This window comes from Mesorhizobium sp. M0808 (assembly GCF_040320025.1).
Taxonomy (GTDB): Bacteria; Pseudomonadota; Alphaproteobacteria; order Rhizobiales; family Rhizobiaceae; genus Mesorhizobium.
Genome location: NZ_JAMYOX010000001.1, coordinates 169225 through 392968, shown reverse-complemented (window position 1 = coordinate 392968; position 223744 = coordinate 169225). Strand labels below are relative to the sequence as shown.

The window sequence follows — 223744 nt, the reverse complement described above, 5'->3', positions numbered from 1 at the left end:
ACCCGCACCGGCAATCTCGACCGAGAAATTGAATTGGCCGTAATCGCCGGTCAGAAACACGCCCTGATGGCCGAGGAAAGGCTGCATCAGATTGCGCGCTTCTTCATCGCCAGCGAGCGGGGTGAAGGCGGCGTCGCTGAGCTGGATGTAGTTTGCAGCTCCAGTCGGCACGGGATCGGTGCCATAAACAGCTTCAGGCTTGATGAGTGCGGAAAGCTTCTTCCAGCGGCGGATCGGCATGGTCTATTTCCCCTTCTTAGGCGCGCCGGTGTCGGCCGCCGTTTTTTCGTCCGTGCCGGCCGGTAGAGGCTCGGCTTCGCTGCCGTACGGCGGTGCGGGCTCGGTGCCCTCGACCCGCTCCAGCGTCCCGTCCTTGCGCCGGACGTAGGCGCCGCCGGCGACCGGCGTTTCGATCTTTGCCATGTCAGCTTTTCTCCACGAGGTAGTAGCCGGCGCCGAACAGCTCGCGCTGCCAGACGTGGCCGTTCTTGGCTTTGAGAAGGTTCGACGAGATGTGCTCGACAACGTCGGCATTGTTCACGCTCGCCGGTTCGAAGCCGATCAAGGCGCCGCGCACCGCGTCCTTAAGCATTTCGATGTCATCGGCAGCGGCCCCGCCTGTACCGTCCGAGACGTTGCGGGTGACGATGATGACGGCGACATCGGCCTCTGTGCGCTGAAGCACGTTGCCTGTCATGCGCTCGTTTCCACCGCTGTGCTCTTCCTCGACCAGGACGAACGCCGCCGGCATCGTCTTCGGTTCGCCATTGAGCGAGGCCCAGGCGGCCGCGCCCGCGACCACGCGGAAGAGCGGCGGGTCCATATCGCGCAGGCGCTGCTGGAATTCGGACGAGAGCGTCATGGCTGCGCTCCCGACTGGCTGTCGGCCTCGGCGCGGAACGCGTCCTCGGCGATGCGCAGGATTTCGGCCTGATCGTCCTCGTCGACATAGAGATACGGCCGCGCCGGGATCGTGATGCTGTGCGCGCCGATCGAGACGCGAACGGTTTCCTTACGCTTCCGCGACGCCTTGACGAAGCGCCGGCCGCGATTGGTCTTGCCGAAGTGCAAATCCTGATCGCGCGCCGGGATCTTCACTGTGCCGCCGAGCTGCTGGACGGCGGCATAGAGCAGGTTGGTCCCGACCGCCGCTTCGGTGTCGGTCGCTTCGCCTGTGATCGAGCTGTAGAGCCGGTTGGTGACGCGCAGCATGTGGCCGTAGCCGCGCTGGCTGCGGCCGATGCGCTTAGCGGCCGTGCGCGGGCTGAGCCTTTGCCACTTGCCGGCCGCGCCGGTCTCGCGCTCGAAATGACGCTGGGTCGACGTGACCAGGTACGCGGCGATCGCCGACATGATCGTCCTGGGATGTTCGGCCAGGCGCTCGATGCGATCGAGCGTCGCCAGCACGGCCTGGTCGACGAGGCGGATCTGGATGCCTTCGGTCGCCATCAGTAGCCCCGCAGCGTGTCGCGGCGGAAGACGCGCGTCGACGGATTGGCGCGGATGGAGCCGCCGCCCGCCTGTTCCGGCGTCTCGCCCTGATCGTCGATTGAGACCAGACCTTTCGAAACGTCCTTCAGCCAGGATAGCGCGGTGGCGAAGTTGCGCGAGACGATGCTGTCCTTGTCGGCAGCCTCGCCGTGCAGATAGTAGCGCGCGAGATCTGCCGCGACCTTGGTCAGCACCGGCGGCACAACAGAAAGCGGCAGGTCAAACTGCTTGCCGATATAGCCGTCAATGACGCCGTCAGCGTCCGCCGGGGCGCGGCCGACCACGACATCGTCGATCGTGCTCGGCGGCATGTTCGTCCGATCCGTGAGCTGGATCAGCTCAGTCGCGCCGAAGCGGTCGACCAGGTCCTGTTTAACTGCGTAGGTCACGCGCTCAGACCAGCTCCACCGCGAGCATAGTTTCGGCGAAGATCAGTTCGAGCTGATCCGGCGAGGTGAAGCTTTCGAGCAGGTGATCGGCCGGCGTCCTGGAGTGCGCCATGCCGCCGCGCCGAAAGCGTTCCACCTTCGACGTGATGCGCAACGTGGTCGGCTCCGGACGGCCGCTCGCCTGCCAGGTGTCCAGTGCGGCCGAGAGGCTCGGGTATTTTGCGACGAATTCCGCCTTCGCCGTGTCGAGGCGCTTTTCAAGCTCGTCGATCGACATCCCCGTCGCATCGATCAAACCAGCAAATGCGGAGCCGGCCGCATTGCCGGCTCCGCCCTGGTCTTCGCTCTCGGGGGGCATGCTGGTGGTCTTGGAAGTCCTGGAAGCCATCGTTCAATCCTCGTTTTCGGGCCTTTGAAAAGGAGCCGGCCTAGCTGCTTTTCAAAAACCCGCCGGTGACGAGACCGGCGGGGTTTCTGGTATTGGCAAGCTAATCAGGCCAGCCAGGGAACCATGAGGAGTTCGGCTGTCCCGGCCCACTTGTTGGTCTCGCCGCCATTGACGAGCTGCGACGACACGATCGCCTTTCCGGCTCCTTCGAGCGACGGAGGCACAACTAGGAGGTCGGGCACGAGCCCGAGCGGTTGGCCATAGTCCGCCTTGAAGCTGGCGATCGCCGCCCTCGCGATTTCGTAATTGGCGGCGGTCAGGGGCTGTTTGGAGCCCCAACCCAGCTGCCAAAGGCCGTAACCTGCGTTTGCGCGGCCATCGACGCCGTAGAGGAATTTCTTCTGATTGAAGACGTTGTCGTCGGTCGGCTTGTCCTTAGAGACGAAGTCGAAGGCCTTGCGCTCCTGATAGATGATCGGCTTGAGCGCCCGCTTGGTGCAGAGCAAGTACCAGGGGGTGCCGGCACCGCCATCCGTGTTCGCGACCGAGGCCGTGGTGCCATCCGCCTGGATCACGGGATGGTCGGTGTCGAAGAAGAACTGCCCGTCATAGCAGTTCGTATTGAAGCCGGCCTTCAACAGCGGCCAAACCAGTGTATCGGGGAAGTTGCCGACGTTCTCGCCCAACATCTGGAACAGCGGCCCGTACGTGCCTAGCGTGTCGTCGTCCATGTCGTCACGATCGACGCCGACCGTCTCTTCGAACGACCGGTTCTTGATCTCATAGTCGTACTCGGAAAGGTTCTGGACGAGACGATCGCCGATCCATTCGCGGATGCCGGGGATGTTCGCCAGCCAACCGTATTTTTCGGAGCGGCTGGACGAAGTCACTTTCATCGCGACGCGAGACTGCTGCGACGCAGCAGTGCCGAGGCCGGCCTGGAAGGTGGTCTTAAAACCGACGCGGAGGGCGTCGAGACTTGCGGAATTGATCTTCATGGTGGCCCCTAATTGAACTTGACCCAGACGCCGGCGGCGTCCACGTCGTGAATTTTCCCGGCCGGCGAACGGGTGTTCGCGCCGTTGGTCTTGGCGACGGTCTGATCGTCGACGCCGTAGCAAGTGGCGCCGATGTCGCTTCGAGTGATCAGGTCGGCCGCAGCGGAGTTGGCGAAGAGGTAGATGCCCCGGCCGACGCGAACATTGATGGCTGCGTCCGCGCCGGCCGAGTTGTCGGCGTCCTTCTCGGCTCGGCCGAGCCCAACCATGCCGACTGCGGTGATCACCGGCACGGCGAGGCCGGCGGCATTGATCGCCACCATCCCGCCGGCGTAGATCTTCGTCGCGCCCTTGACCGGAGGCTCGGAGATGTCGCCGAAGCGCTCCAGCGTGTTGCGACCTTTGGTGAGCGCGGCCATCAGCGTGCCTCCTGTTCAGCGGCGATCGTCTTGCGGTACTCGGCCGGCGCGATGCCCAGCGCCGTGCAGACAGCGAGCTGCGCCTCGTCAAGCGTCTCACCGGCACCGGCGTCGCGCTTCTTGTCGGCGAGTTGCGGCTTGGTCAGCACGGGCGCGTTGCCGATGAAGGTCTGGAACGAAGCCAGATCCTTCTTGGCATAGTCGGTCGCCCACTCCTTGAGCGACGGCGCTACCTTGCCGGCCTCAATGGCGCTGTTGACGGCTTCGGTGACCTTGTCGCCGAGCACGTCTTCCTGGAGCTTCTTGAGATCGGTCTGAAGCGCGGTGACCTGGGCGATCGGCACGAACCTGGTCGGGTCCGGCGAAACGCCCTTCACGGCCGACTGCACGGCCGTGACGATCTCTTCGGACTTGGCCGTAGCCGCCAGGCCGGCGGCCTCGGCGAACTTGACGCGATCGGCGGCGATCGAATTGACCGCCGCTAGGATCTCGTCCGGCTTGGCCGTTTCGGTGAGGCCGGCCGCCTTGGCGATTGCCGTGCTGCTGGTCAGCAGCGCATTGATGGCGGCAATGACGCCGGCATCAGTCGTGCCCGTGGCGAGGCCAAGGGCAGCAAGGATCTTGTCCATGCTTTCTCCGTTCTGTTCAGTTTCGGGGTGGAGCAGTGCACTCGCAGCGACCGCGACCAGGTCGAGGTTTGGAGTGTTCGTCAGCCCGGCCATGCGGATGAGCAGCACCCGGCCGGAGGTCTTTTCGTGCAGGAAGACCGGCGAGAGGTAGCGGTACTCTTTGGCCCTGATCGCCGTAGCCGCCTTTTCGGTCCATTCGACCCGGCCATAGATGCCGTCGTCGTGAACCTTGAGTTCCTTTATCCAGCCAGCTGCCGGCGCCTTGCCGCCCACGCCAGGCACGGCGCCGTAGACGGCCTGGTGATCGTAGTCGATGGCAAGGTCAGTCGACCCGGCATAGGTCCGGGTGTTCGCGACGATCTTTTCCATCGACGCCTTGTCGCCAGTCACCCAGGGGCCGAAGCCGTTGCGCCCCGAGAAAGTCCCGGCAGGGGTGAGCTGCACCCACGCACCATCCGCGTCCGCTGCGCTGAGCGCAGTCGAATGCATGGCGACCACGGCGGCCGAAAGGAGCGAAGCAAGGGCGGATTTCATCGCCGGACATTGGCCCGCCCGAAGCCGTCAAATCATGCCCGCCGTGGCGGGCGGTGGTCGATACTCGGGGGATCGAACCGACGGTGCGTGAATGAGCATGGTCCGCCGCCGAATTCGCACCGGAACGGTAGCCGACAGGCGGCCAACCGACAAGCTCCCAAAAAAAGTTGGTATTGCGCCTGCCCGATCTCGTACGAATAGGTTCTAAAATCGGTTTTGAACGGGTCTACAGAGGTACGAAGCTTCAATCCGGGGTGCCGTCGCCCAATGCTAGCTGACGGCCGTTTCGACGGGCGGTTGCTGCTGCTTAAGAACCTCTAAGACTACCCAAGGGGAACCGCCGGGGTAGACGGCGTTCGATGTAGGCTCTGGCCGCACCATAAGCTTGATGTCAGAGCACTGGTCGGCGCATGTCTTTGCGATGAGCCGCAGTCCCCTTTCGTGGTCTCTCGGCAAAATCGACGCAAGCTCCTTTCCGACCTTCGTCAGTGGATAGATGGGAACCGGAAGCTTAGTAGCCGATCGGTCGATGAGCTGCATCGTGATCCGAAAAGAGCCACTGGCGAGGTCCAGGGTGCCGGGGGTTCTTAAATCGTAATTAGCAGTCAGCATTGACCCGACGCCCTGGATTAGCCCCGCAGCTTCCAACGTAACATACGGGTTAACGTCGGTGTCGTCTTCAGTATCTCGGACCAACGCGTGGGCCAGGCGTTGGTTAGCCTCATTCTTGAAAATCGTAGCGGTGCTAGCGTCCAGCTCCGCAGCGACACGAAGAGTGCTAAATGAAAAACTGCCTGGTTGCTGGGCTTCGCCAGCCAGTATGCGACCAAGAAACGTCCGCATCCGTTCGCTGGACGCACTCTTCGCATAGTGGCCCCACATGTTAAGGAAATCGTCTTCAATCTCGGCGCCCTCGGATCCATCGACGGGGTCGTTGGACGGCGGTGGCAAAAGTCTAGTCTGCTCCTCAGCCTTCTGCAAAGTGGCTGCCAAATTCGTTTGCTCGCGCATCACACCATTGAAATGTGAGTCTACCAGTACCTCGGCCAGTGACCGATCCGATTTGATCCGCTCGACGGCCGCGTCCCCGAGTGCATCGATGATTTTCGCCTCGTTCGCCTGCTTTGTTCGCGCGAGCAAGATCTCTCTCTCGATTCCCAACCCTTTGAACTCGGCTTTCGCTCCAAAGAAATAGTCCCACGCGCGCACAAACCTCGACCGCACCTTAATTTCGATCGAGTTTCCAGTGACGCCAATCGTTAGCCCTGTTTCGTTCGGGTTGGGTTCGTCTGTCATAGTGTGCTCCCGCGCAGCCCAAGCCCATTACACAATCACGCGGGGCGTCCACCAACAAGAGCTACTCGTTAAGGAGCCAGGCTGAAACCGAGGTCTTACGCGCTAGATCCTGTCCAACGACCGAAAGATAGCCCGCCTTGCCGGGATTATAGGCCCAGCCCGGATCGATGCCGTCAGGCACAGTCGTGACCTCGCCGGTGCGATTGTTGACAAATTTGCGCGTCGTTGCGGTCGGCGGCTCGAACCTCAGGATCTCGCCCTCACGCTGCAGCCGGTCAATATCGCGTTGAGAGAGGCTCTGCAGAGTGCAATGGCAGTTCCAGCCGTTCGGGCAGGCATGGGTGTTCCACCAAGGGTGATCGATCGGCAGCACCGTATTATGCCAGAGCTGATGCAGCGGGCGCGGATGCTCCTGGCCTTCGAGGTGGACATAGCGCAGGAATGGTCGCGCGGCCTTGTTGCGCTCGAAGCCCGCCCAGTGACCGGCCGCATAGCTGACCCGCATGTTGACATCGAAGATGGTGGTCAGGCGCCTTACGCTGCCGAGCTGGGACCAGCGCATTTCGCCGGTCTGCGGATCAAAGGCCGGCTGGTGGCCCCACCAGCCCTTTGCCTGGAGGAGCGGCGTCAGCTCGGCCGAGAACTGCCGGAATGTCTTTCCCTCTGCAAGCGCCTTCACAAGCGCTTTGTAGATGTCGTCCAGGATATCGAAGCCGGCGGACTTGGCCACCGTGAAGCTGCGGGCATGCGCCGCCTGCCATGTGTCCAGCCAGGAGAATTCTGGATCGAGACGCTGGCCACGCGCGAACAGTGCCGCTAGGGCATCGAGCGGCGCGACTGGCTTTAGCTGCGCTTCCATGCTCGCTCCATCACAGGCTGTCGTCGACCTCGCCGGCAATCCGTGCGGCAAAGGCTGATTTTGCGAGCAGCTCGGTCATGGCACTCACATCCATGCCGGCGAACCGCCTGGACAGGATCGCCTTGACATCCTCGATCGAGCTGGCGGCGGCGATCTCAGCTTCGAGGCCGGCGACGAGCGGCGAGACGAGCGGCTCCCAATCCGACAGCATGGCGTCGGTCGCACGTTCGATTGCGTCTTTCTTCAGGCCGCCGACCGAGTGCACAGTCTCACGCTTCCCAGCCGGATCGGCTGGCGGGATGATGTCGGGTGCGGCTGGGTCGACCGGTGCCGGACCGCGCGGCGCCACCAGCAGCTCGTCATCCTTGCCAGGCTCGGGCATGCCGATCCGGTCGCGCATGACGGACGCACTGACCTTCAGGCCGAACGGCACAAGCTTTGTGACGTTGTCCACCAGCGCCTTGGTGTCGATCTGCTCCGGCCGACCGATGCAGATCTTCGGATATTTGGCCTGGGGACCATGGTTGAGGTCGACAATCGGTCGGACCAGGTCGCGGTTGAGAGTCGCAGCCAGCCGCCGGGCGTCGGACTTCTCGATGTCGTCGCGAACGCCGTCGTGGGTTTTTCCAACTGCGTGGCCGCCCGCGATGGCGTCGGTGGTGCCGGTCTGGCCGAGCACCACCTTGGAAACCTGTTGGTCGAGCCAGTCAGCGCGTTCCTTGTAGAGTTGATGCGAGCCGGAAATCTCTGCCTTGACGAATTCGACCGCCATCGAGACCGGCACAATCGCAGCGTAGTCGGCGCCGATATTGGTCACCGCCTCTAGCAGCACTTCCTTGTCGCGCTCGCTCGCACTGGCATCGTATTTTCCGAGCCGCAACGGCTGGCCGTAAGCCTCGCAGAAGATCGCCCAATCCTTGACCGTGTAGCTCTTGAACAGGAAGGACCAGGCGACAGCGCGGGCGAAGCCGCCGCGGATCGGCAGACCAGACTTGGCTTTGCCCGTGTGGAAAATCCATTGATAGGGATTGAGCGGCTCGACGCCGGCGTTTTCCCTTAGCAGTGGTGTTTCGCCGTCGATGCGATCGAAGGTAAACCAGCGTGGATCTCGGAAGGCCAAACGCTTCGGCCGCCAGTCCTTCTCCGATGTCTCCCAAACGATTTCGGTGCAGGAATAGCCCTTGCCGATCGCGTCCAGGATGTCGACGAGTTCATCATAGAACCCGTCGCGCTCGATGATGTCGCGCACGAGCTGGGCGGCCGCTTCGCTCTTTGCATCCTCGCCGGCTGCCTCGACAGTTAGTTCCAGGCCGGCGACTTGCGTCTTCCTGGTACCGAGCACGCCGAGATAGTGGTTGTCGCGCTCTTCGATGTCCTCGGCCAAGGCCAGATAGTTTTCCGGGTCACCATCGATTGAGCTGCGAAGGATGGACGCCAGTCTGCCCGGCGTCAGGCCGGCGGCCGGATGGTGCGCGTCGGTGCGCCGCACGCTGGCCGTCGTGGGTGCGGCTTGTTCCGTCTTCAGCTTCGTCGTGTCGACCGGTCGGCCAAAAGCATCGTACCAGGTGAAAGCCATCAGAAGATCCCCGAGCTGCGGCGAAGTGAACCCAAACGAAAGCCGCCTGTTTTTTGATTGGCGCGGTCGCGCCAGCCATCGCCGTCAGATGGCCGCTCATCAAACGGGTTCATGGGCAGTGTGACCGGCTGATAGCCGTACTCGTGCCACTGCATGCGGCTGGCGAAATAGGCGAGGACGAGCGCGACCGCGAAATCGCCATGGCGCTTCGCGCCGGCCGTACCGACACGCTCGGGCGGGATCAACGGAATGCCTCGAATGATCTTGACCACGCGAAGATCCACCGAATGCTCGGCGTCCCTGGTCAGGGCGATGTTAGCGTCTTCGAAGGCCGTTTTAAGCGGCGGGAAATTCTCGTTGTACCAATTCTGGCTGAGTGTGACCGACCAGACGAGGCCGCCCGGTGTTTCTTCGGTGTGCAGACCGAAGGTGCGGCCGAGATCCTCGGCAAGGTTCATGCCGACGCCGGTTGCGTCGACCGCCGCGCCGCACAGCCGTGGCGACGCCTTCAAGATCAGGGTGGCGATTTCCTTCTGCTCCTGGAACGGCACATTGCGCAGTTCGACCGTTAGGTTAGATTTTCGGCGCAACACCTTGTCGATCGATAATAGCGTCATGACCGCCGGATCGGCCTTGCGAGCCGGGTCATAGCCGAAAGCATGCTGCCGGTTCTCGTCCAGCCCGTCGAGCGCTTCCTTGATCGCGTCCAGATGAGGCGACATCAGATGCCGGCGCTCCAACTCCGGCCGATGCAGGAAGTCTAGCGGCAGATCGATGCGGATCACCGGCGCCTCTTCCGGCATCAATGTCATGCGCGCTTCTATCAGGGGCGATGTCAGCCAGGCGCCGGAGCCCATGGACGGAACGCAGAACAGCTCCTCGTCGGCGCCGTCGCCGTAAAAATCGATGATGTCCTGGCGCCACTGCGCCTCTGCCTCAGGCGACCACTCGCGGCCGGTGACCAGACAGATGCGCTCGTAGAGTCCTTCCAGCAGCGCCTGGTCGAAATCGATCTTGAGATGACTGTACTTCGATCGGCCGCCGAGGATATCCTGGACCTGGACGTTGAATTCGTTGTCGGCGCCGTTATGGGTCGAACAGACCACGACCTGGCCGCCCCACATCAGGTTGGCCAGCGCCGCCTTTAGCAACTCCTTCAGGCTGTCGACGAATGCCGCCTCGTCGATGATGACCAGGCCCTGCTTACCGCGCAGAGTGCGCGGCGCCGACGACAATGCCAGGATCTCAAAGCCGGACGCGAACTGGATTCGGAAGGCCTTGATTTGCCGGGTCTCGTCCGGATGGGCGGGGTCCACGTCGTCGAACAGGAACTCTTCCTGGGCAATCGCCGCCTGCGCAAAAGCCCGAGCCCACATGGCGCAGGCGTCGATGAACTCGCGCGTCATCTCCTGGGAATAGGAGATGTACATGGCGTCCATGCCACCGGCATCCTTGGCCCGGCCGGCGCGCAGCACGGCATAGGAAGCCAGTGCCCAGGTCTCGCCGATGCGCCGGCTCTTCTCGATGAACAGCACGCGGACGGCGGTGCTTTCGAGAAGCGAGACGGTGCGCCCCTGATAGCCCAGGAGCACGCTGGGTAGACCGACGCTGTCGATGACATGGTCGAGGTTCGCCATGCTTTCGCGGCGAACCGTTTCCCATTCGCTTTTGTTAATTGGCCCGGTCATATTGTCGGCTTCCCCTGGGAGGAAATGACATGGATCAGAGAGACATTGATGAAGCCAAGGACTTCGCTTTGTTTGTATTTGCGATGCAGACTTGGCATGCACTTCCGGCTGAGCCGGAATTTGAACCAGACGAACAGCTGAAGACGAAGGCATGGCGCGGCGCGTTATCAAGCAAGCGAAGACCCACGGGCGAAATGGCTTTCTCAGAGAGGTTGGTGGCACTAAATCCATCCTTTTTCGCAGATATCCGGGCGCGCCTCGGGAGCTGATCGATGGCGCGATCGACAACCTTCAAGCCGTCATAAGAGACGAACTCAGCAAGCCTGCGTAAATTCATTCTTTTCCTCTCACGCCGAGAATTTGAGCCTTGATCGCCTCGGCCGTCTCGGCCGACATGCCCTTGGCCTTGGCGACGGTGTCGACCGCCTTTTCAACATCAGCCTTGAACTCCTTCGCTACCTTGGTCCGGCGATCGCTGGAAACGCTCTGCGCCTGCGTCGCCATCTTCAGTGCTGTGGCGAGCTGCATGGCGCCGATCGGCGCCAGTCCACTTTCGCCAGCATCGGTCAGCAGTTCGAAAACCAGCGTCTTGATCGCCTCTGCTGCGATCAGCGTCAGATCGTCTGAGCTTTGGGCGTCGAACCGCTTCGAGATAGTCGCCGCGATCTCGCGGGTTTCTTCCAGCCGCCGCGTCATCATCGCCAGCTTGATGGAGAAGCGGTTGAACGCCGAGAAGGAAGGAATGACGAATTCCAGCGCGCCCTTGTGCACGGCCTCCAGGGCCTGCATCTTCAGGAAGAATTCTTCGTAGATCTCCGTTTGGGTCCGCTCGCGATCCTGCAGGGCCGTGGCCGCCCAGGTAATGATGGGGCCGCATTCCTCGGGCAGGCGCTCGATCGCCGAAAGCTGACCACGGCCCTTGCGCGCCATCTCAGGCCTCCGGTGACGGCCGCGCCACGCCTTCGATGATCGACCGCCTTTCGACATGGTCGATGCCGCTGCGGGTGATGGCGGCGACCATGACGCTGCCGGCCTCGGTCACCTTGACGGCGCCCAGCTCGGCGAGCTTGCGCAGTTGCGTGCGGACCCATTCGCGCGAGCGATTGTGGCCGAACGTGTCGAGCGTCTTGGTCAGCAGCACCTCGTTGAGCCGGCCGTCTGTCTGCCGGTTCAGCTCGCGCAGGATGATCAGCCGGGCATCGTAGGTCAGGTAGGCATCAAAATCGGTCATGCGGCGCTCTTGGAACCGGTCAACAGGTAATTCTCCATGCGATGCACGGTGCGGGCGATACCGTTGACCACCTCGGCCTGCTTGCCGGCTTCGCCCTTGATTTCGGATACAGCGAGCCGCAGATCGGTGAACGCGCCCACGTCGGGCAGATGCTTCATGTCGCTCTCGATCGACTGAATGCGAACGCCGTGATCGTCGACCCTCTTGTCGATTTCGGCGCACTTGATGTCGACCGAGGTGCGGATCTCCTGAAAGTCTTCGGCGGACGACTTCTTGAAGGCGTCGACATCGGCTTGCGCCTTTTTGCCGCCGGCAGTCAGCCACACGTAAATCACCGTTGCGAACGACAGCAGGGGTGAGGCAAGCGAGGCCCAGGTAACCAGCTCTTCCATCTAGGCGCGTCTCCGGTTCTGTCGCTCGATGAACGTTTCGCAGTCGATGCACCTGGTGGCACGCGGCATCGCATGGCGTCGCGCATCGGGGATACGCTCTCCGCAATCGCAGAAAGGCGAGACCTCTTCGGCCTGGTATTGCCCCCTGATAGCTGCCTGGATACGAGCGACGCCAGCTTCGCGCTCCTGCTCTATCCGGCGCTCGGCCAAGTCGATGGCTGCGTTGCCGGCCGTCATTGCTTGTCCCAATCCGCGACCTTGGCCAGGCGGGCAGCGCAGACATCTCGCGCGGCGCCGTTGACATCACCGCGCTCGACGAAATCGCCGGCGACGGCCGGCCCGCCGAGCTTCCGCCAGTTTGGCGGGCATGGGATCAGAAATGCCGGGGGGATGCGTTCCTTGACGGTCAGCACTTTAACGAGCACCTGCGGCTTTGGGCTTGTCGTACAGCTTCCGCAAATCAGCAGGCACAGGCAAAGCGAGGAAGTTCCGAGTATCCGCATTGGCTTCTTTCAGGGCGACCAGCGCCGCGTTGTTGTCGATGAAGGCCTGGTTTGCTGCCGCGATCTGTTCCGCGAGATCCGCAGTCAGCTTTGCGTCTGCGGCGGCTTGCGCCTGCAGGCGGCCGATCGTCGCCCGGTTGGCGTCGTTCACGTCCTCGGCAACTTTCAGGTCGGCCTTGGCCGCGCGCTCGGCAGTCTGGGCATCGCGCGCTTCGACCTTGTAGTGGTAGGCGACCAGGCCGAGGCCCATGAAGGCCAGCACGACGAGACCGAGCATGATCAGCCGCGCCTGCATCAATGTGAGCCCTTGAGGCAGTACTGCTGCTCCAAGGCACGACGCTTGATCAAGCCCTTGAGGACCTTGCCGCCGGCAAAGACGAACTTGCCGATTTCCAGGCACGCGGCCTTGACATTGCCGGCGCGGAGATAGTCTGCGGCCGTGCTCTCGCAGAACGCGTCGTTGCCGAGGTTGTAGGAGAAGTCATTGAAGGCGGTCTGGACGTAGACGTGGAGCTGCCCGTAATTGGCGACGCATTTGGCGTTCCCCTGCTCGTAGTGCGCCATCCGTTTGGTCAGCAGCGCCCGGCATTCCTCCTCGGAGAATTTGCGCCCAACCATGTCCTTGGCGTTTAGCGTCTCGCCATAGCAATAGGTCAGCACGCCGACCGGGTCTCGGTAGACGTAGCCGCGATAACCCTCCAGAGGCGCTGCCATGGTGGCTGCCGCTGCGATGCCGGCGGCAACAGCCGCAGCCGCTCCGGTATTCCTAGCTATCGCCATGGTGAAACCTTCCGCCTGTGAAATCGGCCGGGAGAGGTCCCGGCCATTTCGCAACACCATGCCTTCGGCGGCAGGCGGCAATCATGCCCGCTTAGGCGGGCGCTCTGTCAGTTGCTGGAAAAGAGGTCGGTTTGGCGCGGATCGCTGCTGCCCTTGACGGGCTTGTCCGGCATGCGCCGGAAGAGCTTGTCTACGCCGGTCTCGGTGATGCCGAGCCGTCCGGCGATCTCGCCGTTCGAGGCGCCGTTGGCACGATACTGCCGTGCCCGAAGCTCGCGGGCAAGAGGCACGCGGATATACGATCCAGAATAGCGGCGGGCAAGTTTCTTGGCCGCCGCAGCACCCAGGTTCTTGGCAAGATCGGTGTCGTCGCCGGACGCCGGCACGTAGAGCCGGCGGCCGCCATAGGTTTCGGCGAGGCGCACGAAATCTGCCGGGCCAAGCATGGCCAGCAGCTCGGCGGATCGCAGCTCCTCGCTCACGCCACCTCCAGCCGCAGATTGCGCATGGTCGTGGTGAGCGTCTCGCGGTTCGGCCCGTGCCAGATCAGGCAGAGCGTGTAGAGGCCGCTGCGGCAGCGATAGAGGGCCGAATGATTGGTCAGCGTCCAGTCGCAGCCCTTGGCGGCCGCAAGGGCATTGCTGGCCAGCTCCGAGGCCGCGAACGCCTCGATCTTGGCGAAGTCGATCTTGACCCGGCCGGTGAAACGTCTGCGCGTGCTCATGCTGGCTCCCACTCGATCAGCTTGCCTTCGAACAGGCCGGCACCGTGCTCGGCCTCCCAGAACGCGCCCATGTTCCAACGCGCCGATCCCGGCTCGCCAATGCGCTTCAGCCGCCAGTCGCCCACATGCTCGATGCCGAAGCCGTCAGCTGCGGCGAACGCCTCGATCTGGTCGCGATGCAGCGAGCGGCCCTCGATGACGATCGAGCCGATGAATTCATCCAGGAGCGGCGTGGTGACGATCGCGATCGGCCGGACCCGGACGCAGATCGGATCGGGGTCGACCAGCTTGACGCAGTTGCGGGTGCGCATGCCCTGGTAGAGCTGCACCAGCTCGCCGGCGCGGGCATGCCGCTTGCGATCGGCGCGCACGGTATGGCGCTTGATCAGGCCGGACACCTGAGGGCCGAACATCGCCTTGAAGCTATAGGCCACCATCAGCGCACCTTCCTGATCTGTTCGCCGAGCGCGTTCATGACGGCCGGCCAGTCGCGGTCGCTCATCTGGTCGAGCGGCTTTGCGGTGTCCCAGACGAACTGGCGGAAGCCCTTGAGGTCGACGGCCTTCGCGACGGAAAGGAGCTGCCACTGCGCGAGTGCAATCTTTGCACCGGAAAGCCGCAGCCATTCCGGCATGCTGACGGACAGGTGCCAGTCGACGCCGGCCTCCCTGGTCATCCATGCTTTCAGGGCGTCGATCGCCTTGGCGGAGTCTTCGGCATCGAGAAGGAACCGGGTGTGCTCGATGCCGGTCTGCCGCTTGACGAAAGACAGCATGGCGGCGTCGCGCCGATCACGGATGATGCCGAGGTTCCAAGCCGCGATCCAGAGCGCCTGCAGCTTCTTGGCGAAAGGCCCTTGAAGGCCCTTTTCAGCCGGCTTGAAACCATGCCGGCGTTGCTCTTCAAGGATGCGCAGATGTTCGCGCTCGTTCATCTCGCGAAGGCTGCGCTTGCCCGTCACGCGCTGGTAGAGATCGCGCGCGGTGTCCTCGTCGAGGCCGAGCTGCTTGTTGGCAACATGGATGGCAGCGAGCGCGTTCACGGCAGTGACCTATCGGTGCTTGCAGGTGTAGCCCATGTCGATAGGATCAACCTCGTTTTGGGGGGCGAATAATGAACGCTGATAGATGGCTGGTCGGAGGCAGCAACGTTGTCGCTTGCCTTTTCGGGATTTTCGTTGGGTTGGCGCTGACAGATTTCTCGGGGATCGAAACCTTCCTTGAAAAATGGCAGACGCTGATCACGGGCATTCTTGCTATAGTCGCTGCAGTGTTGACGATCTTGGCTATGATCTGGACCGACTCGCGCCAGCAGACCCGTCATGCCGACCTTCGAAAACTCGAGTTGAGAGCAGAGCGTCTGCGAGCGCAGAGGGCCGCCAGTTACTCCAGCGTTATTTTCGATCTTTCGTATCTGCTCCCGGAAATGGCGGACAACACCGCCACGGAGCTTAATGACGTGAGGGCCATCAACAGGGCCCTTCACACAGATGTGTCGGCTTGGGTAGGGGAAGTGGAAAGGTCGATCAATCATCGTCTGATAGCCGAGGCCAAAGACTTGTTCGATCCTCAGATGGCCACAACGTTCGAGAACATTGCCGTCTGCAATGTTGAGCTTCGGAAAGCGCTTCAGTACCTCGACGTTTCGGGAAGTTTCGGTAACGAAGAAAACGCCAAAATGCGGCATTCGGGTACTGTCGATGCCTTTCGCGACCTCCGGACACTTCTCGATACCTTTTCTGGGCAGCTGGAGGGGCTTGGAGCAACCTACGGGGCGAGCTAGTTCCATCCGCATCATGCCTTCGCCAGGTCGATCGTGACCGCCCGCCACTCGGCATCGAGACGGTCGCGTTCATAGCAGCGGACATAGATCTTCGAACCGACCACACGCATGGCGTCGCGGATGGCGGCCATGGCGCGCTGCCAGCGCTCGTCGCCGATGTCGAGGCGCAAGAGCATGAAGATCGCGGCGCGGTTGATCTGACCTTCCTTGTCGGTGTTGAAGGCGCGCGTCACGATGGCGCGGATCTCCGGCCGGCTGTCGGCTGACCATTCCGTCAGGCATTCGTCGATCAGGCTCTTGGCGATCTGCAGTTGGGCGCCGAAGTCGATCGTGTCGGCCACCTGCACCTTGACCATCTTCATGCCGTCGAAGGTCATGAAGGTCTTGTTGCCTTTGGCGCCGCCCTTGGTCCCGCCGTACTCCTGGGCGAGCAGCGCTTCGAAGGCGCCGAGATCGTTGAACGTGTGTTCCTTGAAACGGCCGATCTGCGCTGACAATGCGATTGCATAGCCGAGGATGGTGCGGACCGTTTCGTCTTCGAGCATCTCTGATGGCTTGATCATTTCGACCGGCACGAGATTGCCCTTGGCGTCGGGCATGTATTGCTTGTCACCAATAAAGACTTTGCCGACGACGGTGGTTTCAGTTGCTCCTTGCATCTTCATTCTCCGGTTGGGATTGGGATCGGGCGCATGAAGGCCAGCAGATCGCGCACGGTGACTATCTGCAGGACAACATGTTCGTGGTGTTCGGCATCCTGGCTTGCCCACGGCATCGACCGTTCGAGCGCGCTGACCAGGAGGCTGGCTTCAAGGGCAATCGCCCACAGGCCTTCGGTGGCCATCGCAAGGGCAAGCACCTCGGCAGTGGTGGCCCGGACGCCGTCGGGGTCGGCGACAATGCGGCCGCATAGGTCGATCATGTCGAGCTTGGCGACAGCGGCCTTGAGCGCTTCACTTGCGCTCATTGCTGTGCCTTTCCAGAATGGTCCTCAGGCGCTTGGCCGAGCGTTCCAGCGCTTTGCGGGCGGGTATCTCGCCCGGCCCGAATTTCGCCTGCTCGAGCTGGTCGACCGACGCGCCAACGTCCCGGCAGGCCCGCATGATGAGTTGGTCGCGTGTCGACCGTTTCGTAGGCTTGGACGCTGCGATCTCGGCATCGATCAACGGGATGATCAGTTCAGCGAGCCGCTGTGCGCGCGACTTCGCCTCCTTGGGCGGTACGGTCATCGTCATGCCGCACCTCCCGGCCGGCCGTCCGAAAACGGCCGCGGGATGATAGGAAACAGCCGCACATTCGACCCCGGCCGGCACACCGCTTCGGCGATGCGCTCGGACTCGATCGCGTTCTCGGCGTGCGCCTGATCGTTCCAGACCTTGCAGCTCAACCGGTTCTCGATGTCGCGGGCCTTGCCACGAAGTTCCTTGATGCACTCGCAGAGGACACGGGCGTCTTCGGGATCGAGGATGCGGGGCTCGTGCTGGTAGTCGGAAATCAAATCGCGCAGTTCGGACAGTCCGTCCGAAAGCGCCAGGGACAGTCTCTCGCCCATGGTCATTTTCTCCTTTGGGGGCAGGTTTTGCAGGCGTGGAAAAGCTGGGCGCGGTGCCGCGATGTGGCGCGGAACGGCTCCTTCTGTTCGGTGAGGCAGCGGTCGCGGCCGATCTCGCCGAGCACCGGGCATTCGACGGTCAGCGACATCAGGGCGCCGCGCACCATCTGCTCGACGCGGGCGACGTCGCCGAGGTACTTGCCGCTGATGATGGTCGAGACGGCCGACCTGGAATAACCGATGCGCTGGCCGGCAACGCCGAGGTCATGGGCATCGGCAAGCCGGGCAAGTTCATCCAGCCAGTCGGGCAGAGGCGAGCCGTGCGCGTCCATGGCCTTTTCGACAAACGACTTGCCGTTCGGCCTGCTATTCTTGACAGGTCCTCTGTTCATGGCTTGGCCTCGCTCGCGACGGGGCGGCCGATGACGGTTTTGCTGTTCGGATCGAATAGAACCTTGGTGGCGAGCACCTTCGGCGCCTGAAGACCGAGATTAAGCGCAAGCCGATAGCTTGTCGGCGTTCCGACCACGACGCTGGCTTGGCGCAGTGCGCGGAGATAGGCCTCGGCTGTGCTTGGTTGAACGTGAGGGCAACTCTCTTTGATATACGGCAAGGCTGAACACCTTGAACATCTTGATGGCGCGCCAGACCTGATCGATCGCCATCTCGGGCCGGACCTTGCCGTCTAACGTCAGTCGGGGCGCTAGCAGTGGCCGTTTGGCCAGACGGTAGACCACGGCTTCCGGAAGATTGTCGCGGCGGGCGTCCTGGTTGGAAGGGTTCTTCTCGACGACCTTTGCGATGCCGGCGAGCCGGAGCTTCCGGACGAACGTGCCAACCGCCTGGGTTTTGACATTCGTCCGTTGGCAGATCTGCCGCACCGTCCAGGGACCGTCGCGGTCAAGATCGCGGATGATCGACCAGTAGCCGGCCTCGCCACGCGGCACGGCGATGCTGATCTCCACCATATCTACGATGGACCGCCCCATCACGCGAACTTCCTCGGCGTGAATTTCGGCGCGCTGAAGATCGCACCGACACCGCCAAACGCAGCGAGGTCGATCTTTTTCGTGCCGAGGATCTGGCTTGCCTCGACGACCTTGGTCAGGTTGACTACGATGCGGCGCGTGTTTCCCTTGGTCTTGTCGAGAATGGCTGCTGCCAGGTCGCTCGCGATCTCGATGCCAGGGCAGCGGTTGGCGACCAGCAGGCCGAAATCCTCGGCGTCGCAGGGCACGGCCAGCAGCCATTCGAGGACGCGGTTGTGCACCCGCTCGAATTCCTCGAGATATTTGGGCAGCATCTCCTCGCCGATCATGATGACCGGCGCGCCGGACTTGTCGGTCAGCTCGCGCAGCAGGTCGACAAACCGCTTCTTGGCAATGAAGTGTGCCTCGTCGATGATCAGCGGCCGGCGTGGGTCGGCGACCATCAGCATGATGGCGTTGGTCTTCAGCTCCTCGATCGAGCCGCGCGGGTGTGTCTCGCCCAGTTCGATCAAGATCTGCATGAGCAGTGACCGCGCGGTGGTGAACTGGCCGCACTCGACATAGGCGGCGAGATATTTGTTGGCGCCATAGACGGCCGATTTGGTCTTGCCATCTCCAGACCGGCCGGAGAAAACGGCGAGGCCCGGCAAGTCCGGGTCTCGGTCGACCATCTTGGCGAGCAGCGTCGAAAAGGCCGCGACGTTCTTCAGCGGCGCCGGCCGATTGACTTTGAGCAGTTCTGTCATCATTTTCCTCGTTGTGCTGTGCCGCTTCGGCGGCTGTTCTTGCGGAGAGCCAGGTTTGCAGACCGTGCTTTTCCATTACTCAGGACAGGTACGCTTCACCGAAATCTTCATGCATGGCCTTGTGGGACTTGAACTCGGCTGACTGCTCATAGCCGCCGAGCCAGACCGCATCGGCGGCCGGCAGCGTGTTGGCGTCGAGCTGCTTGCGGAAACCAAGGCTACGCCGGTAGCGCTCCTTGGGACCTTCCGGCAGGGCAACGACGTTGGGGTCTTTCGGCAGATGCGCGGTGCGCACCGCCTCGATCTCGGCCTGCCGGCGCCGCAGGATGGCGTCGGTCTCGGCGGCCAGACGCTGTTCGTCCTCTGCCTGCATTTCGTCGATCAGCCGGCGATGGGCGGCGGCAGCGCGCGGGTCGAGCGGCTGTGTCGGATTGAGCCGTTCTCCAAGCGCCTCGATCGCGGCGCTGATCTGCGGTGTCGAATGCGCCTGGTCGCGCTTGGGCAGCGGGATGACGTTCGGCGCGTCACGGCGGGCAACTTCTAGCGCGCGCTCGATTAGCGGCGAGCCCTTGGCGATCTTCTTCATGTCCGCCTTCAAGTCGCGGGTCAGCTCCTTCACCAGCTCGCTGCGGATGTCCTTGGCGGCGCGCACAAGGGTCTCGGGATGAAGGCCAGACAGTTCGGGGCAGATCGCATCGCCGAGGAATTCAGCGCCGTCCTGGGCGAAAGCATAGGCTCTGCCGGCGTCGTTCGGGTCCATGCGCACGAACACGGCGGTGCCCGGCATGATGGTCGGCGTCATGTAGTGATGGCCGTCGATGCGGATGCCGAGTTTGGTCACGGTGCGCCGGCCATCCGAGCCGGCGACCGGCATCAGCAACAGATCCAGGGCGCGTTCGTCGACCCTGCGCTGTTCCTTCGTGGATGCGAGCGCGGCGGCGAAAGGGGTGACATTCTTCAGGCCGGCATGCGGCCGGTGCTGGTAGACTGTTGTCGCCCAATCATCGATATGCTGCTGCAACTGCGGTCCGGTCAGGGTGACGCCGAACACTTCGGCGTCGCTTTCGCCAAGTCGCTGCGAAAAGCTTTTGCGGCTTTCGATCGCCTTGCGGTCGGTGACCGAGTGGCCGACGAAGCCCGGCAGCAATGGCCCGACATCGTGCTGGAAAGTCTTGATGACGCGCTCGACGTGGCCCTTTTGCTCGGGCGAATAGGCGTCTGACGTTTCGGGTTCGATGCCAAGCGAGGCAAACAGGCGTTGTGTGTCCTGGGCGACGAAGTCGGAGCCGTTGTCGGTCTTGACGACATCGGGCACGCCCCACGCTAGGATAGCTTTGCGGATGAGCAGCGCGACGGCCGAGGCGCGCGGGGTGCGTGACAGTAGCCAGACGCTGCGGCGCGTCGCGATGTCGATGCAGGCATAGACCGAATGGCGGCCATCCGTGCAGAGCGCATCGACCGGCGAGGCATCGATCTGCCAGAGCTGGTTCGGCTCGGTGATGTGGCGCAACATGCCAACGCCGGCCGGCGCCAGGTGCGAACGATAGCGGTCCGGATTGGTGAGCTTCAGCAACTCGACTTTATGGTTTTGCTTCAGGCCTTTCAGCGCGTGCTGGAAGGTCCGGACGGGCGGCATCGGAATGACCGTTTCAACCCCCTTTGAGACCGCCTTCAATGTGTCGCCGAACTCCGACCGGCACATTGTGCGAACGTGGTGGCCGGACAAATGCGGTTGATGCGCAATCAGCGCCAGCATGAAAGCGCGGACGGCGCCGCCGTTAGCCGTTTCGAGGACGCCGGTCCCCTTGCGCGCCTGGGCGGGATCGTGGCCGAGCGCGTTGACCGTGCCGTCGCGCTTCTGCGACTGCCAGCGCGCGAGCGACCGCTTTGACAGGCTCGGGATGATTTCGAGCGCCCATTTGTCGATGTTGAGCGAGCCGGCGTTGTACTTGTCGGTGAAGACCTGGACGCGCGTGGCATAGCCGAGCTGCAGGCCGCGACTGAATTTCTCAAAGGCGGCGACGATCGCAAGCCGGGCATCCCGTTCCTTCTGAGCGCGTGCTGTCAAGCTGGTGTCGGGCGCGGCCTTCGCCGGCTTGATCGGCAATTCGATGACGATGTGGCGCTGCTGGTAGGCGACCTGGGCGAGCGTCGGGAACAGCGAAACGTGATACTCGGTGGCGCCGCCCCGGCCTGCGCGTTGACGCGCCAACGTGGGGCGATCGGCCCAGCCTTCGCGCTGGGCCATGCGGATGACGGCGCTTTCGCTGCGCGGCATGTCCGGCAGGGCTTCGGCGGCGATCTCGCGAGCGGTGAGCCAGTCTTTCATCAAAGCAGTCTTGTGCACTTCTGAGACTTGAATGATGGTACGGCTTGCTTCACGACCTCCGACGCCTTTGAACCTCCCCACCATTGAGAAAGAAAATGTTCGCGATAACTCACAGATGTGCGCGTTGCGGGGAGTTGGTAGACTTCACTGTCAGAGCTTGCCTTTCCTTCTCGGCCGTCAAAGCCGAAAATCTGGCTAAGGCAAAGACTCCCGAAATACAGCCGACCACGATGTTTACCACTGGGACGGATGTCGATCTCGCAAGCGCTGCGGCGCTGGCTCAATGCCCGCGTTGCAATTGCCCATCGATGATAGAATTTTCCCTGCCCCGGCAATACCTCCGGGCGGCTATACTGGCGGTTGGAAAAACTGAGAGTGTGGCCGACCTTGCGAGCCGCATGACAGTCGGCGCTGTTTTTCCGACGTTTGCGGAGCCGGACAGCGATCCCCACTGGCCTTCTGAAGTGAGACGGCATTTTGAGGATGCTCAACGGATGCTTTCGGCTCGGATGACCCCTTCCATCATCATTGGGGTCTGCCGAACGGTACTCGACGTCGTGACAAAGAAACTCGGGGCAGACCAAGACAGCCTCTACAGGCGGATTGACCATTTGAGGACCGCTGGAACAATCACAGAGCCGCTGGCTGACTGGGCGCACGCACTGCGGCTTGACGGCAACACGGCCGTCCACGAAGGCATTGGTGAGGAAAACGAGGCGGTTGAATTTGTCGCTTTTCTTAAGACGCTGCTCAATGTTGCATTTACTCTGCCGGCCAGAATTGCGGAAAAGCGGGCGAGCGGAGTTGAGTGAGGTCATCATGGACGGGCCTGAATGTTGGCGCCCGCTGCGTGGGCGGAGGGGCAGGCGCTCTCCGGTGCGGCTTGAGACATCGCTTTGGAGGATTGGAGTGTGCGGATGGCCTCCTGCGTGTAGCCGTGCAGCTGTTCGCGCATGTGCTGTTTGGTGTCGGCGTCCTCACACCGCATCATTTTGATCTGCCAGCGGACCAGCCATTGCGCCTGCTTTGGGGGCAGTGCGCAGTAATGGTCGGGGCAGAAGATGCCGGTCGCATCGAGAGGACAGCCGGGAACGGTGCAGCGATGCGGTGTCATGACCAGATGCCTCCGACATGCTTGCGAAGACGGCGACGGAACACCGCGCCGACCGCGAGGCGGGCGCCCTGCTGGCGCGTGAAAAGCACGTGCAGGCCGTAGAGGAATGCGGCGTAGAGCGATGCCCCGCCGAGGGCGATGGCCAGGAAGCTCATTGCCCGAGCCTCCAGGCGGTGACAGCGGCGGAAATGCCGGCGCTGCCGAAGGTGGCAAAGCCGAGAAATGCCGCAACCGCCAGAAGCGAGAGGCAGTCCTGGGCGAGGTCAAGAAGTGCGCGTTTCATGTGAAAGCCTTTCATCGTTTTGCTTTCCACTGTGCGTCGAATGCCTGCCTGTCTCGGGTCGCCCGCTCGATGGCCTCGTCGGCCATTTCCCGCATGATCAGCGCCTCGAATTTCTTGGGGACGACGATCATCCCGGCATCTTCCAGAAGGGTGTTGAGTGCCCGCACGTCGCTCGTGACCGACGCCAGTGCGGCGAGCCGCAGGGCCGAGATCGAATGTTGTTCCTTGGCCTGGCTGGCGTAGGCGTCGAGTGTCGCCTTCGAGACTTCGTCCTTCAGGTGTTCGGACATGGCCTTCGCGATTTCCGCGCGGCTCATCTTCGCTTCGTTGAGGGTGAGGCTCACGGCTTTGGACAACCGGCCCGCCAGCGACCAAGCCTGCACCGCGTCCGCGTCAAAACGCTCGACCACCGGGGCCGGCTGATAGTCGCGGAACAAATCAAGTGTCGGGTGGTCGCGGCGTATCTTGGCCATCAGGACTGCCGGCCTTTCATCCACCGTTGAATGGCGGCCTCGTGCAGATCGAAGAACCGGTCCTGTTCGCTTGCCTTCATCTTTGAGAAGTCGGCGGCGAGCTTCTGCCAGCGGGGCTCCCTCGACGGCGCGGGCATCTTGTCGAGCAGCGCGGTGGCGTCAGCGACGGTCGAGACTTCGGCCGACTCTGCGAGCAGAAGCTTGGCAATGGCGGCCTGACGGTCTGCCGGTTCGGCGGCGAGGAGCAGAAGGTCCGTTTGGCTGTTTGCGATCGCGTGAAGCGAGATGCTCTGCCGGATCGGTTCAGGGATGGTGGCGATCTTGAGCGCATGGAACACGCTGCGGCGCGAAATGCCGAGCACCGCCTGCGCCGCCTCGGAGAAATTAAGTGCAAACTTTGCACTCAACTCGTCGTCTTCGGCCTCGTCGCGAGGCTTGCGCTTGCGGCCGGTTTTCCCGGTGCCGTGCTCTGCGTCGTAGATGTCGCGCCAATCGGCGATATCCTTCGAACGATCGAGGACAGAGAGCTGACGCCGGATTAAGTTCTCGGCGATCTCACGCTTGCGGATCTGCGCTTCGGTAGCGACCTCTTTCGGGTCTTTGATAAAGGCGTCGATCTCATCACGCCCGAGAAGGCGAACGGCTTCGAGACGATGGCCACCGAAAATCAACCGGTATTGATATCCCTCGGTCTTTTCGGGGACGACCTCAATCGGCACCATGTGGCCGTTGCCGGTCTGCATGTCTGCCATGAGGGTGGCGACCCAAGCGGGGTCGAGCCGGCGCCGGTTCGCGGGCATTCTGATATCGGCGATCTTGATCTTGGTCGGTGTCACGTCGGGAAGTCCCTGATTGGCTTTCGGCTGTCCGCGAATGCGATCGCGCTAGACAGCGGCCTCAGGGCGCGCCGGACGTGGCGTCTAAAATGAGTGCAACTTTTGTACTTCCGCTGCGACGGGCGGTGCTGGTAGTGTCCACCTCGTCATGGCGGCCTCTGGTGTAGAGAGTCGGGAATAGGGTTCGAAAGGGGATATCCAGGGCGGCGGCGATTGCTTCCGCACCTGGGCGGCTCAGGCCAATAATCCCTTGCCTGCAGGCGCTGGAATAAAGGCCAGCGCTTTTGGCGATCCCGGTCAGGTTCATGCCACGGCGCCGAAGCTCGGCGTTGATGGCATGACGGTCCCACACCTGAGGCTTGTCCATGGCGGCTCCACCGATCGTCCGGCCTTTGCAGAGGGCGGATGGTTAAAGTTGGAAACAACACTAGTCGCGACAAATGTCGCACTACTAGGCGATTTTTACAAGCTAGGAGCGCGATTTTGTCGCGTCAGAGTTCAAAAACCGCCCTGCAGTGCGAAAACGAGTAAGGGTTTGTTTTTGCATGGTTATTTTTGATAGCGCCGCGCAAATGCAAACTCTGACCCGTGGTCAGAGTTCGGGAATGCCAGAGACGACCTTCGCGCAGCGATTAGAACTCGCACTGGACGGCGAAAAACCGGGCACTTTTGCAAAGCGTTCGGGAATTGGTGATTCGACCATTAGGAAATACCTGCAAGGGACCATTCCCCTGGTCGACAAGGCTGCGGAACTGGCGGCAGCGCTGAACGTCAGCCTAGAATGGCTTGCGGCTGAACGCGGGCCGATGCGCCCAGGGCAACTGAACAGCCTTGTCGTTACCCACGGCGTGCCTGATGGCTTTGTGCCGGTTCCGAGGATAGAAATCCGGCCGAGCGCCGGCGCCGGCAGCCTCGACCTTTACGAGGAGAGCGAGCCGGATATCTTCGCATTTCGGGAAGAATGGCTGCGCCGTATCGGCGTCAGCCCGAAATTCGCCCGGCTGATGGTGGCCAAGGGTGATTCGATGCGCGAGACGATCAACGACGGCGACCTGATGATCGTCGACGTCTCAATCCGCGAATTCATCGACGAGGCGATCTACGTGCTGGTCTATGGCGGCCTGGTCAGGCTCAAGCGCCTGCAATTGCTGCATTCCGGCCTCTTGCTGCTGAAGAGCGACAACCCGCGCTATCAGACGGAGGAAGTGCCTTTGGCCGAGCAGCAGGAGTTGATAATTGGCGGTCGCGTGCGCTGGGCAGGGGGATCGATCTAAGCGCGCGCTTGACTCCTGCGGGCTTGTGAACAGAATAGGAACATCCGGCTGGGGGCTCCTATGCATTTCGCAATCGACATTTCGGGCTCGTCCGACGACGAGGCCAGCAGTTTCGTGGTTTTGGCGCCCTCCGGGGCGGATTTCCGGTCCGAACCGGCGCTGCGCGAGGTGGAGGCTTTCCTGAAGGACAGCTTCCCCGGCCTGAATTTCTACGCCAACGGCGATGCTCTGCCGTTCGACGGCGCCTACCAGGTTCTGCCGATCCGGGGCGTTCCCGGCGACGATCCCGACACGCTGCGCATGCTCGATGATCCTGGCGAAGCCGTCATGCTGGCCATCGGCGCGGCTCTGCAGGGCTACCGGCCGCGAGCGGCGCTGAACTAGGCGGTCGGCATGGCCGCGTGGACGCTCCAATCCCTGATCGACGCCCGGATGACAGTGACGGCCTACTGCCACCGCACATCTTGCCACCACAGTCAGGTTCTTGACCTTGGAAAACTTCGCGACCGGTTCGGCCCTGACGCGCCGGCCATGGCAGACGACCTCACTCCGAAGTTTAAGTGCGCCAGGTGCGGCGGTAAGGCGGTCGGCGTCATCTATACGCCGGACAGCACCACGCCTATCGAGCGGAGCGCCTACGCACAGGCCAAGGGCGGGCGCTAGCACATCAAGTTCTATGTTTCTTGCTGCCATCCGATCTTGCGCGCGCTCGCGCTGCTGATGGTTTTGGTGCCAAGTGAATTTGCGCAGCCGCTTTCTGGCTATCGGGCTTTCTGGCCCCGCCTGTTCCCACTCAATGCCTTGTTTTCCGGGCATCTCGCGGTCTTTCCCGGCAATTGTCACCTTTTCCCAGGATTATGCGGCTGATGCCATCTGATCTTGCGCATTACAGGCGGGCCGCTGATCCCCTATTACATGGGGCTCAGGGCCGTCGTCGACGACGACATTCCGGTTGCCGGCGGCGTCTACACGGCGTTCATGTTCAAGGACAAGGCGATCCTGTGGAACGAGCTGCCGGTCAACACCGAAGGCGGGCCACTCGAGTTCGACCGCAAGCCGCGGCAGGGCCATGGCGGTGGTGTCACCGAAATGGTCGGCCGCCGGCATTTCGTGCCGCATGTGCCGGGCACCCGCTTTCTCGACGCGTCCTCGGCCGGCGAATTCGCCACCGATGCCGAACTGGCACTGGCGGCAAACTGGGACCGCACGGCGTCGAGCGTCAAGCACATGACGTTCATCGCGCTGAAGACGACCGAGGCCTGATCGGGCGAAGGGGCGGGCGTCAGACGTCCCGCCCCTTCGGGACACCAGGTCGGCGAATCCCAAGTTCACCCGCTGCGCTGCGTCGGAGTGATGTGAATTTTGGCGTTCGCTACAACATTCATGTTGCCCTTTGGCCAATCGACGGCACCAAACAGTTACAAGAAAGGGCGATGCTGCCTTGTCTTGGTAAGGGAGGTCACCATGAACATGAAGTACAAAACAGTTCAGGAAGTGCTCCGAAAAGCGGGCATTGTCATGAGCAAGAAGGGGGAAGTTCATCGCATAAACTTCTTCAGCGGCCTGGAAGACACCGCCTACTACACGCCAAGTCTTCAGGACGCCCTGGACAGGGGCTTGGCTTTGGCAGGAGGTGCCGGAAGGGTGAAAGCAAGCGTCTTTGCCAAGTCAGCTGAAACAGGAATCTCGACCGGCGCACACGTCGGCTGACACAATTCAGGCAAGACATCGCCGCGTTGCGCGGCGGTGTCGTGAAACTGCAATAGCCGAAGCATTGCCGTCTTCCTTGCTCGAATGGGAAAAAGACGGCTGACGCAGCGCCTGCCACCCGTTTCCTGACGGGCGGTTGGAGTCGTGACGTTCGATGCACGAGACGTGCAACGTTCCGCCCAAGCCAAAATCACAAGAAATCCCAGCCGCCTTGAAGCGGCTTTTTGCCGTGGAGGCACCATGCCCCGTTTTCCCCGACCAACCACACAGCCGGAGGCCTGAGCCATGGCCATCACCCCGCTCGACATCGCCAACATGGCGCTCGCCGTGCTCGACGAGGCGCCGATCGAAAGCCTCGACCAGGACGCCAAGGCGGCACGCCTGCTCAATCTGCATTTCGACCTGACCCGCGAGGCCGAATTGACCAAGCACGCCTTTGTCTTCGCCATCCTGGCGGCCTCGGTCGCCGGCTTCGACACCGGCAGCGGCGCTGGCACGCTGAACTTCGCCTATGAGCTTCCCGCCGACTGCCTGCGGCCCTTGCCGCTGACCCATAGCGGCGAGCCGGATGGCGTGCCGCTCTCATGGCGGCAGGAGGCCGGGTTGGTCTATTCGGATCAGGCCGGGCCGCGCATCCTCCGCTATGTCGCCAATCTGACCGACCCCAACGACTGGGACGCGCTGTTCAGCGAAGTGCTGGTGGCGGCGCTCGCCATCAAGATCGCCCATCCGTTGACCCACAAGGCCAGCATGATCGACGTCGCACGCAGCGCCTATGACAGAGCGCTGGATGCAGCCTACTCGGCCAATGCCATCCAGCGCGGCGGCAGATTTTCGACGACGTCCTGGGCTTTCCAGCGCGGCGACAGCCGGGGCGACGGCCGATGACCACGCTCTATCCGGTCCAGGACGCTTTCATCCGCGGCGAGATTTCTCCCCGCTTGCATGCTCGCGCCTCGCTCGACCTCTACCGGGCGGCGCTGTCGAAATGCACGAACTTCGTCACGCTGCCGCATGGCGGCATCAGGAAGCGTGGCGGCACCTATTTTTGCGCGGAGGTGAGGGACTCATCAAAGGCGACACGGCTGATCCCGTTCATCTTCTCGGCTGATCAGGCCTATGCGCTCGAATTCGGCGATCTTTACATCCGCGTCTACGCCTATGGCGCGCGTGTCGGCACGGTCGAAGTCGTTTCGCCTTATCTCGAGGCCGATCTGTTCGACCTGCAATTCGTCCAGTCGGCAGACCAGATGTGGATCACCCACAAGGATCATCCGGTCAAAGTGCTGACGCGCACCGCGCACACGACCTGGACGCTGGCCGATTTCGTCTTTCTCGACGGCCCTTACGACAAGATCAACACCACGGCCACGACGCTAACGCCGGCCGCAACCGGCAACGCCATGCCGGTCATGGCCGCGAATACGCTGCCAAGCGGCACGGTCAGCAACAGCAACGGCTCATCCGACGTGTGGCAGGTGTTCGATGGCGACAAGCAGAAGGGGGAGAACATAGCGGGCTTTCCGAGCGGGTATCTGCGCTACCAGTTCGGCGGCGGCGGGGCCAAGACGGTCGACGCCTACTGGATTACCGCCACGAATGATCACTCAGACACTGCATCGCCGACCCAGTGGCAATTCCAGGCCTCGCACAACGGCACCGACTGGACGACGCTCGACAGCCGGGACGGAGAGACCGGCTGGTCCAAGTCGGAAACCCGCTTCTTCGACGGCTTCAACAACACGGTTGCCTACGAATATTATCAGCTGCTGTTTTCAGGTGGCGGCAGCGACGGAACCGCTATCGCCGAACTGGCCCTGCACGAATACGCGCCGTCGCAAACGCCATTTGATCTTTCGGCCTCCTCGATCGTCGGCATCAATGACGGCATCGGCTTCCAGACCAGCGATGTCGGCCGTGCCATTCGTCTGCTTGGCGCGGATGGCTTCTGGCGCTGGGCCAAGGTCGTTGCCCGGACCAGCACCATGGTGGTCACGGTTCAGTTGTACGGGCACGCTCTGCCCGATCTCAGCCCGATCATCCGCTGGCGTCTCGGCACGTTCGTGCCCGGCAAGTACGTGCAGAGCGGTTCGCTTTACGAGGAGCGCCTGGCGTTCAGCCGCAAATTCTCGGTCTATGCCTCGCAAACCGGCGATTTCGACAACTTCGCCACCGGCGAGAAAGACACCGACGCGCTGGAATTCGTGCAGGCCGGCGGCGGCCAGGCCAATGACATTACGTGGGTGGCGGAATCGGACGGCGCGCTGATCATCGGAACGCTTGGCGGGGTGAGGGCGCTGTCTGGCTCCGGCATCGACGAGGCGCTGACGCCGTCCTCGTTCAAGAACCGCCGGTCGCGGACTTTCGGTTGTGCCCCGCTGCGTCCTGTCGATGCGGGGCAGTCGTTCCTCTATATCACCCGCTCCCGCAAATCGATCGCCGAGCTGACGCAAAACGCCACCGGCCGCTTCACCTCCGACGATGTCGGTCAAATATCGGAGCACATTCCCAAGAGAGGCGTCGTCGAACTCGCCTTCCAGACCGACCCCGATCCGCTGCTCTGGTTCCCGCTCGGGGATGGCGAACTCGGCGGCTACACGCACCAGCCGTCGCAGGACGTTCGCGGCATGCACATCCACCAGATCGCCGGAAGCTTCGCAGGATCGAGCTGGGCCGTTGTCGAAAGCGCCGTGGTGACGCCCGGCCAGGACGGCAACGACGATCTCTGGCTGATCGTCAAGCGCACGATCGGCGGCGTGACCAGGCGCTATATCGAAATAAAGACCGCGCCGTTCGAGTATGGCGGGATCGGCGATGCATTCGAAGTCGACTGCGGCCTGACCTATGGTGGCGTCGCTGTGGGCACGGTCTCAGGGCTTGATCATCTCAACGGCGAAACAGCCGACGTCCTGGCCGATGGCAAGGTCTACAAGGGCCTTGCTGTGGCCGCTGGCGCGGTCTCGCTGCCCGGTGGGGCTACGGCAGCCAAATGGCAGGTCGGGCTCGGCTACCAGTCCGAAGCCAACACGCTGGAGCTCGATGTCGGCGGCCGCGACGGATCGATCGTCGGGCGGCGCAAGAAGGTGGCCAAGCTCATTCTTTCGCTGCTGGAAACCGACACAACCGGGCTTCAGGTCCAGTCGTTCATCCGCGGCCGCTGGGAGCAGGTTCGCATCCCGTCCGTGGTTGCACCCGACGGCGTGGCGAAATTGTTCACCGGCAATGTCGAGGTGCCGATCGACGATAGCTGGGAAGGGCAGGGGCGGGTGAAGATCCGCCACGTCAATCCAACGCCCTGCACGATCAGGGCGATGACACCGGTGTTCGACGCCGAGCCTTAGAAACTGCTGATCTCCCCCCTCGAGGGGGAGATGTCGCCGAAGGCGACAGAGGGGGTCGGTTCGTCCTGACGCGGCCTCCTATCGCCTCCATCGCGGGGGAAGAACGCCGGCGCTCCACGCGAGACGACCCCCTCTGGCCTACCGGCCATCTCCCCCTCGAGGGGGGAGATCACCCGCTCCGTCTTCCATCGCTTCCCCAACCAAGGAACCCACCCGTGACCCCAACCCATCCCGAAGACCTCGGCAGGGCGCGGACGGCTGCCGATTTCGCTGCCATCCGCGCCTTGCTCGACACCGACCTCAACAATGCGATCGCCCGCAAGGCCGAACTGGAAACGGAAAAGTTTCACGCGATCTTCGGCGCCGGCAATTTGACGGCGGCGCGTGCCGCATTGGACGACTGCAACGCTGAAATCGCGCTGATCGAGAAAACCATCGAGGACGCGGACGAGCGCCGCGTTGGCGCCCCCCTGGACGAACCCCCCGCCGAAGCTGCCGTCGCCACGCCTGCGCCCGGCGACGAAGTCAGGACAAAGGCCGAGGCGCTCGGCGAGCGCTGGCGCACGGTCCACTGGCTGATCGAGCAACTGCGCCAGGAGCTGTTCGCGGCCGATGCCTTGAGCCGCGCCGTCATCGCCGCCAACGGCCTTTTCGATGCCGACGGCGCCGTCGGGCTGAAGGTCAACCTGACCACCATCCGGCGCACTGCCATGGCCGGCCCGAGCGCCGCCGCGCCATCGCGTCTCAGCCGCCCGGCGATCCAGGCCGACCGACTGCTTTTGTCCTTCCTCAGCCCCGGCGGCGTGCTCGACCGGCGCCCTGCGATCGGCGGGCCGGTCGGCGGCATCAAAAGCAAATTCATTCCCGCCGGCGAACGAGGCTGACCATGTGCACACTAGCTCTTATCGGTACGGCGCTTTCGGTCGGCGGCGCGCTGGCGGAAGGCCAGCGGTCGAAGCAAATGGCCGACTACCAGGCCAAAGCCTATGAACAGCAGGCGCGGGCCGACGCCCAAAGCTCGGCCTTCGAGCAGGGCCAGGAGCGCCATAAGCAGGACCTGCGGCAGGCGCAGGCGCGTGCCCAGGCCGGCGCTTCGGGCGTCGCCATAGCAGGCTCGCCGACCGAGGTGCTGGCGGCCAATGCCAGGCAGGGCCAGCTCGACCTCAAGGCGATCCAGTACGGCTCGCAGCTGCGCCAGAACGGTCTCGCCACGCAGGCTGCGATTTCGCGCTTTTCCGGCAGGCAGGCAGTGGGCGCCTCGATCTTCAAGGCGGGCGGCAGTCTCGTGTCGGGCCTTTCCGGCCTCTACGACCCGGCCAAGGCGGTGACGTTCGGCAGAAGCGCCTTCCCGCCGGCGCCGGGTGGAGGCCTCTACTGATGGCCACCATCCCGCTCCAGCTTGCCCAGCGCCGGCTCGATACCGGCAGTGTGGCCTCCTATCCCAACGGCTCGCCGGTGGACGCCGCTATGCAAGGCTTTGGCGACGAGCTGTCGGCGATTGCCGAGCGCTTCAAGCAACAGAAGCAGCAGCAGGATGCGTTCGACGCCGATATTATCGGCCGCGAACTGAACGCACGCATAGCGCACGCCGAGGCCGTGGCGGTGCAGACCGCGCCGGCCGACGGCGGCGGCCTGCACGACTTCATGTATGGCCAGCTCGATCCGCGCAGCGACGGCGTCGTCAAGCCCGGCCTGTTCGACCAGATCTTCGACGAGACCGCGGCGAAAGTGCCGGAGGGCGAACGCGCCAACTTCCTCGCGCAAAAGCAGGCTCTGCGGCTCGCCGGCTCGGCGCGCATGGCCGCGCAGCAGCACGCGCGGCGCCAGAACTATGAGCAGGCCGAGTGGAGCAAGGTCGAGGACGGTTACACAAGCGCCATCGCGCAGGGCGACCCGGACGACAGCGGCACGTTCGAGGCGATCAGGCAGAGCGGGCTCGACCTGATCGGCAAGATGGGCAACCCGGTGGCCCGGCAAGCTGCCGAGGCCGCCTGGCGCAGCAACGCGGCAAAGGCGCTCGTCCAGGCGATGATCGCCCAAGACCCGAAGCGCGCTGCGGAGGTGCTGGGGGCGGGGCCGGGGGACGCCCGCCTCGCTGATCTCACGCCTGACGAAAGACAGGTGTTGGTCCGACAGGCGCACGCAGCCTCGGCGCGTACGGCCGATGTGCCCGCCGGTATCGGCTAGTTCCTCCGAAGCCCAACCACACCTTGGCTCTCACACTAGCGCCAAGGGCCGTCTCCTCGCCGGTTAACTGGAGGCGGGGTGAAATTCCCAGTTTGCTCATCAAAGCCGCAGGAGTGGCATTTCCAATGAGTTCTTCCGTTGTACGTTCCGGTGTTGTGCAGCAGGGATTTGATGCCCTTGTTATAGCAATTGGCACATATCTTATGAGGCGGTTCGCCGTTCTCCATGCCGCTCTTCAGGCGGTACATCAAAATACCGGGTGGCAGTTCTTCAAGCTGGTAGCGCTGTTTCTCAGCTTCCCATGTTTCGAAGCTTCGCACTTGTGCTTCAAGCTCGCCTACGCTGCCGGCCAGCGTCGCATAAGCTGTCTGCGCCGTCATGATCCTGTCCTGCAAATCCATGACAGCGTTATTCCGAATGTTCGCGGCGTCCATCTCCTTAAGAGCCTTCGCCAAATCGAACATGGTCTTAAAAGCGGCTATACCCGCAAAGACTTCCCCCACCATCGCCATACCCCAAGAATCGAGAGATGAGGACCATACTTCTTTTTCCATACTTTTAGGAGTCGGCGTCTTTTGTTTAGGCGAGACCGACTCAGCGGAAGATGATGAGGCTAGACCATCGGCCGGCTAGTTCCTCGGCAGGCTGTGGATCTCGAGCCGAACAGGCCCGCCTCGATCGCAATTGGTGCAGAAAAGCGCCCTTTCCACGGTGCTGAACAGTGCATCTTTGCCGTACCGCCGGATGAGGCCCGCTGGCTTCACCTGGGCATGGTGCGAACAGTTTTTGCACCATGCCCGCAGCGAATGCCATTCGCGTAGGTCGCCAAGGGAGGCATCGAGGCCAGCGTGGACGCTGCCGTCGACTATGGTCTGGGGCTCAACGTTCGTTTCGCCGGGGGTTAGGATTTTCTCCATTACATGCCGGCCGTTGTAATGGATTAGCAGCATTCCCGGCCGCCGGCGTATAGCTGCCTGCCAGGCAGCTTGGCTCACCACCGAATCTGGCGACCGCCCGATGGTCTCGACCAGTCGTTTTTCATCGCGGTCCCAAACCTCGATCCGAAAATTCTCCTCCGCTGTTTTTGCCATAGCTTCGCCGGCCAGCGCTTCTGGCGCCTCGCCACCATTTCCTTCCTGCTCTGATGAAAGAGGAATAAGGAATGTTTTCCTCTCAGGTCAAGAGGCTCTTAACTCTATTGTTCGCTTTTTGTTCACTCTTGGCAAAGCGGGCTGAACTGGCGGCTCTGCTGCTTCCTGGGGCAGGGCGGCCTGACGGTGGCCTAGCTGACCTCACGCCCCACGGCGATTGAGACAGTGACGACCTGAGACCGCTGTTGACTGCCGACATCGACAACGTCAGGCTTGTCGCGAAATATCGCCCACAGCAGAGAAGGACGGTCGCTGCGTGACAAGGTAGGCTAGCATGGGAGATCAAGACATTATCCAAAATGCCTGGGCCGGCCTCAAACTGGTTCGCATGGCTATTGAACAGACGTGCCCCGCCGGAGTGCTGCCCAGCGAGGAGGCCGTCTTGCTGCTCTACGGGCCTGAGCCCGTCCATGAGGGCGAGGCCCTTGCAAAGGCAATCATCGAGACAGTCGAAAGACTCACTCGGCGATGCTAAGAATTGCCGTCGTTTGAGCAAAAATCAGCAGGCAGGCGTCAGCCTCTCCGAAATGAACCAGTTGCAGACTTGTGGAGCACAGTCTCTGTACTCGTTTTGTATGGGGTTAGTAACGCCTCCGTCACGAAAAGCAGAATTGCAATCGGCGAAAGCCTCATAGGCGTTCATGCTTCCACTCTGTATCTTGACGAAGGCACATCTCTTCGCCTCGTCGTTTGCGAGAGTCCATTTCAAGTTCGTCAAAACTTTCAGCCAATCCCCCTCCGAGCAGTCATCGTTAGCGTATGCGACATTAAAAGGCACAGCAGCAACCCACACGCCAAACAGAACCGTAATCGCCTTAAGCATCTTCCCCTCCCCAGTTGAACTGCTACCCTTAACATTGTATTACGTGTCATAATAGTGGCTTTATCAGCCAGCTACCCTGAAAAGGAAAAGTAGCACCCTCCTCGCTTATTAGTCGTCCCAGAAATCTTGCAGCGATGCATGGCGCAGGTCTTCCTCGCCCCTGAGATGTTTGACGCGAGCTTTGATCCCCGGCTTCACCCATTGCGTTGCCGGCCGCTTTGGCATGTTCTTTGGCGGTGGGCCGGCATGTTCCTGGACCCGCTTCCACAGCCGCTCGCGCATTTCGCGATTGACGCTGACGAAAGCGCTGCCGACATATTTGCGCGTGCCGGGCTCGGCCATCAGGGCGAAAGCCGGTTTGCCGCGCTCGCGTTCGACGCCGAGCAAGTCGTATTCGTCAATGGTGTAGCACTTGGTTTTCAGCCAGTTGGTGGTCGGGCCGCTGACATACTTGCTGTCTATTCGCTTCGACACCATGCCCTCTAGGCCAGCCTTGTCGACCAAATGATAGATCGCGGTTGCCTCGCCTGGCAGCGCCTCGCTGAATTGGATACGGCCACCGGGCTCTATCACGCCGGCGAGGATTTCGCGTCGCTCCTCTAAGGCCATCTTTCGAAGATCATGACCGTTGAGGTGCAGGAGATCGAAGGCGACGAAGTAAAGATCATGCTGGCGCCGCGTGATTGCTTTCCGCAGTTCGGCAAAATCGGAGAGGCCATTCTCATTAAGGACGATGATCTCGCCGTCGATGATCGCGTTCTGGACGTCCATCTCTTTGGCTGCCGCAGCCAGGTCGCGGTATTTCGATGTCCAGTCTAGGCCACGCCGGGTGAAGATTCGCGCGCGGCCGGCGTGGATGATGATCTGGGAGCGGTAGCCGTCGAACTTGACCTCGTGACTCCATCCGTCGCCCTGGGGCGGATTCGCTACCAGAGTAGGCATCATCGGAGGGATGAACTCTAGACCTCCGGCAGTCGATCCCTTAGTCACGACTAGGGTCTAGGTCTTGGTATGTCGGAACGCATCCCTCGAACGGGGGATGCGCGATCCTCCAAGGTCGTCACCCGTCGTCAGTGGCAACAAGCCGGTAACGGAAGTGATTGCGAATGTGATCGTTAAAGTAGCGGCCCTTGGCGAAGGCTTCTTTGAACGCAGCATAGGTCTCCGGCGGTACGCCCTCAAACTCGTACCGTTTGCCGCTGGCCACGAACCACACCGAAAGGGTTCTGTTCTCAGAATCGTATTCCGTTTTGCGTATCGACGTCGATGGCATCACGGCGGCTCGACTAAAAAGCTATCAATGATCAAGGAGACGGTCGCGTTCCCTAAAAGCTGCTTTCTAAGTCTTCGGCGCGCCACAGCGACCTTTGGCCCGGCAGCCGGCTCGACCGGATCAGCGCTGGCGCTATCACCGGTGAGTACGCCACTCCGCGGGTTGGTGCCGCCATCGGGACAGCGGTCTGATTGTGGTCACGATCCTGGCTTATGGCCTGCTAACCGCCGAGCGGTCAGTTTGGCGATGCCTTCTGGATCGCCTCCTGTTTCAGATGAAGGATTGACCTGTTGCGCACAGACACTTTTCCGACCATGGCAAGGATCGTTTTTCTGCTCACCTTGGTCGTTGTTCTCCTGCTCGCGCTTTCGCCGGTGCGCTTCCTGCAGGAGTTGGACATGGGCTTCACCTTCCAGCATGACAAGCTCAACCACGCCGCGGCGTTCGCGGTGCTGGCGGCGCTCGGAAGCCTCGGCTGGCCGGAACACAAGACGAGGCTGGTCGTGCTCCTCGCTCTTACCGGCGCGGCGATCGAGCTGCTTCAGGGCGCGCAGCTGATCGCGCGCGATATGGATATCCTCGACTGGGTCGCCGACTGCGCCGGCATGGCCTGCGGGCTGGCGGCCATGGGCGGGACAAGAAGGCTCATCGGCGGATTGCTGTAGTCTCGACCGCGCTGCTCACTATCCGCAAAATCGTCCGTGAATATACCGGCTGCGCCGAATAGCGCGGTGTCCGGCCGCGTAGCTTAAGTCTCCCACCGACAGCACCGAACCCCTTCCAGCCTCGCTTATGCGGGGCTTTTTTTATGGAGCAAGCCCTCATGTCCCGACCTGCAACTGCCGCCGTTCGCCTCCTGACCGGCGAACGCGAACCCGTGCGCCTCGCAACCACGGCCGACATCCTCCTGCACGGCCTGCAGGCCATCGATGGCGTGCCGGCCGAAATCGGCGACCGCGTGCTGGTCAAGGACCAGGCCGACCCGACGCAGAACGGCATCTACACCGCGAGCGCAGGCGAATGGTTCCGCGCCGCCGATGCCCGCACTACCCGCACCCTGCAGAAGGGCACGACCGTTCACACCCAGATCGGGTCGGACAATGCGGACCGCGTGTTCGAGTTCACGGCCGACGAGCCGGCCGTCGGCGCCGATGCCATCACCATCGCCGCATCCGTTCCGCCCGACATCGCGGACGTGGTCGAAGAGGTCGAAGCGCTGCGCGATGAAACCCAGGCGCTGAAGGATGCTGCCGCCGCCAGCGCCGGCCAGGCATCCGCGAGCGCTGCCGCTTCCGCCGCGAATGCCGGCCAAACCACTGCCGACCGGGCTGCCACCAATTTCGATGCTGTCGCGGCCGCGGCGGCCGTCATCAGCGCTCAGGCCGCACGCGACGCTTCGCTCTACGGCAAGGGCATTTTCCCGACGACTGCGGCGGCAATCGGCTTCGGCGTCGTCGGCAACGGTGCGATCACGGCGGGCTCGGGCGGCGCCAATGGCACGTTCGACCTGGCGTTTACTGGCGGGACCGGTTCGGGCGCCGCCGGCCGCTTCATAGTGGCGGGCGGGGCGCTGACGCAGATACTGATCACGGCGCCGGGCTCCTACACAGTGGCGCCGACGTTCAGTTTTGCAGCCTCGGCAGGGCTCGCCGGCGCCGCTGCTGCGGTGATGCTGGGCAGGAATGTCGATGTCGGCGAGTATTTCTGGACCGAAGTTTCGACTGGTGTGCTTGGGCTGTACAATGTCACGGCCGGGCCTGTGGCGGCCGATACGGGCGTTCGCGCGGCAACGGCGGAAATTGCCCTGATCAGCTCAAGGATCGTCGGACCCGTTCCGATCACGGGTTCCGTCGGCGGCACGGTGATTACGAACGACAGCGTCTATTTTTGGCCTGGATCGCTGTCGACGGTCGATGAATATCTGTCGACCTTGGAGCTTGGATTTGGCATCGTGCCGGGGATAGCCCACATCGTTATTGCCCACGTCGAGGGCGACGGGACGCTTAGCCTGGTTTCCGACCAGACAATGTCCGTTCCAGCCGGCCCGTCGTCTGTTGTTTCAGGGCTTTCGATCCTGAAGCCTGCCGGCAGCGTCATGGGCCTCCAGCGCACTGGCGCTGGTAGCTGGTACTACACTGCCGGGGCAATTCCGAACGGCGAAGTCGAGTGGTTCACGGCGGCGGTTCCGGCCTCGCACACTGCCAAGACTATAGGCGCTGTAAATGGTCCGCAGTGGAAGGCGACCTTCACCGGCGAAGTCGCCGTCAAGGCGCGTGCTGCCTATACCACAGCAAACGGTCTCGTTTCCGCTGTCGGCGTTAGCCAGGAAATCGGCTGGCCGACGCTGGTCAACACGGGGTCGGACGTTCCGGGCAGCTACAGCGTCATCATGCAGACGCCAGCGCCGGCCGACGGCCATATTACAGCGGTCGACGTTGGCGCTGGCGCTGGCGCTGGCGCCGGCGCTGCGCTCATTCATGTAGTGGACTATCTCGGCGGGTTGGTGGTCAATGTCCTAAGCACATATGCGGTGACGCTGGTCAACGGGGTCGCTCATATCCCGCTGGGTATCCCAATCCCAGCCGGCAAATATCCGGCGATCAGCGGTGGCGCCTACAAATTTCAAAACAACGTCAACCCGCAAGGCATCCCGGCATGGATCAAATCAGGCGCGCTGTCGAATGGCGCGACCGTAGCATCGTCCGCCCAGCATCGGTACGAGGTCCGCTTTACGATCAAGACCGGTCTGCTCGCCGATGCCGACCGGGCCTTGACCGGCGGCGCCAGCAATACCGGCATGAACCTGCTGGCTGACGCCGATCCGAACGGCGTCGTCGATGCGACCGCGCTGTTTGCGTCCGCGGCGAGCGCTCATCCCAACCCCTATGTGCCGCCTGGAAATTTCGCCTTGACGGCCATTCCCGCATCTGGCGACGGTTTTTGGGGACCTGGCGAGCCGGCCGTCAACAGTAAGCGCTTCTTCATTCCGCGCCGGCCGTCGCTGCAAAATCTCTATGACGGCTTTCGCGCGACGATGGCCGAACACATCGCCAACAACGATGTGCTCTGCCTGATCGCCGATAGCATCGGCCATTGGGCGCTTGCCAGCGACGGGCCGAAACACTGGTTCAACCTGGTTACGCGTTTTGCCAATATCGGCATTGCCGACGATGAACCGGGCATGACTGCTTTGCGGCCAAGCTCTACCTATCTTCCGACTTTCTATGGCGTCACCGTCGCCGGGAGCGTGTTGACAGGGTCGCGCGGGCCGATCGGCGAGAGCATCATCCTCGCCGCCGGCGCGTCCTTGGCGTTTACCGGCACCTATGAACAGGTCGACGTCCACTACACTCAGGACGCCGCTCAGGGATCGCTTGCCTTTGTCTTCAACGGCGGCGCGGCGTACAAAACCGTCAACTGCGCCGGCGCCCTGGCGCTTGATCAGTATTCGGGGCCTTCGCTCACCGGGCAGGCGGCAAGCGGCAATTACACTCTTACGGCTGTCGGCGGTCCTATCGAGATTACCGGGCTCATCAGGCTTGGCGTCAAGGCGGCCGGCTCGCGTCCGCGCCTGCGCACCTTGCGCGCGGCACACGGCAGCTATGCCTTCTCGTCATTCAACACCGCGCGTCTTACATCGGCCGCCGCTCAATGCGGCTACGCCGGCGGCAAGATCGTGCCCATCCTAGCGCTCGGCATCAATGACAGCTTTGGCACGCCGCCGGCCACGATATCGGCAAACATCGCAACAATCATCAACACGTTGGAAGCGGCCGCTGCACCGCGTATCCTTGTGATGCCGCCGACGCGGCCGTCAGCCGCATGGGATGCAAGCTACACGGGCGGTCGGACCTATGATGCCGCCCTTGGCGCAATCCGTCAGACCTATCGATCGCGCAATGTGCTGACCATCCCGATCGACGGCTTCGACTACATCAATTCGGGAAACTATCAAGAGGGCTTGCATTTCAACGATGCCGGCCATGACGGCAATGCGCTGCGCTTCATCGAACAAGTCGCGGAAAGGGGATAAGCAATGGCATTCGCTATTCAGCATAAGGGCGAAATCATCACCGAGCTCGAGGAGGGCGAGGAATGGCTGGTGGTGGGCGCAATGATCATGGTCGCAAAGCCGAAGGATCCGGCACACAGCCGCGAAATCCCGGTTCCTGACGGCGACATTGAGGGTCTCGTTGAGGTCTGGGTAGGCGGCGCCGTAGTCGACGCTGGACGCCATTCGCAGGCAATGGCAGGATGAGGGCGGCGGGGGCTATCCTTGGAGGATTGTCCCATGGCGCATGCCGGCAGCATCATCGACATCTATGACGACTATTACGCCGATGGAAAAGTAGCCGCAAAACGGGACATAGCTTCAAACCAGTCGGTCGGGCACATCGAAGCGGTCATTCAAGGCCAATTCTTCGACAGGATTCTTGACATCGGGGCGGGCGAAGGTGCGGTGCTGGATAAGCTGAACAGGAAGGGGCTCGGTAAGAAGCTTGGCGCCGTCGAGATTTCGAAGAGCGGCGTCGAGGCCATCAAGGCAAGAAAAATCGCCAAACTGGACCGCATCGACGTATTCGACGGCTATCACATCCCTCATCCCGACAAGTCGTTCGATCTTGGGCTTGCCATTCACGTCGTCGAACACGTCGAGCACGAACGGATGTTTCTGAGGGAGGCGGCTCGGGTCTGCGAGAAGCTCTATATTGAAGTGCCTTTGGAGCATACGCGAGATCTCAGCAAGGCCATTCGGATGTCAGGGCCGTATGGGCATATCAACTTCTACACGACCCAAACGTTTGAAAACCTTCTCAAAACGTCTGGGCTAAAGGTCGAACGGCTAAAGGTTTTTGCGCACGACCTCGCTTATGAACAGCACCTGGCTGGCGAAAAAAAAGGATGGGTAAAACACAGACTGCGGACCGAATTTCTAAGGTTTGCACCCAAGACGGCGATGCGCAGCATGGCCTACATGGCCGGAGCTCTGTGCTCAAGTCGCTGATCTAGCAGCAGCGCCGCCGATTTGCTTTGCAGGATTACCGCCGACCATACTAAAGGGCGGCACGTCTTTCGTGACGACAGAGCCCGCACCAACGACCGATCCCTTGCCGATCGTTACGCCCTTGAGAATAATGACGTTGAAGCCGATAAAAACACTGTCTTCAATCTTCACTGGCGCAATGGTGATCTTTGACCAGTCCTTTTTTCCCTGATGCCAGTCGGCGACATCTTCCTTGCGGTCTTGCCAACCCGTCGCGTGTGAGTTGTGATCGACGACTGTGGTACCCCAACTAATGATCACGTCATCCCCGATTTCGATCTTCTCAGCCGCCACGAGGTGGCTCTTGCCGATATAGGATCTTTTTCCAACGGTGATCTTTGCATCGGCGCGATCGAAGGAAAAGACGCTGTTGATGATGCATTCTTCGCCGATCGCATGCTTGCCTCGCCGCAAACTGCGGACGCTCCGCAAACTTAGCTTCGTTGCGGGGCCGGAGTTGATGCCGGCTAGGCGGTAGAGGAATGGTGGAACGAATGGCATATCAGTTGCGGCCGAAGCGCGACTTTCGCACCCTCTCAGCGAAAAGCTGCGATCGCTCGAAGAAATGCTTCCAATGTTGGTGTTCAGATACCCCTTCGAAGAATGCCCGCGCCGCGTCTTCGAGGTCCGAATCAATAATTGCACGTGGGATCGGTGGCTCGTCGGCTAACTGAGCCGACAACCGAAATCGGCTGTTCGCAATAGACAGGTCAGCCTCCATCATCCATGCGTCTCTTTACGGCCTAGCTATTGCGACAAGCGGCGGCGGTTTGCAAGCTTGCGAGACGACCGCGTCCGCCAATATAGACGCCGTGAAAATCGCCGAAAGACGTCAGAAGAATCGGGAGCCGCGAGGGCACACCAACATGGCACTGCAACTCGACCAGAAATCCTGGGGGGAGAGGTTTCGGCTAGGGTTTATCGCTGACGCGGACCCAGACCCACCGCGGCAGAGCCGCTACCGTCTGCTGTCCTGCGGCTTCTGGTGAGGTTCCTGGCTTTTCGACCACCAGACAAAATACAGCGAGCCCATCTTCATCACAGGCACGCGGCGGTCGCGTTCCCTGGCCCGCAACTCACGATAGGTCTTCAGCTTCAGAGTGCCGCCCGGCAACCTGATACGCACTGCCATCGGTCCAACTCCCGTTGTGCAACGCAGCAATTTTCGTGCAATGCGGTAAGTAGAGACCTTCCGTTACGGAAGAGTCAACAGCAGGATCATCAACTTATTTTGCGAGCTGGCCGGCGGAGGCTTCGCGGCGGGCAGGGCCGGCCGAAGGAGCTTCATCCTGGCGACTGATCATCAATCAGGCGCTGGCGGTTCGACCACCAGGTGAAATAGATCCGGCCGATCTTGACGACGGGTATGCGGCGGGCGCGTTCGCGGTCGCGCAATTCGCGGTACACCTTCACCTTCAGTGTGCCGCCAGGCATCCTGATACGCACCGCCATCGATTCCGCCACCCCATTGTGCAATGCAGCATCAGAGACCTTCCGCTGCGGAAGAGTCAATGCCTGCCCGCTGACTATTTCTGGGACTAGTCGAGCGGTCTTGAGGTTTGGGCGCGCGCGGCCGTTCCCGATCCCGCACGGAGGCGTCATTGCTCAGTCGGCATCGTCTGGTGCGCGGGCTATTTCCTGGGCGAGGATTTTCGGGGCGAGGATGGGCGATCGGACACGCCGCTCGGCCACCAGATGACGAAGTAATTGCCGACCTGCCAAACCGGCACCTCGCGATTCTGCTCGCGGCGCCGCAGCTCGTCCCTTTTCTTGATCTTCAAAGTCCCGCCTGGAAGCCTGATTCTTATCGTCACGTGTCCTCCCGTACCCGCTACAGGTACGAACGATAGACGGGAACAGTTTCATCCCGGCTAAGCAATTTCATCCAGGTCGAGCAATTTCGGGCGCGGTAGACGCAGGAACCGGGACCGGAGCGAGATCGCCGGAACCGGCTTCATTTGAAGAAATCCGCAATGCCGTTGATGGCCAGCACCGCATAGACGATCGGTCCGGCGATAAACGCACAATAGAGACAGAGGATCGCCGCCAGCACCAGCAGCAACGGCTTGTCGCGAGCGACGGCGCGGAGCTCGGACTTCACCGTCCAGCGCGCCGCAGCGGTTTGTTCATCATCAGACATGTGCACCATCCCGCGCCCATTTCACACGGCAGGTCGAAAACATCAACCTTCCTTGCCACGGCAACATCGGCACGGGCTGCCGCGCAATTCTGCTTTGCCGCCACGCATCTGCTTTTTCAACCTCAAAACCTTGCCCGCGAGGGCGGAAAGGACTGCCCATGGACATGACGTTCAGGGGCGCCGCCAGGCGCCTCGATGATATAGACTTGCCGAAACTCGGTGCCCGGATCGGCGTCGGCGAGGACGAGATGCACGCGTTCCTCGATGTTGAAACCAGCGGGCACGGCTTCGACGCCGTTGGCCGGCCGGTCATCCTGTTTGAACCGCACGTCTTCTACCGCAACCTGTCGGGTGCCAAGCGGGCACAAGCGGTAGCCGCCGGCCTCGCTTATCCGAAGTGGGGCGAGAAGCCCTATCCCAGGGACAGCTACCCACGGCTCAGGGCAGCTTGTGCGATCGACGAAACCGCGGCGCTCAAATCGGCCTCATGGGGCTTGGGCCAGGTCCTCGGCGAGAACTTCAAGGCCGCCGGCTTTCTTACCGTGCAGGCGATGGCCGAGGCGATGATGGCGGACGAGGCGCTGCAGCTCGGCGCGTCGATCGATTTCATCGTCGAGAAACGGCTCGACGACAATCTTCGCAATCATGACTGGTCGGGATTCGCCAAGGGCTACAACGGCGCCGGCTATCGCAAGAACTCCTACGATACCAGGCTTGCCGAGGCCTATCGCAAATGGTCGCGCATCAAGGACACGCCCTGGCCGTCTGCCGGTCCGGTGTCATCGGCGGTCGTCCCCGCAGTCCCGCCAGAGCTCGCTAAGCCAATTGCCGTTCCGCAAGCGACCGCTGCGCCCGCGTCCTCTGCACCTCCCGTGCCTGCCGCCAGGCCCGGCCTCTGGGCAGCGCTGATCGCCGCCATCCTCAAACTATCAGCCATCCTCAAACTGTCTGGAAGGAAATGACATGTGGACCCGGATCAAGAGCTTTTTCCGCGACAGCGAGACAATATTCTGGGCGCGGCTTCAGGCGGCCCTCGGCGTCATCACGACCATCATCACCTATATCGACCCGCAGGTGCTTTCGCCGGTCATTCCGGGGGAATGGTTCCCCTGGTTTCTTGTGATCAACGGCGTTTTGACCGAGTTCCTGCGCCGCCGCCGCGCGGAGGATTTGTGATGGCCGCGCTCCTCGCCATTCTCAGCGCCATCCTCGGCAACAAGGTCGTCATGACGGTATTGGCCGCCGTGGCCGGCGGCATCGGCCTTTATGTTGCCGGCGGCATCAACCGGGCGAAGAAGGAGGCGGTCAAACAGGCCGAGGTAAAAGTCGCGGCCGCCGAAGACCGCCTGGAAATGAGGCGCGAGGCCGCCGCCGAAGAGCGCAAGGCCGCCGGCATGGCCGATGCGGCAGCAAGAGCGGAGGCTGCGAAATGGGCAAAGCGCTGATCCTCTGCGTGGTGCTCGCCGGCTGCGCGACAACCGCACCGGCCGGCAATCCGCGCCAGGTCTGGTGCGACCACAACCAGCCGCGCCGGCCATCGGCGGCCGTGATCGCCGCCATGACCCGGCCCGAGCTCGACGAGATGAACGCCTTCAACGGGCAGGGTGCCAGATGGTGCGGGTGGACGCCATGATGCACGAATTGCTCGACGTCCTGGGCATCAAGGCGCCGGTGTTGGTCGCCGGCCTGTCCGGCGGCATTTTGCGGGCCTTGTCGCGTCATCGCTACAAGGTCCGCGAAATGGTGGCCTCGCCGATCTGCGGCGCGCTGGCGGCGGCCTATCTGACGCTGCCGGTCGTGCATTATTTCCGCGTCGCCGGCCTGCCCATTCCTTCTCCGGACGACGACACCACGACGCTGGCCGCGGCGTTCCTAATCGGCGTCTCGGCCATGTGGATTTCGGACATCGTCTTCGAAATGATCGTGCGCCGGTTCGGGCCGGTGAAGGAGGAATAAGCCGCCCAAGCCCGACGAAATAGTGACGTTCGGTTGGAGCCCGCCGCGCCGCAAGGTGCGGCGGGCTTTTTGCATTTTCCCTCGCATTCTGTACGATCTTTCTTTCGCGACAGGGCGGCTCGATCCGGCGCTGCCCGAGCAAGATGCGCGTTATGGGAGATGGTGTCATGCTTGCCAAGGTCCTGACACAAGCGGCGGTCCTGACAGCCGGGGCGCTTCTGTTTGCCGCGACGGCCCACGCCCGGCCGGACAGCCGCGCGATGACGTGCGAACAGACACAGCTTCTGATCCAGAGGCACCGCTCTGTGGTGCTCACCACCGGCCAGAACACCTACGACCGTTACGTCCGCCAATTCGGCAATGAATGCGACTGGCCGCAGGTGCCGCGCGCCGCTTATATCAAGACGCGTGACGGTCAATGTCCGGTCTATCGCTGCCAGGATCCGGTCTTCGACCTCCCGGACTGAAAGCAAGGGTTTTTCATCCGGCCGCCGATGCAGAATGCGGAAGGCGGTGGCTCATTCCTCGTCGAAAGGACCACCTTCCCGTTCGAGATCGCGCGAAATGACGCGTTCATCGGTGTCGTCCGGCAAGGCCTCGTCGCTTTCCTGGTAAGCGTTATCGTCGTCCTCCTCCGGCAGTTCGCCGCTTTTCTCGACGTCATAGCGAATATCGCCGTTTTGCGGCACGCCGTCAGGGAGGATTCTCCCGCTCCGGATGGCGTCCCAGTCCTGCTGCTGGATCGTCGGGCTCTCCGTCTCGTCGTCGGTTCGTTCTTTCCTGCGCGGTTTCATCGCGGTTCTCCATAATGTCAGGGGCCCTGAATTGGCTCAGTGGTTGAACTCATAAGTCTGGCGGCCGGTTCCGGGCCGCTGCGGTCCGGGCGCATTGCCGCACGACGGAACCAATCGCGCCTGCCCGCCTTCACATTCAGAAGATACTGGCGCGAAAGGAGCTCGACATGAGACCGCTCATTTTCTTGCCGTATATGCTAGGTGCGCTGCTGCTGGCGGTGCCGGCGGCCGCGCAGCCGGGCGAACAGGCGCAATCCGACCGCTGCAAAGTCGAGCTGCCCGACAAGAACAGCGAGCAGCAGAAGCCGGCCGGCAACAATTTGTCCGATACGCTCGAGCCATGCGGTGGGGTGCTGAAGCCCCCGCCAACGGGCGATCAGGGCATGGCGGCGCCACCGCCGGATGAGGGCAAGACCCCGGTGATCAAGCCCGGCGAGGTGCCGCCACAGCCGCCAAAGCAGTAGCAGCGACGAGCGGCAACTTCGCGCCGCTTGCGCCGGCAGGTTTGTTGCACTCGCTTAGGAACATTAGCTTGTCCTAAATGTTATTTCAGACGCAGTAGATATCACCCCCCTCCGGTATCGCTGCTGATCGGGAAACCGATCGGCCCGCGTCTTGCGACGCGGGCCACCGCAGTTCATTCGCAGTCCATTCGCCGCATCGCGCGGGCACTTCACCGGTGTTCGATTAGCCGCCACTTACGGAACAACAAGGTGGCGTGGGCGTTTGCCTAGAGGGTTCGCCGCTTCGACCGGAATGCCGCGTCGCAATTGTAAGGGCGAGGCCCGTAACAACAGGAGTAGACGATGAAAATCCACCTTGTTCCTGCTGCGGCGGGATTGGCGTTGCTTGCCGGCGTCGGCGTGGCCACCGCGGACCAGGTGATTGTCACGCCCGAACAGCAGACGGTCATCCGCGAATACGTCCACAAGCACCCGCTTGCGTCGATCAGTCTTCTGGGGGTGGAGCTCAATATCGGTTCCACGTTGCCCGATACGGTCGAGCTGCAACCGATCGATGTTCCAGACGTGCGGTACAGATACGTCGTCGTCGGCAATCGCACCGTGCTCGTCGACCCAGGCACCCGCAAGATAGTGCAGGTCATCGAGTGATCGGCGTTGCCAAACCGCGAACCGGGTTTGGAAAGGTCACGGTCTAATAACCAAATCAGAGCTCCATCCCGCGCGATCGGGATGGAGCCGCTGTCGTCTCGAAACAAGGAAAGGAGCCATTCCCATGCTGCCGCATGTCGAGCCGGTCAACGTGGCCGCCGCCGTCGACAAACTGCTTGCTGAACGAGGCGATGGCCTGCTGTCGATGAAGGCGGCGATAGCACTGTTGCGCGAACGCACCGGAACCGAGCGCTCGGACGCCGACCTTGAAGGGCTGATCATCAAGAAGGCGGCGCTCCTTGGCGTCGCTGTCCTGTGTGACAGAGAGGCTCAATGACGGTGTTGCCTGCGCCTCAAGACGCGGGTCGAAATTTCAGCTAGAACAGCGTTGCTTACGCATGAACCGAGCCGACGGAGGTATCAGTGACGGACAGGCAGGAACGGATTCGCCAGCGGGCACACGCGATCTGGGAACAGGCAGGCAGGCCCGATGGGGCGCATCAGCAGCATTGGGATCAGGCTACCACAGAAATCGACACGGAAATCGCCGCGAAAGAGAAGACCGCCAGCCGGCCGAAGCCGAAAGCACGCCAGCCTAAGCCGGCGCCCGTCACCAAGGACGGAAGCAAACCCAAGGCGCGACCACGCAAAGCGTGAACGAGCGGATTTAGGCAGACTTGGATTGAACGCGTCCAAACGGCAGAATTCAGATCCATTATAGGCTACGTTCATGGTATAGGCCCGGCCGCCCGCCTTGTCCGGATCGGTCCGGTCACGGCGGAACTGCCCTGCCCAGGCAATGGCAACAGCCATTCCTCGTGCCTGCCAGTGCAGAGCTCATATTCAGGCGCGAGATTCGTCGGCGCCAAGCCCGCCATCCCAATGGCGGGCTACTTACCGCCTTGCACGTGGCGGCAGCAGGGCGGGGCTCACACGAGCACGCGCCTCAGTGTGTTTGACGGCCAGGATCCGGCGAAGCGGACGCTCCGTCTTCCAAGGCGTCCCAGCCCACGGCGGGGCTTCTTTGCATCAGCTGAGGGCACGCAAACTCCGCCAGATCGGTTTCCGCGAAGCCGTCGAACTCGATAGCCGCCCCGTAGAGCTGGGCTGCTTGCATGACGAGCCATTCGATGTCTTCGCGCGCAACATTCTCGGCGAGGTTCTGCAGTCGCGCGGCTTCGGCGACAGCAGTCAGATTGATGGCAATCCCGGACCGCAATGTAGCCCGAACTCGGGAACTGACGTCTTCGTGCAGGCGAACCGAAAATCCGTAGCGCATGGAAAACCTTCCCTTCAGGAGCGGTTTATCCCTCGCTTTCACCATGCGCCCAGAGTCGGCGATTGACAAGCGAAAATCTTGAAAAATCATTTAGTCTCAAATAGTTAGTGTATTTTGTCGATTGTGCGGTTGATGCTTGATCCGCTTCATTGGATTTCTGCACGGATCACGCATCTGGAGATCTTGACGTACTCTGCCAACATACCTAACTCTACGAAGAATTAGGAACATGCTAACTCAGCTAGTTTTAGCCTGGTATGACTGGAGGCCGAGATGTCCGAACTGGAACGCCCGGAACGATTGCAGATCATGCTGACCGCCGATGAACTGGCGGCGTTGGAGAACTGGCGCTTCGACAAGCGCATGCCGAGCCGGTCGGCCGCGGTACGGGAACTTTTGAGGCGAGGCCTCACAGCCGATGGTTTCCTGACGGCGGCGCATGGGACCAAGTCGCGCGACTTCGGCATCCTGCCGCATTCTGCAGATGGCGACGGGGCAGTCGACGGGGTGCCCCAGAAGGAATAGCGTCGTTTCCGCGGCGATCGCCCGCTCTGCGACCGTGCTTCGCGACTCTCTTGCTTCGCGATGAGCTGTGAACGTCTGGTCCGCTGATCGCCGCGAAGTAGAAGAGATCCAAAGCTCTGTCTTGCCAGACGCTCCGCAATCAGGGAGTGCTCGATCGGCATAGTGTGGGCTCGGGAATTTGCCGATGACGCTGGAATTGACGGCCGGCGACCAGTCGATGCTGCATGGCGAGCAAGGCTCGGCAGCGGCTGCCGCCATGAAGATCCTGGTCGCTTTCGCGAAGGCGGTCGGCGCGCGCAAATTGCTGGACATTGCCGGTGCCCATATCGACGGCTGCCTTTATCACGGCCAGGCCAGCCTCGATTTCGTCGAAATGCTGATCGAGGGCGGCGGCCGCGTTCGGGTGCCGACGACGCTGAACGTCGGTTCGTTCGACCTCATCCATCCCGGATTGGTGAAGATGCCGGTGTCGCAAGAAACGCCGGCGCGACGCCTGATGAAGGCGCATCTGGAACTCGGCTGCCAGGCGACCTTCACCTGCGCACCCTATCAGACCCGGTTCCGGCCAAGGTTCGGCGAGCAGATCGCCTGGGGTGAGTCCAACGCCATCGTCTTTGCCAATTCGGTGATCGGGGCGCGGACCAACCGCTATGGCGATTTTATCGATTTGTGCTGCGCAATGACCGGGCGCGCGCCGGCATGGGGGCTGCATCTGAGTGAAAATCGACGAGGCCAGGTCCTGTTCGAGCTGACTGACGCTGCTTTCGAGCCAAGCGACGCTCTGTTTGTCGGCGTCGGGCTGATCATCGGGCAAAGGGCTCGCGACCGCATCCCTGTCATATCGGGCCTGCCGCAGCCGCGCGACGAGGACCAATTGAAGGCGCTGGGGGCGGCGGCGGCAACGACGGGTGCCGTGGCGCTGTTTCATGCCGTCGGCATCACGCCGGAGGCGAAGACGCCGGATGAGGCGTTGCACGGCCTGGCGCCGGAGGAAAAAATCCGGATCTCTCGCGCTGACATCCACCATGCGCTGGCCAGGCTGTCGAGCGTCCCCGACGGCGTGCAGCTTGCAGCCGTGTCGTTAGGCACGCCGCATTTCTCCCATGAAGAGTGGATGCGCCTGTTGCCGCTGCTGCGCGAAGTCGGTCCAGGCAAGGGTGTCCCAATCTATGTCAACACAGGGCGCGCGACGCTGACGCGGCTGCAGGACGAAGGCGCACTGGCCGGCATGGAAGCCTTCGGCCTCGTTCCGGTCACCGACACCTGCATCTATGTCACGTCGATCCTCGAGCGTCTCGATGGCGTGGTGATGACCAATTCGGGCAAATGGGCGCATTACGCACCTGGCAATATCGGTGTCTCGGTGGCCTTCGGTGACATGGAAGACTGCGTCCGCTCGGCTGCGGCCGGCCGCGTCGTGCGAGGCGCGCCATGAAGACGCCGGCCAGAACCGGTACATTCCACCTTTCCGGCTCGGCACAAGGCCCAGCGCTGGTGCTTTCGCAGGCGCTCAGCTTCTGGGGCGGGATCGACGTCGAAACGGGCGACATCATCGACCATTCGCATCCGGACCTGGGCGGCAATATCGCCGGCAAGATCCTGGTGATGCCGAGCGGGCGAGGGTCGTCGTCCTCGTCTTCGGTTCTAGCCGAAGCGATCCGCAGAGGCACGGCGCCGGCCGGCATTATCCTGGAGCGGCCGGACCCGATCCTTGCCGTCGGCGCCATCGTTGCCGAATTCCTCTACGAAATCAGCATGCCGCTGGTTGTCTGCGACATGTCAGGCATTGTCTCCGGCGACCGGATCGCAATCGGTCTGGGCGAAGATGCGCAAGCGATGGTGAGCAAGCTCTAGCCGGCCATCAGTCCCGCCGCGCCCCGCCGCCAGTAGGCTGCCGCCAGTGTTTCGTTGCGGCCGAGCGCCAGCGTGCCGCGCCAGTGTTCGCGCACCGTCGTGGCGGCTGCCGCTTCGGCCGCGAACCAGCCGAATGCCGAACCGGTCGGCCATGCGAGCAACCTTACCCACAGGAGCGAAATGGCATGGTCGGCAGTGATAGCGGGCGCGGGCACATGCGCTGGTTTCGATCGGGCAGCATGACGGTTATGCTGCCGATGGCGTGTCTGTCCTTGCGCCGTCTTGCGGGTTCAAGGCACTGGCCGCCGAGACGGTCGTCGCCGGCGGCGGAGACGAAGGCGCTGTTCGTATTGGGCGGCGCATCTATGATCGGCTTCGGCCCTTCTTTCAGATCTCCGGGATGCTTTCCCTGAAGATCACTTGCAGCCGTGGCTGGTGCAGTTCGTAAGGCAAGCCCCTGACCGCATGGGTCAAGGTGTTGAGCGCTTCGCGGGCTTCGACGCGCGGGTTCTGGTCGATGACCGCGTCGAGCGTGCCGTCGAGCAAGAGCTCCTTGGTGCCCTCCGTTACCTCATGGCCGAGAAAGACCGTTGACAGTGCACGCCCGCGTTCCCTTAGCGCGCGGGCGATGCCGGTGTTGCCGGCGCCGACATTGTAGATGGCGGCCAGGTCCGGGTGCCGGTCCAGCAGGGCGGAGGCCTCCGAATAGGCCTTCTCCCGGTCGTCGAGCATCTCGCGCATCTCGACGATCTGCAGATTGGGCGATTCTTCCGCCAGTATGTGGCGGAAGCCCATCTCGCGCTCCTCGTGGCCGCGGTAGGAGAGCGAACCGGCGAACAGCGCGACCTTGCCCGGACGCCCGGCACCCATGAAGCGGTTGAGAAGGTAGCCGGCGAGCCGGCCGGCGGCGCGGTTGTCGATGCCGATATAGGCAACCCGCGGCACATGCAGGATGTCGGAAGCGATGGTGACGACCCTGACGCCGCTGGCCGAAAGCGAGCGGATCGCCTCGCGGACCGTCGGATGGTCGAGCGCGATCACACCGACGCCTTGCGTCTGCCCGTGCAGTTCCTGCAGCAGACGCGCAAGCCGGTCCGGATTGAAGCCTTCGATGGTAGCGACGCGGACGTCGAGGTCCGGCCGCGCCTGCGCCTGCGCCTCGATCTGGCGGTGCAGCATCTTGATGAAGGAATTGGTGCCGGCGGGCAGGGCGAAATCCAGCCGTATGACCTCGCCAGTAACCGCGTTGCGCTGGTTCGGATTGTTCGAATTTTCAGCGATATAGCCAAGCCGCTGTGCCGTTTCGAGCACGACCTCGCGGGTGCGCGCCCGAACCCCGGCGCGGTTGTTGAGCACACGGTCGACCGTGGCGGCCGAAACGCCGGCCTCCCGGGCTATGTCTGTCAGGGTGGACCGCACTGTCGATCACCTCATTCCAAAACGCGCCAGGGGCGCATCGAGATCACGCATTTCATGGGTCCACCGTCGGAGAGCGGCTTCATCGCCGTCCGCGATTCTGATGGGAAATGATGTAACCGGCCTTGGCCGATGCGCAAGCCGCCGCGCTACACCAAAATGCCCAAGCAGACCAAAGCGGGGAGGTGGGCAGCCGGGCTCCCTCAAATTCAAGCACCGGCTTCAGTATGAGAGCCTTTACAAACGCCATTCTTCCCCTCCCATGAGATGTTATGAGGTGTATTGATTATTTATGATGTTGACAGCCTTCGTATAGTGCCGTCAATATCCATCATAAGGGCCGTGGAGGAACAAGGCCCTGAGGGAGGAGTTCCAATGTCGAATTTGATCCGCGTGTCGCGGCGCCGTTTGCTGGCGTCCGGTGGAAAGGCGGCAGTCCTTGTTGCCGCCGCAGGTATTGCACCGAAATTCATTCGCCCAAGCCGTGCCTATGCGGCCGATGCCCTGGCGCCCGGCATGATCGGTGGCCCGACGGGCTTCGACGGCTCGGAGCGCTACCAGTATGGCGCCGACACGCCCGAGGGCCGCGCCATCGAGGCGGCCAAGGCGATGAAGGGCGCCGGCAAGGCGCCGGCCAAGATCGTACTTGGCCTGTCCGACGGCTCGATCGGCCAGTTGACCCAGCCGTTTCCGGCCGGCGCGCCGTCGATCAAGGATCTCTGGGAGAAGGAAACCGGCATTCCGTTGGAAATCGTCGGTGTGCCAAACGGCCAGGAATTCACCAAGACGATGCAGGACATCTCCACCAAGGGTGGGGCATATGACATCTACGCGGTCGAATGGAACCGCCTTGGCGACCTCGCCGAAACCGGCGGCATCCTCAAGCTCGACGACTTCGTCGCGCAATACAAGCCGGAATGGGACGATCCCGAGCGCGGCTATGTCGACGGCGCCAAGGGCGTCTCGCTGCTCAACCAGTATCGCGGCTCGACCTACGGCGTGTCGCTGGATGGCGACTTCCAGACATGGGTCTACCGTACCGATCTGTTCGGCGACGCAAACGAGAAGAAGGCCTTCTCCGACAAATACGGCTATGAACTGGCGGCGCCGAAGACCTGGAAGCAGCATGACGAGATCGCGGCCTTCTTCCAGCGCCCGGACAAGGGCCTGTTCGGCTCGACCGATCTGCGCAACCAGGGCTGGGGCTACACCAACTGGTATCAGCGTTATGTCTCAATGGCTTCGCCCAATCAGTTCTTGTTCGACGATACCGGCAAGCCGCTGATCAATTCTGAGCAAGGTATCGCGGCGACCAGCGAGTACATCGCTTCGCTTTCGCACCATTCGCCGGACGCGATCTCCTGGGGCTGGCCGGAGCAGTACGGCAATTTCGCCAAGGGCGGTGCGGCCATGACCTGCGCCTTCTCCAATCTGCCGAAATTCCTCGACAATGCCGGCAACAAGGATTCAGCTGTCACCGGCAAGATCGGCTCGATGCTGCCGCCCGGCCGCGAAATCGACGGCAAGCTGGTCAGCCGGTCGGTGCTGTGGCTCAATCTGTCGGCGTCGGTGTCCTCGCAAGCCAAGAATCCGGAGGCCTGCTACCTGTTCCTGCAGTGGCTGGGCTCAAGCCGCATCTACGCCTGGATGACTGCCAATCCGGGCGGCTACTTCGATCCGTTCCGGCTATCGGATTTCTCGGATCCGCTGGTTCGCCAGACCTATCACGCCTACCACATGGACGTGGTGCGAGAGACGGTCGCCCGCACCGTGCCCACCATCAACTATCCCGGCGCCACCGCCTTCCACAACGCGCTGGACGAGAACCTCGTCGCCGCGCTGACCAAGGCCAAGACAGCCGAGCAGGCGATGGCCGACACCGAGGCCGAGTGGAAGAAGATTGCCCGCCGCACCGGCGAGGAGAAGCTTCTCGAAGCCATCAAGACCAACAAGGAGGCCTGGCCGACCGTCCTCGATCCGATCGCCTGATCGTCGCAGGATCTTACCAAGAAGGGGAGGAGCGGTCGCTCTTCCCCTCGGCAACGAAGGACCCAGCAAAGCCGCAAGATGAAGCGTTCAGTTCCTTTCGAGATATTCCGCTATGCCGCGATCCTTGCGGCGATGGCGGTGACGCTGGTGCCGATCCTGTGGATGGTGTCGATGGCGTTCAAGCCGATCGCCGAATGGTCGGCGACCGGCGCCGACCTGACCTGGTGGCCGAAGAACCCGACACTCAGCAATTTCCGCTTCGTCTTCGGTGAATCGACCAACAATCTGATCGTCGCGCTCGACCGCACAGCTTTGAAGCCGATCCTGTCATCGCTGCTGTCGGCCACATTCGGCACGGCAATCGCCATGTCGGCGGGCACCGCGGCGGCCTACGGTCTGTCGCGCTTCGGCTCGGGCCAGAACCTGCCGCTGGCGCTGATTCAGCTTCGCCTGTTTCCGCCAATGGCGGTCATGACCCCGGTGATGATCATGTGGGCCTTCCTCAATTTCACCGACAGCTGGTGGGGGCTGTCGTTGATCTACGGCATCGTCACGCTGCCTTTCGCCTTCTGGCTGATGAAGACCTTCTTCGACGACATGCCGCGCGAGATCGAGGAAGCGGCGCTGGTCGAGGGCTGCTCGCGGTGGCGCGTCTTCACCCGCATCACGCTGCCGATGATGCGCGCGCCGCTGGCCAGTGCTGCGCTGTTCGTCTTCATCCTCAACTGGTCGGACTATCTGATTGCATTGCTTCTGACGACGCGCGAATGGGTGACGGTCCCCGTCTACATGGCCTCGCTGTCCTCATCGATGACCGGACAGCTCTACGGCGCCAAGGCAGCCCTCGGCCTGATAGCGGCAGTGCCGCCTGTCATCATGGGCATCGCCATCCAGCGCCATCTGGTGCGCGGACTGACCTTCGGGGCGCTCAAGCAATGAGCGCGGTGACTGCGACGATTTCGGAGGGCGACATGCAAGCCTCCAAAGCGGCGTCGGTGCTGCCGGACGAGGGCGCAAAGCTCGGCTTCCGGCTGACGCTGCCGGCGCAGATCCTGGTGCTGTTCATCGCCGTCTTCCCGCTCCTGATGCAGCTCTACATCAGCCTGACCGACTGGTCGCCGCTGTCGGGCACCGGCTGGTGGAACGCCTGGTCGATGTGGAACAGTTTCGCCAACTACACCGACCTTGCCGCCGATGCGCGCTTCTGGAGTGCGCTGAAGCGCACGGCCATCGTCATGATCGTCTGCGTGCCGGCGGAGTTCCTGCTCGGCTTGGCGCTCGCGACACTGTTTGCCGACGAGTTCCCCGGCAAGCGGATCTTCTACTCGATCCTCTTGATGCCGATGATGGTGGTGCCGGCGGTAGCCGGCTACATGTTCTTCATGCTGTTTCAGTCAGGCGGCCCGGTCAACGACATCCTGTCGGCGATCTCAGGCTTTCCCGTCACCATCGCCTGGCTGTCGGACCCGACGCTGGCGCTCATCGCCGTCATGGTCGCCGACATCTGGCAGTGGACGCCGCTGATGTTCCTGATCCTGCTTGCCGGCCTGGTCGGCGTGCCCGACGACCAGATCAAGGCGGCGACGCTGCTCGGCGCCAACCCGTGGCAGCGCTTCGTCACCATCGTGCTGCCGAAGATGAAGACGATCATCATCATCGCGCTGGCGATCAGGGTGATCGAGAACTTCAAGATATTCGACACGCTTTACATCATGACCGGCGGCGGTCCCGGCGTCGCTACCGAAACCATCTCAGTCTACATCTACAAGCTCACCACCCAGGACCTGATCTGGGGCTATGTGGCGGCAATCGCGCTGGCCATATTGATCGTGCTGTCCATCGCTGCGGTGTTTGCCATGAAACGCATGGCCCGGGTACGCGAGGTGGCGGCATGAGCACCATCCACCTGCAGAACCTGGTCAAGAAATTCGGCGACTTCACCGCGCTGAAGACGATGGACCTGGCCATTGCTGACGGCGAGTTCATGGCGCTGCTCGGGCCGTCCGGCTGCGGCAAGTCGACGACGATGAACATGATCGCCGGCATGGAAGGGCCGACCAGCGGCAAGATCCTGTTTGGCGAGCGCGACATGGCCGGCGTGCCGATGGGGCGGCGCGGCGTCGGCTTCGTCTTCCAGAACTATGCGATCTTCACTCATATGAGCGTGCGGCAGAACCTCGCCTACGGGCCGAAAATGCGCGGCGCACCAAAGGCCGAGATCGGCCGCCGTGTCGACGCCATTGCCGAGATGCTGCAACTGACGCCGCTGCTCGACCGCAAGGCGGACAGACTGTCGGTCAACATATTGCAGCGGGTGGCGATCGGCCGTTCGGCGATCATGGAGCCGGCGATCTTCCTGCTCGACGAGCCGCTTTCCAATGTCGACGCCGCCTTCCGGGCAGTGATGCGGACCGAACTGAAGCAGTTGCAGCGGCAGTTCCGGCAGACCATGGTCTACGTCACCCACGATCAGCTCGAAGCAATGACCATGGCCGACCGCATCGCGGTGATGGACCACGGCGTGCTGCAGCAGGTCGGCACGCCGCTCGAGGTCTACAACAACCCGGCCAATGTCTTCGTCGCCCGCTTCATCGGCGCGCCGGGCATGAACCTGCTCAAGGGCAGGCCGGCGGAAAGCGACCGAGGTCTGGTCATCGATCTCGGCCCGCTCGGCGTGACACCGCCGCTGCCGGTCGAGATCGCAGATGCCGTACGCAGGATGCGCGGCGAGGTGTTTTATGGCTTTCGACCGGAGCAGGTGACGCTGGCTGAAGGTGGCCGTGGCCTGTCCATGCCGGTGAGTTTCGTCGAGCGGATCGGTGCGCGCACCATCATCCACCTTGGCGACGGCGAGACTGCGGTGAAGGCGGTGTTCGACAATGATGTCGGGCTGGCGATCGGGCAGACAGCCGTCGTCGCGCCTGCGGCGGAGGCGGTGCGCGTCTTCGACGCCGCCTCCGGTCTTGCATTGAGAGCAGGTTGAGATGGCCGACATCGTTTTCCGTAATGTGACAAAACGCTATGGCGGCACGCTGGCCGTCGACGATGCGTCGTTCGCGGTGAACGACAACGAGTTCTTCTGCTTCTTCGGGCCGCCGCTGTCGGGCAAGTCGACGATACTGCGCCTGGTGCTCGGGCTGGAAACCCCGGACGCGGGCGAGATCCTGATCGGCGGAAAGCCGGTCAACACGGTGTCGCCGGCCGAGCGCAACGTCGCCATGGTGTTCCAGAATTTGGCGCTGTTTCCGCATATGAGCGCGCGCGACAACATCCGCTTTCCGCTGGTCGAACGCCGGGTCGCCGAAGCCGAGATCGAAAAGCGCATCGCCGATGTCGCGGCCAAGCTGCATATCGGCCATATCCTGCACAAGCCGCCGGCACAGCTTTCCGGAGGTGAGCGGCAGCGCGTGGCGATTGCCCGCGCGCTGGTGCGGGATCCCGCCGCCTATCTGATGGACGACCCGATTTCGGCGCTCGACGCCCGGCTGCGCGAGGAGACGCGGGTCGAGCTCAAGCGCATCCAGCGCGAGCTCGGCAAGACGCTGATCTATGTCACGCACGACCAGGAAGAAGCGATGTCGGTCGCCGACCGAATGGCCATTCTGGAGAACGGCAAGATCAGGCAGATCGGCGCGCCGGCCGAGATCTATGACCGGCCGGCCAGCACCTATGTGGCGCGGCTGCTCGGGTCGCCGATGATGAATATATTGAAGTCGGTGCACGGCGCGGAAGGCGTGGAGGCGGCGGAAGGCACGATCCGCGTCGCGGACAAGGCTGCGCCGGCCGATGCCGTCGAGATCGGGCTCAGGCCGGAAGACATCAAGGTCAGGTCTTGGTCGGGTGGAATGCCGGAGGGGGGCGCGGGCCGCCCGGCGCGAGTGTTCGAGGTCGAGCCGCTCGGCGGCTACACCGTTGTGACGCTCGCCGCCGGAAAGACGCGTCTGCGGGCGCTGTTACGCGGCCAGCCGGACATCAGGCCGGACGCGATGGTAGTGATATCCTGCGAGCCGGGCAGGGTGCATTATTTCGGACAGAGCGGGGGAGCCTTGGCACGATGACGGCGGCTGCAAGGAACGAGCTTCGGGAGGAACATATGGCAAGCCAAGAAATGGTGGGCAACGGCTTCGAGCCGGACGTTAAAGTCCGCACCAGGGAATACAGGATCGGCTGCGTCGGCGCCGGCATGATCATGGCCGAATGTCACCTTGCCGCCTACAAGGAAGCCGGTTTCCCGGTGGTGGCGATTGCCTCGCGGACCAAGGCCAGCGCCGAGAAAGTCGCCAAACGCTGGGATATCCCAACCGTCCACGACACGCCGGAACAGCTCATCGAGGACAAGAACGTCGAGATCATCGACCTTGCCTTTCCGCCGGACAAGCAGCCGGCACTGATCCGTCATGCTCTGAAGCAGGCACATATCAAGGCGATCCTGGCGCAGAAGCCATTGGCGCTGTCCCTTGAAGAGGCCGTCAAACTTCGCGACGAGGCGGCCAAGGCAGGCAAGATCCTCTCGGTCAACCAGAACATGCGTTACGACCAGTCGATGCGCGTCTTGAAGCAGATCATCGACAGCGGCGCGCTCGGCGACATCGTTTTCGCCCAGATCGACATGCATGCGATCCCGCACTGGCAGAGCTTCCTCGAGGACTATGACCGGCTGACGCTCGCCAATATGAGCGTCCACCATCTCGACGTATTGCGCTTCCTGTTCGGCGATCCCTTGGAGATCACCACCCTGACCCGCAAGGATCCGCGCACCCGCTTCGATCATTCGGACGGCATCACCGTGTCGACGATAAAGTTCCCGTCGGGCGTGCTCGCCGTATCGCTTGAGGATGTCTGGTCCGGTCCGCGCCAGGAGGGCTACAAGGACGACCAGCACATCAACTGGCGCGTCGACGGCACCAAGGGCGTCGCCAAGGGCACCATCGGCTGGCCGACAGGTTCTGCCTCGACGCTGACCTATGCCTCGACCGAGACCACCGGTGGTGAATGGGTGACGCCCAGCTGGGACACGATGTGGTTCCCGCATGCCTTCATCGGCGTCATGGAGCAGCTCCAGCACGCGGTCAAGACGGGCGAGCCGCCGGCGCTGTCCGTCGCCGACAACGTCAAGACCATGGCGCTGGTCGAAGCCGGCTACCGCTCCATCGACAAGGGCCGGACCGTCAAGCTTTCCGAAATCTCGATCAACTGAAACACCGGACGACTGAATCACTTACAGGGAGGACTTCACACCATGATGCAGGCAGGTATTTTCACGGGTTATTTCCCGTATGGCCTCAAGGAAACCGCGCAGAAGATCCGTGCGCTCGATTTCAACACCGTGCAGCTCGACCTGCATTTCAGGGATATCGACCTTTCCGCCGGACAGATCACCAAGGACAAGGCCAAGACTGTCCGCGATACGTTCCGCGACCACAATCTGCCGATCTGCTGTGTGTCGGGCTACACCAACATCATCCATCCGGACCTGGGCGAGCGCGAGCGGCGCGTCGGCTATTTGAAGGAGATCATCCGCAACGCACGCCATTTCGGCACCCCTTACGTGATCTCGGAAACCGGTACCTACAACACCGAGTCCGACTGGGTGCATCACCCGAAGAACAAGACCGAGGAAGGTTTTGAGGAATGCCGCAAGGTCATCGCCGACCTTGCCCAGACCGCCTATGACCACGGCGCAGTCTTCCTGCTCGAAACCTATGTCAACAATGTCGTCGGTTCGGTCGAAGAGACGGTGAGGATGTTCGCGCAGATCGACCACCCAGGCCTCGGCCTGCTGATGGACCCGACCAACTATTTCGAAACGCACAACATCGACAGGATGGACCAGATCCTGAACCAGGTGTTCGACACATTGACCGACAAGATCAAGATTGCCCACGCCAAGGACGTCAAGCGTTCCGGCGGCGACAAGTCGGAAAAGCACGCAGACATCGGCGACGAGGACGCGCTGGAGAGCCACACCTTCCGCGGCGTCGGCGAGATCGAGCTGCCGGCGCCCGGCCTCGGTTCGCTGAATTACGACCTCTATCTCAAGCGGCTGGCCGAAAAGCATCCGAACATCCCGGTCATCATCGAGCATCTTTCGGAAGACGACGTGCCCCGTGCCAAGAAATTCCTCGACGGAAAATTCCGCGCCAACGGACTGTGATGGCGCGGTTCGGCTACGAAACAAGGGAGGAAGAGAAATGTTGAAATTCGCGTTGAAAATCGCTGCCGCGGCGACGGTTCTCGCCGGTGTTGCGCTGGGTACGCCGGCGCTGGCGCAGGACGCCCAGAAGACGTTCTACCTGCTGTCGCATGGCGGCCCGTCGGATGCCTTCTGGATCGACTGGAATGCCGGCGCCACCAAGGCCTGCGACCAGCTCAAGGTGACCTGCAAGATCTCGTTCAGCGGCGGCGACATGGCGGCGCAGAAGGAAGCCTTCAACTCGGCACTCGCCGCCAAACCGGACGGCATCGCCACGACCTCGGCGCAGCCCGGCCTGTGGACCGAGGAGGTCAAGGCAGCCAAGGCGGCCGGCATCCCGATCGTGTTCTTCAATACCGACGATCCGGCAACCGGCCGGCAGGCCTATGTCGGCGCCGACCTTAAGGAAGCCGGTGTCATCTGGGCGAAATATCTGGTCGACCACAAGATGGTGAAGCAGGGCGACAAAGTGTTCCTGCCGGTCGAAGTGCCGGGCGCCAGCTACCAGCAGCTCGAGACCGAAGGCATTGCCAGCGTCTTCGATCCGCTCGGCATCAAATATGACGTGGTCGATTGCGGCACCGATCCGGCCGGCATCATCGCCAAGATGACCGACTACATGGTTGCCAACAATCCGCCGGCAATCATCGCGCTCGGCGATTCCGTCGCGGCCAGCGTCAAGCGGGTGTTCGACGGCGCCGGCGTGCCGGCCGGCAAGATTCCGGTCGTCGGCTGGGGCAATTCGAAGGAAACCGCCGAGTCAGTCAAGTCCGGCTTCATCAACGCGGCTGCCTGGCAGTTCCCATCGGCGCAGGGCTTCATGCCGGTGGCGCTGCTCGGTCTCGCCGCCGCGGGCGAACCGATCGGCTACGACATTCACACGTTCAGCCTCTACGACGCCTCGAGCGTCGAACCGATCCTGAAACTCTACAACAAATGATTGAAACTGACGCTCGCCGCGCAGGCGGCGAGCGTCACCCTGGCGTATGGTTCGAACTGTCATGACAATTGCCGCAGAAGAGGAAATGCCGCGTGCCAAACGCAGGTCGAGCCTGATGCGCTCGCCGCAGTTCTCTTCGCTCGTCATCCTGATCGTCCTGCTGGCGGTGTTCGCGATCGCCGACGCGAATTTCCTGTCGCCGCTCAACATCTCCAACATGATGGCGTTCCTGCCCGAGCTCGGCATCATCGCGCTCGGCATGACGCTGCTTCTGACGGCGGGCGAGTTCGACCTTTCGGTCGGTGCCGTGTTCGGGCTGGCGCCGGTCGTCGTCATGCTGCTGGTGCAGAACGGCGGGTTTGATATTGGCGTCGCGCTGTTGGCCGGCCTGCTGCTCTGCATAGCGATCGGTGCGATCAACGGCCTGATCGTCACCAAGATCGGGATCTCGTCCTTCCTGGTGACACTGTCGATGTTGCTCGTCGTGCGTGGGGCAGCGCTTTACATCACCCAAGGCTTTCCGCTGAAATCCTGGAACCAGCCAGGCTTCTTCGTGACGCTGCTGGCCGGCAGCTTCAATATCGGAACGTTCCGTTTCTATACCTCGCTTTGGTGGTTCATCGGCCTGTCGCTACTGGCGATCTATGTGCTGCACTACGCCAAGCTCGGCAACTGGATCAGCGCTATCGGCTCGAACCGTAACGCTGCCGTGGCGCGCGGCGTGCCGGCCGATGCGGTCAAGATCTGGCTGTTCATCCTGACCTCGGTGCTGGCCGGTCTCGCCGGCATGATCAGCGCCTTCCGCATCTCTGCCGCCTCGCCGGTGGCCGGCACCGGCTACGAGCTCGAAGTGATCGCCATGGTGGTGGTCGGCGGCACTGCGCTGACCGGTGGGCGCGGCACCATCCTAGGCACCATCGTCGGCGCGCTGATGCTGCGCAGCATCCGCAACGGCATCGTGCTGATCGGCGTGCCCGGGCTCGCCTATAACATCTTCGTCGGCGTCATCATCCTTGCCATGCTCATCCTGCACGCTTTGCTGCAGAAGAACGCCGCCAGGAGCTGATCATGGAAGTGCTTCGGCTGCAGAATTTGCAAAAATCCTTCGGCAGCGTCCGCGCCCTGAAGAGCGCCTCCTTCACGCTCAACGAGGGCGAAGTGGTGGCCTTGCTCGGCGACAACGGCGCCGGCAAATCGACATTAATCAAGGCGATCTCCGGGGTCTTTCCCGTCGATCGCGGCGACATCTATGTGCGCGGCCAGAAGGTCTCCATCCGCTCGACGCGCGACGCGATGGATCTCGGCATCGAGACCATCCACCAGGACACCTCGCTGGCTCCCGATCTCAGCATCGCGCGCAATCTTTTCCTTGGCCGCGAGCCGGTCAATCTCAAATGGCTTGGCGTGTTCGCGCCGCTCGATCTCGCTCGATTGCGCGATGCTGCGTCGGCTCTATTGAAGCGCGTCGGCATCTCGAAGAAACTCGACGCCGATGCGCTGGTTAGCACGCTGTCAGGCGGCGAGCGTCAGTCGATCGCCATCTCCCGCGCCATGCAGTTCGCCGCCAAGGTCATCATCCTCGACGAGCCGACCAACAATCTCGGCGTCGAGGAAACGCACGGCGTGCTGCGCTTCGTCAAGGAAGTGCGCGACGCCGGCCACTCGGTGCTTTTGATCACCCACAACATCCATCACGTCTTCCAGGTCGCCGACCGCATCATCGTTATGCGCCGCGGCGAGATCGTCGCCGAGCAGACGGTCGCCGGCACCGATCTGCTGACCGTGGAAAGCATCATCACCGGCGCCGACATGTCGGCCCTGCTCAAGGAGACGAGAGCGAAGTGAAGGACGGGAGCAAAGTGAAAGAACTGGCCGTCACATGGTAGAGCTTTACGGCAAGACGCTGTCGCGCCGGCAGGTCTCGGAACGCTCGGGCATGCTGTCGCAGTTCGCCGGCGTGCGGCTGATGACGCTTGGCGACGGCGTCGAGCGCGGCATCCGCATGCTCGAATTCCGCACCGGCTCCGGCCTGCGCTTCACCGCGCTGGTCGACCGGGCGCTCGATATCGCCGATTGCGATTTCAGGGGCCAGGCGATCGGCTGGCACTCGCCGAGCGGTTTTCGCCATCCCGGCCTGCACGAATATGAAGGCGAGGAGGGATTGGCGTGGGCGCGGTCGTTTTCCGGCCTTCTGCTGACCTGCGGCCTCGACCATATATTGTTCATGAACGAAGTACCGGCCGATACCTACAACTACCCGCCGAAGACGATGGTGCGCCATTCGCTGCACGGCCGCATCAGCACCATCCCGGCGCGGCTGACCGGCTATGGCGAGACCTGGGACGGCGACCGCTGCGTGTTGTGGGCCGAAGGCATCGTTCAGCAATCGACTGTATTCGGCGAGGATCTGCACCTGCTGCGGCGGATCGAGGCCGATGTCGGCGGCAACGAGATCCGGCTTTCGGACCGTGTCGTCAATCACGGTTTCAACCGTACGCCGCATATGTATTTCTACCACATCAATATCAGCCATCCGGTGCTCGACGAAGGATCGCGCTACCTGGCGCCGATCCGCGACGTCGTCTGGGCGGGCCATGCCGGCGAGCGCTATGAAGTGCAGAAGGTCGGCTACCGCACGGTGCCGGCGCCGCAACCGGGATTCAAGGAACAGGTCTGGCAGCACGAGCTCGGCGCCGACAGCGCCGGCGAAGTGCCGGTCGCGGTGGTCAACGACAGGCTCGGCCTCGGCTTGCAGGTGGTCACGCGCAAGGACCAGTTGCCTTGCGCCTATCAATGGCAGAATTTCCAGGCCGGGCAGTACGCGCTTGGCATCGAGCCCTCGACGCATCATGTGCTGGGAAATCTGGCCGCGCGCGAACGCGGCGAGATGATCTGGCTGGAGCACGGCGAGAGCCGCTCCTACGATGCCGTGTTCCGGGTTCTCGACGGCGCCGGCGAGATCGCCGATGCGGAGAGCCGGATCGCGGCAATCGCCAGGCAGCCGCGAGAGGACTACCCGCAGCCGTCGGGCCGTTTTCCTGTTCTTGGAGGCAGGTCGTGATAATGGCGAACAAGATACGGGACACCAGTTGGGAGGCTGGCTCCGGCCGGAGCGGGGAGGGCTCGCGGCCGATCGGGAATTGGAGGTCACAATGGCTGGCACGGTAAAGCGCGATTACAGCCTGGTCGGCGAAAGCACGCGCAGGGCGATCGAGACGGGACTGGCCTCGGCGGAGTGGTACCACACGGATGTCTCCCGCAAGGCGATCAAGGAGTTGATGCAGCGCTCAGACGGCCCGGCGATCCGCGACACGATCATCTGGATCGTCGCCATCCTCGGCTCGGCCGCCGGCGCCATCTATTTCTGGGGTACCTGGTGGTGCGTGCCGTTCTTCTTCGTCTACGGCGTGCTCTACGGCTCGTCCAGCGACTCGCGCTGGCACGAATGCGGCCATGGCACTGCCTTCCGCACGCGCTGGATGAACGATGTCGTCTACCAGATCGCCAGCTTCATGCTGATGCGCAACCCGGTGACCTGGCGCTGGAGCCATGCCCGCCACCACACCGACACCATCATCGTCGGCCGCGACGCCGAGATCGCCGTGATGCGCCCGCCGGACCTTTTGCGTGCGGCGCTGGCTTTCACCGGCATCCTCGATTTTCGCTATTCGCTTCCGGCACTGGTACGCCAGGCGTTCGGCAAGCTGACGCCCGACGAGAAAAGCTACGTTCCCGAGATGGAACAGCACAAGGCCGTCATCGCGGCGCGCTGGCATATTGCCATCTACATCGCCACGATAGCACTCGCCCTCTACATGCAGTCGTGGGTGCCGGTGGTGCTCATCGGCGTGCCGCGCCTCTACGGCACCTGGCACATGGTGATGACCGGCCTGCTGCAGCACATCGGTCTGGCCGACAACGTCGTCGATCACCGGCTCAACACCCGTACCGTGTACATGAACCCGATCAGCCGGTTCATCTACTGGAACATGAACTACCACGTCGAGCACCATATGTTTCCGATGGTGCCCTATCACGCGCTGCCCAGGCTGCATGAATTGATCAAGCACGATCTGCCGGAGCCGAACCCGTCGATATGGCATGCCTATCGCGAGGTCTGGCCTGTCCTGCTCAGGCAGCTCAAATACGAGGATTATTTCCTCAAGCGCGAACTGCCGCCAACGGCCAGGCCCTATCGTGGCGAGTTCCACGAAGTGAACATGTCGGCGGCGGCTGAATAGGCACCGCACCGGCGCCATGCAGAAAATTTCAGGAGAGATATAGAATGGCCGATTGGGTCGAAGCGTGCGCCGTGGACGATGTCGACGAGGAAGACGTCATCCGCTTCGACCATGGCGGCCGCACCTTCGCGATCTACCGTTCGCCGGACGATGAATTCTTCGCCACCGACGGGTTTTGTACGCATGAGAAGGCGCATCTGGCCGACGGGCTTGTCATGGACGACATCATCGAATGCCCCAAGCACAATGGCCGCTTCAACTACAAGACCGGCCAGGCCAAAGGGGCTCCCGTCTGTGTCAATCTGCAGACCTATGCGGTCAAGGTGGAAGCTGGCAAGGTGATGATCCAGATCGCCTGACCGGCCTTCTGTCACGTAGCAAAGGGGACCAAAATCCATGAGCCGGAAAAGACCGACCGTCGCAGACCTGCGGGCCATGAAGGGCAAGCGGCAGCTGACGATGCTGCGCGTGCTGACGATGGACGAGGCCGAGGCCGCCGAACGCGCCGGCGTCGACATCGTCTCGGTGCCGCCGGAGCTGGTGCTCAATCCGCAATACCGCGATGCGGCACCCAGCCTGTTCACCATGCCGGGCGAGAATTTCTTCGAGATCGGCACCGCCGATGATTTCGTCCGCTGGGCGTTCCGGCTCTACAAGGCCAGCGCCGATGCGGTCTATTGCAGCGCCGGCTATGCCACCATCAAGCGGATGGCCGACGATGCCATTCCGGTAATCGGCCATGTCGGCCTCATCCCGTCACGCGCCACCTGGACCGGCGGCTTCAAGGCTGTCGGCAAGACCGCCGACACCGCCATGCAGGTGTTCGAAGCGGTGAAGCAACTGGAGGCCGCCGGCGCGATCGGCGCCGAGATCGAAGTGGTGCCGGTGGAAGTGGCCAAGGCGATCTCGGAACGGACGTCGCTGATCATGCTGTCGATGGGAGCGGGCACCGGCTGTGACGCGCAGTATCTGTTCGCAGACGACATCCTCGGCCAGAACCGTGGCCACATGCCGCGCCATTCCAAGGTCTATCGCAATTTCGCCGCCGAATACGATCGCCTGCAGGCCGAACGCATCGCTGCCTTCTCCGAATATGTCGCCGATGTGAACAGCCTGGCGTATCCCGAAGACAGGCACGTCGTGCACATGGACCCGGACCAGCTCAGCCTGTTCCTGGAGAAGATCGAAGCCGCATAAGACGCCCCGGCAGCGGCACAAAGCGTCATCGCGGATCGTAAAAGGCCGGTTCGGCGCCAGGGCCAGGTCATCGCATGGCCGGCTGCGATGCCACACGAAAGTTTGTTGGACCAGGTCTGGACGGCACCGGCCAGATGCTGTTGAAACCGGTGCGTCATCGGTTTGCCGGACAATTGTGCGGTTGCCGATGGAGCGGGTGAAAATTCCCCTTCGGACAGTTCTGTGCATGACCGCCATTCCCGAAAACAAAGCCTTGCCCGAAGCCGCGCCGGCGGCGCGGCAAGCTCGGCGGGTGGCGTTGATCGTCGCCGTCGCCTTCTTCATGCAGCTTCTGGATTCGACCATCATCTCGACCTCGCTGCCGCAGATGGGAGAATCCTTCGGCGTGCCGGCGGTGGCGATGAGCATCGGCATCACCGTCTATATGCTGACCATGGCGGTGTTCGTGCCGCTGTCCGGCTGGCTTGCCGACCGTTTTGGCGCGCGCAACATCTTCCTCGTGGCAATCGCCCTGTTCACGCTGGCCTCGCTCGTTTGCGGCATCTCACAGAACCTGGCCGAGTTCGTCGCCGCACGCGCGGTTCAGGGCCTGGGCAGCGCGCTGATGACGCCGGTCGGCCGCGTCCTGGTGCTGCGCAACGCGCCGAAATCCGAGCTTCTCAACGCCACGGCGCTGATCACCTGGCCGGCGCTGTTTGCGCCGGTGGTCGGGCCGGTGCTTGGCGGCTTCATCACCACTTATCTCTCCTGGCACTGGAATTTCTTCATCAACATTCCGCTTGGGGTTGCCGGTTTGGCGCTGGTTGCCCGCTTCATTCCCAGCGACCGCGAAGCTGGGGCCAAGCCGCTCGACTGGCCGGGCTTCCTGCTGACCTCGGTGGGGCTCGCCGCGATGCTCTATGGCCTCGAGCGCATCGCGCATCCGCAAGAGGGTGTGTTGCCGACCGTGGCACTGCTCGGCACGGGCATTTTGGTCGGCTGGCTGGCGGTGCGGCATCTGCGACGCGCCAACCATCCGCTGCTCGATCTCACAGCTTTCAAGGTGCAGACCTTCGCCATCTCGACGCTGTCGGCCGGCACGATCTTCCGCATCGCCATCAACGCCACGCCGTTCCTGCTGCCGCTTTTGTTCCAGGTCGGCTTCGGCCTGAGCCCGGTCGATGCTGGCATGATGATCCTGGCCTATTTTCTCGGTAATCTCGGTATGAAGGCGGTGACGACGCCGACGCTGAGGCGCTTCGGTTTCCGTTCGGTGCTGATCGTCAACGGGGTGATCGCTTCTTTGTCGATCATGGCCTGCGCGGCGCTTTCGCCGCAGACGCCGCAAGCGTTGGTGGTGGTGCTGATGCTGATCGCCGGCCTTTCGCGCTCGATGCAGTTCACCGCGCTCAACACGCTGGCCTTCGCCGATGTGGCCTCACAGCAGCGCAGCTCGGCGGCGACATTGTCCAGCATGCTGCAGCAGGTGGCGATGCTGTTCGGCGTGGCGGTGGCGGCGGCACTGCTCAACCTGTCACAGATCGCCAGGGGCGCGGCAGCGCTCGATCTCGTCGACTTCCGCCTTGCCTTCCTGGTGATCGGCGCAATCGGTCTCGTCGCCTCGTTCCGCTTTCTGGCGTTACCGAACGCTGCCGGCGCCGAGGTCTCGGGCCATGCTTTGCGGATTTGACGCGGGAATCCAGCGGCGATCGCGGACATAAATTCTGCCTGCTTCGCTCGTTGTGGAACAAACTTTTGCGAGCGCTCCGATTGGCACGGTCAATTGAAAAAGTGCTTGAGTTCCTGGCATTGCGCCAGCCTCGCCAATCAGCGCGTCCAACCGCAGAATTTCCTCGCAAGCCGGCCTGCAATGCGCGGATTCATTTGACGAATTGGTCTTGAGCCGATTAGCTTTCGTTCCGATGGCCGCAGAGGGAGCAGGGCGTAGCCATCGCGGGTGAAAGCGGGCAATGAACGCGACCGGCTGGCTAAACTGGAGAAGCCTGAACCAGGAGGGCATTGTCTTTGCCATCGCGGTTGTGCTGTTCATTGCCGCCGCCATCGGACTGCCTGGTTTTATCAACTCGAACAATCTTGTTGCCATCGTGCGCTCGGTCTCGGTGCTGGGCATATTGGCGCTCGGCATGGCGGTCGTCATAATCGGCAGAGGCATCGACCTGTCGGCGGTAGCGATCATGGCGATGTCGGTTGCGTGGTATCTGCAATTGCTGAATTCGGGGATGTCCGACGGGCTGGCCTTCGCCTATGTGCTCGCTGGCGTTCTCGCCATCGGGCTGTTGAACGGAATCCTGGTCGCCTACGCCGAGGTTCCGGCGATCTTCGTGACGCTGGCGACCGCATCCTTCGTCTTCGGCTATGTGCGTTCACAACTGATCACGCAGGACGCCGTGCCGGTGCCGCCCGACCATTGGGTCGAGCTTCTGGGCGGGCTGCGTTTCCTCGACATCCCGGTCGAGGTGTTTGTCTTCGCCGGGCTGGCGTTCGCCTTCTTCCTGTTCCTGCGCTACACCAAATGGGGCCGCTACGTCTATTTCGCCGGTGACAACCCGGTCGCCGCGCGCAACATCGGCATTCCAGTGCGCCCGATGCTGGTGCTGCGCTACGTGCTGTCGGCCCTGGTCTCTCTGGTGGCCGGCCTGCTCACCGCCGCCAGCCTGCATTCGATCAACACCCGCATCGTCAATTCCACGCTGCTCTACGACATCGTGCTGGTGGCGGTGATCGGCGGCATCGGTCTGTCTGGCGGGCGGGGCGGGGTGCGCAACGTGCTGGTGGGTGCCGCGCTGATCGGCATCCTGCTCAATGCGATGACCATCATCGACATTCCGCTGCTCTATCAGAACCTGATCAAGGCCGCGATCCTGCTGGCGGCGATCATCGTCGATGGGTTCATCAATCCGCGCGACGAGCAGACCGCGCAGCAGGGCGACATTTAGACTGACGCGAACGGTTGGGGCCGGCCGCGAACGACAACGACCAAACCAGAGGATGTGACATGAAAATCATCAGGACGTTTATGGCTGCCGCGGCAGCGCTTGCCGCCTCCGCATTCGTGGCGCCAGGCTTCGCGGCCGAAGATCCGGGTCCGGGCGCCTATTCGCAAGCACTCAAGGGCAAGCGTGTGATGCTGGTACCGATGGCGATGGGCTTCGACCTGGCACAGGGCTGGGCGCATTACCTGAAGACGGAGGTCGAGGCCTGGGGCGGCGTGTTCGAGACGCGTGACCCGAACTGGGTGGTCGATGCCGGCGCGCAGGCGATAACCGACGCGATCTCGTCGGACGCCAGGCCGGACGTGCTTATCATCCATTCGCCCGACCTCAACTCCTATGCCAAGCTGATGAAGAAGGCGCAGGCCGCAGGCACCTATGTGCTTTTGGTCGACAATCCGGCGAACTTCCCGGCCGATGCCTTTGTCGGCAGCGACTGGGATCGGCTCGGCCAGCTGGAAGCCGAAGCGGCGATCAAGGGTTGTGGGCCGAACTCGTCCAAGAAGATCGGGCTGGTGCAGGGCGACCAGGCCAACTCGTCGAGCCTCTACCAATATGCCGGCATCATGAAGGTGCTGGACAAGAACCCCGACTTCAAGGTCGTGGCCAAGCCTGACTCCAACTGGGATGCGACGACCTCGCGCAACGTGACGACGACGATGCTGCAGCAGAACCCCGACATCTGCGCCATCATCGATTTCTGGGACGGCGACGCGACCGGCGCATCGGCTGCGATCCGCGATGCCAAGCTCGAGGGCAAAGTCTTTCTGGTCACCACCGGCGGTGGCGAAAAGACCGCCGACTGCGACAAGCTGCAGGACGGCACTTATGGCGCGGTGGTGATGACCGATCTTGCCCGCCAGTCGGGTGACATGAACGCTGTCATCAAGTTCCTGTTGCAGAGCGGCCAGCCGGCCGGCACCTCGCACACCTACATCTATACGCTGGAGAAGGCGACGACCAAGGCCGACCTCAAGCCAGACAGCTGCTGGGACTTGAAAGCACTGCAAGCCCAAGCTGCGGCCAAGTAGGCCGGCTTTCCTGAGCTTCGCGCTGCCCCTCATCCGCCTGCCGGCACCTTCTCCCCGTATAGTGACGGGGAGAAGGGATACGCTCCAACGCTGGCGACCCCCTCTCCCCGTCTCTATACGGGGAGAGGGTAAGGGTGAGGGGCAGCGCAAACCTGAGGCGATTGTTCTGCGGATAGCCCGGCCCCTTTTTCCCTTTTCTCTCGAATAGCAGCAACCGATGTCCTTTCGCGAACGCCTTCAATCCTGGCGCTACAATCTCGTGCCCGACCATCTCGTCGGCGAGATATTGAGCAAACGCTGGACCGACAACGCCATTCCGTTCCTGGCGCTGGTGGCGACGCTCGGCGTGTTCGGTTCAATCATTCCCGGCTTCTTCAAGCCGATGTCGCTGCAGGAATCGACCCGCCAGCTCGGCGAGTTCTCGCTGGTCGTCACCGGCATGACGGTGGTCATGCTGGGCGGCGGCATCGACCTTTCGGTCGGCTCGATCTTCGCGCTGTCCTGTTTTTCCGCCGTGTTCGTCTTCTTCATCCTCGAACAGTCGGTGTGGCTGGCGCTGGCCGCCTCGATCGTCACCGGCCTGCTGTTCGGCGCGATCAACGGTTACCTGATCGGCTATTTCAGGCTGCGAGCTTTCCTGACGACACTGGTCACCTTCATCTTCGGGCGGGCGCTGTTCGACATACTGGTCACCACCTATGCCGCCGACGTCCAGCTTTCCGATGCCACATCGGATGTGCTGGACTTCATCGGCGACGATACCTTCTGGGGCCTGTCGGTTGCGGTGTGGGCGGCGATTATCCTGGCGATTATTACGCATGTCGCGCTGACGCGCTCGCGGCCCGGCTGGCATGTGCAGGCGGTGGGCGGGTCGCGGCGATCGGCTCACAATGCCGGCATCCGCGTACGCCGCACCGTGTTCATGACCTATGTGTTCTCCGGCTTCTGCGCCTCGCTCGGCGGCTTCCTCATCGCCTGCCGGCTGAGCGGGGCAGGGCCGGGCACAGGCCTCAACCTCGAGGTCATGGCACTGACAGCGGCGGTCGTCGGCGGCGTCAGCCTGGGCGGCGGCCGCGGTTCGGTGATCAAGGGGCTGATGGGCGCAATCATCGTGCTGACGATGACCAACGGGCTGATCCGGCTGGGCTATGGCACCGGCACCAACCAGATGGTGCTGGGCATCATGCTGGCCGTCGCCGTCACCATCGACATTCGCTGGCTGAAGAACCGCCACAAGGTTCTGGACGAGGTCTATGTCGCACCGGTCTATCTGAAAATGGGCGCAACGCAGTCGGCCGCACCGGGCTCGGGCACGCCTTACGAGCTCGACAATCGGCTGTCTGGGGCTGACCATATCGGGCTCGGCGAGCTGGAAGGGCCGGAAGACGTCATCCTCGACCGCGACGACCATCTCTATTGCGGCACCAGGCATGGCGAGATCGTCCGTTTCTTCGCACCGGACTACAAACGCTCGGAGGTCTTTGCCCATATTGGCGGCTTTCCGCTCGGCCTGGCCTTCGACAAGACAGGCAATCTGATCAGCTGTGTTGGCGCGATGGGCCTTTATTCGGTTTCGCCGCAGCGGGAGGTGAAGCGGCTTTCGGCGGAAACGTCGCGCTCCTGGACCTCGATCGTCGACGATGCGCGGCTGCGCGACCCCAATGATTGCGACATCGCGCCGGACGGCCGCATCTACTTCACCGATTCCACCAAGCGCTATGACGCGCACGACTGGGCGCTGGATTCGATCGAGAACCGCGCCACCGGGCGGCTGCTCGTCTATGATCCGACGGACGGTTCGACCAAGACATTGCTCGACGGCTACCGTTACACCAACGGCGTCTGCATGGCGCATGACGGCAAGTCGCTGTTCTTGGCCGAAAGCTGGGCCTGCCGCGTGCACCGCTACTGGCTGGAAGGGCCGAAGGCGGGCGTTGCCGAATGCGTCATCCGCGACATGCCTGGCTACCCCGACAACATCAACCGAGCGTCGGACGGCAATTACTGGATGGCCTGGCTCGGCATGCGCACGCCAAGCTTCGACCTGTCGCTGCGCCACCCCGACATGCGCAAGCGCATGACGCGCCGGCTGCCGCAGGACGAATGGCTGTTCCCCAACATCAACACCGGCGGCGTGGTGAAATTCAACGAGAAGGGCGGCATCGTCGAAGCGATGGGCGACCTGTCGGGCGCCGCGCATCCGATGGTCACCTCGATGCGCGAGCACAAGGGTTTTCTGTTCGTCGGCGGTATTCTCAACAACCGCATCGGCCGCTACCGGATTGCCGGGGCCGACCCGAACTGGACCAGCCCCGCTTCTTACTGGGGGGCGAAGGCATGATGCTGGATCCGATCCTCGACATCTTCCGCGGCAAGGCGGTGACCATCCCGCCGCTCGACGGCGCCTTCAGGCCGAACACGCTGCTGGACGATGCTGCGGCCTTCGCCGAACTGCTCGAGCCTGATAATCTGCTGGTCGCCGACGGCCGGCTGCTGGTTTCCAGCGGCAATGCCGTCTACGCGCTCGCCGCCGGTGGCGCGCCTGTTCTGGTCGAGACATTTCCGGCCGCAGTCACCGCGCTCGCGCGCTCGCCTGCCGGCGAACTGACGGTCGGGCTCGAAAGCGGCAGGCTGCTGATTGCAGGCAAGGAGGCCGCCCTGCCGGCCGAGATCCGCTGCATCACAGCACTCGCCTATGCGGAAGATGGCACGCTTTGGCTGGCCAATGGCTCGGCCGACCACGGGCCGTCGCAATGGGCCGCCGATCTGATGAAGAAGGGCGCATCGGGTTCGCTGTGGAAGCGCGATCCGGCAGGCAGCGAATTCCGCAAGCTCGCCGGTGACATCGCCTTTCCCTATGGGCTGCATCCAACCGGCAAGGACGTGCTGGTCGGCGAGAGCTGGCGGCACCAACTCGTCCGCTTCGACAGCGCGACAGGCAGCCGCTCGACGGTGCTGGCGCATCTGCCCGGCTATCCCGCGCGGCTATCGCCCGCCGCCGATGGCGGTGCCTGGCTGGCGCTGTTTGCGCCCCGGAACCGTCTGATCGAATTCGTGCTGCAGGAAACGCACTATCGAAACGACATGCTGGCGCAAGTGCCGCCGCAGCACTGGATCGCGCCGGCACTCGCCTCCAACCGCAGCTTCCTCGAGCCGCTGCAATGCGGCGGCATCCGCACCATGGGCATCCACAAGCCATGGTCGCCGAGCCGCTCCTACGGGCTGGTGGTCAGGCTCGATCGGGAGATGCGGCCGCAATTCAGCCTGCACAGCCGCGCCAACGGCACGCGCCACGGCATTTGCAGCGTGGCGGAAAAGGACGGTCGCCTGTTCATTGCCTCGAAAGGCGGCGATTGTCTGCTGGCCATCGATCTGGCTTCAGGAGGGCATAGCTGATGGAACCGATCGTCCGCCTGGAGAACGTGACCAAGACTTACCGGGGCGTGCCCGCGGTGAGGAACGTCAGCTTCGGGCTGCGCAAGGGTGAGATCCACGCGCTGCTCGGCGAGAACGGCGCGGGAAAATCGACGCTGACCAAGATCATCGCCGGCGTCGTCGACGCGACATCGGGAAAGATGTTCCACAAGGGGCAGGAGATCGCCTACGCCTCGCCGCACGCGGCACTTGAAGCCGGCATCGCCATGGTCTTCCAGGAGACCAGCCTGGTGCCGTCGATGACGGTGGCGCAGAACCTTTATCTCGGCACGGAAAGCTTTCTCAACCGGCTGCGCGGCACCTACATTTCGGCGCAGCAGTTTCTGCAATCGCTGAACTTTCCCGTCGACCCGAACGCCATGGTGGCGACGCTTGGCGCCGCCAAGCGGCAGATGGTCGAGATCGCGCGCGCCGTCCACCACAATGCCGAGATCATCATCTTCGACGAGCCGACGGCGACGCTGACGCCAGAGGAAAAGCGGCACTTCTTCGCGCTGATCCGCCGGCTCAAGGCAAGGGGTGTGTCGATCGTCTTCATCAGCCATGCGCTCGAAGAGGCGCTTGATATCGCCGACCGCATCACCATCCTGCGCGACGGCGAGCTGGTGATCACCGACAATACCGCCGCTTTCGATCGCGACAGGATCGTCGCCGCCATGGTCGGGCGGACGCTTTCGGGACAGCTCTACAGCCAGCGCGACGAGGCCAGGCTGCGCAGGGCCGGCAAGAAGGTGCTGTCGGTACAGGACATCTCGATGAGCAATGTCGTGCGCAATAATTCCTTCTCGATCTTCGAGGGCCAGATCACCGGGGTGTTCGGGCTGATCGGCTCGGGCCGCACCGAGACGTTCAAGATCGTCTCCGGCATCTACAAGCGCGACTTCCTGCGCGGCGGCACCATCGAGCTGGACGACCGGCCGGTGCGCTATCTCGTGCCCAGCGAGGCGGTGGCGGGCGGCATCGTCTATGTCACCGAAGATCGCAAAAGCGAGGGGATTTTCGAGACGATGGACGTCGCCGAGAACCTGTTCGGCGGCTTTTTGGCGGCGGGACGGGAAAAGGGCTGGGTAATCAATGCGCAGGAGATGCGGACGCTGTCGGCCGAATGGACCAGGACGCTGAACGTCAAGGCGATCAACGACAATGCCCGCGTGGTCGAGCTTTCCGGCGGCAACCAGCAGAAGGTGGTGATCGGCAAGGGGCTGGTGCAGAAGCCGCGCATCGTCATCTTCGACGAACCGACGCGCGGCGTCGATGTCGGCGCGATTGCCGAAATCCACCAGATCATCAACCGGCTGGCCGATGAAGGCCTCGCAGTCGTCGTCATCTCGTCCTACCTGCCGGAGATCATGAACCTGTCCGACCGCATCCTGGTCTGCCGGCAGGGCCGCATCGTCGAGGAGTTCTCGCCTGCGGAGGCGACAGAGGAGAAGATCATGTACGCGGCGGTGCATTAGGTTCCCGGGGCGCGGAAGGTTGACATTTGGACGGTTTTTGCGCCGGCGGATCGTACACTTTGGAGATTGGCCGAGGCGCCCGTCGTTTCGTCATCCTGGGGCGAAGCAAGGAGCGAAGCGACGCGGCGCAGACCCCAGGATCCATGCCGCTACACCAGAGCGCTGCTGCGGTGCAGAATTCTGTTTCGCTGCGTTCTTCGGCTAAGGTCACGGCATGGATCCCAGGGTCTCCGCGACGGAGCTTCGCTCCTGCTTCGCCCAGGGATGACGAAGGTGAGGGGCCTCGGCCAGCCTTACGGTCTTGCCTCAGCGCGTCAATTGCTGATTCATCCAAGGCGGTTAGCCGCCTTTTCTCCCGACCTGATTCAACGACCTCGCATAACGATTCAAAGCGAAAGGACCAAGCCATGACCACCGCAAAACTTCTGACCGATGCCGAGGTCGAGGCAATTCCCGCCGCGAAGGCCGTGTTCGACGACATCCGCGCAACGCGCAAATCCGACTTCGTCAACAATTTCTGGCGCGGGCTGGCCAATGATCCGGTCTCGCTGAAGCGGGTCTGGGAACAGCTCAAGGCGGTAATGGTCGCTGACAGCGCCATCGATCCGCTGACCAAGGAGATGATCTACATCGCCGTCTCGACCGCCAATGGCTGCTCCTATTGCGTCCATTCGCATACGGCGACAGCACGGGCCAAAGGCATGAGCGATGCGCAGCATGGCGAGTTGGTGTCGATCATCGGGCTGGCCGGGCAGACCAACCAGATGGTCACGGCGCTGCAGATCCCGGTCGATCCGGAGTTCGAGGTGCGGTGAGGTGAGGCGCGGCGCCTTCCCTTCTCCCCTTGTGGGAGAAGGTGGCCGAGCGAAGCTCGGTCGGATGAGGGGTGCTGGACGGATCGCGGCCTTGGAGACGTAAGTGCTTCAAATCGCTGGGATTTTCTCCGCCGAGTCTCTTCCAGCACCCCTCATCCGTCTCGGCGCTACGCGCCGATCCACCTTCTCCCACAAGGGGAGAAGGGATGCGCACTACACCGGCCGATAAACCTTCGCCGCAGTGTTCCAGAAAATATCCGCCTCTGCCGCCGTGCCGTGCTTGCCCACCGCCTCGCGGTGCGCCTTGATCAGCTCGGAATGGCTGGTCCACAGTTTCTCGATCGGGAAGTTCGAGCCGAACATCAGGTGGTCGCTGCCGAGGATGTCGATGGCGTTGTCGACGATATAGCTGATCAGCGCCGGGTCGTTGCGGTGGACGAAGGTGCCGAGGCCGGACAGTTTTGCATAGAGGTTGGGCGCCGCTGACAGCGTGCGCAGGCCGGACTTCCACGCCTCGGTGGTCTCCGGCTCCATGTCGGTCAGCATGCCGGCGTGGGTGAGGATGAAATTGGTCTCCGGATTGTCGCCGACGAGCGTCAGCCCGTCCTTCATCTGGGCGGGGAAAAGCTGCAGGTCGAAGGACAGGCCGTAATCCTTGAGCCGCGCGACATTGGCCCGCACCTTCGGGTCGATGACCTGATCGGCCGAGGCGGCGAAGCGGAAGGCCGGCGTTCCGTGCCAGTGCAGCTGCATGCGCACGCCGCGCAGCAGCGGATATTTTTTCAGCCGGTCGATCTGGGGCCTGATATCGTCCACCGTCATATCGGCATAGCCGACGATGGCGTGCGGCCAGCCGGTTTCTTCCGCGGTCTTCTGCAGGAAGGCGACCTCTTTCTCGAAATCCTCCTTGGCCCAGTTGGTCTGGACATAGACCGCCTTCTCGACGCCTGAACCTTGCTGGTCGGCGAGGAATTCCTCGATCGGATAATCGCGGCGGATCGGCTCGTAAGGGCCAAAGATGCGCGGCACCATCGGTCCGACCAGCCAGGGCTGGTCCTCTCGGCGCCAGATGTGGAAATGCGCGTCGATCGCCTTCTGCATCACGAAACCCTCCAGATTGCCGCGGCCGCCGGAGCGGGGCGGGCGAGCGACAGGATGAACTCGGTCAGACCGGCGATCGAGGAGCCGTCGACCAGATCGTCGAGCACCGGCAGGATGGCGCGAAGTGCTGCCGTGGCCGGCCGGAAGCGCGGGTCGCCGGCCAACGGCGTCGCCAGCGAAAGCCGAAAGGCGCGGGCGCTCAGCCGGCGCATCGCCGTCTCCAGCTCGGCATGACCGCCGCGCTCCAGCGCATCGGACAGAATGACGATTGCCGCCCCGCGCGCAAAAGCGGAGAAGCGCGGCACCGACAGGAAGGCGAGCAGCGTCGGTCCCATGCGGGTGCCGCCGTCCCAGTCGTCGACCTGGGCAGCGGCGCGGGCCAGCGCCTGATTGCGGTCGCGAATGCGCAGCGCCGAGGTGATACGGGTCAGCCGTGTGCCGAAAGTGAAGACCTCCGCCCGGTCGGCGCCTTGCACCGCCGCGTGTGCCAGCTTGAGATAGTCCGATGTGTAGAGCTTCATCGAGCCCGACACGTCGATCAGGATGAGAAGCTTGCGCGGCACTGTCTGCCGCCGGCGCAGCAGCGGCGAGGGGATATCGCCGTCGGCACTGACGATTTCGCGCAGCGAGCGGCGCAGGTCGAGCTTGCCGCGGGCATTCGTGCGCACGGTGCGGAAGGAGCGGCGGGCGGGCAACGCGGTGGCGAGTTTGCGGCGGAAGGCGGCAAGCCCGTCGCTATCGCGATGGAACTCGCGGACGCTCAACTGTTCGCTGGCCGAAGACAGTTCGCCGCCTTCCTCCTGGCGGACCACCTCGATTTCTTCTTCGCCCGTTGCACCATCGTCCTTGATGCGGGTTTCCTCGTCGGCCTCGCCTTCGACCAGCGCCGCGGCGTCCCCATAGAAATGGCTCCGGAAATGCGCCTCGAATTCGTCGCGGCGGTCGGGCGGCGGCGCCAGCGTGGCAAGGGCCGCCTCGTGGATGTCGGCCATCGAGCGCGGCCCGAGCAGGGTTACGGCCTGCATGAAGTCTGATACCTGCTCCGGCGCGACAACAAAGCCATAGCGGCGCAGCAGCCGGCCGAAGCCGAGCATTGGGGTTGCGGCGCGCGGCAAGCTTTCTCCCCGCATCATTCCTTCGCGCCCCCCTCTGTCCTACCGGACATCTCCCCCTCAGAGGGGGAGATTGGCAGCTTTGACGCTCCGCTCATTTCTGCAATGTTGGAGTTTAGCGAAAGCCGGGATGACATCTGATCTCCCCCCTTGAGGGGGAGATGCCAAGTGGTGGCAAAGAGGGCAGGACAGAGGGGGGTGCTGTCCCGCCAACGTTGCGGAATGGACGGGAGGAGGGGATTGCCGACTTCCCGGCTCACGCCAGCGCCTCCTCGACAATCTTGCCGAGCTCCGGCGCGATGCAGGAAAGGTCCTCCTCGTCCTTGATCAGCACGCCGATGGCGCGGCGAAACGCTTCCGGCCACGGGCTGCCGCCTTTTTCGAGGATGGTCGCGGCATTGGCCCATTCGACCGCCTCGGCGATGCCGGGCGGCTTCGCCAGCGGACGGGCGCGAATATCGCGCACGGCGGCAGCCACCGCGCGGGCCGTGGCCTCGGCGACATCGCCGGCGCGCAGCATGATGATCTCGGCCTCGCGCCCGGCGTCGGGATAGGTGATCCAGTGGTAGACGCAGCGCCGCCGCAGCGCTTCGGCCAGTTCACGGGTGCGGTTCGAGGTCAGGATGACGATCGGCTGGGCCGTCGCGCGAATGGTGCCGCGCTCGGGAATGCTGATCTGGAAATCGGACAGGAACTCCAGCAGCAGCGCTTCGAATTCATGGTCGGACCGGTCGATCTCGTCGACCAGCAGCACGCGCTTTTCCGGCGCCTTCAGCACCTGCAGCAGCGGCCGCGCGATCAGGAAGCGGTCGTCGTAGATGTCGATCTCGTGCTCGCCGGCATGGCGGATGGCGAGCAGCTGGCGCTGGTAGTTCCATTCGTAGAGCGCGTGTGCTGCGTCGATGCCCTCATAGCATTGCAGTCGCACCAGCTCACGCCCGAGCACTTCGGCAATCGCCTTCGCCGCTTCCGTCTTGCCGACGCCCGGTGCGCCTTCGAGCAGCAGCGGCTTGCCCAGCCTTATCGCCAGGAAGATGGCGGTGGCCAGGCTTTCGTCGGCCAGATAGCGCGAGGCGGCGAGGCGCGACGCCACCGCCTCCGGCGATGTCGCGACAGTCTCGGCACTTCTCTTGGGCATTTCCAACACTCAGTTCGATGCTTGCGCCTTCAGCGCCCGCAGGATGCGCTCCGGCGTGATCGGCAGCGTATCGATGCGCACACCGACGGCGTCGAAGACGGCGTTGGCCACCGCCGGGATTTGCGGGTTGGCGCACATTTCGCCCGGCCCCTTGGCGCCATACGGCCCATCCGCCGAGGGCCGTTCCAGCACGATGATCTCGGTTTCGGCAAGATCGCCCGGTCCCGGCATCAGATATTGGTTGAAATCGGTGCCGCCATGGTCGCGGTTGGGATAATAGGGTTCGGTCGTCTCGTAGAGCGCATGGCTGATGCCCATCCATGAGCCGCCGACGAGCTGCTGTTCAACCATTTTCGGGTTCAGCGCACGGCCGATCTCAAACACGTTCTTCACCGTCAGCACGGTGACCTCGCCGGTCTCGTCGTCGACTTCGACCTCGGCCACCGTGCAGGCATGCGCATAGCAGGTCGACGGCTTCATCGCGCCGGTTTCCTTTTCCGGATAGGAGCGCGGGATCAAAAACATGCCGCGGCCGGAAATCGAACGGCCGCGCTTGAAATGCGCCGACAGCGCGACATCGAAGATCGAGATCGATTTCTGCGGCGCGCCCTTGACCAGGATGTTGCCCTGGCCGTCGGTCTCGAGATCCGACGCGTTCACTTCCAGCTCCTCGGCCGCTACTTCCAGCATCACCTGGCGGGCTTCCCTGGCCGCCTGGATGACGGCGTTGCCGGCCCGGTGTGTGCCGCGCGAGGCGAAGGTGCCCATGCAGTGCGGGCCGGTGTCGGTGTCGGCGGTGTCGACGACGACGCGGTCGGTCGGCACGCCGATCGTCTCGGCGCAGATCTGCGCCATGATCTGCTTCATGCCCTGGCCGAGATCGACGCTCGACAGCGTTACCATGAAATTGCCGGTCGGCGTCGAATGCACCAGCGCCTGCGTCGGGTCGCCGCCGAGATTCATGCCGGTCGGATAATTGATCGCGGCAACGCCGCGTCCGCGCCTTATCGCCATCTCAAACTCCCTTCGCGTAAGACGACATCGCCATGAATTTTTCCGCTACCGGCCAGCTGGCGGCGCGCGAGGCTTCCTGCATGCACTCGATCAGCGCCGCGCCCTCGGTCGGCTGCCGATGTGCTTTCATGTCGCCGTCACGATAGGCGTTGATGAAACGGAATTCGAGCGGGTCCATGCCGATCAGCCGGGCGAGCTTGTCCATCTGTACCTCTAGCGCGAAATCGCCAATCGTCACGCCGAAGCCACGCATCGCAGAGGACGGGGTGCGGTTGGTGTAGACGCAGTAGGTGTCGATCCAGACATTCGGGATCGTATACGGGCCGGGATAATGCCCCGCGCCCTTCTGCGCGCCGTAGGGCGAATGGCGCGAATAGGCGCCGGCGTCGGTGTAGCCGGTCACTTTGCGCGCGACGATGCGGCCGTCGTTCATGACGCCGTCCTTGATCAAGACTTTCTCGGCGGCGCGCGGCGAGGAAATCTGCATCTCTTCCTCGCGGCTGTAGATAAAACAGACCGGTCGTCCTGTTATTTTGGCGCCAAGGATGGCGATCGGCTCGACGATGACGTCGACCTTGCCGCCAAAGCCGCCGCCGACAGTGCCGCCGACGAAATGCAGCTTGTTGCCGGGCATCTGCAGGATGATCGAGGCGTTATCGAGAGTGAAGAACATCGCCTGCGTGTTGGTGTAGCAGGTGAAGCGGTCGTTGCCCTCCGGCGCGACGATGCAGCCGGTCGTCTCGGTCGGCGCATGCTCGATCGGTGAAGACTGGTAGGTCTGTTCGAGCACGTGGTCGGCTCCTGTAAAGCCTGCCTCGACATCGCCGAAGCGCACCTTGCGGCATTCGCCGCTGTCGTAGAGGTAATAATTCCGGCCGTGATATTCGTTGACGATCGGCGCGCCGGGCTTCAGCGCTTCGTCCATGTCGAAGACGGCCGGCAGCACCTCGTAATCGACCTTGACCCTGGCGGCGGCTTCCTGCGCGGCGCGCTCAGTCTCGGCCAGCACCGCCACCACGGCCTCGCCCTTCCAGCGCACCTTGCCGTCGGCCAGCACCGTCTCGTCCTCCGGCCCGATCTGGATCAGGATCAGGATGGTGTAGACATTGTGCGGCACATCCTTGGCGGTCAGCACCTTGACGACGCCGGGGTGCTTTTCCGCCTCTGACGTATCGATGCTGCGGATGCGGGCGTGATGATGCGGGCTGCGCACCATCTTCAGGTGCAGCATGCCGGGAAAATTGCGGTCGGCGAAATAGGCGGTCTTGCCGGTGACATGGCCGGGCGAATCCGAACGCGGCCGCGGCTGGCCGATCTCGTGCAGATCGTCCTTGCGCTGGTCGGCGAAATAGCTCTTGCGGAGTTCCATTTTTCTAACTCCCCTCAAGCCGCGTTCTGCGAATTGGAGCGCGCAGCGCTCAGCACTGCCTGGATGATCGGTTCGTAGCCGGTGCAGCGGCAGATATTGCCGGACAGTGCCTCGACCACATCCTCGCGGCTGGGGTTCGGGGTTTGGTCGAGCAGCACCTTGGCGGCCATGATCATGCCCGGCGTGCAGAAACCGCATTGGGTGGCGAAGGCGTCGAGGAAAGCGCATTGCAGCGGATGCAACACGCCGCCTTCCGCCAGCCCCGTGGTCGTGGCAATAGTCGCGCCATTGCAGGTCTCGGCCAGCGTCAGGCAGGAGAGCCTGAGCTCGCCGTCGATGATGACCGAGCACGCGCCGCAAGTGCCCTGGTGGCAGCCGCCCTTCGGCGAGGTATCGCCGATCTTGTCGCGCAGCGCATGAAGCAGCGTTGTGCCGCTGTCGATGAATTCGGCCTTTTCGGCACCATTGAGCGTGAACTGAACCGGGACCTTTGCCATCTTTTTACTCCTTGCGCCGCAGCCAGGCGGACATACGCGCCACGGCTTTCAGGCGAGCAGCAGCCGGCCGAGATGGACCGGCAGGACTTCGTTGCGATACCAGGCACTGGCGATCGGATCGGTTCGCGGCGAAGTGCCGTCGCGGGCAACAGCCAGTGCCGGTGCGATGCCCTCGCTCGTGAGTTCCCGGCCAATCAGGGCCTTCTCCGCCGCCCTGGCACGGATCGGCCGGTCGGCCATGCAGCCGAGCGCGATCCGCGCGGACGACACAGTGCCGTCCGGTGCGTGCTCCAGCACGGTCGCGATGCTCAGCACCGAAATGCCCTTTGGCTTGACCCTCGACACTTTCAGGAAGCGAAAGCCGCCTTCTTTCGGAAGCGTGAAGCCGACCGCAGTGACGATGGCGTGGTTGCTCTCGCGTTTTGCGAGGAATGTCTCAATCGGCAGCTCGCCGTCATCGGTGCTGACAGTTGCATCCAAAGCCAGCAGCGCAACGGTGAAATCGCCGTAAGGCGTTGGCGCGAAGAGATTGCCGCCGACGCTCGCCATGTTGCGGATCGCCGGGCCGCCGACAGCGCGCGCGGCGTGGGCAAGGGGGGTGAGATCCGAGTGACGGGCGACCGCCGCCATGGTCACCGAAGCGCCGATGCGGACCTCGCCGCCGGAAATGCGGATAATTGACAGCGCCGGTTCGGTCGACCGGATGAAACCGGAGATCGACACGTCGCCTTCATTGGCGGCGCGCACGACCAGTGTGCCGCCACCGAGATAGCGGGCGCCGGCGGCTTTCAGCGCCGCGCCGGCGTCCTTCACCGTCGCGAAAGTCTGCAGTGCAAGCGCCATGGAACGCTCCCTTTTTCGGGCTTAGTCCGTCATTCAACTCTGGCCGGCAAAGTGGTTCTTCAGGGCGTTGAACCCGCCCTGGAAAACATTGGCGCCCATGCCTTCGGCCAATTTATCGGCTTCCTCGGGAGCGGCGTCGAAGCTGGCGGTCCATTCGGCATAGGTGCGGTCGCCGTCCGTCACCCGCCGCAACTGCAGCGTCGACTTGTGGTTGGTCAGCGGCTGCGGCGTCTCCAGGATGGCGTAGCTGACGAGGAAGTTCTCGTCGGAGAAATCGAGCAGCTTTTCGCGGAGGCGGGCGCCGCTGGCGAGCTGGAAATTGCGCACGCAGCCGATCGTGCCGGCATCCTTGCCGTCTTCGATATGGCTTTCGACCATGCGCGGGTGCCAGGTCGGCAGGCCGTTGAAGTCGCGTATGCGCGCCCAGACCTTTTCGACCGGTGCGTCGATGACGCTGGAGATGGTGACTTTCGCCATATGATCGTTCCCTTGCAAATCAGCTGCTTGGGAGGGTAGGGCGGCAGGCTCGGCAGCGCTTATCAATGCGTCTTGAACGCCTATCAAATAGTCTGAAAAAACGGGCGCTCAGCTGATCGCCCGCGCCGCCTCGCGGTAAAGCGTCGGCGGGACTCCGACATGGTCGCGGAAGAAGCGCGAGAAATTGCCTTGCGTGGTGAAGCCGAGATTGCAGGCGACCGAGATCAGCGGCTCCTGCGACCACTGTAACTGCCGCACCGCTTCCTCCATGCGCAGCGTGTTCCAATAGACGTTGGGCGTCAGATTGGTCTGTTCCTTGAACAGCGCGAAAAAATGCGGCCGCGACAGGCCGACGCTGCGCGCCACGTCGTCGAAGCAGATACGCTCGCAGACATTGGCTTTCATCAGCTGGATCGCCTTGCGGACGCGGAAGTCCTGCATGGTGTTGACGCGGGCGCGCACCGTCTGCGGTGCGGAGGCATCGGCGGCGTCGAGTACGCTGTCGATGAAGCGCTCGATCTCGTAGTTGGCGATGTCGTCGATGCTCTCATTGTCGCTGAGATGATCGAGGAGGTTGGCCGCTGCCTTGTGCAGCCAAGGCTCGAGCGTGATTGCCGGGGCGGAGAACAGCGGCGCGGCGGAAGGCAGCTCGCGGCGCCTTCGAGCCCAGTCCGGGTCGATGTAAAAGGCGAGGAACAGGCCAGGCGTGCCGTCGCGGGACAGAGCGTGGCTGTGCGGCTGGAAGGAATTGATGCCGGCGGCAGTGCCCGGTCCAAGCCGCACCGTCTCACGGCCGATGGTCATCTCGCCGGCCGTGCCTTCCAGCCAGATGATGATATGCGCCTCGACATGGGCATGGGTGACGAAGTCGCTGGCGACGTTCAGGACAGAAACATGTCCGAACCGGCCCCAGTAGAGCCTGATCGCTTCCGTCATGGGTATATCCTCCCGCAGGCGACTGGCCTCCCTTCGCCTGCTGCGAGCGATTGTGCGGCTCAGTTCGGGCTTGCGTCAAGACGGATGTGCACGTCCGGGCGCCGGCCATGCGCCGCAGCGGCGGATTTTCAGACCCGGCGATAGGAGCGCGTCCCCTTCTCCCCCTGTGGGAGAAGGTGGATCGGCGCGCTAGCGCCGAGACGGTTGAGGGGTGTTGGAAGAAATGAGGCGATGCCAAGCTGGAGCACCCCTCATCCGTCGCCTTCGGCGACACCTTCTCCCACAAGGGGAGAAGGGGGAGGCTGCGCTTGAACGTCAGTCGTTGCGCCTGAAATTGCGGATGCGGTCGAACAGCACGGCGAGCAGGATGGCGCCGCCGATGAACACGCCTTGCCAGAAGGCATTGATGCCGAGCAGGCCGAGGCTGTTGCGGATGACCTCGATCAGCGCCGCGCCGACGACCGCGCCGAAGGCTGTGCCCATGCCGCCGGCCAGGTTGGCGCCACCGATGACGGTGGCGGCGATCACCTGAAGCTCCATGCCGTTGCCGAGATTGGTGGTGACCGCGCCCAGCCAGCCGGTCTGGATGATGCCGGCAAGGCCAGCCGCCATTGCCGAGATCATGTAGACGACGACCTTGATCTGGCGCACCGGAACGCCGGTCAGCGTTGCCGCATGCTCGTTGCCGCCGATGGCGAAGATGTGCCGGCCGAATTTCGTCCAGCGCAGCACAAAGCCGGTGATCAACGCCAGCACGATCATGTAGAGCACCGGATTGGCGATGCCGAACACCCAGGCGCCGCCGCCCAGCGCCAGCAGCTTGTCGTGATCCGGCCCGAACTGGAAGACGACGGTGTTGTTGGAGGCGACCATGGCTAGGCTGCGCGCAATCGACAGCATGCCGAGCGTCACCACGAAGGGCGGAAAGCCGAGATAGGCGATCAGAACCCCGTTGAAGGCGCCGATGATCAGCGCTGTCGCGATCGCAGCGCCAATGCCGATCTCGATGCCGTAGCCGGCATGCATGGTCACGGCCAGCACCATCGAGCACAGGCAAAGCACCGAGCCGACCGACAGGTCGATACCGCCGGTGATGATGACGAAGGTCATGCCGAGCGCGACGATGGCGACGAAGGTGACGTTGCGGGTGATGTTGTAGAGGTTCTTGGTCGTGGCAAAGGAATCCGTGGCCACCGACAGGAACAGGCAGGCGAGGATGACCGCGATCACCACCCAGAAGGTCTGGCTGGCAAACACCTTGCTCAGCAAGGTGTGCTGCTTGTGCGCGATCGTCTGATCAAGGGTGACTGCCATTATCGACCTTTTTTACTCATGGTTGAGGCGTCAATCATACCTGTTCGATGGCGCCGGTGATGAGCCCGGTGACTTCTTCCGGCGAACTCGATGCGATCGTCTTGTCGGCGACCTTGCGGCCGCGCCGCATGACGATGACGCGGTCGGCGACGTCAAAGACGTCGGGCATGCGGTGGCTGATCAGCACGACGGCGATGCCCTGGTCGCGCAAATGGCGGATCAGGTTCAGCACCTCGGCGACTTGGCGCACCGAGATCGCCGCCGTCGGCTCGTCCATCAGCACGATCTTGGCCTGCGACAGCATGGTGCGGGCGATCGCCACGGCTTGCCGCTGGCCGCCCGACATTTGCTTGACCAGGTCGCGCGGGCGGGTTTCGGATTTCAGCTCGGCGAAGATCTGGCCGGCACGCTTGTACATCGCGGCATAGTCGAGGATGCGAAGCGGCCCGAGGCCGCGGCGCAATTCACGGCCGAGATAGACGTTGGCGGCGGCCGTCAGATTGTTGCACAGTGCCAGGTCCTGATGGACGATTTCGATGCCGTGCTGGCGCGCCTCGACCGGCTTGTGCAGGATCAGCTCCTTGCCGTCCATCTGCATCGTGCCATGGCTCGGCGGGAAATTGCCGGCGATCATCTTGACCAGCGTCGACTTGCCGGCGCCGTTGTCGCCCATCAGGCCGACAACCTGTCCGGCCTCGATCGACAACGAAACGTCGTTGACCGCCTGGATGGCGCCAAAATGCTTCGAGATGTTGGTGAGTTCGAGAACCGCCACCAGCCTTCTTGCCTCCCCGTGCTTTGCGGCCTGCGGTTCTGCCGCGGCCATTCGCTCTCCCCAGTTCCTCCCGGAAGCAGCGATTTTGCCCATTTACGCATAAGCCTCCTTGGCGTCAACCACGGCTTCTTTCGAAAAATCAGTTTTGTAGGACAAATAGCATTGACGTCGGTGACAAGGCGATATTAGCTAAGTGTCGGAGGAGCTTGCGCCGAGCCCCCGGGTTGCCGGAAGGAATCGGTGAGGGTTTGTCGGTCAGGGATTTGGTAACCAGCGATATCTGTCGGTGCCGGTCTGAGACTGAATATGAAAATGCTTATCGACCTGGCTTGGCGACACGAGTGCGACGTCCTCTGTCATCTTGCTCCGGGTCGGTCTGTGTGTGGCGGGCACGCCGTGTCCGTTTGTTTCAAAGGGAGGACTGACATGAGGAAATCACTATTGCTCGCTGCCGCCGCCGTCATGGCGCTGGGTGCCGGGCCGGCTATGGCCAAGAAACAGCTCGTCATCGTGGTGAAGGGTCTGGACAATCCATTCTTCGAGGCCATCCACCAGGGTTGCGAGAAGTGGAACAAGGAAAACGCCGACTCGGAATATGAGTGCTTCTACACCGGACCGGCATCGACCTCGGATGAGGCCGGTGAAGCCCAGATCGTCCAGGACATGCTGAGCAAGCCCGATACGGTGGCAATGGCGATTTCGCCATCGAACGCGCCGCTGATCGCGCAGACGATCAAAAGCGCCAATCCGTCGATCCCGATCATGACCCTCGACGCCGACCTCAGCAAGGAAGATGCGGCGCTGCGCAAGACCTATCTCGGCACCGACAATTACCTGATGGGTCACAAGATCGGCGAATACATCAAGAAGGCCAAGCCGAATGGCGGCAAGATCTGCACCATCGAAGGCAATCCGGCCGCCGACAACATCCTGCGCCGCGCGCAGGGCATGCGTGACGCGCTGTCGGGCAAGGACGGCCTCGCGGCGCTGGCGGGCGAAGGCGGCTGGACGGAAGTTGCCGGCTGCCCGGTGTTCACCAATGACGACGGCGCCAAGGGCGTGCAGGCGATGACCGACATCCTCGCCGCCAATCCCGATCTCGACGCCTTCGGCATCATGGGCGGCTGGCCGCTGTTCGGCGCTCCGCAGCCCTACCGCGACCTGTTCAAGCCGATGGCCGACAAGATCGCCAGCAACGCCTTCGTCATCGGCGCCGCCGACACGATCGGCGACGAGGTGGCGATTGCCCGTGACGGGCTGGTGACTGCACTGGTTGGCCAGCGGCCGTTCGAGATGGGCTACAAGGCACCCTCGGTGATGATCGACCTGGTCGACGGCAAGCCGGTCGCCGATCCGGTGTTCACCGGCCTCGACGAATGCACCAAGGACACCGTCGACACCTGCATCCAGAAGTAGGTTCGCAGTTTCGGGGCGCCCGTCGGGCGCCCCGTTACGCATCGTCCATACAAACGCACGAGGCGACGCTGCTTTGGAGCGTAGGCCGCTGCCTTGTCGTGCCCTGAGTTCAGGCTTTCGACAAGCAGTTGCCGGGGAATACCAATGCCGGACGCGACATCAAAAAAGCGACCCGCCAAATTCAAGGCAGAGCCTGGGCGGCCGGCCGTCGTTCGGCGTGCCGATGCCGCACACTTTCCCGGCTCGAGCGTGCACGCCTCGCTCGCCAACGAAATCGGGCTGAGGATCGTGCGCGGCGACTATCCGCCGGGAACCATCCTGCCCAACGAAGCCAAATGGTCCGAGACCTTCGACGTCAGCCGCTCGGCGGTGCGCGAAGCCATAAAAATGCTGATGGCGAAGAGCCTATTGGCGTCACGCCCGAAAATCGGCAGCTGGGTCGAGCCGAAGGAGCGCTGGAACCTGCTCGATCGCGACGTGCTGGCCTGGTATGCGACCTCGCCGGACCGCGAGGTGTTCCTCAGGACCGTGCAGGAATTCCGCCACATCATCGAGCCGGAGGCCAGCGCCTTTGCCGCGATGCGACGCACCGACGAGCAGATGGCCGAGATCAGCCAGGCCTGCCGCGAGATGGGCGAGGCGACCAACCTGCAGGAGCGCACGCGCGCCGACACGCGGTTTCATCTCGCCATCCTGCGGGCCTCGGGCAACGATCTGCTGGTGCCGCTCGGCGTGCTGATCGAATCGGCGCTCGACCATTTGTTCCAGTTCGTCACCCGCGAGACCAGCGATCAGCGGCGGGCGCAGGCACTGCACGAGGCGATCGAGAAGAACATCCGCCTGCAGCGACCGGCTGCAGCCCGTGCCGCGGTGCACAGGCTTCTTGCCAACACCGACGACGTTATCGGCCGGTCGCGGCGGTGATTTATGCGCCAGGGCTGGCGTTGCTCCGAACGATTGCAAAACTCGCCTTCCTTCGCGCCCCTCTCTGTCCTGCCGGACATCTCCCCCACGAGGGGGGAGATTGGATGCCACTTCGGCTTTCGCTGATCATCAACGCTAGGCAATGAGGGCGGCGACCTCGGGTGGGAAAGGAATTCGGACTTTTTGCCGTCGCAGCTATTTTGTTCTTGCTTTGTGCCGGCAGCTATGCTACTAATTTCGGTATGGTGCTAATTGGCTCCAACGACCCGCCTCCCGAGGCGGGTTTTTTGTTTCTGGCGTTGCGCGTGCTGCCGATACCAACGTCGGATGGAACCCATTCTGCCCTGCCGGACATCGCCCCAACAAGGCGGGGCAATCGCATAGGGAGTTCCCCTCATCCGGCCGCGGAGCCTGTCCTCGGGCTTGCCGGAGGCAAGACCCGTGGGCGGCCACCTTCTTCCCGCTGGGGAGAAGAGGCTGACGCCGGCGCTGGCGACCTCCTCTCCCCTCGGGGAGAGGTCGGATTGCCCCGAATTTCCCTTTGGAATTCGGTTGGCAATCCGGGTGAGGGGGCACCTGCCTACATGCGATTGCACTGCCTCAGGGGAGGTCGGCAGCTTCGCCAGTGGCGCTTACGCCTCGGAATGAAGTGAGCTTGCGTGGCAGAGAGCTGATCGGCCGCCTCAGATCGTCTGCTTCTTGCCATCCCTGGTCGGCATCAGGTCGACGCCGTTGACCTTGCCGATATGCGTCGCCAGCATCGGCACATACTGGTCGGCGGGGCCGGCCGCGAAGGCGCCGACGAAGGCGTTCTTGGTGGCGTTGCCGAGCGGGTTGGCGATGCCGGCAGCACCCGCCATGGACTCGAGATAGGTGAGATCCTTGAAGGCATTGGCGATGGTGAATTTGTGCGCGTCGCGGTCGCCTTCCAGCGTCCAGCGCATGAAGGTCTGGTAGAAGCCGCAATCCATGCGGCCGTTGCGGATGACGCTGTCGAAGCGCGGCGGCGAGATGCCGACCTTCTGCGCCAGCGCCAGCGCCTCGGAATAGATCGCGGCGTAGCCGAGCGAGATGAAATTGTTGAGCAGCTTCATGCGATGGCCGTCACCGGTGTCGCCGATATGGACGATGCGCCCGGCCCAGGTTTCGAGCACCGGCTTCAGCCGGGCAAAGACCGCGTCGGGCGCGCCAACCATGGCATCGAGCGTGCCTTCCCAAGCCTCCTTCGGGGTGCGGCTGAGCGGGGCATCGACATAATCGACGCCGAGCGCCTTGAGCTCGGCGGCCAGCGCCACCGTCGAAACGGGATCAGAGGTCGAGCAATCGACGACAACCGATCCCGGCTTCAGGCCTTCGTTGAGACCGCCTGGGCCGCGAATGATGGCTTCGACCTCGCGCGAGCCGGTGACGCAGATGAAGACGATATCGGATGCCGCCGCGACGTCGCGCGAGGTTGCCGCTTCCCTGGCGCCGCGGCCGAGCAGGTCTTCCGCCGGCTTGCGGTTCTTGCGGCCGAGAAACGTCAGCGGATAACCCTTGTCGACGATGTTCTTCGCGATCCCATGCCCCATCAGGCCAAGCCCGATGAAGCCGATCTTTTCGCTCGCGGCGGTCGTGTTCATTTCGTTTCGTCCTATTTTGCAATGATGGATGACGGCGGTGCGCCTTGCCGGCGAATTGTTGAAGCGGGTTTTTGCCGCATGCCATGGCAGGCGATTGCAGAGTTCGGTATTGTCTGACAATACACATGAATCTTAGGGAGAGCAAAATGACGAAGCGGATCATGTTCACCGGCGGCAGCGGCAAGGCCGGGCGCCACGTCGTGCAGTATCTGGTCGAGCAGGGCTGCCAGGTGCTCAACATCGACACCAAGCCGCTCGACAATCCCAAGGTGCGCACGCTGATCACCGACATCACCGACAGCGGGCAGGTGTTCAATGCGCTGTCGAGCTATATCGGCCTGCATGAATTCGACCCTTCGCTGCGTACGCAGCCGGTCGATGCCGTGGTGCATTTCGCGGCGATCCCGCGCATCATGATCACGCCCGACAATGAGGTGTTCCGCATCAACGCGCTCGGCACCTACAACGTCATCGAGGCCGCGGTGAAGCTCGGCATCCGCAAGGTGGTGATCGCCTCCAGCGAAACGACCTACGGGCTGGTCTTCGCCAACGAGCCGCGCAACCCGACGCATTTTCCGCTCGACGAGGAGTACGACGTCGACCCGATGGACAGCTACGCGCTGTCCAAGGTCGTCAACGAGAAGACGGCGCGCGCCTTTGCCCTGCGCAGCGGCTTCGACATTTATGCCTTGCGCATCGGCAACGTCATCGAGCCGCACGAATATTCGCTGTTTCCGAAATGGTTCGCCGATCCAGGTTTCCGCAAGCGCATCGCCTGGAGCTATATCGACGCGCGCGATCTCGGCCAGATCACGCTGCGCGCCATCGAAAAGGACGGGCTCGGCTATCAGGTGTTCAACGCGGCCAACGACGACACCTCGTCCGATCTGCCGACAGCCGAACTCCTGAAGCGGTTTTATCCCGATGTGCCGGTCAAGGGGGAACTTGGCGAATACGAGACGCTGCTCTCCAACCGCAAGGCACGGGATATGCTCGGCTTCCGGCCGGAGCACAGCTGGCGAAAATATGTCAAGACGAGCTGACGGGCGCAGCTGACGCGATGGCGGCACTGGGCCAGCCCCGACGCGAGTTGAGAAGGGCTCTGTCGTCTCGACCGACGAACTCATGTCCTATGGGTTATAGAGGGTGACGGGTACAAGCTCGGCACCGTGAGGCACTGCAAAAACATTTGGTCGACGTTCTACAACGCCACCGGCGAATTCCTTTCGACCAATTATGTTGAGATTTTTTGGAGCCTGTTCAAGAACTCGGTTCGCTCGACCACATTCACGCGCCGGCCAAATACATGGATCGCTACCTTGCCGAATTCACTTTCCGGTCGAACTATCGCCTGATGCAGAACGCGATGTTGATCTGATCCTGTCTTGTGTTTGATGACTTGGGGGGCGTGAATAAGAACGGCTTTATCCACAGGGCCAACGCCTTTGGCTTCCGTTGCTTGATGAAATCTTCCAATCGATTTGCTCGCAGGGCCTGACTCAAGCTCGAATCTGACATAGGCTATCTCCTGGCTGGTAATAACACATTTCCCCATTCGAGAGGAACGGTGCGGCCAGCGGGGGAAATTGTTGACTTTAAACGCAACTAACTCTATTTTGTATCGGGCGGTCGAAACCGGTCGGCTCGTCGCGCGGCCTGCGCTTAACCAGAAGGTGGAGGCCAAGCGGTTTCTGTATGTGACGCCAAATGTTTATAGAGGATTAGCTGGGAAGGATCCCGACTTAAGCCATTTGCCGATGGCGAAAATGGAAGAACTGATCGCGATTTTTTGTTTCGGTTGGTTCGTGACGGCAAGCCTCAAAGGAGACCCAGACGAGCGGGGGCCAGACATCGAACGGCTGCATTCTGTTGACGAGGTCTGGGTAATTTGTGCGCGAAAGCCCAGGCATGTCCAAGTGCGTCTATTCGGTAGGTTCCTCGACGCCGGTGTATTCATAGGTTTAGGACTGCATTGCCGACACTGGCTAGGAATCAAAAAGAACTATAGCGAAACCGCCGCTGGAATCCCCGATCTTTGGGGCAACACCATGGGTAATGCGCAACCTTTTCGTGCAGCAACAGCGTTAGAGTACGTGAAGGGAATGTGTCGAGATGTGGATGAAAAAATCTAATAAGGTTTCCGACCAAGCGTTCGTTCAAGAGTTCGAACGTGGGATGCTTCGTTCGGCTTTTGTGAGTGCCTTTTGGGCGGTCATCCAAGCCAGGAAAGCGGAAACGGGGCTCACCCTCAGTCAGCTTGCTGATCGCCTCGGAATTAACAAGTCTGCGGTCTCTCGCTGGTTTTCAGGAACAAAGCCGAACTGGGAAATAGACACTATCTCGGACCTCGCGATTGCCCTTGAGGTAGACGTAGAGGTTGTGGTCGTAGACAGAAAAATGAACCGTCGGTTTGGGCCCGCGGGCGAGATACAGCCGCTCACGCTCGGAGCGGGGACCACACCAAGTTCCGGGCAGCATCCCATCCTGCCGGGAACCGATACCGTCAGTGCGGTCTCAATACGCCTTGAGGCAGCATGATTTTGAACCCCCATGCTAGCGTCGTGTTTTGCGATGACCTTCGACAGGAGGCCAACGGGAAGCAACTGCACATAGGGGTCTATAATGATGTCGTTTTATTCGACGGACCTTTGCCGTGGGCGTTGCCCACTGGGCTATGGTGTCTGATTAAATACCTTGAGCCGTATCCAGAAACTTTGCCTACCCTCGCGATAAAAGTTCGTCTTGAATCCAAGGCCGGTGGGGTAGTTGATTTGATAGAAGCTCCAGTGCCGAAGACCGACATCATCCCCCAGAGAGGACCCCTCGAATTTGAGAAGGATGCAGTCAAATTATTGGCTCTTAGCATGAACATTCAACTGTCAACCTTGGTCTTCCAGGAGCCTGCAAAACTCGTGGTCGTAGTCGTTCGCGACGGGGAGGAAATCTCAGCTGGCCGATTGCGCATCTCGCAGTTGAGCAGGGATGGAACCGGCAACCCCATCCCCGCTGCTCTTTAGGCCCAAAGGGGTTAAGGCTCCCCGATGATCCCCGCTTCACTTGTTTGAAGGGGACAATACTTTTAATCAATAAGTCCTGAGCCTAGCACTCACTCGTTTCCCGCCGCGCGGCAATTGAGCTACTTGTCCTTCCAGAATTCGGCCTGGAGTTGCGCCGCTTCATCGGCAAGCAGCGGGCCGACGACTTCAGTCGGACGCTGCCCGGCTTCGAAGACGATCCTGCAGGGCAGGTCGAGCGTGGGATTCTCGACATGTGCGCCCGTCAACCCCTTGAGGTCGTGTTCGCTCTGCCCAAAGACGACCCGTCCGATGCCCGCCCAATAGATTGTCCCGGAGCACATCGCGCAAGGTTCGGCCGAAGTGTAGAGGGTGCAGGAAGCCAGCTTTTCGAGACTGACATTCATCGCCGCCCACGAGGCCAGCAGCCTTTCGGCATGAGCGGTGCGGTCGCCCCCGTGGGCTTTGTAAGCGTTGGGCTGCTCGCGCAACACATTGCCGTCCTTGTCGGCGAGCAGCGAACCAAAGGGATGTTCGCCAGCATCGCGGGCCTTGCGCGCGACTTCGAACGCCTGACGGAGCAGCCGCTCATCATAGGGGCGTTGTGGCATCGGCAGATCCTCCGGCTATGCCGCTTGACCATAGTGCCGGACAATCCGCCGACACAAGTCGGCGGCCTAAAACGCGCGCGTTCGACCGGCCTCATGCGACGCGCTTTCGGTTCTTGTTTTGATGCATGTCGTTATCGCAAAACCGCTGCACACTTGTGCGCGACATGCATTAGGACTCCTTGCCATTGGGCCGTTGAGCCAGCCAGATGCTGCCGATGACGAAAACGACGCCGGCGATTTGAGGCAAGGTCAGTCTCTGACCCAGGAATACCCATCCAAGCAGCACGGCGGTCACCGGGCTGAGGAAAAGCAGCGATGACACCACTGCGGATTCCAGTCGCGCAATGCCCCGGAACCAGAGGACATAAGTCAGCGCCGCACCGATCAGCCCGAGCCACACCAGTCCAAGCAGGTTGGCCGCGGTCGGGAACGGGATGGGTGGTTCGAAAAGCAGGACCACCGGAACGAGAAGGAGACCGCCGGCGGTCAGTTGCCATGCCGTAAAGGCGAGCAGCGATGCTGGCGGCTGCCACTTGCGGCTCAACACGCTTCCGAAGGCCATTGAGGCCGCCCCGGCGAGGCCGGCGGCAACGCCGACCGCATCGAGCGTCGCGTTCGGGGTCAGCACCAGCAATGCAACACCGGCGATCCCGACAAGGGCGGCGACAATCGCCAACCGGCGGACAGGGCTGGCAAGCAGGGCAGCAGCGAGGAAAATCACAATCAATGGCTGGACCGACAGCACGGTCGCCGCGACCCCGCCCGGAAGCCGGTAGGCGGCGACAAACAACATGCTCAGGAAGATCGAGATGTTGAGGGCTCCGAGGATGAAACTGCGCAGCCACCATATGCCCGTTGGCAGTTGCCGAACGATCGCCAGCAGCAGCAATCCGGCGGGCAGGGCTCGCAGCATTGCTACCGTCATCGGCGAGAAGTTCGGCAGGAACTGCGTGGTGACGATATAGGTGCTGCCCCATATCGCGGGTGCGATGGCTGTAAGCAGCAGATCGGAACGGTGCGTTTTCATAAGATTTCCAGAACTTCGGCAAGAGGGCGGCGCGGCTTTTGCGGCCAGTTTCCGGGCGCGGCGCGGCCGACCGCGATGAGCATCACCGGCACTTCATTGCGCCCAAGGCCAAACTCGCGGGCCACGCCTTCGGCGTCGAAGCCGGCCATCGGACCGGAGCCGAGGCCCAGCGCTTCGGCCGCGAAAATCAGCGTTGCGGCGCCAAGCGTTGCCGAGCGCACCGCTTCGTCGCGGGCCGCTAGAGGATCGGCATATTGTGCGCGGGCGCCTTCCTGCCAGCCCGAAGCCATATCCACCGGCATGAAGCCGGCTTCCACGAAAGGACGCAGCCTTGCATGGGCAGCGTGGTCGGGGAGTACGCCGCAGATGATGAAGGTGACCGCTGCTTCCTGCACCTTGACCTGGCCGTGGGCCAAGCTGCGCAACCGCGCCTTTGCTTCCGGCGTCCGCACGGCGATGAAACGCCAATTCTGAAGGTTGTAGGCGCTTGGCGCGCGCGTTGCGAGGCGTGCCAGTTCCTCGACCTCGGCATCCGTCAATGCATGCGAGGCATCGAACCGATTGGCCGACATGCGTCGCTCGATAAGGGAGATTGCGGGGTTGGTCATCATGTCATTCCGAAATTGAGCAAGCCGTTCGGATAGCAGATAGAGAATTTACCAATGAGCGATAATATGCGATAATTGAAAGACATTATTTACTAGAAGAGAATGGTGAGATGGATCGCCTGACTGCGCTGCAGGTTTTCCGCCAGGTGGCGGAACTGAACAGTTTTGCCGAAGCCGGACGGCGGCTCGGTCTCTCGCCTCCCGCGATCAGCAAGAATATCGCCGAGCTGGAGGCGGATCTGGGGGTGCGGCTCATCAACCGGACAACGCGGCGCATGGCGCTGACTGAAGAGGGCAGGATCTACCTGGAGCATGTCACGCAGGGGCTCGATGCGCTGGCCAGGGCCGACCAGGTGCTCGGCCCGATCAAGACGGCGCCGAGCGGCACGTTGCGGGTCAGCGCGCCGATGACTGTCACGTTGACGCGGCTTTCGGCTGCCATGCCCGCGTTTCTATCGCGCTATCCCGATTTGAAGCTCGATCTGCACCTTGACGACAGGCGCGTCGATATCGTGCGGGAGGGATTTGACCTTGCCATTCGCGGCAGCGACAATCTCGAGGATTCCAGCCTGGTCGCCCGAAAGCTTGCGATCATGCCGCATGTGATTTGCGCAGCTCCGTCCTATTTCGAGAAGCATGGCCGGCCCAAAACGCCCGCCGATTTGAAGGCGGCCAATTGCATCCGGTTCAGCCTCTCGGGGCATGCGGACATATGGGAGTTCCGCAAGGACGGCCGAGCCGAGCGGATCGCCATCGACGGACGATATTCGGTCTCGTCAAGCCTTGCCGTGCGCGATGCGCTGCGCGCCGGCTTCGGCGTCAGCCTGATCCCTTATCTCTATGTCGAAAGCGACCTGAAAGCAGGCCGGCTGCAATCGGCTCTGGATGACTGGGACAAGGTCGAAACCACGCTCTACGCGGTCTATCCGGCACGCCAGCATCTCGCCCCGAAAATCCGCGTCTTCCTTGATTTCCTGATCGAGGAATTCAGTCGGGACAAGGAGAAGCCGTTCGTGCCTCCCCGGCGTGAAGGCTCGGCAAAGCGCGGTGTCGGCGAGGCGACGGATGCGGAAAATCAAGCTGAGATATTGCCGGCGATTTCATCTCCTTGACACGCCTCCAAATCCGGACTCTGTGGAGCCATGCAGGACGCGAAGCCGAATAAGGGAAAGACAGCGGCCGAGGCGTTCGCCGAACGCACGAGCGGTATCCGCCGGGCCGATGCGGCGCGCATGCCGGGCTCGAGCGTGCATGCGTCGCTCGCCAACGAAATCGGGCTGAGGATCGTGCGCGGCGATTATCCGCCGGGAACCATCCTGCCCAACGAAGCCAAATGGTCCGAGACCTTCGACGTCAGCCGCTCGGCGGTGCGCGAAGCCATAAAAATGCTGATGGCGAAGAGCTTGCTGTCGTCACGTCCCAAAATCGGCAGCTGGGTCGAGCCGAAGGAACGCTGGAACCTGCTCGATCGCGACGTGCTGGCCTGGTATGCGACCTCGCCGGACCGCGAGGTGTTCCTCCGGACGGTGCAGGAGTTCCGCCACATCATCGAGCCGGAGGCCAGCGCTTTTGCCGCCATGCGGCGCACCGACGAGCAGATGGCCGAGATCAGCCAGGCCTGCCGCGAGATGGGCGAGGCGACCAACCTGCAGGAGCGCACGCGCGCCGACACGCGTTTTCATCTCGCCATCCTGCGGGCCTCGGGCAACGACCTGCTGGTGCCGCTCGGCGTGCTGATCGAATCAGCATTCGATCATCTATTTGCTTATACCACGCGGGAACTCGACGATTTGCAGCATGCGCAGAGGCTGCATGAGGCAATCGAGAAGAGCATCCGTCTGCAGCGGCCGGACGCGGCGCGCAATGCGGTGCGCAAGCTGCTGGCCAATACCGACAGCGTCATCAAGTCCAGATAGCGCCGTTCGGCTACAGGTGGAGTGCTCAGTCGAAGGGTGCGGTCGCGAGATGCCGCCGGGTCAGCCCGATCAGCAGCGCCTGGTCGCGGGCGGCGTGTTCGGCTGGGTTGACGACCGCATCGCCATTGACGATCGCTGCCCAGAAGCCACGCATCTCTTCGACGAAGGCTTCGGCGTAACCGGCACGCAAATCTTTCTTCGACAGCGTGTGACCGTCCGAGGTCGTCACCGTCAGCCGGGTCGGATGATGGTTGAGCCAGGGCGAGGGGAATTCGAGCTCGAGGCTGGCATCGTCGAAGAACAGCGTGATCCGCTCCTTGTAGTCGGCGAGCTTGGGCACGGTGAGGTGGGTCATGGTCCACAGCGCCTGCCCATCCAGCAGCTTGACGGCGCCCTGGCCGCCGTCGCCATTGGCAAAGATCTGCGCGCCGACGACCTCGCCGTCCGGCACGCCGAGCGCGTCGAGCAGGCCGTGGACGGCATTGACGTCGTGAATCAAGGCCGAGCTGTAAGCACCGGTAAATCCACGGAAAGCGAGGTCGGTCCCGGGAACACCGATGGCGTCTTCGACCTGGCGCTTCTGCTTGGCCGCGACAGCGGCGATCATGTCTTTTGGGATATCGGTACCGCGCCTGTAGGGCTGATGGGCGATGAACGGCCAGGCGTCGGGATCGTTCACTTCCACCGAGACCGCGCGCAGCGTGCTTGATGTTCCAGGCAGCGAAGCGAGCGCCAGCCGGTAGCTCGGATCGAAGCGCTTCATATAGCCGACTTGCATGATTTTCCTGGCGGCATCGCGCGCGGCGACGATCTCGGCGATTTCCGCCAGCGAATAGCAGAGCGGCTTTTCGCAAAAGACATGCAGGCCCCGCGCCAGCGTCGCCAGCACCTGTTCGTGATGTAGCGGGTCCGGCGAGCCGATCACCACCGCGTCGAGGCGTTGGTCGAAGAGCTGGTCGATCGTTTCGAAATTGGCAATGCCATGGGTGTCGGTGACGAACTGCCGCGAAATCCTGGAGGGATCGGCGACGCCGACCAGCTCGAACAATTCACCGAGGCGCAGCAGATTGGGGATATGCTCGACCTGCGAGATCATGCCGGCGCCGACGACCCCGACGCGTATCCTGCTCATTGGATCATTCCCCGCAATGTCCGATTGTCAGCTCAAGGCGCCGCAGGCGGCCGGTTGCCGATCTGGGCGAGCAGGCCGGCAATCTCCGCCTCGACCGCCTTCAGATCCTCGCCGCCCGACATGATCGAGATGACCTCGTCGCGTGAGATCTCGGACTTGGCGTAGGTGCCGCGATTGCGGCCGCGGTTGAGCAGCGTGAAGGTGTCGCCGACCGGATAGGCATGGTGGATGTTGTGGCTGATGAAGATGACGGCCAGGCCCCGCATGCGCGCTTCGATGATGAATTTCAGCACCATCGCCGCCTGGTGGACGCCGAGTGCCGAGGTCGGCTCGTCGAGGATCAGCACGCGCGCGCCAAAATGCACGGCGCGGGCGATCGCCACCGACTGGCGCTCGCCGCCCGACAGCGTGCCGACGGCCTGCGTCGGATCGCGCACGTCGATGCCGATATCGGCCATCGCCTGCCTGGCGATGGTGTTGGCGCGCTCTTTGTCGATGCGCGAGAAGGGCAGGCTGCTTTTGGTCGGCTCGCGGCCGAGGAAGAAGTTACGGGTGATCGACATCAGCGAGATCATGCCGAGGTCCTGGAACACCGTTGCCACGCCGAGCTCCTGCGCGTCGCGCGGGCTGCGGAAGGTGACCGGCTTGCCGTCGACCAGGATTTCGCCCTTGCTCGGCCGATAGACGCCGGACAAAACCTTGATCAGCGTCGACTTGCCGGCGCCGTTATCGCCGAGCAGGCAGTGGACCTCGCCCGGATAGACCTTGATGTCGATGTCCTGGAGGGCGCGCACCGAGCCGAAATTGACGCTGACGCCGCGCAGTTCCATTGCCGGTTCGGTCATTTGGGCCGGTTCGGTCATTTGCCACCTCCGCGGCCGAGCGCCTTCAGCCTGATGTAGTTGTTGACCAGCACGGCCATCAGGATGACGATGCCGAGGAAGACCTTGAACCAGTCGGTGTCGATGCCGGTGTAGAAGATACCCATCTGCACCAGCCCGAAGATCAGCGCGCCGAACAGCACGCCATAGACGGTGCCGTAACCGCCTGTGAGCAGCACGCCGCCGATGACGGCGGCGATGATCGCCTCGAATTCCTTGAGCAGGCCGCGCGTGGTGTCGGCGGAGCCCGCCTCCATCACCTGGATGGTGGCAAGCAGTGTCGCCGCGCAAGCGGTGTAGACGAACAGGCTGATCTTTACGCGATCGACCGGCACGCCGACGTTGCGGGCTGCGATCAGGTCGCCGCCGGTGGCGAAGATCCAGTTGCCGTATTTCGTCTGGGTGAGCACGTAGCCGGCCAGCGCCGTCAGGCCGAGCCACCAGACGATCGACATCGGAATGCCGGCGACGAAGGGAATGCCGTCGCTGCGGGTGGCGATCCAGCCTTGCGCGCCCATCCAGCGGAACAGGCTGGTGAGCAGATGGCCGTTGAAAATGCCGGCCGTCGCCGGGTCCGGTGCGCCTTCGAGTATGTAGGGGATCTGGGTGCGGCCGGTGACGGCGCGGGTGATGCCGATCGACAGTCCGCGCAGGATATAGAGCGTGGCGAGCGTGACGATGAAGGAGGGCAGGCGCGTCTTCACCACGATCAGGCCGTTGAGATAGCCGGTGAGGATGGCAACGGCGAAGGCACAGGCGATGCCACCCCATAGCGGCAGGCCCCAGTACTTCACCGTCAGCCCGATGACGACACCGGCAAAGCCGACCATGGAGCCGACCGAAAGATCGAACTCGCCGGCGATGATGAGGAGTGCTGCCGCGGTGGCGACGATGCCGAGCTCCGCCGACAGCGTCAGGAATGTCATCGATCCCTGCAGCGAATAGAGGTTTGCCGCGCCCGGCAGCAGCGCAAAGATGATGATCGTCGCAAGCAGCCCACCGGCGGCACCGGCTTCCGGCCGGCGCAGCCACTGGGTCAGCTTGCCGGTGCTGGCCAGCCGCTCGTCGGCGCCGGCGGCCCGCTTCGACGTCATGCCGAAGCGGTCGGTCGCCTTCAGTTCGCCCGGAGGTATCGCCTTGTCTTCCACGACCGCCATTAGGCTCTCCAATCGCTCAATTCGCAATCTTCGAACGGATCGGGAGAGCGCTTGGCGCATTCTCCCGTTCCGTCGGAGCGCTTGCCTAGCGGATGCCCTCTTTGGCGAGCGCCAGGATCGCCTTGGCTTTTTCCGGCGAGTCTATGAACAGCGGTCCGGTATAGGCGTTGTTCTGCGGCCAGAAGCCGTGCGTTGCCTGCTCGACCAGATAGATCACCGGCAGATAGCCCATCAGATATTGCTGGGCGTCCATGCCGAAGCCCATTTCGCCGGCGACGACAGAGTCGAGAACCTCCGGGCTGATGTCGAATGTGTAGAGCTTGAGCTTGCCGAACAGTTCCTTGTCGCGGAACATCGGGATCAGCGGGTTGGCGGCGGTGGCGCCGAGCGCAAAGACGGCCTGCGTGTCGGGATGCGCCGACAGATAGGCTTCCGTGCGGCGCTGGATGTCTGCGGGATCGGGCGCCACGGCCAGAACCTCGGTGCCGCCGCCGGAGGGCTTCAGCCCGTCATTGAGGCCCTGGCAGCGCTGGTCGAGGCTGACATTGCCGACCTCGTGGTTGATGCAGACGACCTTGAGCGTGCCTTCCTTGGCCAGCCGCTCGCCGGCCTTCTTGCCGGAATCATATTCGGAAACGGTGCCGACATAGAGCGTAGTGCCGAGCTCGGCGCCTTCCTTTTCGCCGGAATCCAGAACCACCATGGGAATATTGGCGGCAAGCCCGGATTTGACCGATTTGCCGAGCGCATTGGCGTCGGCGATGGAGACGGCGATACCGTCCGGCTTGGTGGCGATGGCGGCGTCGAGAAGCCGGGCCTGCTCGACCACGTCGAAGACCTGCGGCGCGTAATATTCGACCTTGGCGCCGGTAAGGGCGGCCGCGTCATCGACGCCGCGCTTGACCACCGACCAATAGGGATCGGACGCCGACCCATGCACCACGAAGGTGATGCGCACGTCCTTCGGATCCTTGAGCCCCGCGGCATGCGCAATGCCTGTCATCAGGCCCGCCGAGACGAAGGCGCCCAATGCCACTTTCAGAAGAGTTTTCATCTTATTCTCCCATTTGTCGTTGCAGTTCCAATCCCTCTGGCGCCGTTTTCCGGCCGCGACGATCGGCTCACGTCGCGGATCGGGTGGCCGCTTTGCGGGCCTTTGCCGACGCCAATCGCTGTTCGCCCGCGGTGTTGCCGCGGGCTGTCGTTGATAATCGCCCGGCCGAGAGTGCGGCGCGAAGCTCCTCGCGCAACGGCTTCATGCCGATGACGTCGATCGGCTGTGCGGCGAGCCAGTCGCGAAAGCCCTGGTCGCGGAACAGCTCGTACTCTTCGGTGCGGATATAGGCGGAGCGCGGCTCGATCAGCTCGAGTTCACCGGGCGCGTTGCAATGCAGGCAAAAGAAGGTCAGGCCCTCGCGCACACCCTCGATGAGCGCTTTGTAAGCCGGCTCGATCGGCCTGGAACGCGGCCGGCCCCAGGTCGTCTGGATGGCGGCGTCGAAAATGGCAAAGCCGCCGGCACGGGCCAGCGCCACGCCGCGCTGGAACGCCTCCTCGGTGACGCCGACCAGATTGTCGTTGGGGGAATAGGCGGACAGGGTCTTGGTCAACAGCACGGGCAGCTGATATTCGAGCCCGAGCTTAATGTAGATGTCGCAAAATTCCGGCGACAATGCCGCGCCCATATGCGCGTCGAGATGGGTGACGTCGATGCCGGCGCGATAGGCGGTGTCGATCTGGGCGCGAAGCTCGGCCTCGACCGCCTGCGGCACCGCCTTGCGGCGCGTGGTCGCCACGTCGGGCCAGAAGAAGCCGAACTCGTCGGTCAGGCCGGCCGCCCGCGACGGCGCGGTCAACGGCCGCCATTTGTAATGCTGCTTCTCGCTGTTCAGCGTCAGGTGAACGCCAAGGTCAAGGGCAGGTTTGGCGACGGCGCTCTCGGCCATTTCGAGGAACCACGGGCATGGCACCATCACCGCGCCGGAACTGCAGACACCCAGCCCGCTCAATTCGAGGAAGGCGCTGTTGGCGCCGTGGCACATGCCGACATCGTCCTCGTGGAGCACGATCCGTTTGCTGGAGCCGGCGGCGTTCACGACCGGCCGCCTTCCCGCCGGCGCGCCGGTTTCGAGGGTCTTCCAAAGTGTGTCCCGTATTTCATGGAACCAACCGTTTGCCCAACTGGCCGGAATGGAACGCCGAAAGTTGGGTTTCCGACAGGGCCACTTTGGCGAATTCGGATGGGTACGATTTGCCTGCCGGCTGAGACACTTAGCTACCGATTTCCCCAATCACGGTTCAAAACCAGTCATAGGAACCGTCTTCCGGGCGCAGATGGCTTGGTCGAATAGCGGCGGAGTGGTTCTTTCAAACTGTGCCGACAAGCCTACAGCTGTCCACACCATCAAGCGACCACATTATCAAGAGCCTTGGAGGCCTGTCATGTACACCGCCGGCGAAGAGGAAATCGAAGCCATTGCCAGGGTGATCCGCTCGGGCGCGCTGTTTCGTTACGGCAAGGACAGCGAATGCGACCGCTTCGAGGCCCGCTATGCGCAGCATCTTGGCGTCGAGCATTTCGCACTGGCCGCCAGCGGCACCTATGGGCTCGCCGCCGGCCTGATCGGGCTCGGCATCGGCCCGGGGGACGAAGTGCTGGTTCCCGCGCACACCTATATGGCGACAGCGACCGCGGTGCTGTCGGTCGGGGCCATTCCCGTCATCGTCGATATCGACGAGAGCCTGACCATCGATCCCATCGCTTTGCGCGACGCCATCGGGCCGCGCACCAGGGCGATCATCCCGGTGCATATGTGGGGCGCGGCCTGCAAGATGAATGCGATCATGGACATTGCTGCCAAGCGCGGCTTGCTGGTGCTGGAGGATGTCTGCCAAGGCATCGGCGGCGGCTATGAGGGCCGCAAGCTCGGCTCGATCGGCCATGCCGGCGCCTATTCCTTCAACTATTTCAAGAACATGACCTCGGGTGAGGGCGGCGGCATCGCCACCAGCGATCCGAAAGTGGCGGAGCGGGCGCGCTGCGCCATCGACCCTTGCCATTTCTATTGGCAGGGCAGAAGCGACAGCATCAAACCCTTCGCCGGCATCGGCGCGCGTGCTTCCGAACTGATGGGGGCGATGCTCAACGTCCAACTCGACCGGCTGGACGGCATCATCGAGGCGATGCGGGCCGAGAAAAAGAAGGTGCTGGCCGGCACCCGCCATCTCGACAATCTTGGGCTGACACCGTCGCCGATGAACAGCGCGGACGACGATTGTGCCGCACAGGTGATGTACCTGCTGCCGAGCGAGCAGGCGGCGCAGACTTTTTCGAAGACCATTCCGAGCGTCGTTGCCGGCAAGACCGGCCGTCACAATTTCACCCAGTGGGACCAGGTGCTGATGCATGAAGGCGCGCATCATCCGGCGCTCAATCCTTACGCACTGCCCGAGAACCAGGGCCTGCGGCTGGATTATCCCGACGACCTCGGCAAGCGCTCGCTCGACATCCTCAACCGTACCGTGATGGTCGCCATGAACCCGGCGCACAGCGATGCCGACATTCAGGACATGATCCACAACATCGACGCGGCGGTGCGGGTGGCGCTGGAGAATGCTTCGCTCGATGATATCGAATTGCGCAAGGCGGCACCGGTTGATCTGCAGAAGTTCGACAGTGTGAACTAGACCAGATCCGGCGCGGTTTGCTACCCTGCGGTCGAGTTCCTTGTCCGGCGGCCGGGCGAGGATTCCGGCCGGCATTACCGGTCGCCAAAAAATCCGCAGGCCCGTGTCGGATAGGCCGGGCTCCGCTCGTCCTAGGGGGCATCGATCACCAACACGGAGGATTAACGATATGCCCGGCACCGTACGGCTGCACCGCGTTCTGACAACAAGCCCGGAGAAAGTCTACCGCGCGTTCCTCGAAGCAGATGCACTTGCGAAATGGCTTCCGCCGAACGGCTTCACCTGCACGGTTCATCACTTCGAGGCGAAAGTCGGCGGTACGTTCAAAATGTCCTTCCGCAACTTCACCACCGGCGACAGCCACTCGTTCGGCGGCGAATATGTCGAGCTCGTCCCCAATGAGCAGCTGCGCTACACCGACCGCTTCGACGACCCCAACCTGGCCGGCGAGATCGAGGTGACCGTGACATTGAAGAAAGTGTCGGTCGGCACCGAAGTGAATATCACGCAGGCAGGTATTCCAGACGCCATCCCGGTTGAGGCCTGCTATCTCGGCTGGCAGGAGTCGCTGCGAAATCTGGCGAAGCTCGTTGAACCCGAGATCAACCAGTAAGATAAAGCGCTGCCCTGGCGGGTTGGCGTCGCTAACCGGAAACCCAGGGATGACGCCGTTCTTCCCACCCAACATGCGCCGGGGCCGGAAAGGCGGGATCGGCGAAGCAGCCGACCGCGACGGCGATCCATTCAGGCTTTCGCTCGGGCTCCCAGAAGACGCTCGAGCCGCAGCCCGGGCAGAAATGGAAAATGACGTGATGGCCGCTCCGAGCCGATCGCCTGTAGGTACTGGCGTCGCCTTCGGCTTCTACCTTGTCGCGCGCAAAGAAGGCGGCGACGCCGTATGTGCTGCCGGTCCGTTTCTGGCAGTCGAGGCAGTGGCACTGTGCGACCAGTTGCGGCTCTCCGTTACAGGAGATACTCAGTTGCCCACAGGCACAGGATGCGGTTCTCATGGCAATCCTCATGGTTCAGATGAATGCGTGCCCGCCGTACCGGCGGTGGGCATGCTTCTGGTTTTCGGGGTGGTTCGGCCTTGGGAAGCGCGCTTTGCGCGAACGCCGAAAAACAAGGACCGACGCCCCACCTTCCTAATCACTGCGGGCGATTGACTCAACCCCGCGGTGAACGAGATGGAGAGCCGGCTCTAGCTTCTGTCCAATCTTAGAAACGCGGCGCGCAGCGCCAGCACGGCGCGCAGGATCTGGCGTTCGTCCATCGCTGCATAGCCGAGCAACAGGCCGTGCTCGGGTTCTGTGGAATGGTAGTTGATCGAGATGCCCTGGACGTCGAGCCCTTCCTTGACGGCCGCGGCAACCACGTCGCTGTCCTTATAGGGCCTGACGAAGCTCGCCAGCAGCTGCATGCCGGAATCGTTTTCCGTGACGGTCAGCCATTCGGCCAGATGCTCCTGGCATAGCTTGACGAAGTTCGCCTGCCGGCGCGCATAGAGCCGGCGCATGCGTTTGAGATGCGTGGCGAAATAGCCCTGGGTGATGAAGTCGTTGACCGTTGCCTGCAGGATCAGCGGCGCGAACTGACCGGTGATGCTCACCGCCCGGTCGAAGGGCACCGACAATTCGCGCGGCACGATCAGATAACCGATGCGCAGCGCCGGGATCAGCGTCTTGCCGAAGCTGCCGATATAGACGACGCGGTCGGCATGATCGAGCCCGCGCAGCGCCGGCACCGGCCGGCCGCGGAACCGGTATTCGCCGTCATAGTCATCCTCGACGATCCAGGCGCCGTTGCGTTCGGCGATGTCGAGCAACTGCAATCGCTCCTCGATGCGCATGATGGTGCCGAACGGCCACTGGCAGGATGGCGTCACATAGATCAGCCGCGGCGGCGGCAGCTCCGGATCGGCAAGATGCCAGCCGCGCCGGTCGACCTTCAACGGTGCCAGCCTGGCGCCGCTGGCGAGAAAGGCGCTCTTGGCGCCGAGATAGCCGGGCTCCTCCATCCAGACATGGTCGCCTTCGTCCATCAGCACGCGCGAGACGAGATCGAGTGCTGCTTGCGCACCGGTGACGATGATCACCTGGTCGGCGGTGCAGCTGATGCCGCGCGACAGGCCGATGGTCGAGGCAATGGCCTGACGCAGGCCGGGGTGGCCGGCAAAGGAGAGATAACCAAGCAGGCTCTCGTCGCGGCTGCGTGCATTGCGCACCAGAAGGCTTGACCAGATGGTGAACGGAAACGATGCCGTTTCAGGCACGCCCGGATGGAAATTGAAGACGCCGGCATTACGCGGCGGTTGCGGGCCGTTGACGATGGTCTGACCGCGCCGCGACAGCTTTTGCGGCGCTGCCAGTCCGGCGCGCAGGGATGCCAAGGGGCGGTTCTGCTGGATCGGCGCCACCCAGGTGCCCGATCCGGCACGCGCCTCGATAAAACCTTCGGCAAGGAGCTGGTCATAGGCGGCGATGACCGTGTTGCGCCCGACCTTCAGATCTTCGGCCAGCGAGCGCGTCGACGGCAGCAGCGTGTTCTGCGGGATCTGGCCGTCAAGGATGAAGCGTCGCAAGGCGCCGTAGATCTGACGATGCATCGGTTCTTCCGAAGCACGGTCGACCGACATGATGTCGAGGGAAAGGCGCATGTGGTCGGCCACGGCACTATCCCCCGACGGACCGGGCGGCGCGGGCGATCTTTTCCTCGTTGAGCCGGCAGACAGTGTCGAGCACCAGTCGCCTGGTTTCGGGGCGGATCTCGCGGCTGTTCTTCAGCGCGCGATGCACGGTGGCGGCGCCAAGTTCCGCCTTCTCGGCAATCTCCCGGATGGTGCAAAGCCGTTCCATGCCAAGCGCAGCTTCGAAAGCCATGTCGCTCCTCCTCGGTTGCATCAAGGCACGGCTTCCGGCCGGCCTCAAGCTTGAAAGTCGGGGTTTTAATCCAGAGCCGGGATTCTGCGATCCGCGCCGCGCAGGGAGCAAGGCGGCGCGGATCGCCGGGCGCTTTCGCGTCGCTAACCCCATCGAGGCGCGCGCCCATTATGTTCCTCCGGCTCGCAATGCGGGCCGGTCAGCCTGCCTTCCGAGTCGCCACTTCGAAGCCGGCCTCGCGGGCGGTGGCGAGCAGCGAGAAATAGCCTTTGCTGGCATAGGTCAGCGGATGCGCCTTGGCCGGATCCTGCTCGGCTTCGACAACGAGCCAGCCTTCATAGCCGCGCGCAGCGAGGGGTTTCAGCAATGACAGGAAATCGACCGAGCCGTCGCCGGGCACGGTAAAAATGCCGTCCATTACCGCCGCCATGAAGCTCATGTCCTCGCGGCGTGCCCGTTCCAGCACCGCCCTGCGAACGTCCTTGCAATGGAAATGCACGATACGGTCGAGATGCCGTTGCAGCAGCGATTGCGGGTCGCCGCCCGAAAACAGGCAGTGGCCGGTATCGAACAAAAGGCCGACGCTTCGGCCCGTCGCCGCCATCAGCCTGTCGACTTCATCGTCCGTCTCGACGATGGTGCCCATGTGGTGGTGGAAGGCCATGCCGACCCCGAATGCAGCCATGCGGTCGGCGAGGGCGGTCAGTTTCTTGCCATAGGACGGCCAGTCCCTGTCGGCGAGGCGCGGACGCTCGGAGATCGGTGCGAAAATGCCGTCATGGCGACCGCGCGAGGTGTCGGCGTAGACGACGATCCTGGCGCCAAGGTCGCGCAACAGCTGAAGATGTGGGGTGATCGCCGCGAATTCCTCGTCGACCGTGCGGTCGAGAATGCGGCCATCATACCAGCCGGAAACGAGTTCCAGGCCATAGGAAGACAGGAGCGGCCCAAGCACTTCAGCCTGGCGCGGAAATTTGCCGCCGAGTTCGGTGCCGCGGTAGCCGGCCAGCGCCGTTTCCGACAGGCAAGTCTCCAAGGACGTATCCCCGCCAAGCGCCGGAACGTCGTCATTGCTCCAGGTGATGGGATTGATGCCGATCTTGACCGTCATGACGCCAGGCTTTTGCGGGCTTGGGAAGACAAGCCGAGCCTGCAGACTGGCGACAAAGAGGCCCTGTCACTAGGTCCAGTTCAGCCGAATTTGGCAGAACCAATTAATGGTGACCGATTCTAGTCTTCCTTTGGGCGGCCAAAAAGGACGCGCAGTTCATCCTTTGCGTCCTCCAGCACTTCCTTCTGCGCCGCCGGCAGGTTCTTGCCGGCGCGGTTGATGTAGAAATTCAGCATCGACATGGCGGATTGAAACGGCCCTGCCTTGCGTCGGTCGCTGTGCTCGGCCGATCGCTTCAACGAGGCGGCGATTTTCCTTGGATCGTGGGATTCGAAGATATGTTCCTCGAGGTCCAGCGCGTCACTGTGCTCGGTGACGTCGGCGGACCATTTCCGTTGCGCGGTCATGGCAAACTCCTTCCACTAGGTCGTTGCCGGAAAACGCCTTATGGCGCACCCCTGTTCCACTTCGGCCCGAATCGCTGGAGCCACGGATTTGCCTGTCGTGGCGCTGCTCGGCGATGCGAATGCGCCGATAGTGGTCAGAACCGCCGATTCAAGAACTGCGGACAGGAAACGCTCTTGACCCCAATCGTCTCAAGCCAGGCAGGAAGTTCCGGCATCGACAGTGCCTATGCCTGGATACGGCTCGGCGTCTCGATGCTGCTGGCAACGATCGGCGGGGTCGGCATGTGGGCGGTGGTCGTGGTGCTGCCTGCCGTGCAGGCAGAATTCGGCGTCGATCGCGCCGCTGCCTCGATGCCCTACACCGCGACCATGGTCGGCTTTGCCGCGGGCAATGTGCTGTTCGGCCGCGCCATCGACCGCATGGGGTATTGGATCCCGGCGCTGATTGCCGCGATTACACTTGGCGCCGGCTTCATGCTGGCGTCGTTGACCAGTTCGATCCTGCAGTTCACCCTCGTCCAGGGCCTGTTGATCGGCGTCGGCTCGTCGGCGATCTTCGGCCCTTTGATCGCCGATATCTCGCATTGGTTTAACCGTCGCCGCGGCGTCGCGGTGACGGCTGCCGCGTCCGGCAACTATCTCGCCGGAGCGATCTGGCCGACGGCGATGCCCTATGTCATGCAGACCGAAGGCTGGCGCTTCACCTATGCCGCGATCGGCGTCGTCTGCCTGGTCACCATGGTGCCCTTGATCCTGCTGCTCCGGCGCGGCGCACCGCCCCAGGCGGCTCCGGGATCGCCGGGCAGCCGCGTGGTCCAGCCGATCTCCCTGTCGCCGGCGGCCTTGCAGGCGCTGCTCATCGTGGCCGGGCTCGGCTGCTGCGTGGCGATGTCGATGCCGCAAGTCCATATCGTCGCCTATTGCATGGATCTCGGCTACGGCGTGGCGCATGGCGCCGATATGCTGTCGATCATGCTGGCGGCGGGCGTCGTCAGCCGGCTTGGCTCGGGTTTCCTTGCCGATCGCATCGGCGGCGTGAAAACCCTGCTGATCGGCTCGGTGCTGCAATGCCTGTCGCTGTTGTTCTATATCCCGTTCGACGGGCTTGCCTCGCTTTATGTCGTCTCGCTGGTCTTCGGCCTGTCGCAAGGCGGCATCGTGCCCTGTTATGCGATCATCGTGCGCGAATATATGCCAGCCAAGGAGGCTGGCCAGCGCGTCGGCATCGTCATGATGGCGACCATCTTCGGCATGGCGATCGGCGGCTGGATGTCGGGCTGGATCTACGATCTGACCGGCTCCTATGCCGCCGCGTTCCTCAACGGCATTGCCTGGAACCTGCTGAATATTTTGGCCATGGTGCTGCTGCTGTGGAAGGCCCGGCGCAGCGCTGCTGTGGCGGCCTGAAGCACAGCGGTACGGATACAGTCTCTCCGGCCGTCGCTTGACAATAGCCGAAGGCTGCGCGACGCCAGACAAGGTGTGGCAACGGGCCAGGTTGGCAAGGCAGCAGTGGCAAAGACCCTGAACATCGTCTCACGGTCGCGTCTGGGCGGTTGCCCGGCTTCGGGACCAGTACGGTGATCAAGCCGCGCTCGCGCCGCGGCGGCGGCCGCCCGACCATCGCCGATGTCGCCCGCAAGGCCGGCGTCGGCGCCATTACCGTGTCGCGCGCCCTGCGTGAGCCGGGGCGTGTCTCGGAAGATCTGCGCCGCCAGATCGAGTCGGCCGTGAACGAACTCGGCTATGTGCCCGACCCGAATGCGCGGGCGCTGGCTTCGGCGCGCGCCGAGGTCTTTGGCGTTCTGGTGCCGTCGCTTACCAACAACGTCTTTGCCGAAGTGGTGCGCGGCATCTACGACAGCCTGTCGGACGGCCCTTTCCGGATTCAGCTAGGCAACACCCACTATTCCGGCCTCGAGGAAGAGCGGCTGCTGCAGGTGTTTGGCCCGCAACGCCCGGCGGCGCTGATCGTGGCCGGCATCGACCAGACGCTGGCCTCGCGAAAACTGCTGGAAACGGCAGGCTGTCCGGTGGTGCAGGTGATGGAGACCGGGCCCGATCCGGTCGACATGATGGTCGGCTTCTCGCATTTCGAGGGCGGCAAGGCGGCTGCGGAACATCTGATCGAGGCAGGCTATCGCCGGATCGGCTTCATCGGTGCGCGCATGGATCCGCGTTCGCAGCGGCGGCTTGCCGGCTATCGCGCGGCGATGGAGGCGGCCGGCCTGTTCGATCCGAGGCTCACCACCACGACGCCGGTGCCCTCCAGCGTCACCCTCGGCCGCGAATTGTTCCGCGACGCGCTGGCCAAGGTGCCGAGCCTCGATGGGGTGTTCTGTAACAATGACGATATCGCCCTTGGCGTGCTGTTCGAATGCCACCGCGCTTCGATCGCCGTGCCGAAGACGATCGGCATCGTTGGCTTCAACGATCTCGACATGATGGAGGTGGCCTTTCCGTCGGTCACCAGCGTTCGGACCTACCGCTACGAGATCGGCCGGCGGGCGGTCGCCATGGCGCTTGCGGCGATCGAAGGCAACAGGCCAGAGCAGCGGGTCGTCGACCTTGGCTTCGAACTCAAGCGACGTGAGAGCACGGCGCGCTGAAGCGAGCTTCGACGCAATGGCGCTTTACACTACGTCATGGTAGCGCTACCAGTTATCGCCGGGCGGTACTTCGCCCCGACGATGGGAGGCTGTTTATTATACATAAGCGACAGCTCATGCTTGTTTATTATGTATAATATGATAGTTTTTGCGGGACTAGCCGGGCAGCAAAGGAGGGGATCGGGTCGGCATTCGGCCACCTGAACGCGCGACGGATACGGCGGGAGGTGCCGGGCCGGAAACGCGCAAATTCATCGGCGTAACAACAAACAAAACTGCAACTGGGAGGAATATCGATGATCAAGTCACTCGTTGGCGGAATCGTTGCCGCCACTGCTTTCGTCATGCTGAGCTCGTCGGCGATCGCCGATCCTGAAATCGTCAAGGGGCCATCGGCCGAGCCTGACTGCTTCGCGCCCTGGTCGGCCGATACGCAGTTCTTCAAGTTCCCCAAGAAAGACGGCCCGTACCGCATCGCTCTGGCCAACGGCTATATCGCCAACACATGGCGCATCCAGATGGTGCAGACGGCAAAGGCCTATGCAGCGCAGCCGGAGGTCGCGGCCAAGCTCAAGGAATTCAAGGTGGTCTCGACCGGCGAGGACGTGCCGGCCCAGATTTCGGCAATCAACAATTTCATCGATTCCGGCTATGACGCGATTGTCGTCAACGCCCAGAACCCGACCGCATTCGGTCCTGTCATCAAGCGGGCCAAGGAAGCCGGCGTGGTGCTGGTCGCCTTCGACAACATCCTCGACACCAAGGATGCCATCAACGTCAATGTCGACCAGAAAGGCCTTGGCGAATTGTGGGCCAACTGGCTGGTCAAGCACGTGCCGAACGGCGGCAAGGTGCTGGAAGTGCGCGGCGTCGCCGGCACGTCCGTCGACACCGATCGCCATAACGGCATCCACGAGGTTCTCGACGCTTCCGGCAAGAAATGGGATGTCACCGAGGTCGTCGGCAAGTGGGATGACGGCGTTGCTCAAAAGGCTACGGCCGATGCCATTGCCACCAACGGCCCCTTCGACGGCATTACCGGACAGGGCGGCGATACCGGCATCGTGCAGGCGATGATCGATGCCAAGCATCCGTTCGTGCCGTTCGGCGGCGAGACGGAGAACGGCTTCCGCAAATTCTGCGCCAAGTTCGCCGCTGACGGCCTGAAATGCTCGTCGGCCGGCACCGGCCCGGCTCAGGTCGCGGTTGCCATCAAGACGGCGATTGCAGCACTTGAAGGCCAGGTCGTGCCGCAAGCGGTCAAGCTGCCGCTGGCGATCGTCGAGGATCCGAACTTCAAGGCAGGCCAGGATTTCTTCCCCGATCAGTCCGACAATTTCTTCGTCGGCAATTCCTTCCCGACCTGCGGCATCAATTTCACGGCGCAGGAAATCATGGGCCAGAGCAAGGAAAACCAGTAAACTCCGACAGCCCGACGCCGCGGGAATCCCGCGGCGTCGGCGCTCGACATCCTGATTGCCAAGCGCCTGGGGAGGGCCGATGGACGGTGCGGTTCCGCTCTTCCGCATGGAAGGCATATCCAAGCGCTATGGCGGCGTGCGGGCGCTGGAGAAGGCCGAACTGTCGGTCACTCCAGGCAGCATCCACGCCATTCTCGGCGAGAACGGCGCCGGCAAATCGACGCTGATCAAGGTCATGGCGGGGGTCGTTGCGCCCGACGAGGGCCGCATGATGCTGGACGGAAGCGAAGTTACCTTCGCTTCGCCGGCCGCTGCCAACCAGGCCGGCATCGTCTGCATCTTCCAGGAACTGTCGCTCGTCCCCGAACTCAGCGTCGCCGACAACATCGTCATTTCCGATCCGCCGAAGCGTTTCGGCATGATCGACCGCAAGGCGCAGCGCCGCATCGCCGAAGAAGCCCTGGCTCGCGCCGGCGCTTCCGATATCCATCCGCTGGCGCTGGTCAAGGATCTTCCTCTTTCAAGAAGGCAGATGGTCGAGATCGCCAAGGCACTGGCGCGCAAGCCGCGCATCCTGATCCTCGACGAGGCGACCTCGGCGCTGACCGCGGCTGACGTCGCCAGGGTTTTTGCCGTGTTGAAGCGGTTGCGTTCGGAAGGGCTGGCGCTGCTCTACATCTCGCACCGCATGAACGAGATCGCCGAGCTGGCCGACCAGTGCACGGTGTTCCGCAATGGCCGCAATGTCGCCAGCTACGCCGCCGGCACCAAGAGCGACAATGAAGTTGTCGAGCTGATGATCGGGCGCGAATACAGCCACATCTTTCCGCCCAAGCCCGCGCGGGCGGCTGCCGCAGCCACGCCGGTTCTCGAGGCGCGCAGCCTGTCATGGACGGATCGGCTGCACGATGTCTCGCTGTCGGTCGGGGCGGGCGAGGTGGTCGGGCTTGGCGGCCTCGACGGCCAGGGCCAGCGCGAATTGCTGCTCGCCTTCTTCGGTGTGCTGCGCGGCCTGTCAGGCCAGATACTGATCGACGGCAGGCCGGTGGCGATCGCCAGTCCGGCTGCGGCGCGCGATGACCGGATCGGCATGGCGCTGATCCCGGAGGACCGCAAGACCGAAGGGTTGATGCTGCCGATGACGGTGCGCGAAAACCTCTCCTTCGCCGCCCTTGACCGGCTGTCCAGGGCCGGCATCATCGATCGCGCCGCCGAGCAGCGGCTGATCGATGATATGGTCGGTCTCCTGGCGATCAAGACCGCCGGGCTCGACATTCCGGTCGGCGCGCTATCCGGCGGCAACCAGCAGAAGGTCGTCATCGCCAAATGGCTGATGCGGCAGCCGCGCATCATCCTGCTCAACGACCCGACGCGGGGCATCGATGTCGGCACCAAGCAGGAGCTTTACCAGTTGATGCGCAAGCTTGCCGACCAGGGTGCGGCGATCCTCTTCTATTCGACCGATTATGACGAGCTGATCGGCTGCTGCGACCGCGTGCTGGTGCTCTATGACGGCGCGGTCAAGCGTGAACTGGTCGGCGCCGAAATCACCGAGCGGGCGCTGATCGCCAGCGCGCTCAACATTCACGAAGAGATGCCAAGGCAAGGAGCGGACGCGTGAAGGATTGGCGCTACTGGCTTGCCGAACAGCGCGGAACGCTGCTGGCGTTCGGCATCTTCGTTGTCATGTTCGTCATCTACACCTCGAACCATCCGGCGGGCTTCACCGCCAACGTCGTACAGACGGCCTCGAACAAGGGCGTGCTGCTCGCCTTCGTCGCCATGGCGCAAACGCTGGTGGTGATCACCGCCGGCATCGATCTCTCGGTCGGCATGATCTTCACGCTGACCAACTGCCTGGCCTCGTGGCTGGTCGTCGGCACCGGCATCGAGACCGCCTTCGGCGTCCTCGCCGTGCTCGGCACCGGGCTGCTGTGCGGGGCAATCAACGGCGCCATCGTCATCTATGGACGCCTGCAGCCGATCGTCGCCACCATCGCCACCGGCGCGGTCTATTTCGGCATCGCGCTGCTGCTTCGGCCGTTTCCCGGCGGCTCGGTCAATGAAGGGCTCGCCGATGCGCTGACCGGGCGCCTGTTTGGTTTTGTGCCGGCGAGTCTGGTGACGCTGCTGGCGGTCGTGCTCGTGGTCTGGGTGCCGTTCAGCCGGTCGGTGCTAGGCCGCGCCGCTTATGCAGCCGGCTCCTCGGAGATGGCGGCCTACATGTCCGGCGTGCCGATCCGGCGTGGAAAGTTCGCCGCCTATGCGCTTGCCGGTCTGCTTGCCGCGATCGGCGGGCTGTTCCTGACGTTCTTCACCTATACCGGTGATGCGGCCTATGCCAGCGGCAACGCCTATACGCTGTTTTCGATTGCCGCGGTTGTGCTTGGCGGCGTGTCGCTGTTCGGCGGCAAGGGCAGCGCCATCGGCGCGATCTTCGGCGCGCTTGCCTTCCGCACCATCGGCGACCTGCTGTTCGTCTTCGATTTCGATCCGCTCTGGCAGCCCCTGTTCCAGGGCGTCATTCTGCTGATCGCGGTCAGCCTCGGCGCGTTCGCCCTGTTTCGGGTCCGCAACCGGCTGGAGTGGTTCCTGTGAGCGAAACGACTGTGAGTGGTCTCGCCGGCCGCATGCCGAAATTCCTCCGCCGCGCCGACCCGGCGGTGCTGACGGCGTTCGCCTGTATCGTGCTGCTGCTGTTCCTCGGCAGCCTCTATTCGCGCAGCTTCCTGTCGCCTGAATACCTTTTGCAGCAGCTCAAGGTGGCGTCGTTTCTCGGCGTCATCGCGACCGGCATGATGCTGGTCATCTTGCTCGGCCAGATCGACCTGTCGGTGCCCTGGTCGGTGGCGGCCGGCGCCATGATGGCCTGCGCCGCGGCCGCATACGGTACCGTCGGCGTGGCGCTTGCCATTCCGTTCGGCATCTTCTGCGGTGTTCTGATCGGCATCGTCAACGGCATCGGCGTCGCCTATCTGCGCATTCCCTCGATGATCATCACGCTTGCCACCAACGCCGTCGCGCAGGGGCTGATGGTGGTCTACACGGGCGGTTTCTCGCCGCAGGATTCGGCGACCGGTGCGATGCGCTATCTGGCGACCGGCTTTGCCGTTCCTGCCGTGCCCAACGCCGTTCTCATCTGGGCGCTGATCGGCGCCGCAATGGTGTTCGTGCTGACCCGCACCGGCTTCGGCCGCACCGTTTACGGCATCGGCAATCGCGAGCGTGCCGCCTATCTTTCCGGCATCGATACAAGGCGCGTGGTGATGATCGCCTTTGCGGTTTCGGGCGGGCTCTCCGCCTTCGGCGGCGTGCTGTTGGCCGGCTATGCCTCCAAGGCGGCACAGTCGATGGGCGATGCCTATCTGCTGCCGTCGATCGCCGCGGTGGTGCTCGGCGGCACCTCGATCCTCGGCGGGCGCGGCTCCTATCTCGGCACCGTCGCCGGGGTAATCCTGATCACCCTCCTGCAATCAATTCTTTCCGTCATGCAGATGCCGGAGGCGGGACGGCAGATCATCTACGGCGTCGTCATCGTCGCCATGCTGCTGCTCTATGGCCGCGCGCCGGCAAGCCGCTGACCTGCATGACCGGTAAAGACGTGGCATATAAGCCGGCAAGCACTGTTCGAACGATACCCGCCATCGTGGTGATGGGCGTTGCCGGCTGCGGCAAGTCGGTTGTCGGCGAAGCGCTTGCAGCGGCATTGGGCGCCGTCTTTATCGAAGGCGACAGGCTGCATCCGCCCGAAAACGTCGCGCGCATGGCGAGCGGCCAGCCGCTCACCGACGCGCTGCGCGAGGGCTGGCTCGACGCGATCGGCCAGCGGATGGCCGCGTCGGTCGCAAGCGGGCAAGGTGTGGTCGCCGCCTGCTCGGCGCTGAAGCGCAGCTACCGCGATCGCCTGCGCGGCTTTTGCCCGGATATCGTTTTCGTTTACCTGGAAATCGACCCGGCAACAGCAAAACAGCGCGTCGGCAATCGCAAGGGTCATTTCATGCCGGCAAGCCTGGTCGACAGCCAGTTCGCCACGCTCGAGGCGCCAGCGGCGGACGAGGCGGCGATAACCTTGGATGGCACGCGTCCGGTCGCCGACACCGTCGCGACTGCCTTGAGCCTGCTCGCGCGCTAGATTTGCGACGTCAGTTCGACTGGGAAATCGTCATTGTCGGCGTCGCGCATGGCCGCGAGGCTGCGGTTGTCCAGCACCTCGGCGATCGCCTGCCGGACCTCCAGCATCATGTGCCGAACCTGGCAGGTCGCCTCGTCGCAATCCTCGCAGCGCTGGTATTGCGTGCGGCTGGCGCAGGGGATCGGCGCCAGCGGCCCGTCGAGGACACGCACGACATGGCCGATCTTGATCTCGGAAGCCGGCCGGGCAAGGCGGTAACCGCCTTCCTTGCCCTTGCGGCTCTGGACGAAGCCGGCGTTACGCAACTCGCCCAGGATGGCATCCAGGAATTTCTTGGGGATGTTATTGGCGACCGCAATGTCGTTGACGAATGCGAGCTGGCCGACCGGCAGGCCCGACAGATGCACGAGGGCCTTGAGGCCGTATTTGCCTTTTTTGGTAAGCATGCCCCGAGTCAACCCATGAAGCCCCAACCACCCGCGTCTGGCGGCTGTTTGTGTGCAAATCATGACGGTTTGATCACGCGAAGCCGTTCGCGAAAACAAGCCGTCCGTTCTCACGGTAGGCACAAACGCGTTGATTCTTTGTAACGTTTTGGACGGAATGCGCCCGGAAAGTGCCAGAAATCACCTTTCGCGGCGCGAAAGCAAAGAAGCCGGCAAAGCCGGCTTCTGTCAAAGTTGGAAGATCGCCTCAGCGGCTGCCATAAGTCTGGTCGAGCAGGCCGCCCGCTGCAAAGTGCTCGGCCTGGACCTTGGCCCAGCCGCCGAAGACGTCCTCCACCGTCAGCAGGCGGACATCGGGAAACTCAGCCTTGTATTTGGCGGCGACCGCCGCGTCCCGGGCCCGCAGGCCGTTGCGGGCGGCGATGTCCTGGCCCTCCGGCGTATAGAGGAAGTCGAGATAGGTCTTGGCGAGATCGCGCGTGCCATGCTCGTCTGCAACGGTGTCGACGATCGCCACCGGAAATTCCGCCAACAGGCTGACCGAAGGCGTTACCTGCTCGAACTTGTCCTCGCCATACTCCTTGCGGACGCCGCGCGTTTCCGACTCGAAGGTGATGAGTACGTCGCCGATTTCGCGCTGCACGAAAGTGGTGGTCGCGGCGCGCCCGCCGCTGTCGAATACCGGCACGTTGTTGAACAGCTTGGTGACGAACTCCTTCACCTTGGCGTCGTCGTCCCTGAAAGCTTCCTTGGCGTAGGCGGTGGCCGCAAGATAGGTGTAGCGCGCATTGCCCGAGGTTTTCGGATTGGGGAAGATCACCTGCACGTCGTCGCGCACGAGATCGCTCCAATCCTTGATGTGCTTCGGATTGCTGGCGCGCACCAGGAAGGAGGGCAGCGAATAGAAAGGCGAGGCGTTGTCGGGAAAGTCCTTCTGCTAGTCGGCGGAGATGAGGCCCTTCTTGACCAGGAAGTCGATGTCGATGACCTGGTTGAAGGTGACGACGTCGGCGCCGAGGCCTTCGGCGATGGCACGCGCCTGCGCCGAAGTTCCGGCATGCGACTGATCGATGGTCACACCGGGGTGCCCGGCGACGAACGCTTTGTTGACCTGCGCAAACAGTTCGCGGCCGACATCGTAAGAGGCGTTCAGCAATCTGTCGGCCGACCAGGCTTGGGAGGATGCGAGGACCAGGCCGGCCAATGTGGCGACGCCAAGCAAAAATCGCTTCATGAAAACAGGGCTCCAATGCCATGCGCTTAATGCCGGACCATAGCGGCAAGGCATCGTGCGCGACGAGGCACGCAGAGTGGCCGCTCCACGTTGTCGATAAAAGAAATATTCCCGCTGTGGGCGATTGCTAGTTTTTTCTTTCAAGAAGGGCCTTCCGCGCAGCCTGGAAGGGGTGCCGATTTCGCCCGCGTGCACGACGGTTCCCGGCCGGCCAACGCGATGCAAGGCGATTGCATCGCCGCCCTGTCTGGCATATACAAATAGTATATACAAGGAGCTGTTGTCATGTCTCAACACCGCCATTCAACAACCCCGCCGAAGGAGGCGAAGCTGTTTCGTAACAATCGCAGCCAGGCGGTGCGCATTCCTGTCGAGTTCGAACTTCCCGGCGAAAAGGTCTTGATCAGCCGTGAAGGCGACCGCCTGATCATCGAGCCGGTCCGCAAACCTGGCCTCACCGCACTGCTCGCGCAATGGGCGAAAGAGCCGCCGCCCGATGCCGAGGAAGACTTTCCCGAAGTCGAGGATATGCCTGTCAAATCCGAGGAATTTTTTTGATGCGGTTCATGCTGGACACGAACATTGTCAGCGACATGATCCGAAATCCGGCCGGGAAAGCCGCAAGCGCTGTCCTGCGCGTGGGAGACGCCGCCGTGTGTACCAGCATCGTGGTCGCGTCGGAACTGCGATATGGCTGCGTCAAGAAAAGATCAGCCAAGTTGCACAAGAAGGTCGAGGAATTGCTGGCTGAGATTCCCGTCTTGCCGCTCGATGTGCCGATGGATGCCGAGTACGGCGCGATTCGCGCAGAACTGGAAGGCAGGGGCCAGACCATCGGCCAAAATGACCTTTTTATTGCTGCCCACGCCCGTGCGCTTGGAACTACCCTGGTGACCGCCAACACCGGGGATTTCAACCGGATCAAAGGCCTGAAGGTCGAGAACTGGCTGGTGTAGCGCCTGATAGAGGATCAAGCGGCCGGAAAAAGCTTCCAGCGCCGCGGCCGAAAAGCCACGCGACTTTTCTGCGCCGCCGGATGGTCGATGGGCAATTCGATCTCGACCCGCTGACGTTCGCCGCCGATTTCGAGCTCGACCCGCCTGGTGCCGGCGACGCGGCGGCTGGCGGCGACCGTGCCGGCGATGCAGCCGTTGCATTCTTCCACCAGATCGACGTCGTGCGGGCGAAAGAACAGCGTCGCTTCGCCTTGCGGTGCGTGCGGCGCGGAAAGCCCGATCGGCCGGTCGGCGATCCAGACCTGGCCGTCCTCGACCTTGACCGGAAGCGAACTCGATTCGCCGATGAAGCCGTAGACGAAGGGCGAGTTCGGAGTGTCGTAGATTTCGTCGGCGGTGCCGACCTGCTCGATGCGGCCCTGGCTCATCACTACGACGCGGTCGGCAAGCTCCAGCGCCTCTTCCTGGTCATGGGTGACGAAGACCGTGGTGTGGCCGGTGGCGTCGTGGATGTCGCGCAGCCAGCGGCGCAGTTCGCGGCGCACCTGCGCATCGAGCGCGCCGAACGGCTCGTCGAGCAAAAGCACGGCCGGTTCGATCGCCATGGCGCGGGCCAGCGCCACGCGCTGGCGCTGGCCGCCCGAAAGCTGTGCCGGATAGCGTTTTTCCAGACCGGAAAGCTGAACGAGGTTGAGGAGTTCCGAGGCGCGGCGGCGGATTTCCTTCGCCGACGGGCGTGACGGCCCCTGCCGGACCTTGAGTCCGAAGCCGATATTGTCGGCGACCGTCATATGGCGAAACAGCGCGTAGTGCTGGAAGACGAAGCCGACATTGCGCTCCTGAATCGACTTTTGGGACGCATCCTCTTCGCCGAAGAAGATCTTTCCGCGGGTCGGCCGCTCCAAGCCGGCAATCAGCCTGAGCAGCGTCGTCTTGCCGGAACCGGAAGGTCCCAGCAGGGCGATCAGTTCTCCCGACTTGATGTCGAGCGAAACGTCGCGGAGGGCCGGAAACCGCTCAAACTCCTTGCGCACGTTGGCAACGCGAACTTCCATGCAAATCCCTTTTGTAGTTGATGCATGCCGTTATCCCAAAACCGGTTCCCACTTTTGGGCGACATTAAATCTTTGTTTTATGCATGTCGTTGTCCAAAAACCGCTACACACTTTTGGGCGACATGCATTTGTCAGTGTCCGCGCGTCGCGGCGATCTCGGCGCCGTAGCGCATCTCGAGAAGTGTCTTCAAGACCAGCGTGACGAGCGCCAGGCCGGCAAGCAGCGAAGCGACGGCAAAGGCGGCGGCGGCATTGTACTCGTTATAAAGGATTTCGACATGCAGCGGCATGGTGTTGGTCAGCCCGCGTATGTGGCCCGACACGACCGAGACGGCGCCGAACTCACCCATCGCGCGGGCATTGCACAACAGCACGCCGTAGAGCAATCCCCATTTGACGTTGGGCAACGTCACGTACCAGAACGCCTGCCAGCCATTGGCCCCGAGCGACAGGGCAGCCTCCTCGTCGCCATTGCCCTGTTCCTGCATCAGCGGGATCAATTCGCGGGCGACGAAGGGGAAGGTGACGAAGACGGTGGCCAGCACGATGCCCGGCACGGCAAACAGGATGACGATGCCATGCGCCTTGAGCCAGGCGCCGAGCAGGCCTTGCGCGCCGAACAGAAGTACATAGACCAGGCCGGAAATGACCGGCGAGACCGAAAAGGGCAGGTCGATGAGTGTGGTCAGGAACGCCTTGCCCTTGAACTCGAACTTGGCGATCGCCCATGCGGCGGAGATGCCGAAAGTCACATTGAGCGGCACCGAGATCGCCGCGACCAGAAGCGTCAGGCGGATCGCCGAGCGCGTGTCCGGTTCGCTCAGCGCCTGTGTGTAGGCCTCGATACCTTTGGCGAAAGCTTCCTTGAAGACGATGATCAGCGGCAGGAGCAGGAAAATGCCGAGGAAGGCAAAGGTCACGATCATCAGCACGGTTCTCGCCGTGCGGCTCTCGGTCACCGCCGGCGACTGGCTTTCATGGTGCGGCGCGTAGGATTTGATCTCCGGGTCAGCCATAGCGCTTGCGGCTCCAGGTCTGCACCAGGTTGATGACCAGCAGCATGACGAAGGACAGCGCCAGCATGATCGCCGCTATCGCGGTCGCCGCGGCGTAATTATATTCCTCCAGCCGGATGACGATCAGAAGCGGCGCGATCTCGGATTTGAACGGCAGGTTGCCGGCGATAAAGATGACGGAACCGTACTCGCCGACGCCGCGCGCGAAGGCCAGCGCGAAACCGGTGACGATGGCAGGCGCCAGTCCGGGTAGTAGAACGCGGCTGATGATCTGGAAGCGATTGGCGCCGAGCGTGGCGGCCACTTCTTCTACCTCCTTGTCGATCTCCTCCATGATCGGCTGCACGGTGCGCACGACGAAGGGCAGACCGATGAAGACCAGCGCGATGACGATGCCGAGCGGCGTATACGCGACCTTGATGCCGAGCGGCGTCAGCAGGCTTCCGATCCAGCCATTCGGTGCGTAAAGCGTGGTCAGCGCGATGCCGGCAACCGCCGTCGGCAGCGCGAAGGGCAGGTCGACCATGGCATCGGCGATGCGGCGGCCTGGAAAGCTGTAGCGCACCAGCACCCACGCGACGATCGTGCCGAAGACGACGTTGACGGCGGCGGCAATGAAGGCGGTGCCGAAGCTGATTTCAAGCGCGTTGATGGTGCGGCGGTCGGTGACGATCGCCCAGAAGTCGGTCCAGCCGAGCGCCGCCGAGCGCCAGATCAGCCCGGACAGGGGAATGAGGATGATGAGGGTGAGGTAGGCAAGCGAGAAGCCGAGCGTCAATCCGAAACCCGGAATGACGCTCGGCTGCCTGAATCGCCACCCCGCCTTGGCGGGTGCTGTGGTCATGTCGTCCTGATCTAAATGCTACTGGGCCGGTTTGTAGATCTGGTCGAATATACCACCATCGCCGAAATGATAAGGCTGTGCCTTCTTCCAGCCGCCAAAAAGCGGGTCGTCGATGGTGATCAGCTTGATCTCAGGCAGCTTGGCCAAGTCCTCCGCCGGCACCAACTCGGGCTTCGAAGGGCGATAATGGTTTTTGGCGATGAGCGTCTGGCCTTCCTTGGAATAGAGATAGCTCAGATAAGCTTCGGCAACTTTCCGCGTGCCTTTGGCGTCGACATTAGCGTCGACCACGGCGACCGGCGGCTCGGCCAGGATCGAGGTCGGCGGGTAGACGATGTCGAAATTGTCGGCGCCGAACTCGTCGAGCGCCAGATAGGCCTCGTTTTCCCAGGCGAGCAGCACGTCGCCCAGCCCTTTTTGCGCGAAGGTCACGGTTGCGCCGCGCGCACCGGTGTCGAGAACCGGGACATGCGCATAGAGATTGCCGACGAATTCCTTGGTCTTGGCCTCGTCGCCGCCATCCTTGGCGCTGGCGTAGGCCCAGGCGGCGAGATAGTTCCAGCGCGCACCACCGGAGGTCTTGGGATTCGGCGTGATCACCTGGACGTCGTCCTTGACCAGATCGCCCCAGTCATGGATGCCCTTGGGGTTTCCCTTGCGGACGAGAAAGATGATGGTCGAGGTGTAGGGCGCCGAATTGTTTTCGAATTTCGTCCGCCAGTCGGGATTGATCCTCTTCGCTTTCGAGACAATGGCGTTGATATCGCCTTCGAGCGCCAGCGTCACCACGTCGGCGTCGAGGCCGTCGATCACGGCGCGAGCCTGCGCGCCCGACCCGCCATGCGACTGCTGGACGGTGACCGTCTCGCCTGTCTCGGCCTTCCAGTGGGCGGTGAAGGCCTCGTCGAATTGCTTGTAGAGCTCACGCGTCGGATCATAGGACACGTTGAGAATGGTGGTGTCGGCAAACGCGAAACCGAGCGTGCCGAACTGGACAGACGTGGCGACCAGTGCGCCGAGCAGTTTCCTGAAATGAGGTTTGGTCATTTCCGCCTCCGTTGAACTCGCGCCAAATCTACCGAATTGATAGAATTTAGATGCATTCAATGTTGCCTTTTTTGGCCTATTGAAGCAATTTTTCGCCTAGTTTCGGCGATGCGAGAAACTATTTTCCCGCATGGACCATGATCGCGCTCCCGACGCAATTATCTAGAGACGGCTAGCTCTTCGGCAATGGCTGCGTCGCGCCCGAAGGTTTCGGCCGGCTATTCGGCGGTAACGGGAAAGTTGAAGCGCTCTTTTGGAAACGGCTCGTTCTCCAGCGTGAAGTGCCACCATTCGCGGGCGTAATTCTTGAAGCCGCGGGCACGCATCGCCTCGACAAGCCTTTTGCGGTTAGCCGCCGCTTCACTGGCTATCGGTCGGTGAGCCGTTTCGCTCGCTGGATCGAAACAGTCGAAACCCGTGCCGAAATCGAGCGTGTCGGCATCGGTCGCGCCGCAGGCCGGTTTCGGAGCGCTCTTGCGGTCGGCTCGCGCGATCGCGACATCGACCGTCGATCCGCGCGAATGGGTGGACAGTTCGCCGATATAGCCCTTGGGGATGAGATCCTTGCGCTTGACCTTTGGGTACCATTGCGGGTCCGGTGGTCCACTCGTTTTTGTCCAGTCACCCATGTCGGAGACAGCCCGCGCAGGGCGATAGCAGTCGAACACGACCAGCGTCAGTCCTTCGGCGGCAATCGCTTTCTGCACTGCCGAAAGCGCTTGCGCCGCTTGCCTGGTGAGGACGCATACCGGCGCATCGTAGCCGCTTACCTTGCGATGCAGGAAATTTTCGAGGCCGGCATAGCGGATATCCTGCCGGATATTGGGATCGATGTCGGCCAGCCGAACAAAGCTGGCGGGGAGCTCAGCGGTGAAAGCGGGGGAACTACCGGCGGCCAAAAGCAAGGCGTGAAACCCAATCCCCTGAATCACCTGCCGCATTTTATTCAAGGGAAACTTTCACTCGACAAAAATCTTCACGCTGGCGGCGCGTCCCGCCGCGTCTATCACGGTCAGGGTCGAATAGCCGGCGCCATCAGGCTGCCAGGTCGCGGTGCGCCGCCGGTCGATGCCGACCAGCGGCTTGCCATTGGCCAGCCAGCGGAACGGTGCGCGGCCGCCTTGCAGCTTGAGCACCAGCGGCGAGGCGGCGGCCGAGGAGGCGTCGAGATCGACGCGAGCGCCGTCGGGCGGAAAGATGATGGTCGGCGCAGGTTCGGTCGGCGTCGCCTGCACCAGTCCGTCGGCGCCGGCGCCGAAGCGCGTCAGCGTCACCGGCAGCTCCTCGCGCTTCGGACGCCGGACGCCGGACGGCTGGCTCGGCAGCGGTACGGCGGCTAGGCTGGAACGGACAAAACCTTCGAACAGGATGGGCGCAGCCGAGATATAGCCGGACAGGCCGGGCACCGCGCCGGCGTCGGGGCGGCCGACCCAGACGCCGAGCACGTAGCGGCCGTCGAAGCCGACCGACCAGGCGTCGCGATAGCCGTAGGAGGTGCCGGTCTTGTAGGCGATGCCGCGTTGGGCGGCACCCTGGGGAGGCTTGACGCCCGACAGGATGTCGGTGATCTGCCAGGTCGCCTGCCCGTCGAGGATGGTGGTGGTCGAGCGTTCGGCATTCGCCGGCTCGGTGCCGTCATGCAGCGTGTGTGCCTTGCCGCCATTGGCAAGGCCGGCATAGAGTTGGACCAGGTCGCGCAGGGTCACCCCGACGCCGCCGAGGCCGATCGCCAGGCCGGGCGCTTCGTTGACGGGCAGGATAGGGGTCACATCGGCCTGGCGAAAGCGTGCCATCAGCCGGGCCGGGCCGACCGCGTCGAGCACGCGGATCGCCGGCACGTTGAGCGACAATTGCAGCGCCTGCCTGATGCTGACATCGCCCTGATAGCCCATGTCGAAGTTCTTCGGCCGATACCCGGAGAAATCGGCTGGGCTGTCCTCGATCAGCATCTCCTGCGCCACCAGGCCTTGTTCGAAGGCGAGGCCATAGATGAACGGCTTCAGCGTCGAGCCAGGCGAACGAACGACTTTGGTCATGTCGATCCAGCCCGAACGGCTGGCATCGAAGAAATCGGCAGAGCCGACCTCACCAAGAATATCGCCGGTACGGGCATCGGCCAGTACCATGGCCACCGAGAGGCGAGGGCCGAGCCTGGCGGCCGCATCCTTGGCCACCTGCTCCAGCCCTTCCTGGACACTCTTGCGGATCGTCAGTTGCAGCTTCTGGCCGGGAATGGCCTTGGACAGCATCGTATAGGCCGCATGGGCAGCGAGCGCCGGCAAGGTCCGCCGGAGCCCCGACACATCGTCGAGCGCGGCACGCGCGGCCTCACGTTCGCCGAGCAGGCCCGCCGAGACCATGCGGGTCAGCACGCGGTCGCGGGCGGCATGGGCGACGTCGAGGTTGCGGTCAGGGCGCCGCTTTTCCGGCAATTGCGGCAAAGCGACGAGCAGGGCCGCCTCCGAGACCGTCAGCCGTTTCGGCTCCTTGCCGAAATAGGCAAGCGAAGCCGCGCGCACACCTTCGAGATTGCCGCCATAGGGCGCCAGCGTCAGATAGCGTTCGAGGATCTCGCGCTTGGAAAGCCGCCGTTCGATCTGGAGGGCGCGCAGCATCTGCTTGATCTTCGAGCCGAGGCTGCGGCTGTCGCGCGGTTCGATCAACCGGGCGAGTTGCATCGGCAGCGTCGAGCCACCGGACACGATATGGCCGCTGGTCGCGAACTGGCCGGCGGCACGCGCCAGTGCCAGCACGTCGACGCCTTGATGATCCCAGAAACGCTTGTCCTCATAGGTGACCAGCATGTCGACGAACTGTTTGTCGACCTGGTCCAGGCTGGTAGCGAGCCGCCAGTAGCCATCCGGCGTAGCGAAGGCGCGCAGCAGCTGGCCGTCGCGGTCCTGCACTTCGGTTGATACCGTCAGCTCCGCCGGCAGCGGCGGCGGAAAGGCGCGGTCGAGCTGCCAGAGGGTGGCAGCGGAGAGGGCGAGGAAGCCAGTGACGGAGATGCCCGTGATGGCTGAACGGCGGAGGAATTTTTTGGAGAGCACGGCGCTGCCCTTCTTCCTTCTCCCCTTGTGGGAGAAGGTGGATTGGCGCGCAGCGCCAAGACGGTTGAGGGGTGCTGGCCAGAGCGCTATTGGTGCCAAGCTGGAACACCCCTCATCCGACCTCGCTTCGCGAGGCCACCTTCTCCCACAAGGGGAGAAGGGAGAGCCGGCCGCGACCTCGGCTCCCTTTCTGCATCGCTGAAGATTGGCAAAATCCTTTGCGAAGGCGCCATCGCCATGTTCCTGTTCGCCATCTTTGCCTACGGCGCCTTGACCTCCATCATGCCGGTGGCGGTGCGGGCCGAATATTGCGGCCGGTACATGTCCTCGATCGTTGCCGCCGGGTGGGCGTAGGTGCCCGGCGTCACCGCGCGCACGACGTAGGCGAGTGTGATGTTGCGGTCGCCGTCGCCGTCGTTGGGATTGAACGCCGCGACGAAACGGTCGTCGCGGAATTCGAGATGGGCGGCATCGGTCTGCGCCAGCCAGGAGAAGTTCGTCAATTGGGCGCTGGAGACCAGGCCCGGATTGTCGATCTCGAAGCCGGCCGGCAACAGGTCGGTGATCAGCAGTCGCGAAGGCCAGGTGTTCTGCTCGTAAACCTTGAGCACGACGACATAGCGTTCGTTCTGCTTGACCTCCGTCACGTTGGCCTCTGTGCCGTCTAGCTTGTAGTAGGTACGGCTGATGGTAAAGCCGTTGCCGCCGGCCGGCAGAGGCTGGATCGGCGAAGCCACGGTGGTGACGACCGCCTGCAGCGGATTTCTGCCGGTGTTGACGATGGTCAGCGGACTGTCGGCCAGGTCGCCACCGGCGATCTGGTCCGAATAGCCGCCGGCATGCGGTGCGCCGTTGACGGTCAGCGCGATCGAATCATTGCCGGCCTTCAGCGCGCGGGCCGCCAGCAGCATCCAGGACTCGTCCTGTGTGCTGGTCCACCTGGCGTCGGCGCGTTCCCTGGTCACTAGTTGGATCAGCGCCGGCACGATGGTCGGCACCGGCTTGCTTTCCGCGGCAAGCGCCAGGATCGCCGCGCCGTCGCGCAGTGGCGAGCCATAGTCGGACCGGTAATAGTCATATTCGGGCGTCGACTTGGCCAGTTGCAGCGCGGCCTGGAAGGTTGCCTCCGAGCGCTGGGTGTCACCGTAGAGCGCGAGAGACGCCGCCAATTGGGCGACGGCCATCGGGCTGGTAAAGGCTTCGAGCTGGGTGTCGGCATAATAACGCAGATCGCCGACCGAGGCCTTTTTGTTGCGGGCAAGCACATAGAGCGCATAGGCGATCTCGCTGCCGCGATCCTGGACGTCCTGATCGTAGCCGATCGCGTTCTGCAGATTGCTCAGCGCCTGGTTCATCGCCAGGGCCGGTACGTCGTACTTCTGCTCGCGCGCCCGGGTGAGGAAATCGGTAACATAGGCGTCGAGCCACAGATCGCCGGAACCCGGACCCCACAGGCCGAAGCTGCCGGCCGAGGCCTGATAGCTCAGCACCTTGTAGATAGCGTCCTGGACGCGGCCATGCAGATCGGGGTCGCTGGCCATGCCGATGCCGGAAGCCATCTCGTTGACGTAGAGAAGCGGCATGGCGCGGCTGGTGGTCTGTTCGGCGCAACCATAGGGATAGCGGTCGAGCGTCATCAGCAGCGACGGTACATCGAAGGCAGCCGCCTGCGAAACGCCGACGCTGACCGAAGCGCCATCGAGCAGGCTTGCCGCCAGCAGTTCCTTGTCGACGCGCAGCGCGCCGCCATTGCCCTTGAGGTCGACGACCATGCGGGTGGTCACCGGTAGTTGCGCCGGGCGCACCGGCACATAGAGCGTCTGCTCGACGGCGGTGCCGCCGGCATGCGCAAGCTTGATGGTGATCGAGGCGTTGCCTGCGGTCTGCGCAATCAACGGCACGGTCAGCGTCTGCCGCTTGCCTTTGGCCAGCGTCAGCTTTTCAGGCAAGGCGGCACTGCGGGTAGACAGGTCGCCCGTCGTGTCGATGGTCAGCTTGTAGTCGCCAGCGGGGCCGTCGGTGTCGGCGACGTCGAGCCGCATGACGGCGGAATCGCCGGGCGCCAGGAATCGCGGCAGGCCGGCGGTGATCACCACCGGATCGCGAACGATGACGTCGGACTGGGCATGGCCGACTGCTTCCTTTGTCCAGGCGACGGCCATGACGCGCACGGTGCCGTTGAACTGCGGTATGTCGAAGTCGATCCGCGCCTTGCCGTCGGAGTCGAGCTGGACCGGGCCGGAGAAGAAGGCGACCAGCTTTTCGGTCGGCGGACTGCCTTGCGATTGCATGTTGGCGCCGTCGCCGCCGGTGCGCAGCTTACCGGTTGTGCCCAGCGAGCCGTCGATCAGCCGGCCATAGATGTCGCGAACCTCGAGACCGAGCATGCGCTGGCCAAAGAACCAGTTCTCCGGATCCGGTACCTTGTAGTTGGTCAGGTTGAGGATGCCGACGTCGACGGCCGCGACCATGACATAGGCGTTGGTGCCGGGCTGCACGCCGGCTACGGCCACGGGGATCGACAGCTGCTGGCGCGGCATGGTCTTGTCCGGCGGCGCCAAGCTGACGGCAAGCTTCCGCGAGCCGGGATCGAGCTTCAGCCATTTGACGCCGATGGCGCGCGCCGGCATACGTGTCTCTTGCGCATCGCCCGGCCTGAACAGCGTTGCCGTGACGTAGGCGCCGGCACCCCAGTCGTCGCCGACCGGGATGTCGACGGTGCTGCCGCCGGCCGGCACGCTGGCGGTGACGGTCTTCAGGAGCTTGTCGGCGCCGATGGTGACGAGCAGCTCGCCGGCAAAGTGCGGCGACACTTTGAGCTTGGCCACTTCACCCGCCGCATAGGTATCCTTGTCGAGGGCGATCTCGAGGCCGTCGGGCGTTTCGGTGGTGGTGGAACTGACATACCAGCCGGCGTCGAACTCGTAGCTGGTGGCCGGGCCTTCCGGATCCGCTGTCTCGATCTCGAGCCGGTAGCGGCCCCAGTCGACCGGCAGCGACACCGTCGCCTCGCCATCGGCGCTTAGGTCGACCTGGCCGTTGGCCACCGCCTTGGTGAAGGTGACCGGCTCATAGTTCCAGGAGTTGCTCGAGCGGTACCACTGGTAGCTACGCTCGACCTTGACCAGCGACCACTGCGCGCCCTTCAGCGCCTCACGCTTGCCGTCTGGGTCGACAGCGATCAGGCTGAACTTGGCCGTGCCGCCTTGCGGCACCTCGTCGTCGTCGAAATCCGGGCGGATGCCGATCATGTGGCCCTGCGGGCGGATGCCGATATTCAGCGAGCGCTCGACGGCACGGCCGCCGGTTTCACGCATCCTGACAGTGACCTTTGCATCGACCAACTTGGTGGTGGATGGCAATTGATCGACGGAGACCGGGAAGGTCGCCTTGCCGTCCTCGCTGACCACCGGCAGGCCGGTGAAGGGCGTCACCGTCGGTTCAGCCGACTGTTCGTCGGCCAGACCGAAGGAATAGCCTTTGAAGCGGTCCCAGTCGCGGGCGGTCGACAGCGTCAATTCGCCTTCGAGCGCGAGGCCCGCGGCCGGCGCGCCGTAGAGAAAGCGGCCGTCGACGGTAATGTTGGCGGTCTCGCCCTGCGCGATCTCCTGCTTGTCGGAGGACAGGTCGAACTCGATGCGATCCGGTACGAAGTCCTCGACCAGGAACATCTGGCTGGCGACCGCCGCCTGCTTGGGATCGGTATGGATCGCCACCGTCCAGGTGCCGCGCATGGCGTTGGGTTCCAGCGGCAGGTCGACCGCGTGACCACCGGCCGATGCGCCATCGCTGACGATGCGGCGGTCCTCGACGCCGTCGGGCCGCGAGAAGATGAAGGTCAGCGGCAGGTTCTCGACCGCCTTGGCGGCACTGTCGCGGGCAAGGGCCGCGACATGGACATCTTCGCCGGCGCGGTAGATGCCGCGCTCGGTCCAGGCATAGACGTCGAGCGCGCCAGGTGCCGGCCGTCCGGCGACGCCACGGTCGGACAGGTCGAAGCCGGCGCGGCCCATATCGAGGAAGACGAAATCGTCGTCGCCCTGTTTGGCCATCAGCACGGCCGGGGCCATGCCGCTGTCGCCGCGCGTCAGGCCGGGATTGAACACCGCCCGCCCTTCCGCGTCGGTGGTCGCGGTGCCGAGGATTTCATTGTTCCTGGCCAGCAGCGTCAGCTCGGCGCCGGCGATCGGCTTGGCGGTTGCGAGCGAACGGGCAAAGACGTTCAGCCCATCCTGTCCGGTATAGGTCGACAGGCCGATATCGGAGACGACGAACCATTGCGTGGCGTGCGAATCATAGTCGTCGCTGCGATCGTTGACGGCTTGTGCGGTCAGCACATAGACGCCGGGCTTGCGCTTCGGCAAAGCCTCGTCGATTGGGAAGGAGGTGGTGACTTCCTTGTTGAGGTCGTTGGCGATGTCGAGCTGGCCTTGCCAGACCGGCTCGCCCATCTGTTCGGAGATGTTCGAAATGTCGTAGCCGTCAAGCTGGCGCAGGAACTGATATCCCGACAGAAGCTGGGCCAGCGAGCGGTCGCCGATGCGGAAGAGCTTCATTTCGGCGGCATTCATGTTGACGGTGACGACCGGTATGCCGCGGCGTGCGCCTGCGGGCAGCACGAAGCTGTCGCCGGTGAAGCGGGCCGAAGGCGCGCGGTCCTGCACGTAGATCGACAGAACCACCGGTGCCGCGGTGACTTCGCCAATGGCGGCCGGCAAGCCGGCGCGGAAGGTCACGTCATAATGTTGGCCGTGCTCGAGTCCTTCGACGCAGATCTGCTTGTCCTTGGCTTCGACGCCCTTGGGAGCGGCGTTGTCGACAGTAACGAACTGCGAGTAGTCGACGCCGGTCTTGACCAGTTCCTCGGAGAACTGCGCGCAGATGCGTGGCGCGCTGGTGTCGGCATCGACGGTATGATCGATGACGCGGAAGCCCTTGCGGGCCTTGAGATCCTGATAGGCGGCCCTGACTGCCGGCGAATTGACGAGAGCGAGGCTCGCCTCGTAGGCCTGCAGGGCCGGCCTGTAGAGATCGCGGCGATCAAGGCCGTCCCCGAGCAGCGCCAGCACGTCGGCGCGCGTCTTGGTGGTGCGCAGCAATTTGTAGGCGTTGAAGGCGGCGGAAGTGGCGTTCGCCGGTAGGGTCGACGGCTCCGAGCTGTTGGCGGTCGGATGGACGGCAAGCGTTTCGCGCGCCAGCTCGAGCCAGAGCTGGCCATCATCAGGCAACACCGAAACCGCCGCTTCGTATTTGTGCATGGCCGAGCGATGATCGCCCGTCAGCGCCGACTGTTCGGCGGCGGCCCTCAGCGCCGTCAGCCCTTCTGTCGGCTTGGTGTAGGTCGGGCCAGTGAGCTTGTTGCGGTATTGCTGGGCCTGGTCGGCCATCCAGTTGGGGAAGAAGGCGAGTTCGGGTGGCGCGCCGATGTCGGGATCGCCATCGATGTTGACGATCTTGCCGGCGACGGCGCCGCCGAAGGGTTTCAACGAATTGTAATCGGATTTAAGGAAGCACCATTTGGCCTTGAGGTTGTAGGTGAAGGCGCGGCAGGCCGGGTCGCCGAGGCAGGTGGTCTTGCACTGGTCGAGGCTGACATTCTGGTCGGATCTGAGATCGAAACCGAAATAGTCGGAATTGTCCGATGTCACCACCCGCCGGGCTTCGGCCGCTTGCGCGACACCGCTCCAGGCAAAAAAGAGAAGGAAAAGAATCGATAAACCACGAGCCGCGCGCATTGCCATAAACCCCTCCAGACAAGTGCTTACGTCCAGAAATCTTCAAGCTTCAGTCGCGCTTGTCAACATCGGGACGCGGCAGGATCCGCCTGCCAACGGTTTGCTTTCCGGCCGGTGACCGGTAGTAGCTCCATAGGACAGGGGATCACGCTTTCTTGCGGCGACGCAGAAGGTGTGAGTTCCAAGCCCTGTCTATTTCAGCAATTGGATTGTGGCCCCTTTACGAGTGCTTCAGAACTTCATTCCAATTTTAGGTTTGCGAGCTAGGCTAGGAGCGTAATGCCGGCGTATGAAAGGCAGATGTCGGGAGGAACCGCGCCACGGCGCGCGCTTTCGCGCGCCCTGCTTTTCGCATTGTTGTGCTCTACGGCACTTGTTGCCGAAACCGGAAGTGCGGCAGCCTTCGAGATTTTCGGCATCAAGCTGTGGGGATCCAAAGACGAAGATGCCGATATCGTCGACCCGCTGCGCTATGCGGTGACGATCGAGGCGCCGGACGCCGACAAGGATCTCGCCGAGAAGCTCGAAAACGCCTCGGCGCTGAAGGCCGACGAGGAACACCCGGTATCCGGTTCTCTCGGCCTGCTGGCCAAGGCGCGCAGTGACCGTGAGCAACTTGTTGCCGCACTCTACACTGACGCCCGCTACGAGGGTGTCGTCACCATCACTATTCAGGGCAAGCCGCTCGACGATCTGCCGCCCGATGCCGAGTTTTCGGGTCCGCAGCCGATACCGGTGGTGATAAGCATAGCAGCCGGGCCGAAATTCACGCTTGGCAACATCAGACTGGAAGGCGATGCGGCGGGGCTGGCAAGTGCCGATTTCGGCCTGATCGCCGGCGGTGACGCCAGTTCGGGCGCCGTGCTCAAGGCCGAGGCGGCGATCGTGCGGGCACTCAAGCAAGAAGGCAGGCCGCTGGCCAAGGTGACGGGCCGCGAGATCGTCGCCGAGCACGCCGGTTCGACGCTCGACGTGACGCTTGCCGTCGCGGCCGGCCCGGTCGCCGGCTATGGCGACACCACTGTCGAGGGCACCGAAAAGGTCGACCGCGACTTCACCGAATATATGACCGGCCTGAAGCGCGGCCGCCAGTATTCGCCCGATGAGATCGACGACGCGCGCGACCGGCTGCTTGGGCTCGAGGTCTTCAACAGCGTGACGGTGAAGGAAGCCGACGCGCTCGACGCCGAGGGCAACATCCCGATCGGTGTCGAGGTCAGCGAGCGCAAGCCACGCTATTTCGGCATTGGCGGCAGCTTCTCAAACACCGAGGGGCTGGGCCTCGAAGGCTATTGGGGGCACCGCAATCTGTTTGGCCGCGCCGAAAAGCTGCGCATCGACGGCAAGATCAGCGGCATCGGCAGCAACGACTTGACCCAGCTCAATTACAATGCCGGCGTCATGTTCGAAAAGCCGGGCGTGGTCGGGCCGGCGTCGAAGTTCATTGCCAGCGTCAATACCGTGCTGGAGCACCCCGACGCCTACGACCATTTCTCGGTCAAGGGCAGCACCGGCCTATCCTACGAACTCGACAAGAAGCAGACGGTTTCCGCGCAAGTCGCGCTGGATTATTCGAGGATCCACGACGCTTTCGGCAAGCACACCTATCTGATCGCCAGCATTCCACTGCAATATGTCTACGACAATCGCGACAGCAAGCTCAATCCGACCCGGGGCTTCAGGGTGCTGGCCTATGGCGAGCCGAGCTACGACATTTTGAGCGGGGCTGCGTTTGTCAAGCTGAAGGGCGAGGGGTCGGCCTACCAGTCACTCGATTCGGCCTCGAAATTCGTTTTCGCCGAACGTGTCGCCATCGGCTCTATCATCGGCGCCAGTCTTCAAGATGTTCCGGCAGATCGACGCTTCTACTCAGGCGGCGGCGGTTCGGTGCGCGGCTATGCCTATCAAGGCATCGGCCCGAAGGACAGCAATGGAGAGCCGATCGGCGGGCTTTCGTTCTTCGAGACCTCGGTCGAGATGCGCATCGCCGTCACCGACAAGATCGGCGTCGTGCCGTTCGTCGATGCCGGCACGGTGTCGACCAGGCAGGTCCCCGATTTTTCGGACATGAAGGTCGGCGCGGGTGTAGGCTTGCGCTATCTGACGGCGTTCGGGCCGCTGCGCGTCGACGCGGCGGTGCCGCTCAACCGCGGCCCCGACGATCCTCATTTCGGCATTTATGCCGGCATCGGCCAGGCATTCTGATGGCAATATTCAGGCGCATCCTCCGTATCCTTTTCTACACGCTGCTCATCGTCGTGGCAGCGGCGGTGGGGGCGCTCGTCGTGCTGACCAAAACCGAGCGCGGCCGCGAAAACCTTGCCGGCATCATCTCGACCATGGCCTCGACCGGTGATCGCAAGGTCACTGTCGTCGGCATCGACGGTATCTGGTCGGGCGCGCTGAGGGTCGATCATGTCGTTCTGGAGGATCGCGAAGGCGCCTGGATGGTGGCGCGCAACGTGGCCGTCGATTGGTCGCCGCTGGCACTCCTGTCGAAGAGCTTCAGCGCCGATCGCATTGGGGCCGAGCGTATCGAGTTGGCAAGGCTGCCGGTGGCCAATACACAGTCGAGCCAAAGCGGAGCGACGACGCTGCCGGTTTCCATCGACGTCAGGCAACTCGACCTTCCCGAAATCGCGCTCGGGCAGGCTCTGGCCGGCAGCGGTGTCGCCGAACTTGCAGCCAAGGGAGCGCTCAAGGCGGACGCCTCACCATTGGCGATCGAGACCAACCTCAACATCGTTCGCCACGACGGCAAGCAAGGCACGGTCGACGCCAAAGCCCATTTCGCGCCGGCCGACAACAAGCTCGACCTCGACCTTAAGGCATCCGAGCCGGCCGGCGGCTTAATCGCCAACCTGCTCAACCTGCCGGGCGCGCCGCCGGTCAACATTGTCGTTTCCGGCACCGGACCGCTCGCCAACTGGAATGGCATCGGGACCTTCGTTGTCGACGGCCGGATCGTCACCCAGCTTACCGGTCGCCATCAGCTCACCGACAAGGGTCATTATGTCGAGGCCAACGGCGATGGCGAATTCGAGCGCTTCCTGCCCGAAACCCTGAAACCGCTGTTTGCCGGCAAGACCAGCTTCGACCTCGCCGGCACGGCGACCGCGGCCGGCGGCGTCGATGTCGAGCGCGCCAATATCGACAGCGGCGCCTTGCACGCGACCGCCGCCGGCATTGTCGATCCGAACGGCGCCAGCGACCTTTCGGTGAAGCTCGCCGCAAAGGGGCCGCCGATCGTGCTCAGCCTCGGCAGCGAGGCGCAACCGATAACCGTGGCAATCAAGGATGCCACGGCCCGCGCTTTCGGCGATGGCAAGGCGCCGATGGTGGATATCGGCGCGTCGCTGGTCTCGGTGGTGGCGGGCGGCACGCGGGTGGACGACCTGATCGGGCAAGTGCATTCCGATGGTTTCGACATCCAGAACCGTAGCGGGCCGGTCACCATCAAGCTGACGGCGGCCGGCCTGAACACCGACGTCGCGACTTTGGCGCCGCTGATAACGGGCAGGGTCAGCGCCGGTCTCGCCGGCTCCGTCAGCAAGGAACAGATTGTCGTCGACGAAGGCACGCTACGCAGCGACGCGCTCAATGCGTCCGTAACAGCCACAGTGGCGCTTGCCGATCTGTCGATGACGCTCAAGATGAATGCCGACGCGGCTTCGACGGCGCTGCCGCCGCAAATCAGCTCGGTTCTCGGCGAGCGCGTGCAGTTTTCCGCAACCGCGACACGCGACCCGGACGGTGCGTTCGCCGCCAACGCATTGCAACTCACCTCCGGCACGCTTAGCGCCAGCGGCACCGCCAGTGCGCAAGGCACCGATATCCGGGCCGATATCAAGGGTACGCTGGGCGACGTGTCGGTGCTGTCGCCGCTGGTCGGCGCCAAGGTCGGCGGCGCCGTCGGTTTCGGGCTTACCGCAAGCGGCGCGCGCAGCGCACCGGATTTCTCGGTTTCGGCCAACAGCGACAGCCTAACGGCGTCCGGCCATGCGGTGAAGCAGATCAAGCTGAGCGCGAGCGGCAAGGCCGATATCGCCAGTCCCGCCGCCGATGTCTCGCTGACCGGCTCGGTCGACGACCAGCCGCTCGACCTCAAGGCATCGCTGGTCACAACCGACGGCAAGCGCTCCATCAATGGACTTGCCGTCTCGTTAGCCGACAACAAGGTCTCCGGCGACCTCGGGCTCGACGACAACCTGCTGCCGCTCGGCACGTTGACCCTCGATGCCGCCGATATTGCTCCGCTGGCCGCACTCGCAGGCCAGTCGGTAGCCGGCGACGTGCGCGGCACCATCCGCTTTGCGAACGACAACGGAGCGCCGACGGTCGCGATCGATGCGACGAGCGCCGTGATTTCGCGCGGCGAACTGGCGGCGAAGACAATCGCCGTCAACGCGCTGGTCGCCAATTATCTCAAAGCACCGGCAATCGCCGGCAAGATCAAGGCCGACACGATCACCTCCGGAACCACGGTGATCAGCGGCATCGATGTCGACCTGAAGCGCGATGGCGACTGGACCGGCTTTAGCGGCGGCGCCACGGTCGCCGGCATTCCGGCCAGCGCGTCCGGGCGCGTCAGGGTTGCGAACGGCACCACCAGCATCGAGCTTGCCTCGGGCGAGGCGACCGTCCGCGGCATCAAGGCAGCTGTCGCGCAGCCATCAGCGCTGACAATCGCCAATGGCAGGGTGAGCATAGAGAAATTGGCGCTCGGTGTCGGCGGTGGTTCGGTTGCCGTGTCGGGTACGGCCGGCCAGACGCTCGATCTCGCTGCCACCTTGTCGGCGATGCCGGCAGCGCTTGCCAATGATTTTTCACCGGGTCTCGATGCCGTCGGCGCGCTCAGCGGCACCGCGCAGGTCACCGGATCGTCGGCTGCCCCAGATATTCGCTTCACCGCCCGGCTCAGCGGCGCCGAAACCAGCCAGACCCGGCAGGCTGGGCTCGGGCCGCTGGATATCGACGCGGCAGGCCGTTTCTCGTCGGCCAGCGGCCTGGCCATCGAGCAGGCGACGCTTGCCGGCGAGAAAATCTCCGGCAAGGCAGCCGGCACCATCAATCCGAACGGTGCCAGCGATTTTTCGCTCGACCTGGCCTCTACCGGTCCGAGCCTGCCGTTGTCGCTTGGCAGCAAGGAGAGCCCGATCAAGCTCGAGCTACAGGCGATATCGCTAACGGCGGCCGGGCAGGGCGCCCAGCCGAAGCTCGACATTTCCGCGACGCTGCCATCGGCCGCCACCAATCTAGCTACGATCGAGGGCATCACGCTTGCGCTGCACTCCGATCGCTTCGACGTGAAAGCCCGGACCGGGCCGATCTCTGGCTCGGTGACCGCCGAAAAACTCGGCATCGACAATCCGACCGTCGCGCCGCTGATTGCAGGGAAAATCACTGCCAAGCTCGCCGGCAGCCTTGCCGCCGATACCATCGTCATCGATAGCGGCACGGTGACCAGCGACGCGTTGAACAGCGGCTTCAACGGGCGGGTCTCGCTGGCCGACGGCGCCATCGACCTCAATGTCAAGGCGGACGCCACCTCGGCGGCACTGCCGGGGGCGGTACGTGGCGTGCTCGCCGAGCGAACGCAATTCAGTGCCGCGCTGAAGCGGGACGCCAATGGCAATGTCACCGCCAATACCGTCAGGCTGTCGTCCGGTTCGCTGACGGCAGACGGCCAGGCGAGCCTTGCCGACAACAAGCTCAGCGCCGACGTCAAAGGCGCGCTAGGCGACGTCTCGCTGCTATCCAAGGACGCCAAAGGCGCCATCTCTTTCGCGCTGAATGCGCAAGGCGCCAGCACCGCGCCGGATCTGTCGCTGAGTGTCAACAGCGACAGGCTTTCGGTCGCGGCGCGCGAGATCACCGGTCTGAAGCTCACTGCCACCGGCAAGGCTAATGCCGCCAACCCGGCTGCGAATGTGCAACTCACCGGAAATGTCGGCGGCCAACCGCTGCAGGGCAGCGCCGCGCTGGCGACATCGGACGGCAAACGCGCCATCAATGGACTTTTGCTGTCGCTCGGCAAGAACCGTATCTCCGGCGACCTGGCGCTCGACGATGCCTTCCTGCCGGCCGGCACCGTGGCGCTCGACCTGCCCGATATCGGTCCGCTTGCGGCCCTGGCACTGGAAAAGGCCGATGGCGATGTGCGCGGCACGATCGCCTTCTCCAAGGCGGGTACCGTGCCGCAAGTCGCCGTCAAGGCGACGACGGCCTCGATCTCGCGCGGCGATGTCTCGGCCAAGGCCGTGAGCATCGATGCGCTGATCGCCAATTATCTGGCGGCACCGGTGATCTCGGGCAAAATCCGTGCCGACAGCGTAACTTCCGGCGGCACGGCTATTCGGGGCGTCAACGTCGATCTCAAGCGCGACGGCGAATGGACCGGCTTTTCCGGTGGCGCCACCGTCAAGGATATTCCGCTGAGGGCGGCCGGCCGGGTCAAGGCGGTCAAGGGCACGACGACGGTCGAACTTGCCTCCGGCGAGGCGACCATCCGCGGCATCAAGGCGGCCATCGCCCAGGCCTCGACCATCAACATCGCCAATGGAGTGACCAGCCTCGACAGGCTGGTGCTCAACCTCGGCGGCGGCACGGCGACGGTCACGGGCAAGGCTGGGCAGGCGTTCGACCTCAACGCGACACTGGCCCGCGTCCCGATCTCGATAGCCAACAGTTTTTCGCCGGGCCTCGATGCCGCCGGCTCCATCTCGGGCACGGTGAAGGTGACGGGGGCGCCGGCCAATCCGGCCGTTGCCTTCAAGATCGACGCCGCAGGCGTTCAGACGTCGCAGACCCGCGATGCAGGTTTCGGCGGCATGGGCGTCTCATCCTCAGGTACGTATTCGGGCAACAGGCTGACCTTCGACGCCAACATGAGCGATGCCGCCGGTCTCGGCCTCAAGGGCGGCGGCACGATGACGACATCAGGCGGACCCACCCTTGATCTCAACTTTTCCGGCAAGGTGCCGTTCGCCTTCCTCACCAGGACACTCGCTGCGCAAGGCCTGTCCTTGAGCGGCACGGCCGACGTCAATGTGCAGGTGCGTGGCCCGGCGACGTCGCCGGTGATCTCAGGCACGGTCCGCACGTCGGGCGCCCGTCTGGTCGATGCGCGATCGGGGCTTGCGATCAACGACATCACTGCCGATGTCGCTATCGGCAATGGCGTGGCCAGGATCAACCGCCTAACCGGCACGCTGTCGACACGCGGCAGCCTTTCGGCCAGCGGCACCGTCGGCATCGATCCGGCAAAAGGTTTTCCGGCCGATCTGTCGATCAAGCTCGTCGACGGCCGCTATACCGACGGCAAGGTGGTCACCGCCAATCTCGGCGGCGACCTGACCGTCAAGGGACCGCTCACCTCCGCGCCGGTGATTTCCGGTACCGTCAACCTGGCCAAGACCGTCATCACCGTACCCGAAAGGCTGCCCGGCTCGCTGGCCGAGCTCAACGTCAAGCACAAGAATGCGCCGGCAGCCGTGCGTGCACAGGACAAGGCGTTGCGCCCGGCCGCAGCAAGCAGCGGCGGTGGAGGCAGCGGCCTCAACCTCGACGTCACGGTCAATGCGCCGAGCCAGATCTTCATCCAGGGCAGGGGCGTCGACGCCGAGCTCGGCGGTTCGCTGCGGCTGACCGGTCCGGCATCGTCACCCCAGGCGGTCGGCACCTTCACCTTGCGGCGCGGGCGGCTGACGATCCTTGCAAAGCGGCTGACCTTCACCGAAGGCACCGTCGGCTTTTCCGGCTCTCTGGTGCCCTACCTCAATCTCACGGCGCAATCGAAGACGACCAGCGCCACCGTGACCATCGTGGTGTCGGGCGAGGCGAACAACCCGAAATTCACCTTCTCCTCGGTACCGGTGCTGCCGGAGGACGAGGTGCTGGCGCAGCTGATCTTCGGCCGTTCGATGTCGAACCTGTCGCCGCTGCAGATCGCGCAGCTTGCCGAGGCTGCCGGACAACTGGCCGGCGTCGGCGGCTCGACCTCCCTGCTGCAGAACCTGCGCAGCGCGATCGGCGTCGACGATCTCGACGTGATCACCGACGAAGAGGGCGGCACCGCCGTCTCGGCGGGCAAGTATCTCAACGACCGCACCTATGTGACGATCCAGAAGGGCGACAGGCCGGGCTCGGGCAAGGCAACCGTCGATCTCGACGTTGGACGCGGCGTCAAGCTGCGTGGCGAGGCAACCGACGCCGGCGAAGCCAAAGGCGGTGTTTTCTACGAACGGGAATATTGAAACCGGCCGTTCGCGCAGAACAACTGGTTGCCTGAAGAACGAGCGGCGCAGCGGCGAATGTCCCAGTTTAATTGCCCGTTGAGATTTCAGACGAAATCCCTGGCGCAGTAGCAAATTTGCGCCAAGACTGTCGTTATCGCGCGAACCGCCCTGCTTTCAAAGTTGCACATTCCTTGGCATGTTCCCAATCCGTGCCGTCTTTGACATCATGGCGCGGATGCGGAATGTTAAAAGGCAGAAAGCCAACAATGGGAGTTAGTCATGACGATCTACAAGAGTAACGGCGACCGCGTTCCCGATCACATCCTGGCCATGGCCGAAGATGCCAAGGCAGGCAAGATGGATCGTCGCGAATTTCTGGCTCTCGCCAGCGTTTTCGGCGCGTCGACGGCGATGGCTTATGGCATGCTTGGCCTCGCAGACCCGACGCCGGCCAAGGCGGAAGAGGTGAAGGGCAAGAAAGGCGGCATACTGAAGGTCGCGCAATGGATCAAGGATCCGAAGGATCCGCGCAAGTCCGACTGGTCGGAAATCGCCAATGCCGAGCGCCAGGCGCTCGAGCCGCTGGTCAAATACACCACCGAATACACGTTCCGCCCCTATCTGCTGGAGAGCTGGGACGTGAATGACGACGCTACCGAATACACGCTGCATGTGCGCAAAGGCGTCACCTGGAACAACGGCGATCCGTTCACCGCAGACGACGTCATCTTCAACCTCAAGCGTTGGGCCGACAAGAAGGCCGAAGGCAATTCCATGCCGGGTCGCCTCGGTTCGCTGGTCAAAGACGACAAGCTGGATGAGAGCGCGGTGACCAAGGTCGATGACCACACAATCAAGCTGACGCTCAGCAAGCCGGATATCGCCCTCATTCCCAACGTGTGCGACTATCCCGGCCTCATCGTCCACAAGACGTTCGACGAAAAAGGCGGCGACTTCAAGTCCTGCCCGATCGGCACTGGCCCGTTTGAGTTGGTCTCCTACGATGTCGGCCAGAAGGTGGTCTACAAGCGTCGTGAAGATAACAAATGGTGGGACGGCGAGGTCTTCCTCGACGGCATCGAGTTCATCGACTACGGCACCGATCCGGCGGCCATGGTCAGCGCCTTCGAGGCAGGCGAAGTGCACACCAACTTCGAAACCTCGGCCGACTATGTGTCCATTCTCGACGGCATGGACTTGGCGAAGTCGGAGGTCGTCACCGCGTCGACGATCGTCTGCCGCACCAACGTCACCAACAAGCCTTACGGCGACCAGAAGGTTCGCAACGCCCTGCAGCTCGCGGTCGACAACAATGTCGTCCTCCAGCTCGGCTACGGCAATGCCGGCACGGTTGCCGAAAACCACCATGTCGCCCCGATCCATCCGGAATACTACGAATTGCCGAAGGTTGCTCGCGACCCAGCCAAGGCAAAGGCGCTGATGGCGGAAGCCGGCCAGGCCGATTTCGAGCACGAGCTGATCACGGTCGACGAAGACTGGCACAAGAACACAGGGGATGCGATCGCCGCGCAGATGCGCGACGCCGGCATCAAGGTCAAGCGTACGGTGCTGCCGGGTTCGACCTTCTGGAACGACTGGACGAAGTATCCGCTGTCGATGACCAACTGGAACATGCGGCCGCTCGGCGTCCAGGTTCTGGCGATCGGCTATCGCACAGGTGAGGCCTGGAACGAGACGGCCTGGTCGAATCCGGAGTGGGATGCCAAGCTCAACGCTGCGCTGGCAGTTGCCGACGCCGCCAAGCGCAAGGAAATGATGAAGGATATCGAGCAGATCCTGCAGGATTCCGGCATTATCATCCAGCCTTATTGGCGCAAGCTCTACAGCCATTCGGTCAAGGCGGTGCAGAACTACAAGATGCACCCGACCTTCGAGCGCGACTACGGCAAGGTCTGGCTCGACCAGGCCTGACCGGACGATCCGGAAAGGGGCGTCTCGCCCCTTTCCCTCGCTCTTTGCATGGTCCTTGGACCGGAAGTCGGCGCAGCAAAAAGTTGCGGACTCTTCGGCCTGGGTCTGCAATAAAAAGGGTATTGCATCTGGGACTGGTCTGAAGGCTTGTTCTGCCGCTGGCGGCAGCGCACGGCTTGCAAACCGGTTCCACCCCCCAACCCGACCGGCAGGGGACCGCCATGCTTTCTTTCGTTATCAGGCGTCTCGGCACCATGGCATTGACGATGCTGTGCCTGACGATGATCGTCTTCTTCCTGGTCAATCTCGGGCCTAATCTGAAGAAGCTCGCGATCAGCCAGACCGAAATGCACACATCCGCCGAGCAGCTTGAGGATTGGCTGGTCAACCATGGCTATCGGCAGAATTTCTTTATCCGCTACGGCCAATGGCTGGGCATCATGCCCAAGCAGCCGGTGACCGACCCGGCGACCGGCAAGCCCGCACAGCGTTTCTCCTTCTGCAACGATCCGGTCGTGCCGACATTCTCCGGCATCCTGCAAGGCGATTTCGGTTGCTCGACCAAGTTCAAGACGACGGTCGCTTCGAAACTCTTTCCGGCGCTCAGCGCCACCGGCATCCTGATGCTCTGCGTGCTGGCCGTAATGGTGCCGATCTCGCTTTTGATCGGTATTCTCGCCGGCATGCGCGAGGGTTCACGCACCGACCGCACATTGTCGGTGGCTTCGATCGCCTCGACGGCGACGCCCGAATATGTTTCGGGCGTTATCTTCACCGTGATCTTTGCCTCCTGGCTCGGCGTGCTGAACGGTTCGGCGGCCTCGGCCAGCCAGGGCATCACCTTCTATAATTTCACCTTACCGGTGATGACGCTGGCGATATACGGCATCGGCTACATCGCTCGCATGACCCGCGCCTCGATGGTGGAGGTGATGACACAGCAATATATCCGAACCGCCCGGCTGAAGGGCCTCTCCTTCGGCAGCGTGGTGATAAAGCACGCTCTGCGCAACGCGCTGATCGCGCCATTCACGGTCATCATGCTGCAGTTCCCCTGGCTGCTCACCGGCGTCGTCATCGTCGAGGTGATGTTCCGCTACCAGGGGTTCGGCTACACCCTGGTCGAGGCCGCCGGCAACAACGACATCGATCTTCTGCTCGGCTGCTCGCTGGTCTCGGTGTTTATCGTCCTGATCACACAGCTCATCTCCGATGTCGGCTACGCGTTCCTCAATCCGCGCATCAGAGTTCAATAGGAGACCGGCGGATGCAGGTCGAATATCTCAGCGCCTTCAACGTCGTACTCGGCGTGCTTACCCGCTTCTGGCCGGTCTGGATCGCTCTCGCCCTGGTGATGGGGGCGAGCTTCGGCTACAAGAAGAAGCTAGGCCTTTACGGCCAGCTTTTCGACAGCGGCGTCGGCATCGTCGGCGTCGGCATCTGCCTGTTCTGGCTGTTTACGGCGATCTTCGCGTCGACCATCTCGCCCTTCGATCCGCTCGCCCAAGTGCCGATCATGAAGGACGCGCTGCCCGGCGCAATCGAGCCGGCGTCGAAACTTGTATACTATTTCGGCGGCGACAAGCTCGCCCGCGACGTGTTCTCCCGCATGGTCTATGGCAGCCAGATCGTGCTGATCATCGCGCCGGCGGCGACCGGTTTTGCGCTGATGGTCGGCATTACGCTCGGCCTGCCGGCCGGCTATTATGGCGGCAAGATCGATACGGTGCTGTCCTTCCTCGCCAACCTTGTGCTGGCCTTCCCGGTGATCCTCCTGTTCTACCTGCTGGTGACGCCGGGCATCATGGACACGCCGATCCCCTACGCGATGGCAGGGCTGTTCTTCCTGTTTCCGATCATCTTCTTCAGTGTGCTGTTCTGGACGCGCTACAAGAACCGCCCCGACCGCCTCTATATCCTGCTTGGCCTGACGTTGGTACTTGGCGGCTGGATCTATGCAGGCCTTGTCTTCGATGCCGATCCGTTCAAGATCATCCACATCGATCCCAACCAGCTCAACATCTTCGTGGCGGTGGTGTTCGCCTCCAGCCCCGGCGTGTTCCGCATCGTGCGCGGCCTAGTCATGGATATCAAAACGCGCGACTATGTTGCGGCGGCACAAACGCGCGGTGAATCGCCCTGGTACATCATGCTGTGGGAGATATTGCCCAATGCGCGCGGGCCGCTGATCGTCGACGCCTGCCTGCGCATCGGCTACACCACGATCCTGCTCGGCACGCTCGGCTATTTCGGGCTGGGACTGGCGCCGGAAAGCCCGGACTGGGGCACGGCGATCAAGGATGCCAGCCGGCTGCTGCGCTCCTTCATCCACCCGGCGCTGCCGCCGACGATCGCATTGATGTCGTTCGTGCTCGGCCTCAACCTCCTGGCGGATTCGTTGCGCGAACAGTCTATGAAAGATTGATGCCGGGAAGATCGATGCCGGGTTCGGCCCGACATGCCTGAAGAACAAGGATTGGAGCGACCCATGAATGAGGCAGTTCGAAATCCCGCCAAGCCAACCAATGGGCCGACCAATGGGCCGATCATCGAGATCGAGAACCTGTCGATCTCCTTCTTCACCCGCAAGGGCGAGATCCCGGCCGTCATGGATTTTTCCTGCACGGTCATGCCTGGCGAGGCGATGGGTATTGTCGGCGAATCCGGCTGCGGCAAGTCGACCGTGTCGCTCGGCATCATGCGCGACCTCTCCAACATCGGAAAGATCGTCGGCGGAAAGATCAAATTCCAGGGCAAGGACATGGGAGAACTGTCCGACGAGGAACTGCGAGCTATCCGCGGCAACAAGATCGCGATGATCTACCAGGAGCCGATGGCCAGTCTTAACCCGGCGATGAAGGTCGGCCAGCAGCTGATGGAAGTGCCACTGATCCACGACAAGGTGTCGAAGGACGAAGCTTACAAACGCGCCTTGGAAATGGTGCGCGCGGTGAAGCTGCCGGATCCCGAGCGCATCATGCGTTCCTACCCGCACCAGCTTTCCGGCGGCCAGCAGCAGCGCATCGTCATTGCCATGGCGCTGCTGTCGAAGCCTGCGCTGCTTCTGCTCGACGAGCCGACGACAGCGCTCGACGTGACGGTTGAGGCCGGCATCGTCGACCTGGTCAAGGGGCTGGGCGAGAAGTTCGGCACCTCGATGATCTTCGTGTCGCACAATCTCGGCCTGATCCTGGAGACCTGCGACCGCATCACGGTGATGTATTCGGGCGAAGCGGTGGAGACGGGCAAGATCAAGGACGTCTTCGACCGGATGCGCCATCCCTACACGCAAGGCCTGTTCCGCTCGATCCCGCTGCCGGGCGCCGACAAGAATTCGCGGCCGCTGATATCCATCCCGGGGCAGTTGCCGCTACCGCACGAGCGGCCGAAGGGCTGCAATTTCGGCCCGCGCTGCCACCATTTCGTCGAGGGCGTCTGCAACGCCGCCGAAATTCCGATGATCGCGGTCGAAGGCCATGACGGGCATTTCTCGCGCTGTGTGCGCTTCAACGAGATCGACTGGGAGGCGCTGCCACCCGGCGCCAAGAAGGTCAACGAGCGGGTGGTGCCCGGTGCGCCGGTGCTCCAGATCGAAGACCTCAGGAAGTACTACAAGGTCGGCGGCAGCGAAGTGTTCGGCTCGAGCGAGGGCCGTGTCGTCAAGGCCAACGAGACGATCTCGTTCATGGCGCGCGAATCCGAAACCGTCGCGATCGTCGGCGAATCCGGCTGCGGAAAATCGACCCTGGCCAAGGTGCTGCTCGGCCTCGAAACGGCAAGCTCCGGCCGCGTCAAGCTCGGCAACAAGGAGATCCAGTCGACCGGGATCGAGAAGCGCAGCGTCGACACGGTGTCGTCGATCCAGATGGTGTTCCAAAATCCGTTCGACACGCTCAATCCCAGCCATTCGGTTGGTTCGCAGATCATCCGTACGCTGGAAAAGTTCAATGTCGGCGACACGGTGGCCGACCGCCGCAAGCGGATGCTGGAACTGCTCGACCTGGTGAAGCTGCCGAGGGCATTCGAGACGCGCAAGCCGCGCCAGCTTTCAGGCGGCCAGAAACAGCGCATCGGCGTGGCGCGTGCCTTTGCCGGCGATGCCAAGGTGGTGGTGGCCGACGAGCCGGTCTCGGCACTGGATGTGTCGGTCCAGGCCGCGGTGACCGAGCTCTTGATGGACATCCAGCGCAAGAACAAGACGACGATGCTGTTCATCAGCCACGATCTGTCCGTGGTGCGCTACATCGCCGACCGCGTCGTCGTCATGTATCTCGGCTATATCGTTGAGCAAGGCACGACCGACCAGATATTCGCGCCGCCCTATCACCCCTATACCGAGGCATTGCTGTCGGCGATCCCGATCGCCGACACAAGCGTGGTCAAGAAGCACATCGTGCTGGAGGGCGACATCCCTTCGGCGATGAACCCGCCGTCCGGCTGTCCGTTCCAGACGCGCTGCGGCTACAAGAAACTGGTGCCGGACAACCTTTGCGAAACCACGGTGCCGCCAGTCAAAAATCTCGGCGACGGCCATATGAGCTTGTGCTGGCTGTCCGACGACGTGCTGGCGAAAATGGAGCCGGTGATCAAATTCGACAAGGAGCACGCCGCGAATGAGGGCGTGCCGGATGATGCAAACCACGGTGTTGGCCCTGGCTTTGCCGGAGATCCGCCCAAGCGCCCGCATGGAAAGACTGGCAGCGTTGAAGCCGATGCCGAGGGTCAGGCAGTGGAGAATGCCGAAGCGGTCGCCAAAGCCCGCCGTCACGAGGTTCGCGACGAGGTTTCAGAGACCGGCACCTCAAGCTCTGCCGACAGCCAGGTGGCACCAATCATGCCGCCGACTGTCGGCGACGGCCGACAGGCCGAGGACGCCACGCGCAAGCCGCGCAAACCCAAGGGCGGCTGAGAGCCGTTAATAGGCTAGGGCGCGCATTGCCGTAGCTGCGCGGCGTAGTCCTGCGCCATCTGTTCGGTGGCATGCGCATAGCGCTGCACGTCGGCGTCGCCGCGATTGCCGCGCTTATAGGCATTCCAGCCGAGATAGTAGGCGAGATACAGATTGTAGGTGTCGTTGCGGGCGACGCCGAGGGTCTCGGCGGTCTTGGAATGATACCAGCCGACGAAATCGACGGCATCGGCAAAGCGGGTGCGGCGCGCCGCCCAGCTGCCGGTCTCGTTCTGGTATTGCGCCCAGGTGCCGTCGAGCGCCTGCGAGAAGCCGGTGGCGCTGGAGATATGTTTCCAGGGAATGAAGCCCAGCAGCTTGGTGCGCGGCGGCCTTGCGTTGCTCTTGAAGCCGGATTCCTTGCGCACCGTCGCCATCAGCACGGGAACCGGCACACCGTATTTCTGCTCGGTGCGTTGTGCCGCCGCCTGCCAATTGTCGAACCAGCCGTCATTCTGGTCGAAAACGGCGCAGACATCGTTGATGTGGTTCGGCGGCGTCGCGCAGGCCGAAAGCGCCAGCGGCACGGCAATCGCTACAATTTTACTAAAACTCAACCTACGCATTGCAAGAGCATTAGGCCGAAAACATAAAAGGAATCTTGCTGCGTTCCTTAACGGCTCATCGGCCGCTTTGCCTGACGCGGAACAAGTATAACCATTCCGACGTTTGTTGTCGCTTTTACCGATGTGAAATTCCCGGAATGCCGCCTTGGCTAAAATCACGCCCGCAGGTGGCGGATTCTTGACAGCTCGATCCTCGTGCCGGCGCTTTGATGCGCGGCATGAGCGAACCAAGACGCAAGCGCGGCGCCGAGCGAACCAGCAACAGGGGACCGACCGCCATCCCGCAACTGCCGCTCAGGCGGGTGACAAACCCTTATCCGCCGATGGCGATGCTCTCGGCCGACCAGATCGAGGCGATCCACCAGGCGTCGATGCATATCTTGGAGAATTTCGGCATCGAGGTGATGAGCCCGCGGGCGCTGTCGCTGTTCGAGAAGGCCGGGGCCAAGGTCGATCATGCAACGATGAACGTCCGCATCGATCGCGGCATGATCGAGGAAGCGCTGAAGACGACGCAGTCCAGCTATACGCTGACGCCGCGCAATCCCGCCCATGCCGTCCACCTCGGCGGCAATACCATCAACTTCACGCTCGTCGCCGGGCCGCCGAATGTGCACGACATGGAGCGCGGCCGCCGTGCCGGCAATTTGCGCGATTATTCCGATCTCGTCCGGCTGGCGCAGCATTTCAACTGCATCCACATGCTAGGCAACCAGGTCTGCGCGCCGGTAGAATTGCCGGCGAATTCCCGTCATCTCGACACCTATTTCGCCAATCTGACACTGACCGACAAAAGCTTTCACGTCTCGGCCATCGGCCGCGGCAGGGCGCTCGACGGCATCGAAATGATGGCAATCGCGCGCGGACTGACGCTTGACGAGATGCGCGACGATCCCGGCGTCACCACGATCATTTCGGTCAATTCGCCGCGCCGCTTCGACGAGATGATGGCCGAGGGGCTGATGACGATGGCCGAGTTCGGCCAGTCGGTGGCGGTAACGCCATTCACGCTGATGGGGGCGATGAGCCCGGTGACGCTTGCCGGCGCGCTCGCCCAGCAGAATGCCGAGGCGCTGTTCGGCGTGGTGCTGACGCAGCTCGTCCGCCCCCGCGCGCCGGTGATGTATGGCGCCTTCACCTCCAATGTCGATATGAAATCGGGAGCGCCGGCGTTCGGCACGCCTGAAAACACCAAGGCGAATATCGCGTCCGGACAGTTGGCGCGGCGTTACAACCTGCCTTATCGCACAACGCCGGGCTCGGCTTCCAATGCCGCCGACGCGCAAGGCGCCTATGAGACGCTGATGGCGCTGTGGGGCGCGGTGCTCGGCCATGGCAACCTCGTCTACCATGCCGCCGGCTGGCAAGAGGGCGGACTGACAGCGTCGTTCGAAAAGTTCATCATCGACGTCGAGATGATCCAGCACATGATGGAGTTTTTGCGCCCGATCGAGGTCAACGAGGCCGAGCTTGCTGTCGAGGCTCTGGGTGCGGTTCCGACCGGCGGCCATTTCTTCGGCGAGCCGCACACTCTGGAGCGCTACGCCACAGCCTTCTACCAGCCGATGCTGTCCAACTGGCAAAATTTCGAGGCCTGGCAGGAGGCTGGCGGGCTCGATGCCACGGCGCGGGCGACGAGGCTTTGGAAGAAGGCGCTGGAGGACTATGTCGAGCCGGTGATGGAAGTCTCCAGGCGCGAGGCGCTTGAGACGTACGTGGCCAAGCGCAAGGAAGCGATCGGGCAAAGCGAGCCGTGATGATCGAAGGCTTGCGCTCGTGGGGCTCCTCCCCGAATTCATCGTTCCCATCCAACTCGTTGACGTCAGAGAGAATCCCATGAAATCGCATGCAAAGGTCGTGGTTATCGGCGGTGGCGTTGTCGGGTGCTCCGTGCTGTTCCATCTGGCCCGTCACGGCTGGACCGACATCGTGCTCCTGGAGCGCAATGAATTGACCTCCGGCTCGACCTGGCACGCCGCCGGCGGCATGCACACCATCAATGGCGATCCCAATGTCGCCAAGCTGCAGAAATACACAATCTCGCTCTACAAGGAGATCGAGGAACTGTCCGGCCAGGCGACCGGCGTGCATTTGACTGGCGGCGTCTTGCTGGCAGCGACGGAGGCGCGGCTCGACTGGCTGCGCGGCGTCGTCGCCAAGGGCCGCTATCTCGGCATCGAGCTCGAGGAGATATCGCCTGACGAGGCGGCCGAGCTGATGCCGTTGCTCGATCCCAAGCAGTTCGTCGGTGCCGTCCGCAACAAGGAGGACGGTCATCTCGACCCGTCCGGCGTTACCCACGCCTACGCCAAGGCGGCGAGGAAGCTTGGTGCCGAGGTCGAGCGTTTCACCAAGGTCGAGGACATTGTGCGGCGCGCCGACGGGCTGTGGCGCGTCATCACCAACAAGGGCGAGGTTGTGGCCGAACATGTCGTCAATGCCGGCGGCCTGTGGGCGCGCGAGGTCGGCCGCATGGTCGGGCTGGAGCTGCCGGTGCTGGCGATGGAGCACATGTACCTGATCACCGAGGACATGCCGGAGGTCGCCGCCTGGAACCTGAAGACCGGCACGGAGATCATCCATGCGGTCGACTTCGACGGCGAGCTCTATCTGCGCCAGGAACGCGGCGGCATGCTCATGGGCACTTACGAAAAGGCCAACAAGCCATGGTCCGAGTTCCAGACGCCATGGAATTTCGGCCACGAGCTGCTCGAACCCGACATCGACCGCATCGCACCGTCGCTGGAGGTTGGCTTCCGGCATTTCCCGGCGTTCCAGAACACCGGCATCAAGCAGATCATCAACGGACCCTTCACCTTCGCACCGGACGGCAATCCGCTGGTCGGGCCGGTGCGCGGCCTGCCGGGGTTCTGGGTGGCCTGTGGTGTCATGGCGGGGTTCTCGCAGGGCGGCGGCGTCGGGCTGGCGCTGTCGAACTGGATGATCGAAGGCGATCCCGGCGCCGATATCTGGGCGATGGATGTGTCGCGCTACGGTGACTGGGCGACGATGGCCTACACCAATGCCAAGGTGCGCGAAAACTATTCGCGGCGGTTTTCGATCCGCTTCCCGAACGAGGAACTGCCGGCTGGGCGACCGCTCAAGACCACGCCGGTCTATGATCTGTTGTCGGCCGAGGGCGCGCAATGGGGCGTCGCCTATGGGCTGGAAGTGCCGCTGTGGTATGCGCCCGAAGGGGTCAAGGACGAATTCTCCTGGCGCCGCTCGAGCGACTTCGAGCATGTCGCGAATGAGGTCAAGACCGTTCGTGAAGGCGTTGGCCTGTCGGAAATCTCGTCATTCGCCAAATACAGGGTAACCGGCGAGGGCGCTGCAGCCTGGCTCGACCGCCTGCTTGCCTGCAAGTTGCCAAGGCCCGGCCGCATGACGCTGGCGCCGATGCTGAAGGAAGACGGAAGGCTGATTGGCGATTTCACGCTGGCCAATCTCGGCAGTCCAAATTCGGAAAGTGACGATTGGTTCCTGGCCGGCTCCGGCGTCGCCGAGCAGTACCATATGCGCTGGTTCGAGGCGCATCTGCCGCAGGACGGCTCGGTCAGTATCGAAGCGTCGGGAGCAAAACTCACCGGCCTGTCGATCGCTGGCCCCAAGGCGCGCGACGTGTTGGCAAAAGTTACGCGGGCGGACGTATCGAATACGGCCTTTCCGTTCATGGCCATCAGCAGGATGGATATCGGCATGGCGCCGTGCCTGGTCGGGCGCGTCAGCTACACCGGCGACCTCGGCTACGAGATCTGGGTGGCGCCGGAATATCAGCGTGCCGCCTATCAGGCGCTGATGGCGGCGGGCGAGGAATTCGGCATCGGCCTGTTCGGCTCGCGCGCGCTCAATGCGCTGCGGCTCGAGAAGAATTACGGCTCATGGGCGCGCGAATACCGGCCGATCTATGGGCCGCTGGAGGCCGGCCTCGACCGCTTCGTCGCCTACGGCAAAGAGGCCGATTTCATCGGCAAGCAGATGGCGCTGGCCGAGCGCAAGCAAGGCGGCAGACTGCGGCTGCGGGCCTTTGTCGTCGATGCTGCCGATGCCGACGTCATCGGCGACGAGCCAATCTGGTACGGCGGTGCCGTGCGCGGTTGGGTCACGTCGGGCGGCTACGCGCATCATTCGAAAAAGTCCGTCGCCATCGGCTATGTGCCGAAAGAGATTGCCGACGAAGCCGACGGCTTCGAGATTGAGCTTCTGGGCAAACGCCACGCTGCGCGCATGCAGCCGATCCCGCTGTTCGACGCGAATTTCGAGCGGATGCGTGGGTGACGTTTCAGGCACCGCGGCGGTTGTCCAGCGCCAGGGCGCCGGCGCCGGCGAACGCCAGATACAGGAAGATGAAACAGAACGATATTGCCGCATCGCCGCCATTGTTGACCGGGAAAAAGTCGCGCGGCATGTGCGCCATGAAATAGGCGATCGCCATCTCGCCGCTGAGAAGGAATGCCACCGGTCTGGTGAAAAGCCCCAATACCAGCAGGATGCCGCCTCCGAATTCCAGGATGGCCGCGGTCAGCGATAGCCCGCTCATGGTGCCGGCATGGTCGCCGACGGGGAAATTGAACAGTTTCTGGGTGCCGTGCTCAATGAACTGCAGCGCCGTCATGATGCGCAAGGCGGCAAGGGCGAACGGTTGATATCCGGCGAGGCCTTCGAAAAGCTTCATCTACGACTCCATTTTCACCTAGCCCGGCCATAGGTCATCGCCAAAGACCGGACCATTCACATAGTCCGGCCTGCATTCAACTGTCGGTGAGTGAGTCGTGAGGCGTGCTGCAGCCTTGGGGCCGCACGATGGCGGCCCCGCGATCAGCGCGGCCGTTAATGCCCGGGCGCTGTCAGAGCAAAGTGCGCGCCTTGCGGGTCTGTGCACTGTACGATCCAGCTGCCGCCGGGGACCTCCATCGGACCCATCAGGATCTTGCCGCCATTGTCGGTGACGCGCTTGGCTGCCGCGTCGATGCCGGGCACGTTGAAATAGAACTGCCAGACCGGCGCCGGGATCTGCTCGGGCTTGTTCATCATGCCGCCAACGGGCTCGCCGCCGAAGGCGAAAAGCTGATAGACGCCCATCGGACCCATATCCATGGCGTCGCCCTTCTCCCAGCCGAACTGGCTGGAATAGAAATCGAACGCCGCCTTCCAGTCTGACGTGTAGAGCTCATGCCAGCCGATGTTGCCGGGGGTCGCCAACTGTAGCGGCGGCTGGTCGGGGCCGCTGGGCTGCAGGAAGTTGAACATCGCGCCTTGCGGGTCTGCAACGACGGCGAAGCGGCCGACGCCAGGAATGTCGTCGGGCTCGCGGTGAACCGCGCCACCAGCCTTCTTGAGGGAGGCCGTTGCGGCATCGACATCCCTGGTGAGGATATAACCGACCCAGGCCGGCGGCATGCCCATCTTGCGCGCGTCATCGGGCAGCGTCATCAACCCGCCGACGCCGCGCTCGCCGACATTCATGACGATATAGCGCGGCATGCCCTGGGCCCCTTCGAAAGGCTGCCCCCTCCAGCCCACCACGGAGGTGTAAAACGCCTCGGCGGCGTCGAGATCGGTGGTCATCAGCTCGTACCAGAAGAAGGGCATGGGGGACTGTGGCATTGTCGTGCTCCTTGCGGTTTGTACATCGATCATGCGCGATCCATTCTAGGACGATCTTCACGACGAAAATCCGACAGCCAACCAAAAAAGATGACGGCAAATTGGAAATGTTACCGGGTTGCGCGCCCGCGGTTTTCGACTTTGCTCGCAGTCAACGAGGGGTTGTTGATCCATGCGCCGGATGTCGCTCACTTCCCTGACCAGAGCGGACCATCACCAGTCTAAGGCCTATCCCGCTGCCCGGAATGGTTGTGGAAGGCGTGGTGCGCAACGCAGTGATCAGATCCAAGCGGCTATGGCTTCACGAGCAATCACCTCTACCGTGCATTCGAGACTGAGCAATAGGAAATGCGAACAGTCGTCTGTCGGCCCGGGTATTGATCGCAACCAGTGCGAGTTCTCGACTCGGAGGAGGGGCCATCTATAGGAGGCTTGCCTGCCAGAGCCAATCAAGGGGATTGAGCTGCTAGCGCTGACATGGGTCACTCCCAACATGTCGTCATAAGCCGAAATTGCTAGCACTCCGTGGAAGTTGATCTTGAGGGTTCGTTCGGACGTCCCGACGAAGAAGTCGCCTTCGACGGCCAATTCAAAGTAGTTGTCGGATTTCAGACGCCACACCTGGCAGGCAGCCAGCGGTAAATCTTGCACAGGCTCCCACCGCTGAACCGCCTCCTGAACAATGTCCATCACCTTCTCCAATGTTTGAAAGTCGCGCACGATGCTCAAGCGCCTACCGCCCTGATAGCCAATTCTGCGCGCCGCATCCTTGAGGCGCAACGGACGGTGCTCAAAAAACATGAGTGCATCTATCATGTTTTGTTCAGCCCTTTCAGCGGTTTGCACCGAAAATTGACCAATTGATAAAAAAATAAAACGTGCTAGCCTTCCCCAAAACAAGAACATAGGGAACTGACGATGCCAGAAGGCCAGTTCAAGCAAGGCATTGCCGGCGGGCGGCTCTCGCCGGACCAATATGCTGATAACTTCGCCGACCTGCACCCGCCGCTCGATCATCACGAGGCGCTGGTCGAGTCCGACCGCTGCTATTTCTGCTATGATGCGCCGTGCATGAATGCATGCCCGACCTCGATCGACATCCCGCTGTTCATCCGCCAGATTTCGACGGGCAATCCGATCGGCTCAGCCAAGACTATTTTTGATCAGAACATTTTGGGCGGCATGTGCGCCCGCGTCTGCCCGACCGAGACGCTGTGCGAAGAAGTCTGCGTGCGCGAGGTGGCCGAAGGCAAGCCGGTGCAGATCGGTCGCCTTCAGCGCTACGCCACCGATGTCGCCATGGCCGAAAACAAGCAGTTCTACGAGCGCCCCGAACCGACCGGCAAGACGGTCGCCGTGGTCGGCGCCGGACCGGCGGGGCTTGCCGCCGCGCATCGGCTCTCCCGCTACGGCCACGACGTGACCATCCTGGAAGCTCGGCCAAAGCCCGGCGGCCTCAATGAATACGGTATCGCCGCCTATAAGAGCGTCGACAATTTCGCCCAGGCTGAAGTCGACTATGTCACGTCGATCGGCGGCATCGACATCCAGAACGGCAAGGCGCTCGGCCGTGATTACCAGCTGTCGGATCTGACCAGGAATTACGATGCGGTGTTCCTCGGCATGGGGCTTGCCGGCGTCAATGCCTTGCGAGCGGATGGCGAGGAGGCGCCGGGCGTCAGCAATGCTGTCGAGTTCATTGCCGAGCTTCGCCAGGCCAGTGATCTGGCCAGCCTGCCGGTCGGCCGGCGTGTTGTCGTCATCGGCGGCGGCATGACGGCGATCGACGCGGCGGTGCAATCGAAGCTGCTCGGAGCCGAAGAGGTAACGATCTGCTATCGGCGCGGCCCGGAGCACATGAACGCCTCCGAATTCGAGCAGGATCTGGCTGCCGCCAACGGCGTCATCATCCGGCACTGGTTGCAGCCGAAGCGGGTCATTGCCGACGCCGGCAAGGTGTCGGCGATCGAGCTCGAATACACCGCGATGGACGGCGACCGGCTCGTCGGCACCGGCGAGCGGCTGACGTTGACCGCCGACCAGGTGTTCAAGGCGATCGGCCAGAGTTTTGTCCCGGCTGCGCTCAACGGCAGCGGGGCTTTGCTTGACCTGGAAGCCGGCCGCATCAAGGTCGACGCCGAAGGCCGCACCTCGCTGCCAAACGTCTGGGCCGGCGGCGACTGCATCTTTGGCGGCGACGACCTGACAGTCTCGGCCGTCGCACAAGGCCGCGACGCGGCGGAAAGCATTCATCGGGCACTGACCTCGAACGGGAGGGCATGAGCATGGCAGACATCCGCAACAATTTCGTCGGCATCAAATCGCCGAACCCGTTCTGGCTGGCCTCGGCGCCGCCGACCGACAAGGCCTATAACGTCATCCGCGCCTTCAAGGCTGGCTGGGGCGGCGTTGTCTGGAAGACGCTCGGCGAAGAAGGGCCGCCGGTGGTCAACGTCAACGGGCCGCGCTACGGCGCCATCTGGGGCGCCGATCGTCGCCTGCTTGGTCTGAACAATATCGAGCTGATCACCGACCGTGACCTGCAGGTCAATCTGCGCGAGATCAAGCAGGTCAAGATGGACTGGCCCGACCGGGCGATCGTCGTCTCGCTGATGGTGCCGTGCGAGGAGCATGCCTGGAAGGCGATCCTGCCGGTGGTCGAGGAGACCGGCGCTGACGGCATCGAGCTCAATTTCGGCTGCCCGCACGGCATGTCGGAACGCGGCATGGGTGCGGCGGTCGGCCAGGTGCCGGAATACATCGAAATGGTGGTGCGTTGGTGCAAGGCCAATACCCGCATGCCGGTCATCACCAAGCTGACGCCCAACATCACCGACATACGCAAGCCGGCACGCGCTGCCCTTGCCGGCGGCACCGACGCGGTGTCGCTGATCAACACCATCAATTCGATCACCGGCGTCAACCTCGACAATTTCGCACCGGAGCCGACGATCGACGGCAAGGGTTCGCATGGCGGCTATTGCGGTCCGGCGGTGAAGCCGATCGCCATGAACATGGTGGCCGAGATCGCGCGCGATCCGGAAACGCATGGCCTGCCGATCTCCGGTATCGGCGGCATTACCACCTGGCGCGACGCCGCCGAATTCATGGCGCTCGGCGCCGGCAATGTGCAGGTGTGCACGGCGGCGATGACCTACGGCTTCAAGATCGTGCAGGAGATGATCGCCGGCCTGGAAAACTGGATGGACGAGAAGGGCCATGCCACGCTCGACGACATCGTCGGCCGTGCCACGCCCAACGTCACCGACTGGCAGTATCTCAACCTCAACTACGTCGCCAAGGCGCATATCGACCAGGATGCCTGCATCAAATGCGGCCGCTGCCACATTGCCTGCGAGGACACTTCGCACCAGGCGATCACCGCAATCGTCGATGGCGTCAGGCATTTCGAGGTGATCGAGGCCGAATGCGTCGGCTGCAATCTCTGCGTCAATGTCTGTCCGGTCGAGAACTGCATCACCATGGAGGCGCTGGCGGTCGGCGTGATGGACCAGCGCACCGGCAGGCCGGTGTCGCCGATCTATGCCAACTGGACGACGCATCCGAACAATCCGATGGCCAAGGTGGCGGCGGAATAGCATTGCGAAAAAAAGCGGCGTTCATGGCGCCGCTTTTTGACTTTCCTATTGCGGATAAAAGTTATCCACGATAATCTATATCCATGAACAGGAGAGCGAAATGAAGCTGGGCGAAGGCGTCGAAGCGGCCATCCACTGCGCCGCGATGCTCGCCGGCGTTGATGGCGCCGCGACCTTGCCAGGTGCTGCCATGGCCGAGGCGTTCGGGCTGTCGCCGAGCTATCTGCTTAAGCATCTCAACGCGCTGACTGCGTCCGGCATTCTGGAATCAGTGCCGGGGCCGTCCGGCGGCTATCGGCTAGCACGGCCGGCCGAGCGCATTACGCTGCTCGATATCGTGCTCGCTGTCGAAGGGCGCGAACCTGCCTTTCGCTGCGGCGAGATCCGCCGCAACGGTCCCGTCAAGCTCGATGCATCGGCCTACGTCAAACTATGCGGCATCAATGCCGCGATGCTGAAGGCCGAGCGCGCCTATCGTGCCGCACTTGCCGAAACCAAGCTGTCCGACATCGTGGCCACTTACGCGGCAGAAGGCGATCCGAGATCGATTGCTGCCAGTTGCGCCTTTGTGGCGCGCCATCAGCGGCCGCAGAAATCCAGTTCAACCAAGCAAGCATGAAAGGAAAGACGATGAAACAGCGGATGCAATTTTTCGCCAAGGCGCCGGAGATCATGAAGGCGGTGTCGGCACTCAACAAGGCGGTCGACGAATGCGGGCTCGAGGCGAGCCTGCTGCATCTGATCAAGCTCAGGGCATCGCAGATCAATGGTTGCTCCTATTGCGTCGAGATGCACAGCCGTGAGGCTAGGCGCGATGGCGAGACTGAGCAGAGGCTTTATCTCGTCTCGGCCTGGAAGGAATCGCCGCTATTTTCGGCACGCGAACGCGCCGCCTTTGCCTGGACGGATGCGGTGACGAAGATCGCCGAAAGCGGTGTTTCGGACGAACTCTATGTGCAGACGCTCGAGCATTTCTCGGAAGAGGAACTGGTCAAGCTGTCGGTCGCGCTCGGCATGATCAACACCTGGAACCGGCTTTGCATCCCGTTCCACGCCCTTCATCCGATGCCGGCAGCCAAGGCCGCCTGATCGACGAAACGGGCGCGCGAGCTGCGCGCCCGTTTTCAGTTGGAGATCAAGAACATGTTTGCAAACTTTGAGAACGAGATTCTATTTGCCGCCCGTCTGCTGCTTGGTGGCGCCTTCGTCTTTGCCGGCCTGCGCAACATCCAGAACCGGGCTTTCGTGACCCAATTGATGGCGACGCGAGGCGTGCCGCAGGCGCGGCTGGCGCTGTGGGCCGGCATCGTCCTGCAGATCGGCGCCGGCGCGTTGGTGTTGACGGGTTTGTGGACTGCTGTCGCGGCGGCGGCGCTAATCCTGTTCCTCATTGCCGCGACGCCGATGTTCCACAATTTCTGGGACCATCAGGGGCCGGAACGCGCAGCCCGAATCAATGGGTTTGTCGCCAATGTCGCGCTGACCGGCGGGTTTCTCTCGCTGATGGGGCAGGCGGCATAGCAGCGACCGTCCCGAAACGGTGGACGCATCACCGCTCACGCCGCAAAGCGCAGGCCGCCGTCGCAGGTCAGCACCTGGCCGGTCATGAACCCGTTGGAGACGAGGAATGCGATCGCGCTGGCGACGTCCTCGGCGCGGCCGATACGGCCGACCGGCGTCTTGCCGGCATACTCGGCAAACACCGCATGGCGCTGTTCATCGGGCAGGAAATCCCACCACGGCGTGTCGATGACGCCCGGCGCCACGACATTGACGCGTAACGGCTTCAGCTCCATCGCGAGGATCGGCACCACGGTCAGCAGCATGCCGTTGACGGCGGCGATGCCGGCGACACCCGGCGCCGACAATTGCGCCGACACCGCCGAGATGAAAGTCACCGAGCCGCTCTTGTTCAGCGTCGGCAAGGCGGCCTGCAGGCAGGAGAGCTGTGGCCGGACCTTCTCGTCGACGCCGCCGCCGATGTCGGTCAGGTCAAGCGTTTCGAACGGGCCGAGGCCCTTGCCGCCGCTGGCGGCCAGCACCAGGTGATCGAAAGGGCCGAGTTCGTTGAAGAACCGGCGAACCTCGTCCGGCTTCGCGGCATCGAAGGCAGCTTTTTCGACGGCGCCGCCAAGGCTTTGCCATGCATTGTCGAGCCTTTCCCTGCTGCGCCCGGTGATCGTCACCTTCATCCCCGGGCCAAGCAGCTTTTTCGCGGTGGCGAGGCCAATGCCGGAGGAGCCGCCGATGATCACGGCGTGCTGCGTTTTCTCGATCATGAATTTTCTTTCTTCGATGTGGCGGAAGCGGGTGCGAGCCCGACAAGACCGAGGCTCAATTCACGCAACTGCTGCCTCGCCTTCGCGTCATAGGCTTGCGCATCGGCGCGGGATTCCCTTTGGCCGTCGAAATAGAGGCCGCTTCGCCCTTCCAGCGCGGGCGATGTGGCGAGATTGATGATGGCTTCGGCGCCGGTTTCGACCGAACTCCAGGGTGTGACGCCCGCCTGCCGCACCATCGTGGTGTTCATGTAGCTTGCCGGATGCAGGCTGTTGACCGTGACGCCGGTGCCGTTCAGCTGCTCCGCCAGATCGATGGTGAACATGATCTGCGCCAGCTTGCTCTGGCAGTAGGCACGAACGCCGTCGTAGGAGCGGGTCAGCATGACATCCCTGAAGTCGATCGCCCGTTGCCCGGCCGAGGCGACATTGATGATGCGCGCCGGCGCACTGGCCTTGAGCAGCGGCAGCAGCTCCGTAGTGAGCAGGAAGCCGGCGAGATAATTGACGGCAAAGCGCAGCTCGTAGCCGTCGGCGCTGACCTGCCGTTTCGCGTTGGGGCCGGCTGTGCCGACGCCGGCATTGTTGATGAGGATATCGAGCCGGTCAGTCCTGGCGCGGACGGCTTCGGCGAGGCGGCGGACCTCGGCCAGGGAGGAGAGGTCGGCGACAAGCAGCTCGGCCTTGCCGCCGGCGGCTTCGATCTCGGCCACGGTCGCCTTGCCCCTTGTCGCGTCGCGGCCATGCACCAGGATGCGGGCGCCGCCGGCGCCGAGCCTTTGCGCCACGACTCTGCCGACGCCGTCGGTCGAGCCGGTAATCAGGATCGTCTTGTCTTTCAGTTCCATGTTCAGAGCCTCCATGTCATCGCTCTGAGCAGAAAGATGGGGCACCAGACGCATGCCAAACAGTTCAAACTTTATCCTGGTATCGGTACTGCTATAATAGCGCCGATGGATTCCACCACGCATTCTGCCGAAGGCAGCCGTCGCCGCGAGCTTGGCGCCTTTCTGCGTTCGCGGCGCGAAAGGCTGACGCCATCGGCCACGGGCATCTCGACCGGCCTGCGCCGGCGCACACCCGGGCTGCGGCGCGAGGAGGTGGCGATGATCGCCGGCGTCGGCACGACCTGGTACACATGGCTGGAGCAAGGGCGCGACGTGCGGCCGTCCGTCGAGGTGCTGACGGCGCTCAGTCAGGCATTGCGCCTGGACGCGGCCGAGCAACGGCATCTGTTCATCCTTGCCGGCCGTCCGCAGCCGGAGCATCGCGTCGATGCGCCTGAAAAAGTCGACGGACCCTTGCTGCACATGCTGCAAAGCCTGGTCCTGCAGCCGGCCTATGTCGTCGGGCGGCGCTGGGATGTGCTGGCCTGGAACTCTGCCGCGGCAGCCGTGTTCGGCGACTATGGCCTGCTGGAGGGCGATGCCCGCAACATCGTCCATATGGTTTTCACCAGCCCGCAGCATCGGCGCCTGCTCGTCGACTGGGAGGAACTGGCGCGTGCCGTGCTGGCGTCATTCCGGGCGGAAAGCGCCAAATATGTCGGCGACCCGGATTTCGAGCGGCTGATCGCGCTGATGACACGTTCAAGCCCGGAGTTTCGGGCATGGTGGCCGCTGCGCGATGTGGCCCGCAACCTGTCGGGTGTGAAGCATGTCAGGCATCCGACGGCAGGCGCCATGGCGTTCGAGCATATGAGCCTGTCGATCGACGACGGCTCGGACATGAAGCTGATCGTCTACACGCCGCTCGCCGAGCAGAACTCGATCGCCAAGCTCGAACAACTGCTGGAGACGCTTCCGGCCGAGCGGCGCAGCGCCTGAACCCTATCTTTGTTTTGACCATGATCTTGTCCGAAAACCGGCTTCCACTTTTCGGGATCATGGTCGTCAGCCCTTCGGCTTCAGCCCGTCGATGAACAGCTGCTCAAGAAATCTTGCGGCATCCTCGAAGCGGCCGTCGCCGCCGCGGTCGGGGCCGAGCACGGCGCGCACCTGCACGTCGAAATCGGCATAATGCTGCGTCGTCGCCCAGATCGAGAAGATCAGGTGCCAGGGGTCGGTGCGGGCGATCTTGCCGGCGCGCATCCAGCCCTTGATGACGTTGGCTTTCTCGTCGACCAGCGTCTTCAACTCCCCTTCCAGCATCGGCATGATGCGCGGCGCGCCCTGCAGGATCTCATTGGCGAACAGGCGGCTCTCGCGCGGGAAATCGCGCGCCATTTCCAGCTTGCGCCTGATGTAGCTGCGCAGTTCGGTTAGCGGATCGCCGATGTCGTCGAGCTCGCGCAGCGGCGCCAGCCAGGTGTCGAGAAGCCGCTGCATCAGCGTCTTGTGGATGTCCTCCTTACGGCGGAAATAATAGAGCAGGTTTGGCTTCGACATGCCGGCGGCTTCGGCGATCTGGTCGATGGTCGAGCCGCGAAAACCGTTGGTCGAGAAGACTTCGAGCGCCGCCTCCAGGATGAGCTCGCGCTTTTCCAGCTGAATGCGGGTGCGGCGAGGAGCGGAGCTTTCGACCGCCCCCGTCACCCCGCAAAACCTTCGCTGGGAGGAGTGTCTGGACCAATTCTCTGGACCAGTTTTTCCTCGCCCTGTGGAGCGCACTTCGAAAGCCGCATTTCCGCTAGTAATCCCTTGACCGCTGATAAGGCGGTGCTAACGTTTGTCCAACCGGTCAAAAATTTGCGTAGCACGAAAACGTCGCGAAGACCAAGCGTTGGAAAGACCAAGCGTTAGCCGCACCGAAACAAGTTACAAGGGGAAGTCTTGGTCATGTCCAACCGGCTGAAAGTCACGCCGAACGATCTCAGCGCATTCTGGATGCCGTTCACGGCAAACCGGCAGTTCAAGCAGGCGCCGCGCATGATGGTGTCGGCCAAGGACATGCACTACACGACCAGCGACGGGCGCAAGGTGCTCGACGGCACCGCCGGCCTGTGGTGCGTCAATGCCGGCCACTGCCGCCCGAAGATCACCGAGGCGATCCAGAGCCAGGCGGCAGAGCTCGACTACGCACCCGCGTTCCAGATGGGCCATCCGATCGTGTTCGAGCTGGCGAACCGGCTGGTCGACATCGCGCCGAAGGGCATGGACCATGTGTTCTTCACCAATTCCGGCTCGGAATCGGTCGAGACGGCGCTGAAGATGGCAATCGCTTATCACCGCGTAAAAGGCGAGGGCTCGCGCACCCGTCTGATCGGCCGCGAGCGCGGCTATCACGGCGTCAATTTCGGCGGCATCTCCGTCGGCGGCATTGTCACCAACCGCAAGATGTTCGGCACGCTGCTCGGCGGCGTCGATCACATGCCACACACGCATCTGCCGGAAAAGAACTCTTTCACCAAGGGCGTGCCGGAGCATGGCGCGGAACTGGCGAACGAGCTGGAGCGCATCGTCGCACTGCACGACGCCTCGACCATTGCCGCCGTCATCGTCGAGCCGGTGGCCGGTTCCACCGGCGTCATCCTGCCGCCGAAGGGCTATCTCGAGAGGCTGCGCGAGATCTGCACCAAGCACGGCATCTTGCTGATCTTCGACGAAGTCATCACCGGTTTCGGCCGTCTCGGCACGCCGTTCGCCGCCGACTATTTCGGTGTCACGCCGGATATCATGACCACCGCCAAAGGCGTCTCCAACGGCGTCATCCCGATGGGCGCGGTGTTCGTAAAGAAGGAAATCCACGACGCGTTCATGACTGGGCCCGAGCACATGATCGAGTTCTTCCACGGCTACACCTATTCGGGCAATCCGATCGCCTGCGCGGCGGCGTTGGGCACGCTCGACACCTACAAGGAAGAGGGGCTGCTGACGCGCGGCGAGGAACTGGCGCCGTACTGGGAGGACGCGCTGCACTCGCTGAAGGGCGAGCCGAACGTCATCGATATCAGAAACATCGGCCTGATCGGCGCGATCGAGCTGGCGCCGATCACCGGCCAGCCGACGAAGCGGGCCTTCTCGGCTTTCGTCAAGGCGTTCGAGCGTGGTGCATTGATCCGCACCACCGGCGACATCATCGCGCTATCGCCGCCGCTGATCATCACCAAAGGTCAGATCAACGAATTGATCGACCATGTGCGCGAAGTGCTGAGGGCCGTGGATTGACGAATTTGCCGCAGCTTTCCCTCCCCCTCGAGGGGAGGGTGGCCGCGAAGCGGCCGGGTGGGGTCGGTGCGGCAGTGCGCCAGCCTGACCTTCGGCCGCATAGGTGCCTATGATGCCCCGGACCCGCGTGAGCTTCGAAATGCGCCAAAAGGCGCGCGCGCTTCGAGTTCATGCGACCAAAGGCGAATCCCTGCTGTGGTATGAACTGCGCGAATTGAAATCGGCCGGCATCAAGTTCCGCCGCCAGTGTCCGATCGGGCCTTATATCGTCGACTTTGCTTGCCTTGCGGTAAAGCTGGTCGTTGAAGTCGATGGTGATCTGCACGAACAGGAGAAGGGCAAACGGCACGACGCCGTCCGTGATGCCTATCTGCGATCGCTCGGGTTCGATATCTTTCGCGTCGATGAGCCCGATGTCATAAACAGCGCCTGGCATGTCGCACAGGTGGTCAAGGAGAAGGTCGCGCGCATGTCAGCCGACCCCACCCGACCGCTTCGCGGCCACCCTCCCCTCGAGGGGGAGGGGGACGCTGGCGTGCCACAACCAATGAGGTTTTAGAATATGGCCGCCCCCGGCGAGAATTTGCGAATCCATTCAGACCGTTTGTGGGATTCGATAATGGAGATGGCGAAGATCGGCCCCGGCATTGCCGGCGGCAACAATCGCCAGACCGTTACCGACGAGGACGGCGAAGGGCGGCATCTGTTCAAGCGCTGGTGCGATGAGGCGGGGCTCGAAATGGGCGTCGACGAGATGGGTACGATGTTTGCCCGTCGCGAAGGCACCGACCCCAGCCTGCCGCCGGTCTATGTCGGCAGCCATCTCGACACCCAGCCGACCGGCGGCAAGTATGACGGCGTGCTCGGCGTGCTCGGCGGCCTGGAGGTCGTGCGCTCGCTCAACGATCTCGGCATCAAGACCAAGCACCCGATCGTCGTCACCAACTGGACCAACGAGGAAGGCGCCCGCTTTGCGCCGGCGATGATGGCGTCCGGGGTATTCGCCGGCGTGCTCGACCAGGCCGACGTTTATTCGCATGTCGACAAGGACGGCAAGAAATTCGGCGAGGAGCTCGAACGGATCGGCTGGAAGGGCAGCGAGAAAGTCGGCGAGCGCAAGATCCACGCTTTCTTCGAATTGCACATCGAGCAGGGCCCGATCCTTGAGGACGAGGGCATCGATATCGGTGTCGTCACCCACGGGCAAGGGTTGAAATGGCTGCAGGTGACGCTGACCGGCAAGGAGGCGCACACCGGCTCGACGCCGATGCCGAAGCGGCGCAATGCCGGGCTCGGCATGGCGCGGGTGATCGAACTGGTGCACGAGATCGCCATGGACTATCAGCCCGACGCCGTCGGCGCGGTCGGCCATATGGAGGTCTATCCGAACTCGCGCAACATCATCGCCGGGCGCACCGTCTTCACCATCGACATCCGCTCGCCGGAAAAGGAGGTGCTGGACGCCATGGACGGGCGCATCCGCGAAGGCATCGACACGATCTGCGACGCGCTCGACATCAAATATCAAATCGAGCAGGTCGGCCATTTCGACCCGGTCACTTTCGACGCGGGCTGCGTCAAGGCTGTGCGGGATGCGGCGGAGCGCCTGGGATATACGCATCGCAACATCGTCTCCGGCGCCGGCCATGACGCCTGCTGGATCAACCGCGTCGCACCCACCGCAATGGTGATGTGCCCCTGCGTCGACGGTCTCAGCCACAACGAGGCCGAGGAAATCACCAAGGAATGGGCAGCGGCCGGCGCCGACGTGCTGTTCCATGCGGTCGTCGACACGGCGGTGATTGTCGAATGATGGGATAGCCTCGCAACGCCGCTCACAAGAAGCGCGAAGAGAATAAGGGAACAAGAAAATGTCCAAAGTCATCAAGAATGGCACCATCGTCACCGCCGACCGGACGTGGAAGGCCGATGTGCTGTTCAAGCACGGCAAGATCATCGGCATCGGGCCGGATCTGCATGGCGACCATGAGTTCGACGCCAGCGGCTGCTATGTGATGCCGGGCGGCATCGACCCGCATACCCATCTCGAAATGCCGTTCATGGGCACCTATTCGGCCGACGATTTCGAATCCGGCACGCGAGCGGCCCTTGCCGGCGGCACGACCATGGTCGTCGATTTCTGCCTGCCGGCGCCGCAGCAATCGCTGCTCGAGGCCCTGCAGATGTGGGACAACAAGACCTCGAAGGCGTCCTGCGACTATTCCTTCCACATGGCGATCACCTGGTGGGGCAAGCAGGTGTTCGACGAGATGGCCACTGTCGTCGACAGGGGCATTACCTCGTTCAAGCATTTCATGGCCTACAAGGGCGCGCTGATGGTCGATGACGACGAGCTCTATTCGTCGTTCCAGCGCTGTGCCGATCTCGGCGCGCTGCCGCTGGTCCATGCCGAGAATGGCGACGTGGTGGCGGCGCTGTCGCAGAAGCTGCTGGCGGCGGGCAACAGCGGCCCGGAGGGACACGCCTATTCGCGCCCGCCTGAAGTCGAAGGCGAGGCGACCAACCGCGCCATCATGATCGCCGACATGGCCGGTGTGCCGCTCTATGTCGTGCATGTCTCCTGCGAGCAGGCGCACGAAGCCATCCGCCGGGCGCGCCAGAAAGGCATGCGGGTATTCGGCGAGCCGCTGATCCAGCACCTGACGCTGGACGAGAGCGAATATTTCAACAAGGACTGGGACCACGCGGCGCGCCGGGTGATGAGCCCGCCCTTCCGCAACAAACTGCACCAGGATTCGCTGTGGGCCGGCCTGCAGGCCGGGTCGCTGCAAGTGGTGGCGACCGACCATTGTGCCTTCACCACCAAACAAAAGCGCAACGGCGTCGGCGACTTCACCAAGATCCCGAACGGCACGGGCGGGCTCGAGGATCGTTTGCCGGTGCTGTGGACGACCGGCGTTAAGACCGGCCGGCTGACGATGAACGAGTTCGTCGCGGTGACCTCGACCAACATCGCCAAGATCCTTAACATGTACCCGAAGAAGGGCGCCATCGTCGAAGGCGCGGACGCCGACATCATCGTCTGGGACCCGAAGCGCAAGAAGAAGATCACGGCCAAGAAGCAGCAGTCGGTGATCGACTACAATGTCTTCGAAGGTTTTGAGGTAACCGGCCTGCCGCGCTGCGTCTTCTCGCGCGGCGAACTGTCGATCGAGGAAAACGAGGTCAAGGCGAAGCCCGGCCATGGCGAGTTCGTCGCTCGCGAGCCGAACGCGGCGGTCAACCGGGCGCTGTCGACGTGGAAGGAAATTTCCGCGCCGCGCAAGGTGGAACGGACGGGCATCCCGGCGACGGGCGTTTGAGCTTGGCGAGCCACGGAGCGATTATCTCAATGGCCGCGGTGATCCTTGCCGCCGGGCCGGCGGCGGCTGACGTCCTTGCCGGCTCCTTTGGCAATGAGGTCGGTTGCGCTGGTGTACGGCTCGGTTATCAGGACAGCGACGATTATGTCGTGCTGACCGCCGACGGCGTCGAAACCTATGGCAGCGGCTGCCAGTTCGCACAGCGACTGACGACAGCGCCGGGCACCTTGTTGTTGAGCTCCACCTGTTTCGCCGAGGGCGAGGAGGGCACGACCACGGATGTCGTCAAGGTCATCAACAGAGGAGGGGACGGTTTCTTCGTGACCATTCCCGGCCTTGAGGAGATAGGGCCGCTGAAATCATGTTCGTGACGGTGCCGATGACGACCGCTGCCTCGATGCCGGCGTCAGGCGACCAACCCGTCCAGTTCCGGCAGCAGGACGACGCTTTCCTGTTCGTTGGGATCGGTTCGGGCAATGACCGCCGAGGCGGGGCCGTCGCTCAGATTGGCCGGCAGATGCGGCACGCCGGGGGGAATATAGAAAAGATCGCCGGCCTTGACCACGATATGCTGTTCGAGCCGGTCGCCATACCAGGTATGGACTTCGCCGGAGAGCACATAGATCGCGGTTTCATGGTTTTCGTGCATATGCGCCTTGGCGCGGGCACCCGGCGGCATGGTCAGCAGATGCATGCAGATGCCGGACGAGCCGACTGTTTCGGCGGCGATACCGGCGAAATAACTCAGGCCCTGCTTGCCTTCATAAGAGCTTTCAGGGCGGATAAGATGGCAAGTCGGTTTGGGCGACATCGGGGCAACTCCGGGCGTCTATCTGATGGGACAAGGGCGCGTAGAACTGGGGCGAGTAAAACTGGGGCGAGTAGAACTGGGGCGAGTAGGACTGGGCGAGTGGAAAGCAACATCAGGGTAAAATCAATGGGATTCCGGCCGGCGCCGCAGTGGCCGGAAGCGACAGGCTACGGCCGATGACGGGAGTATCGCCAGCCGTTGTTTCGGCAAGCAAGCTTGGCCTGACCTTCCAGACCAATGATGGTCCGGTGCAGGCGCTGTCGAATGTCGACCTGACCATCGGCAAGGGGGAATTCGTGTCCTTCATCGGGCCCTCCGGCTGCGGCAAGACGACCTTGCTGCGCGTCATCGCCGATCTGGAGAAGCCGACATCGGGAGCCATCTCCGTCAACGGCATGACGCCCGAGCAGGCGCGCCAGAGCCGCGCCTATGGCTATGTCTTCCAGGCGGCCGCACTTTATCCGTGGCGCACCATCAAGCGCAATGTGGCACTGCCGCTGGAGATCATGGGCCTGTCCAGGGCGGAGCAGGCGGCGCGCATCAAGCGCACTCTCGACCTTGTCAACCTCAGCGGCTTCGAGAAGAAATACCCCTGGCAGCTTTCGGGCGGCATGCAGCAGCGCGCCTCGATCGCGCGGGCGCTCGCCTTCGATGCCGACCTTTTGTTGATGGACGAGCCGTTCGGCGCGCTGGACGAGATCGTGCGCGATCACCTCAACGAACAGTTGCTGGAGCTTTGGGAGCGGACCAACAAGACTATCTGCTTCGTCACCCATTCGATCCCTGAGGCGGTCTATCTGTCGACGCGCATCGTCGTCATGTCGCCGCGCCCGGGGCGTGTCAGCGACGTCATAGAATCGACGCTGCCGAAAAAGCGGCCGCTCGATATCCGCGAGACGCCGGAGTTCCTGGCCATCGCGGCACGCGTGCGGGACGGGCTGAGGGCAGGGCACAGCTATGATGATTGAGGGCGCGCGCGACGGGCTTGCGCGTTCGACGCAGGAGGTGCATCGCCCTCGCGAGGGACGCGCTAACCGTGCTTTCGTCATCCTAGGGCGGAGCCGCCGCGAAGCGGCGTGCGCAGACCCTAGGATCCATGCCGTGATGTCGGGCGAAACGCGCAAGCGGTCGAGAATAAGCGTTACGCAGAGCGGTGCGGAGGGAGCCATTTTCAGCACCGTTGCGGAGCGGGGAGATAATGGCATGGATCCTAGGGTCTGCGCCGCGTCGCTTCGCTCCTTGCTTCGCCCTAGGATGACGAAAGCGTGGTTGGGCGCTCCCTTTACTCACGCCGCTTCGCGGCTGCTCCGCCCTAGGATGACGAAAGAAACGATTGCCGTAGCAAAAGTACCTGGCCTCCGCTTCGCTCCAGCCACCCTCTCCCCGTTGGGGAGAGGAGGGCGCTTACCCGGCGAGGCCTGCTAGATGGACTCGTTTCGCGACAAGATCGTTCCGGTGACCTCGATCCTCCTGGGCGTCGTCGTCGTCTGGTACGTCATGGCTGTCATCCTCAACGCGCCGTTCCAGCGCGATCTCGACCGCCGCGCCAATCAGACGCCGGGTATTGTGGAATTCATCGGCAAGACGCTGGTACAGCCGAAGCCGACGCTGCCGGCGCCGCATCAGGTGGCGGTGAATTTTTTCGAAAACACCTTTCTGCGCAGCATCACCTCGAACCGCAGCCTTGTCTACAATGCCTGGGTGACGCTGTCGTCGACGCTGCTCGGCTTTGCTTTCGGCACGGCGCTCGGCATCGTCATCGCCGTCGGCATCGTGCATGTGGCGACGCTCGACCGCAGCCTGATGCCGTGGATCATCGCCTCGCAGACCATTCCGATCCTGGCGGTGGCGCCGATGATCATCGTCGTGCTGGCGGCGGTCGGCATCACCGGGCTTATCCCGAAGGCGCTGATCTCGACCTATCTGTCGTTCTTCCCGGTGGCGGTCGGCATGGTGAAGGGACTGCGCTCGCCCGAGCTCACCCATCTCGACCTGATGCACACCTATAATGCCAGTGCCTCGCAGGCCTTCTGGAAATTGCGTGTGCCGGCTTCGGTGCCGTTCCTGTTCACCTCGATGAAGGTGGCGGTGGCCGCCAGCCTGGTCGGCGCGATCGTCGGCGAGTTGCCGACCGGCGCCGTCGCCGGCATCGGCGCCAAATTGCTCGCCGGCGCCTACTACAGCCAGACCATCGACATCTGGTCGGCTCTGGTTGCCGGGTCGGTGGTCGCGGCGCTGCTGGTGATGGTCGTCGGCATCGCCGGGCGCCTCGTCGACCGCGCCATGGGCGGGAGGCCGGCATGAGCTCCATCCTGAGCCTTTCCTCAATCACGCCTCGATCCTGGCAGGGGTATGCCGCGCTTGTCCTGCTTGTCGGCGCGCTGCTTCTTTGGCCGCTCGTCAGTGCTACGCCCGGTTACGGCATGGCGACTACGGTTTTGATTTTCATTTTGCTGCTCGTGGCAATCGAGGCCGACAACTTTCCACCGATGATCGGGGTGGTGTTGCTGTTCCTTGGCGCGCATGGCGCAGCGTGGATGCTGCTCGCCGGCATAACCGGCAATGAGGGCAGCGCTCGCGCATCCTTCTATCTGCTGCTCGTCGCGGCGTGGTTTCTGGCCTGGCGCTGCGTAACGGTCCTGTCGTCGTTTCGCCCGACATCGCGCTGGGCGTCAACCGCCCTGCGCCTGATCATTCCGGCCATCTTCGGCGCCTGGATCCTGATCATCTGGGAGGCGGTGACGCGTGGTGCCGGCATTCCCTTCATCCTGTTGCCGCCGCCAAGCGCCGTCGGTGCACGCATCGTCGGGTCGCTGCCGGTGCTGGGGGCCGATGTCAGGCAGACCATCTTCAAGGCGGTTATCTTCGGCTATGTGGTGGGGAGCAGCGCCGGCTTCCTCGTTGCCATCGCCGCCGACCGCGTGCCGTTCCTGCGGCGCGGGCTTTTGCCGATCGGCAATATGGTGTCGGCGCTGCCGATCATCGGCGTCGCGCCGATCATGGTCATGTGGTTCGGCTTCGACTGGCAGTCGAAGGCAGCGGTGGTCATCATCATGACCTTCTTCCCGATGCTGGTGAACACCGTCGCCGGGCTTGCCGCCTCCGGCCATATGGAGCGCGACCTGATGCGCACCTATGCCTCGAGCTACTGGCAGACGCTGTTCAAGCTGCGGCTGCCGGCGGCGGCACCCTTCATCTTCAATGCGTTGAAGATCAATTCGACGCTGGCGCTGATCGGCGCCATCGTCGCCGAGTTCTTCGGCACGCCGGTGGTCGGCATGGGATTCCGCATTTCGACGGAAGTCGGGCGGATGAACATCGACATGGTGTGGGCGGAAATCGCAGTTGCAGCACTTGCGGGTTCGGTCTTTTATGGCGTGGTCGCTCTTTTCGAGAGAGCAGTCACGTTTTGGCATCCCTCTGTCCGTGGTGGATAGGGGCGGTGGGTTTAGGGCGCTAACTTCAGAGGGTAAAAACATGAAAAGACTTGTTGTTTCGATGCTGGCCGGCGCGATGTCGCTTGCCGCGTTCCAGGCGATGGCCGCGGACAAGGTGACGCTGCAGCTGAAATGGGTCACCCAGGCACAGTTCGCCGGCTATTATGTCGCCAAGGCCAAGGGCTTCTATGACGCCGAGGGCCTCGACGTCGATATCAAGCCCGGCGGACCGGACATTGCACCGGAGCAGGTTATTGCCGGCGGCGGCGCCGACGTCATCGTCGACTGGATGGGCGGTGCGCTGGCTGCGCGCGAGAAGGGCGTGCCGCTGGTCAACATCGCCCAGCCGTTCAAGAAGGCCGGCATGGAGCTGGTCTGCCCGAAGGACGGTCCGATCAAGACGGAAGCCGACTTCAAGGGCCACACGCTCGGCGTCTGGTTCTTCGGCAACGAGTATCCGTTCTATGCCTGGATGAACAAGCTTGGCCTCAAGACCGATGGCGGGCCGGACGGCGTCACCGTGCTCAAGCAGAGCTTTGACGTGCAGCCGCTGATCCAGAAGCAGGCGGATTGCATTTCGGTCATGACCTATAACGAGTACTGGCAGCTCATCGACGCCGGCTACAAGCCGGAAGAGCTGACCGTCTTCAACTATTCCGCCATGGGCAATGATCTGCTCGAAGACGGGCTCTATGCCCTGGAGGACAAGCTCAAGGATCCGGCCTTCGAGGATAAGATGGTGCGTTTCGTGCGCGCTTCGATGAAGGGTTGGAAATACGCCGTCGACAATTCCGACGAAGCGGCCGGCATCGTCATGGACAATGGCGGCCAGGACGAGAATCACCAGAAGCGCATGATGGGCGAAGTCGCCAAGCTGATCGACAATGCCGATGGCAAGCTCGATCCGGCGACCTACGAGCGCACCGCCAAGGCGCTGCTCGACCAGAAGATCATCAGCAAGGAGCCTACCGGCGCCTACACGACGGCGATCACCGACAAGGCCATCAAATAGGGCTGTCAAACTGGCTTGTAGCGGAAAAGGGGCGGGCGACCGCCCCTTTTTAGTGGGAGGTAAAATGAACGTTACCGGCGGAAACATCCGCTCGCAAAATCGTTGTGCCGGTGCACCCGCCCAAGGGTGTCACAACGGAGGTTTCCATGCGCATCCAGTCCTTCACGCCGATGCTTTCGGCGCTGGCCATTTCTGCAGCCATCTTCTCTGCTTCACCGGCCTTGGCCGAAACCATAAAGATGACGGCGACGCTCGATGGTGCTCAGCAGAACCCGCCCGTCACCACGAAGGGCAAGGGCACCGCCACGCTCAGGTTCAACACCGCCACCAAGAAACTCAGCTGGACCGTGAGATATTCCGGCCTCAGCGGGCCGGCGAAGGCCGCACACATTCACGGCCCAGCGGAAAAGGGTCAAAACGCCGATCCAGTGGTGCCGTTCGAAGGCAAGCTGAAGAGCCCGATCAAGGGTTCGGCGACATTGACTGATGCCCAGGCCACCGATCTTGAGGCTGGCAAATATTACGTCAACATCCACACCGCGGCCCACGCGGACGGCGAGATCCGCGGCCAGATCGAGAAGGCCAAATAGGCAGATCACGACGACAAAACAGGGCAATCATCCTGTTTTGTCAGGCCTTGTCGCGAATCTGGGTCATCGTGCGGGTCGGCGTGATGGCTTCAGGGTCGAGCCTGATCTCTACGATCGACGGCTTGCCGCTGGCCCGCGCTCGCTCGAAGGCCGCGGCGAAGTCGGCGGTCTTTTCCACCGTCTCGCCATGGCCGCCATAGGCACGGGCCAAAGCAGCAAAGTCGGGATTCTTCAAGTCCGTGGCGACGACACGGCCGGGATATTCGCGCTCCTGATGCATGCGGATGGTGCCGTAGATGCCATTGTTGACGACGATGACGATGATCGGCAGCCCGTATTGCACGGCGGTGGCGAATTCCTGGCCGTTCATCAGGAAACAGCCGTCGCCGGCGAAGGCGATCACGTCGCGGTCGGGGAAAAGCTGCTTGGCGGCGACCGCCGCCGGCGTGCCGTAGCCCATCGAGCCGGATGTGGGTGCTGCCTGCGTGCCGAAACGCCGGAAGCGATGGTAGCGATGCACCCAGGTGGCGTAGTTGCCGGCGCCGTTGGTGAGGATGGCGTCGTCCGGCAGCATCGTTTCGAGATAATTCATGATCGGCCCCATCTGGACGGCGCCGGGGCCGCTCTCCGGAGGCGTCGACCAGTCGAGATAGGCGGCGTGCAGCTTCGCTGCCTCAGCCGCCCACACCGGCGTTGCGGCCGGCTTGCGTCTGGCAAAGGCTTCGACGAAAGCGGCAGGCGAGGCATTGATCGCCAGCGCCGGCCGGTAGACGCGGCCGAGTTCGCCGGCGTCGGCATGGATATGGACCAGCGTCTGGTCGGGGTAGGGACTCTTCAGCAGCGTGTAGTCGGATGACGGCATCTCGCCCATGCGGCCGCCGATCAGCAGCACAAGGTCGGCCTGCTTGATGGCGGTTGCTACCTTGGGATTGATGCCGATGCCGACATCGCCGGCATAGTTCGGGTGGAGATGGTCGAACAGCATCTGGCGGCGGAAGGAGCCGCCGACCGGCAGCGACCAGGCTTCGGCTATCGTCCGCATCCGTGCAACGGCCTCCGCGTCCCAGCGCGTACCGCCGAGGATGACGAAGGGCCGCTTTGCCTTGTTGAGCAACACTTCCAGTGCGTCGAGCTCGACTTCGCCAGGCCGCGTCTCGACAGGGGTATAATGCCGGGCGTCCGGTGCCTCGGCGAGGCTGGTCAGCATGTCCTCGGGCAGCGAGATGACGACCGGGCCCGGGCGACCGGACGTCGCCACCGCAAAGGCGCGTGTGACGAATTCGGGTATGCGTGCGGCGTCGTCGATCTCGACCACCCATTTGGCGATATCGCCGAAGAACCTGACGTAGTCGACCTCCTGGAAGGCCTCGCGCCCCTTGGCGTGGCTGGCGACCTGGCCGATGAACAGGATGAGGGGGACTGAATCCTGCATCGCGATGTGGATGCCGGCCGAGGCATTGGTGGCGCCTGGGCCGCGGGTGACAAAGCAGATGCCGGGCCTGCCGGTCAGGCGGCCGTGGCAGTCGGCCATCATTGCGGCACCGCCCTCCTGGCGGCAGACGATTGTGCGGATCGGTGAATCATGCAGCGCGTCGAGCACCGCCAGATAGGATTCGCCAGGTACGCAATAGATACGGTCCGTTCCGTTGGCTTCGAGCGCATCGACGATGAGTTGTCCGCCGGTCTTCATTTTCCTGACCTCTCCAGTTCGGCAAGGATTTCTTGGGTGTGTTCGCCGAGACGCGGCGACGGGCGCTCATAGACCAGCGGCGTGCCGGACATGACCATCGGCGCCCGCACCGAGGGCAAGAGATTGCCATGGCCGTCATCGAGGTCGAGCCGCATGCCGCGCGCTATGGTCTGCGGGTCGGCAAACATCTGGCCGATGTTGTTGATCGGGCTGGCCGGCACTCCGGCAGTCTCAAGTCTGGCCAGCAACGGGTCGCGATCGAAGGCCTTCAGCGCCTCGATCATATGCTCGCGCAGCTTTGCCCGGTTGGCGACGCGGGCGGGATTGGTGGCGAAGTCAGGGTTCGACGCCAGCTCGTCGAGGCCGACGGCAGCGCAGAACTTTGCGAACTGGCCGTCATTGCCGACCGCCAGGATGATGTGGCCATTTTTCACCGGCACCACTTCGTAGGGCGCGATGTTCATATGCGCATTGCCCATCTGCACCGGCGACTGTCCGGAGACGAGATAGTTGAGGTTCTGGTTGCCGAGCGTCGAGATCTGGGTGTCGTAGAGCGCCATGTCGATATGCTGGCCTTCGCCGGTCTTCTCGGCATGGCGAAGCGCCGCCTGGATGGCGATGACCGAATAAAGCCCGGTGAAAACATCCGAAATAGCGACGCCCGCCTTTTGCGGTTCGCGGCCGGCTTCGCCGGTGATCGACATCATGCCGGCCATGCCCTGGATGATGAAATCATAGCCGGCACGCGGCGCATACGGTCCCGACTGGCCAAAACCGGTGATCGAGCAATAGATCAGCCGCGAGTTGATTTTCCTCAGGCTGTCATAGTCGAGGCCGTATTTCTTCAGTCCGCCGACTTTGAAGTTTTCGATCAGCACATCCGATGTCGCGACCAGCCGGCGCACCGTCTCGGCACCCTCGGGCGTCGAGAAGTCGATGGCGATGGAGCGTTTGCCGCGGTTGCAGGAATGGTAATAAGCGGCCGAAAGGTTCTCGCCGTCATGGCCGATGACGAAGGGCGGTCCCCATTTGCGGGTGTCGTCGCCGCCGTCCGGGCTCTCGACCTTGATCACGTCGGCGCCGAGGTCGGCAAGCAGCTGTCCGGCCCATGGCCCGGCGAGGATGCGTGCGAGTTCGATGACGCGGATGCCTTTGAGCGGAGGCTCAGTCATGGATCACCGTGGTTGATCGAAAGCGCAGCCTCTATCAATCCCGCGCGCCGCTGTCACGGCCCTTGCAATGGGCCAGTGTCACTGTGCCCTCAGCACGCGGTCGGCCCAGTCGGCAAAATCCTCCATGATGATGTCTCGGTTGATCTCGTTCAGGCTTTCGTGGCGGGTTTTGGCGTAAACCTTTGAAACGAGATTCAAAAAACCCATCATGTGCATCCGGCCGGCAAGATGGCTGACCGCCTTGCCGCCGTCCGAGGCCGGATCTTGCTCGCCTCCGACCAGATTGACGAACAGGTCGCGCCGCACGCCGGAAAAATTGCGGTCGCTGCCGCAATGCAGCGTCATCATGACGATGTCCTGCCACATCGACACCGATGCGTCCCAGCCGCAAAGCGGGTCGGCGATGTATTTCTCGACTTCAGCGGCATCGTGCGACAGCCAGTCGAACGGCGTCCGGTGATTGGGCACCGCCTTGCCCCAGGCCCGGAACGTCAGCCGGGGCAGCAGGCGCGACGGCACGTCTGAGCCAAGCCGGAACTTTTCCCAACCAAGCATGGCCAGCGCGATTTGGCCGAGCAGTCCGGCCGAGAAATTGCCGTTCCAGATCGCGGCGGCATGGATGCGCGCCGAGTGGCGGAGGACAAAGTTCAGCGCGACCGACGCGCCCAAGGAGTGACCGAAGACGATGACCGGCAGGCCCGGCTGTTCCCTGGCAATGAGATCATGGACGGCGGCGACATCGGCGATGACCTTGGCACCGCCATCCGCATCGGCGAACCTGCCAGGTGGCGCGTCGGGCGCCTTGGTGGCGCCGTGGCCACGGTGGTCGTGCGCGTAGACCTGATAGCCGCGCTCGCCAAGGAAATCGGCGAAACGGGCATAGCGCGCCGCGTGCTCGGCCAACCCGTGATTGACCTGGACAATGGCGCGCGGTTGGCCGATGGCGTGTTTCACATAAAGGTTGAGCTCGGCGCCGGTCGGCGATGCCAGCATCCTCTGCTTGTCAAATGGCATGTCTCGCTCCCGTCGGCGACTGTTGGGCGACGCAGCGATCGACGTCAAGGGGCGTAGGGTACCCATTCGACGGTAGTTGACAGCATGCTGTCAATATGACTACATGACAGCATACTGTCAAATGGTCAGCGGCAGATTGGGGGTATGACTATGAAAACCACCGGGGCCATTTCGCGGCGTGCAATCTGCTGGCGGGCTTCGCCTTCACGACGGCCACCCTGTTGTCAGGGATTGCTGCGTTCAGTCAGGAAACCAGGGAGATGACCATGATGACGTCCACTGTTCCAGGCCCGCAAGGCCAGCTTGCCACTTATAGGATCAACGCCGGCAATGGCCTGCCGATCATGTTCCTGCATGGAGATTGCAGCCGCGCTTCCCACTGGGACCGGGTGATGCAGCTCTCCGTCGAAGGCCGCGAGGCGGTAGCCTTCGATTTTCGCGGTCATGGCGCCTCCGCGCCGGCGCAGGACGGTGACTATGGTTATGACGGTCGTGCAATGGATGTCGGTGCCGTGGCCGACGCGTTTGGCCTGAAGCGGTTTCTCATTGTCGCGCACAGCGGCGGCGGTGGCGTGGCGCTCGCTTATGCCGCCAGCCATGCCGACCGGGTCGCCGGTGTCTTGCTCGTCGACCCGGCGACCGATCCTCGTGCGCTGCCGCAGGCGATTCGTGACGGCTTTGTCCGCGATCTGGCCGGTCCGCAAGGCCGTGATGTCCTGAACGCCTATTACACGTCGATTGCCGGTCCTAACGCGGCTGTTTGCCAGCGTGTTCTGGCCGATGCGGCAGTGGTCGATCCGGCGGCGAGGGCAGGTGTCGGCAAGGCACTGGCCGAATGGAACCCGGAGCCGGCACTCGATGCGTATCGCGGGCCTATGTTCGTATTGGCTACCGAGGCCAGTGACACTCCAGCCGCGCTCTACCGGCTGCGCACGGACATTCCGCGCCAGATCGTGGCGGGCAGCGGCCATTGGGTGATGCTTGACAACCCTGAGGTCGTAGCCGAAGCGGTTAATAATTTCGTCGCGACCATCGAGGCCGGCCAGAAATGACGACCAGGACCGAAGCGGCAAATGTGCTCACCGAATTGGTGCTTGCCGTGTTCAGGATGAACGGCAGTTTTCTGGATGCGGCCGACCGGCTGGCCGCTCCAACCGGGCTGACGGCAGCGCGCTGGCAGGTTTTGGGTGCAGTTTTGAAGGAGCCGAAATCTGTGGCCGACATCGCCCGCGACATGGGTCTCGCCCGTCAGAGTGTACAGCGGCTGGCCGACATACTGGCTGCGGAGGGGCTTGCCGCCTACGCCGACAACCCGGCGCATCGCCGCGCCAAGCTGTTGTCGATAACCGATGCCGGCCGGGCAGCGGTCAAGAATATCGGCACACGCCAGCATGTTTGGGCGAACCGCGTTTCGGAGGGTATGGACGCCGACGCGCTGAAAGCCTCGCTTGATCTGCTGCGCACCCTGACGGAACGGGTGGAGGCGGGCGGATCCTGATCGACCACGCGGGAGCCGTCTCAATGCGCTGGCGATTGTTTTTACGGCCGGCGAAAGAAATCGTAATTCTGACATGTCGCAAGTTTCTAGCTTGCGGCGTGAATCACGAGGAGTGCCGGAATGCGGATTTGGGCGATATGGGGGGCGGTGTTTCTTGCGTTTGCTGGCGCAAGCGCGGCGCGGGCCGATGTGAAGATGACCGGCTCTTTCGTCGCCGATGCCGCCTGTCCGGCAACGCAGGCGATCAAGAGCGGCAAGAATCCCGGCAATATCTCGACCGCGGCTGGTCAGAGTTATGATCTGCTGGCCGGCAACAAGGACGCGCCCACGCACTATCTCATTCGCGTGCCGGGCGCCGATCCGGAGCGCCGCTGGGTCAAGATCAGCTGCGGTCACGTTTCGGGCGGCAGCGCGTCGACGATGCCGGCTGCACCGGCGCCTGCCGAGCCGAACAAGCCATCGGCGTCCGGAAAGCCGGAATATGTCTTCGCGCTGAGCTGGCAGCCGGCTTTCTGCGAGACCAAATCCAGCAAGGCCGAATGCCGTGCGCAGACCGCCGCCGGTTTCGAGGCGACCCACTTCACCTTGCATGGGTTGTGGCCGCAGCCGAACGGAAATTTCTATTGCCAGGTCGCCGCAAGCGACAAGGCGAACGACGATCCGGCGCACTGGCGAGACTTGCCGTCGGTCACGCTTGACCCGAAAACGCGAGCGGAACTCGACCAGGTGATGCCGGGCACCGCATCCGCCCTCGAAAGGCATGAATGGATCAAGCACGGCACCTGCTACGGCAAGAGCCAGCAGGAGTATTTCGCCGACGCGTTGAACCTGATGCGCGCGGTGAACGCGTCGCCGGTGCGCGATCTCTTCACCAAGAGCGTCGGCAAGCAGCTCACGTCCGATCAGATCCGCAGCACCTTCGACAGTGCCTTCGGCAAAGGCGCGGGCGACCGGGTCCGCGTGTCCTGCGTGGTCGATCCTTCGAACGGCAGGCGGCTGATCGGCGAACTGACGCTCGGCCTGACCGGCCCGATCGCTTCGAACGCTTCGCTCGGTGCCCTGCTGCTTGCCTCGGCGCCGACAGCCAAGGCTGGCTGCCCGAAGGGCGCGGTCGATGCCGTGGGGTTCCAGTAAACAGGCCGTACGCGACTGTCGCTTTGCACCGGGGATGGTATGATCCCGGGGCATCATTCATAGGGGGTGGCGATGAGTGGCATGACGGGCGGCGCGCTGGCGCGGCTGGCGTTTTGGGCCAAGGGCATGACGGCGATCCGCGACGGCCATATGGAGTGGCCGGGCTTTTCCTACACCGAAGTGGAGTGGGTGCGCATGACCACGCTCGCCAAACCCATCGGCGGCAGCACCTACCAATTGTTCACACTGGTCAACGCGGCGATCTTCATCGCCATTGCCGCGCTCGGGATATTCTGTGTCTTCCTGCCGCTGGCGGCGCTGCTGTTCCCGGTACCGGCCGAAACCAGTGCGATCAAGTTTTCGCTGCTCCTGGCGGCATGCGCCTTCCTGATCATCGGCATCGGCCTGCCGATTTCGCTGCGTCTTTCGACCACGCTGGTGGCGCCGAAGGCAATGCGGGCCGCGCTTGTCGCCGTGCCCGGCGGCGTGGCCGAAGCGGTCGTTGATCGATTTGAAGTGGTCGACATCGATGATCAGCAGGCTGAGCGCCCTGGCGGTCCGCAGGCTGGCGGCGACGGCGGCCTCGCCATCGCTGTCGAAGCGCCCCCTGTGCAGGAGGCCGGTGAGGCCGTCGCGACCGACATGCTCGACCAGCGCCTCATAGCGCTCGCGATAGGTCAGCGTGTCGAAAATGTCGGAAAGCCCGCGCGCCGCCGGCACCTGCCGCGCCTCGAACCACCTGATATAGCCGACCAGCATGGTGCTGTAGACCAGGGCCGCTGCCATCTTGGCGAACCAGCCGCCGAAGAACACCGCGACCGGCGCGCCGGTGACGAAATGCAGCGCCGTGAAAAAGCCTGCCTGGTCGAAGGTGAGCACGCAGGCGACGGAGACCAGGATGCGGGTGAAAAGCGCCTTGCGCAGATATTTGCCGAGCTTTTCATAGAGCAGAATGATCAGGATGGCGTCGACGAACAGCAGCGTCGTGCCCCACACCATCAGCCAGCCCATCTCGTCGATGAAGCCGATGTCGGGAAGCTTGCCGTCGGGCAGCGGTGCGATGTCGTGCAGGCGCAGGATCAGCACGAGCCCGATCATCAGGGCATTGCCGAGCAGCAGGCCATAAATCGGCTGCCGGACAGTTGCCGCGTCCTCCTTGATGTAGAGCAGGAGCAGCATGACCAGCTTGCCGGAAAACAGCACGGCCGAACCCGGCGATACCATGCCGAACGGCAGCGCGACGTAGAAGACGCTGGCGAGATAGGTTTCCAGGAAATGCATGACGCCAAGGGCGCAAACAAAGACGCCGAGGCCGATGCGGCCCCTGAACCGGAAAAGCGTGACCATGATGCCGAAATAGAGAACCGCTTCGGCAAAAAGCAGGAAACTGTTCAACACGGCCCGATCTCTCTCCCCGAAATCGCGGCTGCCAGCGATTTCCCATCCAACATTGTTTGACGCGGAATGGTTAACCGGAGCTTTCGCCTGGGCGCCGGCACGAAATGAAGCGGCTAAGCGTTTGTGGGTGCGACCAAATCCGCTTGGGGCCAAAACTGTTTGCCGTTCGCGGCCGCATCGCTTACATAGCCCCCAACTTCCATTCAATCCGACATCAGTCGACTTTTCAGGGAAAGCGCGCGTGGCACGCCAGTTCATCTATCACATGGCCGGCCTCAACAAGGCCTACGGCACCAAGAAGGTGCTCGAGAACATTCATCTGTCCTTCTATCCGGACGCCAAGATCGGCATCCTCGGTCCCAACGGCGCCGGCAAGTCGACGATCCTCAAGATCATGGCCGGCATCGACAAGGAGTGGAGCGGCGAGGCCTGGCTGGCCGAGGGTGCTACCGTCGGTTACCTGGCGCAGGAGCCGGCGCTCGATCCGAACAAGAACGTGTTCGAAAACGTCATGGAAGGCGTCGCCGCCAAGACCGCCATCATCGAGCGCTACAACGAATTGATGATGAACTATTCCGACGAGACGGCGGACGAGTCGGCCAAGCTGCAGGACGAGATGGACCGGCTCAACCTCTGGGATCTCGAACAGCAGGTCGAGATGGCGATGGAGGCACTCGGCTGCCCGCCCAAGGAGGCCGATGTCACCAAGCTGTCGGGCGGCGAACGCCGTCGCGTCGCGCTTTGCCAGCTTTTGCTGCGCCAGCCCGACCTTCTGCTGCTCGACGAGCCGACCAACCATCTCGACGCCGAGACGACGGCGTGGCTGGAAAAGCATCTGCGGGCCTATCCGGGCGCGGTGATGATCATCACCCACGATCGCTACTTCCTCGACAATGTCACCGGCTGGATCCTCGAGCTCGATCGCGGCCGCGGTATCCCGTACGAAGGCAACTACACCAAATATCTCGAAGCCAAGGCCAAGCGGCTCAAGCAGGAAGGCCGCGAGGACGATGCGCGCCAGCGGGCGATCGGCCGCGAGCGCGAGTGGATCCAGTCCAGCCCGAAAGCCCGGCAGACCAAGTCGAAAGCCCGTATCCAGGCGTTCCAGGATCTGCTGGATGCAGCCGACAAGCGGCGTCCGAGCGACACCCAGATCGTCATTCCGCATGGCGAGCGGCTCGGCAATGTGGTGATCGAGGTCGAGGGCTTGTCGAAGGGCTTTGGCGACACGCTTTTGATCGACGATCTCGAATTCAAGCTGCCGCCCGGCGGCATCGTCGGCGTCATCGGCCCGAACGGCGCCGGCAAGACGACGCTGTTCCGCATGATCACCGGCCAGGAAAAGCCCGATGCCGGCACCATCCGCGTCGGCGAGACGGTCAAGCTCGGTTATGTCGACCAGAGCCGCGACGCGCTCGACCCGACCAAGACGGTCTGGGAAGAGATCTCGGGCGGCGCCGAAGTGGTCAAGCTCGGCAAGTTCGAAGCCAACACCCGCGCCTATTGCGCGTCGTTCAATTTCCGCGGCGGCGACCAGCAGCAGAAGGTCGGCAACCTGTCCGGCGGCCAGCGCAACCGCGTGCATCTGGCCAAGATGCTGAAGACCGCCGGCAATGTGCTGCTGCTCGACGAACCGACCAACGATCTCGATACCGAAACGCTGGCTGCACTTGAAGACGCGCTCGAGAGCTTCGCCGGCTGCGCCGTCATCATCTCGCACGATCGCATGTTCCTCGATCGCCTGGCGACGCACATCCTCGCCTTCGAGGGCGACAGCCACGTCGAATGGTTCGAAGGCAATTTCGAGGATTACGAGCAGGACAAGATCCGCCGCCTCGGCCCGGACGCGGTCAATCCGCACCGCATGACGTATAAGCGGCTGACGCGGTAAGACATTTACAGGGCGGCGAATTCTCAAATGATCTGAGGAACCAAGATGGCCGACTGGTCCGCCGCCCTCTACCTGAAATTCGAGGACGAGCGCACCCGCCCCGCGCGCGATCTCGTTGCGCAGGTGCCGGTGCCGGAACCACGCCGGGTGGTCGACATTGGCTGCGGGCCGGGCAATTCGACCGAATTGCTGGTCGAGCGCTGGCCGCAGGCGCAGATCAGCGGCTTCGATACCTCCCTCGACATGATCGAGAAGGCGAAGGCGCGCCTGCCCGGCGTCACCTTTGCCTTGGCGGATGCGGCGGCGTGGCAGCCGAACGAACCGGTCGACGTGATCTTTGCCAATGCGGTGTTTCAATGGCTGCCGGAGCATCCGGCGGTCTTCCAGCGGCTGATGGGATTTTTGGCGCCCGGCGGCGCGCTTGCCGTGCAGATGCCGGACAATATGGCCGAGCCTTCGCACCGGCTGATGCGGGAGACCGCGGCCGAGATGCCGTTTGCCGAAAAGCTCGAGCGCGCGGCCCGCGCGCCGCTGCCGCCGGTCGCGTTCTATTACGACCTTTTGTCGCCATTCTCGGATCGGCTCGATATCTGGCACACGATCTACAACCATCCGCTGGCCGATGCCGAGGCGATCGTCGAATGGGTGAAGTCGACGGGGCTGAAGCCGTTCCTCGATCCGCTCGACGAGAACGAGCGGCAGCTTTTCCTGAAGCGCTACACGGCCAGGATCAGCGAAGCCTATCCGAAAACGGCAAGCGGCAAGGTATTGCTGCGCTTTCCCCGTCTCTTCATCGTGGCGCGGCGTTCTGCTTAGAAGCTCTTAGCTACACCCAAAAACAGCCAGCAGCGGATGCTTGACCGGCTTTCGCCGTCATGCGCATCTCGCTGGGGCAGGGATAAGGCCCTTCATGGGCCATGGGGATGGATGATGACACTGAAAAAGATGGGTTTCGGCGGCAGCGTTTGTGCGGCCGCTGTGCTTGCCTTGTCTATATCGGCGGAGGCCAAGCGAGCGCGCTGCTTCACCAGCGACGACGGCTATTTCTCGTGCAGCTATCGGGCGCTGGACGATGCCGGCAGCTTTCGCATCTCGGCGCCGGGTTATCCGACCTACGTCCTGGAAATCGACGGACCGGGTTTTGCCTATGGCTATGTCAATCTCGGCCGCCGCAACGTGCCGCTGCCCGGGCAATTCGTGCGCAGCCGCGATGACGGTGCCTGCTGGAACAACCCGCAGACCAATACCAAGCTCTGCGCCTGGTAAAGACCCGTCCCAGGGACTTGATTTAAGCCGGCATAAACTGGCTAGGTGCAAAAGAGGTTGCGCCGAGCTTTTTGCGGCGTCGACATGAAGCCGCAACGCCTGCGCACGGGACGAACTGGAAATGCATCGCGTCATCATCAGCGGCATCGGCGTTGAAATCCCCGAAGCTTCGATCACCAATGAGGAACTCGTCGCCAGCTTCAACAGCTGGGTGGACATGGAGAACATCCGGCGCGAGGTGTCGGGCGAGCCGCTGGTACAGAAATCGGACAGTGCCTTCATCGTCCATGCCTCGGGCGTCCAGACCCGCCATGTCATCGAACGGGAAGGCATCCTCGACCCGACCCGCATGGCGCCGCGCTTCCCGGCGCGGCCCGACGATGCGCTGTCGCTGGAGGCCGAGTTCGGCATCGCTTCGGCCGGCAAGGCGCTCGATCATGCCGGGCTGAAGCCGGGGGATATCGACCTGGTGATCTGCTCGGCCTCGCACCATCAGCGGCCCTATCCGGCGATCGCCATCGAAATGCAGCAGGCGCTGGGGACGAAAGGCGCCGGCTTCGATATGGGGCTTGGCTGCTCTTCGGCAGCGGCGGCGTTGCACATCGCCGTCAATCTGGTGCGGGCAGGGGCGCACAAGCGCGTGCTGGTGACGACGCCGGAGATCATCACCGGGCATCTTAATTTTCGCGACCGGCAGACGCATTTCATCTTCGGCGACGCTTCCGTGTCGATGATCGTCGAAGGGCTTGCCGAGGGCGAGAAGCGGCCGGGGCGCTTCGAGGTGCTCGACACGCGCGCCTGGACGCAGATGTCGAACAGCATCCGCACCAATCTCGGTTACTATACCCGCGCCACCCAGGACGATCCGTATATGATCGATCTGGAAGGCAATCTGATCAAGCAGATCGGCAACAAGGTGTTCAAGGAAGTCACCGTTGCCGGCCACAAATTCATCGTCGAATTCCTGGCCGAGCACGGGCTGACGCCGCAAGCGATCCGGCGCTTCTGGCTGCATCAGGCCAATGCGCGGATGAACGCCATGATCCTGAAACTGTCGTTCGGCCATGACGTCGACCACGACCGCGCGCCGATGGTGCTGGAGCGCCTCGGCAACACCGCCGCCGCCGGTGCCATCATCGCCCTGTCGGAGAACCATGCCGACATGAAGGCCGGCGACTACGGCCTGCTCTGCGCCTTCGGCGCCGGCTACTCGATCGGCGGCGCGCTATTGCGCATGCTTTAGATTTTGTTTTACGCATGTCGTTGTCCCAAAACCGCTGCACACTTTTGGGCGACATGCATTAGCTCGGCGCGAACGGCACCAGCATCGGAACGCGCCTGGCATAGTCGCATCAGCCGTCTTGATCGGAGCATCAGCGCTTTCGACTGGACCTGATGAGCTGACCGCGGCTAATTGCGCGTATCACGCGAGGCACGAACCCATGCTGGATCTTTTTCCCGAAGCCGAAACTCCGGTCGAGATCGTCCCGTCGCGAAAACTCGCCGCCAGGGTGGCAGCGCTTTACCTCGCACCGTTCGATCGTTTTGAGACACGAGCGGTGGATACGCTGCAACTCGGTTTCGACGGCATTGAAGGCGATTTCCATGCCGGCACGACGCGGCGCTCCGGCGGGCGGGAACCCTGGTATCCGCGCGGCACCGAGATGCGCAACGAGCGGCAATTGTCGATCGTGGCAGCGGACGAACTGGCAATCGTCGCCGAACGGATGGGCATCGCCGAGATCAAGCCGGAATGGATCGGCGCCAATCTCCTGATCGAAGGCCTGCCGCACCTCTCGATGCTGCCGACCGGCACGCAGCTGTTCTTCAAAGGCGGCGCGACCGTCAAGATCGACGCGCAGAACGGGCCTTGCCGGATCGCCGGCCGGTCGGTCGCCGAAAATGCCGGGATGCCCGACCATGAGGCCGGAGCGCTGCTGTTCCCGAAGGCGGCGAAGCGCTTGCGTGGGCTCGTCGCCTGGGTCGAGAAGCCCGGCACGATCGCGGCCGGCGAGGAGATTTCGGTACGCGTGCCGGAGCAGTGGATTTACCGGGCCTAGTTGTTTTCCAGGCAAGGCGGCATTGCCAGTCAAAGCCGCGTTCCTTCGTGCCCCCCTCTGTCCTGCCGGACATCTCCCCCACGAGGGGGAGATTGGCCGTCATCTCGGCTTTCGCCAATCTCCAACGTTGCTGACCGAGCGAGGCGCCGAAGCTGCCAATCTCCCCCTCGTGGGGGGAGATGTGTCCGGCAGGACAGAGGGGGGCGCGAAGGAACGCGACCTCTAGTCACGGCGTATTTTGTTCTTGCTTTGTGCCGGCAGCTATGCTACTAATTTCGATATGGTGCTGATTCGCACCGACGACCCGCCCACCGAGGCGGGTTTTTTATTTCAGGCTTTGAAAGTTCCGATGTTGCCGACCTGAGGTCGGCGGGACAGCGCCCCTCTCTGTCCTGCCGGACATCTCCCCCACTTGGGGGGAGATTGGCCGTCACCTCTCGATTTCGCCAATCACAACGGTGAAGCGCCGCAGAACTCGACGCGTGTGCCTGCCATTCTCTACGCCTCATCCTCATCGTCGAGCAGCCGGGTGGCGCGCCAGCGGGTGAGCACGATGTTGGTCTGTTCGATGACGAAGAAGCGCGCGGAATCGCGGTCATAGCCTTCGGCCAGCAGCTTTTCGTAGTCGGTGTGGGCGTGGCGAATATGCGCAATCGTCGCCAGCCATACGGCAATGCTCGGCGGCAAGCTCTTCATGTGCACGGCGCCGGCATCGGCACGGATATTTTCCATGTCGGCATAGGGCGCCAGCGGCAGGAGCGCTGTCAGCGCCTTGGCGATAGCGCGGCGGCGGCCGGTCGGCGCGCTCACTGCTCATCCCATCTGGGGGGCTCGCCCGATCTGGACGACTCGTCCCGCCCGGACATGGTCGCCTCGGCGAAGGCATCGGTCGAGGCGAAATAAGGCTTGATGTCGATGACCGGCGTGCCGTCGAGCACGTCGATGGCATCGAGATCGACGCGGCCGGTGTCGATGTCGACGCCAACCAGCCTGGCGACATGCAGCCCAATTGGGTTCGGCCGGGCAGGGGAGCGCAGCGAAAAGACGCCTTTCGGCTCCGTGGCATGGCGGGGTTTCTGGACAATCAGTTGCCGCGGTGCATGGTGCAGCCAGGACAGGACGATCACGTGGCTGGCGCGTTCCAGCCCAAGCAAGCCATCACGATAAGGCGGGTTGATGACCAAGTGCGCCGGCTGTCCCGTCTCCCGCGCGGCCTTCATGTTCTTGGGGCAAGTTTCCCGTGTCGTCCACGGCGAGGCGATGCGGCCGATGAAGACGACATGGCCATCCGGCGGCATCGTTGCCGGGTCGGTTTCCAGGAGCTTTTCGCCGCTGCGCGTCTCGAACATGGTTCTCGCCTCGATCATGCGTCCGTTTTTGCGCGATCCGCCACGCATGCGTCATTTTCTTGTCCGGAAGCGACATAGCGCTTGCAAGCCTATCCAAACCGACATAAACATATGTTTATATCTTTTCAAAGAGAATGCTCGCATGCATGTCGCTCTCGACACGATGGTAGATACATTGAAGGCGGCGGCGGAATCCAGCCGGCTGCGCATATTGGCGCTGCTGTCGCGCGGCGATCTGACCGTTTCAGATCTCACCGAAATCCTCGGCCAGTCGCAGCCGCGCGTCTCGCGCCATTTGAAATTGCTGCTGGAGGCAGGGCTGATCGGCCGCTACCAGGAGGGCTCGTGGGCGTTCTTCCGGTTATCGGATTCCGACGCGTCGCGCGATTTCGTGCTCAGGCTGGTCTCCGGCATCCGCGGCGCCGATCCGCAGGTCGAGCGTGATCTCGAACGGCTGGCCGCAGTCAAGCGCAAGCGGCAGGACCGGGCTGCCGAATATTTCTCGGTAAACGCCGCAAGCTGGGACCATATCCGCTCGCTGCATGTGCCGGATCGCGCCGTCGAAGCAGCTCTCATCAAGCTCGTCGGCAAGCGGCCGTTCCAGTCGATGCTCGATCTCGGCACCGGCACCGGACGGCTGCTCGAGATCTTTTCGCCGCTCTATCGGCGCGGTGTCGGCATCGACATGTCGCGCGAGATGCTGACGGTGGCGCGCGCCAATCTCGACAAGGCCGGCGTTTCGAATGCGCAAGTGCGCCAGGGCGACATTTTTGCGCCACCGGTCGAACGCGACGCCTTTGATCTCGTTACCATCCATCAGGTGCTGCATTATCTCGACGATCCCGCCCGCGCCATCCGCGAGGCGGCGCGTCTGTTGCGCCCGGCCGGCCGGCTGGTGATCGTCGATTTCGCGCCGCACGCGCTGGAGTTCTTGCGCGAGGAGCACGCGCATATGCGTCTCGGCTTTTCCGACCGGCAAATTGGCGACTGGTTTTCCGAGGCCGGGCTCGACCTTGAGGACAGCCAGGAATTCGAGCCACGCGGCGGCAACGAGGCCAAGCTCACCGTCAAACTCTGGCTCGGCCGCGATCAGCGCATGCTGATTGCCGAGCCTTCCAACGACAGACAACCGGCCAATGCGTATCCGATAGGGGAAACCGCCTGATGAACCAGTTCCGCTTCTCCCGCCGCCCCGACATCGGCGACAAGGTCAGGGTTTCGTTCGAGTTCTTTCCGCCGAAAAACGATGAGATGGAAGCAAGGCTGTGGGACACGGTCACCCGGCTTGAGCCGCTCAAGCCGAAATTCGTCTCGGTCACCTATGGCGCCGGTGGTTCGACCCGCGAGCGGACGGCCCGCACCGTCAAGCGCATCCTCAACGAAACGACGCTGACGCCGGCGGCGCACATGACCTGTGTCGATGCGGCGCGTCACGAGGTCGATGCGGTGATCCGGGAGTTCGCCGATATGGGCGTCAAGCGTTTCGTCGCCCTGCGCGGCGATCCGGCCGAGGGCGTCGGCGCGGCCTACCGGCCGCATCCGGAAGGCTATGCCAATGGCGCCGAACTGGTTGATGCGCTGAAGGGCGCCGGCGATTTCGACATATCGGTCTCGGCCTATCCGGAAAAACATCCGGAAAGCCCGGATTTCGCCACCGATTTCGACATGCTGAAGCGCAAGGCCGACAACGGAGCGACGCGGGCGATCACCCAGTTCTTCTTCGACAACGATCTCTATGAGCGCTATGTCGAGCGGGCACGGCGGGCCGGCATCTACATACCGATCGTGCCGGGCATATTGCCGGTGCACAATTTCACCCAGGTCGCCAACTTCTCGGCGCGGTGCGGCGCCTTGGTGCCGGCATGGCTGGCCGAGCGTTTCGATGGGCTGCAGAACGATCCGCAAACGCATGCGCTGGTGGCATCTGCCGTGGCCGCCGAGCAGGTGCTGGACCTTGTCGAGCGCGGCGTCGGCGATTTCCACTTCTATACGATGAACCGGGCCGATCTGGTCTTCGCCATCTGCCACATGATAGGCATCAGGTCGCATGAAGTCGAGGCGGCGGGATCAGCCGCGGCGTAAGGCGGCAGGCACCTTTTTGAAATGTCAAAGATCGGGGGAATGCAAAAGGCCGGGCAAAACGCCCGGCCTTTCAAATGGTTTGGACTATTCGGTGCTGGTCTTCCCCCGCTCAGCGGCTTTATGGAAGGACGCCCATAATGAGGGCGCCGATGAATGCAAACGCAGCACAAATCATCAATGCGTTGATCGGCCTCGTCAGTCCCATGTCATAGCCTCCTCTTAAAGAGCTATGGCGAGAGTCTAGGGTCATTTGTGCCACAGGCAAGCAGAAACTTTGCTGCAATGCGACGAGATTGTGGAATTTGCGACCTGCCGTTTGCCGTTAGGCATTGAAACTCTTTGTCAAAAGCCGGCTCGGGACCTGTGAATAATTTGTGGCAAAGCCGTGGCAGCAACGAGAATGGCAGCGCTACCGCGGCAGAAATCGGAATCGATTTTCGGAACGACTGAAGATTCGACGCGTCCTTTGCGCATCCAACCGGATGCTGCACGCTATACGCACCCTATACGAATGCGGTGGGCAATCGGCAGCGTTGTGAGATAGCCAGGACTTGAATTTTCTGCCAATTGGCAGTATATTGACTGCCAAATGATGGAGGTCGGAATGAGTGTCGCTTATGCGGTTCGCGATCCTGCAAATCAGGCTTTGCCGGCAAATCTGGCGGATGCCTCGGCACGGGCGCGGCTCACGCCAGCGGCTGTTGCCGGCATCGTCAGGCTCGCAGACATCTGGCATCTGACCAGCACCGAGATCTGTACCTTGATCGGCGACGTGTCGGAGAGAACGTGGTTCCGCATGAAGAAAGGCGAGTGGGAGGGCGTTCTCTCCCAGGATTCGCTGACACGCATCAGCGCCCTGATCGGCATCTTCAAGGGACTGCGGCTTCTGTTCTCCGAAGCGCTTGCCGATGAATGGGTGCGGTTGCCGAACAAAGGGCCTCTTTATGGTGGCCGGCGCCCCCTGGACGTTATGATCGAGGGCGGCATTCCGAAGCTGCTGCAGGTTCGCCAACATATCGACGCTTTGCACGGTGGACTTTGAATGCAGATCCCGCCGCGCGCTGACATTTCCCAGCGCGACACGATCCGGCTGATTTCGACAGGCAGGCTCAAGGAACCGGTCCTGATGCCATTGGCCAGGAATCATGGAGATTTGGAGGACCTTGCGGAGCTCGAAGGAGCCACCAGCGGCCGCCTTCAGGCGCAGCAAGGGGGATTGCCCGACCTCGATCCGCGCGAACTGGTTTTCGGGAGGCCGGGCTACACCTTCATCAATGCGGCGTTCGCTTACACCCGTCCGGGCGGCAATCGTTTCAACGATGATGCCAGGGGCGTCTGGTACTGTGGGTTCGATGCGGAAACCGCGCTCGGCGAGGTCTCGTTTCATCTGACGCGCGAGCTTGCCGCGATCGAACGGTTTGAAAACGTCACCGACTACGCGGAGCTCGTTGCCGACTTCATAGGCTCGTTTCACGATCTGCGCGGTGCTGAGTTCAGCAAGGACCCGGTGCTCGATCCGGATACTGTCTTAGCCTATCCTGCCGGTCAGGCGCTGGCGAAGCAACTCCGCAAGCAAGACGCCGCGACCGGTCTTGTGTATCCTTCCGTGAGACATGTCGGCGGGACCTGCCTTGCCGCCTTCCTTCCCGATCTCGTTCAGAATCTCCGGCAAGGCGGTATCTGGCGTCTGGAATGGCAGGGTTCATCTGTTCCCGCGATCACGCCCATATAGCGCCATCTCTAAAGCGCGTCGCGTTCGACCGGCCTCGTGCGACGCGCTTTAGGTTCTTGTTCTATGCATGTCGTTATCGCAAAACCGCTGCACACCTTTGCGCGACATGCATTAGCGCCGCCCGAACAGGCGACCATCGATGGTGACGAGGCCGAGGGCGATCAGCGCCATGCCGCCGAGTTCGAACAGTTCGAGCCGCTCGCCCAGGAACAGGAAGCCGAGCAGGATGGCACTGGCCGGCACGATGAGCGTGACCAGCGAGGCGTTGGTGGCGCCGGTCGAGGCGACGAGATTGAAATAGAGGATGTAGGCGAAGGCCGTCGACAGCAGCGCCAGTGCCAGCACCGCCGCCCAGACCGGCGGCGAGGCCGAAAACAGATTGGCGGCATCATAGGTGAACAGAACGACCGGGATCATGATGATGGTCGAGCAGGTCAATTGTCCGGCGGCAATGACCGGTGACGGCACGCCCTTGAGGCGGCGGGCAATCATCAGTGCAGCCGCATAGGATAGCGACGCTCCGATGAGCGCGAATTTCGCCCAGACCGGACCGCCGAGCCCGGCGACGAGGCCGGGGCCGATCATCACCGCCGTTCCCGCGATACCAAGGGCGATGCCGGCAAGCTTGTTCCACGACAGCTTTTCGTCGCTGGTCAGGGCGTTGGCGAGGATCAGCGTCCAGAACGGCGTCGTCGAATTGAGCACCGAGGCGACACCGGCGCCAAGCTCGGTCTGGCCGGCAAAGATCAGCGAGAAAGGAATGACATTGTTGGCGAGCGCCAGCAGGAAGAACAGGCCGGCATGCGGCAAGGCGAGGCGAAACGACGGGCCGCGGACCGCAAGATAGAGCTGCAACGCGATCGCCGCTATGGTGACGCGGAACAGCACCAGCACCAGCGGCGGAAGTTCCGCTACCGCAATACGGGCAAAGAAGAACGAGCCGCCCCAGATGGCGCCGAGCAGCAGAAGCTGCGCCCAGTCCTTGAGCACCATCGGACCGCGCATCGTGGTGGTGGCAGCTATCGCCATTGGTCGTCCTCCCAGACGAGATGCCTTGCTCTTCAGGCGTCTGTTCACGCCATACCCGATCCGGCCGCAAGGGCCACCCGAAACCTGAGCGATGGCCTAGCTCGCTCATAACTCGGCGTGCAGCACCGGCGTAGCGCCGCGAAGCCAGGGCGGCGAGACATAGAATTGTTTTCATTAGCCGCTAGCTTGGATTAATTGTGCGCAGCCTCAGTCAAGGGATTCGTCCATGCAGCGATTCGAAAATGCCCGCGAGGCAGCGCTGGCGCTTCGCCCGGACGATCCGATCTATTGCTTCCGCCCGCAGGTGCTGAAGGCGGACGCCAAACAGTTCATGGGCATGTTTCCCGGCAAGACCGCCTATGCGGTCAAGACCAATGGCGAGCGGATCGTGCTCAACGCCCTGGTCGAGGCCGGCGTCAGTGCCTTCGACGTGGCCTCGCCCGGCGAATTCGCCGCCGTGCGCGCCGTCTCGCCGGACGCCGAGATGCTCTACATGCACCCGGTCAAGGCGCAGTCGGACATCAGGCTGGCGCTGGAAAAATACGCCATCCGCGTCATTTCGCTCGACCATGAGGACGAGATCACCAAGCTGACCAGGGTGGTGCGGGCGCTCGACATCGATCCGGGCGCCATCACCGTGTTCGTGCGCATCCAGACGAAAGGCTCGGCGGCCTACGAACTGTCGAAGAAGTTCGGCGCCGGACCGGCCAATGCGGTCGAACTGGCCGAACGGCTGAACCGGACGGGCTACAAGGTCGGGCTGTGCTTTCACGTCGGCAGCCAGATAGAGGATCCCGACACCTATGAGCGGGCGCTGGCCTCCGCCGACTGGGTGCGCAACCGCGTCGGTTTCGACATTGCCGGGCTCGATGTCGGCGGCGGCTTTCCGGCCGAATACGGTCATGATCCGAACAGCCGCAAGCCGGAAATGCCGTCGCTCGGCCAGATCATGTCGCGGCTGTCGGGCGACCTCCAGGAGTACCAGTTCGACCAGATGCCGCTGGTGGCCGAGCCGGGCCGGGTGATCGTGGCTCGCTGCCTGTCGCTGATCGTGCGCGTGCTGCTGCGCAAGGGCAAAAGGCTCTACATCAATGACGGCATCTGGGCGTCGCTGTCGGATTCATGGACCGGCAAGATCACGCTGCCGGCGCGCTTCATCCCCGATCCGGCGATCCGCTCGCGCAATGGCGAGGACAAGACCATCGTGCCGTTCAAGGTCTGCGGCGCGACCTGCGATTCCGTCGATATATTGTCGCGGCCGTTCTGGCTGCCCGAAACCGTCGATACCGGCGATTGGATCGAGATCGGCCATATCGGCGCCTATTCGCTGTCGCTCAGAACACGGTTCAACGGCTTCTATCCCGACACCTTCGTCGAGGTGGCGACGCCGTTCGACGAAGGCGATGCGCCGCAGGGGTTCGCCAGCCTGGAGACGATGGCGGATTAGTTAATGGTTGGATAGTGAATAGTGAATAGTGAATAGTGAATAGTGAATAGAAGTAGTTCTTGCGTTCCGTCCCGCTCCCGTGAATCGTCACCATTCACCATTCACCATTCACCATTCACCATTCACCATTCACCATTCACCATTCACCATTCACCATTCACCATTCAGTCAGGCCACGCCACCGCCAGCCTGGATGTTCTCGCCGGTCAGCCAGCGAGCTTCGTCCGAAGCCAGGAAAACCGCGACATCGGCGACGTCGCGCGGCGCTCCGATCCGGTCGAAGGGCGACATGCCGGCGGCCACGGCGCGGTCCCGTTCGGGAAGCAGGTCGGTGTCGGTGAAGCCTGGTGAAAGCGCATTCACGGTAACGGCGCGCGGGCCGAGTTCGCGCGAGAGGACGCGAACGAACTGCGCGACGGCTCCCTTGCTGCCGAGATAAAGCGCCGTCTGCGTGAAGAACATCCTGGTTCCACCGGTGGAAACGGCAACGATGCGACCACCGTCGCGAACGCGGCGCGCCGCTTCCTGAAGCGTGAAGAAGGTGCCCTTGGCATTGGCGCCGAAGACATGATCGAAATCCGCTTCGGTGGCCTCGACGAGCGGCTTTATGACGGCGACGCCGACATTGGCGACGACGATGTCAATCGGCCCCATCTGCCTTTCGGTTTCGTCGAACAACTTGCGAATGTCGGGAATGCTGGAGACATCCGCCTGGATGGCAACGGCTTTTCCGCCATTCCCTTCAATAGAGGCAACCACTTCCCTGGCGGCCTTCTCGTTGCCGACATAGTTGACGACCACGGCAGCACCCTTGGCCGCGAGCCCCTCGGCGATGGCGCGCCCGATGCCGCGCGAGCTGCCGGTCACAAGTGCGGTTTTGCCTTCGAGTGGACGATGCATGGCTGTTCCTTCCGTCTGATTACGGCCGCCTCGATCGAGCGGCGTTCCAGGGAAAGCTATGGGCATGGTATTGCTCAGAGAATAGCCTATTATCTTACTGACTTGTTAAGCCTGGGGTACATAATGCGCGGAACCGAGTTTTCCGAACTCACGGCATTTGCAGCAATCATCGAAGAGGGCAGCTTCGTCCGCGCCGCGGCCAAGCTCAGGATTTCGCCTCCAGCACTCAGCCAGACGATACGCGGGCTGGAAGAGCGTCTCGGTGTCCGCCTGCTCAACCGCACCACGCGCAGCATGTCGCCGACGGCTGAGGGCGAGAAGCTGTTTGCCCGCATCGCACCGGCGTTCAGCGAACTGGAAGGGGCCGTCGCCGACGCGCATGCATCACGCGGCCGGCCGGCAGGCTCGCTGCGCATCAATGTTCCGCGCATTGCCGCCACGCGTTTCATCGCGCCGATCCTCGGCGATTTCCGCCGCGCCTATCCCGATATCGCCCTCACAATCATTGTCGACGACATGCTCACCGACATCGTCGAGGGCCGCTTCGATGCCGGAATCAGATTGGGTGAGCGGCTGCACAAGGACATGGTGGCGGTGAAACTCAGCGAGGAACTCGAGATGGCCGCAGTGGCGGCGCCGAGCTATCTGGAGCATCACCCGATACCGCGTCACCCCGCGGACCTGCATCACCACCAGTGCATCAATTTCCAGTGGCCCAGCGGCGGCAACATCTACCGGTGGGAGTTCGCCCGAGGCCAACGTGCTTTGGAAGTGGCCGTCAGCGGCGGCCTGACGATCAACGATACGGAACTGATGATCGGGGCGGTTCTGGATGGGGTCGGCGTGGCGTACATGCTGGAATATCAGGTCCGGCCATGGATCGAAGCGGGAAAGCTCATCCGCTTTCTCGACGCCTGGTCGCCGAGATTTCCGGGTTTTTATCTATATCACGCGAGTTCCCGCCAGGTTCCGGCGCCGTTGCGAGCGTTCATCGATTTCCTGCTTGCCAGGCGGTGATGTGAATAGTGAATAGTGAATAGTGAATAGTGAATAGTGAATAGTGAATAGTGGTAGCTCTGGTGCTCAATGCGGCTCCGGTGCCATTCTTTTCACCATTCACCATTCACCATTCACCATTCACCACCTTCACAGCCTGGCCAGCAGCTCCGGCGTCGGCCAGCCGTCGACCGGCAGGCCCAGCCGCTTCTGCTCCTTGCGGATCGCTTCGCGGGTGTTGGTGCCCAGTATGCCGTCGACGGTGCCGACGTCATAGCCTTTCGCCTCGAGCTTGGTCTGCAGCGCCTTCATCTGGTCGCCGTTGAGGCCGGGTTCGGGGTTGCGCGGATCGAATCGCGGCGCACCCCCCAGCCGGGCGGCAAGATTTGCCGCGGTCAGGGCATAGGTGAAGGACTGGTTCCACTCGAGATAGACGTCGAAATTGTCGTAGGTCAGGAAGGCTGGCCCCTTGCGACCCATGGGCAGCGCCAGGCCGGCCTTCAGGCCGTTGTCGAGAAGCGGCGTACCGTCGGGCCTGGTAACGCCCCACTGGCTCCATTGCGTCAACGGCAGCTTGTTGGTGCGTCCCGTCTGCTCCCACGGCAAATCGTCGGGCACACGGACTTCCTCGATCCAGGGCTGGTCGCGCTTCCAGCCGCGCGACTGGATCTTGCTGGCCGTGCTCATGATCACGTCCGGCGCGCTGCCGCGCAGGTCGACCAAGCCATCGCCGTCGCCGTCGACGCCGTGGCCGAGATAGTCGGAAGGCAACATCTGCGTCTGGCCGATCTCGCCGGCCCAGGCACCGGTCACGTCGGCCGGCACCACGCCGCGGTCGATCAACATCAGCAGCGGCACGATCTGCGGCCGGAACAACTGCGGACGGCGGCAGTCATGCGAGAGGCTCACCAGCGCGTTCAGCGTATGAAAATCGCCCTGCACGGCGCCAAAATCGGTCTCCAGGGCCCAGAAAGCGGCGATGACCGGCGCCTGCACGCCGTATTCGCGATCGGCGCGGACAAAGACCTCGGCATATTTTTGCAGATTGGCCGCACCTTGCTTCAGCCGATGGGACGAGATCATACGGTTCGAGAATTCGATGAAGGTCTGGGTGAAGACGCCCTGGGCACGGTCGCGTGCCAGCGCCTTTTCATCGAGGGTGGCGTTTTCCAGCGCAGAAAGGCCGGCAGCGCCGACGCCGGCCGCCCTGGCTTCCGCCGCCACGCCCTGCTTCCATGCCTCGAAATCGCCGCCGCATTGCTGTGCCGCGGCCGGCACGGCGCTCAGGAGCAGCGCCGCGAGAAATCCAAAGCGCGATCGCATCGCCATCCTTCCGAGAAGATTACCAGCGGTTGCGGGCATCCGTCATTGGCTGTGTCGAAAAGCAGGCGGCAGGCCTGGTGTCAACGGGTGTTCTGCCGCAACCACTTCTTCCACGCGGCTTCGGAGCCGTTGAAGACGCTGATGTCGGCGTTTCCGGTCATGCCCGGCACGACGCCCGTTCCGGTATACTGCCAGAAGGTGAAGGGATGGCTGCCGTATTTCTGGCGCGGGTGGCCGGCGACGGAGCGCAGCCAGTAGGGGTAATTGCGGAAGCCCGATAAACCGTTATCTTCGAAGAAATCGACAGACGTGTAGATGATTGGCTTCTTGCCGTAGTATTTTTCGACGATTTCGAGGAACGTGCTCATCTCGCTGCGTACCGTGGCGGGATCGGGCCGCAGCTTGCAGGTCGGCGATTTCGGGTTCCATTCCATGTCGAGAACCGGCGGCATCGCCGAACCGTCTTTGGGCACGTTCTGGATGAACCAGCGCGCCTGGGTAGCGGCCGGCGTGCAAAAGTAGAAAAAATGATAGGCGGCACGGGGGATGCCCGAGGCCCTGGTGCGGCTCCAATGCTCGTTGAAAGCTTCATCGAAACGGTCTCCGCCTTCGGTTGCCTTGATAAAGGCGAAGGAGATGCCGCTGGCCCTGGCCGCCGGCCAGTTGATCGATGTCTGGTATTTGGAGACGTCGGTGCCGTGGACGGCGTAGCTCCACGGTGCGCCCCTGTCCCATTCATGCGGGTCGGAATCGGCAAAACGCGGCGCGCGTACCGCAACCATCGAGGCGCTGGACGACGACAGCGATGGCGTCAGATCCTCGACCGTCGAGCAGGCGCCAAGCAGCATCAGCGTGATGAGGACCGCGAAACGGCGCATCGCTACTTCCCGAGCCGGTTTCAGCCGGCCGCTGATGGGTCTTTCCGCGGGTGGCCCCTCGACCGGGCGCGGCGCGTTTGAAACCGACTTACGCGACGCGCCTGGATCTTCGTTTCATGCATTCCCAAACCGTTACGCAGTTTGGGACGTACGCATTCAAGCCCCGCCGGACGGTCACCCCACAGGATCGCCCGGTCTGTCCTAAGCGCGTCGCTTCGACGCGCTTAGCTCTTTTGTCTATGCATGTCGTTGTCCCAAAACCGCTGCGCACTTCTGGGCGACATGCACCTGTGATCGCCGATCATGGTTGATATTCGGTTGACGGCGCTCGACAAGAGCCGCGATTTTGCCGAAACAATGGCGGCAAATCGATGACATAGATCGAGCGCGCCCGGGGGAACTCAAAATGCAGATCCTTTTGAAGTTCGTCAAATGGCTGCTCGGCTTGGCTGTGCTGGCCGCCGCGGTACTCGCCGGCTGGCTGTATTTCGCGCCGCCGGAACTGATCCGCGTCGGTTCCGGCTATGCCGCCAAGATCGTCTGTTCGAACGTCTTCATCGCCGGGCGAGACGCCGACGATGTGCTTGCCGTCGATGTGCAGGCGCCGGGTCATCCGCTGCTGAAGCTGATGAGAGTGTCGGTCGACAAGGAGAAGGGAACGGTTTCGGCCGGCCTGTTCGGTGTGCTCGGCAAAAGTGTCGCGGTTGCGCGCGACGGGCTCGGCTGCGCCTCGGTTCCCGACGGCGATATTGCCGCCGCCAAGGCTGTCGCCGGAGCTGCACCGACGCCGGCGCCGCTGCCCGATCTGATCTGGCCGGAGGGCGACAAGGCCGATGCCTCGCAGGATCCCGAGGTCGCGAAAGTCCTCGACGATCCAGCAATGACCGGCGCCGGCATGCGGGCCGTCGTGGTGGTCAAGAACGGCCGCATCGTCGCTGAGCGTTATGGCGACGGCTTTTCCGAAAAGACGCCGCTATTGGGCTGGTCAATGACCAAGACCGTAAATGCGGCGATCGTCGGCACGCTGGTGAAGGAGGGCAAGCTGGCGATGACCAACCAGGGTCTGTTCGGTCCCTGGAAGGGAGATGGTCGCGCCGTGATCAGCCTCGCCGACATGATGGCGATGTCGAGCGGGCTGGAATTCAACGAGGATTATGGCGACGTCGCCGACGTAACGCGCATGCTCTATCTCGAACCGGACATGGCGGGCTTTGCCGGATCCAAGCCGCTGACCGGCGAGATCGGCAAGGTGTTTTCCTATTCGAGCGGCACGGCGGTGATGCTGTCCAGGCTGTGGCAGGACGCAATCGGCGACAAGGACAAGGCACTGGCGTGGCCGAGGACCGCGCTGTTCGATCCGCTCGGCATGCAGAGCGCTGTGCTTGAGGCCGACGAGCACGGCACCTTCGTCGGCTCGTCCTATCTCTATGCCACGGCATGCGACTGGGCGCGCTTCGGCCAGTTCCTGCTGCAGGGCGGCGTCTGGAACGGCCAGGAGATCCTGCCCGCCGGCTTCGTCGACTGGATGCGGGAACCGGCAACTGCCTCGAACGTCTACGGCAAGGGGCAATTATGGATAGAAGGACCGGGCGACGAAGAAAACCCCGGCGCCGGCACTGCCGCCGGCCTGCCCAAGGACACCTATTGGATGGAGGGGCATGATGGGCAAACGGTTGCCATCATCCCCTCGGAGCAGCTGGTTGTGGTGCGGCTCGGGCTGACGCCGGCCAGGCTCGGCTATCGGCCGCAGGCGATGGTGGCGGCGCTGATCAAGGCGCTGCACTGAGGAATGCGGCGGTCGCAGTCTTGTCTATGTGGCTGTCGCCAAAGGTTTGGCGCGATCAACACGCGCCCGCTCGTCGGGTGAGTTCATAACCGTCCAAAGATCATTACGGCGCTGGACGTTCAACCAGAAATCCGGGCTGTTGCCAAACACCCGCGCCAGAATGAGCGCGGTAGCCGCCGTCACGTTGCGGCGGCCGTTGCACAATTCGTTCACATGCTTGCGCTGGACGCTCATAGCTTCGGCCAAAGCCGCCTGTGTCAGGCCGAGTGGTTGCATGAATTCTTCCGTAAGAATTTCGCCAACCGTTGCTGGCTTGCGTGCGGTCATCAACATGTCTCACCTCACTTATATATAACTGTGGTCGTCGAGATAGATGTCCGACGCCTCGCCCCGGCCCCCGTCCCAGCGGAAGACCAGCCGCCATTGTTTGTTGACACGGATCGAATGGAAGCCTTCGAGATTGCCGCGCAACTTCTCGAAATGGTTGCTGGGCGGCACACGCAAATCCTGATCGATCGCCGCGTCGTCAATCATCTGGAGCTTGCGGAACAAGCGGCTTTCGAGATCGGACGGAATATTGCGGGAGTGGGTGTCGTCCACGAAGAAAGCCCGCAGCCATCCATCTCTAAAGCCGATGATCATCCCATGCTTCCGGCGAGGAGATAATGTACCACTCCTTGGGTCATATGGCAATGTGTGATTTAGCCAATTAACTGATTTCAGCCACGGCCCTCATTTAGGATTGGAGCCCCAAAACCTTCCACGGCAAAATTGATATTAGATGGCGATCTTGCTCACGGCGAGCCAGCTGTAGCCGCGATAAAGTGTTTTGAATCGAACGCTTGCGCCAACTCTTGCAGATTCCGAATCCAGAATCGCGCGCAACGATTGACGCGGCTCGACGTGGAATTTTTTCAGCCAGCCGCGCAACAGCTTGCGGAACCAGCTGGGCAAGGCTTCCTGCTGGCCAAAATCGACGACATGCAGCGAGCCACCCGGTGACAGAGCAGCAAGAGCCGCGGATACCGTCTTTTCCCAGCCGGGGATCATCGACAGCGAATATGAGACAAAGACGCGGTCGAAACTTTCGACGCCGAACAGCGCTTTCGCGTCGAAATTCGTGGCATCGCCGCGCGCCAGCGTGACGCGGCCGGAGAGGCCTTCGCGCGCGAGGGCGGCAGTGGCCGTCTCCAGCATCTCGGCCGAAATATCGAGGCCGAAGAAGCGCGCGCCGGGATAGCGGCGGGCGGCGAGGATGATGTTGCGGCCGGTGCCGCAGCCGAGCTCGAGCACGGTGCCGCCGGCCGGCACATCCAGTCCGGCGATAAGCCGGTCGCGGCCCAGCAAATAATATTTGCGGGTCAGGTCGTAGATATGACGCTGCCAGCGGTAGACGCCGTCCATCAGTTCGGCATGGCTGGCCGGCAAGTCGGTCGTGCTCATGCGGACCGCTTCACATAGAGATGGAAGCCGCCATAGATGGCCGAGCGGTCGCGCGCCGAAAACTCGCGCGAGGCGTCGTTCTCGTAGCGCCACTGATCGAGCAGCGAATTCGAGACGCGGCCGGGCAGCAGGCTGGGTTCCGCTGCGGTGCGGAAGATGACGCGGGCGCCGGTGGAGGCGGTTCGGGTGATCTCGGCCCACAACTCGTTGAGCTGGTCGTCGGTCATCCAGTCCTGTGCATCGAGCAGCACGAAGCGATCCACCGAGCCGGCATCCTTGCGGGCAAGGAACTCGATCAGATTGGCGTGGTGGATGGCAACGCGATCGACATTGTTGCGGATCGTCTTGTAGTTGCGCTTTTCGAGATAGGCGGGCAGGGCGGCCTCGCCCGGATCAGGGTAGCGGCGGGCGAAAGCCTGCCAGGCGAAATAATTGGTCTTCAGCGGAAAATCGCAGGCGAGCTTTTCCAGTCGTGCCTTCAGCACGCTGGCCATGGTGCCGTCACCCGAGGTGATCAGCGAATCGTACTGGGCCGGCGGAATGCCGAGGCCGAACAGCGAAGCCTTTCGCGAGGTCGCCCATTTCAGCAGCGGTTTTTCGAAGACCGGCGCCAGCTCTTCGTCGAAGAAGCGGCGCTGATCGGCGATGGTCTTGGCGTCCATGATTCCGGCCGGGTCGACGCCGAAGAATTTTGCGGTGCGATGGCCGATCGCAATGAACAGGCCAAGCAGGCCGGTCTGGTAGAAATTGCGGTCGAAGACGGCGATGCGGCGACGGCCGCGCCAGTTGCGGCGCTCCCAATAATGGCGGCTGACCGGGTCGAGATGCGGTGCGATGAAGCGATCGTAGGCCTGTGAATTGTGCCCGGTCTCAGCCGCGCCGAAGAAACGGAACAGGTCGCCCTGCGACGGCAGGTGACGGACGGCTTCGAGCTTCATGCGGTTCAGCGCGATATGGGCAGCGTTGAGGTCGACGGCATCGATCCTTTCCGGCGAGCGGGTGAGATAGGCAAGGATGTTACAGCCGCCGGAGGCAATGGTGACGATGCGGTGGCCCGTCCCGAGCTGCATCGCGTCCATGTCGATTTCGGGGTCTTCCCAGATCTGCGGATAGACGAGGCCGGAGAACAGGAAGGCGAACAGGCGCTCGGAGATGCCGGCTTTCGACAGCGGGCGGTTCTGGTAGACGGCCTTGCCGACTTCCTTGCCGCGGCGAAAAACCAGGTCCCCAGAAATGTCCGTCATGGCAAGGCGATTCCCCGTTTGCTTTGCCGCAAGCGGGTAGCGCAGGGTGATGACAGGCCAGTGACAGCCTGTTGACGCGAGTTCAGGCCTTGCCAAATCCACCTGGGGTCGGCGTCGTCACGATGACCGCCTCGCCAGCGTCGAGGATGGTCTGATCGCAGGCTTTCAGCGTCTCGATCGCGCCGGTCTTGCGGCGGACCTTGGTCGAACCGGCCTCGCCATCGCCGCCTCCGTCCAGTCCCCGCGGCGGGCGGTTGCGATGCGAGGACAGGATCGCGCATTCCATTTTTTCGAGGAAGCGGATGGTGCGCCCGGTGCCGTCGCCGGCATTCCATTTGCCTTCGCCGCCGGAGCCTTCGCGGATATGAAAATCCTCGAGCAATACCGGGAAACGCAGTTCCAGCACTTCCGGATCGGTCAGGCGCGAATTGGTCATATGGGTGTGGACGCCGGAGGTGCCGGCAAAACCGCGGCCGTCGTTCATCCGGCCAGCCGGCGAGCCCGAGCAGATCGTCTCGTAATACTGGTACTGCTTGTTGCCGAAGGTGAGATTGTTCATCGTGCCTTGCGCATTGGCCATCGCGCCCATGGCGCCGAACAGCGCGTTGGTGACATGCTGCGAGGTCTCGACGTTACCGGCGACGACTGCCGCGGGATAGGCGGGCTTCAGCATCGAGCCGTCGGGAATGACGATGTTGATCGGCCGCAGACATCCGGCATTCATCGGGATGTTGTCTTCGACCATGACGCGGAAGGCATAAAGCACAGCGGCTCGGGCGACTGGCTCTGGCGCATTGAAATTGTTCTTCATCACCGGCGACGTTCCGGTGAAGTCGACGGTCGCTTCGCGCTTCCGCCGGTCGACCGATATCTTCACCTTGATCATTTGGCCGGTGTCGGTCGGATATTCGTATTCGGAACTGTCGGGCAGCCGCTCCAGAACGCGGCGCACGCTTTCGGCGGCATTGTCCTGGACATGGCCCATATAGGCTTCGACGACATCGAGGCCGAAATGCGCGACCATCTTGCGCAGCTCGGCGACGCCCTTTTCGTTCGCGGCGATCTGCGCCTTGAGGTCGGAGATGTTCTGGTGCGGATTGCGCGCCGGGTAGGGGTGGTTGGTGAGTAGCGTCTCCAGGTCCTTCTCGCGGAACCGGCCGCGATCGACGATGCGGAAATTATCGAACAGCACGCCTTCCTCGTCGACGGTTGTGGCAAGCGGCGTCATCGAGCCGGGCGCGGTGCCGCCGATGTCGGCATGATGGCCACGCGAGGCGACGTAGAAGAGGATCTCCTCCCCCCTCGAGGGGGAGGTGGCGGCGAAGCCGCCGGAGGGGGTCGTTGCGGCAGTGCTCGACGCATTTGTGGTGCCTTCTGCGAGGACCCCACCCGGCCGCTTCGCGGCCACCCTCCCCTCAAGGGGGAGGGAAAACACCGGCGTCACCACTGTGATATCAGGCAGATGGGTGCCGCCATTGTAAGGTGCGTTCAGCGCAAAGACGTCGCCGGGGTGAATGTCGCCGGAATTGAGCCGGATGATGGTCTCCACCGAGCGGTCCATCGAGCCGAGATGCACCGGCATATGCGGTGCGTTGGCGACCAGCGCGCCATTCCGGTCGAAGACGGCGCAGGAGAAATCGAGCCGCTCCTTGATGTTGACGGAATAGGCAGTGTTTTGCAGCGTTACGCCCATCTGTTCGGCGATCGACATGAACAGGTTGTTGAAGACCTCCAGCATCACCGGATCGGCTTCGGTGCCGAGTGCGGCCTGTCGGCGCTTCTTCTCGACGCGCCGCATCAATACGTGGTCCTTGGCGGTGATCTCGGCCTGCCAGCCCGGCTCGACGACAATGGTCTGGTTCGGCTCGATGATCAAAGCAGGGCCGGCGATCTTGTTACCAGGCTTCAGCGTTTCGCGAGGGAAGATGCCGGCGTCGCGCCAGACGCCGTCGACAAAGATTTTCCGGTTCCCGGAAGGACTTGCGGCCATGTCTTCAACAACTGAATCGCTTTCGTCGCGGCCGGTGCCGCCGGTATCGGTACCCTCGACGCCGACCGATTCGACGATCATCGGCTTGTCGTCGTAGACGAAACCGAACTGCGCCTTGTGCGCCAGTTCGAAGTCCGCCTTGGCCTGCGCAATCGAGCCGTGCCCGAAGTTCACAGGCAGCGCGGTATCGGTGCCGTCGTAGCGGATCTGCAGCACCGGTCTCGAGGCGACCGCGTCTTCGCTGATGCCTTGCGCGGCGAGTTCGTCGATGACGGCTTTGCGCAGCGTTGCGATGAGTTCATCGATCGCTGGCCCGGAATTGTCCGCCAGCGGCTTCAGCAGCGCCTGCTGGCGTGACGCAAATACAGAGGATAGGCCGATGCCGTATGCCGAGAGCAGGCCTGAGAAGGGATGGATCAGCACCGCCTCCATGCCGAGCGCATCGGCGACCAGGCAAGCGTGCTGGCCGCCGGCGCCGCCGAAGCAGTTCAGGAGGTATTCGGTGACATCGTAGCCGCGCTGCACCGAAATCTTCTTGATGGCGTTGGCCATGTTTTCGACGGCGATGGTGATGAACCCTTCGGCGACGGTTTCCGGCGAGCGGCCGTCGCCGATCTCGGCGGCAAGTGCGGTGAATTTTTCGCGAACCGTCTGGACGTCGAGCGGTTCGTCCTGGCCCGGTCCAAAAATAGCCGGGAAGAACTCGGGCTGCAGCTTGCCCAGCATGACATTGGCGTCAGTGACGGCCAACGGGCCGCCGCGCCTATAGGCGGCCGGGCCGGGATTGGCGCCGGCCGAATCCGGCCCGGCGCGAAAGCGGCCGGCCTCGTAATGGAGGATCGAGCCGCCGCCTGCAGCAACGGTGTGGATGCGCATCATCGGCGCGCGGATGCGCACGCCGGCGACCTCGGTGTCGAAGGCGCGCTCGTAGTCACCATCGTAATGGGCGACATCGGTGGAGGTGCCGCCCATGTCGAAGCCTATGACTTTGCCGAAACCGGCGAGTTTTGCCGTCTCGACCATGCCGACGACACCGCCGGCCGGGCCGGACAACAGCGCATCCTTGCCCTGGAACATGTCGGCGGCGGTGAGGCCGCCCGACGACATCATGAACATGAGGCGAGGGCTTTCCCTCCCGCTTGAGGGGAGGGTGGCGGCGAAGCCGCCGGGTGGGGTCGGCTCGACTGGGTTCGACACTCTGGCGGTGCCTTCTGAGATGACCCCCTCTGGCTGCTGCGCAGCCACCTCCCCCACGAGGGGGGAGAGGGCACCCAGTTCCTCCGCCACCTTCTGCACATACCTAGCCAGGATCGGCGACAGATAGGCGTCGACCACCGTGGTGTCGCCACGGCCGACCAGCTTGATCAGCGGCGAGACCTCGTGACTGACCGAGACCTGCGAGAATCCGAGCTTTCGACAGACTTTGGCGACCGCCTTTTCGTGCTCGGGATGTTTCCAGGCATGCATGAAGACGATCGCGACCGCATCGATGCCATCCGCCTTGGCTTGCTCAATAGCCGGGCGTACCGAAGCAATGTCGAGCAGGCGCTCGACACTGCCGTCGGCGCGAACCCTTTCGTCGATCTCGACGACACGCTCGTAGAGCTGTTCGGGAAGGATGATCTGCTTGGCAAAGATATCGGGCCTGGCCTGATAGGCAATCCTCAGCGCATCGCGGAAGCCTTTTGTGATGAGCAGCAGCACACGGTCGCCCTTGCGCTCGAGAAGCGCATTGGTGGCAACCGTGGTGCCCATCTTGACATCGCCGATCAGAGCGGAGGGGATTGGAGCGCCGGGTTGGACGCCGAGCAGCTCGCGAATGCCATGGATGGCAGCATCGGCATAGGCTTCGGGATTCTCGGACAGCAGCTTGCGCGGGTGCAGCGCGCCTTGCGGGTCACGGCCGATGACATCGGTGAAGGTGCCGCCACGGTCGATCCAGAAATCCCATTTTGCAGTCACTGCGGCGGCTCCCGGGATTTTTCCCTGTTCGATCTGTTAGCTCGCGAGGCCCTGACCGGCAATCGTCAAATGATTGGAATATGTTACAGGCAGAAATGCAACGTTACGAAACTCATGCGCAGCTTACGCATTGTGTCCTCGACCGCCGCCGGTAACGGAGGCGTGATTAGAGGAGAGATATCATGAAGAAACTCATTCTTGCGTCGGTGTCGGCGCTTGCGTTGCTTGGCCTTGCCGCCTGCAGCAACAGCGGCACCGACAACACCACGACGCAGAGCACCAACCCGCCGGCATCCGACCAGACGATGAAGCCGGCTGCTCCTGACGCCAACAAGCCTGCCGAGCCGGCTCCGGCTCCGGCGCCTGCGCCGGCTGCTCCGGCTCAGTAGTCAATGTGACAACCAAGGAAAGGCTGGCCTCACAGGCCGGCCTTTCTGCTGCTTACGATACCAGCGCCTGGCGGCCGAGTGCGACGACGTGAGCGCTGGCGCCAGCCGCCTCAGGCATTGCGCCAAAACGATTGGGCCAGCCCCTGCGGCACTGTCTTGGCTTGATAGCGATGGGTGGTTGGCCCTATGAAGCCCCCATGTCGATTTGGGACCGCCTTGGCGACTTCGTCACACGCGTTTCATCTTCAGCGTCGTCAGGCGTCGCCGAAGTGGTCGAGGCCGTGCGCACGGTTTTCTCCGGCGATGCCGATCTGCGCCGGCGCGTCGCCTTCTCGGTGGCGATGATCGCCCTGTCGGCCAAGATGGCCAAGGCAGACGGCATCGTCACGCAAGACGAGGTGCGCGCCTTCCAGGAAATATTCGAGGTGCCGAAGGAACAGAGGCGCAATGTGGCGCGGCTCTACGATTTGGCCAAACGCGACATTGCCGGTTTCGAGACCTATGCCGAGCGGATGGCGCAGCTTTGCGGTTCGGGCCATTCGAACTGCCTGATGCTCGAGGACATACTCGACGGGCTGTTCCACATCGCCAAGGCCGACGGGCTGGTGCATGAGCGCGAGGGCCAATTCCTGCATCGCATCGCCGAGATATTCCGCATCAATGAGGCGCATTACCAGAGCATCCTGGCCCGGCATGTCGATCTGGGTGCCGCCGATCCCTATGTTGTGCTCGGCATCGAGCGTGGGAAGCCGTTCGAGGAGGTCCGCAGGCGTTACCGCAAGCTGGTCTCCGACAATCATCCGGACCGGCTGATCGCACGCGGCCTGCCGCAGGAATTCATCAAGATCGCGACGACCAGGCTGGCGGCGATCAACGCGGCCTATGAAATGATCGAGCGAGGCCTGCGGCACGCATGAGCGGCTTTCCGCCCGATCAGCCGAGCGCCGAGGTCAGGGTATCGCCGAATTTCGGACCACGGCGCGGGACGCTCGGACCCGATATGATCGTGCTGCACTACACCGGCATGGCTACCGGCGCCGGTGCCGAGGCATGGTTGTGCGATCCGGCAAGCGAGGTCTCGTCGCACTACCTGGTCCATGAGGACGGCCGAATTGTTCAGATGGTAAGGGAAAGCGACCGCGCCTGGCATGCCGGCAAGAGCTCGTGGTTCGGACAGAGCGACATCAACTCCTGTTCGATCGGCATCGAGATCGTCAATCCGGGGCATACGCTCGGCTATCGCAACTTTCCAAAACCGCAGATCGACGCGGTGATCGGCCTGTGCGCTGGGATCATCGAGCGCCATTCCATTCCGGCGCAGCGGGTGCTTGCCCATTCCGACGTGGCACCGGGGCGAAAGGTCGATCCAGGCGAGAAATTTCCATGGAAGGCCTTGTTTGCTGCCGGTATCGGCCATGTTGTGCCGGCAGCACCGATCCGGCGCGGCGCCGTGCTGAAGCCAGGCGATACCGGCGCCGAGGTAGAGGCGCTGCAGTCGATGCTGGCGCTCTATGGTTATGGCGTCGAGATCACCGGCACTTTCGACCGGCAGACCGAAATCGTGGTCGAGGCATTTCAGCGGCATTTCCGGCTGCGCCTGGTCGATGGCATGGCTGACGGATCGACGATCCGCACGCTGGAAAGGCTGCTCGCTTACGTAAGGATAGCCTCTCTCAAATAATCTTTTGCCAGCTTAAAAGTTACAATCTGTTACTCAAAGTGACTTGCGTCGCCTTCTTTGGCGCCAATTCCGTCGTCAAAGGCGATCCGTACAGATTGTCGGACGTCTATCCCCCCACATGTTCCGATGTTGATTGAGGGTATCTGCGCGAAGTTCTTTGTGCAGATCAAACAGAACAGGATCACATGCAGAAATTGACCGTTTTAACGGCAGCCATTGCTGCCGGCGTAATGACTTTTGCCTTCAGTGCGGCGAACAGCGCACCGCTGAGCCAGCGGGCCGATCAGGGCTTCAGTGCCGCAGCCGGCAAAACCGCCATGCCGAAGGGTGGTGCAAAAGTAGAGAAGACCGCCACCGCAAAAGTGGAAAAAGCGGCCGCGGTAAGGACGAAAAAGCCAGTCTCCGCGAAAAGGCCAACCGCTGCGAGAAAGACAATCGCCAAACAGCATGTGAAGCGTAACCGCAAACGCATCGACCGCATGGCAACGGCGTCAGTCGCTCCGAAGAGCAGGCCAGCGCCTCAGGCGGTGGTTGTCGGCGGCAGCGGACAGTATTCGGCGATCATTGCGCGTTATGCCGCCAGCTATGGCGTCCCGGTGTCGCTCGCCAACGCCGTCATCAAGATCGAAAGCAACTACCAACCGAACCAGGTCGGCAGCGCCGGCGAGATCGGCCTGATGCAGATCAAGCCGGCGACGGCAAGGATGATGGGCTATAGCGGTTCGGTTCAGGGTCTCTACGATCCCGATACCAACATCAAATACGGCATGAAGTACCTTGCCATGGCGCGGGATCTCGGCGGCGGCACGACCTGCGGCACGATCCTGAAATACAATGCCGGCCACGCCGCCACACGGATGAACCCGGTGTCCGCAGCCTATTGCGGCAAGGTCAAGGTGCAGCTGGCAGCACTTGGAGCGCCCGCCTGACAAGCGACAACTTGCTTTTTCGTTTGCGTTTTCGGGCCTGAACCCCTTTATACGCCTTGCCAGCTGGCCGGGCGGCCGCACCCGCGAAGCCGAAAGGCTGCGGGTGAGGAAAGTCCGGGCTCCATGGAGACACGGTGCCGGTTAATGGCCGGCGGGGGCGACCCCAGGGAAAGTGCCACAGAAAGCAAACCGCCACGATCCAATCGTGGCAAGGGTGAAAGGGTGGGGTAAGAGCCCACCGCGCGACTGGCAACAGGAGCGGCACGGTAAACCCCACCGGGAGCAAGACCGAATAGGGGCGGTGCGAGGGGAAACCCTCGAGGGCTGTTTCCGGCTCACCGTCCGGGTAGGTTGCGTGAGGCGCATGGCAACATACGCCCAAGATGAATGGCCGCCACGTTCTCGCCCCGTAAGGGGCGAGGGCCATACAGAACCCGGCTTACAGGCCAGCTGGCAGTTTTCCCTATAAAGGAAATCTCCTGATATCAGCAGGTTGCGTCTTCGGGCGCAGCAGTTGATTCAGTTTTCGACCCGCAATCGAGCGCGACATTCCTTGAAAATGGTGCGATTAAATCGTACCATTTGGATGACGGTATTCAGGAGCGCGTCATGGGACAGGTCGATAAACGCAGCATCACGCTGTCGCCGGAACTGGCCGCGGCAGTCGACGACGTGGTCGCCGCCGGCGAATATGCCTCGGCGAGCGAGGTGATCCGCGACGCGCTGAGGCAATGGAAGGACCGGCGCGACCTGCTCGGCTACACGGTCGAGGAATTGCGCAAGCTGGTGCAGGAGGGGATCGACAGCGGACCGGGGCTGGACGGGCCGCCAATCATGGAACGGCTGCGCGCCAAATATCTGAAAATGGCCGGAACCAAAGGCCTTGAGGAGTGAAATACCGCCTGCTTCCTCAGGCATTGATCGACCTCGAAGCCATCGGCGACTACATTGCCGAACAGAATCCAAATGCGGCGGTTCGGCTCGTGGATCTCTTGCAAAGGCGGTGGGATTTGCTGACCCTGCACCCCTTCTCAGGTGCGCCGCGCGAAGACATCGCAACCGGAATCCGTCACCTGATCGTCGGCGAATACCTCACCTTGTATCGTGTCCGCGAAGAGGCGATCGAAATCATTCGCGTGCTGCACGGCCGGCGCAAGATTGATGCCGACGATCTGAGTTCGTGATTGCCGATTCAGCCACCGATAGCGTCCAGCGACGCCTCGATCGCCTGCCAAAGTTCTTCCACCGGTTCGCAGCCGACCGACAGGCGAACGAAGCCGGGCGGAACGGCGTCTCCCCTTTTTGATCGCCGTTCGGCCGAGGTGTGTACGCCGCCGAACGACGTCGCTGCCTGCATCAAGGCGCAACTGTTGATGAAATCCTCGGCCTTGTCCTCCGAGGCGAGCACGAACGAGATGAGAAATCCGAAGCGCTCCATCTGGGCGCAGGCAAGATTGTGCGATGGATCGCTCTCCAGTCCCGGAAAGCGCAAGCCGCTGATCGCGCGATGGTTTTTCAGCCGTCGCGCTATCATTTCGGCGGAAGCGCACATGCGGTCGAAGCGCACGTCCAGCGTTTCGAGGCCGCGATGCACCAGCCATGCCTCGAACGGCCCGGGGATGGCGCCCGACGTCTCGCGCCAGTCGGTCACCCTCGAGATAAAATCCGCGTCGCGGCTGGCGACATGGCCGAACAGCACATCGGAATGGCCGTTTGGTGCCTTGGTGTCGGCAGCAATGACGATATCGGCGCCGAGATCGAGCGGGCGCTGGCCGAAAGGCGTCATCGTCGTGTTGTCGACCACAAGCACCGCACCCGCTCTATGCACGGCCTCGGCGACGGCTGCGATGTCGCATATATCCAGTCCCGGGTTGGCGGGCGTTTCGACGAAGGCAAGCCGGTATCCGTCGAAGCCGCCGTCGAGGAAGCTCGACGTCGGCCGGACATCGTAAGTGACGTCGAAGGACTTCAGGAAGCGCTCTGCCAGCGCTCTCGTCGTGTGATAGCCGTCGGACGGCAGCAGGATACAGTCGCCGGCTTTGAGCAGGCCGAAAAATACCGCCGAGATGGCAGCCATCCCCGAGGGAAAGGCGACGCATGGGGCGTCTTCCAAATGCGCCAGCATGTGCTCGACCGCATCCCAGGTCGGATTGCTGAAGCGGCCATATTGATCGAAGCCGGTGGCGTCGCCGGGCGCATGAAAGATGGCGGCCATGGTCAGGGGCAAGGGGATCGGGTCGCCCTTGGCCAGCCTGCCGCGGCGCAGATGGGGAAGTGCCGCGGCGCGTGACTTGGCTGATTCGGACATGGTTTCAAACCTCGTTACTGACCGGAAAAGGAGATGCCGAGGCTATGCGCGGCAGCGATCCGCAGCAAGCCGGCTCCGGTTGGGCCACACGGCTCTAAACGCTTCGTTAGGCTTAATAGACGATAAAGACGGGAGTGCCGTCAAAGCTGCTCTCCCCAGTCGTGGCAGGCGCGTTTTGAAGACTGTTCCCGTTGACGCCCATAACACCCCATGATATCCCATTCCGATACTCAAGCCTTCGTTCCGTGTCAGGGTGAAGCGTACGCCAATCGGGCAGCCGCGGCGGCTGCGCGTTTGCCTGCGTTCGCCCGTTATAACGAAGTGGGTTTTGGGCGCCGACCGGGCTGGGGCGGCGCGGACAGGAAGATGCAGAGGGGTGCGGCGGCGCAAGCGGCCGTAACGCGTAATGGACCGGTTTCTGTCGAACGCGGTGAACAGGATCGATGTGAAGGGACGGGTGTCCGTGCCGGCGCATTTCCGTGCCGTTGTGCAGAAACGCGGCTATTCGGAACTTTATGCGCTACGCTGCCTGGATCGCCCGGCGATGGATGTCGGTGGGCTCGACCTGCTCGATCGCTACGAGCAGCGTATCGCCCAGGAAGACCCGTTCCTGCAGACGGCGGACGACATGTCGTTCTTCTGCCATGGCGATGGAACGTTTCTGAAGCTCGACCAGGACGGCCGTATCACGATGAGCGATTTCATTCGCGAGCATACCGGCATTTCAGCGGAAGTGGCCTTCGTTGGCCGCGGCAATTTCTTTCAGATCTGGGAGCCGGGACGGCTCAGCGCCTATGGGACGGAAGCACGCGCCCGGCTTTTGCAACTTCGGCAGGGGACGAAGCCCGGGGAGCGGCCGGAATGATGGCGGGCGACGGCGATGAAGTTCATGCCGCTGGCGGACCAGCCCGTCACATTCCGGTCCTCCTTGCCGGAGTTCTGGAGGCGCTGGCGCCGACAAAAGGCGAGGTGATCGTCGACGGCACGTTCGGTGCCGGCGGCTACACGAAGGCCATTCTGGCAAGCGGAGCCTCGGTCGTCGCCATCGACCGCGATCCGGATGCGATCGCGGCGGGGCGGGCCCTTGAACAGCAGTCCGGCGGCAAGCTCAGGCTTGTCCAGGCACCGTTCTCGACGCTCGACGAGCAGGTTGAAAGTGCCGATGGCGTCGTGCTCGACATCGGCATCTCCTCCATGCAGATCGACCAGCCGGAGCGCGGCTTTTCGTTCCGGGCCGATGGACCGCTCGACATGCGCATGGCGAAGGCGGGCCTGAGCGCCGCCGACGTCGTCAACACCTTCAAGGTGGGCGATCTTGCCCGCATCTTCGGTTTTCTCGGCGAGGAACGCCATGCCGGGCGCATCGCCCGCATGATCGAGAGCCGTCGCGAAAAACGCCCCTTCGAGCGCACGCTCGACCTTGCCGATGCCATTGAGACGCATATCGGTCGCGCGCCGAAAGACAAGATCCATCCGGCCACCCGCGTTTTCCAGGCGCTGCGCATCTTCGTCAATGACGAACTCGGCGAACTGGCCAAGGCACTGTTTGCCGCCGAGCGCGTCCTGAAACCGGGCGGGCGGCTTGCCGTGGTGACCTTCCATTCCCTCGAGGACCGCATCGTCAAGCGCTTCATCGCCGACAGAGCCGATTCAGCGACCGGATCGCGGCATCTGCCCGAGGCCCAGGCGCGCACCGCCACCTTCACCAAGAAGGGCGGCGGCGTGACGCCTGGCGATGCCGAGATAACGGCAAATCCGCGGGCGCGCTCGGCAAGGCTGCGCGCTGCGATCCGTACAGAGGCGCCGGCGCGTGCCGGCGATTTTTCGATCTTCGGCCTGCCAAAACTGCCTGGCCCAAAGCTTCCCGGCGCCGATCGACCGGGAGAGAGGTGAGCACGTGTTTCGTACCAGCGACATAGTCCTGATCGCCGTCATGGTTTCGGCGGCTGCCCTGACCTACAAGACCAAGCGCGAGGCCGAGGAGCAACTGGCGGCAGTGCACAAGATCCAGGCGCAGATCCGTTATGAGGAGGACACGATCGACCTGCTCAAGGCGGACTGGAGCCTGCTTACCCAGCCGTCGCGCCTGCAGAAGCTCACCGAAATCTACAAATCGCAACTCGGACTCGAGCCGGTCAATGCGCGGCAGATCGTCGGGCTGGACGATCTGCCGGCGAAACCCGTCAACATCGAGGACCTTTCATCGCAGCGGCTGGGCGGCATGGCCGATATCGGCGGCAAAGATCCCGTGGTGACCGGAGGCATCGTCCAATGATCACCGGATTTCCAATGGCCGCCAGATTTCCAAAGATTGGCAGGCTGCTGAAGCGCGGTTCGAAGCCCGGCGCAGGCGGATCGATCGTGGTCGAAGGTGCCCGCAAGGCGACCGGTGGCAAGGGCAGGATCCGCATCGTCATGACCATGGCGGTGTTCTTCGGCATCTATTCGACCATTGCCGGGCGGCTGGTCTATCTGGGTTTCCAGAATCCCGACCTGTCGGGCGGGCCGCAGAGCCGGGTGACGGCATCGCGACCCGACATCGTCGACCGTAACGGCGAAGTGCTGGCGACCGACATCAAGACCGCGTCGCTGTTTGCTGAGCCGCGCCGCATCGTCGATGCCGACGAGGCGATCGAAAAGCTGTCGACGGTGCTACCCGAGATCGACTACGAGCAGACATATAACAAGCTGAAGAGCGGCGCCGGGTTCGTCTGGCTGCAGCGGCAACTGACACCGAAGCAGCAGGCCGACATCATGCAACTCGGCATCCCCGGATTCGGCTTTCGCACCGAAAAGCGCCGGTTCTATCCGGCCGGCGAAACCTCGTCCTACATTGTCGGCCTCACCAACATCGACAATCAGGGCATCTCCGGCATGGAGAAATACATCGACGAACAGGGCTTGAGCGATCTTCAGGCGTCGGGCCTGGCGGTGGCCAAGGATTTGAAGCCGGTGCAGCTCTCGATCGACCTGCGCGTCCAGCATATCGTGCGCGACGAGGTCGCCACCGGCATGGAAAAGTACCACGCCATCGCGGCGGGCGCCGTTGTGCTCAACGTCAAGACCGGCGAGGTGCTGGCGATGGCGTCGGTTCCGGATTTCGATCCGAACAACCCCTATAACGCGCAGGACAAGGACCGGCTCAACCGTATGTCGGCCGGCCTCTATGAAATGGGGTCGACCTTCAAGAGCTTCACCACCGCCATGGCGCTCGATTCCGGCAAGATAACGCTGCAAAGCCGTTTCGACGCGTCGCGCCCGATCAGGATCGGCCATCAAACCATCCATGATTTCCATGGCAAGGGCCGGGTACTGTCGGTGCCGGAAGTGTTCATCTACTCCTCCAATATCGGCTCTGCCAAGGAAGCCGAAGCGGTTGGCATCGACGGACACCGCGAATTCCTGCATCGCCTGGGAATCCTCGAGAAGATGCAGACCGAACTGCCGGAAGTCGCTCGGCCGACCGAGCCCAAGGTCTGGAAGCAGGTCAATTCGATCACCATCGCCTTCGGCCACGGTGTGTCGACGACGCCGCTGCAGACAGCGGTCGGCTGCGCCGCGCTGATGAATGGCGGCTATCTGATGGACCCGACCTTCCTGCCGCGCACGCAGGAGCAGGCGATGGCGGTGGCCAAGAAAGTGGTCAGCGACAAGACGGTCGAGGGCATGCGCTATCTCTATGCACTCAATGCCGAAAAGGGATCCGGCCGCAATGCACGGGTGCCAGGATACCGGGTGGGCGGCAAGACGGGAACGGCGGAGAAGGTTGTCAACGGCCGTTACTCGAAGGAAAAGAATTTCAACGCCTTCGTTGCGGCTTTCCCGATGGACGATCCGCAATACATAGTGCTTACGATCGCCGACGAACCGAAGCCGGAAAAGCCGGGCATGGGTGCTACGGCCGCCTCGAACGCGGGCATCATGGCTGCAAACATCATCCGACGTGCGGCTTCCATGCTTGGCGTGAAGCCAGATTTCAGCCATGAAAATGGTGCAACGCTGGTTTCCTATCAGTGATTCTTGGGGCGCGCCGGCAACTGCGCGCTATTTTGTTGCGATGAACGGGGTTCGATGAAGCTGAAAAATCTAGCCGGTATCCTGCCTGTCGAGGGGACAGCTTCCTTCGACATGGAGGTTACAGGGATTTCGTCGGATTCCCGCCAGGTAACACGGGGCGTCGTCTTTTTCGCGCTCACCGGCTCCAAGGCGGATGGCGCAGCCTACGCAGCCGATGCCGCGAGCCGAGGCGCTGCAGCAATCGTGGTCGGCAAGGGCAGTGCCGTCGCCGGGCTGCCAGTCCCGGTTCTTGTCGTAGACGATCCGCGCCTTGCACTGGCGCTGAGTGCTGCACGTTTTTTCGGCATGCAACCGCAAACCATGGTCGCGGTGACCGGAACCAGCGGCAAGACCTCGGTCGCCGCATTCACCCGGCAGATATGGGAGCAGGCGGGTTTCGCCGCCGCCTCGATCGGCACGACCGGCGTGGTGGCGCCGGGCCGCAACGAATATGGCTCGCTGACCACGCCGGATCCGGTGGCACTGCACAGGCTGCTCAAGGAGCTGGCGGAGGCCGGCGTCACCCACGCCTCGATGGAAGCGTCCAGCCATGGCCTCGACCAGCGCCGGCTCGACGGCGTCAAGCTTGCGGCCGGCGGCTTCACCAATCTCGGCCGCGACCATATGGACTATCATCCGACGGTCGAGGACTATCATCGCGCCAAATTGCGTCTGTTCGACGCGCTGCTGCCGAAGGGCGCGCCGGCGGTCATCTTTGCCGACGACCCGTGGTCGGAGCCGACGATCAAGGCGGCGCGGGCAGGGGGACTGAATGTGCTGACGGTCGGCCGCCACGGCGATTTCCTGCGGCTGAAGCGGGTCGAGCACGAGCGCCACCGCCAGCGCGCCGAGGTCGAAGCGGACGGCGTTCTCCATGAAGTCGACTTGCCGCTGGCCGGCGACTTCCAGATTGCAAATGCGCTGGTGTCGGCCGGCCTCGCTATTTCGACTGGAACATCTGTTGCCAAGGCGTTGATGGCGCTGGAGAAATTGAAGGGCGCGCCGGGACGGCTCGACCTTGTCGGGACGGCCGCCAACGGCGCACCGGTCTATGTCGACTACGCGCACAAGCCGGATGCGCTGGAAAACGTGCTGGCTTCGGTGCGCCCCTTTACCACCGGCCGCGTCATCGTCGTATTCGGTTGCGGCGGCGACCGCGACCGGGGCAAGCGGCCGATCATGGGCGAGATCGCCACAAGGCTGGCCGACGTCGTCATCGTCACCGACGACAATCCCCGCTCGGAAGTACCCGAGACGATCCGCGCCGCGATCCTGGCGGCCGCACCTGGCGCCATCGAGATCGGCGACCGGCGCAAGGCCATCCACGAGGCGGTCGGGATGCTTCACGCTGGCGACACGCTGATCGTGGCCGGCAAGGGCCATGAGGAAGGCCAGACCATCGGCACCGAGACGCTGCATTTTTCCGATCATGAGGAAGTTCGCTCGGCGCTGCGGGAGCAAGCGACGTGAGCTATCTGTGGACCTCCGAGGCGCTGGTTGCCGCCATGGATGGCCGGCCGCTCGGTCCGATGCCTGAAGGCATCGCCGGCATTTCCATCGACAGCCGCAGCCTGCAGCCGGGAGACGCTTTCTTCGCCATCAAGGGCGAGGCCATGGACGGCCATGATTTCGTCACCGCCGCCATCAAGGCGGGCGCCGGGGTGCTGGTCGTCGCCGAGGGCAAGCTGCCGTCGCTGGGGCGGCTGACGGCACCGATGATCGTCGTGGAGGACGTGCTTGTCGCTCTGGAAAAGCTCGGCGTTGCCGCGCGCGCACGCTCAAAGGCCAGGGTGATTGCCGTGACCGGGTCGGCGGGCAAGACCACCACCAAGGAAGCACTGCGCCACGCTCTCTCGGCGGTCGGTACGGTGCATGCATCGGCCCAGTCGTTCAACAATCACTGGGGGGTGCCGCTGACGCTGGCGCGCATGCCGCAGGATTGCGACTATGCTGTCTTCGAGATCGGCATGAACCATCCCGACGAGATCCGGCCTCTGGTCAAGATGGTCCGGCCGCATGTCGCCATCGTCACGTTGATCGCGGCGGCTCACCTCGGCTTCTTCCGCAACCTGGACGAGATCGCCAAGGCCAAGGCAGAGGTTTTCGAGGGACTGGAGCCCGGTGGCGCCGCCCTTCTCAACCGCGACGATGCGCGCTGGAAGCTGCTGGAGAAGATGGCCAAAGAGGCCGGCGTCGAGCATGTCTACGGGTTCGGCGAGAATGCCCGGGCGACCTTCAAACTGATCAAATGCGAGCTCAATGCCGATCACTCGGTCATCACCGCCAAGATTGGCGGGCACGAGATTGTCGCCAGGATCGGCGCGCCGGGCCGCCATATGGTGCAGAATGTGCTCGCGGTGCTTGGTGCCGCGCATCTGGTCGGCGCCGACGTCACCAGGGTTGCGCAGGCGCTGGCCGATCTTTCGCCCGAACGCGGACGCGGCAAGCGCTATGTGTTGCGTCACCCCAACGGGCCGATCACGCTGATCGACGAGAGCTACAACGCCAATCCGGCGTCGATGAGCGCTGCAATGGCACTGCTCAACACGACGCCGGTGTCGGGCGAGGGCAGGCGCATTGCCGTGCTCGGTGATATGCTCGAGCTCGGCAGCCATTCGGCGAAATTGCATGCCGCGCTTGCCGGTCTGATCGTCGGCACCGACACGCGCACGGTCTTTCTCGGCGGTCCGGAAATGCGGGCGCTGGCCGACGTTTTGCCCGGCGAGATCAGGACGGAGTACCGCGCCGGTGCGGAAGATCTGAAACCGATTCTTCTATCGGAATTGAAGCCCGGCGACGTGGTCATGATCAAATCGTCGAAGGGCATAGGCTTTTCAAAGCTGGTCGAGGCGTTGCTCGGCAAGTTTCCGGCGGAAGCCACAACCAGCAGACAGACCTAGGATCGGTCCGGGGGACGCAAGCGCATGCTAACACTGCTCGTCGAATTTGCGGACAAGATCTCGGTCTTCAACGTCTTCCGCTACATAACATTCCGCACCGGCGGAGCGCTGATCACAGCGGCGCTGATCGTGTTCATCTTCGGACCGACCATCATCAATTCGCTGCGGCTGCGGCAAGGCAAAGGCCAGCCGATCCGTGCCGACGGGCCGCAGACGCATTTCAAGAAGGCGGGAACGCCGACAATGGGCGGACTGATGATCCTGTCCGGCATCGTCGGTTCGTCGCTGCTGTGGGCGAACCTGTCGAGCATCTACGTCTGGGTGGTCCTGCTGGTGACGCTGGGATTCGGCTCGATCGGCTTTTACGACGATTATCTCAAAGTAACCAAGCAATCGCATCTCGGCTTTTCCGGCAAGGCGCGGCTGGGGCTCGAATTCGTCATCGCCGGCATCGCCGCCTGGGTGATCATGCATAACGGCCAGGCGCCGTTCTCGTCATCGTTGACATTCCCTTTCGCCAAGGAGTTTCTCGTCAATCTCGGCTGGTTCTTCATCCCGTTCTCGTGCTTCGTCATCGTCGGCGCCGGCAATGCGGTGAACCTGACCGACGGTCTCGACGGGCTGGCGATCGTGCCGATCATGATCGCCGCCGCATCCTTCGGCGTCATCGCCTATCTCTCCGGCAACGCGGTGTTCGCCGAATATCTGCAGATCCATTTCGTGCCCGGCACCGGTGAACTTGCGGTGGTCCTTGGAGCGGTGATCGGCGCCGGGCTTGGCTTCCTCTGGTTCAATGCGCCGCCGGCGGCGATCTTCATGGGCGACACCGGCTCGCTGGCGCTGGGTGGGCTGATCGGCACGGTCGCGGTGGCGACAAAGCACGAGATCGTGCTGGTCATCGTCGGCGGCCTGTTCGTCGTCGAGATATTCTCGGTCATCATCCAGGTCGGCTACTTCAAGATGACCGGCAAGCGCGTCTTCCTGATGGCGCCGATCCACCATCATTTCGAAAAGCTCGGCTGGACCGAAAGCCAGGTGGTGATCCGCTTCTGGATCATCGCCGTCATCCTGGCGCTGGTCGGCCTGTCGACCCTGAAGCTCAGATAGGAGGCCGCTTGATCCCCGCCGCATCCTTTTCAGGCAAGCGCGTTTCGCTCTTCGGGCTCGGTGGCTCGGGGATTGCCACGGCGCGCGCGCTGATCGAGGGCGGCGCGGATGTGCTGGCCTGGGACGACAATCCCGACAGCGTCGCCAAAGCCGGCGCGGTCGGCATCACGACAGCGGACCTGCGCGGTGCGGACTGGGCGAGGTTTTCTGCCTTCGTGCTGTCGCCCGGCGTGCCTCTGACGCATCCCAAGCCGCACTGGACCGTCGAGCTGGCGCGGGGCTCAGGCGTGGAGATCATCGGCGACATCGAGCTTTTCTGCCGCGAGCGGCTGCTGCTGGCACCGGCAGCACCTTTCATTGCCATTACCGGCACCAACGGCAAGTCGACGACCACGGCACTGACGGCGCACATCCTAAAATCGGCTGGGCGCGACACGCAGATGGGCGGCAATATCGGCCGCGCGGTGATGACGCTCGATCCGCCGCAGCCTGAACGGCACTATGTGGTTGAGTGCTCTTCCTACCAGATCGATCTTGCCCCTTCGATCAATCCGACGGCCGGTGTCCTGCTCAACCTGACGCCGGACCATCTCGACCGCCATGGCACGATGCAACACTACGCCTCGATCAAGGAGCGGCTGGTGGCCGGCAGCGAGACGGCAATCATCGGTGTCGACGATTCCTGGTGCGCCCAGATCGCCGATCGGCTGGAGCGGGCCGGCCGCCAGGTCATCCGCATCTCCAAGCGCCTGCCGCTGACCGACGGTTATTTCGCTGACGGCACCAACTTAATGGAAGCCGTGCACGGCCGCTACAGCCGTGTCGCCTTCCTCGAAGGCATCGGCTCGTTGCGCGGCCAGCACAATGCGCAGAACGCGCTGGCCGCCGCCGCCGCCTGCCTCAAGGTCGGGCTCGAGCTCGGCGAGATCCAATCCGGACTGGAGAGTTTCCCTGGGCTGGCGCACCGCATGGAGCAGGTCGGCCGCAAAGGGCATGTGCTGTTCGTCAACGATTCCAAGGCGACCAATGCCGATGCCGCTGCACCGGCGCTGTCGAGCTTTGCGCGTATCTACTGGATTGCCGGCGGCCTGCCGAAAGAGGGCGGCATCGAGCCGTTACGCGGCTTCTTCCCGCGCATCGCCAAGGCCTATCTGATCGGCGAAGCCGCACCGGCCTTTTCGGCGACGCTGGGCGAAGCGGTGCCCTACGAGATATCAGGCACGTTGGCGGCGGCAGTCGAACACGCCGCCCGCGATGCGGCCAGGGATAGTAGCGGCGAGGCAGTGGTGCTGCTGTCGCCGGCCTGCGCCAGTTTCGACCAGTTCAAGAATTTCGAAGTGCGCGGTGAGGCGTTCAGGCAAGCCGCAACCGCCATTGATGGCGTGAAGCCCATCGGAGGGACACGATAATGCAAAGCCGTCTCGACAAAAGCCCTGTGGCGACCTGGTGGTGGACGATCGATCGCTGGTTCCTGGCGGCGTTCCTGTCGCTGATGGGGCTCGGCATCGTTTTGTCCTTCGCCGCAAGCCCGGCGGTGGCCGAGCGCATCGGGCTAGACAGTTTCCACTTCGCGACACGCCAGATTATCTTCACCATTCCGGCGCTTGGGGTAATGCTGGCCGTCTCGTTCCTTGAATCCAGGCAGATCCGGCGCATGGCGCTGGTCATGTTGTGCATCATGCTGTTTCTGATGGTGGCGGTGCTCTATATCGGCGTCGAGGTGAAGGGCGCGCGGCGCTGGGTGTCGCTAGCCGGCCTGTCGATCCAGCCGTCCGAGTTCCTGAAACCGGCCTTCGTCATCATCTGCGCCTGGTTGTTCGCCGAGCACAAGCGCCAGCCCGACATTCCGGGCAATTTGTTCGCCATGTTGCTGCTTGCACTGGTCATCTCGCTGCTGGTGGCGCAGCCTGACCTTGGGCAGACCATGCTGGTGCTCGGCACCTGGGGGGTGATGTTCTTCATGGCCGGATTGCCGTGGCTGTGGATCGTCGCGCTGGGTGCTGCAGGCGTCGGCGGCGTGTTCGCCGCCTATGCAGTGTTCCCGCACGTTGCCGGCCGTATCGACCGCTTCATGACCGGCGAGGGCGACACGTTCCAGGTCGACATGGGCCGCGAGGCGCTGATCAATGGCGGCTGGTTCGGCGTCGGGCCGGGCGAGGGTACCGTCAAGCGGGTCATCCCCGACAGCCACGCCGACTTCGTCTTCTCTGTCGCCGGCGAGGAATTCGGGCTGATCATGTGTTTCTTCATCATGTCCATCTTCGGCTTCATCGTGCTGCGCGGTCTCAACACGGCGCTCAGGGAGCAGGACGATTTCACCCGCTACGCGGTTGGCGGCCTGGTCACGGTCTTCGGCCTGCAGTCGGTCATCAACATGGCCGTCAATCTGCAGCTGATGCCGGCCAAGGGAATGACGCTGCCGTTCATCTCCTACGGCGGCTCTTCGCAGATCGCGATCGCCATCTCGATGGGCATGGTGCTGGCGCTGACGCGCAAGCGCCCGGAAAAGCGCAAGCAGCTGGGCTTCATGCCGTCGCCGCGTGCGATGCCGGCGGAGTGAGATGGCGAAGGGGGTCATCCTTCTGGCGGCAGGCGGAACCGGCGGACATCTGTTCCCGGCCGAGGCGCTGGCACATGAGCTCAAGACGCGCGGCTGGGCGGTACATCTGGCCACCGACGACCGCGCCGAGCGCTATGCCGGCAGGTTCCCCGGCGACGGCGTCCACGCTATCGCCTCCGCTACCTTCGGGTCGAGAAATCCGCTGACTGTCGCGCGGACCTTCTGGACCCTGTGGCGTGGATTCCGCCAGTCGTCCGCCCTGATCGCCCGGCTGAGGCCGAATGCGGTGGTGGGCTTCGGCGGCTATCCGACGCTGCCGCCGCTGTTCGCGGCGACGCGACGCGGTGCGCCAACGCTGATCCATGAGCAGAACGCGGTAATGGGCCGCGCCAACAAGGCGCTCGCGCCGCGGGTGACGGCGATTGCGGGGGGCTTCCTCAAGGCCTCCGGTCCCTTCTCGGCCAAGATCGTGGAGACTGGCAATCCGGTCCGGCAGGCGGTGCTCGACGTGGCCGGCAGGCCCTATGCCGTGCCCGAGCCCGGCGGACCGCTGCGGCTGCTCGTCTTCGGCGGCAGCCAGGGCGCGCGCTATTTTTCCGACACTGTGCCTGAGGCGGTGGCGGCGATGCCCAGCGCAATGCGCTCGCGGCTGAGCATCGTGCAGCAGGCACGCGGCGAGGACGAGGCGCGGGTGAGAGAGCACTACCGCGCTCTCGGCATCGAGGCCGAGGTCGCGTCGTTCTTCTCCGATCTGCCGGCGCGCATGGCCGCCGCGCATCTCGTCGTCTCACGCTCGGGCGCGTCGACGGTGCTCGAGCTTTCGGTGATCGGCCGGCCGGCCATCCTCGTGCCTCTTCCGCATGCCCTCGACGACGATCAAGGCCACAATGCACAGATCCTCGTCAATGCGGGGGGCGCGGTGATGCGGCGCCAGCCCGGCCTCGACGCGGCGGCGCTCGCAGGCGAGATCGTGGAGTTGCTGGGCGACGGCGACAGGCTCGCCGCCATGGCCTCGGCGGCCCGCTCGGTGCGAAGACCCGACGCGGCGCGGTTGCTCGCCGATCTGACAGAGGCTATTGCGTCCAGGAAATCCGTTTCGGAATTCAGGAAGGAGACGCACGCATGAAGATGCCACAGACGATCGGCCTCGTGCATTTCATCGGCATTGGCGGCATCGGCATGAGCGGCATCGCCGAGGTGCTGCACAATCTCGGCTACAAGGTGCAGGGATCCGATCAGGCTGACAGCGCCAATGTGCAGCGGCTGCGCGACAAGGGCATCGAATGCTTCGTCGGCCATCAGGCCGAAAACCTCGGCGAGGCCGAAGTGGTCGTCGTCTCCACCGCAATCAAGAAATCCAACCCGGAGCTGAAGGCGGCGAGAGAGAAGTTGCTGCCGATCG

The 223744-nt window shown here is 62.9% G+C and carries 236 protein-coding genes, 1 other RNA gene and 1 pseudogene (2 of these 238 running past the window's edge); 128 read left to right on the top strand and 110 right to left on the bottom strand.

What is annotated here, in order from left to right; all coding sequences use genetic code 11:
- The 13 genes from NKI25_RS02020 to NKI25_RS01960 form a co-directional block, all read right to left on the bottom strand.
- Positions 1-240, bottom strand: the 5' end (the start) of a protein-coding gene (locus NKI25_RS02020) for a phage tail tube protein (RefSeq protein WP_352997986.1). It extends 687 nt beyond the left edge of the window; only the first 240 of its 927 coding nucleotides appear in the window; it begins with the start codon at positions 238-240; the stop codon falls past the left edge of the window.
- 3 nt (positions 241-243) lie between these two features.
- A complete protein-coding gene (locus tag NKI25_RS02015) occupies positions 244-423 on the bottom strand; it encodes a hypothetical protein (protein ID WP_352997984.1) in 180 nt (59 codons plus the stop codon).
- A 1-nt stretch (position 424) separates the two neighbouring features.
- The gene (locus NKI25_RS02010; RefSeq protein ID WP_352997982.1) at positions 425-862 is read right to left on the bottom strand and encodes a phage tail terminator protein; all 438 of its coding nucleotides are present in this window, start codon (positions 860-862) and stop codon (positions 425-427) included.
- The gene (locus tag NKI25_RS02005; RefSeq protein ID WP_352997980.1) at positions 859-1449 is read right to left on the bottom strand and encodes a phage virion morphogenesis protein; all 591 of its coding nucleotides are present in this window, start codon (positions 1447-1449) and stop codon (positions 859-861) included. Before NKI25_RS02005 ends, NKI25_RS02010 begins: the two co-directional genes overlap by 4 nt.
- Entirely contained in the window at positions 1449-1880 is a 432-nt protein-coding gene (locus NKI25_RS02000) for a gp436 family protein (protein ID WP_352997978.1), read from the bottom strand. Before NKI25_RS02000 ends, NKI25_RS02005 begins: the two co-directional genes overlap by 1 nt.
- 4 nt (positions 1881-1884) lie before the next feature.
- The gene (locus NKI25_RS01995; protein ID WP_352997975.1) at positions 1885-2268 is read right to left on the bottom strand and encodes an HI1506-related protein; all 384 of its coding nucleotides are present in this window, start codon (positions 2266-2268) and stop codon (positions 1885-1887) included.
- 104 nt (positions 2269-2372) lie between these two features.
- Positions 2373-3266, bottom strand: a complete 894-nt coding sequence (locus NKI25_RS01990; protein ID WP_352997973.1) for a Mu-like prophage major head subunit gpT family protein — start codon at positions 3264-3266, stop codon at positions 2373-2375.
- Between the two features lie 8 nt (positions 3267-3274).
- Positions 3275-3685, bottom strand: coding sequence for a hypothetical protein (locus NKI25_RS01985; RefSeq protein ID WP_352997971.1), 411 nt, complete (start codon positions 3683-3685; stop codon positions 3275-3277).
- On the bottom strand, positions 3685-4848 hold the full coding sequence (locus NKI25_RS01980; protein WP_352997970.1) for a phage protease: 1164 nt from the start codon (positions 4846-4848) through the stop codon (positions 3685-3687). The genes NKI25_RS01985 and NKI25_RS01980 overlap by 1 nt, the downstream gene beginning before the upstream one ends.
- A gap of 270 nt (positions 4849-5118) precedes the next feature.
- Complete coding sequence (locus tag NKI25_RS01975) at positions 5119-6144, bottom strand: DUF2806 domain-containing protein (RefSeq protein WP_352997968.1); 1026 nt, start codon at positions 6142-6144, stop codon at positions 5119-5121.
- A 61-nt stretch (positions 6145-6205) separates the two neighbouring features.
- Complete coding sequence (locus tag NKI25_RS01970) at positions 6206-7003, bottom strand: phage head morphogenesis protein (RefSeq protein ID WP_352997966.1); 798 nt, start codon at positions 7001-7003, stop codon at positions 6206-6208.
- A gap of 10 nt (positions 7004-7013) precedes the next feature.
- Positions 7014-8579 carry a DUF935 domain-containing protein gene (locus NKI25_RS01965; RefSeq protein WP_352997964.1) on the bottom strand — a complete coding sequence of 522 codons (1566 nt, stop codon included), beginning with the start codon at positions 8577-8579 and terminating at the stop codon, positions 7014-7016.
- Positions 8579-10267 carry a terminase large subunit domain-containing protein gene (locus NKI25_RS01960; RefSeq protein ID WP_352997962.1) on the bottom strand — a complete coding sequence of 563 codons (1689 nt, stop codon included), beginning with the start codon at positions 10265-10267 and terminating at the stop codon, positions 8579-8581. The genes NKI25_RS01965 and NKI25_RS01960 overlap by 1 nt, the downstream gene beginning before the upstream one ends.
- A gap of 29 nt (positions 10268-10296) precedes the next feature.
- Here NKI25_RS01960 and NKI25_RS01955 point away from each other — a divergent pair, with 29 nt between their 5' ends.
- Complete coding sequence (locus NKI25_RS01955) at positions 10297-10536, top strand: hypothetical protein (protein ID WP_352997960.1); 240 nt, start codon at positions 10297-10299, stop codon at positions 10534-10536.
- 64 nt (positions 10537-10600) lie between these two features.
- On the opposite strand, the gene NKI25_RS01950 is transcribed toward NKI25_RS01955, so the two are convergent.
- The 11 genes from NKI25_RS01950 to NKI25_RS01900 all read right to left on the bottom strand — a co-directional run bounded on the left by NKI25_RS01950 (position 10601) and on the right by NKI25_RS01900 (position 14939).
- Positions 10601-11197, bottom strand: coding sequence for a DUF3486 family protein (locus tag NKI25_RS01950; RefSeq protein ID WP_352997958.1), 597 nt, complete (start codon positions 11195-11197; stop codon positions 10601-10603).
- Between the two features lies 1 nt (position 11198).
- On the bottom strand, positions 11199-11498 hold the full coding sequence (locus NKI25_RS01945; protein ID WP_352997956.1) for a VpaChn25_0724 family phage protein: 300 nt from the start codon (positions 11496-11498) through the stop codon (positions 11199-11201).
- Positions 11495-11890, bottom strand: coding sequence for a DUF2730 family protein (locus NKI25_RS01940; RefSeq protein WP_352997954.1), 396 nt, complete (start codon positions 11888-11890; stop codon positions 11495-11497). The genes NKI25_RS01945 and NKI25_RS01940 overlap by 4 nt, the downstream gene beginning before the upstream one ends.
- Entirely contained in the window at positions 11891-12127 is a 237-nt protein-coding gene (locus tag NKI25_RS01935; protein ID WP_352997952.1) for a TraR/DksA C4-type zinc finger protein, read from the bottom strand.
- Positions 12124-12303 carry a hypothetical protein gene (locus tag NKI25_RS01930; RefSeq protein ID WP_352997950.1) on the bottom strand — a complete coding sequence of 60 codons (180 nt, stop codon included), beginning with the start codon at positions 12301-12303 and terminating at the stop codon, positions 12124-12126. Before NKI25_RS01930 ends, NKI25_RS01935 begins: the two co-directional genes overlap by 4 nt.
- A gap of 1 nt (position 12304) precedes the next feature.
- The gene (locus NKI25_RS01925) at positions 12305-12688 is read right to left on the bottom strand and encodes a hypothetical protein (protein WP_352997948.1); all 384 of its coding nucleotides are present in this window, start codon (positions 12686-12688) and stop codon (positions 12305-12307) included.
- Positions 12688-13173 (bottom strand): lysozyme, encoded by a 486-nt coding sequence (locus tag NKI25_RS01920; RefSeq protein WP_352997946.1) that lies wholly within the window; start codon positions 13171-13173, stop codon positions 12688-12690. The genes NKI25_RS01925 and NKI25_RS01920 overlap by 1 nt, the downstream gene beginning before the upstream one ends.
- Positions 13174-13280: 107 nt before the next feature.
- Complete coding sequence (locus NKI25_RS01915; RefSeq protein ID WP_352997941.1) at positions 13281-13655, bottom strand: hypothetical protein; 375 nt, start codon at positions 13653-13655, stop codon at positions 13281-13283.
- Positions 13652-13897, bottom strand: coding sequence for a hypothetical protein (locus NKI25_RS01910; RefSeq protein WP_352997939.1), 246 nt, complete (start codon positions 13895-13897; stop codon positions 13652-13654). Before NKI25_RS01910 ends, NKI25_RS01915 begins: the two co-directional genes overlap by 4 nt.
- Positions 13894-14334: an ASCH domain-containing protein gene (locus tag NKI25_RS01905; protein WP_352997937.1), complete on the bottom strand. Its 441-nt coding sequence runs from the start codon at positions 14332-14334 to the stop codon at positions 13894-13896. Before NKI25_RS01905 ends, NKI25_RS01910 begins: the two co-directional genes overlap by 4 nt.
- The gene (locus NKI25_RS01900) at positions 14334-14939 is read right to left on the bottom strand and encodes a regulatory protein GemA (protein ID WP_352997935.1); all 606 of its coding nucleotides are present in this window, start codon (positions 14937-14939) and stop codon (positions 14334-14336) included. Before NKI25_RS01900 ends, NKI25_RS01905 begins: the two co-directional genes overlap by 1 nt.
- Before the next feature lie 71 nt (positions 14940-15010).
- Here NKI25_RS01900 and NKI25_RS01895 point away from each other — a divergent pair, with 71 nt between their 5' ends.
- Entirely contained in the window at positions 15011-15679 is a 669-nt protein-coding gene (locus tag NKI25_RS01895) for a hypothetical protein (protein WP_352997933.1), read from the top strand.
- An 11-nt stretch (positions 15680-15690) separates the two neighbouring features.
- Here the strand turns inward: NKI25_RS01895 and NKI25_RS01890 are convergent, their stop codons facing one another.
- The 8 genes from NKI25_RS01890 to NKI25_RS01855 all read right to left on the bottom strand — a co-directional run bounded on the left by NKI25_RS01890 (position 15691) and on the right by NKI25_RS01855 (position 21295).
- Positions 15691-16338 (bottom strand): DUF3164 family protein, encoded by a 648-nt coding sequence (locus NKI25_RS01890; protein WP_352997931.1) that lies wholly within the window; start codon positions 16336-16338, stop codon positions 15691-15693.
- A gap of 2 nt (positions 16339-16340) precedes the next feature.
- Positions 16341-16646 (bottom strand): hypothetical protein, encoded by a 306-nt coding sequence (locus tag NKI25_RS01885; protein ID WP_352997929.1) that lies wholly within the window; start codon positions 16644-16646, stop codon positions 16341-16343.
- Entirely contained in the window at positions 16633-16914 is a 282-nt protein-coding gene (locus NKI25_RS01880) for a hypothetical protein (protein WP_352997927.1), read from the bottom strand. The genes NKI25_RS01885 and NKI25_RS01880 overlap by 14 nt, the downstream gene beginning before the upstream one ends.
- Positions 16911-17231 (bottom strand): hypothetical protein, encoded by a 321-nt coding sequence (locus NKI25_RS01875; protein ID WP_352997925.1) that lies wholly within the window; start codon positions 17229-17231, stop codon positions 16911-16913. The genes NKI25_RS01880 and NKI25_RS01875 overlap by 4 nt, the downstream gene beginning before the upstream one ends.
- Positions 17232-17233: 2 nt before the next feature.
- Complete coding sequence (locus tag NKI25_RS01870) at positions 17234-17623, bottom strand: transcriptional regulator (RefSeq protein ID WP_352997923.1); 390 nt, start codon at positions 17621-17623, stop codon at positions 17234-17236.
- 99 nt (positions 17624-17722) lie between these two features.
- Positions 17723-18223, bottom strand: coding sequence for a MarR family transcriptional regulator (locus NKI25_RS01865; protein WP_352997921.1), 501 nt, complete (start codon positions 18221-18223; stop codon positions 17723-17725).
- Complete coding sequence (locus tag NKI25_RS01860; RefSeq protein ID WP_352997919.1) at positions 18220-18969, bottom strand: AAA family ATPase; 750 nt, start codon at positions 18967-18969, stop codon at positions 18220-18222. The genes NKI25_RS01865 and NKI25_RS01860 overlap by 4 nt, the downstream gene beginning before the upstream one ends.
- Positions 18970-19045: 76 nt before the next feature.
- Complete coding sequence (locus NKI25_RS01855) at positions 19046-21295, bottom strand: DDE-type integrase/transposase/recombinase (protein ID WP_352997917.1); 2250 nt, start codon at positions 21293-21295, stop codon at positions 19046-19048.
- 95 nt (positions 21296-21390) lie between these two features.
- Here NKI25_RS01855 and NKI25_RS01850 point away from each other — a divergent pair, with 95 nt between their 5' ends.
- Positions 21391-22107: a DUF4145 domain-containing protein gene (locus NKI25_RS01850; protein ID WP_352997915.1), complete on the top strand. Its 717-nt coding sequence runs from the start codon at positions 21391-21393 to the stop codon at positions 22105-22107.
- Between the two features lie 5 nt (positions 22108-22112).
- Here NKI25_RS01850 and NKI25_RS01845 read toward each other — a convergent pair whose 3' ends face one another.
- From NKI25_RS01845 to NKI25_RS01820, 6 genes are all read right to left on the bottom strand, one after another.
- A complete protein-coding gene (locus tag NKI25_RS01845) occupies positions 22113-22409 on the bottom strand; it encodes a hypothetical protein (RefSeq protein WP_352997913.1) in 297 nt (98 codons plus the stop codon).
- On the bottom strand, positions 22406-22564 hold the full coding sequence (locus tag NKI25_RS01840; protein WP_352997911.1) for a hypothetical protein: 159 nt from the start codon (positions 22562-22564) through the stop codon (positions 22406-22408). The genes NKI25_RS01845 and NKI25_RS01840 overlap by 4 nt, the downstream gene beginning before the upstream one ends.
- Positions 22561-22707 (bottom strand): hypothetical protein, encoded by a 147-nt coding sequence (locus tag NKI25_RS01835; RefSeq protein ID WP_352997909.1) that lies wholly within the window; start codon positions 22705-22707, stop codon positions 22561-22563. Before NKI25_RS01835 ends, NKI25_RS01840 begins: the two co-directional genes overlap by 4 nt.
- On the bottom strand, positions 22704-23165 hold the full coding sequence (locus tag NKI25_RS01830; protein WP_352997907.1) for a hypothetical protein: 462 nt from the start codon (positions 23163-23165) through the stop codon (positions 22704-22706). Before NKI25_RS01830 ends, NKI25_RS01835 begins: the two co-directional genes overlap by 4 nt.
- Positions 23165-24001 carry a ParB/RepB/Spo0J family partition protein gene (locus tag NKI25_RS01825; RefSeq protein WP_352997905.1) on the bottom strand — a complete coding sequence of 279 codons (837 nt, stop codon included), beginning with the start codon at positions 23999-24001 and terminating at the stop codon, positions 23165-23167. The genes NKI25_RS01830 and NKI25_RS01825 overlap by 1 nt, the downstream gene beginning before the upstream one ends.
- 61 nt (positions 24002-24062) lie before the next feature.
- Positions 24063-24368: a helix-turn-helix domain-containing protein gene (locus NKI25_RS01820; RefSeq protein WP_352997904.1), complete on the bottom strand. Its 306-nt coding sequence runs from the start codon at positions 24366-24368 to the stop codon at positions 24063-24065.
- Positions 24369-24606: 238 nt separating this feature from the next.
- On the opposite strand from NKI25_RS01820, the gene NKI25_RS01815 reads away from it, so the two are divergent.
- The 10 genes from NKI25_RS01815 (at position 24607) to NKI25_RS01770 (ending at position 32513) form a co-directional block, all read left to right on the top strand.
- A complete protein-coding gene (locus tag NKI25_RS01815; RefSeq protein WP_352997902.1) occupies positions 24607-25275 on the top strand; it encodes a S24 family peptidase in 669 nt (222 codons plus the stop codon).
- A gap of 60 nt (positions 25276-25335) precedes the next feature.
- On the top strand, positions 25336-25659 hold the full coding sequence (locus tag NKI25_RS01810; protein ID WP_352997900.1) for a hypothetical protein: 324 nt from the start codon (positions 25336-25338) through the stop codon (positions 25657-25659).
- 9 nt (positions 25660-25668) lie between these two features.
- Positions 25669-25938, top strand: coding sequence for a hypothetical protein (locus NKI25_RS01805; protein WP_352997898.1), 270 nt, complete (start codon positions 25669-25671; stop codon positions 25936-25938).
- A 216-nt stretch (positions 25939-26154) separates the two neighbouring features.
- Positions 26155-26538, top strand: coding sequence for a hypothetical protein (locus NKI25_RS01800; RefSeq protein WP_352997896.1), 384 nt, complete (start codon positions 26155-26157; stop codon positions 26536-26538).
- Positions 26539-26739: 201 nt separating this feature from the next.
- On the top strand, positions 26740-26985 hold the full coding sequence (locus tag NKI25_RS01795) for a hypothetical protein (RefSeq protein WP_031211513.1): 246 nt from the start codon (positions 26740-26742) through the stop codon (positions 26983-26985).
- A 285-nt stretch (positions 26986-27270) separates the two neighbouring features.
- On the top strand, positions 27271-27873 hold the full coding sequence (locus NKI25_RS01790) for a phage connector family protein (RefSeq protein WP_352571274.1): 603 nt from the start codon (positions 27271-27273) through the stop codon (positions 27871-27873).
- Positions 27870-30326: a phage tail protein gene (locus NKI25_RS01785; protein ID WP_352755554.1), complete on the top strand. Its 2457-nt coding sequence runs from the start codon at positions 27870-27872 to the stop codon at positions 30324-30326. The genes NKI25_RS01790 and NKI25_RS01785 overlap by 4 nt, the downstream gene beginning before the upstream one ends.
- Positions 30327-30541: 215 nt before the next feature.
- Complete coding sequence (locus tag NKI25_RS01780) at positions 30542-31210, top strand: hypothetical protein (RefSeq protein WP_352571272.1); 669 nt, start codon at positions 30542-30544, stop codon at positions 31208-31210.
- 2 nt (positions 31211-31212) lie between these two features.
- Positions 31213-31704, top strand: a complete 492-nt coding sequence (locus NKI25_RS01775) for a hypothetical protein (protein ID WP_352571271.1) — start codon at positions 31213-31215, stop codon at positions 31702-31704.
- Positions 31704-32513 carry a hypothetical protein gene (locus NKI25_RS01770; RefSeq protein WP_352997893.1) on the top strand — a complete coding sequence of 270 codons (810 nt, stop codon included), beginning with the start codon at positions 31704-31706 and terminating at the stop codon, positions 32511-32513. The genes NKI25_RS01775 and NKI25_RS01770 overlap by 1 nt, the downstream gene beginning before the upstream one ends.
- Before the next feature lie 35 nt (positions 32514-32548).
- On the opposite strand, the gene NKI25_RS01765 is transcribed toward NKI25_RS01770, so the two are convergent.
- From NKI25_RS01765 to NKI25_RS01745, 5 genes are all read right to left on the bottom strand, one after another.
- On the bottom strand, positions 32549-33019 hold the full coding sequence (locus NKI25_RS01765; RefSeq protein ID WP_352997891.1) for a hypothetical protein: 471 nt from the start codon (positions 33017-33019) through the stop codon (positions 32549-32551).
- Between the two features lie 123 nt (positions 33020-33142).
- Positions 33143-33604 carry a hypothetical protein gene (locus NKI25_RS01760; RefSeq protein ID WP_352997889.1) on the bottom strand — a complete coding sequence of 154 codons (462 nt, stop codon included), beginning with the start codon at positions 33602-33604 and terminating at the stop codon, positions 33143-33145.
- 559 nt (positions 33605-34163) lie between these two features.
- Entirely contained in the window at positions 34164-34487 is a 324-nt protein-coding gene (locus NKI25_RS01755) for a hypothetical protein (RefSeq protein WP_352997887.1), read from the bottom strand.
- A gap of 108 nt (positions 34488-34595) precedes the next feature.
- Positions 34596-35432: an ATP-dependent DNA ligase gene (locus NKI25_RS01750; RefSeq protein WP_502897305.1), complete on the bottom strand. Its 837-nt coding sequence runs from the start codon at positions 35430-35432 to the stop codon at positions 34596-34598.
- Positions 35433-35547: 115 nt separating this feature from the next.
- A complete protein-coding gene (locus tag NKI25_RS01745) occupies positions 35548-35760 on the bottom strand; it encodes a KTSC domain-containing protein (RefSeq protein ID WP_502897316.1) in 213 nt (70 codons plus the stop codon).
- Between the two features lie 290 nt (positions 35761-36050).
- On the opposite strand from NKI25_RS01745, the gene NKI25_RS01740 reads away from it, so the two are divergent.
- The 4 genes from NKI25_RS01740 (at position 36051) to NKI25_RS01725 (ending at position 40765) form a co-directional block, all read left to right on the top strand.
- Positions 36051-36425 carry a VanZ family protein gene (locus tag NKI25_RS01740; protein WP_352594180.1) on the top strand — a complete coding sequence of 125 codons (375 nt, stop codon included), beginning with the start codon at positions 36051-36053 and terminating at the stop codon, positions 36423-36425.
- A 158-nt stretch (positions 36426-36583) separates the two neighbouring features.
- Positions 36584-39793 carry an SGNH/GDSL hydrolase family protein gene (locus NKI25_RS01735; protein ID WP_352997883.1) on the top strand — a complete coding sequence of 1070 codons (3210 nt, stop codon included), beginning with the start codon at positions 36584-36586 and terminating at the stop codon, positions 39791-39793.
- A 3-nt stretch (positions 39794-39796) separates the two neighbouring features.
- The gene (locus NKI25_RS01730; protein ID WP_352579390.1) at positions 39797-40018 is read left to right on the top strand and encodes a hypothetical protein; all 222 of its coding nucleotides are present in this window, start codon (positions 39797-39799) and stop codon (positions 40016-40018) included.
- A 33-nt stretch (positions 40019-40051) separates the two neighbouring features.
- Positions 40052-40765 (top strand): class I SAM-dependent methyltransferase, encoded by a 714-nt coding sequence (locus tag NKI25_RS01725; RefSeq protein WP_352594178.1) that lies wholly within the window; start codon positions 40052-40054, stop codon positions 40763-40765.
- Here the strand turns inward: NKI25_RS01725 and NKI25_RS01720 are convergent.
- The 5 genes from NKI25_RS01720 to NKI25_RS01700 all read right to left on the bottom strand — a co-directional run bounded on the left by NKI25_RS01720 (position 40754) and on the right by NKI25_RS01700 (position 42944).
- Positions 40754-41305: an acyltransferase gene (locus NKI25_RS01720; RefSeq protein ID WP_352579389.1), complete on the bottom strand. Its 552-nt coding sequence runs from the start codon at positions 41303-41305 to the stop codon at positions 40754-40756. The two genes, NKI25_RS01725 and NKI25_RS01720, sit on opposite strands and share 12 nt — an antisense overlap.
- Position 41306: 1 nt before the next feature.
- Entirely contained in the window at positions 41307-41528 is a 222-nt protein-coding gene (locus NKI25_RS01715) for a hypothetical protein (RefSeq protein ID WP_352579388.1), read from the bottom strand.
- A 234-nt stretch (positions 41529-41762) separates the two neighbouring features.
- Entirely contained in the window at positions 41763-41936 is a 174-nt protein-coding gene (locus NKI25_RS01710; protein ID WP_352594177.1) for a hypothetical protein, read from the bottom strand.
- Positions 41937-42088: 152 nt separating this feature from the next.
- Positions 42089-42256 (bottom strand): hypothetical protein, encoded by a 168-nt coding sequence (locus NKI25_RS01705; RefSeq protein ID WP_023675755.1) that lies wholly within the window; start codon positions 42254-42256, stop codon positions 42089-42091.
- A gap of 502 nt (positions 42257-42758) precedes the next feature.
- Positions 42759-42944 carry a hypothetical protein gene (locus NKI25_RS01700; RefSeq protein ID WP_352458142.1) on the bottom strand — a complete coding sequence of 62 codons (186 nt, stop codon included), beginning with the start codon at positions 42942-42944 and terminating at the stop codon, positions 42759-42761.
- Positions 42945-43102: 158 nt separating this feature from the next.
- Between NKI25_RS01700 and NKI25_RS01695 the strand changes: the two genes are divergently transcribed.
- The 6 genes from NKI25_RS01695 to NKI25_RS01670 all read left to right on the top strand — a co-directional run bounded on the left by NKI25_RS01695 (position 43103) and on the right by NKI25_RS01670 (position 45367).
- Positions 43103-43906 (top strand): N-acetylmuramidase family protein, encoded by an 804-nt coding sequence (locus tag NKI25_RS01695; protein WP_352594176.1) that lies wholly within the window; start codon positions 43103-43105, stop codon positions 43904-43906.
- A gap of 1 nt (position 43907) precedes the next feature.
- Positions 43908-44120, top strand: a complete 213-nt coding sequence (locus NKI25_RS01690; RefSeq protein ID WP_352594175.1) for a hypothetical protein — start codon at positions 43908-43910, stop codon at positions 44118-44120.
- Entirely contained in the window at positions 44120-44389 is a 270-nt protein-coding gene (locus NKI25_RS01685; protein ID WP_352594174.1) for a hypothetical protein, read from the top strand. The genes NKI25_RS01690 and NKI25_RS01685 overlap by 1 nt, the downstream gene beginning before the upstream one ends.
- Entirely contained in the window at positions 44374-44577 is a 204-nt protein-coding gene (locus NKI25_RS01680; protein ID WP_352541123.1) for a hypothetical protein, read from the top strand. The genes NKI25_RS01685 and NKI25_RS01680 overlap by 16 nt, the downstream gene beginning before the upstream one ends.
- A complete protein-coding gene (locus tag NKI25_RS01675) occupies positions 44577-44900 on the top strand; it encodes a hypothetical protein (RefSeq protein WP_352594208.1) in 324 nt (107 codons plus the stop codon). Before NKI25_RS01680 ends, NKI25_RS01675 begins: the two co-directional genes overlap by 1 nt.
- A gap of 167 nt (positions 44901-45067) precedes the next feature.
- Positions 45068-45367, top strand: coding sequence for a hypothetical protein (locus NKI25_RS01670; protein WP_023675763.1), 300 nt, complete (start codon positions 45068-45070; stop codon positions 45365-45367).
- Positions 45368-45418: 51 nt separating this feature from the next.
- Here NKI25_RS01670 and NKI25_RS01665 read toward each other — a convergent pair whose 3' ends face one another.
- Positions 45419-45694 carry a hypothetical protein gene (locus NKI25_RS01665; protein ID WP_352594173.1) on the bottom strand — a complete coding sequence of 92 codons (276 nt, stop codon included), beginning with the start codon at positions 45692-45694 and terminating at the stop codon, positions 45419-45421.
- Positions 45695-45861: 167 nt separating this feature from the next.
- Here NKI25_RS01665 and NKI25_RS01660 point away from each other — a divergent pair, with 167 nt between their 5' ends.
- From NKI25_RS01660 to NKI25_RS01645, 4 genes are all read left to right on the top strand, one after another.
- Entirely contained in the window at positions 45862-46158 is a 297-nt protein-coding gene (locus tag NKI25_RS01660; protein ID WP_023675765.1) for a hypothetical protein, read from the top strand.
- A gap of 342 nt (positions 46159-46500) precedes the next feature.
- Complete coding sequence (locus NKI25_RS01655) at positions 46501-46806, top strand: DUF1236 domain-containing protein (protein ID WP_023675766.1); 306 nt, start codon at positions 46501-46503, stop codon at positions 46804-46806.
- Positions 46807-46930: 124 nt separating this feature from the next.
- Entirely contained in the window at positions 46931-47143 is a 213-nt protein-coding gene (locus tag NKI25_RS01650) for a hypothetical protein (protein WP_352594171.1), read from the top strand.
- 86 nt (positions 47144-47229) lie between these two features.
- A complete protein-coding gene (locus NKI25_RS01645; protein ID WP_352594170.1) occupies positions 47230-47463 on the top strand; it encodes a DUF2934 domain-containing protein in 234 nt (77 codons plus the stop codon).
- A 289-nt stretch (positions 47464-47752) separates the two neighbouring features.
- Here the strand turns inward: NKI25_RS01645 and NKI25_RS01640 are convergent, their stop codons facing one another.
- Positions 47753-48175: a hypothetical protein gene (locus tag NKI25_RS01640; RefSeq protein ID WP_051406104.1), complete on the bottom strand. Its 423-nt coding sequence runs from the start codon at positions 48173-48175 to the stop codon at positions 47753-47755.
- Between the two features lie 183 nt (positions 48176-48358).
- On the opposite strand from NKI25_RS01640, the gene NKI25_RS01635 reads away from it, so the two are divergent.
- The 3 genes from NKI25_RS01635 to NKI25_RS01625 all read left to right on the top strand — a co-directional run bounded on the left by NKI25_RS01635 (position 48359) and on the right by NKI25_RS01625 (position 50464).
- Positions 48359-48610: a hypothetical protein gene (locus tag NKI25_RS01635; protein ID WP_023675770.1), complete on the top strand. Its 252-nt coding sequence runs from the start codon at positions 48359-48361 to the stop codon at positions 48608-48610.
- A gap of 184 nt (positions 48611-48794) precedes the next feature.
- Positions 48795-50045: an aconitase X gene (locus tag NKI25_RS01630; RefSeq protein ID WP_352594169.1), complete on the top strand. Its 1251-nt coding sequence runs from the start codon at positions 48795-48797 to the stop codon at positions 50043-50045.
- Positions 50042-50464 (top strand): aconitase X swivel domain-containing protein, encoded by a 423-nt coding sequence (locus tag NKI25_RS01625; protein WP_023675772.1) that lies wholly within the window; start codon positions 50042-50044, stop codon positions 50462-50464. Before NKI25_RS01630 ends, NKI25_RS01625 begins: the two co-directional genes overlap by 4 nt.
- Here the strand turns inward: NKI25_RS01625 and NKI25_RS01620 are convergent.
- Both NKI25_RS01620 and NKI25_RS01615 read right to left on the bottom strand, forming a co-directional pair.
- Positions 50461-50679 (bottom strand): SIP domain-containing protein, encoded by a 219-nt coding sequence (locus tag NKI25_RS01620; protein WP_352458312.1) that lies wholly within the window; start codon positions 50677-50679, stop codon positions 50461-50463. The two genes, NKI25_RS01625 and NKI25_RS01620, sit on opposite strands and share 4 nt — an antisense overlap.
- A 172-nt stretch (positions 50680-50851) precedes the next feature.
- Positions 50852-51883 (bottom strand): LacI family DNA-binding transcriptional regulator, encoded by a 1032-nt coding sequence (locus tag NKI25_RS01615; RefSeq protein ID WP_352571254.1) that lies wholly within the window; start codon positions 51881-51883, stop codon positions 50852-50854.
- A gap of 372 nt (positions 51884-52255) precedes the next feature.
- On the opposite strand from NKI25_RS01615, the gene NKI25_RS01610 reads away from it, so the two are divergent.
- The 21 genes from NKI25_RS01610 (at position 52256) to NKI25_RS01510 (ending at position 76168) form a co-directional block, all read left to right on the top strand.
- Complete coding sequence (locus NKI25_RS01610) at positions 52256-53869, top strand: extracellular solute-binding protein (protein WP_352458310.1); 1614 nt, start codon at positions 52256-52258, stop codon at positions 53867-53869.
- A gap of 78 nt (positions 53870-53947) precedes the next feature.
- A complete protein-coding gene (locus tag NKI25_RS01605; protein WP_254820511.1) occupies positions 53948-54808 on the top strand; it encodes a carbohydrate ABC transporter permease in 861 nt (286 codons plus the stop codon).
- Complete coding sequence (locus NKI25_RS01600) at positions 54805-55764, top strand: carbohydrate ABC transporter permease (RefSeq protein WP_352458309.1); 960 nt, start codon at positions 54805-54807, stop codon at positions 55762-55764. Before NKI25_RS01605 ends, NKI25_RS01600 begins: the two co-directional genes overlap by 4 nt.
- Positions 55761-56852: an ABC transporter ATP-binding protein gene (locus tag NKI25_RS01595; protein WP_352458308.1), complete on the top strand. Its 1092-nt coding sequence runs from the start codon at positions 55761-55763 to the stop codon at positions 56850-56852. Before NKI25_RS01600 ends, NKI25_RS01595 begins: the two co-directional genes overlap by 4 nt.
- A 1-nt stretch (position 56853) precedes the next feature.
- Positions 56854-57927: an ABC transporter ATP-binding protein gene (locus tag NKI25_RS01590; protein WP_352997877.1), complete on the top strand. Its 1074-nt coding sequence runs from the start codon at positions 56854-56856 to the stop codon at positions 57925-57927.
- Between the two features lie 50 nt (positions 57928-57977).
- On the top strand, positions 57978-59066 hold the full coding sequence (locus NKI25_RS01585) for a Gfo/Idh/MocA family protein (protein WP_023675779.1): 1089 nt from the start codon (positions 57978-57980) through the stop codon (positions 59064-59066).
- 42 nt (positions 59067-59108) lie between these two features.
- Positions 59109-60023, top strand: coding sequence for a sugar phosphate isomerase/epimerase family protein (locus NKI25_RS01580; protein WP_023675780.1), 915 nt, complete (start codon positions 59109-59111; stop codon positions 60021-60023).
- A 37-nt stretch (positions 60024-60060) separates the two neighbouring features.
- Positions 60061-61002, top strand: coding sequence for a sugar ABC transporter substrate-binding protein (locus NKI25_RS01575; protein WP_023675781.1), 942 nt, complete (start codon positions 60061-60063; stop codon positions 61000-61002).
- 61 nt (positions 61003-61063) lie between these two features.
- Positions 61064-62068: an ABC transporter permease gene (locus NKI25_RS01570; RefSeq protein ID WP_245274659.1), complete on the top strand. Its 1005-nt coding sequence runs from the start codon at positions 61064-61066 to the stop codon at positions 62066-62068.
- A complete protein-coding gene (locus tag NKI25_RS01565; RefSeq protein WP_023675783.1) occupies positions 62065-62847 on the top strand; it encodes an ATP-binding cassette domain-containing protein in 783 nt (260 codons plus the stop codon). The genes NKI25_RS01570 and NKI25_RS01565 overlap by 4 nt, the downstream gene beginning before the upstream one ends.
- Positions 62848-62881: 34 nt before the next feature.
- Positions 62882-64063: an aldose 1-epimerase family protein gene (locus NKI25_RS01560; protein ID WP_023675784.1), complete on the top strand. Its 1182-nt coding sequence runs from the start codon at positions 62882-62884 to the stop codon at positions 64061-64063.
- Positions 64064-64154: 91 nt separating this feature from the next.
- Positions 64155-65243 carry a fatty acid desaturase family protein gene (locus NKI25_RS01555; protein ID WP_352594167.1) on the top strand — a complete coding sequence of 363 codons (1089 nt, stop codon included), beginning with the start codon at positions 64155-64157 and terminating at the stop codon, positions 65241-65243.
- Between the two features lie 44 nt (positions 65244-65287).
- Positions 65288-65602 carry a MocE family 2Fe-2S type ferredoxin gene (locus NKI25_RS01550; protein ID WP_352594166.1) on the top strand — a complete coding sequence of 105 codons (315 nt, stop codon included), beginning with the start codon at positions 65288-65290 and terminating at the stop codon, positions 65600-65602.
- Positions 65603-65639: 37 nt separating this feature from the next.
- Complete coding sequence (locus tag NKI25_RS01545) at positions 65640-66440, top strand: 3-methyl-2-oxobutanoate hydroxymethyltransferase (RefSeq protein WP_023675787.1); 801 nt, start codon at positions 65640-65642, stop codon at positions 66438-66440.
- A gap of 226 nt (positions 66441-66666) precedes the next feature.
- Positions 66667-68109, top strand: coding sequence for a DHA2 family efflux MFS transporter permease subunit (locus NKI25_RS01540; RefSeq protein ID WP_352594165.1), 1443 nt, complete (start codon positions 66667-66669; stop codon positions 68107-68109).
- A gap of 280 nt (positions 68110-68389) precedes the next feature.
- Positions 68390-69376, top strand: coding sequence for an ABC transporter permease (locus NKI25_RS01535; RefSeq protein WP_352997875.1), 987 nt, complete (start codon positions 68390-68392; stop codon positions 69374-69376).
- A gap of 59 nt (positions 69377-69435) precedes the next feature.
- Positions 69436-70461 carry a sugar ABC transporter substrate-binding protein gene (locus NKI25_RS01530; protein WP_352458300.1) on the top strand — a complete coding sequence of 342 codons (1026 nt, stop codon included), beginning with the start codon at positions 69436-69438 and terminating at the stop codon, positions 70459-70461.
- 217 nt (positions 70462-70678) lie between these two features.
- The gene (locus tag NKI25_RS01525) at positions 70679-72802 is read left to right on the top strand and encodes an ABC transporter permease (protein ID WP_352997873.1); all 2124 of its coding nucleotides are present in this window, start codon (positions 70679-70681) and stop codon (positions 72800-72802) included.
- Positions 72799-73857, top strand: a complete 1059-nt coding sequence (locus NKI25_RS01520) for an SMP-30/gluconolactonase/LRE family protein (protein ID WP_352997871.1) — start codon at positions 72799-72801, stop codon at positions 73855-73857. Before NKI25_RS01525 ends, NKI25_RS01520 begins: the two co-directional genes overlap by 4 nt.
- Positions 73857-75353: a sugar ABC transporter ATP-binding protein gene (locus tag NKI25_RS01515; protein ID WP_352997870.1), complete on the top strand. Its 1497-nt coding sequence runs from the start codon at positions 73857-73859 to the stop codon at positions 75351-75353. The genes NKI25_RS01520 and NKI25_RS01515 overlap by 1 nt, the downstream gene beginning before the upstream one ends.
- Positions 75354-75760: 407 nt before the next feature.
- A complete protein-coding gene (locus NKI25_RS01510) occupies positions 75761-76168 on the top strand; it encodes a carboxymuconolactone decarboxylase family protein (protein WP_352997868.1) in 408 nt (135 codons plus the stop codon).
- Positions 76169-76381: 213 nt separating this feature from the next.
- Here the strand turns inward: NKI25_RS01510 and NKI25_RS01505 are convergent, their stop codons facing one another.
- From NKI25_RS01505 to NKI25_RS01455, 11 genes are all read right to left on the bottom strand, one after another.
- Positions 76382-77269, bottom strand: coding sequence for an amidohydrolase family protein (locus NKI25_RS01505; RefSeq protein ID WP_352998137.1), 888 nt, complete (start codon positions 77267-77269; stop codon positions 76382-76384).
- On the bottom strand, positions 77269-78402 hold the full coding sequence (locus NKI25_RS01500) for a vWA domain-containing protein (RefSeq protein ID WP_352997867.1): 1134 nt from the start codon (positions 78400-78402) through the stop codon (positions 77269-77271). The genes NKI25_RS01505 and NKI25_RS01500 overlap by 1 nt, the downstream gene beginning before the upstream one ends.
- A gap of 235 nt (positions 78403-78637) precedes the next feature.
- Positions 78638-79519, bottom strand: coding sequence for an AAA family ATPase (locus tag NKI25_RS01495; protein WP_352997865.1), 882 nt, complete (start codon positions 79517-79519; stop codon positions 78638-78640).
- A gap of 9 nt (positions 79520-79528) precedes the next feature.
- A complete protein-coding gene (locus NKI25_RS01490) occupies positions 79529-80533 on the bottom strand; it encodes a xanthine dehydrogenase family protein molybdopterin-binding subunit (RefSeq protein WP_337145651.1) in 1005 nt (334 codons plus the stop codon).
- Between the two features lies 1 nt (position 80534).
- Positions 80535-81902, bottom strand: a complete 1368-nt coding sequence (locus NKI25_RS01485) for a xanthine dehydrogenase family protein molybdopterin-binding subunit (protein WP_352997863.1) — start codon at positions 81900-81902, stop codon at positions 80535-80537.
- Between the two features lie 14 nt (positions 81903-81916).
- Entirely contained in the window at positions 81917-82399 is a 483-nt protein-coding gene (locus NKI25_RS01480; protein ID WP_023675800.1) for a (2Fe-2S)-binding protein, read from the bottom strand.
- 48 nt (positions 82400-82447) lie between these two features.
- Positions 82448-83242 (bottom strand): FAD binding domain-containing protein, encoded by a 795-nt coding sequence (locus NKI25_RS01475; protein ID WP_352594154.1) that lies wholly within the window; start codon positions 83240-83242, stop codon positions 82448-82450.
- A gap of 33 nt (positions 83243-83275) precedes the next feature.
- Complete coding sequence (locus NKI25_RS01470) at positions 83276-83719, bottom strand: SRPBCC family protein (protein ID WP_023675802.1); 444 nt, start codon at positions 83717-83719, stop codon at positions 83276-83278.
- A gap of 108 nt (positions 83720-83827) precedes the next feature.
- Entirely contained in the window at positions 83828-84655 is an 828-nt protein-coding gene (locus NKI25_RS01465; RefSeq protein ID WP_352589810.1) for an AraC family transcriptional regulator, read from the bottom strand.
- A gap of 315 nt (positions 84656-84970) precedes the next feature.
- Entirely contained in the window at positions 84971-85969 is a 999-nt protein-coding gene (locus NKI25_RS01460; protein WP_352453761.1) for an ABC transporter permease, read from the bottom strand.
- A gap of 34 nt (positions 85970-86003) precedes the next feature.
- The gene (locus NKI25_RS01455) at positions 86004-86744 is read right to left on the bottom strand and encodes an ATP-binding cassette domain-containing protein (RefSeq protein ID WP_023675804.1); all 741 of its coding nucleotides are present in this window, start codon (positions 86742-86744) and stop codon (positions 86004-86006) included.
- A gap of 426 nt (positions 86745-87170) precedes the next feature.
- Between NKI25_RS01455 and NKI25_RS01450 the strand changes: the two genes are divergently transcribed.
- Positions 87171-88160: a sugar-binding protein gene (locus NKI25_RS01450; RefSeq protein WP_352997861.1), complete on the top strand. Its 990-nt coding sequence runs from the start codon at positions 87171-87173 to the stop codon at positions 88158-88160.
- Between the two features lie 144 nt (positions 88161-88304).
- Positions 88305-89084, top strand: a complete 780-nt coding sequence (locus NKI25_RS01445) for a FadR/GntR family transcriptional regulator (protein ID WP_023675806.1) — start codon at positions 88305-88307, stop codon at positions 89082-89084.
- 683 nt (positions 89085-89767) lie between these two features.
- On the opposite strand, the gene NKI25_RS01440 is transcribed toward NKI25_RS01445, so the two are convergent.
- Complete coding sequence (locus NKI25_RS01440) at positions 89768-90706, bottom strand: NAD(P)-dependent oxidoreductase (protein ID WP_352997859.1); 939 nt, start codon at positions 90704-90706, stop codon at positions 89768-89770.
- A gap of 146 nt (positions 90707-90852) precedes the next feature.
- Here NKI25_RS01440 and NKI25_RS01435 point away from each other — a divergent pair, with 146 nt between their 5' ends.
- The 5 genes from NKI25_RS01435 (at position 90853) to NKI25_RS01415 (ending at position 93723) form a co-directional block, all read left to right on the top strand.
- Positions 90853-91749 (top strand): NAD-dependent epimerase/dehydratase family protein, encoded by an 897-nt coding sequence (locus NKI25_RS01435; RefSeq protein WP_352757266.1) that lies wholly within the window; start codon positions 90853-90855, stop codon positions 91747-91749.
- Positions 91750-91955: 206 nt separating this feature from the next.
- Positions 91956-92084: a hypothetical protein gene (locus NKI25_RS01430; protein WP_352757265.1), complete on the top strand. Its 129-nt coding sequence runs from the start codon at positions 91956-91958 to the stop codon at positions 92082-92084.
- Between the two features lie 211 nt (positions 92085-92295).
- Entirely contained in the window at positions 92296-92838 is a 543-nt protein-coding gene (locus NKI25_RS01425; protein WP_352757264.1) for a hypothetical protein, read from the top strand.
- Positions 92825-93244 (top strand): helix-turn-helix domain-containing protein, encoded by a 420-nt coding sequence (locus NKI25_RS01420; RefSeq protein ID WP_352595398.1) that lies wholly within the window; start codon positions 92825-92827, stop codon positions 93242-93244. Before NKI25_RS01425 ends, NKI25_RS01420 begins: the two co-directional genes overlap by 14 nt.
- A complete protein-coding gene (locus tag NKI25_RS01415; RefSeq protein WP_352757262.1) occupies positions 93241-93723 on the top strand; it encodes a hypothetical protein in 483 nt (160 codons plus the stop codon). Before NKI25_RS01420 ends, NKI25_RS01415 begins: the two co-directional genes overlap by 4 nt.
- Positions 93724-93842: 119 nt before the next feature.
- Here the strand turns inward: NKI25_RS01415 and NKI25_RS01410 are convergent, their stop codons facing one another.
- The 3 genes from NKI25_RS01410 to NKI25_RS01400 form a co-directional block, all read right to left on the bottom strand.
- A complete protein-coding gene (locus tag NKI25_RS01410; protein WP_352997857.1) occupies positions 93843-94331 on the bottom strand; it encodes a nucleoside deaminase in 489 nt (162 codons plus the stop codon).
- A gap of 169 nt (positions 94332-94500) precedes the next feature.
- Entirely contained in the window at positions 94501-95358 is an 858-nt protein-coding gene (locus NKI25_RS01405) for an EamA family transporter (protein ID WP_352997855.1), read from the bottom strand.
- The gene (locus tag NKI25_RS01400) at positions 95355-95969 is read right to left on the bottom strand and encodes a nitroreductase family protein (protein ID WP_352997853.1); all 615 of its coding nucleotides are present in this window, start codon (positions 95967-95969) and stop codon (positions 95355-95357) included. The genes NKI25_RS01405 and NKI25_RS01400 overlap by 4 nt, the downstream gene beginning before the upstream one ends.
- Before the next feature lie 107 nt (positions 95970-96076).
- Between NKI25_RS01400 and NKI25_RS01395 the strand changes: the two genes are divergently transcribed.
- Positions 96077-97078 carry a LysR family transcriptional regulator gene (locus NKI25_RS01395; RefSeq protein WP_023675813.1) on the top strand — a complete coding sequence of 334 codons (1002 nt, stop codon included), beginning with the start codon at positions 96077-96079 and terminating at the stop codon, positions 97076-97078.
- A gap of 30 nt (positions 97079-97108) precedes the next feature.
- Positions 97109-97882, top strand: a complete 774-nt coding sequence (locus tag NKI25_RS01390) for a FadR/GntR family transcriptional regulator (RefSeq protein WP_352453268.1) — start codon at positions 97109-97111, stop codon at positions 97880-97882.
- A gap of 25 nt (positions 97883-97907) precedes the next feature.
- On the opposite strand, the gene NKI25_RS01385 is transcribed toward NKI25_RS01390, so the two are convergent.
- The 5 genes from NKI25_RS01385 to NKI25_RS01365 form a co-directional block, all read right to left on the bottom strand.
- Complete coding sequence (locus tag NKI25_RS01385) at positions 97908-99014, bottom strand: Gfo/Idh/MocA family protein (RefSeq protein ID WP_023675814.1); 1107 nt, start codon at positions 99012-99014, stop codon at positions 97908-97910.
- Between the two features lie 32 nt (positions 99015-99046).
- Positions 99047-99859 (bottom strand): ATP-binding cassette domain-containing protein, encoded by an 813-nt coding sequence (locus NKI25_RS01380; RefSeq protein WP_023675815.1) that lies wholly within the window; start codon positions 99857-99859, stop codon positions 99047-99049.
- Positions 99860-99873: 14 nt separating this feature from the next.
- Complete coding sequence (locus tag NKI25_RS01375; RefSeq protein ID WP_023675816.1) at positions 99874-100989, bottom strand: ABC transporter permease; 1116 nt, start codon at positions 100987-100989, stop codon at positions 99874-99876.
- Positions 100990-101137: 148 nt separating this feature from the next.
- Positions 101138-102106 carry a rhizopine catabolism ABC transporter substrate-binding protein gene (locus NKI25_RS01370; RefSeq protein WP_023675817.1) on the bottom strand — a complete coding sequence of 323 codons (969 nt, stop codon included), beginning with the start codon at positions 102104-102106 and terminating at the stop codon, positions 101138-101140.
- Between the two features lie 67 nt (positions 102107-102173).
- Complete coding sequence (locus tag NKI25_RS01365) at positions 102174-103148, bottom strand: polysaccharide deacetylase family protein (RefSeq protein ID WP_245274661.1); 975 nt, start codon at positions 103146-103148, stop codon at positions 102174-102176.
- 346 nt (positions 103149-103494) lie between these two features.
- Here NKI25_RS01365 and NKI25_RS01360 point away from each other — a divergent pair, with 346 nt between their 5' ends.
- Positions 103495-104739, top strand: a complete 1245-nt coding sequence (locus tag NKI25_RS01360; protein WP_352997850.1) for a DegT/DnrJ/EryC1/StrS family aminotransferase — start codon at positions 103495-103497, stop codon at positions 104737-104739.
- A 169-nt stretch (positions 104740-104908) separates the two neighbouring features.
- On the top strand, positions 104909-105352 hold the full coding sequence (locus NKI25_RS01355; RefSeq protein ID WP_023675820.1) for an SRPBCC family protein: 444 nt from the start codon (positions 104909-104911) through the stop codon (positions 105350-105352).
- A 31-nt stretch (positions 105353-105383) separates the two neighbouring features.
- On the opposite strand, the gene NKI25_RS01350 is transcribed toward NKI25_RS01355, so the two are convergent.
- The 5 genes from NKI25_RS01350 to NKI25_RS01330 form a co-directional block, all read right to left on the bottom strand.
- A complete protein-coding gene (locus NKI25_RS01350) occupies positions 105384-105749 on the bottom strand; it encodes a GFA family protein (RefSeq protein ID WP_352595383.1) in 366 nt (121 codons plus the stop codon).
- Positions 105750-105940: 191 nt separating this feature from the next.
- The gene (gene mocR / locus NKI25_RS01345; RefSeq protein WP_352997848.1) at positions 105941-107407 is read right to left on the bottom strand and encodes a rhizopine catabolism transcriptional regulator MocR; all 1467 of its coding nucleotides are present in this window, start codon (positions 107405-107407) and stop codon (positions 105941-105943) included.
- A gap of 4 nt (positions 107408-107411) precedes the next feature.
- Positions 107412-107618 (bottom strand): LacI family DNA-binding transcriptional regulator, encoded by a 207-nt coding sequence (locus NKI25_RS01340; RefSeq protein WP_023675823.1) that lies wholly within the window; start codon positions 107616-107618, stop codon positions 107412-107414.
- Between the two features lie 199 nt (positions 107619-107817).
- Positions 107818-108729 (bottom strand): myo-inosose-2 dehydratase, encoded by a 912-nt coding sequence (gene iolE / locus NKI25_RS01335; RefSeq protein WP_352505532.1) that lies wholly within the window; start codon positions 108727-108729, stop codon positions 107818-107820.
- 119 nt (positions 108730-108848) lie between these two features.
- Positions 108849-109136 (bottom strand): DUF3175 domain-containing protein, encoded by a 288-nt coding sequence (locus NKI25_RS01330; RefSeq protein WP_352505533.1) that lies wholly within the window; start codon positions 109134-109136, stop codon positions 108849-108851.
- A 174-nt stretch (positions 109137-109310) separates the two neighbouring features.
- Between NKI25_RS01330 and NKI25_RS01325 the strand changes: the two genes are divergently transcribed.
- From NKI25_RS01325 to NKI25_RS01295, 7 genes are all read left to right on the top strand, one after another.
- Positions 109311-110543: an MFS transporter gene (locus NKI25_RS01325; protein WP_023675826.1), complete on the top strand. Its 1233-nt coding sequence runs from the start codon at positions 109311-109313 to the stop codon at positions 110541-110543.
- Between the two features lie 173 nt (positions 110544-110716).
- Positions 110717-111745, top strand: coding sequence for an HTH-type transcriptional regulator GntR (gene gntR / locus NKI25_RS01320; RefSeq protein WP_352453280.1), 1029 nt, complete (start codon positions 110717-110719; stop codon positions 111743-111745).
- Between the two features lie 296 nt (positions 111746-112041).
- The gene (locus NKI25_RS01315) at positions 112042-113166 is read left to right on the top strand and encodes a sugar ABC transporter substrate-binding protein (protein ID WP_023675828.1); all 1125 of its coding nucleotides are present in this window, start codon (positions 112042-112044) and stop codon (positions 113164-113166) included.
- 79 nt (positions 113167-113245) lie between these two features.
- The gene (locus NKI25_RS01310; protein ID WP_352595379.1) at positions 113246-114787 is read left to right on the top strand and encodes a sugar ABC transporter ATP-binding protein; all 1542 of its coding nucleotides are present in this window, start codon (positions 113246-113248) and stop codon (positions 114785-114787) included.
- Positions 114784-115764 carry an ABC transporter permease gene (locus NKI25_RS01305; protein WP_023675830.1) on the top strand — a complete coding sequence of 327 codons (981 nt, stop codon included), beginning with the start codon at positions 114784-114786 and terminating at the stop codon, positions 115762-115764. The genes NKI25_RS01310 and NKI25_RS01305 overlap by 4 nt, the downstream gene beginning before the upstream one ends.
- Complete coding sequence (locus tag NKI25_RS01300) at positions 115761-116747, top strand: ABC transporter permease (RefSeq protein WP_352456242.1); 987 nt, start codon at positions 115761-115763, stop codon at positions 116745-116747. Before NKI25_RS01305 ends, NKI25_RS01300 begins: the two co-directional genes overlap by 4 nt.
- A gap of 5 nt (positions 116748-116752) precedes the next feature.
- The gene (locus NKI25_RS01295) at positions 116753-117298 is read left to right on the top strand and encodes a gluconokinase (protein WP_352453285.1); all 546 of its coding nucleotides are present in this window, start codon (positions 116753-116755) and stop codon (positions 117296-117298) included.
- Here the strand turns inward: NKI25_RS01295 and NKI25_RS01290 are convergent.
- Both NKI25_RS01290 and NKI25_RS01285 read right to left on the bottom strand, forming a co-directional pair.
- Positions 117295-117744, bottom strand: coding sequence for an RrF2 family transcriptional regulator (locus tag NKI25_RS01290; RefSeq protein ID WP_006202816.1), 450 nt, complete (start codon positions 117742-117744; stop codon positions 117295-117297). The two genes, NKI25_RS01295 and NKI25_RS01290, sit on opposite strands and share 4 nt — an antisense overlap.
- Before the next feature lie 247 nt (positions 117745-117991).
- Positions 117992-118978 (bottom strand): annotated as a pseudogene (locus tag NKI25_RS01285) (sulfate ABC transporter substrate-binding protein).
- Positions 118979-119263: 285 nt separating this feature from the next.
- On the opposite strand from NKI25_RS01285, the gene NKI25_RS01280 reads away from it, so the two are divergent.
- Positions 119264-119536, top strand: coding sequence for an antitoxin (locus tag NKI25_RS01280; RefSeq protein ID WP_352595373.1), 273 nt, complete (start codon positions 119264-119266; stop codon positions 119534-119536).
- Positions 119536-119934: a type II toxin-antitoxin system VapC family toxin gene (locus tag NKI25_RS01275; protein WP_352595370.1), complete on the top strand. Its 399-nt coding sequence runs from the start codon at positions 119536-119538 to the stop codon at positions 119932-119934. Before NKI25_RS01280 ends, NKI25_RS01275 begins: the two co-directional genes overlap by 1 nt.
- A gap of 14 nt (positions 119935-119948) precedes the next feature.
- On the opposite strand, the gene NKI25_RS01270 is transcribed toward NKI25_RS01275, so the two are convergent.
- From NKI25_RS01270 to NKI25_RS01240, 7 genes are all read right to left on the bottom strand, one after another.
- On the bottom strand, positions 119949-120989 hold the full coding sequence (locus tag NKI25_RS01270) for a sulfate/molybdate ABC transporter ATP-binding protein (protein WP_352997845.1): 1041 nt from the start codon (positions 120987-120989) through the stop codon (positions 119949-119951).
- 131 nt (positions 120990-121120) lie between these two features.
- Positions 121121-122005, bottom strand: a complete 885-nt coding sequence (gene cysW, locus NKI25_RS01265; RefSeq protein WP_023675838.1) for a sulfate ABC transporter permease subunit CysW — start codon at positions 122003-122005, stop codon at positions 121121-121123.
- A complete protein-coding gene (gene cysT, locus NKI25_RS01260) occupies positions 121998-122849 on the bottom strand; it encodes a sulfate ABC transporter permease subunit CysT (protein ID WP_023675839.1) in 852 nt (283 codons plus the stop codon). Before cysT ends, cysW begins: the two co-directional genes overlap by 8 nt.
- A gap of 18 nt (positions 122850-122867) precedes the next feature.
- Positions 122868-123896 (bottom strand): sulfate ABC transporter substrate-binding protein, encoded by a 1029-nt coding sequence (locus tag NKI25_RS01255; protein ID WP_023675840.1) that lies wholly within the window; start codon positions 123894-123896, stop codon positions 122868-122870.
- 218 nt (positions 123897-124114) lie between these two features.
- On the bottom strand, positions 124115-124837 hold the full coding sequence (locus NKI25_RS01250; protein ID WP_352786671.1) for a M15 family metallopeptidase: 723 nt from the start codon (positions 124835-124837) through the stop codon (positions 124115-124117).
- A gap of 18 nt (positions 124838-124855) precedes the next feature.
- Positions 124856-126946 (bottom strand): penicillin-binding protein 1C, encoded by a 2091-nt coding sequence (gene pbpC / locus NKI25_RS01245; RefSeq protein ID WP_352786670.1) that lies wholly within the window; start codon positions 126944-126946, stop codon positions 124856-124858.
- Between the two features lie 260 nt (positions 126947-127206).
- The gene (locus NKI25_RS01240) at positions 127207-132687 is read right to left on the bottom strand and encodes an alpha-2-macroglobulin family protein (RefSeq protein WP_352997843.1); all 5481 of its coding nucleotides are present in this window, start codon (positions 132685-132687) and stop codon (positions 127207-127209) included.
- 273 nt (positions 132688-132960) lie between these two features.
- On the opposite strand from NKI25_RS01240, the gene NKI25_RS01235 reads away from it, so the two are divergent.
- The 6 genes from NKI25_RS01235 (at position 132961) to NKI25_RS01210 (ending at position 147759) form a co-directional block, all read left to right on the top strand.
- Positions 132961-134886: an autotransporter assembly complex protein TamA gene (locus NKI25_RS01235; RefSeq protein ID WP_352571778.1), complete on the top strand. Its 1926-nt coding sequence runs from the start codon at positions 132961-132963 to the stop codon at positions 134884-134886.
- On the top strand, positions 134886-140936 hold the full coding sequence (locus NKI25_RS01230) for a translocation/assembly module TamB domain-containing protein (protein WP_352997841.1): 6051 nt from the start codon (positions 134886-134888) through the stop codon (positions 140934-140936). The genes NKI25_RS01235 and NKI25_RS01230 overlap by 1 nt, the downstream gene beginning before the upstream one ends.
- Before the next feature lie 261 nt (positions 140937-141197).
- Positions 141198-142850, top strand: a complete 1653-nt coding sequence (locus NKI25_RS01225; RefSeq protein ID WP_352997840.1) for an ABC transporter substrate-binding protein — start codon at positions 141198-141200, stop codon at positions 142848-142850.
- A gap of 221 nt (positions 142851-143071) precedes the next feature.
- Positions 143072-144106 carry an ABC transporter permease gene (locus NKI25_RS01220; RefSeq protein ID WP_352997838.1) on the top strand — a complete coding sequence of 345 codons (1035 nt, stop codon included), beginning with the start codon at positions 143072-143074 and terminating at the stop codon, positions 144104-144106.
- A gap of 11 nt (positions 144107-144117) precedes the next feature.
- A complete protein-coding gene (locus NKI25_RS01215) occupies positions 144118-145275 on the top strand; it encodes an ABC transporter permease (protein ID WP_023675848.1) in 1158 nt (385 codons plus the stop codon).
- Positions 145276-145338: 63 nt separating this feature from the next.
- On the top strand, positions 145339-147759 hold the full coding sequence (locus NKI25_RS01210; protein ID WP_352997836.1) for a dipeptide ABC transporter ATP-binding protein: 2421 nt from the start codon (positions 145339-145341) through the stop codon (positions 147757-147759).
- A gap of 14 nt (positions 147760-147773) precedes the next feature.
- Here NKI25_RS01210 and NKI25_RS01205 read toward each other — a convergent pair whose 3' ends face one another.
- Entirely contained in the window at positions 147774-148364 is a 591-nt protein-coding gene (locus tag NKI25_RS01205) for a transglycosylase SLT domain-containing protein (RefSeq protein WP_023675850.1), read from the bottom strand.
- Positions 148365-148582: 218 nt separating this feature from the next.
- On the opposite strand from NKI25_RS01205, the gene NKI25_RS01200 reads away from it, so the two are divergent.
- Positions 148583-150121 carry a trimethylamine methyltransferase family protein gene (locus NKI25_RS01200; RefSeq protein WP_352997834.1) on the top strand — a complete coding sequence of 513 codons (1539 nt, stop codon included), beginning with the start codon at positions 148583-148585 and terminating at the stop codon, positions 150119-150121.
- Positions 150122-150200: 79 nt separating this feature from the next.
- The gene (locus NKI25_RS01195; RefSeq protein ID WP_352997832.1) at positions 150201-152642 is read left to right on the top strand and encodes a GcvT family protein; all 2442 of its coding nucleotides are present in this window, start codon (positions 150201-150203) and stop codon (positions 152640-152642) included.
- A gap of 4 nt (positions 152643-152646) precedes the next feature.
- Here the strand turns inward: NKI25_RS01195 and NKI25_RS01190 are convergent, their stop codons facing one another.
- The 3 genes from NKI25_RS01190 to NKI25_RS01180 all read right to left on the bottom strand — a co-directional run bounded on the left by NKI25_RS01190 (position 152647) and on the right by NKI25_RS01180 (position 154913).
- Positions 152647-153039, bottom strand: a complete 393-nt coding sequence (locus tag NKI25_RS01190) for a DoxX family protein (RefSeq protein WP_352456225.1) — start codon at positions 153037-153039, stop codon at positions 152647-152649.
- Positions 153040-153194: 155 nt separating this feature from the next.
- Complete coding sequence (locus tag NKI25_RS01185) at positions 153195-153971, bottom strand: VOC family protein (protein ID WP_352647022.1); 777 nt, start codon at positions 153969-153971, stop codon at positions 153195-153197.
- A 279-nt stretch (positions 153972-154250) separates the two neighbouring features.
- Positions 154251-154913, bottom strand: coding sequence for a hypothetical protein (locus tag NKI25_RS01180; RefSeq protein ID WP_352589360.1), 663 nt, complete (start codon positions 154911-154913; stop codon positions 154251-154253).
- Here NKI25_RS01180 and NKI25_RS01175 point away from each other — a divergent pair.
- The 5 genes from NKI25_RS01175 (at position 154890) to NKI25_RS01155 (ending at position 159091) form a co-directional block, all read left to right on the top strand.
- Positions 154890-156254: an NAD(P)-dependent oxidoreductase gene (locus NKI25_RS01175; RefSeq protein WP_352456222.1), complete on the top strand. Its 1365-nt coding sequence runs from the start codon at positions 154890-154892 to the stop codon at positions 156252-156254. The two genes, NKI25_RS01180 and NKI25_RS01175, sit on opposite strands and share 24 nt — an antisense overlap.
- Positions 156255-156256: 2 nt before the next feature.
- Positions 156257-157570: an NAD-dependent dihydropyrimidine dehydrogenase subunit PreA gene (preA, locus tag NKI25_RS01170; protein WP_352578713.1), complete on the top strand. Its 1314-nt coding sequence runs from the start codon at positions 156257-156259 to the stop codon at positions 157568-157570.
- Between the two features lie 100 nt (positions 157571-157670).
- The gene (locus NKI25_RS01165) at positions 157671-158189 is read left to right on the top strand and encodes an RrF2 family transcriptional regulator (protein ID WP_023675859.1); all 519 of its coding nucleotides are present in this window, start codon (positions 157671-157673) and stop codon (positions 158187-158189) included.
- 11 nt (positions 158190-158200) lie between these two features.
- Complete coding sequence (locus tag NKI25_RS01160) at positions 158201-158659, top strand: carboxymuconolactone decarboxylase family protein (protein WP_023675860.1); 459 nt, start codon at positions 158201-158203, stop codon at positions 158657-158659.
- Positions 158660-158713: 54 nt separating this feature from the next.
- The gene (locus NKI25_RS01155) at positions 158714-159091 is read left to right on the top strand and encodes a DoxX family protein (protein WP_023675861.1); all 378 of its coding nucleotides are present in this window, start codon (positions 158714-158716) and stop codon (positions 159089-159091) included.
- 35 nt (positions 159092-159126) lie between these two features.
- Here the strand turns inward: NKI25_RS01155 and NKI25_RS01150 are convergent, their stop codons facing one another.
- Positions 159127-159849: an SDR family oxidoreductase gene (locus NKI25_RS01150; RefSeq protein ID WP_352589366.1), complete on the bottom strand. Its 723-nt coding sequence runs from the start codon at positions 159847-159849 to the stop codon at positions 159127-159129.
- Positions 159846-160697 (bottom strand): SDR family NAD(P)-dependent oxidoreductase, encoded by an 852-nt coding sequence (locus NKI25_RS01145; protein WP_352589370.1) that lies wholly within the window; start codon positions 160695-160697, stop codon positions 159846-159848. Before NKI25_RS01145 ends, NKI25_RS01150 begins: the two co-directional genes overlap by 4 nt.
- Positions 160698-160802: 105 nt before the next feature.
- On the opposite strand from NKI25_RS01145, the gene NKI25_RS01140 reads away from it, so the two are divergent.
- Positions 160803-161675 carry a helix-turn-helix transcriptional regulator gene (locus tag NKI25_RS01140; RefSeq protein ID WP_352796762.1) on the top strand — a complete coding sequence of 291 codons (873 nt, stop codon included), beginning with the start codon at positions 160803-160805 and terminating at the stop codon, positions 161673-161675.
- Between the two features lie 66 nt (positions 161676-161741).
- Here the strand turns inward: NKI25_RS01140 and NKI25_RS01135 are convergent, their stop codons facing one another.
- The gene (locus tag NKI25_RS01135) at positions 161742-162383 is read right to left on the bottom strand and encodes a TetR family transcriptional regulator C-terminal domain-containing protein (protein WP_352491100.1); all 642 of its coding nucleotides are present in this window, start codon (positions 162381-162383) and stop codon (positions 161742-161744) included.
- Positions 162384-162626: 243 nt separating this feature from the next.
- On the opposite strand from NKI25_RS01135, the gene aptA reads away from it, so the two are divergent.
- The 5 genes from aptA (at position 162627) to NKI25_RS01110 (ending at position 167649) form a co-directional block, all read left to right on the top strand.
- Positions 162627-163955, top strand: coding sequence for an omega-aminotransferase AptA (gene aptA / locus NKI25_RS01130; RefSeq protein WP_352589376.1), 1329 nt, complete (start codon positions 162627-162629; stop codon positions 163953-163955).
- A gap of 127 nt (positions 163956-164082) precedes the next feature.
- Positions 164083-164514 carry an endonuclease domain-containing protein gene (locus NKI25_RS01125; protein WP_352589379.1) on the top strand — a complete coding sequence of 144 codons (432 nt, stop codon included), beginning with the start codon at positions 164083-164085 and terminating at the stop codon, positions 164512-164514.
- A gap of 3 nt (positions 164515-164517) precedes the next feature.
- Positions 164518-165768: a Zn-dependent hydrolase gene (locus NKI25_RS01120; RefSeq protein WP_352796760.1), complete on the top strand. Its 1251-nt coding sequence runs from the start codon at positions 164518-164520 to the stop codon at positions 165766-165768.
- 58 nt (positions 165769-165826) lie between these two features.
- Entirely contained in the window at positions 165827-167278 is a 1452-nt protein-coding gene (gene hydA / locus NKI25_RS01115) for a dihydropyrimidinase (protein WP_352997829.1), read from the top strand.
- Positions 167279-167307: 29 nt separating this feature from the next.
- Entirely contained in the window at positions 167308-167649 is a 342-nt protein-coding gene (locus NKI25_RS01110; RefSeq protein ID WP_031211553.1) for a hypothetical protein, read from the top strand.
- Between the two features lie 35 nt (positions 167650-167684).
- Here NKI25_RS01110 and NKI25_RS01105 read toward each other — a convergent pair whose 3' ends face one another.
- Entirely contained in the window at positions 167685-168089 is a 405-nt protein-coding gene (locus NKI25_RS01105) for a cupin domain-containing protein (RefSeq protein WP_023675871.1), read from the bottom strand.
- Between the two features lie 176 nt (positions 168090-168265).
- On the opposite strand from NKI25_RS01105, the gene NKI25_RS01100 reads away from it, so the two are divergent.
- From NKI25_RS01100 to NKI25_RS01080, 5 genes are all read left to right on the top strand, one after another.
- Entirely contained in the window at positions 168266-169057 is a 792-nt protein-coding gene (locus tag NKI25_RS01100) for an ABC transporter ATP-binding protein (RefSeq protein ID WP_352589388.1), read from the top strand.
- A 457-nt stretch (positions 169058-169514) separates the two neighbouring features.
- On the top strand, positions 169515-170393 hold the full coding sequence (locus tag NKI25_RS01095; protein ID WP_352637261.1) for an ABC transporter permease: 879 nt from the start codon (positions 169515-169517) through the stop codon (positions 170391-170393).
- On the top strand, positions 170390-171526 hold the full coding sequence (locus tag NKI25_RS01090) for an ABC transporter permease (RefSeq protein WP_352637260.1): 1137 nt from the start codon (positions 170390-170392) through the stop codon (positions 171524-171526). Before NKI25_RS01095 ends, NKI25_RS01090 begins: the two co-directional genes overlap by 4 nt.
- Positions 171527-171566: 40 nt before the next feature.
- Complete coding sequence (locus NKI25_RS01085; protein ID WP_023675876.1) at positions 171567-172538, top strand: ABC transporter substrate-binding protein; 972 nt, start codon at positions 171567-171569, stop codon at positions 172536-172538.
- 146 nt (positions 172539-172684) lie between these two features.
- On the top strand, positions 172685-173128 hold the full coding sequence (locus NKI25_RS01080) for a CHRD domain-containing protein (RefSeq protein WP_352700630.1): 444 nt from the start codon (positions 172685-172687) through the stop codon (positions 173126-173128).
- Positions 173129-173168: 40 nt separating this feature from the next.
- Here the strand turns inward: NKI25_RS01080 and NKI25_RS01075 are convergent, their stop codons facing one another.
- The 3 genes from NKI25_RS01075 to NKI25_RS01065 form a co-directional block, all read right to left on the bottom strand.
- A complete protein-coding gene (locus tag NKI25_RS01075) occupies positions 173169-174818 on the bottom strand; it encodes a thiamine pyrophosphate-binding protein (protein WP_352997826.1) in 1650 nt (549 codons plus the stop codon).
- Positions 174815-175990: a CaiB/BaiF CoA transferase family protein gene (locus NKI25_RS01070; RefSeq protein WP_352589400.1), complete on the bottom strand. Its 1176-nt coding sequence runs from the start codon at positions 175988-175990 to the stop codon at positions 174815-174817. The genes NKI25_RS01075 and NKI25_RS01070 overlap by 4 nt, the downstream gene beginning before the upstream one ends.
- A 78-nt stretch (positions 175991-176068) precedes the next feature.
- Complete coding sequence (locus NKI25_RS01065; RefSeq protein WP_352997824.1) at positions 176069-177004, bottom strand: alpha/beta fold hydrolase; 936 nt, start codon at positions 177002-177004, stop codon at positions 176069-176071.
- Positions 177005-177270: 266 nt separating this feature from the next.
- Here NKI25_RS01065 and NKI25_RS01060 point away from each other — a divergent pair, with 266 nt between their 5' ends.
- The 3 genes from NKI25_RS01060 to NKI25_RS01050 all read left to right on the top strand — a co-directional run bounded on the left by NKI25_RS01060 (position 177271) and on the right by NKI25_RS01050 (position 179636).
- On the top strand, positions 177271-178056 hold the full coding sequence (locus tag NKI25_RS01060; protein ID WP_352997823.1) for an alpha/beta fold hydrolase: 786 nt from the start codon (positions 177271-177273) through the stop codon (positions 178054-178056).
- A complete protein-coding gene (locus NKI25_RS01055) occupies positions 178053-178502 on the top strand; it encodes a MarR family winged helix-turn-helix transcriptional regulator (RefSeq protein WP_023675882.1) in 450 nt (149 codons plus the stop codon). Before NKI25_RS01060 ends, NKI25_RS01055 begins: the two co-directional genes overlap by 4 nt.
- 120 nt (positions 178503-178622) lie before the next feature.
- Positions 178623-179636: a ribonuclease T2 family protein gene (locus NKI25_RS01050; protein ID WP_352997821.1), complete on the top strand. Its 1014-nt coding sequence runs from the start codon at positions 178623-178625 to the stop codon at positions 179634-179636.
- Between the two features lie 57 nt (positions 179637-179693).
- Here NKI25_RS01050 and NKI25_RS01045 read toward each other — a convergent pair whose 3' ends face one another.
- Positions 179694-181034: a GGDEF domain-containing protein gene (locus NKI25_RS01045; RefSeq protein ID WP_352997819.1), complete on the bottom strand. Its 1341-nt coding sequence runs from the start codon at positions 181032-181034 to the stop codon at positions 179694-179696.
- Between the two features lie 241 nt (positions 181035-181275).
- Between NKI25_RS01045 and ettA the strand changes: the two genes are divergently transcribed.
- The 5 genes from ettA to NKI25_RS01020 all read left to right on the top strand — a co-directional run bounded on the left by ettA (position 181276) and on the right by NKI25_RS01020 (position 186251).
- A complete protein-coding gene (ettA, locus tag NKI25_RS01040; protein WP_352997817.1) occupies positions 181276-182925 on the top strand; it encodes an energy-dependent translational throttle protein EttA in 1650 nt (549 codons plus the stop codon).
- A 45-nt stretch (positions 182926-182970) separates the two neighbouring features.
- On the top strand, positions 182971-183741 hold the full coding sequence (gene tam, locus NKI25_RS01035; protein WP_352637259.1) for a trans-aconitate 2-methyltransferase: 771 nt from the start codon (positions 182971-182973) through the stop codon (positions 183739-183741).
- Positions 183742-183852: 111 nt separating this feature from the next.
- Positions 183853-184191, top strand: a complete 339-nt coding sequence (locus tag NKI25_RS01030) for a hypothetical protein (protein ID WP_352578733.1) — start codon at positions 183853-183855, stop codon at positions 184189-184191.
- Positions 184192-184312: 121 nt separating this feature from the next.
- Positions 184313-185434 (top strand): beta-ketoacyl-ACP synthase III, encoded by a 1122-nt coding sequence (locus NKI25_RS01025; RefSeq protein WP_352997815.1) that lies wholly within the window; start codon positions 184313-184315, stop codon positions 185432-185434.
- 199 nt (positions 185435-185633) lie between these two features.
- Positions 185634-186251, top strand: a complete 618-nt coding sequence (locus tag NKI25_RS01020; protein WP_352465185.1) for an MOSC domain-containing protein — start codon at positions 185634-185636, stop codon at positions 186249-186251.
- 498 nt (positions 186252-186749) lie between these two features.
- Here the strand turns inward: NKI25_RS01020 and NKI25_RS01015 are convergent, their stop codons facing one another.
- Both NKI25_RS01015 and tsaA read right to left on the bottom strand, forming a co-directional pair.
- The gene (locus NKI25_RS01015) at positions 186750-187061 is read right to left on the bottom strand and encodes a DUF2293 domain-containing protein (RefSeq protein WP_023676798.1); all 312 of its coding nucleotides are present in this window, start codon (positions 187059-187061) and stop codon (positions 186750-186752) included.
- Positions 187058-187600 (bottom strand): tRNA (N6-threonylcarbamoyladenosine(37)-N6)-methyltransferase TrmO, encoded by a 543-nt coding sequence (tsaA, locus tag NKI25_RS01010; RefSeq protein WP_051406133.1) that lies wholly within the window; start codon positions 187598-187600, stop codon positions 187058-187060. Before tsaA ends, NKI25_RS01015 begins: the two co-directional genes overlap by 4 nt.
- Positions 187601-187742: 142 nt before the next feature.
- On the opposite strand from tsaA, the gene NKI25_RS01005 reads away from it, so the two are divergent.
- From NKI25_RS01005 to NKI25_RS00990, 4 genes are all read left to right on the top strand, one after another.
- Positions 187743-188765, top strand: a complete 1023-nt coding sequence (locus tag NKI25_RS01005) for an ArsR/SmtB family transcription factor (RefSeq protein WP_352997813.1) — start codon at positions 187743-187745, stop codon at positions 188763-188765.
- Positions 188765-189682, top strand: coding sequence for a methylenetetrahydrofolate reductase [NAD(P)H] (metF, locus tag NKI25_RS01000; RefSeq protein ID WP_023676795.1), 918 nt, complete (start codon positions 188765-188767; stop codon positions 189680-189682). The genes NKI25_RS01005 and metF overlap by 1 nt, the downstream gene beginning before the upstream one ends.
- Positions 189683-190286: 604 nt before the next feature.
- The gene (locus tag NKI25_RS00995; RefSeq protein WP_352997811.1) at positions 190287-190724 is read left to right on the top strand and encodes an antitoxin Xre-like helix-turn-helix domain-containing protein; all 438 of its coding nucleotides are present in this window, start codon (positions 190287-190289) and stop codon (positions 190722-190724) included.
- Entirely contained in the window at positions 190725-191414 is a 690-nt protein-coding gene (locus NKI25_RS00990; protein ID WP_352589415.1) for an RES family NAD+ phosphorylase, read from the top strand.
- A gap of 111 nt (positions 191415-191525) precedes the next feature.
- Here the strand turns inward: NKI25_RS00990 and NKI25_RS00985 are convergent, their stop codons facing one another.
- The gene (locus NKI25_RS00985; RefSeq protein WP_352786645.1) at positions 191526-192443 is read right to left on the bottom strand and encodes a DMT family transporter; all 918 of its coding nucleotides are present in this window, start codon (positions 192441-192443) and stop codon (positions 191526-191528) included.
- A 226-nt stretch (positions 192444-192669) separates the two neighbouring features.
- On the opposite strand from NKI25_RS00985, the gene NKI25_RS00980 reads away from it, so the two are divergent.
- The gene (locus NKI25_RS00980) at positions 192670-193890 is read left to right on the top strand and encodes an alanine racemase (RefSeq protein ID WP_352786644.1); all 1221 of its coding nucleotides are present in this window, start codon (positions 192670-192672) and stop codon (positions 193888-193890) included.
- 168 nt (positions 193891-194058) lie between these two features.
- On the opposite strand, the gene NKI25_RS00975 is transcribed toward NKI25_RS00980, so the two are convergent.
- On the bottom strand, positions 194059-194790 hold the full coding sequence (locus NKI25_RS00975; protein ID WP_352997809.1) for an SDR family oxidoreductase: 732 nt from the start codon (positions 194788-194790) through the stop codon (positions 194059-194061).
- A 123-nt stretch (positions 194791-194913) separates the two neighbouring features.
- Here NKI25_RS00975 and NKI25_RS00970 point away from each other — a divergent pair, with 123 nt between their 5' ends.
- Positions 194914-195807 carry a LysR family transcriptional regulator gene (locus NKI25_RS00970; protein ID WP_352589424.1) on the top strand — a complete coding sequence of 298 codons (894 nt, stop codon included), beginning with the start codon at positions 194914-194916 and terminating at the stop codon, positions 195805-195807.
- Positions 195808-195936: 129 nt separating this feature from the next.
- Here NKI25_RS00970 and NKI25_RS00965 read toward each other — a convergent pair whose 3' ends face one another.
- Both NKI25_RS00965 and NKI25_RS00960 read right to left on the bottom strand, forming a co-directional pair.
- Positions 195937-197109, bottom strand: a complete 1173-nt coding sequence (locus NKI25_RS00965) for a lytic murein transglycosylase (RefSeq protein ID WP_352465171.1) — start codon at positions 197107-197109, stop codon at positions 195937-195939.
- A gap of 80 nt (positions 197110-197189) precedes the next feature.
- Entirely contained in the window at positions 197190-197987 is a 798-nt protein-coding gene (locus NKI25_RS00960; RefSeq protein ID WP_502897298.1) for a glycoside hydrolase family 25 protein, read from the bottom strand.
- 406 nt (positions 197988-198393) lie between these two features.
- Between NKI25_RS00960 and NKI25_RS00955 the strand changes: the two genes are divergently transcribed.
- Positions 198394-199773, top strand: coding sequence for a serine hydrolase domain-containing protein (locus tag NKI25_RS00955; RefSeq protein WP_352997807.1), 1380 nt, complete (start codon positions 198394-198396; stop codon positions 199771-199773).
- Between the two features lie 24 nt (positions 199774-199797).
- Here NKI25_RS00955 and NKI25_RS00950 read toward each other — a convergent pair whose 3' ends face one another.
- The 5 genes from NKI25_RS00950 to NKI25_RS00930 form a co-directional block, all read right to left on the bottom strand.
- Positions 199798-200106, bottom strand: coding sequence for a HigA family addiction module antitoxin (locus tag NKI25_RS00950; RefSeq protein ID WP_352570494.1), 309 nt, complete (start codon positions 200104-200106; stop codon positions 199798-199800).
- A gap of 12 nt (positions 200107-200118) precedes the next feature.
- Positions 200119-200415, bottom strand: coding sequence for a type II toxin-antitoxin system RelE/ParE family toxin (locus NKI25_RS00945; RefSeq protein WP_352456184.1), 297 nt, complete (start codon positions 200413-200415; stop codon positions 200119-200121).
- Between the two features lie 135 nt (positions 200416-200550).
- Positions 200551-201216 (bottom strand): class I SAM-dependent methyltransferase, encoded by a 666-nt coding sequence (locus tag NKI25_RS00940; protein ID WP_023676783.1) that lies wholly within the window; start codon positions 201214-201216, stop codon positions 200551-200553.
- Entirely contained in the window at positions 201213-202460 is a 1248-nt protein-coding gene (locus NKI25_RS00935; RefSeq protein ID WP_023676782.1) for a BtaA family protein, read from the bottom strand. Before NKI25_RS00935 ends, NKI25_RS00940 begins: the two co-directional genes overlap by 4 nt.
- A gap of 82 nt (positions 202461-202542) precedes the next feature.
- On the bottom strand, positions 202543-206412 hold the full coding sequence (locus tag NKI25_RS00930) for a hydantoinase B/oxoprolinase family protein (RefSeq protein WP_352997805.1): 3870 nt from the start codon (positions 206410-206412) through the stop codon (positions 202543-202545).
- 182 nt (positions 206413-206594) lie between these two features.
- Between NKI25_RS00930 and NKI25_RS00925 the strand changes: the two genes are divergently transcribed.
- The 7 genes from NKI25_RS00925 to NKI25_RS00895 all read left to right on the top strand — a co-directional run bounded on the left by NKI25_RS00925 (position 206595) and on the right by NKI25_RS00895 (position 210595).
- Positions 206595-206801 carry a hypothetical protein gene (locus tag NKI25_RS00925; protein ID WP_023676780.1) on the top strand — a complete coding sequence of 69 codons (207 nt, stop codon included), beginning with the start codon at positions 206595-206597 and terminating at the stop codon, positions 206799-206801.
- 197 nt (positions 206802-206998) lie between these two features.
- Entirely contained in the window at positions 206999-207718 is a 720-nt protein-coding gene (locus NKI25_RS00920; protein ID WP_352456180.1) for a TerB family tellurite resistance protein, read from the top strand.
- Positions 207715-208482 (top strand): N-acetylmuramoyl-L-alanine amidase, encoded by a 768-nt coding sequence (locus tag NKI25_RS00915; protein WP_352997803.1) that lies wholly within the window; start codon positions 207715-207717, stop codon positions 208480-208482. The genes NKI25_RS00920 and NKI25_RS00915 overlap by 4 nt, the downstream gene beginning before the upstream one ends.
- A gap of 185 nt (positions 208483-208667) precedes the next feature.
- Positions 208668-209411, top strand: a complete 744-nt coding sequence (locus tag NKI25_RS00910) for a lytic transglycosylase domain-containing protein (protein WP_352570489.1) — start codon at positions 208668-208670, stop codon at positions 209409-209411.
- A 59-nt stretch (positions 209412-209470) separates the two neighbouring features.
- Positions 209471-209869, top strand: an RNA gene (gene rnpB / locus NKI25_RS00905) — RNase P RNA component class A.
- Positions 209870-210020: 151 nt separating this feature from the next.
- Positions 210021-210305, top strand: coding sequence for a type II toxin-antitoxin system ParD family antitoxin (locus NKI25_RS00900; RefSeq protein WP_352456177.1), 285 nt, complete (start codon positions 210021-210023; stop codon positions 210303-210305).
- Entirely contained in the window at positions 210302-210595 is a 294-nt protein-coding gene (locus NKI25_RS00895) for a type II toxin-antitoxin system RelE/ParE family toxin (protein ID WP_352539513.1), read from the top strand. The genes NKI25_RS00900 and NKI25_RS00895 overlap by 4 nt, the downstream gene beginning before the upstream one ends.
- 8 nt (positions 210596-210603) lie before the next feature.
- On the opposite strand, the gene NKI25_RS00890 is transcribed toward NKI25_RS00895, so the two are convergent.
- A complete protein-coding gene (locus tag NKI25_RS00890) occupies positions 210604-211719 on the bottom strand; it encodes a cystathionine gamma-lyase (protein ID WP_352997800.1) in 1116 nt (371 codons plus the stop codon).
- 406 nt (positions 211720-212125) lie between these two features.
- On the opposite strand from NKI25_RS00890, the gene mraZ reads away from it, so the two are divergent.
- The 11 genes in view from mraZ to murC are tightly spaced (at most 54 nt apart) and all read left to right on the top strand, a layout consistent with a single transcriptional unit that may run on beyond the window.
- A complete protein-coding gene (mraZ, locus tag NKI25_RS00885) occupies positions 212126-212584 on the top strand; it encodes a division/cell wall cluster transcriptional repressor MraZ (protein ID WP_352997798.1) in 459 nt (152 codons plus the stop codon).
- Positions 212581-213612 (top strand): 16S rRNA (cytosine(1402)-N(4))-methyltransferase RsmH, encoded by a 1032-nt coding sequence (gene rsmH, locus NKI25_RS00880; protein WP_352997796.1) that lies wholly within the window; start codon positions 212581-212583, stop codon positions 213610-213612. The genes mraZ and rsmH overlap by 4 nt, the downstream gene beginning before the upstream one ends.
- Positions 213613-213616: 4 nt before the next feature.
- Positions 213617-213994 carry a cell division protein FtsL gene (gene ftsL / locus NKI25_RS00875; RefSeq protein WP_023676771.1) on the top strand — a complete coding sequence of 126 codons (378 nt, stop codon included), beginning with the start codon at positions 213617-213619 and terminating at the stop codon, positions 213992-213994.
- A gap of 14 nt (positions 213995-214008) precedes the next feature.
- Positions 214009-215736, top strand: coding sequence for a peptidoglycan D,D-transpeptidase FtsI family protein (locus NKI25_RS00870; protein ID WP_352997794.1), 1728 nt, complete (start codon positions 214009-214011; stop codon positions 215734-215736).
- A gap of 54 nt (positions 215737-215790) precedes the next feature.
- Complete coding sequence (locus NKI25_RS00865) at positions 215791-217245, top strand: UDP-N-acetylmuramoyl-L-alanyl-D-glutamate--2,6-diaminopimelate ligase (protein ID WP_352997792.1); 1455 nt, start codon at positions 215791-215793, stop codon at positions 217243-217245.
- A complete protein-coding gene (locus tag NKI25_RS00860) occupies positions 217242-218675 on the top strand; it encodes a UDP-N-acetylmuramoylalanyl-D-glutamyl-2,6-diaminopimelate--D-alanyl-D-alanine ligase (protein WP_352755758.1) in 1434 nt (477 codons plus the stop codon). Before NKI25_RS00865 ends, NKI25_RS00860 begins: the two co-directional genes overlap by 4 nt.
- Positions 218676-218699: 24 nt before the next feature.
- Positions 218700-219782 carry a phospho-N-acetylmuramoyl-pentapeptide-transferase gene (gene mraY / locus NKI25_RS00855; protein WP_023676767.1) on the top strand — a complete coding sequence of 361 codons (1083 nt, stop codon included), beginning with the start codon at positions 218700-218702 and terminating at the stop codon, positions 219780-219782.
- Between the two features lie 8 nt (positions 219783-219790).
- Positions 219791-221191 (top strand): UDP-N-acetylmuramoyl-L-alanine--D-glutamate ligase, encoded by a 1401-nt coding sequence (gene murD, locus NKI25_RS00850; RefSeq protein ID WP_352647391.1) that lies wholly within the window; start codon positions 219791-219793, stop codon positions 221189-221191.
- A complete protein-coding gene (gene ftsW, locus NKI25_RS00845) occupies positions 221191-222342 on the top strand; it encodes a putative lipid II flippase FtsW (RefSeq protein ID WP_352456168.1) in 1152 nt (383 codons plus the stop codon). Before murD ends, ftsW begins: the two co-directional genes overlap by 1 nt.
- 1 nt (position 222343) lies before the next feature.
- Complete coding sequence (gene murG / locus NKI25_RS00840; RefSeq protein ID WP_352456167.1) at positions 222344-223468, top strand: undecaprenyldiphospho-muramoylpentapeptide beta-N-acetylglucosaminyltransferase; 1125 nt, start codon at positions 222344-222346, stop codon at positions 223466-223468.
- Positions 223465-223744: the 5' end (the start) of a UDP-N-acetylmuramate--L-alanine ligase gene (murC, locus tag NKI25_RS00835; RefSeq protein WP_352456166.1), read on the top strand. It continues 1127 nt past the right edge of the window; 280 of the gene's 1407 nt are visible here — the first part of the coding sequence; the start codon lies at positions 223465-223467; its stop codon lies beyond the right edge, outside the window. Before murG ends, murC begins: the two co-directional genes overlap by 4 nt.

Bases quoted from the DNA above. Each gene is read 5' to 3' on its own strand.
- NKI25_RS02015 (WP_352997984.1), bottom strand. From the start codon at position 423: ATGGCAAAGATCGAAACGCCGGTCGCCGGCGGCGCCTACGTCCGGCGC.
- NKI25_RS02010 (WP_352997982.1), bottom strand. From the start codon at position 862: ATGACGCTCTCGTCCGAATTCCAGCAGCGCCTGCGCGATATGGACCCG.
- NKI25_RS02005 (WP_352997980.1), bottom strand. From the start codon at position 1,449: ATGGCGACCGAAGGCATCCAGATCCGCCTCGTCGACCAGGCCGTGCTG.
- NKI25_RS01995 (WP_352997975.1), bottom strand. From the start codon at position 2,268: ATGGCTTCCAGGACTTCCAAGACCACCAGCATGCCCCCCGAGAGCGAA.
- NKI25_RS01990 (WP_352997973.1), bottom strand. From the start codon at position 3,266: ATGAAGATCAATTCCGCAAGTCTCGACGCCCTCCGCGTCGGTTTTAAG.
- NKI25_RS01985 (WP_352997971.1), bottom strand. From the start codon at position 3,685: ATGGCCGCGCTCACCAAAGGTCGCAACACGCTGGAGCGCTTCGGCGAC.
- NKI25_RS01980 (WP_352997970.1), bottom strand. From the start codon at position 4,848: ATGAAATCCGCCCTTGCTTCGCTCCTTTCGGCCGCCGTGGTCGCCATG.
- NKI25_RS01975 (WP_352997968.1), bottom strand. From the start codon at position 6,144: ATGACAGACGAACCCAACCCGAACGAAACAGGGCTAACGATTGGCGTC.
- NKI25_RS01970 (WP_352997966.1), bottom strand. From the start codon at position 7,003: ATGGAAGCGCAGCTAAAGCCAGTCGCGCCGCTCGATGCCCTAGCGGCA.
- NKI25_RS01965 (WP_352997964.1), bottom strand. From the start codon at position 8,579: ATGGCTTTCACCTGGTACGATGCTTTTGGCCGACCGGTCGACACGACG.
- NKI25_RS01960 (WP_352997962.1), bottom strand. From the start codon at position 10,267: ATGACCGGGCCAATTAACAAAAGCGAATGGGAAACGGTTCGCCGCGAA.
- NKI25_RS01955 (WP_352997960.1), top strand. From the start codon at position 10,297: ATGGATCAGAGAGACATTGATGAAGCCAAGGACTTCGCTTTGTTTGTA.
- NKI25_RS01950 (WP_352997958.1), bottom strand. From the start codon at position 11,197: ATGGCGCGCAAGGGCCGTGGTCAGCTTTCGGCGATCGAGCGCCTGCCC.
- NKI25_RS01945 (WP_352997956.1), bottom strand. From the start codon at position 11,498: ATGACCGATTTTGATGCCTACCTGACCTACGATGCCCGGCTGATCATC.
- NKI25_RS01940 (WP_352997954.1), bottom strand. From the start codon at position 11,890: ATGGAAGAGCTGGTTACCTGGGCCTCGCTTGCCTCACCCCTGCTGTCG.
- NKI25_RS01935 (WP_352997952.1), bottom strand. From the start codon at position 12,127: ATGACGGCCGGCAACGCAGCCATCGACTTGGCCGAGCGCCGGATAGAG.
- NKI25_RS01925 (WP_352997948.1), bottom strand. From the start codon at position 12,688: ATGCAGGCGCGGCTGATCATGCTCGGTCTCGTCGTGCTGGCCTTCATG.
- NKI25_RS01920 (WP_352997946.1), bottom strand. From the start codon at position 13,173: ATGGCGATAGCTAGGAATACCGGAGCGGCTGCGGCTGTTGCCGCCGGC.
- NKI25_RS01910 (WP_352997939.1), bottom strand. From the start codon at position 13,897: ATGAGCACGCGCAGACGTTTCACCGGCCGGGTCAAGATCGACTTCGCC.
- NKI25_RS01905 (WP_352997937.1), bottom strand. From the start codon at position 14,334: ATGGTGGCCTATAGCTTCAAGGCGATGTTCGGCCCTCAGGTGTCCGGC.
- NKI25_RS01895 (WP_352997933.1), top strand. From the start codon at position 15,011: ATGAACGCTGATAGATGGCTGGTCGGAGGCAGCAACGTTGTCGCTTGC.
- NKI25_RS01890 (WP_352997931.1), bottom strand. From the start codon at position 16,338: ATGCAAGGAGCAACTGAAACCACCGTCGTCGGCAAAGTCTTTATTGGT.
- NKI25_RS01885 (WP_352997929.1), bottom strand. From the start codon at position 16,646: ATGAGCGCAAGTGAAGCGCTCAAGGCCGCTGTCGCCAAGCTCGACATG.
- NKI25_RS01880 (WP_352997927.1), bottom strand. From the start codon at position 16,914: ATGACGATGACCGTACCGCCCAAGGAGGCGAAGTCGCGCGCACAGCGG.
- NKI25_RS01875 (WP_352997925.1), bottom strand. From the start codon at position 17,231: ATGGGCGAGAGACTGTCCCTGGCGCTTTCGGACGGACTGTCCGAACTG.
- NKI25_RS01870 (WP_352997923.1), bottom strand. From the start codon at position 17,623: ATGAACAGAGGACCTGTCAAGAATAGCAGGCCGAACGGCAAGTCGTTT.
- NKI25_RS01860 (WP_352997919.1), bottom strand. From the start codon at position 18,969: ATGATGACAGAACTGCTCAAAGTCAATCGGCCGGCGCCGCTGAAGAAC.
- NKI25_RS01855 (WP_352997917.1), bottom strand. From the start codon at position 21,295: ATGAAAGACTGGCTCACCGCTCGCGAGATCGCCGCCGAAGCCCTGCCG.
- NKI25_RS01850 (WP_352997915.1), top strand. From the start codon at position 21,391: ATGTTCGCGATAACTCACAGATGTGCGCGTTGCGGGGAGTTGGTAGAC.
- NKI25_RS01845 (WP_352997913.1), bottom strand. From the start codon at position 22,409: ATGACACCGCATCGCTGCACCGTTCCCGGCTGTCCTCTCGATGCGACC.
- NKI25_RS01840 (WP_352997911.1), bottom strand. From the start codon at position 22,564: ATGAGCTTCCTGGCCATCGCCCTCGGCGGGGCATCGCTCTACGCCGCA.
- NKI25_RS01835 (WP_352997909.1), bottom strand. From the start codon at position 22,707: ATGAAAGGCTTTCACATGAAACGCGCACTTCTTGACCTCGCCCAGGAC.
- NKI25_RS01830 (WP_352997907.1), bottom strand. From the start codon at position 23,165: ATGGCCAAGATACGCCGCGACCACCCGACACTTGATTTGTTCCGCGAC.
- NKI25_RS01820 (WP_352997904.1), bottom strand. From the start codon at position 24,368: ATGGACAAGCCTCAGGTGTGGGACCGTCATGCCATCAACGCCGAGCTT.
- NKI25_RS01815 (WP_352997902.1), top strand. From the start codon at position 24,607: ATGCCAGAGACGACCTTCGCGCAGCGATTAGAACTCGCACTGGACGGC.
- NKI25_RS01810 (WP_352997900.1), top strand. From the start codon at position 25,336: ATGCATTTCGCAATCGACATTTCGGGCTCGTCCGACGACGAGGCCAGC.
- NKI25_RS01805 (WP_352997898.1), top strand. From the start codon at position 25,669: ATGGCCGCGTGGACGCTCCAATCCCTGATCGACGCCCGGATGACAGTG.
- NKI25_RS01795 (WP_031211513.1), top strand. From the start codon at position 26,740: ATGAACATGAAGTACAAAACAGTTCAGGAAGTGCTCCGAAAAGCGGGC.
- NKI25_RS01790 (WP_352571274.1), top strand. From the start codon at position 27,271: ATGGCCATCACCCCGCTCGACATCGCCAACATGGCGCTCGCCGTGCTC.
- NKI25_RS01785 (WP_352755554.1), top strand. From the start codon at position 27,870: ATGACCACGCTCTATCCGGTCCAGGACGCTTTCATCCGCGGCGAGATT.
- NKI25_RS01775 (WP_352571271.1), top strand. From the start codon at position 31,213: ATGTGCACACTAGCTCTTATCGGTACGGCGCTTTCGGTCGGCGGCGCG.
- NKI25_RS01770 (WP_352997893.1), top strand. From the start codon at position 31,704: ATGGCCACCATCCCGCTCCAGCTTGCCCAGCGCCGGCTCGATACCGGC.
- NKI25_RS01765 (WP_352997891.1), bottom strand. From the start codon at position 33,019: ATGGTGGGGGAAGTCTTTGCGGGTATAGCCGCTTTTAAGACCATGTTC.
- NKI25_RS01760 (WP_352997889.1), bottom strand. From the start codon at position 33,604: ATGGCAAAAACAGCGGAGGAGAATTTTCGGATCGAGGTTTGGGACCGC.
- NKI25_RS01755 (WP_352997887.1), bottom strand. From the start codon at position 34,487: ATGCTTAAGGCGATTACGGTTCTGTTTGGCGTGTGGGTTGCTGCTGTG.
- NKI25_RS01750 (WP_502897305.1), bottom strand. From the start codon at position 35,432: ATGATGCCTACTCTGGTAGCGAATCCGCCCCAGGGCGACGGATGGAGT.
- NKI25_RS01745 (WP_502897316.1), bottom strand. From the start codon at position 35,760: ATGCCATCGACGTCGATACGCAAAACGGAATACGATTCTGAGAACAGA.
- NKI25_RS01735 (WP_352997883.1), top strand. From the start codon at position 36,584: ATGTCCCGACCTGCAACTGCCGCCGTTCGCCTCCTGACCGGCGAACGC.
- NKI25_RS01730 (WP_352579390.1), top strand. From the start codon at position 39,797: ATGGCATTCGCTATTCAGCATAAGGGCGAAATCATCACCGAGCTCGAG.
- NKI25_RS01725 (WP_352594178.1), top strand. From the start codon at position 40,052: ATGGCGCATGCCGGCAGCATCATCGACATCTATGACGACTATTACGCC.
- NKI25_RS01720 (WP_352579389.1), bottom strand. From the start codon at position 41,305: ATGCCATTCGTTCCACCATTCCTCTACCGCCTAGCCGGCATCAACTCC.
- NKI25_RS01715 (WP_352579388.1), bottom strand. From the start codon at position 41,528: ATGATGGAGGCTGACCTGTCTATTGCGAACAGCCGATTTCGGTTGTCG.
- NKI25_RS01710 (WP_352594177.1), bottom strand. From the start codon at position 41,936: ATGGCAGTGCGTATCAGGTTGCCGGGCGGCACTCTGAAGCTGAAGACC.
- NKI25_RS01705 (WP_023675755.1), bottom strand. From the start codon at position 42,256: ATGGCGGTGCGTATCAGGATGCCTGGCGGCACACTGAAGGTGAAGGTG.
- NKI25_RS01700 (WP_352458142.1), bottom strand. From the start codon at position 42,944: ATGTCTGATGATGAACAAACCGCTGCGGCGCGCTGGACGGTGAAGTCC.
- NKI25_RS01695 (WP_352594176.1), top strand. From the start codon at position 43,103: ATGGACATGACGTTCAGGGGCGCCGCCAGGCGCCTCGATGATATAGAC.
- NKI25_RS01690 (WP_352594175.1), top strand. From the start codon at position 43,908: ATGTGGACCCGGATCAAGAGCTTTTTCCGCGACAGCGAGACAATATTC.
- NKI25_RS01685 (WP_352594174.1), top strand. From the start codon at position 44,120: ATGGCCGCGCTCCTCGCCATTCTCAGCGCCATCCTCGGCAACAAGGTC.
- NKI25_RS01680 (WP_352541123.1), top strand. From the start codon at position 44,374: ATGGGCAAAGCGCTGATCCTCTGCGTGGTGCTCGCCGGCTGCGCGACA.
- NKI25_RS01675 (WP_352594208.1), top strand. From the start codon at position 44,577: ATGCACGAATTGCTCGACGTCCTGGGCATCAAGGCGCCGGTGTTGGTC.
- NKI25_RS01670 (WP_023675763.1), top strand. From the start codon at position 45,068: ATGCTTGCCAAGGTCCTGACACAAGCGGCGGTCCTGACAGCCGGGGCG.
- NKI25_RS01665 (WP_352594173.1), bottom strand. From the start codon at position 45,694: ATGAAACCGCGCAGGAAAGAACGAACCGACGACGAGACGGAGAGCCCG.
- NKI25_RS01660 (WP_023675765.1), top strand. From the start codon at position 45,862: ATGAGACCGCTCATTTTCTTGCCGTATATGCTAGGTGCGCTGCTGCTG.
- NKI25_RS01655 (WP_023675766.1), top strand. From the start codon at position 46,501: ATGAAAATCCACCTTGTTCCTGCTGCGGCGGGATTGGCGTTGCTTGCC.
- NKI25_RS01650 (WP_352594171.1), top strand. From the start codon at position 46,931: ATGCTGCCGCATGTCGAGCCGGTCAACGTGGCCGCCGCCGTCGACAAA.
- NKI25_RS01640 (WP_051406104.1), bottom strand. From the start codon at position 48,175: ATGATTTTTCAAGATTTTCGCTTGTCAATCGCCGACTCTGGGCGCATG.
- NKI25_RS01635 (WP_023675770.1), top strand. From the start codon at position 48,359: ATGTCCGAACTGGAACGCCCGGAACGATTGCAGATCATGCTGACCGCC.
- NKI25_RS01630 (WP_352594169.1), top strand. From the start codon at position 48,795: ATGACGCTGGAATTGACGGCCGGCGACCAGTCGATGCTGCATGGCGAG.
- NKI25_RS01625 (WP_023675772.1), top strand. From the start codon at position 50,042: ATGAAGACGCCGGCCAGAACCGGTACATTCCACCTTTCCGGCTCGGCA.
- NKI25_RS01610 (WP_352458310.1), top strand. From the start codon at position 52,256: ATGTCGAATTTGATCCGCGTGTCGCGGCGCCGTTTGCTGGCGTCCGGT.
- NKI25_RS01605 (WP_254820511.1), top strand. From the start codon at position 53,948: ATGAAGCGTTCAGTTCCTTTCGAGATATTCCGCTATGCCGCGATCCTT.
- NKI25_RS01600 (WP_352458309.1), top strand. From the start codon at position 54,805: ATGAGCGCGGTGACTGCGACGATTTCGGAGGGCGACATGCAAGCCTCC.
- NKI25_RS01595 (WP_352458308.1), top strand. From the start codon at position 55,761: ATGAGCACCATCCACCTGCAGAACCTGGTCAAGAAATTCGGCGACTTC.
- NKI25_RS01590 (WP_352997877.1), top strand. From the start codon at position 56,854: ATGGCCGACATCGTTTTCCGTAATGTGACAAAACGCTATGGCGGCACG.
- NKI25_RS01585 (WP_023675779.1), top strand. From the start codon at position 57,978: ATGGTGGGCAACGGCTTCGAGCCGGACGTTAAAGTCCGCACCAGGGAA.
- NKI25_RS01580 (WP_023675780.1), top strand. From the start codon at position 59,109: ATGATGCAGGCAGGTATTTTCACGGGTTATTTCCCGTATGGCCTCAAG.
- NKI25_RS01575 (WP_023675781.1), top strand. From the start codon at position 60,061: ATGTTGAAATTCGCGTTGAAAATCGCTGCCGCGGCGACGGTTCTCGCC.
- NKI25_RS01570 (WP_245274659.1), top strand. From the start codon at position 61,064: ATGACAATTGCCGCAGAAGAGGAAATGCCGCGTGCCAAACGCAGGTCG.
- NKI25_RS01560 (WP_023675784.1), top strand. From the start codon at position 62,882: ATGGTAGAGCTTTACGGCAAGACGCTGTCGCGCCGGCAGGTCTCGGAA.
- NKI25_RS01555 (WP_352594167.1), top strand. From the start codon at position 64,155: ATGGCTGGCACGGTAAAGCGCGATTACAGCCTGGTCGGCGAAAGCACG.
- NKI25_RS01550 (WP_352594166.1), top strand. From the start codon at position 65,288: ATGGCCGATTGGGTCGAAGCGTGCGCCGTGGACGATGTCGACGAGGAA.
- NKI25_RS01545 (WP_023675787.1), top strand. From the start codon at position 65,640: ATGAGCCGGAAAAGACCGACCGTCGCAGACCTGCGGGCCATGAAGGGC.
- NKI25_RS01540 (WP_352594165.1), top strand. From the start codon at position 66,667: ATGACCGCCATTCCCGAAAACAAAGCCTTGCCCGAAGCCGCGCCGGCG.
- NKI25_RS01535 (WP_352997875.1), top strand. From the start codon at position 68,390: ATGAACGCGACCGGCTGGCTAAACTGGAGAAGCCTGAACCAGGAGGGC.
- NKI25_RS01530 (WP_352458300.1), top strand. From the start codon at position 69,436: ATGAAAATCATCAGGACGTTTATGGCTGCCGCGGCAGCGCTTGCCGCC.
- NKI25_RS01525 (WP_352997873.1), top strand. From the start codon at position 70,679: ATGTCCTTTCGCGAACGCCTTCAATCCTGGCGCTACAATCTCGTGCCC.
- NKI25_RS01520 (WP_352997871.1), top strand. From the start codon at position 72,799: ATGATGCTGGATCCGATCCTCGACATCTTCCGCGGCAAGGCGGTGACC.
- NKI25_RS01515 (WP_352997870.1), top strand. From the start codon at position 73,857: ATGGAACCGATCGTCCGCCTGGAGAACGTGACCAAGACTTACCGGGGC.
- NKI25_RS01510 (WP_352997868.1), top strand. From the start codon at position 75,761: ATGACCACCGCAAAACTTCTGACCGATGCCGAGGTCGAGGCAATTCCC.
- NKI25_RS01505 (WP_352998137.1), bottom strand. From the start codon at position 77,269: ATGCAGAAGGCGATCGACGCGCATTTCCACATCTGGCGCCGAGAGGAC.
- NKI25_RS01500 (WP_352997867.1), bottom strand. From the start codon at position 78,402: ATGATGCGGGGAGAAAGCTTGCCGCGCGCCGCAACCCCAATGCTCGGC.
- NKI25_RS01495 (WP_352997865.1), bottom strand. From the start codon at position 79,519: ATGCCCAAGAGAAGTGCCGAGACTGTCGCGACATCGCCGGAGGCGGTG.
- NKI25_RS01490 (WP_337145651.1), bottom strand. From the start codon at position 80,533: ATGGCGATAAGGCGCGGACGCGGCGTTGCCGCGATCAATTATCCGACC.
- NKI25_RS01485 (WP_352997863.1), bottom strand. From the start codon at position 81,902: ATGGAACTCCGCAAGAGCTATTTCGCCGACCAGCGCAAGGACGATCTG.
- NKI25_RS01480 (WP_023675800.1), bottom strand. From the start codon at position 82,399: ATGGCAAAGGTCCCGGTTCAGTTCACGCTCAATGGTGCCGAAAAGGCC.
- NKI25_RS01475 (WP_352594154.1), bottom strand. From the start codon at position 83,242: ATGGCGCTTGCACTGCAGACTTTCGCGACGGTGAAGGACGCCGGCGCG.
- NKI25_RS01470 (WP_023675802.1), bottom strand. From the start codon at position 83,719: ATGGCGAAAGTCACCATCTCCAGCGTCATCGACGCACCGGTCGAAAAG.
- NKI25_RS01465 (WP_352589810.1), bottom strand. From the start codon at position 84,655: ATGACGGAAGCGATCAGGCTCTACTGGGGCCGGTTCGGACATGTTTCT.
- NKI25_RS01460 (WP_352453761.1), bottom strand. From the start codon at position 85,969: ATGGCAGTCACCCTTGATCAGACGATCGCGCACAAGCAGCACACCTTG.
- NKI25_RS01450 (WP_352997861.1), top strand. From the start codon at position 87,171: ATGAGGAAATCACTATTGCTCGCTGCCGCCGCCGTCATGGCGCTGGGT.
- NKI25_RS01445 (WP_023675806.1), top strand. From the start codon at position 88,305: ATGCCGGACGCGACATCAAAAAAGCGACCCGCCAAATTCAAGGCAGAG.
- NKI25_RS01440 (WP_352997859.1), bottom strand. From the start codon at position 90,706: ATGAACACGACCGCCGCGAGCGAAAAGATCGGCTTCATCGGGCTTGGC.
- NKI25_RS01435 (WP_352757266.1), top strand. From the start codon at position 90,853: ATGACGAAGCGGATCATGTTCACCGGCGGCAGCGGCAAGGCCGGGCGC.
- NKI25_RS01420 (WP_352595398.1), top strand. From the start codon at position 92,825: ATGAAAAAATCTAATAAGGTTTCCGACCAAGCGTTCGTTCAAGAGTTC.
- NKI25_RS01415 (WP_352757262.1), top strand. From the start codon at position 93,241: ATGATTTTGAACCCCCATGCTAGCGTCGTGTTTTGCGATGACCTTCGA.
- NKI25_RS01410 (WP_352997857.1), bottom strand. From the start codon at position 94,331: ATGCCACAACGCCCCTATGATGAGCGGCTGCTCCGTCAGGCGTTCGAA.
- NKI25_RS01405 (WP_352997855.1), bottom strand. From the start codon at position 95,358: ATGAAAACGCACCGTTCCGATCTGCTGCTTACAGCCATCGCACCCGCG.
- NKI25_RS01400 (WP_352997853.1), bottom strand. From the start codon at position 95,969: ATGATGACCAACCCCGCAATCTCCCTTATCGAGCGACGCATGTCGGCC.
- NKI25_RS01395 (WP_023675813.1), top strand. From the start codon at position 96,077: ATGGATCGCCTGACTGCGCTGCAGGTTTTCCGCCAGGTGGCGGAACTG.
- NKI25_RS01390 (WP_352453268.1), top strand. From the start codon at position 97,109: ATGCAGGACGCGAAGCCGAATAAGGGAAAGACAGCGGCCGAGGCGTTC.
- NKI25_RS01385 (WP_023675814.1), bottom strand. From the start codon at position 99,014: ATGAGCAGGATACGCGTCGGGGTCGTCGGCGCCGGCATGATCTCGCAG.
- NKI25_RS01380 (WP_023675815.1), bottom strand. From the start codon at position 99,859: ATGACCGAACCGGCAATGGAACTGCGCGGCGTCAGCGTCAATTTCGGC.
- NKI25_RS01375 (WP_023675816.1), bottom strand. From the start codon at position 100,989: ATGACGTCGAAGCGGGCCGCCGGCGCCGACGAGCGGCTGGCCAGCACC.
- NKI25_RS01370 (WP_023675817.1), bottom strand. From the start codon at position 102,106: ATGAAAACTCTTCTGAAAGTGGCATTGGGCGCCTTCGTCTCGGCGGGC.
- NKI25_RS01360 (WP_352997850.1), top strand. From the start codon at position 103,495: ATGTACACCGCCGGCGAAGAGGAAATCGAAGCCATTGCCAGGGTGATC.
- NKI25_RS01355 (WP_023675820.1), top strand. From the start codon at position 104,909: ATGCCCGGCACCGTACGGCTGCACCGCGTTCTGACAACAAGCCCGGAG.
- NKI25_RS01350 (WP_352595383.1), bottom strand. From the start codon at position 105,749: ATGAGAACCGCATCCTGTGCCTGTGGGCAACTGAGTATCTCCTGTAAC.
- NKI25_RS01340 (WP_023675823.1), bottom strand. From the start codon at position 107,618: ATGGCTTTCGAAGCTGCGCTTGGCATGGAACGGCTTTGCACCATCCGG.
- iolE (WP_352505532.1), bottom strand. From the start codon at position 108,729: ATGACGGTCAAGATCGGCATCAATCCCATCACCTGGAGCAATGACGAC.
- NKI25_RS01330 (WP_352505533.1), bottom strand. From the start codon at position 109,136: ATGACCGCGCAACGGAAATGGTCCGCCGACGTCACCGAGCACAGTGAC.
- NKI25_RS01315 (WP_023675828.1), top strand. From the start codon at position 112,042: ATGATCAAGTCACTCGTTGGCGGAATCGTTGCCGCCACTGCTTTCGTC.
- NKI25_RS01310 (WP_352595379.1), top strand. From the start codon at position 113,246: ATGGACGGTGCGGTTCCGCTCTTCCGCATGGAAGGCATATCCAAGCGC.
- NKI25_RS01295 (WP_352453285.1), top strand. From the start codon at position 116,753: ATGACCGGTAAAGACGTGGCATATAAGCCGGCAAGCACTGTTCGAACG.
- NKI25_RS01290 (WP_006202816.1), bottom strand. From the start codon at position 117,744: ATGCTTACCAAAAAAGGCAAATACGGCCTCAAGGCCCTCGTGCATCTG.
- NKI25_RS01280 (WP_352595373.1), top strand. From the start codon at position 119,264: ATGTCTCAACACCGCCATTCAACAACCCCGCCGAAGGAGGCGAAGCTG.
- NKI25_RS01275 (WP_352595370.1), top strand. From the start codon at position 119,536: ATGCGGTTCATGCTGGACACGAACATTGTCAGCGACATGATCCGAAAT.
- NKI25_RS01270 (WP_352997845.1), bottom strand. From the start codon at position 120,989: ATGGAAGTTCGCGTTGCCAACGTGCGCAAGGAGTTTGAGCGGTTTCCG.
- cysW (WP_023675838.1), bottom strand. From the start codon at position 122,005: ATGGCTGACCCGGAGATCAAATCCTACGCGCCGCACCATGAAAGCCAG.
- cysT (WP_023675839.1), bottom strand. From the start codon at position 122,849: ATGACCACAGCACCCGCCAAGGCGGGGTGGCGATTCAGGCAGCCGAGC.
- NKI25_RS01255 (WP_023675840.1), bottom strand. From the start codon at position 123,896: ATGACCAAACCTCATTTCAGGAAACTGCTCGGCGCACTGGTCGCCACG.
- NKI25_RS01250 (WP_352786671.1), bottom strand. From the start codon at position 124,837: ATGCGGCAGGTGATTCAGGGGATTGGGTTTCACGCCTTGCTTTTGGCC.
- NKI25_RS01240 (WP_352997843.1), bottom strand. From the start codon at position 132,687: ATGGCAATGCGCGCGGCTCGTGGTTTATCGATTCTTTTCCTTCTCTTT.
- NKI25_RS01235 (WP_352571778.1), top strand. From the start codon at position 132,961: ATGCCGGCGTATGAAAGGCAGATGTCGGGAGGAACCGCGCCACGGCGC.
- NKI25_RS01230 (WP_352997841.1), top strand. From the start codon at position 134,886: ATGGCAATATTCAGGCGCATCCTCCGTATCCTTTTCTACACGCTGCTC.
- NKI25_RS01225 (WP_352997840.1), top strand. From the start codon at position 141,198: ATGACGATCTACAAGAGTAACGGCGACCGCGTTCCCGATCACATCCTG.
- NKI25_RS01220 (WP_352997838.1), top strand. From the start codon at position 143,072: ATGCTTTCTTTCGTTATCAGGCGTCTCGGCACCATGGCATTGACGATG.
- NKI25_RS01215 (WP_023675848.1), top strand. From the start codon at position 144,118: ATGCAGGTCGAATATCTCAGCGCCTTCAACGTCGTACTCGGCGTGCTT.
- NKI25_RS01210 (WP_352997836.1), top strand. From the start codon at position 145,339: ATGAATGAGGCAGTTCGAAATCCCGCCAAGCCAACCAATGGGCCGACC.
- NKI25_RS01205 (WP_023675850.1), bottom strand. From the start codon at position 148,364: ATGCGTAGGTTGAGTTTTAGTAAAATTGTAGCGATTGCCGTGCCGCTG.
- NKI25_RS01200 (WP_352997834.1), top strand. From the start codon at position 148,583: ATGAGCGAACCAAGACGCAAGCGCGGCGCCGAGCGAACCAGCAACAGG.
- NKI25_RS01195 (WP_352997832.1), top strand. From the start codon at position 150,201: ATGAAATCGCATGCAAAGGTCGTGGTTATCGGCGGTGGCGTTGTCGGG.
- NKI25_RS01190 (WP_352456225.1), bottom strand. From the start codon at position 153,039: ATGAAGCTTTTCGAAGGCCTCGCCGGATATCAACCGTTCGCCCTTGCC.
- NKI25_RS01185 (WP_352647022.1), bottom strand. From the start codon at position 153,971: ATGCCACAGTCCCCCATGCCCTTCTTCTGGTACGAGCTGATGACCACC.
- NKI25_RS01175 (WP_352456222.1), top strand. From the start codon at position 154,890: ATGCCAGAAGGCCAGTTCAAGCAAGGCATTGCCGGCGGGCGGCTCTCG.
- preA (WP_352578713.1), top strand. From the start codon at position 156,257: ATGGCAGACATCCGCAACAATTTCGTCGGCATCAAATCGCCGAACCCG.
- NKI25_RS01165 (WP_023675859.1), top strand. From the start codon at position 157,671: ATGAAGCTGGGCGAAGGCGTCGAAGCGGCCATCCACTGCGCCGCGATG.
- NKI25_RS01160 (WP_023675860.1), top strand. From the start codon at position 158,201: ATGAAACAGCGGATGCAATTTTTCGCCAAGGCGCCGGAGATCATGAAG.
- NKI25_RS01155 (WP_023675861.1), top strand. From the start codon at position 158,714: ATGTTTGCAAACTTTGAGAACGAGATTCTATTTGCCGCCCGTCTGCTG.
- NKI25_RS01150 (WP_352589366.1), bottom strand. From the start codon at position 159,849: ATGATCGAGAAAACGCAGCACGCCGTGATCATCGGCGGCTCCTCCGGC.
- NKI25_RS01145 (WP_352589370.1), bottom strand. From the start codon at position 160,697: ATGGAACTGAAAGACAAGACGATCCTGATTACCGGCTCGACCGACGGC.
- NKI25_RS01140 (WP_352796762.1), top strand. From the start codon at position 160,803: ATGGATTCCACCACGCATTCTGCCGAAGGCAGCCGTCGCCGCGAGCTT.
- aptA (WP_352589376.1), top strand. From the start codon at position 162,627: ATGTCCAACCGGCTGAAAGTCACGCCGAACGATCTCAGCGCATTCTGG.
- NKI25_RS01120 (WP_352796760.1), top strand. From the start codon at position 164,518: ATGGCCGCCCCCGGCGAGAATTTGCGAATCCATTCAGACCGTTTGTGG.
- hydA (WP_352997829.1), top strand. From the start codon at position 165,827: ATGTCCAAAGTCATCAAGAATGGCACCATCGTCACCGCCGACCGGACG.
- NKI25_RS01110 (WP_031211553.1), top strand. From the start codon at position 167,308: ATGGCCGCGGTGATCCTTGCCGCCGGGCCGGCGGCGGCTGACGTCCTT.
- NKI25_RS01105 (WP_023675871.1), bottom strand. From the start codon at position 168,089: ATGTCGCCCAAACCGACTTGCCATCTTATCCGCCCTGAAAGCTCTTAT.
- NKI25_RS01100 (WP_352589388.1), top strand. From the start codon at position 168,266: ATGACGGGAGTATCGCCAGCCGTTGTTTCGGCAAGCAAGCTTGGCCTG.
- NKI25_RS01095 (WP_352637261.1), top strand. From the start codon at position 169,515: ATGGACTCGTTTCGCGACAAGATCGTTCCGGTGACCTCGATCCTCCTG.
- NKI25_RS01090 (WP_352637260.1), top strand. From the start codon at position 170,390: ATGAGCTCCATCCTGAGCCTTTCCTCAATCACGCCTCGATCCTGGCAG.
- NKI25_RS01085 (WP_023675876.1), top strand. From the start codon at position 171,567: ATGAAAAGACTTGTTGTTTCGATGCTGGCCGGCGCGATGTCGCTTGCC.
- NKI25_RS01080 (WP_352700630.1), top strand. From the start codon at position 172,685: ATGCGCATCCAGTCCTTCACGCCGATGCTTTCGGCGCTGGCCATTTCT.
- NKI25_RS01075 (WP_352997826.1), bottom strand. From the start codon at position 174,818: ATGAAGACCGGCGGACAACTCATCGTCGATGCGCTCGAAGCCAACGGA.
- NKI25_RS01070 (WP_352589400.1), bottom strand. From the start codon at position 175,990: ATGACTGAGCCTCCGCTCAAAGGCATCCGCGTCATCGAACTCGCACGC.
- NKI25_RS01065 (WP_352997824.1), bottom strand. From the start codon at position 177,004: ATGCCATTTGACAAGCAGAGGATGCTGGCATCGCCGACCGGCGCCGAG.
- NKI25_RS01060 (WP_352997823.1), top strand. From the start codon at position 177,271: ATGATGACGTCCACTGTTCCAGGCCCGCAAGGCCAGCTTGCCACTTAT.
- NKI25_RS01055 (WP_023675882.1), top strand. From the start codon at position 178,053: ATGACGACCAGGACCGAAGCGGCAAATGTGCTCACCGAATTGGTGCTT.
- NKI25_RS01050 (WP_352997821.1), top strand. From the start codon at position 178,623: ATGCGGATTTGGGCGATATGGGGGGCGGTGTTTCTTGCGTTTGCTGGC.
- tam (WP_352637259.1), top strand. From the start codon at position 182,971: ATGGCCGACTGGTCCGCCGCCCTCTACCTGAAATTCGAGGACGAGCGC.
- NKI25_RS01030 (WP_352578733.1), top strand. From the start codon at position 183,853: ATGATGACACTGAAAAAGATGGGTTTCGGCGGCAGCGTTTGTGCGGCC.
- NKI25_RS01025 (WP_352997815.1), top strand. From the start codon at position 184,313: ATGCATCGCGTCATCATCAGCGGCATCGGCGTTGAAATCCCCGAAGCT.
- NKI25_RS01020 (WP_352465185.1), top strand. From the start codon at position 185,634: ATGCTGGATCTTTTTCCCGAAGCCGAAACTCCGGTCGAGATCGTCCCG.
- tsaA (WP_051406133.1), bottom strand. From the start codon at position 187,600: ATGTTCGAGACGCGCAGCGGCGAAAAGCTCCTGGAAACCGACCCGGCA.
- NKI25_RS01005 (WP_352997813.1), top strand. From the start codon at position 187,743: ATGCATGTCGCTCTCGACACGATGGTAGATACATTGAAGGCGGCGGCG.
- metF (WP_023676795.1), top strand. From the start codon at position 188,765: ATGAACCAGTTCCGCTTCTCCCGCCGCCCCGACATCGGCGACAAGGTC.
- NKI25_RS00995 (WP_352997811.1), top strand. From the start codon at position 190,287: ATGAGTGTCGCTTATGCGGTTCGCGATCCTGCAAATCAGGCTTTGCCG.
- NKI25_RS00990 (WP_352589415.1), top strand. From the start codon at position 190,725: ATGCAGATCCCGCCGCGCGCTGACATTTCCCAGCGCGACACGATCCGG.
- NKI25_RS00985 (WP_352786645.1), bottom strand. From the start codon at position 192,443: ATGGCGATAGCTGCCACCACCACGATGCGCGGTCCGATGGTGCTCAAG.
- NKI25_RS00980 (WP_352786644.1), top strand. From the start codon at position 192,670: ATGCAGCGATTCGAAAATGCCCGCGAGGCAGCGCTGGCGCTTCGCCCG.
- NKI25_RS00975 (WP_352997809.1), bottom strand. From the start codon at position 194,790: ATGCATCGTCCACTCGAAGGCAAAACCGCACTTGTGACCGGCAGCTCG.
- NKI25_RS00970 (WP_352589424.1), top strand. From the start codon at position 194,914: ATGCGCGGAACCGAGTTTTCCGAACTCACGGCATTTGCAGCAATCATC.
- NKI25_RS00965 (WP_352465171.1), bottom strand. From the start codon at position 197,109: ATGCGATCGCGCTTTGGATTTCTCGCGGCGCTGCTCCTGAGCGCCGTG.
- NKI25_RS00960 (WP_502897298.1), bottom strand. From the start codon at position 197,987: ATGCGCCGTTTCGCGGTCCTCATCACGCTGATGCTGCTTGGCGCCTGC.
- NKI25_RS00955 (WP_352997807.1), top strand. From the start codon at position 198,394: ATGCAGATCCTTTTGAAGTTCGTCAAATGGCTGCTCGGCTTGGCTGTG.
- NKI25_RS00950 (WP_352570494.1), bottom strand. From the start codon at position 200,106: ATGTTGATGACCGCACGCAAGCCAGCAACGGTTGGCGAAATTCTTACG.
- NKI25_RS00945 (WP_352456184.1), bottom strand. From the start codon at position 200,415: ATGATCATCGGCTTTAGAGATGGATGGCTGCGGGCTTTCTTCGTGGAC.
- NKI25_RS00940 (WP_023676783.1), bottom strand. From the start codon at position 201,216: ATGAGCACGACCGACTTGCCGGCCAGCCATGCCGAACTGATGGACGGC.
- NKI25_RS00935 (WP_023676782.1), bottom strand. From the start codon at position 202,460: ATGACGGACATTTCTGGGGACCTGGTTTTTCGCCGCGGCAAGGAAGTC.
- NKI25_RS00925 (WP_023676780.1), top strand. From the start codon at position 206,595: ATGAAGAAACTCATTCTTGCGTCGGTGTCGGCGCTTGCGTTGCTTGGC.
- NKI25_RS00920 (WP_352456180.1), top strand. From the start codon at position 206,999: ATGTCGATTTGGGACCGCCTTGGCGACTTCGTCACACGCGTTTCATCT.
- NKI25_RS00915 (WP_352997803.1), top strand. From the start codon at position 207,715: ATGAGCGGCTTTCCGCCCGATCAGCCGAGCGCCGAGGTCAGGGTATCG.
- NKI25_RS00910 (WP_352570489.1), top strand. From the start codon at position 208,668: ATGCAGAAATTGACCGTTTTAACGGCAGCCATTGCTGCCGGCGTAATG.
- NKI25_RS00900 (WP_352456177.1), top strand. From the start codon at position 210,021: ATGGGACAGGTCGATAAACGCAGCATCACGCTGTCGCCGGAACTGGCC.
- NKI25_RS00890 (WP_352997800.1), bottom strand. From the start codon at position 211,719: ATGTCCGAATCAGCCAAGTCACGCGCCGCGGCACTTCCCCATCTGCGC.
- mraZ (WP_352997798.1), top strand. From the start codon at position 212,126: ATGGACCGGTTTCTGTCGAACGCGGTGAACAGGATCGATGTGAAGGGA.
- rsmH (WP_352997796.1), top strand. From the start codon at position 212,581: ATGATGGCGGGCGACGGCGATGAAGTTCATGCCGCTGGCGGACCAGCC.
- NKI25_RS00870 (WP_352997794.1), top strand. From the start codon at position 214,009: ATGGCCGCCAGATTTCCAAAGATTGGCAGGCTGCTGAAGCGCGGTTCG.
- NKI25_RS00865 (WP_352997792.1), top strand. From the start codon at position 215,791: ATGAAGCTGAAAAATCTAGCCGGTATCCTGCCTGTCGAGGGGACAGCT.
- mraY (WP_023676767.1), top strand. From the start codon at position 218,700: ATGCTAACACTGCTCGTCGAATTTGCGGACAAGATCTCGGTCTTCAAC.
- ftsW (WP_352456168.1), top strand. From the start codon at position 221,191: ATGCAAAGCCGTCTCGACAAAAGCCCTGTGGCGACCTGGTGGTGGACG.
- murG (WP_352456167.1), top strand. From the start codon at position 222,344: ATGGCGAAGGGGGTCATCCTTCTGGCGGCAGGCGGAACCGGCGGACAT.